Source organism: Thiobacillus thioparus DSM 505 (assembly GCF_000373385.1).
GTDB lineage: Bacteria > Pseudomonadota > Gammaproteobacteria > Burkholderiales > Thiobacillaceae > Thiobacillus > Thiobacillus thioparus.
In genome coordinates this window covers 1-230,686 of record NZ_KB891327.1, presented here as the reverse complement: position 1 = coordinate 230,686, position 230,686 = coordinate 1, and the positions used below count along the sequence as shown (strand labels likewise).

217 protein-coding genes, 3 tRNA genes and 1 pseudogene (1 of these 221 cut by a window edge) are annotated in these 230,686 nt (G+C 62.0%); 65 read left to right on the top strand and 156 right to left on the bottom strand.

Translation table 11 applies throughout. The features are described 5' to 3' along the window. The 14 genes from B058_RS0110315 to clpS all read right to left on the bottom strand — a co-directional run. Nucleotides 1–54, bottom strand: the start of a protein-coding gene (locus B058_RS0110315; protein ID WP_157265774.1) for a MinD/ParA family ATP-binding protein. It extends 828 nt beyond the left edge of the window; 54 of the gene's 882 nt are visible here — the first part of the coding sequence; its start codon is at nucleotides 52–54; its stop codon lies beyond the left edge, outside the window. Beyond that, nucleotides 47–1,306 (bottom strand): flagellar biosynthesis GTPase FlhF, encoded by a 1,260-nt coding sequence (flhF, locus tag B058_RS0110310; RefSeq protein WP_018508403.1) that lies wholly within the window; start codon nucleotides 1,304–1,306, stop codon nucleotides 47–49. Before flhF (B058_RS0110310) ends, B058_RS0110315 begins: the two co-directional genes overlap by 8 nt. Beyond that, the gene (flhA, locus tag B058_RS0110305) at nucleotides 1,303–3,381 is read right to left on the bottom strand and encodes a flagellar biosynthesis protein FlhA (protein WP_018508402.1); all 2,079 of its coding nucleotides are present in this window, start codon (nucleotides 3,379–3,381) and stop codon (nucleotides 1,303–1,305) included. Before flhA (B058_RS0110305) ends, flhF (B058_RS0110310) begins: the two co-directional genes overlap by 4 nt. Beyond that, the gene (gene flhB, locus B058_RS0110300; protein WP_026240828.1) at nucleotides 3,378–4,535 is read right to left on the bottom strand and encodes a flagellar biosynthesis protein FlhB; all 1,158 of its coding nucleotides are present in this window, start codon (nucleotides 4,533–4,535) and stop codon (nucleotides 3,378–3,380) included. The genes flhA (B058_RS0110305) and flhB overlap by 4 nt, the downstream gene beginning before the upstream one ends. A gap of 116 nt (nucleotides 4,536–4,651) precedes the next feature. Next, nucleotides 4,652–5,626 carry a flagellar motor protein MotB gene (gene motB, locus B058_RS0110295; protein WP_018508400.1) on the bottom strand — a complete coding sequence of 325 codons (975 nt, stop codon included), beginning with the start codon at nucleotides 5,624–5,626 and terminating at the stop codon, nucleotides 4,652–4,654. Nucleotides 5,627–5,662: 36 nt separating this feature from the next. After that, the gene (gene motA, locus B058_RS0110290) at nucleotides 5,663–6,523 is read right to left on the bottom strand and encodes a flagellar motor stator protein MotA (protein ID WP_026240827.1); all 861 of its coding nucleotides are present in this window, start codon (nucleotides 6,521–6,523) and stop codon (nucleotides 5,663–5,665) included. Nucleotides 6,524–6,678: 155 nt separating this feature from the next. Then, nucleotides 6,679–7,434, bottom strand: a complete 756-nt coding sequence (locus tag B058_RS0110285) for a class I SAM-dependent methyltransferase (protein WP_018508398.1) — start codon at nucleotides 7,432–7,434, stop codon at nucleotides 6,679–6,681. 23 nt (nucleotides 7,435–7,457) lie between these two features. Further along, nucleotides 7,458–8,012 (bottom strand): flagellar transcriptional regulator FlhC, encoded by a 555-nt coding sequence (gene flhC / locus B058_RS0110280; RefSeq protein ID WP_018508397.1) that lies wholly within the window; start codon nucleotides 8,010–8,012, stop codon nucleotides 7,458–7,460. 51 nt (nucleotides 8,013–8,063) lie between these two features. Then, the gene (gene flhD, locus B058_RS0110275) at nucleotides 8,064–8,381 is read right to left on the bottom strand and encodes a flagellar transcriptional regulator FlhD (RefSeq protein WP_018508396.1); all 318 of its coding nucleotides are present in this window, start codon (nucleotides 8,379–8,381) and stop codon (nucleotides 8,064–8,066) included. A gap of 290 nt (nucleotides 8,382–8,671) precedes the next feature. Next, nucleotides 8,672–10,093, bottom strand: a complete 1,422-nt coding sequence (locus tag B058_RS0110270; RefSeq protein WP_018508395.1) for a mannose-1-phosphate guanylyltransferase/mannose-6-phosphate isomerase — start codon at nucleotides 10,091–10,093, stop codon at nucleotides 8,672–8,674. 114 nt (nucleotides 10,094–10,207) lie between these two features. Further along, a complete protein-coding gene (locus tag B058_RS0110265) occupies nucleotides 10,208–11,077 on the bottom strand; it encodes an EpsD family peptidyl-prolyl cis-trans isomerase (RefSeq protein ID WP_018508394.1) in 870 nt (289 codons plus the stop codon). Between the two features lie 336 nt (nucleotides 11,078–11,413). After that, complete coding sequence (locus tag B058_RS0110260; RefSeq protein ID WP_018508393.1) at nucleotides 11,414–12,016, bottom strand: hypothetical protein; 603 nt, start codon at nucleotides 12,014–12,016, stop codon at nucleotides 11,414–11,416. Between the two features lie 162 nt (nucleotides 12,017–12,178). Continuing rightward, the gene (clpA, locus tag B058_RS0110255) at nucleotides 12,179–14,431 is read right to left on the bottom strand and encodes an ATP-dependent Clp protease ATP-binding subunit ClpA (RefSeq protein WP_018508392.1); all 2,253 of its coding nucleotides are present in this window, start codon (nucleotides 14,429–14,431) and stop codon (nucleotides 12,179–12,181) included. Further along, nucleotides 14,432–14,740: an ATP-dependent Clp protease adapter ClpS gene (clpS, locus tag B058_RS0110250; protein WP_026240826.1), complete on the bottom strand. Its 309-nt coding sequence runs from the start codon at nucleotides 14,738–14,740 to the stop codon at nucleotides 14,432–14,434. A 445-nt stretch (nucleotides 14,741–15,185) separates the two neighbouring features. Between clpS and B058_RS0110245 the strand changes: the two genes are divergently transcribed. Then, nucleotides 15,186–17,066: a PhoX family protein gene (locus tag B058_RS0110245; protein ID WP_018508390.1), complete on the top strand. Its 1,881-nt coding sequence runs from the start codon at nucleotides 15,186–15,188 to the stop codon at nucleotides 17,064–17,066. Nucleotides 17,067–17,253: 187 nt separating this feature from the next. Here the strand turns inward: B058_RS0110245 and B058_RS0110240 are convergent, their stop codons facing one another. The 11 genes from B058_RS0110240 to epsA form a co-directional block, all read right to left on the bottom strand. After that, nucleotides 17,254–17,934 carry a hypothetical protein gene (locus tag B058_RS0110240; RefSeq protein WP_026240824.1) on the bottom strand — a complete coding sequence of 227 codons (681 nt, stop codon included), beginning with the start codon at nucleotides 17,932–17,934 and terminating at the stop codon, nucleotides 17,254–17,256. Between the two features lie 46 nt (nucleotides 17,935–17,980). Then, a complete protein-coding gene (locus B058_RS16835; RefSeq protein WP_018508388.1) occupies nucleotides 17,981–18,727 on the bottom strand; it encodes an ankyrin repeat domain-containing protein in 747 nt (248 codons plus the stop codon). A 16-nt stretch (nucleotides 18,728–18,743) separates the two neighbouring features. Next, the gene (locus B058_RS0110230) at nucleotides 18,744–20,291 is read right to left on the bottom strand and encodes a putative porin (protein ID WP_018508387.1); all 1,548 of its coding nucleotides are present in this window, start codon (nucleotides 20,289–20,291) and stop codon (nucleotides 18,744–18,746) included. Between the two features lie 42 nt (nucleotides 20,292–20,333). Then, nucleotides 20,334–20,978, bottom strand: a complete 645-nt coding sequence (locus B058_RS0110225) for an energy transducer TonB family protein (RefSeq protein WP_018508386.1) — start codon at nucleotides 20,976–20,978, stop codon at nucleotides 20,334–20,336. 2 nt (nucleotides 20,979–20,980) lie between these two features. Beyond that, nucleotides 20,981–21,388, bottom strand: a complete 408-nt coding sequence (locus B058_RS0110220; protein ID WP_018508385.1) for an ExbD/TolR family protein — start codon at nucleotides 21,386–21,388, stop codon at nucleotides 20,981–20,983. A gap of 9 nt (nucleotides 21,389–21,397) precedes the next feature. Continuing rightward, nucleotides 21,398–23,149: a DUF2341 domain-containing protein gene (locus B058_RS0110215; RefSeq protein ID WP_018508384.1), complete on the bottom strand. Its 1,752-nt coding sequence runs from the start codon at nucleotides 23,147–23,149 to the stop codon at nucleotides 21,398–21,400. A 126-nt stretch (nucleotides 23,150–23,275) separates the two neighbouring features. Further along, entirely contained in the window at nucleotides 23,276–33,391 is a 10,116-nt protein-coding gene (locus B058_RS0110210; protein WP_081616775.1) for a filamentous haemagglutinin family protein, read from the bottom strand. Continuing rightward, nucleotides 33,381–35,033 (bottom strand): ShlB/FhaC/HecB family hemolysin secretion/activation protein, encoded by a 1,653-nt coding sequence (locus B058_RS16830; RefSeq protein ID WP_018508382.1) that lies wholly within the window; start codon nucleotides 35,031–35,033, stop codon nucleotides 33,381–33,383. The genes B058_RS0110210 and B058_RS16830 overlap by 11 nt, the downstream gene beginning before the upstream one ends. A gap of 230 nt (nucleotides 35,034–35,263) precedes the next feature. Then, nucleotides 35,264–36,520 carry a substrate-binding domain-containing protein gene (locus tag B058_RS0110195; protein WP_018508381.1) on the bottom strand — a complete coding sequence of 419 codons (1,257 nt, stop codon included), beginning with the start codon at nucleotides 36,518–36,520 and terminating at the stop codon, nucleotides 35,264–35,266. 78 nt (nucleotides 36,521–36,598) lie between these two features. Continuing rightward, nucleotides 36,599–37,351 (bottom strand): PEP-CTERM sorting domain-containing protein, encoded by a 753-nt coding sequence (locus tag B058_RS0110190; RefSeq protein WP_018508380.1) that lies wholly within the window; start codon nucleotides 37,349–37,351, stop codon nucleotides 36,599–36,601. 218 nt (nucleotides 37,352–37,569) lie between these two features. Next, on the bottom strand, nucleotides 37,570–38,349 hold the full coding sequence (gene epsA, locus B058_RS0110185; RefSeq protein ID WP_040724270.1) for an XrtB/PEP-CTERM-associated transcriptional regulator EpsA: 780 nt from the start codon (nucleotides 38,347–38,349) through the stop codon (nucleotides 37,570–37,572). A 196-nt stretch (nucleotides 38,350–38,545) separates the two neighbouring features. Between epsA and B058_RS0110180 the strand changes: the two genes are divergently transcribed. Beyond that, complete coding sequence (locus tag B058_RS0110180; RefSeq protein ID WP_018508378.1) at nucleotides 38,546–40,387, top strand: GGDEF domain-containing protein; 1,842 nt, start codon at nucleotides 38,546–38,548, stop codon at nucleotides 40,385–40,387. Nucleotides 40,388–40,513: 126 nt separating this feature from the next. Here B058_RS0110180 and B058_RS0110175 read toward each other — a convergent pair whose 3' ends face one another. Beyond that, complete coding sequence (locus B058_RS0110175) at nucleotides 40,514–41,065, bottom strand: FxDxF family PEP-CTERM protein (protein WP_018508377.1); 552 nt, start codon at nucleotides 41,063–41,065, stop codon at nucleotides 40,514–40,516. A gap of 218 nt (nucleotides 41,066–41,283) precedes the next feature. On the opposite strand from B058_RS0110175, the gene B058_RS0110170 reads away from it, so the two are divergent. The 8 genes from B058_RS0110170 to B058_RS0110135 all read left to right on the top strand — a co-directional run bounded on the left by B058_RS0110170 (nucleotide 41,284) and on the right by B058_RS0110135 (nucleotide 49,857). Then, nucleotides 41,284–41,520 carry a hypothetical protein gene (locus B058_RS0110170; RefSeq protein ID WP_018508376.1) on the top strand — a complete coding sequence of 79 codons (237 nt, stop codon included), beginning with the start codon at nucleotides 41,284–41,286 and terminating at the stop codon, nucleotides 41,518–41,520. A gap of 188 nt (nucleotides 41,521–41,708) precedes the next feature. Next, nucleotides 41,709–42,236, top strand: a complete 528-nt coding sequence (locus B058_RS0110165; RefSeq protein WP_018508375.1) for a lipocalin family protein — start codon at nucleotides 41,709–41,711, stop codon at nucleotides 42,234–42,236. A gap of 10 nt (nucleotides 42,237–42,246) precedes the next feature. Next, the gene (locus tag B058_RS0110160; RefSeq protein ID WP_018508374.1) at nucleotides 42,247–42,765 is read left to right on the top strand and encodes an O-acetyl-ADP-ribose deacetylase; all 519 of its coding nucleotides are present in this window, start codon (nucleotides 42,247–42,249) and stop codon (nucleotides 42,763–42,765) included. 112 nt (nucleotides 42,766–42,877) lie between these two features. After that, entirely contained in the window at nucleotides 42,878–43,519 is a 642-nt protein-coding gene (locus B058_RS0110155) for an esterase/lipase family protein (RefSeq protein WP_040724222.1), read from the top strand. Nucleotides 43,520–43,854: 335 nt separating this feature from the next. Next, nucleotides 43,855–46,428, top strand: a complete 2,574-nt coding sequence (locus B058_RS0110150; RefSeq protein ID WP_018508372.1) for a sensor histidine kinase — start codon at nucleotides 43,855–43,857, stop codon at nucleotides 46,426–46,428. Continuing rightward, nucleotides 46,425–46,868: a response regulator gene (locus tag B058_RS0110145; protein WP_018508371.1), complete on the top strand. Its 444-nt coding sequence runs from the start codon at nucleotides 46,425–46,427 to the stop codon at nucleotides 46,866–46,868. The genes B058_RS0110150 and B058_RS0110145 overlap by 4 nt, the downstream gene beginning before the upstream one ends. Before the next feature lie 50 nt (nucleotides 46,869–46,918). After that, nucleotides 46,919–49,390 (top strand): EAL domain-containing protein, encoded by a 2,472-nt coding sequence (locus tag B058_RS0110140; RefSeq protein ID WP_018508370.1) that lies wholly within the window; start codon nucleotides 46,919–46,921, stop codon nucleotides 49,388–49,390. Nucleotides 49,391–49,512: 122 nt separating this feature from the next. Then, entirely contained in the window at nucleotides 49,513–49,857 is a 345-nt protein-coding gene (locus B058_RS0110135) for a hypothetical protein (RefSeq protein WP_018508369.1), read from the top strand. A gap of 31 nt (nucleotides 49,858–49,888) precedes the next feature. Here the strand turns inward: B058_RS0110135 and B058_RS17290 are convergent, their stop codons facing one another. The 18 genes from B058_RS17290 to B058_RS0110045 form a co-directional block, all read right to left on the bottom strand. Continuing rightward, nucleotides 49,889–50,542, bottom strand: coding sequence for a sensor histidine kinase (locus B058_RS17290; protein WP_018508368.1), 654 nt, complete (start codon nucleotides 50,540–50,542; stop codon nucleotides 49,889–49,891). Continuing rightward, complete coding sequence (locus tag B058_RS0110125; protein WP_018508367.1) at nucleotides 50,539–52,203, bottom strand: tetratricopeptide repeat-containing response regulator; 1,665 nt, start codon at nucleotides 52,201–52,203, stop codon at nucleotides 50,539–50,541. Before B058_RS0110125 ends, B058_RS17290 begins: the two co-directional genes overlap by 4 nt. 119 nt (nucleotides 52,204–52,322) lie before the next feature. Continuing rightward, a complete protein-coding gene (locus tag B058_RS0110120; RefSeq protein ID WP_018508366.1) occupies nucleotides 52,323–53,186 on the bottom strand; it encodes an ABC transporter ATP-binding protein in 864 nt (287 codons plus the stop codon). 23 nt (nucleotides 53,187–53,209) lie between these two features. Then, on the bottom strand, nucleotides 53,210–54,289 hold the full coding sequence (sucB, locus tag B058_RS0110115) for a dihydrolipoyllysine-residue succinyltransferase (RefSeq protein ID WP_018508365.1): 1,080 nt from the start codon (nucleotides 54,287–54,289) through the stop codon (nucleotides 53,210–53,212). After that, a complete protein-coding gene (locus tag B058_RS0110110; RefSeq protein WP_018508364.1) occupies nucleotides 54,279–56,975 on the bottom strand; it encodes a 2-oxoglutarate dehydrogenase E1 component in 2,697 nt (898 codons plus the stop codon). The genes sucB and B058_RS0110110 overlap by 11 nt, the downstream gene beginning before the upstream one ends. Nucleotides 56,976–57,005: 30 nt before the next feature. After that, nucleotides 57,006–58,295, bottom strand: coding sequence for a citrate synthase (gene gltA / locus B058_RS0110105; protein WP_018508363.1), 1,290 nt, complete (start codon nucleotides 58,293–58,295; stop codon nucleotides 57,006–57,008). Next, nucleotides 58,292–58,546 (bottom strand): FAD assembly factor SdhE, encoded by a 255-nt coding sequence (locus tag B058_RS0110100; protein WP_026240820.1) that lies wholly within the window; start codon nucleotides 58,544–58,546, stop codon nucleotides 58,292–58,294. The genes gltA and B058_RS0110100 overlap by 4 nt, the downstream gene beginning before the upstream one ends. Then, the gene (locus B058_RS0110095) at nucleotides 58,539–59,234 is read right to left on the bottom strand and encodes a succinate dehydrogenase iron-sulfur subunit (protein WP_018508361.1); all 696 of its coding nucleotides are present in this window, start codon (nucleotides 59,232–59,234) and stop codon (nucleotides 58,539–58,541) included. Before B058_RS0110095 ends, B058_RS0110100 begins: the two co-directional genes overlap by 8 nt. Then, on the bottom strand, nucleotides 59,234–60,988 hold the full coding sequence (gene sdhA, locus B058_RS0110090) for a succinate dehydrogenase flavoprotein subunit (RefSeq protein ID WP_026240819.1): 1,755 nt from the start codon (nucleotides 60,986–60,988) through the stop codon (nucleotides 59,234–59,236). The genes B058_RS0110095 and sdhA overlap by 1 nt, the downstream gene beginning before the upstream one ends. 61 nt (nucleotides 60,989–61,049) lie before the next feature. Continuing rightward, the gene (locus B058_RS0110085; protein WP_018508359.1) at nucleotides 61,050–61,895 is read right to left on the bottom strand and encodes an alpha/beta fold hydrolase; all 846 of its coding nucleotides are present in this window, start codon (nucleotides 61,893–61,895) and stop codon (nucleotides 61,050–61,052) included. Nucleotides 61,896–61,947: 52 nt separating this feature from the next. Then, entirely contained in the window at nucleotides 61,948–62,286 is a 339-nt protein-coding gene (gene sdhD / locus B058_RS0110080; protein ID WP_018508358.1) for a succinate dehydrogenase, hydrophobic membrane anchor protein, read from the bottom strand. Continuing rightward, nucleotides 62,283–62,663, bottom strand: coding sequence for a succinate dehydrogenase, cytochrome b556 subunit (gene sdhC / locus B058_RS0110075; protein ID WP_018508357.1), 381 nt, complete (start codon nucleotides 62,661–62,663; stop codon nucleotides 62,283–62,285). Before sdhC ends, sdhD begins: the two co-directional genes overlap by 4 nt. Before the next feature lie 21 nt (nucleotides 62,664–62,684). After that, nucleotides 62,685–63,944 (bottom strand): malic enzyme-like NAD(P)-binding protein, encoded by a 1,260-nt coding sequence (locus B058_RS16820; RefSeq protein ID WP_018508356.1) that lies wholly within the window; start codon nucleotides 63,942–63,944, stop codon nucleotides 62,685–62,687. A gap of 71 nt (nucleotides 63,945–64,015) precedes the next feature. Continuing rightward, nucleotides 64,016–64,726: an RNA polymerase sigma factor FliA gene (locus tag B058_RS0110065; protein ID WP_018508355.1), complete on the bottom strand. Its 711-nt coding sequence runs from the start codon at nucleotides 64,724–64,726 to the stop codon at nucleotides 64,016–64,018. Nucleotides 64,727–64,762: 36 nt separating this feature from the next. Further along, nucleotides 64,763–65,302, bottom strand: coding sequence for a hypothetical protein (locus B058_RS0110060; RefSeq protein ID WP_018508354.1), 540 nt, complete (start codon nucleotides 65,300–65,302; stop codon nucleotides 64,763–64,765). 100 nt (nucleotides 65,303–65,402) lie between these two features. Beyond that, nucleotides 65,403–66,572, bottom strand: a complete 1,170-nt coding sequence (flhF, locus tag B058_RS0110055; protein ID WP_018508353.1) for a flagellar biosynthesis GTPase FlhF — start codon at nucleotides 66,570–66,572, stop codon at nucleotides 65,403–65,405. Next, nucleotides 66,569–68,623, bottom strand: coding sequence for a flagellar biosynthesis protein FlhA (flhA, locus tag B058_RS0110050; RefSeq protein WP_018508352.1), 2,055 nt, complete (start codon nucleotides 68,621–68,623; stop codon nucleotides 66,569–66,571). Before flhA (B058_RS0110050) ends, flhF (B058_RS0110055) begins: the two co-directional genes overlap by 4 nt. A 20-nt stretch (nucleotides 68,624–68,643) precedes the next feature. After that, nucleotides 68,644–69,408, bottom strand: a complete 765-nt coding sequence (locus B058_RS0110045; protein ID WP_026240816.1) for an EscU/YscU/HrcU family type III secretion system export apparatus switch protein — start codon at nucleotides 69,406–69,408, stop codon at nucleotides 68,644–68,646. Nucleotides 69,409–69,726: 318 nt separating this feature from the next. Between B058_RS0110045 and B058_RS16815 the strand changes: the two genes are divergently transcribed. After that, complete coding sequence (locus B058_RS16815) at nucleotides 69,727–70,329, top strand: TetR/AcrR family transcriptional regulator (protein ID WP_018508350.1); 603 nt, start codon at nucleotides 69,727–69,729, stop codon at nucleotides 70,327–70,329. A gap of 50 nt (nucleotides 70,330–70,379) precedes the next feature. Continuing rightward, the gene (locus tag B058_RS0110035) at nucleotides 70,380–70,904 is read left to right on the top strand and encodes a DsrE family protein (RefSeq protein WP_018508349.1); all 525 of its coding nucleotides are present in this window, start codon (nucleotides 70,380–70,382) and stop codon (nucleotides 70,902–70,904) included. 138 nt (nucleotides 70,905–71,042) lie between these two features. Here the strand turns inward: B058_RS0110035 and iscX are convergent, their stop codons facing one another. From iscX to B058_RS0109980, 11 genes are all read right to left on the bottom strand, one after another. After that, nucleotides 71,043–71,237: a Fe-S cluster assembly protein IscX gene (iscX, locus tag B058_RS0110030; RefSeq protein WP_018508348.1), complete on the bottom strand. Its 195-nt coding sequence runs from the start codon at nucleotides 71,235–71,237 to the stop codon at nucleotides 71,043–71,045. 1 nt (nucleotide 71,238) lies between these two features. Continuing rightward, nucleotides 71,239–71,577 (bottom strand): ISC system 2Fe-2S type ferredoxin, encoded by a 339-nt coding sequence (fdx, locus tag B058_RS0110025; RefSeq protein WP_026240814.1) that lies wholly within the window; start codon nucleotides 71,575–71,577, stop codon nucleotides 71,239–71,241. 20 nt (nucleotides 71,578–71,597) lie between these two features. Continuing rightward, the gene (locus B058_RS0110020; RefSeq protein WP_018508346.1) at nucleotides 71,598–72,371 is read right to left on the bottom strand and encodes a DUF3050 domain-containing protein; all 774 of its coding nucleotides are present in this window, start codon (nucleotides 72,369–72,371) and stop codon (nucleotides 71,598–71,600) included. 13 nt (nucleotides 72,372–72,384) lie between these two features. Beyond that, entirely contained in the window at nucleotides 72,385–74,247 is a 1,863-nt protein-coding gene (gene hscA, locus B058_RS0110015; RefSeq protein ID WP_018508345.1) for a Fe-S protein assembly chaperone HscA, read from the bottom strand. A 3-nt stretch (nucleotides 74,248–74,250) separates the two neighbouring features. Next, nucleotides 74,251–74,778 (bottom strand): Fe-S protein assembly co-chaperone HscB, encoded by a 528-nt coding sequence (hscB, locus tag B058_RS0110010; RefSeq protein ID WP_018508344.1) that lies wholly within the window; start codon nucleotides 74,776–74,778, stop codon nucleotides 74,251–74,253. A 123-nt stretch (nucleotides 74,779–74,901) separates the two neighbouring features. Next, complete coding sequence (iscA, locus tag B058_RS0110005) at nucleotides 74,902–75,225, bottom strand: iron-sulfur cluster assembly protein IscA (protein ID WP_018508343.1); 324 nt, start codon at nucleotides 75,223–75,225, stop codon at nucleotides 74,902–74,904. 3 nt (nucleotides 75,226–75,228) lie between these two features. Further along, nucleotides 75,229–75,615, bottom strand: coding sequence for a Fe-S cluster assembly scaffold IscU (gene iscU, locus B058_RS0110000; RefSeq protein WP_018508342.1), 387 nt, complete (start codon nucleotides 75,613–75,615; stop codon nucleotides 75,229–75,231). A gap of 22 nt (nucleotides 75,616–75,637) precedes the next feature. Beyond that, the gene (locus B058_RS0109995) at nucleotides 75,638–76,846 is read right to left on the bottom strand and encodes an IscS subfamily cysteine desulfurase (RefSeq protein WP_018508341.1); all 1,209 of its coding nucleotides are present in this window, start codon (nucleotides 76,844–76,846) and stop codon (nucleotides 75,638–75,640) included. 22 nt (nucleotides 76,847–76,868) lie between these two features. Next, nucleotides 76,869–77,330, bottom strand: a complete 462-nt coding sequence (gene iscR, locus B058_RS0109990; RefSeq protein WP_018508340.1) for a Fe-S cluster assembly transcriptional regulator IscR — start codon at nucleotides 77,328–77,330, stop codon at nucleotides 76,869–76,871. A 76-nt stretch (nucleotides 77,331–77,406) separates the two neighbouring features. Next, nucleotides 77,407–78,165 (bottom strand): serine O-acetyltransferase, encoded by a 759-nt coding sequence (gene cysE, locus B058_RS0109985; protein WP_018508339.1) that lies wholly within the window; start codon nucleotides 78,163–78,165, stop codon nucleotides 77,407–77,409. A gap of 36 nt (nucleotides 78,166–78,201) precedes the next feature. Beyond that, on the bottom strand, nucleotides 78,202–78,969 hold the full coding sequence (locus B058_RS0109980) for an RNA methyltransferase (RefSeq protein WP_018508338.1): 768 nt from the start codon (nucleotides 78,967–78,969) through the stop codon (nucleotides 78,202–78,204). A 45-nt stretch (nucleotides 78,970–79,014) separates the two neighbouring features. On the opposite strand from B058_RS0109980, the gene B058_RS0109975 reads away from it, so the two are divergent. The 4 genes from B058_RS0109975 to B058_RS0109960 all read left to right on the top strand — a co-directional run bounded on the left by B058_RS0109975 (nucleotide 79,015) and on the right by B058_RS0109960 (nucleotide 83,482). After that, nucleotides 79,015–79,821, top strand: a complete 807-nt coding sequence (locus tag B058_RS0109975) for an inositol monophosphatase family protein (RefSeq protein WP_018508337.1) — start codon at nucleotides 79,015–79,017, stop codon at nucleotides 79,819–79,821. Between the two features lie 19 nt (nucleotides 79,822–79,840). Further along, the gene (mutS, locus tag B058_RS0109970; protein ID WP_018508336.1) at nucleotides 79,841–82,399 is read left to right on the top strand and encodes a DNA mismatch repair protein MutS; all 2,559 of its coding nucleotides are present in this window, start codon (nucleotides 79,841–79,843) and stop codon (nucleotides 82,397–82,399) included. Between the two features lie 76 nt (nucleotides 82,400–82,475). Next, on the top strand, nucleotides 82,476–82,637 hold the full coding sequence (locus B058_RS16810; RefSeq protein ID WP_245539291.1) for an AF1514 family protein: 162 nt from the start codon (nucleotides 82,476–82,478) through the stop codon (nucleotides 82,635–82,637). 122 nt (nucleotides 82,638–82,759) lie between these two features. Continuing rightward, a complete protein-coding gene (locus tag B058_RS0109960; protein ID WP_018508334.1) occupies nucleotides 82,760–83,482 on the top strand; it encodes a class I SAM-dependent methyltransferase in 723 nt (240 codons plus the stop codon). 36 nt (nucleotides 83,483–83,518) lie between these two features. Here the strand turns inward: B058_RS0109960 and B058_RS0109955 are convergent, their stop codons facing one another. The 27 genes from B058_RS0109955 to B058_RS0109825 all read right to left on the bottom strand — a co-directional run bounded on the left by B058_RS0109955 (nucleotide 83,519) and on the right by B058_RS0109825 (nucleotide 108,658). Then, nucleotides 83,519–83,743: an RNA-binding S4 domain-containing protein gene (locus B058_RS0109955; protein ID WP_018508333.1), complete on the bottom strand. Its 225-nt coding sequence runs from the start codon at nucleotides 83,741–83,743 to the stop codon at nucleotides 83,519–83,521. 2 nt (nucleotides 83,744–83,745) lie between these two features. Next, a complete protein-coding gene (locus B058_RS0109950; protein ID WP_018508332.1) occupies nucleotides 83,746–84,048 on the bottom strand; it encodes a DUF2818 family protein in 303 nt (100 codons plus the stop codon). 70 nt (nucleotides 84,049–84,118) lie between these two features. Next, the gene (gene nuoN, locus B058_RS0109945; RefSeq protein ID WP_018508331.1) at nucleotides 84,119–85,564 is read right to left on the bottom strand and encodes an NADH-quinone oxidoreductase subunit NuoN; all 1,446 of its coding nucleotides are present in this window, start codon (nucleotides 85,562–85,564) and stop codon (nucleotides 84,119–84,121) included. Nucleotides 85,565–85,573: 9 nt separating this feature from the next. Then, entirely contained in the window at nucleotides 85,574–87,055 is a 1,482-nt protein-coding gene (locus B058_RS0109940; protein ID WP_018508330.1) for an NADH-quinone oxidoreductase subunit M, read from the bottom strand. A gap of 3 nt (nucleotides 87,056–87,058) precedes the next feature. After that, nucleotides 87,059–89,056 (bottom strand): NADH-quinone oxidoreductase subunit L, encoded by a 1,998-nt coding sequence (nuoL, locus tag B058_RS0109935; protein WP_018508329.1) that lies wholly within the window; start codon nucleotides 89,054–89,056, stop codon nucleotides 87,059–87,061. Next, nucleotides 89,056–89,361, bottom strand: a complete 306-nt coding sequence (gene nuoK / locus B058_RS0109930) for an NADH-quinone oxidoreductase subunit NuoK (protein ID WP_018508328.1) — start codon at nucleotides 89,359–89,361, stop codon at nucleotides 89,056–89,058. Before nuoK ends, nuoL begins: the two co-directional genes overlap by 1 nt. Then, a complete protein-coding gene (locus B058_RS0109925; RefSeq protein ID WP_018508327.1) occupies nucleotides 89,358–89,984 on the bottom strand; it encodes an NADH-quinone oxidoreductase subunit J in 627 nt (208 codons plus the stop codon). The genes nuoK and B058_RS0109925 overlap by 4 nt, the downstream gene beginning before the upstream one ends. A 9-nt stretch (nucleotides 89,985–89,993) precedes the next feature. Beyond that, a complete protein-coding gene (nuoI, locus tag B058_RS0109920; protein WP_018508326.1) occupies nucleotides 89,994–90,482 on the bottom strand; it encodes an NADH-quinone oxidoreductase subunit NuoI in 489 nt (162 codons plus the stop codon). A gap of 7 nt (nucleotides 90,483–90,489) precedes the next feature. After that, nucleotides 90,490–91,491, bottom strand: coding sequence for an NADH-quinone oxidoreductase subunit NuoH (gene nuoH, locus B058_RS0109915; protein WP_026240809.1), 1,002 nt, complete (start codon nucleotides 91,489–91,491; stop codon nucleotides 90,490–90,492). A 14-nt stretch (nucleotides 91,492–91,505) separates the two neighbouring features. Continuing rightward, the gene (gene nuoG / locus B058_RS0109910; protein ID WP_018508324.1) at nucleotides 91,506–93,860 is read right to left on the bottom strand and encodes an NADH-quinone oxidoreductase subunit NuoG; all 2,355 of its coding nucleotides are present in this window, start codon (nucleotides 93,858–93,860) and stop codon (nucleotides 91,506–91,508) included. Between the two features lie 13 nt (nucleotides 93,861–93,873). Then, complete coding sequence (nuoF, locus tag B058_RS0109905; protein WP_018508323.1) at nucleotides 93,874–95,154, bottom strand: NADH-quinone oxidoreductase subunit NuoF; 1,281 nt, start codon at nucleotides 95,152–95,154, stop codon at nucleotides 93,874–93,876. Then, a complete protein-coding gene (nuoE, locus tag B058_RS0109900; protein WP_018508322.1) occupies nucleotides 95,151–95,648 on the bottom strand; it encodes an NADH-quinone oxidoreductase subunit NuoE in 498 nt (165 codons plus the stop codon). Before nuoE ends, nuoF begins: the two co-directional genes overlap by 4 nt. Further along, complete coding sequence (locus B058_RS0109895; protein WP_018508321.1) at nucleotides 95,648–96,901, bottom strand: NADH-quinone oxidoreductase subunit D; 1,254 nt, start codon at nucleotides 96,899–96,901, stop codon at nucleotides 95,648–95,650. The genes nuoE and B058_RS0109895 overlap by 1 nt, the downstream gene beginning before the upstream one ends. After that, nucleotides 96,901–97,500, bottom strand: coding sequence for an NADH-quinone oxidoreductase subunit C (locus tag B058_RS0109890; protein WP_018508320.1), 600 nt, complete (start codon nucleotides 97,498–97,500; stop codon nucleotides 96,901–96,903). Before B058_RS0109890 ends, B058_RS0109895 begins: the two co-directional genes overlap by 1 nt. Nucleotides 97,501–97,510: 10 nt before the next feature. Beyond that, on the bottom strand, nucleotides 97,511–97,987 hold the full coding sequence (locus B058_RS0109885) for a NuoB/complex I 20 kDa subunit family protein (protein WP_018508319.1): 477 nt from the start codon (nucleotides 97,985–97,987) through the stop codon (nucleotides 97,511–97,513). 8 nt (nucleotides 97,988–97,995) lie between these two features. Beyond that, nucleotides 97,996–98,352, bottom strand: coding sequence for an NADH-quinone oxidoreductase subunit A (locus B058_RS0109880; RefSeq protein ID WP_018508318.1), 357 nt, complete (start codon nucleotides 98,350–98,352; stop codon nucleotides 97,996–97,998). Nucleotides 98,353–98,513: 161 nt separating this feature from the next. Beyond that, a tRNA-Leu gene (locus B058_RS0109875) sits at nucleotides 98,514–98,598 on the bottom strand. A gap of 26 nt (nucleotides 98,599–98,624) precedes the next feature. Further along, a complete protein-coding gene (secG, locus tag B058_RS0109870; protein ID WP_018508317.1) occupies nucleotides 98,625–98,981 on the bottom strand; it encodes a preprotein translocase subunit SecG in 357 nt (118 codons plus the stop codon). A 23-nt stretch (nucleotides 98,982–99,004) separates the two neighbouring features. Further along, the gene (tpiA, locus tag B058_RS0109865) at nucleotides 99,005–99,751 is read right to left on the bottom strand and encodes a triose-phosphate isomerase (RefSeq protein WP_018508316.1); all 747 of its coding nucleotides are present in this window, start codon (nucleotides 99,749–99,751) and stop codon (nucleotides 99,005–99,007) included. Nucleotides 99,752–99,928: 177 nt separating this feature from the next. Then, nucleotides 99,929–100,711, bottom strand: a complete 783-nt coding sequence (pstB, locus tag B058_RS0109860) for a phosphate ABC transporter ATP-binding protein PstB (RefSeq protein WP_018508315.1) — start codon at nucleotides 100,709–100,711, stop codon at nucleotides 99,929–99,931. A gap of 18 nt (nucleotides 100,712–100,729) precedes the next feature. Further along, nucleotides 100,730–101,575 carry a phosphate ABC transporter permease PstA gene (gene pstA / locus B058_RS16805; protein ID WP_051082094.1) on the bottom strand — a complete coding sequence of 282 codons (846 nt, stop codon included), beginning with the start codon at nucleotides 101,573–101,575 and terminating at the stop codon, nucleotides 100,730–100,732. A gap of 7 nt (nucleotides 101,576–101,582) precedes the next feature. Next, nucleotides 101,583–102,560, bottom strand: a complete 978-nt coding sequence (gene pstC, locus B058_RS0109850) for a phosphate ABC transporter permease subunit PstC (protein ID WP_018508313.1) — start codon at nucleotides 102,558–102,560, stop codon at nucleotides 101,583–101,585. 120 nt (nucleotides 102,561–102,680) lie between these two features. Further along, nucleotides 102,681–103,697, bottom strand: coding sequence for a phosphate ABC transporter substrate-binding protein PstS (gene pstS, locus B058_RS0109845; RefSeq protein WP_051082092.1), 1,017 nt, complete (start codon nucleotides 103,695–103,697; stop codon nucleotides 102,681–102,683). 93 nt (nucleotides 103,698–103,790) lie between these two features. After that, the gene (gene glmM / locus B058_RS0109840) at nucleotides 103,791–105,155 is read right to left on the bottom strand and encodes a phosphoglucosamine mutase (protein WP_018508311.1); all 1,365 of its coding nucleotides are present in this window, start codon (nucleotides 105,153–105,155) and stop codon (nucleotides 103,791–103,793) included. Next, nucleotides 105,145–105,984: a dihydropteroate synthase gene (gene folP / locus B058_RS0109835; RefSeq protein WP_018508310.1), complete on the bottom strand. Its 840-nt coding sequence runs from the start codon at nucleotides 105,982–105,984 to the stop codon at nucleotides 105,145–105,147. Before folP ends, glmM begins: the two co-directional genes overlap by 11 nt. Before the next feature lie 54 nt (nucleotides 105,985–106,038). Beyond that, entirely contained in the window at nucleotides 106,039–107,931 is a 1,893-nt protein-coding gene (gene ftsH, locus B058_RS0109830) for an ATP-dependent zinc metalloprotease FtsH (protein WP_018508309.1), read from the bottom strand. Nucleotides 107,932–108,007: 76 nt separating this feature from the next. After that, nucleotides 108,008–108,658: an RlmE family RNA methyltransferase gene (locus B058_RS0109825; protein ID WP_018508308.1), complete on the bottom strand. Its 651-nt coding sequence runs from the start codon at nucleotides 108,656–108,658 to the stop codon at nucleotides 108,008–108,010. A 41-nt stretch (nucleotides 108,659–108,699) separates the two neighbouring features. Between B058_RS0109825 and B058_RS0109820 the strand changes: the two genes are divergently transcribed. After that, nucleotides 108,700–108,996, top strand: coding sequence for a YhbY family RNA-binding protein (locus tag B058_RS0109820; RefSeq protein ID WP_018508307.1), 297 nt, complete (start codon nucleotides 108,700–108,702; stop codon nucleotides 108,994–108,996). Nucleotides 108,997–109,013: 17 nt separating this feature from the next. On the opposite strand, the gene B058_RS0109815 is transcribed toward B058_RS0109820, so the two are convergent. From B058_RS0109815 to bamE, 7 genes are all read right to left on the bottom strand, one after another. After that, nucleotides 109,014–109,472, bottom strand: coding sequence for a DUF4149 domain-containing protein (locus B058_RS0109815; protein WP_018508306.1), 459 nt, complete (start codon nucleotides 109,470–109,472; stop codon nucleotides 109,014–109,016). Between the two features lies 1 nt (nucleotide 109,473). Beyond that, a complete protein-coding gene (gene greA / locus B058_RS0109810; protein ID WP_018508305.1) occupies nucleotides 109,474–109,950 on the bottom strand; it encodes a transcription elongation factor GreA in 477 nt (158 codons plus the stop codon). A gap of 17 nt (nucleotides 109,951–109,967) precedes the next feature. Beyond that, nucleotides 109,968–113,174, bottom strand: coding sequence for a carbamoyl-phosphate synthase large subunit (gene carB / locus B058_RS0109805; RefSeq protein ID WP_018508304.1), 3,207 nt, complete (start codon nucleotides 113,172–113,174; stop codon nucleotides 109,968–109,970). Between the two features lie 2 nt (nucleotides 113,175–113,176). Then, a complete protein-coding gene (gene carA / locus B058_RS0109800; RefSeq protein WP_018508303.1) occupies nucleotides 113,177–114,316 on the bottom strand; it encodes a glutamine-hydrolyzing carbamoyl-phosphate synthase small subunit in 1,140 nt (379 codons plus the stop codon). Between the two features lie 155 nt (nucleotides 114,317–114,471). Further along, the gene (locus B058_RS0109795; RefSeq protein WP_018508302.1) at nucleotides 114,472–114,726 is read right to left on the bottom strand and encodes a glutaredoxin domain-containing protein; all 255 of its coding nucleotides are present in this window, start codon (nucleotides 114,724–114,726) and stop codon (nucleotides 114,472–114,474) included. Nucleotides 114,727–114,747: 21 nt separating this feature from the next. Further along, entirely contained in the window at nucleotides 114,748–115,551 is an 804-nt protein-coding gene (dapB, locus tag B058_RS0109790) for a 4-hydroxy-tetrahydrodipicolinate reductase (RefSeq protein WP_018508301.1), read from the bottom strand. Further along, nucleotides 115,548–116,609 (bottom strand): outer membrane protein assembly factor BamE, encoded by a 1,062-nt coding sequence (bamE, locus tag B058_RS16800; protein ID WP_018508300.1) that lies wholly within the window; start codon nucleotides 116,607–116,609, stop codon nucleotides 115,548–115,550. The genes dapB and bamE overlap by 4 nt, the downstream gene beginning before the upstream one ends. Before the next feature lie 79 nt (nucleotides 116,610–116,688). Here bamE and fur point away from each other — a divergent pair, with 79 nt between their 5' ends. Next, entirely contained in the window at nucleotides 116,689–117,138 is a 450-nt protein-coding gene (gene fur, locus B058_RS0109780; protein WP_018508299.1) for a ferric iron uptake transcriptional regulator, read from the top strand. Here the strand turns inward: fur and B058_RS0109775 are convergent. From B058_RS0109775 to B058_RS0109755, 5 genes are all read right to left on the bottom strand, one after another. Continuing rightward, nucleotides 117,126–117,956 (bottom strand): cobalamin-binding protein, encoded by an 831-nt coding sequence (locus B058_RS0109775; RefSeq protein ID WP_245539290.1) that lies wholly within the window; start codon nucleotides 117,954–117,956, stop codon nucleotides 117,126–117,128. The two genes, fur and B058_RS0109775, sit on opposite strands and share 13 nt — an antisense overlap. 29 nt (nucleotides 117,957–117,985) lie before the next feature. Beyond that, nucleotides 117,986–118,582: a histidine phosphatase family protein gene (locus B058_RS0109770; protein ID WP_018508297.1), complete on the bottom strand. Its 597-nt coding sequence runs from the start codon at nucleotides 118,580–118,582 to the stop codon at nucleotides 117,986–117,988. Then, nucleotides 118,579–119,700 (bottom strand): glutamate 5-kinase, encoded by a 1,122-nt coding sequence (gene proB / locus B058_RS0109765; RefSeq protein ID WP_018508296.1) that lies wholly within the window; start codon nucleotides 119,698–119,700, stop codon nucleotides 118,579–118,581. Before proB ends, B058_RS0109770 begins: the two co-directional genes overlap by 4 nt. Then, nucleotides 119,700–120,197 (bottom strand): CNP1-like family protein, encoded by a 498-nt coding sequence (locus tag B058_RS0109760; RefSeq protein ID WP_169335093.1) that lies wholly within the window; start codon nucleotides 120,195–120,197, stop codon nucleotides 119,700–119,702. Before B058_RS0109760 ends, proB begins: the two co-directional genes overlap by 1 nt. Nucleotides 120,198–120,277: 80 nt before the next feature. Next, nucleotides 120,278–120,865, bottom strand: a complete 588-nt coding sequence (locus tag B058_RS0109755; RefSeq protein WP_018508294.1) for a nitroreductase family protein — start codon at nucleotides 120,863–120,865, stop codon at nucleotides 120,278–120,280. A 166-nt stretch (nucleotides 120,866–121,031) separates the two neighbouring features. Here B058_RS0109755 and B058_RS0109750 point away from each other — a divergent pair, with 166 nt between their 5' ends. Then, entirely contained in the window at nucleotides 121,032–121,931 is a 900-nt protein-coding gene (locus B058_RS0109750) for a cation diffusion facilitator family transporter (RefSeq protein ID WP_018508293.1), read from the top strand. Nucleotides 121,932–121,970: 39 nt separating this feature from the next. On the opposite strand, the gene B058_RS0109745 is transcribed toward B058_RS0109750, so the two are convergent. The 7 genes from B058_RS0109745 to B058_RS0109715 form a co-directional block, all read right to left on the bottom strand. Then, entirely contained in the window at nucleotides 121,971–122,342 is a 372-nt protein-coding gene (locus B058_RS0109745) for a DUF2784 domain-containing protein (RefSeq protein WP_018508292.1), read from the bottom strand. A gap of 34 nt (nucleotides 122,343–122,376) precedes the next feature. Further along, nucleotides 122,377–124,950 (bottom strand): cation-translocating P-type ATPase, encoded by a 2,574-nt coding sequence (locus B058_RS0109740; protein WP_081616771.1) that lies wholly within the window; start codon nucleotides 124,948–124,950, stop codon nucleotides 122,377–122,379. A 27-nt stretch (nucleotides 124,951–124,977) separates the two neighbouring features. Then, on the bottom strand, nucleotides 124,978–125,835 hold the full coding sequence (locus tag B058_RS0109735) for a pirin family protein (protein WP_018508290.1): 858 nt from the start codon (nucleotides 125,833–125,835) through the stop codon (nucleotides 124,978–124,980). Between the two features lie 77 nt (nucleotides 125,836–125,912). Continuing rightward, nucleotides 125,913–127,127, bottom strand: coding sequence for an SAM-dependent methyltransferase (locus tag B058_RS0109730; protein ID WP_018508289.1), 1,215 nt, complete (start codon nucleotides 127,125–127,127; stop codon nucleotides 125,913–125,915). Between the two features lie 59 nt (nucleotides 127,128–127,186). Next, nucleotides 127,187–127,771, bottom strand: a complete 585-nt coding sequence (locus B058_RS0109725; protein WP_018508288.1) for a DUF3501 family protein — start codon at nucleotides 127,769–127,771, stop codon at nucleotides 127,187–127,189. 24 nt (nucleotides 127,772–127,795) lie between these two features. Then, nucleotides 127,796–129,124: a heterodisulfide reductase-related iron-sulfur binding cluster gene (locus tag B058_RS0109720; protein ID WP_018508287.1), complete on the bottom strand. Its 1,329-nt coding sequence runs from the start codon at nucleotides 129,122–129,124 to the stop codon at nucleotides 127,796–127,798. Nucleotides 129,125–129,212: 88 nt separating this feature from the next. Beyond that, nucleotides 129,213–129,632, bottom strand: a complete 420-nt coding sequence (locus tag B058_RS0109715; protein ID WP_018508286.1) for a rubrerythrin family protein — start codon at nucleotides 129,630–129,632, stop codon at nucleotides 129,213–129,215. Nucleotides 129,633–129,838: 206 nt separating this feature from the next. On the opposite strand from B058_RS0109715, the gene msrB reads away from it, so the two are divergent. The 3 genes from msrB (at nucleotide 129,839) to B058_RS0109700 (ending at nucleotide 131,958) form a co-directional block, all read left to right on the top strand. After that, the gene (gene msrB / locus B058_RS0109710; protein WP_018508285.1) at nucleotides 129,839–130,240 is read left to right on the top strand and encodes a peptide-methionine (R)-S-oxide reductase MsrB; all 402 of its coding nucleotides are present in this window, start codon (nucleotides 129,839–129,841) and stop codon (nucleotides 130,238–130,240) included. A 3-nt stretch (nucleotides 130,241–130,243) separates the two neighbouring features. Next, nucleotides 130,244–130,948, top strand: a complete 705-nt coding sequence (locus tag B058_RS0109705; protein ID WP_018508284.1) for a ferredoxin--NADP reductase — start codon at nucleotides 130,244–130,246, stop codon at nucleotides 130,946–130,948. Between the two features lie 71 nt (nucleotides 130,949–131,019). Continuing rightward, a complete protein-coding gene (locus B058_RS0109700) occupies nucleotides 131,020–131,958 on the top strand; it encodes an MBL fold metallo-hydrolase (RefSeq protein ID WP_018508283.1) in 939 nt (312 codons plus the stop codon). A gap of 48 nt (nucleotides 131,959–132,006) precedes the next feature. On the opposite strand, the gene B058_RS0109695 is transcribed toward B058_RS0109700, so the two are convergent. From B058_RS0109695 to B058_RS0109610, 18 genes are all read right to left on the bottom strand, one after another. Beyond that, complete coding sequence (locus B058_RS0109695; protein WP_018508282.1) at nucleotides 132,007–132,351, bottom strand: DUF3301 domain-containing protein; 345 nt, start codon at nucleotides 132,349–132,351, stop codon at nucleotides 132,007–132,009. Further along, complete coding sequence (locus B058_RS16795; protein WP_018508281.1) at nucleotides 132,348–133,736, bottom strand: DEAD/DEAH box helicase; 1,389 nt, start codon at nucleotides 133,734–133,736, stop codon at nucleotides 132,348–132,350. Before B058_RS16795 ends, B058_RS0109695 begins: the two co-directional genes overlap by 4 nt. Nucleotides 133,737–133,779: 43 nt before the next feature. Beyond that, nucleotides 133,780–134,538 (bottom strand): MBL fold metallo-hydrolase, encoded by a 759-nt coding sequence (locus B058_RS0109685; protein WP_018508280.1) that lies wholly within the window; start codon nucleotides 134,536–134,538, stop codon nucleotides 133,780–133,782. Nucleotides 134,539–134,554: 16 nt separating this feature from the next. After that, nucleotides 134,555–135,655: an outer membrane protein assembly factor BamC gene (gene bamC, locus B058_RS0109680; protein WP_018508279.1), complete on the bottom strand. Its 1,101-nt coding sequence runs from the start codon at nucleotides 135,653–135,655 to the stop codon at nucleotides 134,555–134,557. Nucleotides 135,656–135,712: 57 nt separating this feature from the next. Then, a complete protein-coding gene (gene dapA, locus B058_RS0109675; protein WP_026240804.1) occupies nucleotides 135,713–136,603 on the bottom strand; it encodes a 4-hydroxy-tetrahydrodipicolinate synthase in 891 nt (296 codons plus the stop codon). A gap of 123 nt (nucleotides 136,604–136,726) precedes the next feature. Further along, nucleotides 136,727–138,121, bottom strand: coding sequence for a glucose-6-phosphate dehydrogenase (gene zwf / locus B058_RS0109670; protein ID WP_018508277.1), 1,395 nt, complete (start codon nucleotides 138,119–138,121; stop codon nucleotides 136,727–136,729). Nucleotides 138,122–138,203: 82 nt separating this feature from the next. Beyond that, nucleotides 138,204–138,947, bottom strand: a complete 744-nt coding sequence (locus tag B058_RS0109665; protein ID WP_018508276.1) for a flagellar biosynthetic protein FliR — start codon at nucleotides 138,945–138,947, stop codon at nucleotides 138,204–138,206. 7 nt (nucleotides 138,948–138,954) lie between these two features. After that, on the bottom strand, nucleotides 138,955–139,209 hold the full coding sequence (fliQ, locus tag B058_RS0109660; protein ID WP_018508275.1) for a flagellar biosynthesis protein FliQ: 255 nt from the start codon (nucleotides 139,207–139,209) through the stop codon (nucleotides 138,955–138,957). A gap of 19 nt (nucleotides 139,210–139,228) precedes the next feature. Then, the gene (gene fliP, locus B058_RS0109655; protein ID WP_018508274.1) at nucleotides 139,229–139,960 is read right to left on the bottom strand and encodes a flagellar type III secretion system pore protein FliP; all 732 of its coding nucleotides are present in this window, start codon (nucleotides 139,958–139,960) and stop codon (nucleotides 139,229–139,231) included. Further along, the gene (gene fliO, locus B058_RS0109650; RefSeq protein ID WP_018508273.1) at nucleotides 139,957–140,292 is read right to left on the bottom strand and encodes a flagellar biosynthetic protein FliO; all 336 of its coding nucleotides are present in this window, start codon (nucleotides 140,290–140,292) and stop codon (nucleotides 139,957–139,959) included. The genes fliP and fliO overlap by 4 nt, the downstream gene beginning before the upstream one ends. Continuing rightward, on the bottom strand, nucleotides 140,285–140,749 hold the full coding sequence (locus B058_RS0109645; RefSeq protein WP_018508272.1) for a hypothetical protein: 465 nt from the start codon (nucleotides 140,747–140,749) through the stop codon (nucleotides 140,285–140,287). Before B058_RS0109645 ends, fliO begins: the two co-directional genes overlap by 8 nt. Beyond that, a complete protein-coding gene (locus tag B058_RS0109640) occupies nucleotides 140,749–141,201 on the bottom strand; it encodes a flagellar export protein FliJ (protein WP_018508271.1) in 453 nt (150 codons plus the stop codon). Before B058_RS0109640 ends, B058_RS0109645 begins: the two co-directional genes overlap by 1 nt. Continuing rightward, entirely contained in the window at nucleotides 141,198–142,592 is a 1,395-nt protein-coding gene (gene fliI / locus B058_RS0109635; protein ID WP_018508270.1) for a flagellar protein export ATPase FliI, read from the bottom strand. The genes B058_RS0109640 and fliI overlap by 4 nt, the downstream gene beginning before the upstream one ends. Then, nucleotides 142,592–143,203, bottom strand: a complete 612-nt coding sequence (locus B058_RS0109630; RefSeq protein ID WP_018508269.1) for a flagellar assembly protein FliH — start codon at nucleotides 143,201–143,203, stop codon at nucleotides 142,592–142,594. Before B058_RS0109630 ends, fliI begins: the two co-directional genes overlap by 1 nt. Next, entirely contained in the window at nucleotides 143,200–144,165 is a 966-nt protein-coding gene (locus B058_RS0109625) for a flagellar motor switch protein FliG (RefSeq protein ID WP_018508268.1), read from the bottom strand. Before B058_RS0109625 ends, B058_RS0109630 begins: the two co-directional genes overlap by 4 nt. Nucleotides 144,166–144,232: 67 nt before the next feature. Then, entirely contained in the window at nucleotides 144,233–145,570 is a 1,338-nt protein-coding gene (gene fliF / locus B058_RS0109620; protein WP_018508267.1) for a flagellar basal-body MS-ring/collar protein FliF, read from the bottom strand. Between the two features lie 69 nt (nucleotides 145,571–145,639). Further along, entirely contained in the window at nucleotides 145,640–146,092 is a 453-nt protein-coding gene (locus B058_RS0109615) for a SixA phosphatase family protein (RefSeq protein WP_018508266.1), read from the bottom strand. A gap of 73 nt (nucleotides 146,093–146,165) precedes the next feature. Then, nucleotides 146,166–147,695 carry a CYTH and CHAD domain-containing protein gene (locus B058_RS0109610; protein WP_157265769.1) on the bottom strand — a complete coding sequence of 510 codons (1,530 nt, stop codon included), beginning with the start codon at nucleotides 147,693–147,695 and terminating at the stop codon, nucleotides 146,166–146,168. Between the two features lie 61 nt (nucleotides 147,696–147,756). Here B058_RS0109610 and ppk1 point away from each other — a divergent pair, with 61 nt between their 5' ends. The 8 genes from ppk1 to B058_RS0109575 all read left to right on the top strand — a co-directional run bounded on the left by ppk1 (nucleotide 147,757) and on the right by B058_RS0109575 (nucleotide 156,028). After that, nucleotides 147,757–149,826, top strand: a complete 2,070-nt coding sequence (gene ppk1, locus B058_RS0109605) for a polyphosphate kinase 1 (protein WP_281166675.1) — start codon at nucleotides 147,757–147,759, stop codon at nucleotides 149,824–149,826. A gap of 334 nt (nucleotides 149,827–150,160) precedes the next feature. Beyond that, nucleotides 150,161–150,901: an OmpA family protein gene (locus tag B058_RS0109600; protein ID WP_018508263.1), complete on the top strand. Its 741-nt coding sequence runs from the start codon at nucleotides 150,161–150,163 to the stop codon at nucleotides 150,899–150,901. Between the two features lie 239 nt (nucleotides 150,902–151,140). Beyond that, complete coding sequence (gene htpG, locus B058_RS0109595) at nucleotides 151,141–153,036, top strand: molecular chaperone HtpG (RefSeq protein ID WP_018508262.1); 1,896 nt, start codon at nucleotides 151,141–151,143, stop codon at nucleotides 153,034–153,036. Nucleotides 153,037–153,220: 184 nt separating this feature from the next. After that, complete coding sequence (locus B058_RS17890; RefSeq protein WP_157265766.1) at nucleotides 153,221–153,745, top strand: hypothetical protein; 525 nt, start codon at nucleotides 153,221–153,223, stop codon at nucleotides 153,743–153,745. A 112-nt stretch (nucleotides 153,746–153,857) separates the two neighbouring features. Next, on the top strand, nucleotides 153,858–154,619 hold the full coding sequence (locus tag B058_RS0109590; RefSeq protein ID WP_169335092.1) for a hypothetical protein: 762 nt from the start codon (nucleotides 153,858–153,860) through the stop codon (nucleotides 154,617–154,619). 299 nt (nucleotides 154,620–154,918) lie between these two features. Then, nucleotides 154,919–155,344 carry a hypothetical protein gene (locus B058_RS0109585; protein ID WP_018508260.1) on the top strand — a complete coding sequence of 142 codons (426 nt, stop codon included), beginning with the start codon at nucleotides 154,919–154,921 and terminating at the stop codon, nucleotides 155,342–155,344. A gap of 138 nt (nucleotides 155,345–155,482) precedes the next feature. After that, a complete protein-coding gene (locus B058_RS17680; protein ID WP_018508259.1) occupies nucleotides 155,483–155,635 on the top strand; it encodes a hypothetical protein in 153 nt (50 codons plus the stop codon). A gap of 78 nt (nucleotides 155,636–155,713) precedes the next feature. Next, nucleotides 155,714–156,028, top strand: coding sequence for a DUF3175 domain-containing protein (locus tag B058_RS0109575; protein WP_018508258.1), 315 nt, complete (start codon nucleotides 155,714–155,716; stop codon nucleotides 156,026–156,028). A 9-nt stretch (nucleotides 156,029–156,037) separates the two neighbouring features. Here B058_RS0109575 and B058_RS0109570 read toward each other — a convergent pair whose 3' ends face one another. Further along, nucleotides 156,038–156,457, bottom strand: a complete 420-nt coding sequence (locus B058_RS0109570) for a nuclear transport factor 2 family protein (protein WP_018508257.1) — start codon at nucleotides 156,455–156,457, stop codon at nucleotides 156,038–156,040. Nucleotides 156,458–156,690: 233 nt separating this feature from the next. On the opposite strand from B058_RS0109570, the gene B058_RS0109565 reads away from it, so the two are divergent. From B058_RS0109565 to B058_RS0109550, 3 genes are all read left to right on the top strand, one after another. After that, nucleotides 156,691–157,071 (top strand): hypothetical protein, encoded by a 381-nt coding sequence (locus tag B058_RS0109565; RefSeq protein ID WP_018508256.1) that lies wholly within the window; start codon nucleotides 156,691–156,693, stop codon nucleotides 157,069–157,071. A gap of 249 nt (nucleotides 157,072–157,320) precedes the next feature. Beyond that, nucleotides 157,321–158,535, top strand: a complete 1,215-nt coding sequence (locus B058_RS16790; RefSeq protein ID WP_018508255.1) for a WD40/YVTN/BNR-like repeat-containing protein — start codon at nucleotides 157,321–157,323, stop codon at nucleotides 158,533–158,535. 20 nt (nucleotides 158,536–158,555) lie between these two features. Then, a complete protein-coding gene (locus B058_RS0109550) occupies nucleotides 158,556–158,819 on the top strand; it encodes a MoaD/ThiS family protein (protein WP_245539289.1) in 264 nt (87 codons plus the stop codon). A 126-nt stretch (nucleotides 158,820–158,945) separates the two neighbouring features. Here B058_RS0109550 and B058_RS0109545 read toward each other — a convergent pair whose 3' ends face one another. The 3 genes from B058_RS0109545 to B058_RS0109535 form a co-directional block, all read right to left on the bottom strand. After that, on the bottom strand, nucleotides 158,946–159,782 hold the full coding sequence (locus tag B058_RS0109545; protein ID WP_018508253.1) for a ferritin-like domain-containing protein: 837 nt from the start codon (nucleotides 159,780–159,782) through the stop codon (nucleotides 158,946–158,948). A 106-nt stretch (nucleotides 159,783–159,888) separates the two neighbouring features. Continuing rightward, entirely contained in the window at nucleotides 159,889–160,281 is a 393-nt protein-coding gene (locus B058_RS0109540) for a DoxX family protein (RefSeq protein WP_018508252.1), read from the bottom strand. Nucleotides 160,282–160,391: 110 nt separating this feature from the next. Continuing rightward, nucleotides 160,392–161,393 carry an AraC family transcriptional regulator gene (locus tag B058_RS0109535; RefSeq protein ID WP_018508251.1) on the bottom strand — a complete coding sequence of 334 codons (1,002 nt, stop codon included), beginning with the start codon at nucleotides 161,391–161,393 and terminating at the stop codon, nucleotides 160,392–160,394. A gap of 296 nt (nucleotides 161,394–161,689) precedes the next feature. On the opposite strand from B058_RS0109535, the gene B058_RS0109530 reads away from it, so the two are divergent. The 12 genes from B058_RS0109530 to B058_RS0109475 all read left to right on the top strand — a co-directional run bounded on the left by B058_RS0109530 (nucleotide 161,690) and on the right by B058_RS0109475 (nucleotide 173,064). Further along, entirely contained in the window at nucleotides 161,690–162,523 is an 834-nt protein-coding gene (locus B058_RS0109530; protein WP_040724248.1) for a class I SAM-dependent methyltransferase, read from the top strand. A gap of 314 nt (nucleotides 162,524–162,837) precedes the next feature. Further along, a complete protein-coding gene (locus tag B058_RS16785) occupies nucleotides 162,838–164,838 on the top strand; it encodes an autotransporter domain-containing protein (RefSeq protein WP_157265760.1) in 2,001 nt (666 codons plus the stop codon). A 76-nt stretch (nucleotides 164,839–164,914) separates the two neighbouring features. Next, on the top strand, nucleotides 164,915–166,135 hold the full coding sequence (locus B058_RS0109520; protein ID WP_018508248.1) for a hypothetical protein: 1,221 nt from the start codon (nucleotides 164,915–164,917) through the stop codon (nucleotides 166,133–166,135). A 45-nt stretch (nucleotides 166,136–166,180) separates the two neighbouring features. Continuing rightward, nucleotides 166,181–166,867: an NHL repeat-containing protein gene (locus B058_RS0109515; RefSeq protein ID WP_018508247.1), complete on the top strand. Its 687-nt coding sequence runs from the start codon at nucleotides 166,181–166,183 to the stop codon at nucleotides 166,865–166,867. Nucleotides 166,868–167,040: 173 nt separating this feature from the next. Further along, the gene (locus tag B058_RS0109510; RefSeq protein WP_018508246.1) at nucleotides 167,041–167,451 is read left to right on the top strand and encodes an ester cyclase; all 411 of its coding nucleotides are present in this window, start codon (nucleotides 167,041–167,043) and stop codon (nucleotides 167,449–167,451) included. Nucleotides 167,452–167,501: 50 nt separating this feature from the next. Continuing rightward, a complete protein-coding gene (locus B058_RS0109505; protein WP_018508245.1) occupies nucleotides 167,502–168,005 on the top strand; it encodes a DNA-deoxyinosine glycosylase in 504 nt (167 codons plus the stop codon). A 60-nt stretch (nucleotides 168,006–168,065) separates the two neighbouring features. After that, complete coding sequence (locus B058_RS16780; RefSeq protein WP_018508244.1) at nucleotides 168,066–168,941, top strand: cytochrome c; 876 nt, start codon at nucleotides 168,066–168,068, stop codon at nucleotides 168,939–168,941. A 61-nt stretch (nucleotides 168,942–169,002) separates the two neighbouring features. Next, nucleotides 169,003–169,650 carry a class I SAM-dependent methyltransferase gene (locus B058_RS0109495; protein ID WP_018508243.1) on the top strand — a complete coding sequence of 216 codons (648 nt, stop codon included), beginning with the start codon at nucleotides 169,003–169,005 and terminating at the stop codon, nucleotides 169,648–169,650. A gap of 15 nt (nucleotides 169,651–169,665) precedes the next feature. Beyond that, a complete protein-coding gene (locus tag B058_RS0109490; protein ID WP_018508242.1) occupies nucleotides 169,666–170,082 on the top strand; it encodes a hypothetical protein in 417 nt (138 codons plus the stop codon). A gap of 157 nt (nucleotides 170,083–170,239) precedes the next feature. Then, nucleotides 170,240–171,337: a GGDEF domain-containing protein gene (locus B058_RS0109485; RefSeq protein ID WP_245539288.1), complete on the top strand. Its 1,098-nt coding sequence runs from the start codon at nucleotides 170,240–170,242 to the stop codon at nucleotides 171,335–171,337. Nucleotides 171,338–171,577: 240 nt separating this feature from the next. Further along, nucleotides 171,578–172,189 (top strand): OmpA family protein, encoded by a 612-nt coding sequence (locus tag B058_RS0109480; RefSeq protein WP_018508240.1) that lies wholly within the window; start codon nucleotides 171,578–171,580, stop codon nucleotides 172,187–172,189. Between the two features lie 398 nt (nucleotides 172,190–172,587). Then, the gene (locus B058_RS0109475) at nucleotides 172,588–173,064 is read left to right on the top strand and encodes a hypothetical protein (protein WP_018508239.1); all 477 of its coding nucleotides are present in this window, start codon (nucleotides 172,588–172,590) and stop codon (nucleotides 173,062–173,064) included. 763 nt (nucleotides 173,065–173,827) lie between these two features. Here the strand turns inward: B058_RS0109475 and B058_RS18170 are convergent. Further along, nucleotides 173,828–173,998: a helix-turn-helix domain-containing protein gene (locus B058_RS18170; protein WP_018508237.1), complete on the bottom strand. Its 171-nt coding sequence runs from the start codon at nucleotides 173,996–173,998 to the stop codon at nucleotides 173,828–173,830. A 233-nt stretch (nucleotides 173,999–174,231) separates the two neighbouring features. Here B058_RS18170 and B058_RS0109460 point away from each other — a divergent pair, with 233 nt between their 5' ends. Beyond that, nucleotides 174,232–175,026, top strand: coding sequence for a glutathione S-transferase family protein (locus tag B058_RS0109460; RefSeq protein WP_018508236.1), 795 nt, complete (start codon nucleotides 174,232–174,234; stop codon nucleotides 175,024–175,026). Nucleotides 175,027–175,032: 6 nt separating this feature from the next. Here B058_RS0109460 and cfa read toward each other — a convergent pair. After that, a pseudogene (gene cfa, locus B058_RS16775) lies at nucleotides 175,033–176,204 on the bottom strand (cyclopropane fatty acyl phospholipid synthase). A gap of 453 nt (nucleotides 176,205–176,657) precedes the next feature. Between cfa and B058_RS17880 the strand changes: the two are divergent. Further along, nucleotides 176,658–176,939 carry a hypothetical protein gene (locus B058_RS17880; RefSeq protein ID WP_157265754.1) on the top strand — a complete coding sequence of 94 codons (282 nt, stop codon included), beginning with the start codon at nucleotides 176,658–176,660 and terminating at the stop codon, nucleotides 176,937–176,939. Here B058_RS17880 and ppx read toward each other — a convergent pair. The 4 genes from ppx to B058_RS0109435 form a co-directional block, all read right to left on the bottom strand. Continuing rightward, the gene (gene ppx, locus B058_RS0109450) at nucleotides 176,932–178,413 is read right to left on the bottom strand and encodes an exopolyphosphatase (protein ID WP_018508233.1); all 1,482 of its coding nucleotides are present in this window, start codon (nucleotides 178,411–178,413) and stop codon (nucleotides 176,932–176,934) included. The genes B058_RS17880 and ppx overlap by 8 nt on opposite strands. Next, nucleotides 178,410–179,648: a nucleoside recognition domain-containing protein gene (locus tag B058_RS0109445; RefSeq protein WP_018508232.1), complete on the bottom strand. Its 1,239-nt coding sequence runs from the start codon at nucleotides 179,646–179,648 to the stop codon at nucleotides 178,410–178,412. Before B058_RS0109445 ends, ppx begins: the two co-directional genes overlap by 4 nt. A gap of 296 nt (nucleotides 179,649–179,944) precedes the next feature. Beyond that, nucleotides 179,945–180,862, bottom strand: coding sequence for a CobD/CbiB family protein (locus tag B058_RS0109440; RefSeq protein WP_018508231.1), 918 nt, complete (start codon nucleotides 180,860–180,862; stop codon nucleotides 179,945–179,947). Continuing rightward, the gene (locus B058_RS0109435) at nucleotides 180,862–181,389 is read right to left on the bottom strand and encodes a hypothetical protein (RefSeq protein ID WP_018508230.1); all 528 of its coding nucleotides are present in this window, start codon (nucleotides 181,387–181,389) and stop codon (nucleotides 180,862–180,864) included. Before B058_RS0109435 ends, B058_RS0109440 begins: the two co-directional genes overlap by 1 nt. Before the next feature lie 219 nt (nucleotides 181,390–181,608). Between B058_RS0109435 and B058_RS0109430 the strand changes: the two genes are divergently transcribed. From B058_RS0109430 to B058_RS0109420, 3 genes are all read left to right on the top strand, one after another. Beyond that, complete coding sequence (locus B058_RS0109430) at nucleotides 181,609–185,172, top strand: bifunctional diguanylate cyclase/phosphodiesterase (protein ID WP_157265751.1); 3,564 nt, start codon at nucleotides 181,609–181,611, stop codon at nucleotides 185,170–185,172. Nucleotides 185,173–185,202: 30 nt separating this feature from the next. After that, nucleotides 185,203–186,153 (top strand): MBL fold metallo-hydrolase, encoded by a 951-nt coding sequence (locus tag B058_RS0109425; protein WP_018508228.1) that lies wholly within the window; start codon nucleotides 185,203–185,205, stop codon nucleotides 186,151–186,153. Between the two features lie 151 nt (nucleotides 186,154–186,304). Next, nucleotides 186,305–187,909 carry a GGDEF domain-containing response regulator gene (locus tag B058_RS0109420; RefSeq protein ID WP_018508227.1) on the top strand — a complete coding sequence of 535 codons (1,605 nt, stop codon included), beginning with the start codon at nucleotides 186,305–186,307 and terminating at the stop codon, nucleotides 187,907–187,909. A gap of 3 nt (nucleotides 187,910–187,912) precedes the next feature. Here the strand turns inward: B058_RS0109420 and B058_RS0109415 are convergent, their stop codons facing one another. The 5 genes from B058_RS0109415 to B058_RS0109395 form a co-directional block, all read right to left on the bottom strand. Further along, a complete protein-coding gene (locus B058_RS0109415) occupies nucleotides 187,913–188,647 on the bottom strand; it encodes a sulfite exporter TauE/SafE family protein (protein WP_245539287.1) in 735 nt (244 codons plus the stop codon). A 17-nt stretch (nucleotides 188,648–188,664) separates the two neighbouring features. Next, nucleotides 188,665–188,979 carry a DUF190 domain-containing protein gene (locus B058_RS0109410; RefSeq protein WP_018508225.1) on the bottom strand — a complete coding sequence of 105 codons (315 nt, stop codon included), beginning with the start codon at nucleotides 188,977–188,979 and terminating at the stop codon, nucleotides 188,665–188,667. Next, complete coding sequence (gene crcB, locus B058_RS0109405) at nucleotides 188,976–189,350, bottom strand: fluoride efflux transporter CrcB (protein ID WP_018508224.1); 375 nt, start codon at nucleotides 189,348–189,350, stop codon at nucleotides 188,976–188,978. Before crcB ends, B058_RS0109410 begins: the two co-directional genes overlap by 4 nt. A 52-nt stretch (nucleotides 189,351–189,402) precedes the next feature. Continuing rightward, the gene (locus B058_RS0109400) at nucleotides 189,403–189,900 is read right to left on the bottom strand and encodes a DinB family protein (RefSeq protein ID WP_018508223.1); all 498 of its coding nucleotides are present in this window, start codon (nucleotides 189,898–189,900) and stop codon (nucleotides 189,403–189,405) included. A 295-nt stretch (nucleotides 189,901–190,195) separates the two neighbouring features. Next, nucleotides 190,196–190,654, bottom strand: coding sequence for a DUF302 domain-containing protein (locus B058_RS0109395; protein WP_018508222.1), 459 nt, complete (start codon nucleotides 190,652–190,654; stop codon nucleotides 190,196–190,198). Nucleotides 190,655–190,742: 88 nt separating this feature from the next. Here B058_RS0109395 and B058_RS0109390 point away from each other — a divergent pair, with 88 nt between their 5' ends. After that, entirely contained in the window at nucleotides 190,743–191,078 is a 336-nt protein-coding gene (locus tag B058_RS0109390) for a winged helix-turn-helix domain-containing protein (RefSeq protein ID WP_018508221.1), read from the top strand. Nucleotides 191,079–191,091: 13 nt separating this feature from the next. On the opposite strand, the gene B058_RS16770 is transcribed toward B058_RS0109390, so the two are convergent. Continuing rightward, complete coding sequence (locus tag B058_RS16770) at nucleotides 191,092–192,459, bottom strand: sigma-54-dependent transcriptional regulator (RefSeq protein ID WP_018508220.1); 1,368 nt, start codon at nucleotides 192,457–192,459, stop codon at nucleotides 191,092–191,094. After that, entirely contained in the window at nucleotides 192,456–193,436 is a 981-nt protein-coding gene (locus B058_RS18515) for a sensor histidine kinase (RefSeq protein ID WP_425425247.1), read from the bottom strand. Before B058_RS18515 ends, B058_RS16770 begins: the two co-directional genes overlap by 4 nt. Before the next feature lie 815 nt (nucleotides 193,437–194,251). On the opposite strand from B058_RS18515, the gene B058_RS0109375 reads away from it, so the two are divergent. Beyond that, nucleotides 194,252–194,449 (top strand): hypothetical protein, encoded by a 198-nt coding sequence (locus B058_RS0109375; protein WP_018508218.1) that lies wholly within the window; start codon nucleotides 194,252–194,254, stop codon nucleotides 194,447–194,449. 51 nt (nucleotides 194,450–194,500) lie between these two features. Further along, nucleotides 194,501–195,235: a DUF599 domain-containing protein gene (locus B058_RS0109370; protein WP_018508217.1), complete on the top strand. Its 735-nt coding sequence runs from the start codon at nucleotides 194,501–194,503 to the stop codon at nucleotides 195,233–195,235. A gap of 61 nt (nucleotides 195,236–195,296) precedes the next feature. On the opposite strand, the gene B058_RS0109365 is transcribed toward B058_RS0109370, so the two are convergent. The 7 genes from B058_RS0109365 to mobB all read right to left on the bottom strand — a co-directional run bounded on the left by B058_RS0109365 (nucleotide 195,297) and on the right by mobB (nucleotide 201,280). Continuing rightward, nucleotides 195,297–197,240, bottom strand: a complete 1,944-nt coding sequence (locus tag B058_RS0109365; RefSeq protein WP_018508216.1) for a peptidase U32 family protein — start codon at nucleotides 197,238–197,240, stop codon at nucleotides 195,297–195,299. A gap of 34 nt (nucleotides 197,241–197,274) precedes the next feature. Beyond that, on the bottom strand, nucleotides 197,275–197,877 hold the full coding sequence (locus B058_RS0109360; RefSeq protein ID WP_018508215.1) for a YceI family protein: 603 nt from the start codon (nucleotides 197,875–197,877) through the stop codon (nucleotides 197,275–197,277). Nucleotides 197,878–198,242: 365 nt separating this feature from the next. After that, nucleotides 198,243–198,782, bottom strand: a complete 540-nt coding sequence (locus B058_RS0109355) for a cytochrome b (protein WP_245539286.1) — start codon at nucleotides 198,780–198,782, stop codon at nucleotides 198,243–198,245. Between the two features lie 121 nt (nucleotides 198,783–198,903). Continuing rightward, on the bottom strand, nucleotides 198,904–199,359 hold the full coding sequence (moaE, locus tag B058_RS0109350; protein ID WP_018508213.1) for a molybdopterin synthase catalytic subunit MoaE: 456 nt from the start codon (nucleotides 199,357–199,359) through the stop codon (nucleotides 198,904–198,906). A 4-nt stretch (nucleotides 199,360–199,363) separates the two neighbouring features. Next, on the bottom strand, nucleotides 199,364–199,615 hold the full coding sequence (moaD, locus tag B058_RS0109345; RefSeq protein ID WP_018508212.1) for a molybdopterin converting factor subunit 1: 252 nt from the start codon (nucleotides 199,613–199,615) through the stop codon (nucleotides 199,364–199,366). Then, entirely contained in the window at nucleotides 199,612–200,805 is a 1,194-nt protein-coding gene (locus tag B058_RS0109340; protein WP_018508211.1) for a molybdopterin molybdotransferase MoeA, read from the bottom strand. Before B058_RS0109340 ends, moaD begins: the two co-directional genes overlap by 4 nt. Beyond that, nucleotides 200,780–201,280, bottom strand: coding sequence for a molybdopterin-guanine dinucleotide biosynthesis protein B (gene mobB / locus B058_RS0109335; RefSeq protein WP_018508210.1), 501 nt, complete (start codon nucleotides 201,278–201,280; stop codon nucleotides 200,780–200,782). The genes B058_RS0109340 and mobB overlap by 26 nt, the downstream gene beginning before the upstream one ends. Before the next feature lie 76 nt (nucleotides 201,281–201,356). Between mobB and moaA the strand changes: the two genes are divergently transcribed. Continuing rightward, entirely contained in the window at nucleotides 201,357–202,358 is a 1,002-nt protein-coding gene (gene moaA / locus B058_RS0109330) for a GTP 3',8-cyclase MoaA (protein WP_018508209.1), read from the top strand. 7 nt (nucleotides 202,359–202,365) lie between these two features. Here the strand turns inward: moaA and senA are convergent, their stop codons facing one another. Further along, complete coding sequence (senA, locus tag B058_RS0109325) at nucleotides 202,366–203,523, bottom strand: selenoneine synthase SenA (protein ID WP_018508208.1); 1,158 nt, start codon at nucleotides 203,521–203,523, stop codon at nucleotides 202,366–202,368. Nucleotides 203,524–203,585: 62 nt separating this feature from the next. On the opposite strand from senA, the gene selD reads away from it, so the two are divergent. Beyond that, nucleotides 203,586–204,656: a selenide, water dikinase SelD gene (selD, locus tag B058_RS0109320; protein ID WP_018508207.1), complete on the top strand. Its 1,071-nt coding sequence runs from the start codon at nucleotides 203,586–203,588 to the stop codon at nucleotides 204,654–204,656. A 155-nt stretch (nucleotides 204,657–204,811) separates the two neighbouring features. Here the strand turns inward: selD and B058_RS0109315 are convergent, their stop codons facing one another. Then, entirely contained in the window at nucleotides 204,812–206,011 is a 1,200-nt protein-coding gene (locus B058_RS0109315) for an MFS transporter (RefSeq protein WP_026240797.1), read from the bottom strand. 330 nt (nucleotides 206,012–206,341) lie between these two features. Here B058_RS0109315 and B058_RS0109310 point away from each other — a divergent pair, with 330 nt between their 5' ends. The 3 genes from B058_RS0109310 to B058_RS0109300 are packed head-to-tail and all read left to right on the top strand — an operon-like array spanning nucleotide 206,342 to nucleotide 209,218. Then, the gene (locus B058_RS0109310) at nucleotides 206,342–207,808 is read left to right on the top strand and encodes a protein adenylyltransferase SelO (protein ID WP_018508205.1); all 1,467 of its coding nucleotides are present in this window, start codon (nucleotides 206,342–206,344) and stop codon (nucleotides 207,806–207,808) included. Further along, on the top strand, nucleotides 207,805–208,530 hold the full coding sequence (locus B058_RS0109305; RefSeq protein WP_018508204.1) for a hypothetical protein: 726 nt from the start codon (nucleotides 207,805–207,807) through the stop codon (nucleotides 208,528–208,530). Before B058_RS0109310 ends, B058_RS0109305 begins: the two co-directional genes overlap by 4 nt. A gap of 1 nt (nucleotide 208,531) precedes the next feature. Beyond that, entirely contained in the window at nucleotides 208,532–209,218 is a 687-nt protein-coding gene (locus B058_RS0109300; protein ID WP_018508203.1) for a transcriptional regulator domain-containing protein, read from the top strand. Between the two features lie 51 nt (nucleotides 209,219–209,269). Here B058_RS0109300 and B058_RS0109295 read toward each other — a convergent pair whose 3' ends face one another. The 11 genes from B058_RS0109295 to B058_RS0109245 form a co-directional block, all read right to left on the bottom strand. Further along, nucleotides 209,270–209,854, bottom strand: a complete 585-nt coding sequence (locus tag B058_RS0109295) for a superoxide dismutase (RefSeq protein ID WP_018508202.1) — start codon at nucleotides 209,852–209,854, stop codon at nucleotides 209,270–209,272. A 134-nt stretch (nucleotides 209,855–209,988) separates the two neighbouring features. Next, a tRNA-Pro gene (locus B058_RS0109290) sits at nucleotides 209,989–210,065 on the bottom strand. Between the two features lie 47 nt (nucleotides 210,066–210,112). Continuing rightward, on the bottom strand, nucleotides 210,113–210,481 hold the full coding sequence (locus tag B058_RS0109285) for a MerR family transcriptional regulator (protein WP_018508201.1): 369 nt from the start codon (nucleotides 210,479–210,481) through the stop codon (nucleotides 210,113–210,115). Beyond that, nucleotides 210,459–210,770 (bottom strand): integration host factor subunit alpha, encoded by a 312-nt coding sequence (locus B058_RS0109280; protein WP_018508200.1) that lies wholly within the window; start codon nucleotides 210,768–210,770, stop codon nucleotides 210,459–210,461. Before B058_RS0109280 ends, B058_RS0109285 begins: the two co-directional genes overlap by 23 nt. Nucleotides 210,771–210,863: 93 nt before the next feature. Beyond that, nucleotides 210,864–213,209: a phenylalanine--tRNA ligase subunit beta gene (gene pheT, locus B058_RS0109275; protein WP_018508199.1), complete on the bottom strand. Its 2,346-nt coding sequence runs from the start codon at nucleotides 213,207–213,209 to the stop codon at nucleotides 210,864–210,866. 16 nt (nucleotides 213,210–213,225) lie between these two features. Next, nucleotides 213,226–214,245 carry a phenylalanine--tRNA ligase subunit alpha gene (gene pheS, locus B058_RS0109270; RefSeq protein ID WP_026240796.1) on the bottom strand — a complete coding sequence of 340 codons (1,020 nt, stop codon included), beginning with the start codon at nucleotides 214,243–214,245 and terminating at the stop codon, nucleotides 213,226–213,228. A gap of 168 nt (nucleotides 214,246–214,413) precedes the next feature. After that, nucleotides 214,414–214,773 (bottom strand): 50S ribosomal protein L20, encoded by a 360-nt coding sequence (gene rplT, locus B058_RS0109265; protein ID WP_018508197.1) that lies wholly within the window; start codon nucleotides 214,771–214,773, stop codon nucleotides 214,414–214,416. Between the two features lie 12 nt (nucleotides 214,774–214,785). Then, a complete protein-coding gene (gene rpmI / locus B058_RS0109260; protein WP_011311521.1) occupies nucleotides 214,786–214,983 on the bottom strand; it encodes a 50S ribosomal protein L35 in 198 nt (65 codons plus the stop codon). A 134-nt stretch (nucleotides 214,984–215,117) separates the two neighbouring features. Beyond that, nucleotides 215,118–215,696 carry a translation initiation factor IF-3 gene (gene infC, locus B058_RS0109255; protein ID WP_425425242.1) on the bottom strand — a complete coding sequence of 193 codons (579 nt, stop codon included), beginning with the start codon at nucleotides 215,694–215,696 and terminating at the stop codon, nucleotides 215,118–215,120. 67 nt (nucleotides 215,697–215,763) lie between these two features. Continuing rightward, nucleotides 215,764–217,677: a threonine--tRNA ligase gene (thrS, locus tag B058_RS0109250; protein WP_018508194.1), complete on the bottom strand. Its 1,914-nt coding sequence runs from the start codon at nucleotides 217,675–217,677 to the stop codon at nucleotides 215,764–215,766. A gap of 198 nt (nucleotides 217,678–217,875) precedes the next feature. Further along, nucleotides 217,876–217,952: transfer RNA gene (locus tag B058_RS0109245), tRNA-Val, on the bottom strand. Nucleotides 217,953–218,077: 125 nt separating this feature from the next. Here B058_RS0109245 and B058_RS17875 point away from each other — a divergent pair. From B058_RS17875 to B058_RS0109215, 7 genes are all read left to right on the top strand, one after another. Beyond that, entirely contained in the window at nucleotides 218,078–218,371 is a 294-nt protein-coding gene (locus B058_RS17875) for a hypothetical protein (RefSeq protein ID WP_157265746.1), read from the top strand. A 410-nt stretch (nucleotides 218,372–218,781) separates the two neighbouring features. Continuing rightward, nucleotides 218,782–220,320, top strand: a complete 1,539-nt coding sequence (locus tag B058_RS0109240; protein WP_018508193.1) for a dockerin type I repeat-containing protein — start codon at nucleotides 218,782–218,784, stop codon at nucleotides 220,318–220,320. A 28-nt stretch (nucleotides 220,321–220,348) separates the two neighbouring features. After that, nucleotides 220,349–221,269 (top strand): hypothetical protein, encoded by a 921-nt coding sequence (locus B058_RS17870; RefSeq protein ID WP_157265744.1) that lies wholly within the window; start codon nucleotides 220,349–220,351, stop codon nucleotides 221,267–221,269. A 9-nt stretch (nucleotides 221,270–221,278) separates the two neighbouring features. Beyond that, nucleotides 221,279–222,160 (top strand): hypothetical protein, encoded by an 882-nt coding sequence (locus B058_RS17865; protein ID WP_157265741.1) that lies wholly within the window; start codon nucleotides 221,279–221,281, stop codon nucleotides 222,158–222,160. 13 nt (nucleotides 222,161–222,173) lie between these two features. Continuing rightward, complete coding sequence (locus B058_RS0109225; RefSeq protein ID WP_018508190.1) at nucleotides 222,174–223,715, top strand: Ig-like domain-containing protein; 1,542 nt, start codon at nucleotides 222,174–222,176, stop codon at nucleotides 223,713–223,715. Between the two features lie 12 nt (nucleotides 223,716–223,727). Beyond that, nucleotides 223,728–224,078 (top strand): hypothetical protein, encoded by a 351-nt coding sequence (locus B058_RS0109220; protein ID WP_018508189.1) that lies wholly within the window; start codon nucleotides 223,728–223,730, stop codon nucleotides 224,076–224,078. Nucleotides 224,079–224,153: 75 nt separating this feature from the next. Beyond that, a partial coding sequence (locus tag B058_RS0109215; RefSeq protein WP_040724235.1) for a DUF6531 domain-containing protein occupies nucleotides 224,154–230,686 on the top strand: 6,533 nt, incomplete at its 3' end.

Sequence of the window (230,686 nt, the reverse complement as noted above, 5' to 3'; positions counted from 1 at the left end):
CTGCCCCAGCAGACGGCGCAGCCCAGCGGCCTGGTCGCTGACGAATTTATCCAAGGGCCACCGCGCTTTCACGTTGAATGGATTGAATGCCGCTCATGGCGAAGGCCAGCTCGCTATCGTCCAGCTGCCACGGCGAGGACAGCGTGCGGGTCTTGAAGGCGCGGTGAATGAGGTATTGGCGGTTGGCCAGGTGCAGGTCTTCGGGCACGCGCTGGCCGGTCGCCAGGTAGTGCACGTTGAGCTCGTGGCGGATCGCGCAGTCGAGCGCCGGGCCGAGGCTGGCCGCCTCGTCGACCTTCGACAGGATGCAGCCATCCAGACCGCGCGCCTGGTAGGCCTGTACCACTTCGTTCAGGGTGTCGCCGTGGCTGGTCGCGTTCAGCAACAATAATCTTTTGATCTGCTTGCCGGCCTGGCACAGCATCTCGACCTGCTCGGCGACAGCCTGGTCGCGCTGGCTCATGCCGACGGTATCGATCAGCACCGTGTGCTTGTTGCGCAGTTCGGACAGCGCCAGCCGCAGGTCGGCAGCGTCGCGCACCGCATGCACGGTCACGCCGAGAATCTTGCCGTAGATGCGCAGCTGCTCATGGCCGCCGATCCGGTAGCTGTCGGTGGTCAGCAGCGCCAGCTTGTCGGCGCCGTGGCGCACCACGAAACGGGCCGCCAGCTTGGCGGTGGTGGTGGTCTTGCCGGCGCCGGTGGGACCCATCAGGGCGAACACGCCGCCGCCGTCGAGCATGTCGGTTTCGCTCTGCATCACGTTCAGGCGCTTCATCAGCGTGTTGCGCATCCAGGCCTGCGCCTGTTCGGCATCGCCCTTGGGCAGGGTTTCCAGCATCTCGCGCGCCAGGGTGGCGGAAAAGCCGGCCGCCAGCATGTCACGCATGATTGATGCCCCTGCCGGATCACGTCCCGGGAGATCGCGCCAGGCCAGATCCGCCAGTTGGCTTTCCAGCCGGGCCTGCATCGACTTGATCTCGCTGATCACGCTCTGCGCCAGCTGGGCGCTGTCCTCGGTCGGTACGGCGACTCGTTCGATCAGGCGGCGCTTGATGGTGACTTCCGGCTCCGGTTCCGTCTCGGGCGGCGTTTCCCGCATCGCCGCGCGATGAGACAGTGACACGACGGGCTCATCCACCGCGGGAGGCGCCATCGCGGCGATATCTTCCGCCGGCATGGCCAGCACTTCCACACCCCCGTCGACCGCGCGATTGGAAAGGATGACCGCATCGGGTCCGAGCGCGTCGCGTAACTGGCGCATGGCCTCACGGGATGTTCTGGCGACGATACGTTTGACGTTCATGCTGCTCCTCCTACAAGGGAAGTCACTTTGATCTGTTTGCCTTCAGGCACTTCGGCGTGCGAAAGCACTTTGAGTTGCGGCACCGTGCGCCGCAGGAAACGTGCGAGTAGCGGACGCAGCACGGCCGGCGTCAGTAAAACTGCGGGATGGCCCAAGGCTTCCTGGCGTTGCGTTGAAGCCTGAGTCCTTTCCAGTAGCGTGTCGGCGAGGCCCGGTTCCATGCCGGCGGAATCATGGCCTGCCTGCAGGGTCTGCAGCAGGAGACGCTCCAGGTTCTGGTCGAGGGCGATCACCGGGAGTTCGCTGGACGAACCGTATATCTGCTGTACGATCGAGCGGCCCAGCGCCACCCGCACCAGCGAGGTGAGTTCGTGCGGATCCTGCACGCGGGCGGCATGCTCCAGCAGCGTGTCGATGATGGTCCGCATGTCACGAATGGCCACACCTTCCGTCAACAGGTTCTGCAGCACTTTCTGCACGGTGGACAGCGGCAGCATCTTCGGCACCAGATCCTCCACCAGCTTGGGCGCGCTCTTGCCAAGATGGTCGAGCAGCGCCTGGGCTTCCTGGCGCCCCAGCAACTCGGCTGCGTGCAGCGTCACCAGATGATTCAGGTGCGTGGCGACCACGGTGCCGGGATCGACCACGGTATAGCCCATGGCCTGCGCCTGCTCACGCAGATCCGATTCGATCCACACTGCCGGCAGGCCGAAGGCCGGATCCTGCGTGGCGACGCCCGGCAATGCCGTGGCGACGGTACCCGGATCGATGGCCAGGAAAGAGCCGGTGCGCACTTCGCCGCTGCCGATTTCCACACCCTTGAGGGTGATGCGATAGCTGTTCGGATTGATTTCGAGGTTGTCGCGGATGTGCACGGCGGGCGGCAGGAAGCCGATCTCGCGGGCGAATTTCTTGCGGATGCCCTTGATGCGGCGTACCAGCTCGCCGTCGGCGGCGTTGTCGACCAGCGGGATCAGGCGGTAGCCGACTTCCAGTCCCAGGGTGTCGATGGGAGCGACATCTTCCCAACTGGCTTCCTGGGATTCGATGGCCGGGGTGGGCACAGTCTCCACGGTGGGCGGCGTCTCTTCCTTCTGGTGGCTCCTTTTCCAGGCCAGCCAGACGATGCCGCCGGCCAGCAACAGGAACGCCAGGTTCGGCATGCCCGGAATCATGCCCATCATGCCGAGGATCGCGGCTGTGATGTAAAGCGCCTGCGTCTTGTTGAACACGTTGGACAGCATCTGCCCGGCGATGTCCTCTTCGGTGCTGACGCGGCTGACGATGATGCCGGCGGCGATCGAAATGACCAGTGCCGGGATCTGTGCGACCAGGCCGTCGCCGATCGCCAGCAGAGTGTAGTTCTGCGCGGCATCCGCCAGCGACAGGTCGTGCTGCATCAGACCGATGACGAGGCCGCCGATGATGTTGATCAAGAGGATCAGGATGCCGGCGATGGCGTCGCCACGCACGAATTTCGACGCACCATCCATCGAGCCGTAGAAATCGGCTTCCTGGGAAATCTCGGCACGGCGCCGGCGCGCTTCGTTCTCGTCGATCAGGCCGGCATTGAGATCGGCGTCGATCGCCATCTGCTTGCCTGGCATCGCATCGAGGGTGAAGCGCGCGCTGACCTCAGCGATCCGCCCCGCGCCCTTGGTGATGACGATGAAGTTGATCACCACCAGGATGACGAACACGATGATGCCGACTGCGTAATTGCCGCCGACCAGGAAATGGCCGAAGGCTTCGATCACCTTGCCGGCTGCGTCGGGACCGGTATGGCCATGCAGCAGAACGACACGGGTGGAGGCGACGTTGAGCGACAGGCGCAGCAGCGTCGAGAGCAGCAGCACGGTGGGGAAAGCGGCGAAATCGAGCGCCTTCTTGGTCGACAGGCCGACCAGCAGCACCATGATGGACAACGCGATGTTGAAGGTGAACAGCATGTCCAGGGCGAATGGCGGCAGCGGCAACACCAACATCGCCAGGATGAGGACGATGAACAGCGGTGCCGCCAGCGTGCGGGCGTTGGAGCTGTTGAATAGATTGGAAAGACTCAGGGTGCCGTTCATGCGTTAGCTCCCATGCTGGCGGCTTGCAGCGGGTCGAGTTCAGGCGGGACCGGCAACGCGGTCGGCGCCTCGGGATAGGCCCCGCCCAGTTGTTGAAAATGGCGCAGCTGGAAGACATAGGCCAGCACTTCGGCCACCGCTGCATAGAGGGTGGCCGGGATTTCGTCGCCGAGTTCGGTGTGGCGGAACAGCGCACGCGCCAGCGGCGGCGCTTCCAGCAGCGGAATCTTGTGCTCGGCGGCCAGTTCGCGGATCTTCGCGGCCACCGCGTCGGCGCCTTTGGCCACCACGCGCGGCGCGCCCATCTTGCCTTCGGTGTATTTGAGCGCGACCGCAAAGTGGGTCGGGTTGGTCACCACGACGTCGGCGGTGGGGATCTCGGCCATCATGCGGCGGCGCGCCATTTCGCGCTGCTGGGCGCGAATGCGTGCCTTGACATGCGGGTCACCCTCCGATTCCTTGGCTTCCTGGCGCAGCTCCTCCTTGCTCATCTTGAGCTTGTTGAAGTAGCTCCAGAGCTGGTACGGCAGGTCCAGCACGACGATGAAGATCATCGCGCCCGAGGCCAGCAGGAAGATCTTTCCGATGAGATCGCCCATATGCTGGATGGCGCCGGTTGGCTCTTCCATGCTGAGCGAGAAGATCGCATCGAGATTGGACCAGATCAGCCAGACCGCCACCACACCCAGCAGGCCGACCTTGGCCAGCGACTTGACCAGTTCGACCAGCCCCTGGCTTGAGAACATGCGCTTGATGCCGGACAGCGGGTTCAGGCGCTTGAAATCCGGCATGAAGGCCTTGGTGCTGAAGAGCCAGCCGCGCAGCAGCAGCGGTGAAGCCAGTACTGCGATCACCACCAGCGCCAGGAAGGGGGCCAGCGCCAGTGCGGCATCCATGACCTGGTCGGACATCTGGGTCATGACGTAGTTGCTGTCACGTGCAACAGCCGGATCGAACTGCAAGCCGCCGCGCACGATTTGCGACATGGTCTTGCCCAGGCCGCTGGCCATCATCCACAAGGCCGCGCCGCTGGTCATCAGCACGACGAACGTAGCCAGCTCGCGCGATTGCGGTACCTGACCTTCTTCGCGTGCCTTTTCCAATCGCTGTGGCGATGGGGCTTCTGTCCGTTCCTGATCGCTTTCTTCAGCCATCCCTGATTCACCTGGTTAGAGGGGACCGTCTCTCGCTCGAGACGGGCTTTCTACAGGGTGAATTATTGGCCGGGCCCGGTGCGGGCGATCAGGGGAATAAGGGTGGATTTGGCCTGCTATTTCGCCTCAAGTGGCGCCTGCGGAGGAATCGTGGCACTTGCAGCGGGCGAAACCTTGGCCTGATCCGACTCATCCTGCGCATCGACGGCATCCGCCGTGCTCACGCCGCTGGCTTCCTTCGTAACGGCATCCTCGGTGCGCTTGTTCATCACGATGATGCTGATGCGGCGATTGACCGGGTCGTGGGGCGCCGCGTGGCCGAACGGAACGGATGACGCCAGGCCAACCACCCGCAGCATTTTCGATTCGTCCATGCCGCCGGCAATCAGTGCCCGGCGCGAGGCATTGGCGCGATCGGCCGACAGTTCCCAGTTGCTGTAGCCGCGCGCGCCGTTGGCGTAAGGCGTGGCATCCGTATGTCCGGACAGGCTGATCCGGTTCTGCACGTCGTTCAGCATCTTGCCGATTTCATGCAGGATGACCTTGGTATAGGGCTGCAGCTCGGCGCTCGCCACGTTGAACATGGGACGGTTCTGTTCGTCGACGATCTGGATGCGCAGACCTTCGCTGGTGATGTCGATCAGCAGTTGCCGCTTGAACTGCTTCAAGGTGGGATTGGCGTCGATCGCCATTTCCATGCGCTTTTTCAGCTGCTTGAGATTGGCCGCCTCGATGCGCTCGAGCTCGGCCTGGGCGGCTTTCAGGTTGTAGGACTTCTTTTCGGCCTTGGTCTCGCCTTTTTTCACCTGCCCGGCGCTGCGCGTCATGTCGAGACCGCCTCCCTTGATCACGCTGGAGCTGTCGCCGCTGCCCGAGCCACCCTGCATGGCCACTTTCAGCGGGGTCTTGAAATATTCCGCGATGCCTTCCAGATCGCCCTTGGTGGTCGAGCCCAGCAGCCACATCAGCAGGAAGAACGCCATCATCGCCGTCACGAAGTCGGCGTAGGCGATCTTCCATGCGCCGCCGTGATGGCCCCCCGCCACTTTCTTGACGCGCTTGATGACGATGGGGGCTTTTTGTTCGCTCATGGGTGCGTCATGAAGATCGGGACAGGTAACACGAAATCAGCGCGACTTCGCGTTTTTGACGTGCTCTTCCAGTTCGCTGAAGGAAGGACGTTCGGTCGAGAACAGCACCTTGCGCCCGAACTCGACCGCGATCGCCGGCGCATAGCCGTTGATGCTGGCCAGCAGGGTCACCTTGATGCACTGGAACATCTTGGTCGACTCGTGCAGCTTCTGTTCGAGCAGGGTGGAAAGCGGACCGACAAAACCGTAGGCCAGCAGGATGCCAAGGAAGGTTCCGACCAGCGCATGCGCGATCAGGATTCCCAGTTCCGCAGGCGGCAGGCCGACCGATTCCATCGTGTGCACGACCCCCATCACCGCCGCCACGATACCGAATGCCGGCATGCCGTCGCCCAGCTTGGCGACGACGTGCACGGGCACCTCGCCTTCGTGATGATGGGTTTCGATTTCGTTGTCCATCAGGTTTTCGATTTCGAAGGCGTTCATGCTGCCGCTCACCATCAGGCGCAGATAGTCGGTGAGGAATTCGATGATGTGATGATCCGCCAGGATGGTCGGATATTTCGTGAACAAGGGGCTGCTCTCGGGCGAATCGACGTCAGCTTCCACCGACATCAGGCCTTCCTTGCGGATTTTGGTCAGCAGTTCATACAGCAGTGCCATGATGTCCATGTACAGCGCACGCGTGTATTTCGATCCCTTGAATACGGTGGGCAGCGCCTTCAGCGTGGCTTTAACGGCCTTGCTGTTGTTGCCGACCAGAAACGCACCGCCTGCCGCCCCACCGATCATCAGCAATTCCACTGGCTGGAACAGCGCAGCCAGATGGCCGCCAGCCAGCGCAAAGCCACCGAAGACACTCAACGCTACAACGATATAACCAACGATGACTAGCACGGCCGTCTATCCCTTATTGATTGGCACACCAAGTGAGAGCGGCCCCGCTCCATCCCGGTCTGGCAGCATCCAAAACTGATGCTTTCAAGTGGAGGATTCGACTAGATCACAAGAAACTTGATGGCGCAGCTCGAGTATTTCCACTCGGCGGTACCTTACATTTGCCAGGCATACAGCGTGTGGCGCTGGCCGGCATTCCCTGCCACCAAATGATCTGGCGGGCGGTCTTCCACCGGAAACGCCAAGCTGACGAACAACGTGCCAGGACGCATCTGGCCCTGCACCTGTTGCCACAAACCGGGCATGGCCGCGGGCGAAAGAAAGGCAAACACGACATCGAAGCGAGACAGATCGAGGCTTGCGTAATCGTCCCGCATGAAATTCACCCGGCTCCCTTTGAGCTTGGCGCGCACACGACTGATAAGCCAGGGTGCCGGCGCAATTTCGGTGCCGTAAAAATGGCCGTGCGGAAATTTCGCTTCCAGATAGAACGGCACACCTCCCAGGCCGCTGCCGAGGTCGATGAAGCTGAACGGGGTTTGCGGCAACAGGGAGGCCAAAGGCCGCCATGCCGCGCGACCGGAGAGGTACAACGGCACCCGGGTGCGGAACGTGCTCCAGTAGAACAGGACGAGCAGAACGAATAGGGACAGATAGATCCAGGCAGGCAGATCAGCCTGTCGGGCCAGGAGTACAGCAGGCAGGAAACCGAGATGCAGGGGAGGCCACCACGCAGGCTGCCGCCATGTACGGCTCAAGAGCGCAGCGATTCCGCCCTGTGCGAATGCAAGTTGCCAGAGGGCGGCTTGATACGGGAATAAGATTTGCGACAGATAGTTCAGGGAGACGGCCGCCAGCAGGGCTGCGCACTGGATGACAAGCGACTGAAGGCTGACCGGGAGACGCGCCATCACCGGACTCCCGAAGAAGCCCGTCAGGCAGCGGCGGTCAATTCGGTCTGGGCTTCTGCCTTGGCCTTGCGGGTTTTACCTGCGCGTGCCGGCATATTGCACAAGCCGCACACGTAATGATTGTTCAGGTCGTCGGGGTGAACCACGAAGTGGCCGCCGCAACCGCTGCACACGGCCGTTTCGAGCATGCGGCTTTCGAAGAAACGATTCAGCGTCCACGCACGGGTGAAGCTCAGTACGGCTTCGATCTGGTTGGTATGAAGATATTCCTGATACAGGCGGTAGCTCTTGAGCACGGCCTCGATGCCGCTGCAATCACTGTTCTTCGTGATGTAGCGGTGGATGTTGATGAACAACGAGGAATGGACGTTGGGCAACCAGGTCAGGAACCAGTCAGTCGAGAACGGCAGCATACCCTTGGGTGGCGACACGCCTTTGACTTCCTTGTACAGCTTGAGCAAGCGTTCGCGCGACAGCGTGGTTTCGGATTCAAGAACCTGCGGGCGGGCGCCGAGCTCGATCAGCTCGATCGCCAGCTGGGTGTCACGCATTTCAGTCAACAGACTTTTCTTGCTCATGAAGTCACTCCCCTTTTTTATTGTGCGACGTTTGCTGCAGGTACGACAGAATCAGGCAAAGGCTTCCACAGCTTGTCCGGCCATCAGGATGGCGGCGTGGGACTGGGCGATGGCACGATCCTTGGTGTAGTTGGTCAGCATGTTGAGCACCACGCCGTCGTCGAAGCGGAAGCGCGACACCATCATGCCGGACGCGGCAAGCTTGAGGACTTGTGCGGGTGTCAGCGCCTTGATCAGGTCGGCAACGTCCTGGCTGATGCCCAGACGAAAGACGGCGGTCGCCTTGTCGTGTTGGATCATGTTCTGCGCCAGCATCAGGTAGTTCAGATTGACGTCGCGCATTTCGTCCAGCATTTCGTCCATTTTCATTTTGCCTGTCCTTCTTCGTTGAATTTTTTCAAACGCACACTTAAGTCAGCGTGGTGAATTCGTTTTCGGACGACACCCGGGAAAGTTAATGTGGACAAGCGCTGTATTGAAAGACGGAAATGAACAACCATCGTTGTAGGTGTTTGTCCTACACGACGGGCGGGGTCACGCGCAAGACTCCCTGGCCGGCTTGCTGGCACCGCGGGTAAATACAATAAAAACAATGAAATAAAATCAGAAAGCGCCAGTCCGCTGCGGGCGGCACGCCCGCAGCACAGGGCCGCGCCCCCTTAACTGCGCTTGTAGATGTCCTCGAACCGGACGATGTCGTCCTCGCCGAGATAGGTGCCCGACTGGACTTCGATCATGTGCAGGTCGATCTTGCCGGGGTTCTCCAGCCGGTGCGACGTGCCCAGCGGAATGTAGGTGGACTGGTTTTCGGTCAGCAGCATGACCTCGTCGCCACAGGTGACGCTGGCCGTGCCGGACACCACGATCCAGTGCTCGGCGCGGTGATGGTGCATCTGCAGGCTGAGCTTCTCGCCCGGCTTGACCATGATGCGCTTGACCTGGAAACGTTCGCCCTCGTCGATGCCTTCATACCATCCCCAGGGGCGATACACCTGCTTGTGGACCAGATGCTCGCAGCGTTTCTCGGCTTTCAGGCGGTCGACGAGTTTCTTGACGTCCTGGACCTGGTCCTTGTTGGCTACCAGGACCACGTCGGCCGTTTCGACCACCACCAGGTCGGATACGCCCAGCATCGCGACCATGCGGGTTTCGGCACGGACGAAGTTGTTGCGGGCGTTTTCCAGCATGACGTCGCCTCGGATCGCATTGCCCTGTCCGTCCTTTTCAGCCACGTCCCACAGCGCCGACCAAGCGCCGATATCGTTCCAGGCCATGTCCGCAGGGACCACGGCGGCGCGACGGGTATGTTCCATGACGGCGTAATCGATCGACTCCGACGGGCAGGCCTCGAATGCGGCAGGGTCGAGCCGCACGAAATCGAGATCGAGCGTGGCGGCATCCAGTGCGGCGCGGCTGGCATCCAGAATGCCGGGCCGCAAAGCCTGTAGCTCCTGCAGGAAATCCGACGCACGGAACAGGAACATGCCGCTGTTCCAGAAATATTCGCCCGATTCGACATACTGCTGCGCGGTGGCCAGGTCGGGCTTCTCGACGAAGGCCGCGACCTGGTGCGCCCCGGCGGTATCGGCCAACTGCGCACCCTTGCGGATATAGCCGTAACCGGTTTCCGGCGTTGCAGCGATGATGCCGAAGGTGGCGAGATGGCCGTGCTGCGCGGCTTGTGCCGCGGTGCGGATCGCGTCGTGGAACGCCGCGACGTCGCCGATCAGGTGGTCGGCCGGCAGGATCAGCATCAGCGCGTCCGGATCGTCGCGCGACAGCATCAATGCGGCCACCGCAATCGCGGGGGCGGTATTGCGCCCTACCGGCTCCAGCACGATGGCGCGCGGCGCCGTATCGATCTGGCGCATCTGCTCGGCAATCATGAAGCGATGCTCCACGTTGCAAACCATCAAAGGTGCGGCCATTTCCGGCATGTTCGCCAATCGGCTGACAGTGTCCTGCAGCAGGCTCCGGTCGCTGGCAAGCGGCAGCAGCTGCTTGGGCAGCGCCGCACGGGACAACGGCCACAGGCGGGTGCCGGAGCCCCCGGAGAGAATCACGGGATGAATGCTGGTCATGTCGAGTGCTCTTGAAATTGAAATTTCGTTCAAACGAGGCAAATTCCGTTCCTGACGCCGGGACACTTCCGCAATCGTCCGCCCAGTCCCCAGGTGATCTGGGTCATGCGCGGGTCACGGCTTGCCCGGCTGCATGGCTGGTTCCGGAGGCGCAGGCGCAAAACCGCTGGCATATTCGATCTTGCCGCTGCCACGCAGCTTGTGGATTTCGGCTTCCAGCAGGGTTTTGCGCTTTCCACCCAGAATCAATTGAGCGATCGCGTCTCTGGCTTGCTCGAACGACACGGGCTGCGCCTGGCTGTCCAGCAATTGCAGCACACTGATCCTACCCTCGTCCATCGGCACCACGACCGCCTGGCCATCCTTCATCCTGGCGAGTTGCGCCAGCATGGTATCCGGGATCTTTTCCGCCGGCCTGACCGCCTCGCCGGACTTGACCGCAATCCCTTGCGTGCCCAGCCAGTCGGTGAACTCGGCCAGGCTGCGGCTTTGTTTCAACTGTGCCTCCACTTCGGCGACTCGCCCTGCCGCCAGTTGCAATTCGAGTTCATGGACACGGTACAGCTTGCGCTGCGCAAACAGGTCGGGATGCCGGTTGTAGTAATCCTGGATGGCACTATCCGATGGTTTGGGCAGATCCTTGAACAGGCGTTCCATATAGGCTTCCACGAGCACTTGGCGTTGTACCTGTTGCATGGCCAGCGCAACCTCCGGCAACTTGTCCAGTTTCGCGTTCTTGGCGGCACTGCTGACCAGATGCTGGTCGATCAGGGCTTCCAGCACCTTGCCCCTGGCTTCGGCGGCGTCTGCCGCGCTCATGGGGCCCAGACGTGCCACCGCCCGGCCCAGTTCAAATTCGCTGATCGTGTCGTCCCCCACTTTGGCTGCAACGGTATCCGGGGGCGGCGTGGCCGGCTGTTCGCAGCCAGACAGCAGCGTAAATACGGCCAGTGCGACGGCGAGGGTGACACAGGGGCTTTTCATCAACACTCCGGTATTCTTGAATGCCCGGTATGGTGCGGGATTCGACCGCATTGAGCAAGCCAAGGAAGGGGATGTTCGAAATAAGCTCAAGAAAGAAAGATTTACGCCGTAATTCAAAATCACTACGTCGGAGCGGATCAATATACCGATGGCACACGCCGCTTATTGACCTATATTCGACTATGTAGCTTCCCGGTAGGGGTTCTTCCCCAGGCGCTCCTCCTCCTGCCACACCGGGTTTTTCGCGGCGCCTCAGGCGCCGCTTTTTGTTTGCCCCCTGTCGCCAATTGGCACCCCGCTGTCCGGCGCAGGATGCCCGATTGTTCCCGGATGGTCTTAAAACGCGCGCTCGCCGGTCGACATACGTGCTTTCCTGAGTGCCTCGGCCGCCCGGGCCTTGGCAGCGGCTTGGGTGGCTTGCTGGTCATCCCCGAATGCCCGTACGCCGACCGATTCACGCGCCGCCTTCAGCGCTTCGGCTGCTCTCGCCCTGGCTTCTTCCTGCTTGGCGGCTTCCAGTTGCTTCGCGCGCAACGCTTCCTGACGTTGCCGCTCGGCCTGTTCCGTCCGCGCGGCAGCTTCCTTGCGTGCCCGCTCCTGTGCAGCCAGCTGAGCTTCGCGCTGCTGTTTTTCCTTGAGCGCCTGCTGGCGTTCCAGTTCTTCCTTCCGTTTACGCTCGGCTTCCTGATGCGTCTTGTCAGCCTCCTGGCGAGCCCGTTCCGCTTCCTGCTGCGCCTTCTGGGCTTCAAGACGGGCGCGGGCCTTCTTCAGGTCTTCGCGCATCTGTGCGCCGGTCTGACGGATGCGTTCGCTTGCCGCGGTCAAGTCCTCGCCGGACACAACAGGCGTATTCGCCCCGGCATCGGCAGCATGGACATAGATAGGCAGGGAACATATCAGCGAAAGAACGGCGATATGCGGTGCGAAGTACAGCTTCATGGGAGTGCCCTCTCTAGATCAACTGGTGCACAGGCGCCTGATCGCCGCAGTCCCACCTCATCAATGAAGCGGGAACCACGATCAAACCACCACGCACCTGTATCTAGAACGGCTTACGACCACCCATGCAAAATCTTTATGGGTAATTTCGCGGGGGCGAATTTACACCGGCACCGTCTCCTCGAACTCCAGGGAGACTTTCCCGCTGGCATCGACATCGATGGTCACCCGGCCGCCATGCGCCAGCTTGCCGAACAGCAGTTCGTCGGCCAGCGCCTTGCGGATGGTGTCCTGGATCAGGCGCGCCATCGGGCGAGCCCCCATCAGCGGATCGAAACCATGCTTGGCGAGATAGGCCTTCAGCGCGTCGGTAAAGACCGCCTCGACCTTCTTCTCGTGCAGCTGTTCCTCCAGCTGCATCAGGAACTTGTCGACCACCTGCAGGATGACGGGCTCGGTCAACGGCGCAAACGGGATGATGGCATCCAGCCGGTTGCGGAATTCCGGCGTGAACATGCGCTTGATCTCGCCCATCTCGTCGCCGCTTTCGCGTGAGTTGGAGAAGCCGATGGTCGCCTTGTTGAGCATTTCCGCGCCCGCGTTGGTGGTCATGATCAACACCACGTTGCGGAAATCGGCCTTGCGTCCATTGGTATCGGTCAGCGTGCCATGGTCCATCACCTGCAGCAGCACGTTGAAGATGTCCGGATGAGCCTTTTCGACTTCATCCAGCAAAACAACGGCATAGGGATGCTTCGTGACAGCTTCCGTCAACAGTCCGCCCTGGTCGAAACCGACATAGCCGGGTGGTGCGCCAATCAGCCGCGATACGGCATGACGTTCCATGTATTCCGACATGTCGAAACGAATCAGTTCGATACCCAGCACGTAAGCGAGTTGGCGCGCGACTTCGGTCTTGCCGACCCCGGTCGGGCCGGAGAACAGGAAGTTGCCGATCGGCTTTTGCGGATTGCCCAAGCCGCTGCGCGACATCTTGATCGCAGTCGCCAGCGCGTCGATCGCCTCGTTCTGGCCGTACACCACGGCCTTCAGGTCACGGTCCAGCGTCTTCAGCGAATTCTTGTCGTCGGACGAGACAGTCTTGGGCGGAATCCGCGCGATCTTGGCGATGATGTCCTCGATCTCGCGGGGGGTGATCGTCCTTTTCTGCTTCGACTTCGGCAGGATGCGCTGGGCGGCCCCGGCTTCGTCGATGACGTCGATCGCCTTGTCCGGCAGATGGCGGTCGTTTATATAGCGTGCAGCCAGCTGCGCTGCGGTGGTCAACGCCGCCGCCGTATATTTGACGCCATGATGATCCTCGAAGCGCGATTTCAGGCCACGCAGGATTTCCACGGTTTCGTTGACCGAGGGTTCCGGTACGTCGACCTTCTGGAAACGCCGTGACAAGGCATGATCCTTCTCGAAAATGCCACGATATTCGGTGTACGTGGTCGCGCCGATGCAGCGCAGATTGCCGGACGACAGCGCCGGCTTCAACAGGTTGGAGGCGTCGAGCGTACCGCCCGACGCCGCGCCGGCGCCGATCAGCGTGTGGATCTCGTCGATGAACAGGATCGCCTTGGGATTGTCGGCCAGCTGCTTCAACACCCCTTTCAGGCGCTGTTCGAAGTCGCCGCGGTATTTGGTGCCGGCCAGCAAGGCGCCCATGTCGAGCGCATACACTGTGCTCTGCGCCAGGATGTCCGGCACCGAGCTTTCGACGATGCGGCGTGCCAGGCCTTCCGCAATCGCGGTCTTGCCCACGCCGGCCTCGCCCACCAGCAGGGGATTGTTCTTGCGGCGGCGGCACAACGTCTGGATCACCCGTTCGAGTTCCTGGTCGCGCCCGATCAGCGGATCGATCTTGCCGGCCAGCGCCTGGGCATTCAGATTCTGCGCAAAGCTGTCCAGAGGCGAACTGCTCGGCGCCTCGGCGTTGACTTCGGAGGCTTCCTCCGGCCGCGCCGGCTCGCTCTGCGGCGTCTTGGTAATGCCGTGGGAGATGAAATTGACGATGTCGAGCCGCGTCACGCCTTGCTGGGTGAGGAAATACACCGCATGCGAGTCCTTTTCCCCGAACACCGCCACCAGCACGTTGGCGCCGGTCACTTCCTTCTTGCCGGACGATTGCACGTGCAGGATGGCGCGCTGGATCACGCGCTGGAAGCCGAGCGTCGGCTGGGTGTCGACCTCGCCCTCGCCCGCCACCTTGGGGGTGTGCTCATCGATGAACTTGCCGAGCTGGTCGCGCATCGCATCGATATTGGCGCCGCAGGCACGCAGCACCTCGGCTGCCGACGGGTTGTCCAGCATCGCCATCAGCAAATGCTCCACCGAAATGAATTCGTGGCGTTTCTGCCGCGCGTCCATGAAGGCCATGTGCAGCGTGACTTCGAGTTCCTGGGCAATCATCTAACTTTCCTCCATCGTACATTGCAGCGGATGCTGATGCTGCCGCGCGAAATCCACAACCTGCTCGACCTTGGTGTGAGCGATATCCTTTGGGTATACCCCACACACACCCACACCCTCAGTATGCACTTTGAGCATGATTTGTGTCGCCCGTTCTTGGTCGATGCCGAAAAACTTCTTGAGAACCAGCACCACGAATTCCATCGGGGTGTAGTCGTCGTTCAGCAGCAGAACCTTGTACAAGGGCGGCGGCTTTACCTTCGCCGCAGACGGTTCCAGTAGGGTAGTGCCTTCTCGCTTGGTTGCCATAGCCGGAATAAGCCTAGATTACTGGCTTTATTTTGATGTGATGGAAGGATTTTTCAAGCCCGCTGGAAGTAGGGCCAAAACCCGCCTGGGGCGCGAGGGGAAATTAAGGCGAGGAAACGCGCCGCCTCCCCTCTCGATACCAGACCGCTTCGCAGGCAGCCCGAGTGTAACCCTTTTTACCCCTATGGATCGTGGGATACGCCAGCCGGCGGAAGAATCCGGCGGGCGGCCCACTATCATTCCATTCGGGCGGGGTGTGCGCCACCCGGATTTGCACAAAGGGCTCATGTCTGCGTCATTGGATTGTCACGGCGGCTTGCTAGATTTTGCGCGTTCTCGGCTGCCCCCTGTGACGCGGCCGGTTTCCTCAAATCCACCCTGGAGATCCGTGATGTCAGATTCTGTGTCCCTTTCCCGTCGCCGCGCGCTTCGATTGCTTTCCGGCATGCCGATGCTGCCCCTCGCTTCGTCGCTGGCCGGTCTGCCCCTTTTAGCCGAAGCCGGTCCGATGGGCATGCCGGTTCGCTACCGGTTCGGCGCGATGGCCGCCCCGTCGCTGGCCAACCCGGCCCAGATGGCGGAGACCTATGTCGCCTCGACGCTGACGAAGGGCGTCGGACGCCACTTCGAGACCTATGCGCTCGGCTACGAAACCTTCTTCCTGACGGGCGAAACCGTGCCAAGCGCGGAGGGTGGCATGACGCTCGCCGGCGGCTACTACAACATCAACAATGCCCCGATCCTCGATACGACCTCGCCGGATCAGCGCCAGTTTTCCTCCGACTGCCCGGACGGCATGTCGCTGCTGACCCTGCCCAAAACCCACTCACGCCGCCGCGGCTGCCAGCGCGTGTACGCAGTAGTGCAGTTCGAGTACGCCACCAAGAACGTCGCCGGCGCCTCGATGTACGGCCGGCTGCCCTCGCCGATCGCGGTGCTTGCCCTGGACCAGGACGAGCGCACCGGCAAGTTGACGCTGGAAAGCTACTCGAACGTCGACACCAGCGGCGTCCATGGCCTGTGGATCACCTGCGGTGCAAGCCGTTCGCCCTGGAACACGCACCTGTCGAGCGAGGAATACGAGCCCGACGCGGTGAGCATCGCCGGCAATGCGCAGTTCAAGGCGTTCAGCCAGAATCTCTACGGCGATCCGGCTACCGCCAACCCCTACCACTACGGCCATCTGCCGGAAGTAACCGTCCACCCGAACGGCACCGGCAGCATCAAGAAGCATTACTGCATGGGCCGCATTTCGCACGAACTGGTGGAAGTGATGCCCGACGAGCGCACTGTCCTGATGGGCGACGATGCGACCAATGGCGGCCTCTTCATGTTCGTCGCCGACCGCGCCCGTGACCTCTCCGCCGGTACCCTGTATGTGGCGAAGTGGTTGCAGAAGACAGCCGCAAACGGCGGTTCGGCCGACATCGAATGGGTCCGCCTCGGCCACGCCACCAGCGACGAGATCAAGGCGCTGGCCGACAGCCTGTCCGCCGCCGACATCGTCGACGTCAAGACCAGCGACCCGTCCGACCCCAGCTACACCAAAATCCCGTTCGGCGGCAAAACCCAATGGGTCAAGTTCGTCGAGGGCCAGGAAAAGGCGGCGGCCTTCCTTGAAACGCACCGTTATGCGGCCTACAAGGGCGGCAGCCTCGGCTTCACCAAGATGGAGGGCACGACGGTCAACGCCCGCGACAAGATCGCCTATTCCGCGATCAGCTACGTGCAGACGGCCATGATGAATGGCTCCGGCGGCATTTCCATCCAGGGCCCCCAGGCCGGCATGGTCTACGCATGGAAACTCGATGGCGGCCAGTCCGACGACACGGGCGCACGTATCCGCAGCCAATGGGTACCCATCAGCGGCTCGCCCCTGCTGATCGGCGAGGATCTCGCAACCCCGGATGCGCTGGGCAACCTGTCCAATCCCGACAAGATCGCGAACCCGGACAACCTGAAGTTCTCGGAAACGATGCGCACCCTCTTCATCGGCGAGGACAGCGGCCGCCACGTCAATAACTTCCTGTGGGCCTACAACGTCGACTCCGGTGAGCTGTCGCGCATCCTGTCCTGTCCGTCTGGCGCGGAATCGACTGGCCTGCATGCCGTCGACGACGTCAACGGCTTCAGCTACATCATGAGCAACTTCCAGCACCCGGGCGACTGGGAATTGGCCAAGGACGCAAACGGCAACGTCATCGGCGGCCTGCACGCCAAGGTGTATACGGCGCTGGATCCGCTCGAGTCGGCGAACTACAACGGCAAGTTCAGCGCCGCCGTCGGCTACCTGACGATCGCGGGCCGCGCCCAGCACGACGACTGAGGCCCCGCACCCCCTGCCTGAAGGTCCGGGCAGGCCCATGACACCGTCCGGCGCAGCCCTCAGGTTGCACCGGACGATCGCCTGTATCAGGTGCGACACCCATTCGGATATAGAGCCCGTGGGGGCATGAAACCGCGCTGTCCGGACGGATCCGGCTACGGCCAGCCATTAATCGCGATGCCCGATCTCAGCCGCCAGGCGGCCTGATCAGCTTCTGGTCATCCAGCTTGTCGCGATATTCTTCCAGCAGATTTTCCGTCTCCACCTTCTTGAGGCCGGAAAACGGCTCCTTTTCTGCCAGTATCTCGCCGCACGTCTTGTGTTCGAAACGGTCCATCAGCGACCGCCCCACCCCGTAGAGCGCCAGGTTCTTGCGCTCGCACGAAGCAATGTCGCGTTCATGGCGTATCTTGAGCGCTTCCAGGTCGCGTTTTTCCGCCCGCGTCTGTTGCAGGTCCTGGGTGGTGTCGGCCAAGGTTTTTTGGGTATCGGCCAGCCGCTGCGATGTGGTGGCCAGTTCTTCCTTGACCTGCGTCAGCTCGCGTGTTGCCGCCACGAGCTGCTGCTTGCTTGTGCCGAGCCCGTGCCGCAGGCTCGCCACTTGGCCTTCCGCGGCTTTCGACGATGCCTGGGCCTGTTCCAGGTCCGCCGCCAGCCTGGCCTTTTCCTGTTCCACGGCATCGAGCTGCCCCTGCATCTGGGACAGCTGCTGCTGTACCCGCCGCAAGGCCTCGCGTTCGCGGCTGGCCTTCTTGTCGGACGCCTCGGCATGCGGCGCCAGGCCGGCCATGCACACCATGAGCGCCAGCGACAAGGCGCCCAGCCGGGCCGGGCGGACATACGCTGATAGTCGATGTATCTGTTTCATGGATTGATTCCCCGAACAAGAAAAGACAGGTCGTGGCTTATGCGCCTCAAAACGAGGTCCCCCCGCGCGCCACCAGCATGGTGGCGATGTCCTGACGGTCGCCCGCCCAGAACAGTGGCCGGTTGCCATTGCGATCCATGAGATTGGGGTCCACGCCGGCTGCCAGCATCATCGTGACGATGGCCTTGTCGCCCTGTTCGACCGCAATGCCCAGGCTCACCCGGCCCTCCCGGTTCCAGATCGTCATGTCGGGGTGATAGGCCAGCAGTTCCCGCACCACGTCGGTCCGGTGCATGAGCGTGGCCGCGATGATGGGCGTATTGCCGTCATTGCTTTTCCTGTCGACGTCCGCGCCGGCCTTCAGCAGCAGGCGAACGATCCGGACGTGTCCTTGCAGGGCGGACATGCCTAGGGGAGTAAAGCCGCGCCCCTTCAGATCCGGGTCGGCGCCCGCCTCCAGCAGGATGCGCACCATCTCCACATTGCCGTTGGCCACGGCACGGGGGAGCGCCCGATCCCCCCAACGGTCGGCGCTGAGGTTGGGATTAACACCTTTGGCCAGTAATAGCGACACGGCTTTGAAATCATTCCCACCGGCAGCGGCAATCAACCTGGCCTGATCGTCCTGGGCATACTCCGGCTCCTGATCATTGCCGTCGGCCTTGATCCGCGCAAACTCCAGGGGATCCTGGCGCGAAGTATTAGCCACGGCGTTATCTTCCGGCAACAGCCAGGTGTCACGTTCCATGTCGAAGGCGTGGGCCGACAATGCTGTCAGCGCAGGCAGGATCAACAGCCAACGCCGTGCCTTAGAACTTGGCATTGAAGTCCACTTGCAGAACATCCACGCCAAAGGACAGCGGGCCGTCGATCGAGTCGGCGGACAGCCACTTCACCCCCAGCCAGGAATTGCGATCGATCCCGTACAGGCCGCCAAGATAAAACCCCTTGCTGTTGGTCCCGCCCAGATTGAAATCAGAGTCGGTGAATGCGTCCAGCGTGGCATCCCGTTGAAGATTGCGGTATCCCAGGAAGGCTTGCCAATCCCCTTCCTTATCGACCTTCGGCATGCCCACCGTGAGCTTGGTGTTCCAGCCCAGGGTCCGGGCCTGATACCCTGCCCCCATGCGCTGTTGTACTTCGGCGCTGTCATAGCCTATGTTCTTGACCACATCGCCCGTCAGGATCACATGCACCGGTTCGAACTGGGCCAGGTCGACCATCGCCGTCAGGTTGGCCAATTGATAATCGGCAGCCAGTGCCCAGGTTCCCGTCCCTCCCAGGCTGATGTCGAACAGGGAATTGCCCTTCTGGCGATAGCCGGGCGCGGTCGCATCATATAAATGGGGCTGGAAAGGATCCGTGTTGGGGATGCCCTTGATATTGCGATAGTCGTAGTAGGCCAGACCGAAGCGCCATCGGGTATCCGGGCCTGCACGCCAGTTCAGTCCCAGTTGTGCCGCATAGAGCCATTTGTTTTTGGCCAGATTGGTCGGCGACGACTCTACTGACTGCAGCGGGAAGGCGCCGATGGTCGCGAAAGGCTTCCAATCCCAGTTTTCTCTTGACCATGGCGTGAAGCTGGCGGCAGCACCTTCGAAGTTCACGTCGTCGTCCCAGACCAGGTCCGTACTGAAAAAAGGATGGGGAATGCGGCCGCCGCTCACGCTCAACCATTCCCAGGGCGTCACCTTGGCATAGGCCCGGTCCAGCACCAGGGAATATTTGTTGAAGGTCGTACCCAGGGTCTGGTTGGTGGACACGGGGTCCGAGGTGTCGCCAGTCGTGATCCTGAATCCTGCCGAGACGTTATCCGTGATCTTGGCCAGCAGGCCCAGGCGCGCCCGCAGGCGAAGACGCTCCCGGGTCTCCGAGGTATTGTTGAGGTTGATGCCATAACCCGCGAAGCTGTTGGGAATGTCATTGCCTTTGGCGTACAGGTCATCCTGGAAACGCAGCCGGATATCGCCTTCCCACTTCAGTCGCTCCACCCACTCCGGTACCGCGTTGACGTCGCCCCAGTGCTCGGTCTTGGCCTGCGCCACCACTTCCTGACGGATCTGCTCGCTGATTTCGCGTTTCACCACTTCGGGGATGTAAGGTACGCGTACCACACCCGATGCAGCTTCGGCCTTGGCGCTTGCCTCGGCCTGTTCCTGGCCTTTCTTCTCGGCCTGCTTGATCAGGTCCTGCGCCACCTCGGCACTCAGCACGCCCTGCTTCACCAGTGCATCCACGAGGGCCAGCGTCGTTGCGCGCAGCGTCTCCAGTTCCTGACGTTCGTTGGCGGCCTGAACGGGCATGGCAGAAAAAAGGCTGAGTGCCATGACCAGAGGCTTGATGTAATGGGTTTTCATGATGATGGGGTTAGCGGACTTGGGGGTTCATAAATCGGATGTTCAGCGCGATACCACACGCAGTCGGACCGGCTGCGGAATGTCGTCCGGCAAGGGGTCGCGCAGGCTCGTCTGCAGGATTTCCTGGCGCAGCGCTTCGTCCAACGCACTGTCGCCCGTGCCCTGATCGAGCTGCACCCGGCTGACGCCCCCGGACGAGTTGAACCATATCTGCGCAACCACTCGGTAGTCCTTGCCCTGCAGGCGCTTTGCGCGTCTCAGTTCGTCCTCGAGCTGGCGCGAAATCATGTTCGAATACCAGCTGCGCCGTTCGTCCCGTTCGCCGCCACCACCGATTCCGATCCCGCTGCCGGCGGCCAGATCGGTCGCCATCCCGCCTGCCGGGCCATCTGGTATGCCGCCGGGAGGCGGCGGCGGTGCCTCGGGCTGGGGCGGCTGCGGCTGGTCAAGCTTGACCTCTTCCTTCGGCTTGTCGATCTTCTGAGGCTCGGGCGGTTTTTCTTCCGGCGGCTTGGGCGGCGGCGGCTTGACCAGGGAAATGGTCTGGATCTTCGGTCTTTCTGGTTTGCCAGAATCCTGGATGAAACCCATCACGACCCAGATCACGCCCGCCGTGAACAGCGCCATGAACAGCAAACCGCCGATGAGCGGCAGCCGGCTGCGCAAGGATCGCTTGTGATCAGGCATCGTTACTTCGGCTGCTTGGCCGTCACCAGGCCGAGTTGGGTGATGTCGAGACGCCCGCACAAATCCATCACGTCGATCACTTTTTCATATGCGATCTTCGAGTCGCCCTTGATCACCACCGGCAGGTCGGGCGTGATCGCCTTGAAGCTCTTCAGGCGGCTTTCCAGCTCGGCCATGCTGACGGGATAGGTGTCGAGGTAGATCTGTCCGCTGGCGTCGATGGTGACCGACTTGGTCTTTGGCTTGGCGAGACTCGGCGTGTTGCTGGCCTTAGGCAGGTTGACCTTGATGCCCTGCACGGAGGCGGTCGTCATGATGATGAAAATGACCAGCAGCACGTACGCCAGATCGAGCATGGGCGTGATGTTGATGTCGTCGAACGGTTCGTTGTCTTCTCGGATCTCGGCCATGTCCGTCCCCTATCGGCTGTAGGTTTCAGCGATGCGGGCGATGTACTCGTCCACGAACACGTGCATGTCGGCGCTGATCGCCTTGATGCGCGAGCCGAGGTAGTTGTAGCCGAACAGCGCCGGGATCGCGACCGCCAAACCGGCCACGGTGGCGACCAGCGCGGCGGCGATGCCGGGCGCGATCGCCGCGACGTTGACGTCGCCGGTGGCGGCGATCGCGGCGAAGGTAATCATCACGCCCACCACGGTGCCGAGCAGGCCCAGGAACGGGCCGCCGGAAATCGCGATGGTGAGCAGCACCATCAGGCTGTTGAGCTTCTGGTTCTCGCGTACCACCGTGGCGTCGAGGCTGGCCTTCACCACGTCGAGCGCCTGCGGCGACAACTCCACGCCGGCGCGCTTGCCCATGCGGTTCTTCACCTGCTGGATGCCTGCGTGGTAGATGCGGTACAGGGTCGAGTTCTGGTGATGGTCGTGGTGGCCGAACAGGATCTCCGCCATGCCGCTTCCCTTCAGATCTGCATCCGCCGGGTCGTCGTCGGCATCCAGCCTGGCGGTGTCCTGCGCCTTCAGGTCATGGAAGGCTTCCAGGAATTCCTTGTTCGCCCGGGTGATCCTGCTCACCAGCAGCGCCTTCGACGCCATCACCAGGACGCTGATGCCCAGCATCACCATCAGCACGGCGATCACCACCCAGCCATCCAGCGTCACGCTCTTCAGGATCACGCCGAAGTAGGATGCATCGCCGCCGCCCTCGCTCTCCTCCTCACCCGCCTGCACCACCTTGTCGCTGTCCGGGCCTTGCGTCATCGCGGCCAGGCGCAGCCAGTCCGCGCTGCGTGCAACGTTGGACACTTCCAGCTCATCGATCTCGCCCTTGAAGCCCGCGCCTAGTTTCAGCTCCAGTGCCGCATCGGATGCCACCACTTCGGCCTCGCCTGCCATCGCGCCATTGAGATACACACGAAGCTTGTCGCTCAGGGTCGCCGACACCTGGCTCCAGCCTGTTGCGGAGACATCCGGTCCGGTCACCGTGACACTGCCCGAACGGGCGACTAGCTTGCCGCCTTCCAGTGCCAGCGTCAGCGTCTGCCCGGCGTGCAGCAGTTCGACCGTCTGGCCGGCCGTGTCCGGCTTGATCCAGAGCGAGACTGTCATACCGCCCGCCGCCCCATAGACCAGTTTCGGTGCGGCGGGAATATCGAGCGTTTGCGTCCCGTCGAACTTGACGGCTCCGCCGATCGCACCGCCCGGTGTGCGCGTGCCGTTGAATGCTCCAGATGGGATCGCCGCCGCTGTGCTGTCCTGTGGCGCGCCGCTGGCTTCCGCGTAGTGCTGGACCAGCATGAAGCTGGGATCGTAGACCGCTTTGCCGTCGCCAACCGCAGGCGCGCCTTCGTTGCCGTAATACAGCCAGACCTGCTGCTTGTCCTTGCCGCCTTCCACCTTGGGAACCTGCACCCAGATCAGGGCCTGCTCGGCCGTGCTGTCAAATTTCTCGATCTGGAAATTCAGCGGCGTCTTGTCGTCGCCCGCGACGAAGCGCAGATCGGAGCCATTGGGATTCGCGCTCAGAAAGTCGAAATTCCCCGTGTGCAGGCGGATCAATACCGGCACATTGGCCTGCGCCTCCTTCACGGCGGCGCCAGAATCGGCCGTATTGATCGTGATTGCCTTGCGCGCAGACCAATCGCCGTTCCACCACGCATGGGCCGGGGCGGCCGCCAACATCAACAGCAGGGGAAACAAAAATCGGATCATGTCTCAATGTCTTCGAGATGTTTACAAAGTCATTGATTGTGTAGGCCGACTGTTGCACGGCCATGAACATGTGGCACATCGGCATGAGCCGAACGGCACATATCAGGACGACACACAGGATGTGTCTCAGCTGCCTCCTTTCTTTTTGGCACATGCGATATCGCCATCCGGACAGCGTTCAGCCTCCCCGCCAAAACCCAGCACCTCCACGCTGATAAGCGAAGGCTTGAAATTGGCAAGGGCGTCCTGGACCTTTTGCATCTGTTCCGCCGAATTCGCTGAACCGTCCCGCATCGACCGGTTGGTCTCCTCCGCCGACTGGCCATTCGGAGACAGATTGCCGAGACCGCTCAAACCGGCCCCCAAGCCGCTGCTCGATGCGGGCGTACCGACGACATTGCCGCCCACTTGGATATTTCCGCTATTCAGAACCTGCTGGGCTGCGATCAGCAGATTGCCGGAGGAGCGGATACCCGCATCGCCCGCATCCACGACTCCTGAGGGTGCGGCCAGAACCACATTGCCGTCGGGAATATTGGGATTGGTCTTGAGCGTCCCGATCCCGCTGCCGCTCACCGTGCCCTGCACATTCAGCGTCGGGTTGCCGCTGGCATCGTAGGTGACCTGGGGCGGCGGGGCGGCGGTCGCCGTCTTCTTGCCCTTGCCGGCATCCACGTTGCCCAGGGTCGACCAGAGCAGGATGTCACCCCCGGCCACGGTAAGTACCCTGGACTGGTTCACCTGGATATCGTCACGGGCCATCGCCAGGATATTGCCCCCGGCAAAGGTCATGATGCCCAGGTCGGACGGCGCCTTGTTGTCGGCCAGGCTGGGCGGAGGATTGGCCAGGCCCACATTGAGGCTGCCGCCCGGCATGAGCAATTGGATAGCGCCGGTCTGCTGGGTAGTGATACGGCTGAACACCAGATTCACGTCGCCTTGATAGGCCAGCGGGACGCCTGCGGCATCCTGGCTGGGGAACAACGTGGCAATGGCAGCGTAGGCGCGCTCGTAACCCTTGCCTGCCTGCCCTTCGCTGGCACCGATCAGCAACTCGTTATTGAAAACAAGCAGGGCCTGCTGGGCCAGGGACAAGCTGGAGAAGTCCGCAGGCGCCTTGTAATCGGCCAGTGCCGCGCTGCCTGACATCAGATAGCGTGCTGCGAATCCGGCGTAGTCCGGATCCCGCACGTGACCGTCGCCATCCTGTCCCAGGCCTGCTGCGGCAGAGAGCGTGGCGCCTCCGGTCGGCAAAGCCTGGTTCTTCAGATTGCCATAAGAGGAAATGCCGGCCGAGTTCCCCAGGTCGATGTTTCTCCCCGCGAAAAATTCGCCGTAGCCGGGGCCGCCCACCTGCAACTCGGCATTATTGCTGGCCAGGCCGTTGGTGACGTTGCGCACCGAAGGCGACACAATGTCTCGCCCGGCCCGGAAACTGCTCTGGTGGTCATCGGCATTGTTCTGCACATAGGCGATGGAACGGAAGACAATGTCCCGTCCCGCATCGATGGTTGTCTGCTTGGTCGACACGAAATAGCCTGCCAGATCCACATCGCCCATGAGCGAATAGAGGTAGGCGGAACGGGAATCGGCACCATGCAGTAGCGGGGTGGCATGCTTGGAAATGCTGGCGCTGAATTGCTGGTACTGGTCCAATCCGACGGTGCTGGTGCCGGCATTCAGGGCGCCGGGAATCAGGGCCGGATCGAAATCGCTCAGATACACTTCGCTGCCCTGCTCCAGCGTGATCCCCTTTTGGGCCAGGAGTTGAAGATTGCCCTGGGCATCCGGAAACAGCACCATGTTGTTGGCGATGGCGATGCCGCCCGACAGGGCGGCCGCCGCCACTTGCCCCGGATAGCCGGACAAGGCCGTGACACCGCCTGCCGTGAAGGTGGGGAAGAAGGCATTCTTCAGCAACGTGAGGTTGCTGTTGTTGTTGTCGAATCTGACGTCGCCGACCAGGGATTGCACGCCGACCTTGCTGCCCGGTGCGTAGTCGTAGAAATAGGGCGTACCGCTGAAGCCGGTGCGGTAAAGCGCGGTCGGGTCGAAGACCGAGGCGATCGTCACATTGCCGTGCGCCGATACGTCGTAGCCGCCCTGTTCCAGCGCCAGATACGGGTAAATCGGCACACCGCTGACCGTGCGCCCTTCCCGGATCGCCCCGCCGGCCTGAATCCGGCCCTGGCCGCTGCCCACCTGGAACACGCCGCCCCGGATATCCCCGCCGGCAACGACCGTCAGGTCGCCCCCGCCGCGGACATCCATTGCACCGGAGGTCGTGTTGGTCTTGCCGCTGACGGGAACGACCGTGCCCAGATTGACAATGTCGCCGCCAGCGGCAATCCGTACATTACCGCCGCCCAGGGCGCCGACCCCCTGTCTGAAGGCCGAGAAATCAGGCCACCAGAAGGTAGAGCCGGCATTCACCTTGCGTGCCAGCCAATCGGTGATCAGTTGCTGCTGATTCTTGTTGGACGTGCCGCTGACTTCCGCCGTGACATCGCCACCGACCTGGATGGCGAGATCGCCGCCGCGATCAGGGAAAACCGCCTTGGGCGTGCCGGACGGAATGGCATATCCCGTCGTGTCTACCGGCACGCCTGCCGTGTAAATCACCGCCACCTGGGTAGCTGAAGTCGACTTGAGCGTCAGATCGCCGCCGACGGCGATGTCGATATCGCCCGTGCCGGTCCGCACCATCTTGCCCGCGGCCAAGGTGAAGTTGCCTTTCCCAGCCAGGTCTGCTTTGTCGCGCACCGCCAGCGGATTGCTGCTGCCGGCATCGGCCCCGGAGGCCAAACGATACGACCAGCTGTCGCCACCATTCTGGGTGGCGCTGGCGGTGGTCCCGTTGAATCCGTCGCTGATGCTGCCGTTCAGGATGAGATCGCCCACGGCGCGCAAGCTCAACACGCCCGACTCGCCCGCAATATGCAGTGCCTGCAGTCCCAGATCGCCATTCAATGTCAGGTCACCGGTACTGTCCACCTCCACGCCCGGCCGCACATGGAATGCCGGATCGCCGGTCTTGCCGAGGCGGGCCGCGATCGTTGCGGCATTGGCCATGAAGGCATTGGCATCGTTGTAGATGGCGCTATTCACCGCAACATCGCTGGCGCTCAGGCTGTTCCGGGCATAGGACTCGAAGCCTTCGGCCACGACTTCGTTTGCACCCATGATCGAGCCATCCAGGCGGACAATCGCCATATCCGTTCCGGCGCTGTTGCGCGGCGCCCGCAAGACCACGTTGCCGCCTTCCGCGAAGCTGCCGTGGGCGGAAACGTCAATGGCGCTGCCGGATTGGATGTCGATATGACCGCCTACAGTGCCTAGGGTCACCTTGCCGCCGTCGCCGCTGCTGCCGGCATACTGGGCCTCGGAACGCGTGGCGTAGGCGTTCAATTGCGCACCGGACAACAGGGCGACGTCGTCCGCCGCATAGGCCTGCACGCTTCCGCCGCGGGCACCGGTACTGTCGATGACTCCCGCCAGGCGGATATCGCCCTGGTCGGAAACCAGCAAGACATCATGGGAAGTTAGCGTATCGCCAGCGGCCATGGCGATGCTGCCCGCAGTCCCGCTCCCGCGCAGGTGCACACTCACGGATTCGGAAAACTTGCCGGCACCCAGTTTGGACAGCAGGCCGGAAAAATCACCCAGGCCCGCCAGATCCAGCGCGAACCGCCCACCCAAGGCGCCATGGGCCGTATCCGCGCCCCCATCCAGATCGCCATCCAGTTTCGCGGTTCCGTCGATGGCCCGAATGGTGAGACTACCGGCATCGCCTTCGCCTGCGCCCGCCACGCTCACACGGGCACCGTTATCGAGCGCCACATTGCCGCGGGTCGCGCGCAGTTCGATCTGCCCGCCGTCGGCGTAAGCCGTCTCGGTGCCGAAGGCTTTGGCATACCCCGCGGCATTCACTTGCGCGCCATTCGCCAGTACCAGATTGTCGGCCCCGGCCGCCCCGCCTGTCGCTTCGATATCGATATGGCCGGCCAACGCGTCGATTTGAGTGTCCACATAGACCGTGTCGCCCTTCAAACCCAAACGTCCCCCCAGCGTGTCGGCTGGCGCAGCCGGATTCGGCGTGGTCGATCGGACTACATTCAGGGCGGCATTGCTCTGGATGTCATAAACCGTACCGGTGTCCGCGACCAGATGAGGCGTTTCCAGCGTCAGGTCACCCGAGGCATCCAACCGCCCCTTCCCGCTCGTCATGATTCCGTCGCTGGCAGCCAGGGCATAGGCACGACCGCCCTGCAAGGCAACCTGGCCGTCGCCCATGGTGATACGCCCCGTCCCCTTTGCCACGGTGCCTGCCGCATCTACATAACGCTCGGCCCGCAAGCTCAGACTGCCCGACATCGGGGCCGCGCTGCCCGAATACGGTCCGGACGTATTGCCCAGGGCAAGGCTATTGGCCTGGAACACCACATCCTCGTCCGTATGGACGACCAGCGCCGGCGCATCCAAGGTTAGGCCGGCCGGCGCCGTGGCGCCCTCGGTCAGATCCACGCTGGCGCCATCATAGAAATCCATGGTGCTATAGGTACGCAGACGCAGATCCCTGGCTTGCCGAAGCTGGGCCAGCAGGCCGGACGTGACCTTCAAGCCGTCCTGGCCGACCGGCACGGCACCGAAACTGACCCGACTGCTGGCCACACTGATCGCCGGACTGTTGAAGACAGCCGTACTGGCGATCAGGTTGTCCCGGGTGGCATCCAGCAAAATGGAGTCGCCCGTCAGTTTCGCCCCTTCATGCAAGGTAAGCGTTCCGGCCGAACCGGTCGTGGTGCCGCGGGACAGGATGGGCAGGCTGCTCTGGGCAACGCGAAGAAATGCACCGTCGCCATTCAGGGTGATTTCGCCGGGCGCATCCGTCAGGGCGCCCTGACTCTCGATATAGCCGTCGCGGCCATCGCTCGTCCCCGATCCCAGCGTCAGGGTATCGCGGGAAGCGAGCATGACTTCGCCCGCTTTCAAGACATGGTCTGCACTGTTGAGCAGACGCACGTCGGCCGCATTCACATCAACGTCGTAGCCGGATGCGGACACGGAACGGGTGCCGCCGATCAACAGGCTTTCGACATTGAAACTGTTCAACATCTCTGCGGACAAGCCCAGATAAGCACTGGGGACGCCCGCAACGTCGTCGACGATGGCAATGGCGCTGGATGCGATATCCAGCATGCCGCCTCGCCCGCCCGCGCCCACATCGAATCGGGGCGCGGCATTCATGGTCAGCTGGGTTGCCCGCAACGACAGCAGGCCCGCATCTTCCGGCAGCCGCGGCCGGGCACTGCCGGCATCCTGCGCGGCCTGGGTGAAGAAGGCATTGGCACGGCTCTCGATGAAGCTGGAATACGCGCGCACCACGTCGCCGGACGCCACCAGATATCCCTGACTGCGGCCGGCGGCGATATCGGTCCCGCTTACTTGTGCACGGCCTGCCACCAATGCGGCGCCATCCGTCAACGCCCGGTTCTGGCGCGGCAGCATGTCCTGATAACCGGAAACGGCCTTGACCAGATAGGCGCCCGGCATCAGCGCGTAGTGGGCAGGAAGCAGGGTGTACACCCCGGCACTCAATCCCCCGCCGCCGGAAAGGTAGATGCTCGCGCCCGCTTGCAGCGTGCTGTCCGAATTTTGTATATCCCGTGGCGCATAGCCGGCGTCATATCCAGGGATCACGGCATACACGCCCGGCTCGGCCAGAATGTCGCGGGAACCGCCCGGCCCCGGCAGGAACTCATAGGCGTAGAGATCGCCGCCGCCGCTGAGATCCAGACCGGCCGTGGCGCCAACCTGGATGTCAGGCGCATCCAGGCGAATGGCCTTTTCCGGCGGGGCATCGAGAATCAGCGTGTAGTTATCCAGTTGATACACCCATTCGCTGCCGTCGCTCGTGGTCTGCCCCAAGGGCAGCAAGGCGCCCGCTGCCAATACCGAAGTCAAACTGCCGTCGCCCAGCCGGATCGTATTGCCGGCCGTCAGGGAAAGGCTCCCCAGCGGCGCGCGCAGCACGCCATTCTGGAAGATATTGGCCGCCTCCACGCTCAGGCGGCCTCCCGCCGACAAGGGGAGCGGCGCAGCCTGGCCATTTCCGGTGAAGGTCACATCCCCCGGCGTGCTCACCTTGAACGTGGAAAGCGTCGTGGGATAGGCTTGCGCACTCTTGAAAACCAGATTGCCCGCTGCACTCAGACTGCCGGTATAGGTCGGAGTCCCGCTGATGGCCACCGCGTTGAAGCGAATATCCTGGTCGGCTTCGAATGCGGCCGACCGGAAACCCTTCAGGGCGAAGTTCCCTTCCAGATCCAGCATCTTGGCCGCCACATCGAGATGTGCCGTTCCACTCGTTGCAGTCGGGACATTCGATTGGAACAGGGGGTCCAGATTGCCTGCGCGCACATAGGCCGCGCTCAGACTCACATCTCCCGTTCCGCCTGCCAGCGCTGGCGCGTCCAGGGTGATCTGCCGCTTCACGCCGAGATTGACCGGACCGCTGAAGGCAATCTGGTTCTCGCTCTTGAAGGCGACGCTATCGAAGCCGCCGCTGACCAGTCCGCCCACGGGGATATAGGCTTTGCCGCCGTACACCGCATGATCGATGGCGGCGCCCGGCGTCAAACCGGCCGGCACATAATCGCCGGTCTGCGACAGGATCATTTGGCGATCCCCATATAGGGTCGGATAGCCCCTGCCGGGCGTGCCGGCGCTCCGATCCTTCCAGATCGCGGCACTGAAGCGCCCGCCCGCCGCACCGTCGCCGCCTGACTTGCCTGCCATGACGCCGTCGTCGAGCAAGATGCCTTCCGTGGCGGTGATGACCACGCTGCCGGCGTCGCTCGCCACTTCCGTGGCTTTCACGGTCGTGGCATTTCCCGCCTGTGTGGCCAAGTCCAGCGTCGCCTTGGTGCCCGACACGTCCAAGGTCGCCTGACCGTCCGTCCGCGCCTGGATCACCACATTACCCGCGCCTGTGTAATTCCTGCCTTCCAGCGTCCCCGTACCCGCGGACAGGCTGATGGTGCCGCCCTGGAGCACCTCGCCTTCCCGCAGGCCAGTCGTGCTCGGAAGCAGCTTGGCGATACCCGACACATCCAGGCGGGCATGGCTGCCCACCCAGATGGCACGGTTGTCCCGATACCAGTCCCCTACCTGGGCGAGCGCCAGCGAGATGGACCCTGCTGCTGCGGTCAGGCTGCCGTCGACGGTCAGCAGGTTGCCCGCGCTCAAATCGATGCTTCCCTGCGGGCCGACATCGATGACGGCCCCTGCTCCCACGGCAAGCCGACCGAACTGCACCCCGCCCGAGTTGGCAAAGTTATTGCCGCTCTTCAAGGCAAGTTTCATGGGTGCGCGCAACTGCCAAGGCAGTACGACCTCATTGGCCAGATCCTTCATGCTGCTGCCGGAGGACTGGGCCAGCGCCGAATTCTTCAACTGCCATCCCGCATAATCGGGCCGGATGAGAGTATTGGCGGCAACGGTCAGCGCGTCATAGCCCTCGACGCTGTAATCCGTGAACCCGCCCCGGGTAAAGACGCCTGGATCCAGGACCAGCGTTTCCGCTCCCCATCCGCTGGGCAGAGACGTCCCGCTGTTGCCGATCAATGCCTTGGCGGCCCGGATCTTCAGGGAACCTCCCTTGCCCAGGGCAAAGCCGCGCAACTCGCTGCCCAGCGTGATCCGGTTGGATGCCGTCTGGGAAGCATCCAACGATTTGACTGCTAGGCTGATGCTGCCCGCATTTCCTTTTTCCACCGAACCGTCCTGTTTCACCCAGGCACCGCCGCTGACGTCGAGCACGCTTCCCGTTGCCAGATCGAGATCGCCATAGCCTTCGATGGAAATGGAGCCGGCATCTGCCTGGGCCGCCGCAGACCGGTCGGCATCCGGCAGGGAATCATTGGTCCAGGTCCCTGCTGCCGAGAGCAGCGTGTGGGCACCTAACGTGACATCCCCGTCCAGACCGCTGAAAGGCTGAAAGGTCTTGAGCGTAATGGCTCCCCCTGGCGTGATGAGGTTACCCTGCACGTCGATGCGTTTGGTGCTGCCGAGATACAGGCTGCCGCCAGACAGTGTCGCCAGGCTCGTGCCTACGGGCACGGTAATCGTACCATTGCTGTAGACCGCCAGGCGATCGAAGCCCGCGTCGAACAGATCCGTGGAAATCCAGACGTTCCCGTCCGTACCCGGCGTGCCGCCGGAATAGAAAGTAATGCCCGGCAGCTTGAAGTCGTATTCTTTCTGGCCGTCGAGCGCCACCTGATAGCTGGTATCGCCCAGGATCAACTGGCCGCCCCGGGGGCGGCTGGCGGCATTCCGCTGATAGGGGCCGGCCGTCGTGGCCCCATGCAGCACGCCCGCCGACAGGCTCAGGTCATGGGCCACGATCTGGACCGTTCCCGCATCCTTGCCCTCCACATAACCGGCCTCAAACTTGCCCATGGCCTTGATGCTTTGGTCGTCCAGCCACTTGTCGCCGCTGATCAGTTTTTCGTTGGCGAATCCGACGTAGACTTCGTCAACCGGCGCCTCGCTGATATCGTACGTTTTACCGCTCTGGGAGACCAGCTGGCTGGTGTAGACATACCCGTCCCGGTAGCGGACGGAACCACCACTGACATCGATGCTGGCCCCGGACCGGATGACGACATCCCCTTCTGACTGCAGCTTGACGTTGCCGCCGGTCGTGAGGCGTTCCTTCGCGGTGCGGGCAATCTGGTTTTTATAACCGGACAGGTCGGCCAGCGGAATCCGGCCATTCTCGTCCAGATCGCGTATGTCCACCGCCACGGTCTTGCCGCGCAGGAAACCATCCCGCTGCAAGGGCGCGTCCTTCAACTCGTCACCGCGCAACTGAACCTGAAGCACGTTACGCTCCATGGCCAGTTCCACATCGCTCATGCCGGACACGTCGATACGGCTGCCCGCTTGCATCTCGATTCGGGTACCGGCCTTGGCGGCGGTGTTCGCGGGGGGATTCGGGTACGACTTGAGATTGTCGGGAAGCGCCGTGCTGGTGTAATCACCGATGCCCGTGCTGGTACCGTCCAGTCTGCGCGCCGAAAGCGTCACGTCGCCACCGGGCGCGCGGATCAGGGCGCCGGACGTGCCGTCGCCCTCCATGACGATATTCTGTGCCAGCGCGTTCACCTTCGAGACGTTCATGTTGGCGCTGTCGACGATGGTCTGCGTATCGTCGTCATCCGGCAGCACCTCGGTCACGCTCTTCGCGCCCAGCACCAGCGTGCCGCCCCGGGTGACGGGATAGGGATTGGACAGCGAGGCATTGAACTGGGCCGTATCGCCCGCCTTGAGATACACGGAGCCGTTGGTGCTGACCGACGTCGTCGCGGTGATCCGTCCCTTCTGGTTCACCGCCAGGCCCGCCAGGGTGACGTTGCCCCGCTCGGCGATCAGCTGGCCCAGGTCCAGGTTGCTCGCTGTGCTCGTTCCCGGCGCCGCCGCGCTGGTACCCGGGTTGTCCACGGCTACCAGCAGGCCGCGCAGATTGGGGTCTCCCGAAGGCGCCAGGTAAACCTTCGAACCCGCCGCCAGCAGGATCTGGCCGTCGGGCGTGTGGATCACACCGTTATTCTCTACAGTCGGTGCAAACAGCATGACGCTGCCGCCACTGCCGGTGGTAAGGGTGGCGCCCGCCTCCACTCGTACGAAACCGGCGACGCTCGCGCCGCTGAAGGGCGCAAACTGGGGATTGCTGTTCAGGTTGGCGATGAGCCCATTGAGATAGACGTTGTCGTTGATATCCAGGCTGGATGCGACCAATGAACGCGTGTCCACCTGGGCACCGGCTGCGAACAGAATACCGTTCTGGTTCAGCAGGAATATCTGGCCATTGGCACTCAACTGTCCTTGTATCGTGGTGGGATTCGCATCCCAGATCCGGTTCAAGACGCTAGCTGCTGCATTCGGCTGGACGAACTGCACGCTGTTTCCAGCCCCGATGTTGAAGCCTGCCCAGTTGAAGATGGCCTTGCCGGTGTTCTGCTGGATGACCATATGACTGCCGTCCGGCGTCACGGACAGGCTGCCGCTGCCTTGGCCAATCCAGGGTGTCGGATTGGGATTGGTACCGCATACCCCTCCGGCGCAAGGTACAGGAAGCATCCCCGCAGCCTGCACCAGAGGCGTGGCGATGCCGACCCACACCGACATCCCATAGGCGGCGAAACGATGCAACGGCGTTCTCTGCTTAGAATTCATAACTGGCCTTCAGATGGAAGCGCCCTTGACGGGCCGAGGTATAGGCGCCATCCTGGAAAGGCAGCGCGAAATCCGCATTGACATGCCAGTATTTCCAGGCGATCAGGCGCAGGCCGACCCCAGCGCTCGACAGGTCGAAACGGTCGGTCTGGCCGGGCAGGGGATCGATGATCCACACTTTCCCGGCATCCACGAAAGCGAGCAGGAAGAGCTGGTCGATATCCTTCATACCCACCGCCAGGCGCGGACTGCGCAGTTCCAGCGTGGCGCGCATGCCGTCGTCCCCCAGGCGTTCGCCTTCCAGATATCCACGGACGTTCTGCGCACCGCCGATGGTGAATTGTTCATTGCCGATAAGCGGTCCGCTGGCCAATTGAAAATCCATCCGGCCATACAGGCTGAAATCGGCACCCAGCTTCTGGGTACGCATCGCGTCGCCGCGCCAGTAGAAATAATTGGAACGGGCGTTGTAGCGCCGCAGCTGAAATTCGTTTTCGTTGTCGCGCAGGCCGCGTAACGAGAAATTCGCGCCCAGATCCACCTGGGTCACGCCGGATTCGTCGGCGAATGTCCCGCTGTATTGAGCGACTACAGGCAGATACGTCACAGGCGTGCTGAAGCTGTCGGTACTGCCGACGATGCTCTCCAGGGAATGCTTGTAGTCCATACCCAGGGTCAGGCTATGAAACAGACCGGGTTTGCTCGGCAGGGAATGGATCCAGCGCGCGCCCATGATGTCGCCATTGCCCACCACGCCATAGTCGCCGATGGTGCTCACATTGCTGCGGGATCGGATGGCATAAAACGCATAGGTGTTGCCCGTCGACCCGGGCATGGCATAGGTGCCGGACCATGCGTTGCTCTGGTTGGGATCGGACGGCGTCGCCTGATACTGGAGAGAAACGCTATGGCCCCGTTGCCACAGATTGTCGAAGCGCAACATGCCATTGACCCGGGCGTGTTCGGTATTGGCACTGTAATAATTGTTGGCTTCCAGACTGCCATGCAGAGGCAGCTCATCCTCCACCTTCAGTTCCACTTCCACCTTGCCTGGCGTTCTACCTGCGCGCAGCACCGGTGTCACCTTCCGGTCGCGTGCCACGGCCAGGCTGGCCAACTGCTTTTGTACATCGGGGAAATACGGCACGCTGCCCTCTGCCAGCGTAGGAACGTGCGCCTTGATCTCCCCCAACGAGTAATATTTCGCACCGCTTACCCGCAAGCGCTCCACGCTGCCCTCGGTCACCCTTAGGCGCACCGCGTTCCCGTCCACTTTCTGTTCCGGAATATCCACGAACACCGTCGGGTACCCGCCATCCCGATAGGCCCGTTCCAGACTCTCTCGGGCGGACTGCACATCGGCAATGGTCCGGTTCTCGCCCAGATAGGGGTACACCGCCTGTTCGATGGCGATGGTCGATAACAGGGTATTGCCTTCCACGGCGTACTCGAAAATATTGAAATGGTTTTCCTGCGCTGTAGCAGGCACAGCATCGGCTGGCGTCTTCCCTGCGCCTTCCTCGGCGCTGGCGGTCAGTGCCGCCGACAGGCCCAGGAACACCATCAGGCAACAAACCCACGGCCACTTCATCCGCATGCGGATCCAGTCGGCGATCCCCTTGGATTCATTCCGTTTCGTCACATCTCTCGATCGTTCATTGCAGACATTCATGTGGTCACAGCCAATTCATCAACAGCCATTCGATTGCGGACGCTCTTTTCAGGAATGGCATCCGCATCGACAACACCCAATAAAAAATCAGACTCAAGCAAGCCAAAAAGCGCCCACCTTGCGGTGGACGCTTCCCGTAGTCCGGGATGGGTATTGCGCCCATCTCGAACCACTTTTCCAGGTCAGGACGTCAACTTGGATCAGTAGAACAGCTGCAGCGGTTGGCAGGTGTTCGGGCCGGATACCGCAGCACGCGTACCCTTCAGCGTGATGGCTGCATAGGCCGGGTCATAGTTGAATGGGGTAGCCGCTACACCCGGGAGGATCGACAGAATGGCCGGATCGGAAGACACGGTACGGAAGGTATTCAGAACATCGCCCACGGCGGTGCCGTTGGTGCTGCTCCGCCACTGCATCGATTGCTCGACGAAGAACTGGTAATCGCCACTCACTGCATTGGCGATGGTGGGCGCCACGCCGTCGATGGCAACGAACTTCCAGTTGTCGCTGCCGCTCGGGGTGTTCTCCAGAGAGACCAGACCGAGACCCATTTGGCCTTTGGCATACACGCTGTTCAGGCCGGACTTGACGCCGCCGGTGCTGCCGTTTTCAACCACGGTGTAGGTGGAGAAATTGACCGGATCGCCCTGAGCACCAAAGGGAGACAGACCAGCAGTCGAGCAAGGGGCATTCAGGAAAAAGGCATTTGCCGCGGACTTGGTACCGGATCCGGCCGCACGGGTTTCCAGGGTGATGGGGCCGGACAAGCTGGCGTTCACCTGGCTCCAGTCGGTGTAGGTGCCCGTCATGATGGACTGGACGGCCGCCTTGCTGATCGTGGTGTAGGGATAGTTGTTGGTCACGGCGATGCCCATGACCACGCCGTTCTGACTGGCCACATCCAGAACGGCCAGTTCGGCTGCGCTCAGGGCCGTTTCGCCGACGGGCAGGTTGGGGCCGCGGAACATGCCGGGCTCGACGTCGGACACGCCGGCGTCGGACACTTGCAGTTCGGTGCCGGCGCAATAGTAGGAGGGGTTGGGGAAAGTGTTGCCGGAGCTGGTACAGCTGCCATCAACCTTCATGGCAGCGATGGCCTGGGCACGAGCAACCGGACCCACTCCATAGAAGGAGCCGCCTGCGGCGCGATCCAGAATCAGGACTTTCTTGCCGCCGATGGAAGCCGGGATGGTGGTATTCAGTACGCCGATGGCCGTGCCGGTGGGCTTCATCGTCCCAAACACGGCACGATGATCTTTGCCCGAGGCATCGTTGTAGAACACGTCGATGGTGCCGGCGACCATCATGGTCTCGGCGATTTTCACCAGGGTGCCCTGCTGGGCGGAAGCGCCGGAGATGCGCACGACCAGGTCAGGCGTCGTGGTCGGGCTGTGGGCGAAAGCAACGGGGGCAGCTGCCAACGCAGCCAGGGCCAGAGCGATTTTGTTCAGTTTCATGCGTCAATTCCTTTGGGTTGCATCACGCTCCAACGGAGCGGGATGACACGATTAGATGAGTAATTCAGATGAAAATAATCAGGCAGCCAAGCGGCGACGGGCCATGAAGCCCACCAGTCCCAGACCGGCCAGCATCAAGGCGTAGGTATCCGCCTCGGGCACGGGAGCGGCGGCACCGTAGTTCAGCACGCCAGCGCTGCTCAAGGTCCAGACGTCAGTGGCAGTGGCGCCAAACTTGACGCCATTGACGTTGCCCAAGCCGGAGGCACCGGTAATGGAGAAGAAATTCATGGCCGTACCCACAGTGGCAGAGGCATCAGGCGTGAACTTGGTACCCCAGTTGCCCGTCATGGTGGGATCACCGAAGTAACCTGAATCGCCTGCATACTTGACCGTGGAAATATTGGCGGCGTAGTTAAGGCTGGCGATCTGGGCATTGGTATAAATCGCACCATTGGCAGCCATGTTCGTCGGGCCAGCTTTGGGAATAGAAACAGTGGCTGCGTTATCGGTCGTAAAGACACGAGCAGCACTGGTACCCGTAGCACCCTCAGCCCCGACCATCCACAGCCAGTTGGCAGAGTTTGTGCCGGCCGCGAAGGTGGTCCAGTTGGCATCGCTGGCGAAGTTGTAGTTGTAATTGACGCCCGTACCGACGAAGTCGTTCATGTACACGCCGGTGTCGAAAGTGAAGGATTTCTGCGCCACGGTGTCGTACACGGCAAACCAGATTTCGCCGTTGCCGTTCAGGCCCGGGTCGATGGCAGCGTTGGCGGAACCGGCGGCGGCCAGCAGCGCGGCAGCGACCAGTGCATTGAGTTTGAAGTTCATCAGTAGTGCTCCTAATTTAATAAACCAGAAAGTTGTGATGCTTTCCGCCCCCCTGTGGGGCAGGCCTGGCGGGCTACGCGTCAGACCAACCGGAAATGGAGCCCGCATGGCTGCGGACAGGGCTACTTTAGAGAGCACGGATGACACGCGATGGGGAAACCGGGGCCCGAAAATTGAGCCGGTTGGCTCATGTGCAAACAGGCCGGCGAATGGCCTGGTTATTGCATGTCGCCGCGCGAACCATGGGCATGCAGCAATCCCAGCGCAATGGCCTTGGCGACCGCTTGGCCACGGGTGCGGACGACGAGCTTTTTCATGGCGTGGCGCAGGTGGTTTTTGACGGTGAGCATGGACAGGCCGAGGATGTCGGCGATTTCGTCGTTGGTCTTGCCGTCGCGTACCCAGGTCAGCACCTCGACTTCGCGCGCAGTGATGAGCCCGGCAGGCCGTCGGCTGAGCGTGCCTGTGCGCGATTCGTGGGACAGCATGCGGGCCAGGGTGGCGAGCAGATGCGGCAGCAGGATGTCGAGATACAGTTCGAGCCGGCTGTCGAACGGCACCCGCACACGTGAGAAACTGGCGTAGCCCTTGATCTGGCCGTTGGTCCAGCCCATGCCGTGAAAGGCGACATTCTTCAGTTCGAGATCGGTCAGGCGAGCCGTCCAGTTGCCGCTGTCTTCATACTGCCCGGCGATCAGGCGTGGTTCGCCGCAGGCCTGCCATTCCTGCGCCAGCTGGCTGATCAGGCCATCGCCGGGGTGGATCACACGGTGATAGTGGTCGTCCTTGAAGTAGCGGCAGGCGGTGAAGCGCTGGTGCAGCAGATAGCCGCTCTCGTCCGCCACGCCGCACAACAGGATTTCGTGCGGGATGAGCGACTGCACCGGGCCATGGATCCAGCTGAAAAAATGGTGGCGCAACGTGACCCGTCGCGAGGCGAGCAGGATGCGCGCCAGATGGCCGCACTCTTCGTCGGTCAGTTCGTTGGTATGGTGCATGGACTCCCCTGTTGCGAGCAGAGCATAGGCACGCGCCATGACAAGGGCATGAAGTTTTTTTGACGCCAGGAACCTTACGCCGCCCCGTGCACTCTTGCGCACCCCGTGATCTCGGCCCCACCCGGCCCTGGCTTCACACGCCCGTAACGCAGGCCACCTATCGTCGAGTGTCTATTTCCCCCTTATGTCTCCCCCTATGAGCCACGACGAATTACGCGTGCATCTGCTACACATCCTGGACAACGCACGGCTGATGACCCTGCTGCAACCGGTGCTCGACCTCGCCAACGGACGCGTGATGGGATACGAAGCCCTCTCGCGGGGGCCGTCGAACAGCCCGCTGCACGCCCCACAAGCGATGTTCCGCGTGGCCGAACAGCATGGCCTGCTGACCGCGCTGGACTGGGCCTGCGTCCACACGTCCCTCAGGACGTTTGCGCAATTGAAGCTGCCGGGACGGCTGTTCGTGAACCTGTCGCCCGGCAGCCTGCTGGACGCGACCTTCGCGCCGGAAGCGGTGCTGGCGGCGTTGTCGGATGTCGGCCTGTCCAGCAGCCAGGTGGTGATCGAGATCACCGAGAATGCGACTGCGCTGGATTACGCCTTTCTGCGCAAAGCGGTTGCCGGCTTGCGCGCGATCGGCATCGAGGTGGCCATGGACGACCTCGGCGAAGGCTTTTCCAGCCTGCGGCTGTGGTCCGAACTGAAGCCTGCCTTCGTCAAGATCGACAAGCATTTCATCGCCGGGATCCACCAGGACCCCCACAAGATTCAGTTCGTGCGATCGATCAGGATGCTGGCCGAGGGTGCGCATTCCTGCGTGATTGCCGAAGGCGTGGAAAACCCGTCCGAACTGGCAGTGTTGAAGGATCTAGGCATCCGCTACGCCCAGGGCTACCTGATCGGACGCCCTTCGCCGGTACCGATCCGGCTGCTGTCACGCGAGGTGGAAGCCTGCCTGCAATCCGGCATCGTCAGTGTCTTTCCCATGCTGCAGGCGCGCGACGGCCTGCACGTATCGGCCGACAGACTCGTGGTGTCCGCTCCCTCCGTCAATCCCCACACGCCCAGCGAGGAGGTGCTCGAGTTGATGATGCAATACCCCGAACTGCATGCCGTTGCCGTGGTGGACAATGAGATACCCGTCGGTATCATTCACCGCCCCGCCCTGCTCGACCGCTTCATCGGACTATACGGCCGCGAGCTCCACGGCCGCAAACCGTGTTGCGACATGATGGACACCGACCCGCTCATCGTCGACAAGGCCACGCGCATGACCGAACTGTCCGAACTGGTCGTCAAGAAAGGCAAGGCCGCCTTTACCCAGGGCTTCATCATCACGACCGAGGGACACTATCTGGGACTGGGATCCGGCTTCGACCTGATGCGCGAAGTCACCGAAATGCAGATCGTCGCCGCACGTTATGCCAACCCGCTCTCCGGGTTGCCTGGCAACGTTCCGATCCAGGAACATCTCGAGCGCCTGCTTGTCAACGAACAGACTTTCGTCACGGCCTATTTCGACCTCGATCAGTTCAAACCCTACAACGACGTCTACGGGTTCCGCCGCGGCGACGACATCATCCAGCTGCTGGCGCGCATCCTGCGCGACAGCTGCAACCCTGAACTCGATTTTGTCGGTCACATCGGCGGCGACGATTTTGTCGTGCTGTTCCAGAGCCTCGACTGGGAGATCCGCTGCTACGGCATGCTGGCCCGCTTCGATCGCGAATGCCGGGCCCTGTTCAATCCCGAGCATGTGGAGGCGGGCGGCTACCGCAGCGAAGACCGGCGCGGCGTCATGGCCTTTCATGCCCTGGTGACCCTGTCCATTGGCGCCGTGCTGGTCGATCCGAGCAATTACCACCATTACCAGGAGGTGGCACGTGCCGCCTCCGAAGCCAAGCGCATGGCCAAACGTATCGACGGCAGCAGCCTGTTCATCGATCAGCGACGCATGCCCTTCGGCCGGCGGCTGGTGACGGAAACACCTGCTGCCGAAACCAGTATGACGTCGGAAGAATTGACGTCTGCCTGAGCCGGCCGACAGCGGCCACCCTTCGAAAAAATGCGGGCCATCAGGCCCGCAAGGTACTACAGGAGAACACTGAAAACACCCGGTTGGAGGAATGAAAATCGGGTATCTTTCGGCCACGATGGCACGCTATCCTGGCCGATGCTTGGTGCGCTCCACCATCATGCCGATCAGGCCAAGACCCGCCAGCAACGTCATCCATGCCCTAGGTTCCGGCACAGGCACGGCGCTCAGGGCACCCGCATAGATACCCCCTGCAGTGCCGGCCGTGGTGCCGGTCACGACGAACTGATAGAAGCCGGGCGCGCCGATTGCGGAGGGAGACAGGATGGCGCCGAGATCCAGCGCGCCGCTGGAATCGAACGTGCTGTCGGTCCCATAAACCGTGCCGTCCGTGTCCTGCAGGGTGATCGCGAAATTGCTGATGTCGTAAATGGGGGTGCCGCCGGACCCGAATTGCAGCTTCACTTTCACGCTCGTGGCGATGGCCTCCGACGCGAAGGAGCCGATATCGAAGCTGTACACGTCGACGATGGGCGTGTCCAGTCCGGAGACGGCATGGGCGATCGAGACGTTCTGGCCGACCAGATCACCGAGATAGCCCGGGCCGACGGTCGATGCAGCGGCCGATCCCATCGAGCCCGCCAGCGCAAGCGCCAGCATGAATTGCATGCGTTTCATGAAAATTCCCCAATCGCGAAAAAAGTGCGGCTTTCCAACATGGATGCAGTTTCACGCATGCATGTTGCAGGCACAGACGCTCGCGTCGATTCCGACATGGCACGTTCGGGCCAATGGCATAGGCTCCCGGTATTCGGGCCATCGGGGCCCCATCGACTGTCATCAAGGGATCACTTTGCCGGGCAAGGATGAGCATTCCGAACAACAAGGGGAGTGCCATGGACAAGCAAGACGAGAGACTGGACAGGCAGGCCGACCGGCTGGCCGAGGAAGCCCTGCATGAACTCGGCGATGTGCCATTCGACGAAGCTGACGACTACGGTCGGCAATGCGATTACGCCGGATGCTTTCCGTGGTTGCCGGACGTCATCCATACGCATCCCCACGACAGCACGATCCGTACCGTTTTACGTGGCCCGCATGCGGTGGACGAGGGATTCGAGTTTCCTGCCTGATAGCGCACAGCTTGCTCGTCCGACAAGGACTTCATCTTGTAGCGTGCGGATGAGGCAAGCAGCCTCGGATGTTCCGGGAATGAAGCGTTCAAATCGGCGGCCGGGCGCATCTGGCCAAAACGGGGCGGGATATGTCATCCTGCGCATGTCGTTTGTCTATCGCCTCGATCAAGCGCGGGAGTCGAACCATGCCCTATTCCCTTTTCCTTTCAATCGCCGCTGCAGCCGTCTGGCTGGCTGCGTGCACGTCCACCCCGCGCCCGCTCGCGACCGTACCGTCGGTTGATCTCGATCGCTATTACGGCAGATGGTATGAGATCGCGCGGCTTCCGAACCGGTTTCAGGCAATGTGCGTTTCGGACACCCAGGCCACCTATCGCGCGGACGGGCCAACTGTCGCCGTTGTGAACCAGTGCCGGACCGCAACTGGCCTCGAGCAGGCCAAGGGTATCGCCAAGGTCGTGGCAGGCAGTCGGGGTGCCCGGCTGAAGGTGAGCTTCTTCCGCCCCTTCTATGGCGACTACTGGATTCTGGATCTCGATCCTGACTATCGGTGGGTGCTGGTGGGCGAACCTGGCCGTCAATACGCATGGATCCTGGCGCGCGAGCCGAAGCTCGATGCGGCGACACAGACGGCCCTGCTGGCGCGGGCAGCAGAACTCGGCTTCGACCGGCAGGCCTTCATCATGACCCCGCACACCCGCGTGGAACGCTGACGCCAGGACCATGCCCGCCACCCTGCACATCATCCAGGCCGACATTACCGCGCTCGTGCTGGATGCCATCGTCAACGCAGCCAATCCATCGCTGCTCGGCGGAGGCGGCGTCGACGGGGCGATTCATCGTGCGGCCGGGCCGGAGCTGCTGGCGGAATGCCGGTTGCTGGGCGCCTGCCCGACCGGCGACGCCAGGCTCACAAAAGGCTATCGCCTGCCGGCCCGCTTCGTGATCCATACCGTCGGTCCGGTGTGGCAGGGCGGCGCGCAGGGAGAGGCCGATCTCCTGGCATCGTGCTACCGACGCACCATCAAGATCGCGGCGCAACATGGCATCCGTACACTCGCGTTTCCCTGCATCAGCACGGGCGCCTATGGCTACCCGGTCGAGCCCGCCGCGCGGATCGCCGTTGCCACGGTTCGCGCGGCCACACACGTGTTCACCGACATGCAAGACATCATCTTTTGCTGTCATTCCGATGAGGACCGGAGCGTCTATGCAAGGCTGCTCGGACAGACGGCCGCCTAGCCTCCGATTTCCCGATCGAACCGGCATAGCGAACAAACGCCGTCCCCATCGAAATCCGCTTTTTCACATCCAGCCATATTAATTATGGCCTGATGCCACCCGAGAAGGATTTATGGATTTGGTTCTAATCCATGGAATGGGGACGACACCCGTTTCCATGATGCTGTTGCGCCGACGCTTGAGGCAGGCCGGGCACAACCCGATTCTGTTCGGCTATTACCCGACACTAGAAGGCTTGTCGCATGCAACCGCCCGCCTGGTGAAACTGATCGATCGCCAGGTCGACACCCGGCATTACGCCCTGGTCGGCCACTCCCTCGGAACAGTCATCATCAGGACAGCCCTTGGCCATCTGGAACACCGGGCACCATCCGCCTGCTTCTTCCTGGCGCCGCCGATGGTCGCCTGCAAGGCCGCCAAATTCTTTTCCCGGATCTGGCTCTATAAACTTCTGACGGGCGAGATGGGCCAATTGCTGGCAATCGACGCATTCATGTCGAACCTGCCCATGCCTCAGGTTCCCACCCGGATCTATGCCGGCGTCGGCGGCCTGCGCCATTCATGGCTGCCTTTCGGCATGGAAGCCAACGATTTCATTCTCAGCGTGTCCGAAGCCACGGGCCGCTTTGAAGCGGAAGCGCTCAAAGTACCATCCAGCCATACTTACATCATGAACTCGAAGCTGGTTTTCAACGACATGGCGAAGACCCTTGAGACGATTGCCGGAACGACACACCAGCATCGAGTATTTTGAGGATGCATGCAGAATCAGTTTTAATCCAACAACCACGGGGGAGCGCATGCGAGGTTCGACCGCATGGAAAACGGTTTTATTTTTGCCGCATGATGCAACGTGATGCAAAGTAGGCTATCTTTCGCGGCAATAGGGCGTGATGCGAATGCCACAGACAATTTTATGGTCCTGTCTGCCATCTGCATCGATAAAAACAATTCCTCCCCAAATGGGGTGTCCTAAGGAATCTTAAAGACACAGTTTCATCAGTGCGGCGAATTTGATTGTTTAGCAAAGCGGAAGGGAAGTGTCCCATCCGCGTAATTTCCTTGGTTTGAATAAGGAGCGAGCATTCAATGAAAGCCGTCGATGCCTCGCTGGGCAGCCTCGAACTGACAGGGGGCATACCTCTTTTACGCCGGTTCCTGGCCATCTGGTTGCCCATCGTACTGGTGCTGGCGGTAGTTATCTGGGCGTTTTACCTCATCCAGGCGAAGAGCGCTCTGGCTTTGCAGAAAGCCGCCGAACGCGAAGCCATCCGGCTTTCGATCCAGACGAACCTGGTCGAATTCGCGAACATCCGTTCCGATCTGCTCTATCTGGCGGACCAATACGCGCTCCTGAACGACGGAACGCACGCCACGCCCCCCGCGTATGCGCCACTTGCCGAACGCTACCAGGCGTTTGCCTCGCGCAAGGCGTTATACGACCAGATCCGGTTTCTGGACGAAAACGGCCGGGAGATCGTCCGTGTCAACTGGAACAACGGCCATCCCGAAAGCGTTCCGCCGGAAAAGCTGCAGGACAAATCCAGCCGCTACTACGTGCGCGAAACGCTCGCCCTGGGGCGGGGCGAAATCTATGTGTCGCCCCTCGACCTCAATATCGAACACGGCGCCCTCGAGCAGCCCCTCAAGCCCATGATGCGCTTTGGCACGCCAACTTTCGATCGACAGGGGCACAGACACGGCATCATCATCCTGAATTATCTGGGCGACAATTTCCTTGGCCACCTGCGGAAGATCTCGAGCACGGAACATGCCGCCAGCCAACTCTGGCTGCTGAACGCCGCCGGATACTGGATACTGGGGCCCAATGCCGAGGACGAATGGGGGTTCATATTGCCGGGGCGCACCAACAAGCGTCTGGCCATACGCGACCCTCAAGCCTGGAAAACGATCAATGGCACCGCCCGCGAAGGCCAGTTTCTCACCGACCAGGGTTTGTATACCTACGCCACGACCACCCCGTTCCCCAACCCGGATGGCGCTTCGGGCACACCCAAGAGTGAGCGGTGGATTTTCGTGGCCTACCAGCCAGCTGCAACGCTTGCTGCACAGAACGTCGTGTTGTCGCAGCGTCTCGGGGTCGTCTTTGCCGCGCTGCTGCTGATTTCCACTTTCGCGGCCTGGGCAATCGCTTTCTACAGCATGCGGCGACGTACAGCCGAAGCCTCGGTCGTAGCAAGCGAAGCGCGTTTTCGCGCCCTGCTCGAGTCGGCGCCGGATGCCATTGTGATCGTCAACCGTGAAGGGCGCATCGTACTGGTCAACGCGCAGGCGGAAAAATATTTCGGCTATGCGCGTGATGAACTGCTGCAGCAGCCGATCGAGATCCTGGTTCCGGAATCCCTGCGCCGTCACCACGAAAGCCACCGTGCAAGCTATGCTGCCGACCCCTACACCCGTCCCATGGGCGAAGGCATGGAGCTGTTCGGCCGGCGCAAGGACGGAAGCACATTCCCGCTGGAAATCAGTCTGAGCCCGCTGGATACGCCGCAGGGAAAGGTCGTGACGGCCATCATCCGCGATATCAGCGCGCGCAAGCAGGCCGAGCGCCAGCGCCACGAAGCGCAGGTTCGCTATCAGGATCTGATAAACAACCTGCCGGTCGGCGTGTTCCGCAAGACCACCGGGCCGGAAAGACGTTTCCTCGAGGTGAACCCGGCTCTGGTCAACATGCTGGAAGCCGATTCCGCCGAGGCTTTGCTGGCGCATCCGATCGCCGTTTTCCAGACCGCTTCCGGTCAACCGCTGTTCAATGAAAGCGGGGGGCAGCCGAATACGATCGTCAACGAGGAAATCGAACTGCACACGCTCAAGGGACGGCCATTCTACGGTGCCATTACGGCTACCTTGAAACGCGAAGCCAACGGCCGGGCCTATTACGATGGCATCATCGAGGACGTCACCCGACGTAAGGAAATCGAGCAGCAGTTGAAAAGCCGATCGATCGAACTGGAGGCCATCAACCAGGAACTCGAAGCCTTCAGCTATTCGGTCTCCCACGATTTGCGCGCGCCGCTCCGGGCGATCGACGGCTTCAGCCACATCCTGCTGAACGACTACGCAGACAAACTCGACGAGACGGGGCGCGACCGCCTGGGTCGGGTGCGCCGCGCCGCCCAGCGCATGGGCACCCTGATCGACGACCTGCTCAAACTGTCACGTGTCACCCGAACCGAACTCAAACGCGAGCAGGTGGATTTGAGCGTCCTCGCCAACGAGATTGCCGCGGATTTGTGCAAACAAACACCGGATCGCACAGTGCAGTTCACCATCGCCCCCAATCTGCTGGCAGAGGGCGATAAGGGGCTGCTGCGCATCGTGCTCGACAACCTCCTCGGCAATGCCTGGAAATTCACCGGGTCCCGAAGCGAAACCCGGATCGGCATGGCACGCGCGACTGGTTCGGGCAGCCCGACCTATGTCATCAGCGACAACGGGGTGGGCTTCGACATGACCTATGCCAACAAGCTCTTTGGCGTGTTCCAGCGCCTGCACGATGCGAGCGAGTTTCCCGGGACTGGCATCGGGCTCGCTACCGTGCAGCGCATCATCCACAAGCACGGCGGCACGATATGGGCCGAAAGCACCGTCGGAGAAGGAACGCGTTTCTACTTTACCCTCGAACCGGAGATCACATCGTGAACGACAAAAGCATACTGTTGGTGGAAGACAACCCGGACGATGCAGCCCTGACCGTCCATGCCCTGGAAACCAACAACATCGGCAACCGGCTGGTCCTCGCACGCGACGGCGTAGAAGCGCTCGATTACCTTTTTTGTACCGGAACCCACACTGGCCGAGACCCGGACGATCATCCATCCGTGGTGCTGCTGGATCTCAAGCTTCCAAAAATAGACGGCCTGGAAGTGTTGCGCCGCATACGTGCGACCGAATCCACGCGCCTGCAGCCGGTGGTGATCCTGACCTCCTCGAACGAAGACGAAGACCGGATCAAGGGATATGCCCTGGGCGCCAACAGCTATGTGCGCAAGCCGGTCGATTTCGACGATTTTGTAAGAGCAGCTGGTCAACTTGGACTTTATTGGCTATTGCTCAATCAGACACCGCCTCGAGGAAACTAGACTGATCAGCATGAAACAGCGAACGAAAACCCGGTCCGCGGGAAGCCATCATGAATGAAACGAGCAGCGATGTCGCGATACGCGCCCTGATCGTTGAAGACTCGGAGGACGATGCCCTGCTGTTGGTCGAGTATTTACAACGCGCCAACTTCTGCCTTGAATGGCAGCGCCTGGACACCGAGGCCGAACTGCTGAAGGCACTCGAACAGAAATGGGACATCGTGTTCTCGGATTACTCGATGCCCTATTTCAGCGGGGCACGTGCGCTCGATGTCGTCAAGCGCCACGATCCCGACATTCCCTTCATTTTCGTTTCCGGCACCATCGGTGAAGACACTGCGGTCATCGGCATGCGTGCAGGCGCGCAGGACTACGTCATGAAGGGCAGCCTGGCCCGCCTGGTGCCTGCGATATACCGGGAGCTTTCCGATGCCAGGGTCCGGCGCGAGCGACGCATTGCCGAACAGGCTGTGCGTCGGCTTTCGCTTGTGGTGGAACAGGCGGCCGACAGCGTGTTCATCACCGACCCGCAAGGTAAAATCCAGTACGTCAATCCGGCCTTCGAACGGCTCACAGGCTTTACCGCGGAAGAAGCAATCGGCACCTCGCCGTCCCTGATCAAGTCGGGGCACCATGATGAGGCATTCTTCCGGAACCTGTGGGACACCATTCTTGCGGGTGGCGTATTTCAGGAAACGCTCGTCAACCGCCGCAAGGATGGTGCGCTCTTCTACGAAGAAAAGACCATCACTCCCTTGTTCGACAGCGCCATGCAGATTTCGAGCTTCGTCTCGACGGGTCGGGATGTCACCGACAGGATACGCTCGGAAGAGAAGCGGGCCCAGCTGCTGGAAATCCTCGAAGCCACGACAGATTTTGTCGCGATCATGGATGACGAGGGACGCCTGCGCTATCTGAACCGGGCCGGACGGACCATGCTGGGGTTACCGGATGACGAGGACGTCAGTGCGCGGTACATCGCCGACTGCCATCCCGAATGGGCCACTCAGCGGATTCTGATGGAAGCGTTCCCCACGGCACGGCGCGAGGGCGTATGGCACGGAGAAAGCATGGTCAATAGCGCCGATGGCCGGGAGATCGCCGTCTCCCAGGTCGTGCTCGCCCACGGCGGCTCGAACGGCGCAGCGGGCTTTTTCTCCACCATTGCGCGCGACATCAGCGAACGCAAACACTTTGAACACGAACTGAAACGCCAGGCAACCCACGACGCCCTGACCGGACTCCCCAATCGCTTGCTGCTCGAGGAGCATCTGTCGACCGAACTGGCGCGCGCCCAACGCGGTCGCTTGCAGACCGCGGTGCTGTTCCTCGACATCGACAATTTCAAGCGCATCAACGACAGTCTGGGACATGCTGCCGGTGACGCGTTGCTACGCCACGTGGCGCAACGCCTCAGAAACTGCGTGCGGCCCAACGATATCGTGGCCCGCTACGGGGGGGACGAGTTCACCATCCTGATCGGCGACCTGCCCAATTCCAACGGCATATTGACCATCCTGCACAAAGTACGCGAGGCATTCGAGACTGCAATCCTCATCGCCGGGCAGGACGTCTATGCTGCTTTCAGCATGGGAGTCTCCATCTATCCCCATGATGGCCACGATCCGGAAACGCTGCTGAAGAATGCAGATGCGGCCATGTATCGGGCCAAGGCAAACGGACGAAATCAGTACCAGTTCTACGCGCCTGAAATGAACGCCCGCGGAGAAGAGTTGCTGGCGCTGGAAACGGACCTGAGGCGCGCGCTCAATCGCGGGGAATTTGTACTCCACTACCAACCCCAGCTGGACCTGCGCACCGGAAAGATCGCCGGAGCGGAAGCGCTGTTGCGCTGGCAGCATCCCGAACATGGGCTCGTGTCGCCCGACGACTTCATCCCCTTGCTGGAAGAAACGGGACTGATCGTTCCCGTGGGAGAATGGGTGCTGCGCAATGCGTGCGAGCAATACCGGAAATTCCACGAGGCGGCCCTCACTCCCGTACGAATATCGGTCAACGTCTCGGCCCGGCAATTCCGGGAACAGGCCCTGCTGGATCGGGTGCGGCAGGCTCTTCGCGACGAAGGCGTTCCCCCGCATCATCTCGAACTCGAGATCACCGAAAGCACCGCCATGCAGGACGTGCAGGCCACGAGCGAAATCCTGGCCGCACTCGACGCACTGGGCGTGCGTCTCGCCATCGACGATTTTGGAACGGGCTATTCCTCGCTGGCCTATTTGAAACGTTTTCCGCTCGACGTCCTGAAAATCGACCGTACCTTCATGCCGGATTCCTGGGAAGACGACAACGTCTCGGCAATTGCCGAAGCCAGCATTTCGCTCGGCCACAAACTGGGGCTCGAGGTCGTAGCGGAAGGCGTCGAAACCAATGAGCAGATCGGCTTTCTGCGATCGCACGAGTGCGACATCATCCAAGGATATTGCTTCAGCCGTCCCATATCGGCGGACAAGACCGCCGCGTTCATCGCCGGCCATAACCCGCAGCAGTTGCCGGGAGACTAGTCTTGGGCGGACAATGCCCGTTCACGCCTGGAACGGTCTCGTTCCGCTTGTGCGCATGATGTGATGCATGGGCGGCCGCCCGCGACGTGCTCCATGTCCCTTATTCGAAGAAGGCAACGCCCATGAGCCAGTTTTCTCAATCCTTGCGTGTCTGGAACACCCCCGCGTTCCAGACTGTCCTCAAGCAGGAAATCGAACAACTGGATGCCGAATGGCTCCCGTTACAGCGGGGCTTGTCGTCCAGCAGCTACGTGACTGACCGCCCCTTCCAGGCGATGATCATCAGCGTGAACGAGGAAGCCGGCCTGATCCGGGCCAAGGCGGGTATTTTCTACACAGGGATCATTGCCGGCTGCAGTTGCGCGGACGACCCGACGCCCATCGACGAGCAGACCGAATATTGCGTGGTGCAGCTCGACATCGACAGTACGACCGCCGAAGCCACGGTAACCTTGCTGGAAGAGTAGCGCGCAGACTGGGGACTGTCTCCCGCCCGTCTCAAGGCAAAAGCAGGCTGAAAACCGCACCGGGGTCATTGTTGAGCCGCAGTTCGCCCAGGCGCCCCCGGTTGTCATGGCTTTGCGCGATCAGTCTGGCAAACTGCAGGCCCAGACCGGTTCCAGTGGCGGCGTACGACCGTCCATCGGCCACGCTCTCGAGAATATGTTCGGGATAGCCCGGCGAGTCATCGCGCACGCGCAGGGCCAAACAGTCTGCATCCATTTCCGCCTCGATCCGGATGGTCGATCGCGCATGGGCCAGCGCATTATGGATGGCGTTGACCAGGGCCATTTCGACCAGGTCGCGATCGAAGAACCAAAGTATGGGCGTCCCGCCGGCGATCGCCGTCTCGACATGCAGGCGACCGTGCGCGAGGGCCTTTGCGCTGGCCGCGATTTCCTGAACGAGATCATGCGGCGAATAGGCATCGAGCACGGGATGGATCGGCTGATTGGCCGCCTTGTAGATCAGCAGCGCCTGATGCAGCCGATCGACCACGTTCTGGCACAACAGCCGGGCCGAATCGACCGAGGCGTCGTGCTCCGCTTCGCCCAGCAGCGGGATGCGCTCGAGCGTCATCGACAGCACGCCCAGATTGTTCTTCAGTTCATGGATCAGCGCCGCGTAGAAATCGGTGCCGTCGAATTTCATCGGGCAGCCTTCCGCTGGATGCCGAAACGGGTTTCCACATCTTTCATCTGCAGACGCAGCCCGGCCAGACGCGAGTGGCCGGGCGCCTGGCGCTCCGCTTCCCTGAGCTGGGTCCGTGCGGTCTCGATCATGGCCTCGTCCATACCCACCTGATCGATGTACTTGAGGATCACCCACGCGGCGTTCATGAGAATGCGGGGGTTGTAGGGCGCTTCGTTGCAGGCCGTCAGCAATTTCTCCACGGCGGTTTTGTAGTCGCCGCGCTGCGCCAGCACCACGCCTTCGTTGTTGAGCTTGCGCACATCGCCGGTCGCCGAAGCCAGGACGCTGGTGCCGGTATCCGTCCGTCCAGCTTCATCGTAGAGCCGCTTCGCTTTCGCCAGCAGCGCTTCGCTGTCGTGCGCGTTGCGCGCCACCTCGGCGACCACGGCGTCCGCTTCCTCATTGCGGCCGTTGGCCATGCAGGCACCGGCCAGATCCAGCATCAGCTGCGCATCCCCGCGCGTACCGTCGGCCCGCAGGCTTGCCACCGCATACAGCGCCTTGGCTGCTTCCGACAGGTTGCCGGTCCGGGTATGCGCGATGCTCTGTGTGACCGCCATCACAAGCTGTCCTTCCGGATTTGCCTGCAGCGTGCTTTTGTTCTTCTTGAGCGTATCGGCCACAGCCTCCAGGTCGCCCTGCTCCAGTTGCACCCGGCACAGATTGCCGAAGTCAGCGGGCGTCACGAAAATGGAATGGCGCCCTTTCTCCAGCACATTGTCGAATGCCGTACGGGCGGTGTCGAGATCGCCGTTTCCATAGGCGACTTCCCCGAGTTTCTGCTGCCTGCGGACCGTCTTGGCCGAGATGGCCACGCCCTTTTCCAGGGCTTCCTGCGCTGCGGCCACATCCTTCTTCTCCAGGCAGACGTCGGAGAGCAGGTCATAGGCGGCGACCATTTCAGGCGCGCGTTCCAGGACGTCGCGCAGTTCTTCCTCGGCTTCCTCGTTTTTCTTCTGCAGATGCAGTGCCCGGGCAAGACCCAGGCGTGCCCAGGGAATGGCACGCATCGACACCACTTGCTGATACAAGGCCTCGGCTTCCTCGAAACGACCGAGTGCAACCAGCAGCTCGCCCTTGAAGCGCAAGGCATCCACTGCATATTTCGGCTTGTTGTGAATGAGCGCGTCGCAGGCCGCGATCGAGGCCTCCAGGTCCTGTGCCTGGAAATGCCAGTAGACGTCCCGGAATGCCCGCTTGCGTAACAGGATGCCCGTAAGCCGGCTGCACAGCAGCTCTGCACTGAAGGGCTTGATCATGTAGTCATCCGGCGCCAGCTCGGCCGTGGCGACCACCTTTTCGTAATAGGATTCCGCCGTGACCATCATGAAGACGGTCTCCAGCGAGATCAGGTTGCCGTGACGCAACTCCTCCAGTAGTTGCTGGCCATCGCGGCCCACGCCCAGATTGAAGTCGCACAGGATGAAATCATAGGAACGGTTCTTGATCTGGAAGATGGCCTCGGCGGCATTGGCCACCATCTGGATCTTGGTGATCCCGAAGTTGGACAGGGTCAGCCGCAGGGCATTGCGCATACCTGGCGAATCGTCCACCACCAGCGCGCGCAGGGCACCGTAGTCGATGAAGGTATCGCTGTCCTGTGCTGGCAGCTGGCTCATTTCCGGGCCTTTTCGCATAAATAATCAGCGTTTTCCACCTGGATTTCCATTGAATGGGTTTATTGAGTGGAATAACGACGATTTTCTGTCCAACTGAACCCCAGACAGCCCGGAACGCGCTAGGAAGCGGATTTCATCCCGGTCGGTTGGACGGCAAGCGCCAGTTCCTCCCCATAAGGCCTGCTCGGGTACTGGAAAGCCACCGGTCCGTCTGGTTCCGCATGGACGAATTGATGAACGAAAGGATCCATCGAGTCTTCCATTGCAGAAGCCTCCCCTTCGGCCACCACCACACCGTTATGGATGAAATAGACATAATCGGCCACTTTCAGCGATTCCGACACATCGTAGGTCACCACGATCGAGGTCAGGCCGAGCGCATCGTTGAGTCGGCGGATCAGGTTGGCGATGGTATTGAGCGAAATCGGGTCGAGGCCGGCGAAAGGTTCGTCGTACATGATCAACCGGGGATCGAGTGCAATCGCCCGGGCGAGCGCCACCCGCCGTTCCATGCCGCCCGACAGTTCGCTGGTGCGAAGATCGTGGGCGCCACGCAGACCGACGGCGTGCAGCTTCATCAGCACCAGGTCGCGGATGACATCCTCCGGAAGGTCAGTGTGCTCGCGCATCGGATAGGCGATGTTGTCGAACACGGACAGATCGCTGAACAAGCCGCTGACCTGGAACATCATCCCCATCTTCCGCCGCATCGCATACAGGCCTGCGTTGTCGAGTTCATGGACGACCTGGCCGTCGAACACCACACTGCCGCGCGACGGCCTGAGCTGGCCGCCGAGATGGCGCAGCAGCGTGGTCTTGCCGCAGCCGCTGACGCCCAGGATGGCGACGACTTTGCCACTCGGTATCGCAAGATTGATCCCCTTCAGCACGGCATTGTTGTCGTACGAGAAATGCAGGTCGCGCACCTCGACCAACGTACGGGCCGGAGGAGCCGACGCATCGTGTTCGAAAGCAACCGCCATGTCATCCAATTCCGGGCTAGACATCAGACCGCCGGCAACAGCGCATCGGGCGCTTCCAGTGCGGCTTTCACCGCCACCAGGAACTGCACCGCGTCGCGTCCGTCGATCAGCCGGTGGTCGTAGGTCAGCGCCAGGTACATCATGGGGCGGATCACGACTTGGCCGTTTTCCGCGACGGGACGCTCCTGGATGGTGTGCATGCCCAGAATCGCCGACTGCGGCGGGTTGAGGATGGGTGTGGAGAGCAGCGAACCGAACACGCCGCCGTTGGTGATGGAGAACGTGCCACCGCTGAGTTCCTCCAGGGTGAGCTTCGCCTCGCGCGCGCGGCGGGCGAAGTCGGCGATGGCCGCTTCGATTTCAGCGGACGACAGCGTCTGGGCGCGGCGCAAAATCGGTACCACCAGTCCGCGCGGACTGGAGATCGCGATGCCGATGTCGGCGTCGCCCTGCCACACGATGTCGGTGCCGTCTATGGCGGCATTGACGATGGGAAACTGCTGCAACGCCTGGCATACCGCGCGCACGAAGAACGACATGTAGCCGAGCTTGACGCCGTGCTTGATCTCGAACTCGGCCTTGAAGCGCTGGCGCAGTTCGTTCACCGGCTGCATGTTCACTTCGTTGAAGGTGGTCAGCATGGCGGCGGTGTGCTGTGCCGCGACCAGACGCTCGGCCACGCGGCTGCGCAGGCGCGACATGGGCTCGCGGCGGCTTGTGCCCGGCGTAGCTGACGCCGCCGCCGGTGTCGCAGCGGGCAACGGCATGGCGGGCGCGGGCGGCACCGCAGCGAGTGTCGGCACAGCTGCCGCAGGGACGGCCGGCTGGACGGGTTTCTCGGCGGCAACAGGCGGCACCGTATTCTCACCGGTCTCGATTACCGCCACCACCTCGTCGGCCTTGACCACGGCACCTTCGGGCTGGCGCAGCTCGACCAGCGTGCCGGATGCCGGGGCCGGGATCTCCAGGATGACCTTGTCGGTTTCCAGGTCGACCAGGGTTTCGTCGCGGGTCACTGCCTCGCCCACCTGCTTGCGCCAGGGCAGCAGGGTGCCGCTGGCGACCGAATCGGACAGGGTCGGGACGCGCACCTCAAGCTTCATAGGATGTCTCCAGCGCATCGTTCAGCAAGGTTTCCAGTTCCGCCCGGTGGCGGGATACATAGCCCGACGCCGGTGCGGCGGCCGGGGGCCGTCCGGCATAGTGGAAGCGCCGGCCACCGGGCGCGCAATGATTGAGGTGATGCAGGGTCTGGTACCACGCGCCCTGGTTCATCGGTTCTTCCTGTGCCCAGACGAATGTCCCGGCCTGCGGATAGGCCTCGAGGACGGCACGGAAGGCGGTTTCAGGGAAAGGATAGAGCTGCTCCACCCGGACCAGCGCGATGTCGTCCAGCCCGCGTGCCGCACGCGCCGCCTCGAGATCGAACCACACACGCCCGCTGCACGCCACCACGCGTCTGGCTTCGCGCGGGGTACGCGGATCGTCGATGACCGGCAGGAATGCGCCATCGCTCAGGTCTGCCAGCGACGATGTGGAGGCGGGATGGCGCAGCAGGCTCTTGGGGCTCATGATCACCAACGGCTTCCTGACCGGGCGCACGAGCTGCCGTCGCAGCAGATGAAACATCTGCGCCGGCAGGGTCGGCACGCAGACCTGGATGTTCTCCTGTGCGCATAGTTGCAGGTAGCGTTCGAGGCGGGCGGAGGAATGCTCGGGTCCCTGCCCTTCCAGACCATGCGGCAGCATCAGCGTCAGGCCGCACAGGCGTCCCCACTTGGCTTCGCCGCTGGTGATGAACTGGTCTATCACCACCTGCGCGCCGTTGGCGAAATCGCCGAACTGTGCCTCCCATACCACCAGCGTGTCGGGATCGGCCGTGGCATAGCCGTACTCGAACGCCAGTACGGCTTCTTCCGACAACAGCGAATCGATGATGGTGAAATCGCCCTGTCTGCCGTGGATGTGTTCGAGCGGCACATAGACGCCGCTCTGGCGGCGCTCGCGTTTCTGGTCGTGCCACACGGCATGGCGGTGGAAGAAGGTGCCGCGCGCCGAATCCTGGCCCGACACCCGAACGTTGTAACCGACGTCCAGCAGGCTGGCATAGGCCAGATTCTCGGCATAGCCCCAGTCCACCGGCAGCTCGCCCGCACGCATCCTGCGACGGTCATCCAGCACCTTCTGCACCCGCGAATGCAGTTCGATTTCATGTTGCAGCGTGGTGATGCGCTCGCCCAGGAAATCCAGCCGGCTGGCCGATATCGCAGTCGGCACCTCGCCAGGGTCGCCATGCTTGAAACGGCCCCAGTCCACGCCATAGGTCGCCTTGAAATCGGACAGGATCGGCGAACTCAGCGATTCGCCATGCTCCAGCCGTTCGCGGCATACGTCCACCAGATCGTCCGCCTGCGCCTGGGACAGCACGCTTTCGTCGACCAGCCGCTGGGCGTACAGAACGCGCGTGCTGGGATGGGCCTGGATGCGGCGATACATCAGTGGCTGGGTGGCGAGCGGTTCGTCCTGTTCGTTGTGGCCATGGCGACGGTAGCACACCAGGTCGATGAAGCAGTTCTTGTGGAAGGTATAGCGGAAATCCACCGCCGTCTGCACGGCAAAGGCGACCGCTTCGGGATCGTCGCCGTTGACGTGCAGCACCGGCGCTTCGACCATCTTGGCGACGTCGGTGCAATACAGGGTAGAACGCACATCGCGCGGATCGGAGGTGGTGAAGCCGATCTGGTTGTTGATGACAATATGGATCGCGCCGCCGTTCCGGAAGCCGCGCGTCTGCGACATGTTGAGGCTTTCCATCACCACGCCCTGCCCCGACAGCGCGGCGTCGCCGTGCAGGATCACCGGCACCACCTCGTAGCCGAGCACGTCGCCGCGCCGATCCTGACGCGCACGCACCGAGCCGCGGACGACCGGATGCACGATTTCGAGATGCGAAGGGTTGAATGCCAGCGCCAGGTGCACGGGCCCGTACGGCGTGGCGATGTCGGAGGAAAAACCCTGATGGTATTTGACGTCGCCCGACAGCGGCGAATCGGGATAGCTGTTGCGCGGTTCTTCGTACAGGCTTTCCAGCGAGCATCCCATGATGTTGGCCAGTACGTTGATGCGCCCGCGGTGCGCCATGCCCATCACGATTTCCTTGGCGCCATGGCGTGCGCAACGCGCAATCACCTGGTCGAGCAACGGGATCAGGCTCTCGCCGCCCTCGAGCGAGAAGCGCTTCTGCCCGACATGGCGGGTATGCAGGAATTTTTCCAGCGTCTCGGCATCGGTCAGCCGCTTGAGTAGTTGCTTCTTCAGGTCGATCGACACCCCGAAGCGTCCCTGCGCTGATTCGATGCGCTCCTGCAGCCAGCGTTTGCGCGCGACATCGGTGATGTGCATGTATTCGACACCGACATGGCCGCAATAGGCGTTGTTCAGACGTTGCAGGATATTCCCCAGCGTGGTGCGCTCCACTCCGAACAACGAGCCGGTTTCGAATTCGCGCGTCAGGTCGGCCTCGGTCAGGCCATAGTGCGCAGGGTCGAGTTCGGGCGTCGGCGGGGGTTCGAAACGGCGCAGGGGATCGAGGTCGGCCTGCCGCACGCTCAGGTAGCGGTAGGCATTGATCAGGCGCAACACCGCAACCTGCGCGGCATCCGATCCGGCTGCCGTGCCCGGCAACGGCTGGGTCAGCCAGGGCGCCAGGGCGGCGTCGCCGAACTGCTCCAGATACGCCGCATTGCCTGCATACAGCGGTGAGGTCGGATGCCAGTCGGGCGCGCTCATGGCCAATCGATCCCGGATATGCCCTGAGGCCTAGCGCCGCTCGATCGGAACGAATTCACGCCGGGACGAGCCTGTGTAAAGCTGGCGCGGGCGTCCGATCTTGTGCGCAGGATCGGACAGCATTTCGTGCCATTGCGCGACCCAGCCAGCGGTGCGGGCCATGGCGAACAACGCGGTGAACATGCTGGTGGGAATACCCATGGCGCGGAAAATGATGCCCGAGTAGAAATCGACGTTGGGGTAGAGCTTCTTGGCGATGAAATACTCGTCTTCCAGCGCGATGCGCTCGAGTTCGAGCGCGATCTTGAACTGGGGGTCGTCGCGCAGGTCAAGCTCGTCCAGTACCTCGTAGCAGGTCTGGCGGATGATCGCCGCTCGCGGATCCATGTTCTTGTAGATGCGATGCCCGAAGCCCATCAGGCGGAACGGATCGGACTTGTCCTTGGCGCGCTTGATGAACTCCGGAATCTTGGAAACATCGTCCATCTCCTCCAGCATGCGCAGCACCGCCTCGTTGGCACCACCATGCAGCGGCCCCCACAGCGAGGCCATGCCGCTGGCGATGCAGGCGTAGGGGTTGGCGCCGCTCGAACCAGCCAGCCGCACGGTCGAGGTCGAGGCGTTCTGCTCGTGATCGGCGTGCAGAATGAAGATGCGGTCGAGCGCCTGTGCCAGCACCGGGTTCGGCACATACTCCTCGCACGGACTTGAGAACATCATGTGCATGAAGTTCTCGGCATAGCCCAGGCGGTTCTGCGGATAGACGAAAGGCTGGCCTTCATTGAACTTGTAGGCCCAGGCCGCGACAGTAGGTACCTTCGCAATCAGCCGATGGGCAACGATCTCGCGATGCGCCGGATTGAAATTGTCCAGCCCGCTGTGATAGAAGGCCGACATCGCCCCTGTCACGCCGATCATCACCGCCATGGGATGCGCGCTGCGGCGGAAACCGCGGAACACGTTTTCCATCTGGTCGTGCAGCAGGGTATGGTGGCGGATCGATTGCTCGAACGCCATTTTCTGCTCGGCTGTCGGCAGCTCGCCGTGAAGCAGCAGATAACTGACCTCCATGTAGTCGGACTTGTAGGCCAGTTCCTCGATCGGGTAGCCGCGGTAATACAGCAGGCCTTCGTCGCCGTCGATGTAGGTGATGGCCGATGTGCAGCTCGACGTGGCGGTGAAGCCGGGGTCGTGGGTGAAATAGCCGTGCGCACCCAGCGCGCGGATGTCGATGACCGGCTTGCCGTAGGTGCCTTGCTCGATCGGCAATTCGATCGAAGGGCTGCCGTCGCTGAAGGTAAGGGTGACGGTTTTTTTCATCGTGATTCCAAAAGTGTTGCTGCCTGAAAGTGTCGCAGGCGTTGTACAAGCGCTTCCAGTCCGGCATCGCCCGCGGGCGACCGGCCTTGCAGCCGGTCGATTATCTCCATGTCCGGCAGATCCAGCAGCCGTTCCAGTGCAGCGGCCTCGCAAGGCTGAAGTGTAGCGCGGTGCGCCGCCAGAAAGCCACTCAGCCAGAGATCGAGTTCGAGCAACCCGCGTCTGCAACGCCAGGCCAGCACGTCAGACACGGCGTTTCACCAAGAGCGATTTGATTCGTCCGATCGCCTCGGTCGGGTTCAAGCCTTTTGGGCAGGCATCGACGCAGCTCATGATGCCGCGGCAACGATACAGCCGGTACGGATCCTCCAGGTTGTCGAGCCGCGCGGCCGTCGCCTCGTCGCGCGAATCCGCAATGAAGCGATAAGCCTGCAGCAATCCCGCCGGGCCAACGAATTTATCGGGATTCCACCAGAACGACGGGCATGCGGTCGTGCAGCATGCGCACAGGATGCACTCATAGGCGCCGTCGAGCAGCGCGCGGTCTTCGGGGCTTTGCAGACGCTCCACCTCGGGTTCGGGTTCGTCGTTGATCAGCCAGGGTTTGATCGAGCGGTATTGCCTGTAGAACGGCTCCATGTCGACGATCAGGTCGCGGATCACCGGCAGTCCCGGCAGCGGCCTGACCTCGATCGGTTCCTTGAGCTCGCTCAGGGGCGTGATGCACGCCAGCCGGTTTTTGCCGTTCACGTTCATCGCGTCCGAGCCGCATACGCCTTCCCGGCAGGAACGGCGCAGGGACAGCGTTTCGTCCTGCGCCTTGATCGCCAACAGCGCGTCGAGCAGCATCTTGCCGGCGGGGTCGATGTCGAGGTCGACGTCCTGCATGTGGGGCTTTTCGCCGGATTCTGGGTGGTAGCGGTAAAGGCGGAACTTCATCAATACACCCGTTCCTTCGGCCGTATCGACTCGACCGTCAGGGGCTTCAGGCGCACCGGCTTGGCGTCCACCTGATCCCCTTCTTGCGAATACAGCGTGTGCTTCAGCCAGTGTTCGTCGTCGCGCACAGGAAAGTCCTCGCGCGTATGCGCACCCCGACTCTCGGTCCGGCTGATGGCCGATACCAGCGTCGCCCGCGCCACGCCCATCAGGTTCTCCAGCTCCAGTGCCTCGATGCGTGCAGTGTTGAACACCCGGCTGGTGTCCTGCAAACCGGCATGCGCCAGACGGCCTTCCAGTTCATTCAGTTTTCCCAGCCCGTCGCGCAACACCGCATCCGTCCGGAATACGCCCGCATGGGTCTGCATCAGGCGCCGCAAGTCGTCGCTGATCGCCGCCACGCGCTCGCTGCCGGCTTGGTCCCAGCGCTGCAAGCGTGCCAGGCTGGCCTCGGCCGCATTCTCGGGCAAGGGACGTGGATAGGGATTGTCGCGCAAGTATTCCAGCATGTGCAAACCCGCGGCGCGGCCGAACACGATGAGATCGAGCAGCGAATTACCACCCAAGCGGTTGGCGCCGTGCACCGACACACAGGCACACTCGCCGACGGCATACAGGCCCGGTACCGGTTCTTCCGGACCGAAGCGCGCCGGCGCGACGACCTGGCCATACAGGTTGGTGGGAATGCCACCCATCATGTAGTGCGCAGTCGGTGCGACGGGTATGGGCTTCTCGACCGGGTCGACGCCCGCGAAACGGATCGCCAGGTCGCGGATGCCGGGCAGTTTCTCGGCAATGGTTTTTTCACCCAGGTGGTCGAGCTTGATGTCGACGTAATCGCCACGCGGCCCGCAGCCGCGTCCCTCGGCGATTTCGATGGCGATCGCGCGCGCCACCACGTCGCGCCCGGCGAGGTCCTTCGCATGCGGCGCATAGCGCTCCATGAAGCGCTCGCCATTCTTGTTCAGCAGGTAGCCGCCCTCGCCGCGCACGCCTTCGGTGATGAGACAGCCGACGCCGGCAATGCCGGTGGGATGGAACTGCCAGAATTCCATGTCCTGCAGCGGCAGGCCGGCACGCAGCACCATGCCGAGGCCGTCTCCGGTGTTGATCATGGCGTTGCTGCTGTTCCAGAACACCCGCCCTGCCCCGCCGGTGGCAAGTAGTGTGGCGCGTGCCTCGATCAGCAGTGGCTCGCCCGTCTCGATGCTCATCGCGGTGACGCCGAGGCAATAGCCCTCGGCGTCGCGCACCAGGTCGAGCGCGAAGTATTCGTCGAAGAACTGCGTGCGGTGAGCGATGTTCTGCTGATACAGCGTATGCAGCAGCGCATGGCCGGTACGGTCGGCGGCGGCACAGGTCCGCGTGGCCTGATCGCCGCCGAAATTCTTCGACTGGCCGCCGAAGGGACGCTGATAGATCTTGCCGTTGTCGAGGCGCGAGAACGGCAGTCCCATGTGCTCGAGTTCGTAGACGGCCGTGGCCGCTTCGCGGCACATGAACTCGATCGCATCCTGGTCGCCGAGCCAGTCACCGCCCTTGACCGTGTCGTACATATGCCATTCCCAGCGGTCGTCGTCGACGTTGGCGAGCGCGGCGGTGATGCCACCCTGCGCCGACACGGTGTGCGAGCGCGTCGGGAAGACCTTGGACACCACCGCGACCTTGTAGTCCGAGCGCGCCAGCTGCAGCGCTGCACGCAGGCCGGCGCCGCCGCCGCCGACGATGAGGGCATCGAAACGGCGCGTGTTCATGCCGGCCCCACCGCCTGCGCTGCGCACAATCCGCAATCCGATAGCCATCCGTTTCGCTGGTTCATCGCAATCCCAGCTTGCCCAGCCAGTCCACCAGCGGTTCGGCTGTCTGTCCGAGCATGTCCACATGGCCGCCAGGCAGTTCGCGGTAGACATTCATTGCATCGGCAGGAATGAGGCCATACAGGGGCTGGCGGTTATAGGGGATGGGATCGCCCTCGCCAACCGCCCAGAAAACCGGCTGGCGAATTTGCGCCAGCGCGGCGCGGGTGCTGGGGAACACGGCAACATCATGGTAGGAAAGCATGGCCTCGGGCGTGGCAATCACGGTGTCGGTGAAGACGCGGTTGCCCTTGCCCACATTGGTCACGGAAAAGCGCGTGGTTTCCCGCGAACGCCCCTCGGCAAGCATCTGTTTTGCCTCGGCGATCGCCGGTGCCACGGCGTCCTGACTCTTCTTTGCCAGATCGATCATGCCGGCCGGGGCAAGCATGAACCTCCCCGCCATGGCAGCGGGCGGATTGGCCGGACGATACAGAATGGCCGCCATACCGCCGTAGCTGTGTCCGCCCACCACCACCTTGCGGCCCGATTTTGCCGCCAGGTCCACCGCGGCGTCGATGACCTCCATGGCCTGGGACAGGGTGCCGGCCCAGTGTTCTCCGGCCCAGGGCATACGCGGCGCGATGACCTGATAGCCCGCTTCATTCAGTTTCGCGTACAGCGACTTGTAGTCGGGTTTATCCGGTTCGGAACCCTTGCCATGAATGAACACCAGGGCAAGCGGCTTGCTCGATTCGCCATACACCATGGCTTGCGTGACGAGACCCGAGGGTGTATTCAAGGTGTCGGCCGAGGCAGGCGCAATGCAGAGACAGAACAACATGATCAGCACACGATGCAGCATGGCTTCCTCCTTGAGTTGATGCACACGACAAACCGCTTCCTGACGGATCGCTTCATTTCCATAACGCCATAAGCATCACGATTTCGCACCCCGCCAGCGTAACGATCACGGCCAGATAGAGGGCCAGCCGCAAGCCCACAGGCTGTATGTAATCCATGAAAATATCGCGCATCCCTACCCAGGCATGCAGTGCCAGCGCCGTCATCGTGAGCAGCAGCAGCACACGCACCCAAAGCGGCACGAACAGTGTCTGCCAGCCGGCGAAATCGACCGGTAATGCGGTCAGGAAATGGATGGTCAATCCGGGCAAGGCCACAGCCAGCGCCACGGCCGTCGCGCGCTGCACCAGCCAGGTGCCGGTACCGGTGTGTGCGCCAGTGGATGACTTCACGCGAACAGCCTCCATGCGGCGGCCAGCGTCACCAGGCCCGCCGCCAGGATGACGACGAGGCTGCTCTGGCGGGCGGTCCTGAGGCCCGTGCCCCGGTGCACATCCAGTGCCAGGTGCCGCAGGCCACCGAACAGATGATGGGCGAACGCCCAGACAAGCCCAACCACAACGAGCTTCGCCAGCGGATGCGCAGCCGCATCGGCCATCTGACGAAAGCCGGCCTCACCCGACAGCGATACCGACAATGCCCACACGCTGAACGGCAGCGCCGCGAACAGCAGCACACCCGACACCCGGTGCAGGATCGACACCCAGCCGGTGAGCGGCAGATGGATGCGCAGCAGATTCAGGTAAACGGGGCGCGCGATCGGCTTCACGGCACAGCGTGGTCGGTCGGGTTAACGGCGCTTAGCCTTCTTCGCCGCCGCCTTGGGCACCTTCTTCAACGCGGCCTTCGCCACGGCCTGCGGCACACGCTGGGCCAGGCGCGGGTCGAACGGCTTGGGCAGGATGTAATCCGGGCCGAACTTGAGCTTCTTCAGCTTGTAGGCTTTCAACACCGATGCCGGCACCGGTTCGCGCGCCAGTTCGGCCAGTGCGTTCACCGCAGCGATCAGCATGGCCTGGGTGATTTCCTTGGCGCGCGCATCGAGCGCACCGCGGAAGATGAACGGGAAGCCCAGCACGTTGTTGACCTGATTGGGGTAGTCGGAGCGCCCGGTCGCCATGACGAGGTCGCTGCGTGCAGCCTTCGCTTTCTCCGGCGCGATCTCGGGGTTGGGGTTGGCCAGCGCGAAGACCACCGGCTTGTCGGCCATGCTTTTGACCATCGCCGGACTGACCAGATTGGCGCCCGACACGCCGACGAATACATCGGCGCCGACCATCGCCTCGTCCAGCGTACGCAGCCTGGTCTGACGTGCATAGGCTTTCTTGAAGCTGTTGAGATCGGTGCGCCCTTTGTGCACCACGCCCTTGGAATCGACCAGCAGGATGTTGCGCTTCTGCGCGCCCATCGCGACCAGCAGGTTCAGCGAGGCGATGCCTGCCGCGCCGGCGCCGAGGCACACGATTCTCGCGGTTTCCAGCGTCTTGCCCTGCACGTGCAGGGCGTTGATGAGGCCCGCGCAGATGATGGTGGCGGTGCCATGCTGGTCGTCGTGGAATACCGGGATGTCGAGCTTCTTCTTCAGCGCCGCCTCGATTTCGAAACAGTGCGGCGCTGCGATATCTTCGAGGTTGATTCCGCCGAAGGTAGGGGCGATCGCTTCCACCACCTTGATGAAATCCTGTGGTGTCTTGGCATTAACTTCGATGTCGTAGACGTCGATTCCGGCGAACTGCTTGAACAGCACAGCCTTGCCCTCCATCACCGGCTTCGCGGCGAGCGGGCCGCGATTACCCAGACCGAGGATCGCGGTGCCGTCGGTGATCACCGCGACCAGATTGCCCTTGTTCGTGTAATCGTAGGCTCTGGCGGGGTTTTTTGCGATCTCCAGCACCGGCTGGGCCACCCCTGGCGTATAGGCGAGCGACAGGTCCGCCTGGGTGGAGCAGGGTTTGGACGATTCGACGGAGAGCTTGCCGGGCTTGGGCAGGCGATGGTAATCGAGGGCTTTTTTCTTGGCTGCGTTTTTTGTGAGGAGGGCTTGGCTCATGAGGCAAAGAATGCTGGCTGGATAAACAAGCCGTCATTATCGCGGATTTATCCGCGTTCCGTCCCCCGGAGTCAGTCTTTCCAGATCTTGAGTTGGGCACGCAGACGCGCGACCGCCTGCGAATGCAGCTGGCACACGCGCGACTCGGACACACCGAGCACCGCGCCGATTTCCTTCAGATTCATGTCTTGTTCGTAGTACATACCCATCATGCTGCGCTCGCGTTCCGGCAGGTGGTGGATCGCGGCGATCAGGCTGTCGCGGAAACCTTCATCCTCCAGCACGGCCAACGGATCATTGCTGCCGTCGACCAGATAGCGCTCCAGAAAGCTGGCGCTATCCTCATCCGAGAAGTCTTCGTAGTAGAGCAGTTGGGAACACTTCACGTCGCCCAGCATGGATTGATACTGATCGATCGGTATGCCCAGCTCGGTGGAGATTTCCTGTTCGGACGGCGACTTGCCGTTGCGCTGCTCCAGTCGGTGGATGGCGGCTTCGATCTGCCGGGATTTCTGCCGCACATGACGCGGCAGCCAGTCCGCCTCGCGCAACTCGTCGAGCATGGCGCCGCGGATGCGCTGGGTGGCATAGGATTCGAACTGCGCGCCTTGGGTGCCGTCGAAACGCCCTACCGCATCCATCAGGCCGATCAGGCCGACCTGGATGAGGTCGTCGACTTCGACGCTGGCGGGCAGGCGCGCCATCATGTGATATGCAATGCGCTTGACCAGCGGCGCATACTTGGTGATCTGCTCGTCTTGCGACGATGGTTTACCTACCATGTTCAGGGTTTCCCTGTCTTTATATCTGCCAAGCCGTCAGGCTCGCTCCTCGTCCGCCATTCTAACGGCTAGCGCGGCAAATGCATCATTCTCGTTTGCCACGTTGAAAATGGCATGCACAACCTCTTGCCCGAGAAAGTGGCAACCAGCGGCCTGGACATGATCGCAGGCAAACCGATCGCCCAGGAGGCCCACCCGGAATGCCACGCCCGAACGTGCTAGCGTTTTGAGTACAGCATAGGCTTTCCGTATCGATTCGTCGGTACGGCGTATCTCCATGACGACTGCATGCGCCACGTCCGGCGGCAAAGCAAGATCGGCACAATCCCATTCCAAATCGAATACCACATCGTCATAGCTGCCCACCATGTCGGGCAGAGCAGGCTCATCCGCCCGCATACCGGGCGCATACCAAGCTTCGCAATAAGCTTGCGGCAGCGTATGCAACTGCCTGCGCTCAAGTTGGTGCTTCCAGTCGAACAGGCTGCGGGGGGAGGATGAGGCAAACAGTCGGCCCTGCGTATCGATCAGGAGTAGCGTCCGGCCAATGTGATGCAACGCACGCGCCAAACGCACGCCCGGTTCCGGGGAATCTGAAATGCAATGGATATATCGTAGCGGTGGGCGCGTGCCCTTCCCTGCAGGGCATGCGCGCCGTCGCAATCCCGCAGCCTGGTCAGCCGGCACGTGTGCCCTTCAAGGTATTCATGCCTTGCTGGGGATGGCCATTTTGGCTGTGCCGTTCCGCGCGTTCGGCCTCAACCCCGGCAAACAGGGGCCAGTCCTCGGCTTCGAGCGCATACGGCGTGGCAAGCTGGCCACCTTTCAGCGCGCGGTCGACAAGATAAGTGGCATTGGGTACGTGGAGATCTTCCGGCACGCGCTGCCCGCCCGCGATATAGGCCAGCGGCAGGCGATGACGGATCACGCTGTCCAGCGCCGCACCCGGCTGCGGTGTTTCGTCGAGCTTGGTCAGAATGCAGGCGGCCGCCGCCTCGCCAAAACGCAGCATCGCCTGTTCGATCGCTGCTCCCTGCTGGTTCGCGGCGATCACCGCAAGACGGCTTATCCCCAATGCGCCAAGTGCCTGCCCTTCGCGAGTGCGCGGATCGGAAGGCGCAAAACCTGCGGTGTCGATCAGCACCAGTTTCCTGCCGGCGAGTTGCGGCAGTAGCTGCGCCAGTCCGTCCCGGTCTTCGCACACATGCAGCGATACGCCCAGCAGATCGGCATACACTTTCAATTGCGCCGTTGCGCCGATACGGTAGGCGTCCGCCGCCACCAATGCCACCTGATCGACCCCATGGGCATCGACGCCGCGTGCGGCAAGCTTGGCGAGTGTCGTGGTCTTGCCCGCCCCGGTCGAGCCGACCAGCGCAAAGCGCCCACCCGTCGTCATCAGATCGGCTTCCCGCCCTTGCATCGGTAAATTGCGTATCAAGACCTGGCGCAGCCAGCGCTGGGCGGCCTCGGTATCGAGCCCGCGCGGCAGGCGCGCCGCCAGAGTACGGGCAAGCGAGCTGCCGAACCCGGCCGCAAACAAGGTCTGCATCACGGCCACGCGCGGCGGATCGCGCCGTCGTGCTGCCCCCCAGGCAAAACCGGCCAACTGGTTTTGCAGCAGGCCGCGCAGCCGTGAAAGTTCAGCCAGAATGCGCGAACTGCCGGCCGTGTCGGGGCCCTCGCTGACCGCAGGAACCGTCAGGTCGCCGTAAGCACTGGCCAGCAACTCGACGCCCCGCGGGTGCGGCCGGGTGGACAGCACCACGGCGTCGTCGCCCAGTTCCTTTCGCACGCGCGCCAGACCTTCGCGTGCATTCGCTGCGACAAATACCTGTACGCTCATTCACGCGCTCCAATCGCCAGTTCAGTGCTCACCTGGACCATTTTATCGGCAGGCACCTCGGCATAGGCAATCACCGCAAGTCGCGGCAGGTTGCGCCGCAGCAAACGCGAAAGGATCGCACGCAAGCCGGGCGAGGTCAGCAGCACGGGGTGGTAGCCTTCGCGTTCCTGTTCGGCCAGGGCGCGCTCTGCGGCCTCGTTCAATGCATCCAGCGTGGAAGGAGACAACAGCGCTTCGCCTTCGTCGCCCATCTCGTTCAACAGGCGGGTTTCAGTCGTTGCAGCCAGGCCGATCACGTGCAGCGTGTCGCTGCCTTCGAACAGCCGGTCGACGATGCTGCGTCCCAACGCGGCACGCACGGTTTCCACCAGTTCGTCGATGGCCTGGTTTTTTGGCGCGCGTGCCGCCAGCGTTTCGAACAGAGTGCGGGTATCGCGGATCGAGACGTTTTCCGCAATCAATTGCTGCAGTACGGCCTGCACGCTGGTCAGCGGCAGATGACGCGGCGTCACGTCCTCGACCAGCCCCGGATGGCTGCGTGCCAGCGTATCAAGCAGCTGCTGCACCTCGGTGCGCCCCAGCAGTTCTGCGGCATGCTGGCGGAATACGGCCTCGACCTGGCGCGCGATCAGTTCGGCAGGTTCCAGCACGACAAAACCGCGCAATTCGGCCTCCTCGACTCGGCTGGCATCTAGCCATACCCCAGCCAGCCCGGTCAACGGATCCCATCCGGGTACACCATCGATGCGTCCGAGCACGTCACCCATGTCGACTGCCAGCACCTGGCCTGGGGACATCTCGCCGTGCGCCACATCGACGCCCTTCAGCGTGATGCGATAGGTGTTAGGCTTGAGATCGAGATTGTCGCGCACGCGAATGAGCGGCACCACCAGCCCCATGTCGGTGGCGAAACGGCGCCGCGCCTCGGTGATCCTACTCAGCGCCGCGCCCCCCTGATTGCGGTCGACCAGCGGGATCAGCCGGTAGCCGACTTCGAGCGCCAGTACGTCGACCGGCGGGATGTCGTCCCAGGTGACGTCGACCGGCACAGTATCCGCCTCAGCCAGTTCCAGCGGTTCGACGTCGAACGCGGCCGTACGCTGGCGGCGCATCAACCAGAACCCCAGTCCCCCCAGTACCGTGGCAATGGTCAGGAACGCCAGATGCGGTGTCCCAGGAATCACCCCCAGCGCACCCAACACGGTTGCGGCCACATACAAGGTCTGCGGACGGCCGAAAATCTGGGTGGAAAACTCGCGCGACAGATCCTGCTCGCTCGATGCGCGGCTCACAACGATGCCCGCCGCGGTGGAAATGACCAGCGCCGGGATCTGCGTCACCAGCCCGTCGCCCACGGTCAGCAGCGCATAGCGGCCGAGCGCTTCGGAGATACCCAGGTTGTGCTGCAACATGCCCACCGCAATGCCGCCGATCAGGTTGACCACGAGGATGATCATGCCGGCGATGGCGTCGCCGCGCACGAATTTTGACGCACCATCCATTGCACCATAGAAGTCGGATTCGCGGCCAATATCGCTGCGGCGCGCACGCGCCTCGGTCTCGTTGATGAAGCCAGCATTCAGATCGGCGTCGACTGCCAATTGCTTGCCCGGCATCGAGTCCAACGTGAAGCGTGCCGCCACCTCGGCAATGCGACCGGCACCCTTGGTGATGACGACGAAGTTGATGATGACAAGGATGATGAACACCACGAAGCCAACCGCAATATTGCCGCCGACCAGGAAATTGCCGAACGACTCGATCACCTTGCCCGCCGCTTCTGGCCCGGTGTGGCCCTGCATCAGGATGATGCGGGTGGACGCCACGTTGAGCGACAGTCGCAGCAGCGTAGTCAGCAGCAGCACCGTGGGAAAGACCGAGAAATCCAGGGGACGCCGTGCATTCAGGCTCACCAGCAGCACGATCATCGCCAGCGCAATGTTGAGCGTGAACAGCACGTCGAGCATGAAGGTGGGCAAAGGCAACACCATCATCGCCAGAATCAGCATGACCAGCGCCGGTACCGCCAGCCGGTTCGCTGGCAGGCCCATTACCATCACGCCCTGCGCGCTCACCCGATCACCTCGTCAACACGCTGGCCGGCCTGCTGCTGACGGCCGCGCATTCGCGCCCGTACTTCGGGGCTCACCTCGGATTCGCGGGCCTCGGCCAATATTTCCTGCCAGGTCATCGCATGGCGACGCAGATAGCGCCACCAGCGCCAGCCGGAATCCACTGCCGCCGCCAACGTCAGTGCCGCCGCCAATACCAGTACTCCGCGGCCCACCCAGGCGGCCGTCACGTCGAGTGCGACGCTCATTTCGCTTCGGGTCAGACTGTGCAATCCCGACCAGCCGCTCGTCAGCACCCAGCCCACGGCTGCAGCGGCGAGCGCCAGCTTCAACAACACCAACGATCCGTCGAATAGGGACTCGACGGAAAACAGGCGAGCGAACGGTTTGAAAGGATTGGCGCGCGTGAGATCGGCCTGGGCAGCCTGCGGAGCAAACACCCAGCCAGAGAGAAGGATGGGTGCCACCAGGGCAGCGACAAATATGACGCCCAGTACCGGCAGCACGGCCCAGAATGCCGCCCAGGCAGCCTGGATGAATACTGGGGAAAGCGGCTGCGCGGCATGAATGAATGCCACTTCGGTCAACACCTGCAAGGCATTGAGCAGGCGCGGCGCCAGCCAGCCCAGCATGCCGAGCGCCGACAACAACACGGCCCACGCCGTGAGTTCGGCGGAACGCGGCACATCGCCCATGCTGCGTGCCAGTTGCAGGCGCCGCTGACTTGCTGGTTCGGTACGGGAAAGGTCTGTCTCCTCGGCCATGCTTGCCTCAACTTTTGGGGCAGTCTAGCACGAAGCGAAGAGGGTTTTTAGGCTGCGGGGCGGCCGCCTTTTATACAGGCACGTTCCCTCTATCGCTGCACGGCCCTGACGATGATGGAACGCCAGCGGGCAAAACACGTCCTGACCAGATTGCATCATGAGCCCGCTCCTTCCTACGGAATCGCTTGTGCTGCGCCAACCTCTGGCTGATCTGGCTTAGGGCAGGATGGCGCTTGCCATGCAAGCCCTCCATCAAGCGATATTCATGGTAGGAAAGTAGGTTATATTTTATAAGTTAGATAACTTACTATTTGAGCCATGAAACAGCAGACCCGTACCCACGACAAGCGCCAGCATCTGATCAGGACAGCAGCCGACTTGGTCTATCGCAATGGTTTCCTCAAAACCACGCTTGCGGACATCTCCGCCGAGGCCGGTATTCCGCTCGGTAGTATTTACTACTACTTTCAGGCACGCGAAGACATCGCGCGTGCCGTCGTGGAACGCCGCGTGACCGAATTAAATGACTTTCTGGAGAAACAGGCCGATCAACCGAGCCCCCGGTTACGCCTTGAGGCGTTGGTGCACGTCTGGGTCGATGAGCGGGAAAGCGATACGGTGTTCGGCTGCCCGGTAGGTAGCCTGTGCTACGAACTCGCCAAAGGACGCGGCCCCATGAGCACGGAGGCGGCACGGCCCTTTCAACTCCTGCTCGTCTGGTGTGAGACCCAATTCCGTCAGATGGGATGCAGCCGCGACGCCAAGACACTGGCGCTGCACCTGATTTCAGCCTTGCAGGGAATCAGTCTGATCGCCAACGCACTCGGCGAATCGGAGCGGATTTTGCGTGAAGCCGCGTATCTGAAGCGGTGGTTACGTGAAGTGGAAAGCCGGACGAAACGGCCAAACGGAGCAAGCTAATCCAAACCTTGCTCAGGATTGTTCAACTAACTACCCAAGGAGACACAACAATGAAGTTAACCCCCAAAATTGCGGCCTTAGCCTTGTTCCTCGCTTTACCCGTTCCCTATATGGCGCATGCGGAAGAATTCGCACCGTACGGCACAGCCAAAGTCGATATGCATACGATGCCCGTCACAGACGTGGTATTTGACGTGAACTACGAAGACCCACAGAAGCTGAATATTCTTTACAACTTCATCAAGAATACGCAAAAGATCACCCAAGGCAAAGTCGTGGTAGTTACGCACGGACCTGAGTTACGCGCCTTCGCCAAGGAAAATTACCCGAAATACCAGGGGATCATGGACAAGATGGCGGAACTGGCAAAGGATGGTGTCGAATTCAAGATGTGTAACAACGCGATGAAAGCCGCAGGCTTCAGCGCAGAAGACATGCACGGATTCGTCACGGTTGTTCCGGCAGGCTTCCCGGAACTCGCCTATTACCAAGGCAAGGGATACAAGTACATCAACCCCGTTCCGCTTTCGGTAAAGGATGTACGTTACCTGGATCAGCCGCAGCTTAAAAAATAACACGCTCATGGTGCAAGGGATGGGACTGCTCTGCCTCTTGCGCCGAACCGATGCGACCTGCCGGCAGCGGCCACGTTGCCGGCACGCTATTTCCAATGATTGGCTGCAAGCCACGAAATCCGCGGCCAGCTCTGATGATCAGCTCACTTCGTCAATCCATGCCATCTGGATCGCTTCGAGAATCTTCTCGCCGGAATGATTGGGGTCGTCATCGAAATCAGGCAGTTCCATCACCCAGTTATGCAGGTCGGTAAAGCGGATGGTACGCGGGTCGATTTCTGGGTGGGCCTCGGCGAGTTCGATGGCAATGTCGAGGGAGTCCGTCCACTTCATATCAATGTCCTTCCTTGACCATATTGATGGTGTATTTCGGAATTTCGACCACCAGGTCGCTGCCGTTCACGCGCGCCTGGCAGGACAGCCGGGATTGCGGTTCGAGTCCCCAGGCCTTATCGAGCAGATCATCCTCTTCTTCGGTGGAAGCTTCCAGTGAATTGAAGCCTTCGCGCACGATGACGTGGCAGGTGGTGCAGGCGCAGGACTTTTCGCACGCGTGTTCGATCTCGACACCGTTTGCAAGCAGCGTGTCGCAGATGGTGTCGCCGGGTTTGGCGTCGATCACGGCACCTTCAGGGCAGAGTTCGACATGAGGCAATACGATGAGTTGGGGCATGGTGAGGTTCTGGGGCTCGGTCAGGCAGCTTTAAAGTGTTGGCTAGGCAGGGCGGCGAGCACGCCGTCCCAAAATTGCAGGCGTGCACCGACAGCGGCTTCGGCGGCAGCTTCGGCTTCGCGCCATTTGTCGGCATTGCCATCGCATAGGGCGGCAAGCAGGCGCAACGACAGCGGCGCATGAAAGTCCTCGTCCAGGTGAACGTGGCGGTTTAGATAATAGTGAAAGCTCGGCGCCTGCGTTTCGGTTACCGCCATCCGCGACAGGAAGGCACGGAACATCGAAGGGATGACATGTTCGCGCCCCAGCGCCAGCGCAGCGGCGACGGCATGCGGCTTGCCACTGTCGATGAAATCGAAGGTGGTACGCGTGAATGCGGCAGATGGTGCAGGCGCAAGGCCGGAAGCGAGGACGGCATCGATACCCTCCTCACCCGCCCGTTGCACGAAGCGGCCAGGTGTCTCGGCGTCGGCGCCGATTTCGCGCATGGCGGCGAGATACAGCATGAAGTGACTGGTAAATCCTTCCTGCCCCGGAAGCGCAATATCGGTTTCTTCTTCCAGAACCAGTTCGTTGATGAAGCGCTGCACCGAGGCGTCGCCGCTCGGCGTCCATGGCCAGCGTGCAGGCGCAACCTGATGCTGCAGGTACTTGATCAGCGACATGAAGTCCCACACCGAATAGACGTGATGCTGCATGAATGCACGCAGGTCGTCGAGCGTCTGTACGGCCGCATAGATCGGATGCGCTTCGAGCCTTACCCGCAGGGAATCGATGAAATCTGCATTCAACATAGTTATCAGACGGTCAGCCGAAGGTTTCAAGTTTCTGCCCGGCCATCGCTCGGCGCACATTCCGATCCATGCGGCGCTGGGCGAATTCTGTGGTGGCCGCATTCAGCGCTTCGATGCCGCGCTTGATAGCCTGATGGTCGGGGCCCGCCATCAGTTTTTCAAGGGCGGCGATGCCGGTTTCTATTGCCGCGGTCTCGGTTTCGTTCAGCAGCGCGCTGTCTTCCGCCATGGCGGCACGGGTGGCGGCAATCAGGCCCTGCGCATCGACGATCTGCTCGTTCAGCGCGCGCGCGTACATGTCGTCCTTGGCGTGAGTGAACGCGTCCTTCAGCATGCGGGTGATCTCTTCGTCCCCCAGGCCATATGACGGCTTGACTTGCACACTGGCTTCAACGCCGCTGCTCTGCTCGCGTGCCGACACCGACAGGAGACCATCGGCGTCGACCTGGAAGGTGACGCGGATGCGCGCCGCACCGGCCACCATGGGCGGAATGCCCCGCAGTTCGAAACGCGCCAGCGAGCGGCAGTCCGACGCCAGTTCGCGTTCGCCTTGCAGCACGTGAACGCTCATCGCTGTCTGGCCGTCCTTGAACGTGGTGAAATCCTGTGCGCGGGCAGTGGGAATCGTGGTGTTGCGCGGAATGACCTTCTCGGTCAGCCCGCCCATGGTTTCGAGCCCCAGCGACAGCGGAATGACATCGAGCAGCAGCCAGTCGTCACCGGCGCGGTTGCCTGCCAGCACGTCTGCCTGCATGGCGGCGCCCAACGCGACAACCTTGTCGGGATCGAGATTGGTGAGCGGCGTCTGCTTGAAGAAATCGGCCACCGCCTGACGCACGCACGGCGTCCGCGTCGATCCGCCGACCATCACCACGCCCTTGACCTCGCTTGCCGTCAGCCCTGCGTCGCGCAGCGCCTTGCGGGTGGGCGTCAGCGTCTTGCTGACAAGGCTGGCCGTCATGGCATTGAACTCGGCCTGGGTCAGTGTCGCGTCCATCATCTCGCCAGTCGACAGCACCGCGGTGACGCGTACCTCGGTGTGTTCGGTCAGAGCTTCTTTGGCGTCACGCGCCTTGGTCAGCAGCAACCGGGCATCACCTGCCGACAGCGGTGAAAAACGACCCTGCTCGAGCATCCAGCAGAACACGCGCTGATCGAAATCGTCGCCGCCAAGCGCCGAGTCGCCATTGGTGGATAGCACCTCGAACACGCCCTTGGAGAGTTTCAGAATCGAGATATCGAACGTGCCGCCGCCGAGATCGTACACTGCATAGACACCCTCCGATGCATTGTCGAGGCCATAGGCGATCGCAGCTGCCGTCGGTTCGTTCAACAAACGCAGGACATTGAGTCCCGCCAGCTGCGCGGCATCCTTGGTGGCCTGGCGCTGGGCATCGTCGAAATACGCCGGCACGGTGATCACCGCTCCCAAGAGCTCGCCGCCCAAGGCGGCTTCGGCACGCTGGCGCAACACCTTGAGGATTTCGGCCGACACTTCGACCGGGCTCTTCACACCGGCGACCGTTCTCAGCTGCACCATGCCGGGCGCATCGACAAAGCGATACGGCAGGCTGGCGATATCCTCGATGTCGGCGAGGCCGCGCCCCATGAAGCGCTTGACCGACACGATCGTATTGTGGGGATCGAGGTTCTGCGCGGACAAGGCAGCATATCCCACGTCCACCCCGCAATCGGCGTGGTAGCGCACCACCGAAGGCAACAGCGAATGTCCTGCTTCATCGTCGAGCACGACAGACAGCCCGGAACGCACCGTGGCCACCAGCGAATTGGTCGTGCCCAGATCGATACCGACCGCCAGCCGGTGCTGATGCGGGGCGGTGGACATGCCGGGTTCGGAAATCTGCAAGAGGGCCATGTCTTAACTTTCGAGTTCTTCGTACACGTCGCCGACTTCGGCGATGAGCTTGTCCATGAAACGCAGCTGACGCACGGCTTCGGAAGCGCCCGCGTAATCGTGCGCGGCGTCGATCAATTCGGCCAGTTGCGCTTCGATGCGGCGATGCGCTGCATGCAGGTCGTCGGACAGGGCATCCAGCGTATCCATGCTTTTCCCGGCACGCGCATCGTCGATCGCTTCGCGCCATTCCATCTGCTGCATCAGGAAAGCCGGCGCCATTTTTGTGTTGTTGGCGTCGAGCGCATCGATTCCCTGCAATTTCAGCAGGTACACGCCGCGATTCACCGGGTGCCGGAGGGTCTGGTATGCCTCATTCACCTGCGTCGCCCACTGCATCGCCACCCGCTGTTCGGCTTCCGGCTGCGAGGCAAACCGGTCTGGGTGCACCGTGTTCTGCAGCTCGCGGTAAGCCGAGTCGAGCATGTCCCGATTCAACGCATAGGATTGCGGCAGGCCGAAAAGTTCGAAATGGGTTTGAGTGAAATCCATTGTTAGAGGCCAGGGTTCAGGATTCAGGGATCTAGGGACTTTGTCGCTACGTGCTACTAAAATGGCGCGGCCGCAGGCCGTACAAAGACCCTGTCTCCTGACCCTGAGTCCGGATCCCTAAGGTCAAACGTTAAACGATTCGCCGCAGCCGCACTCGTTCTTCACGTTCGGGTTATTAAACTTGAAGCCTTCGTTCAGGCCTTCACGGGCGTAGTCAAGTTCGGTGCCGTCGATGTAGGCCAGGCTCTTGGGATCGACGAACACGGTCACCCCATGGCTGGAGAACACCTCGTCGCCCTCGGGCACCTCATCGGCGAACTCCAGCTTGTAGGCCATGCCGGAACAGCCGGTGGTGCGCACGCCGAGACGGATGCCGACGCCCTTGCCGCGCTTGGCAAGATAGCTGGTGACGTGTTGCGCTGCGCGCTCGGACAAGGTCACCGCCATGGCTTACTCCAGACCCTTTTTCTGTTTGTAGTCGGCCACGGCTGCCTTGATCGCATCTTCGGCCAGGATCGAACAGTGAATCTTGACCGGCGGCAACGCAAGTTCCTCGGCGATGGCCGTGTTCTTGATTTCCATCGCCTGGTCGAGCGTCTTGCCCTTGACCCATTCGGTCACCAGCGAGGACGAGGCGATCGCCGAGCCGCAGCCGTAGGTCTTGAACTTGGCATCCTCGATGCGGCCATCGGCGCCGACCTTGATCTGCAGCTTCATCACGTCGCCGCAGGCGGGCGCGCCGACCATGCCGGTACCGACACCGTCGTCTTCCTTGCCGAAGGAACCGACATTGCGGGGATTTTCATAGTGGTCGAGTACTTTATCGCTGTAGGACATGGTAGTTCTCCTTTACTTCAAATCAATGTGCAGCCCACTGCACGGAATTCAGATCGACGCCTTCCTTGAACATTTCCCACAGCGGGGAAAGTTCGCGCAGCTTGCCGATTTTTTCATGCAGAAGCTTGATGGCGTAGTCGACCTCTTCCTCGGTGGTAAAGCGGCCAATGGAGAAACGGATCGAACTGTGCGCCAGTTCGTCGCTGCGGCCCAGTGCGCGCAGCACGTAGGACGGCTCCAGGCTGGCCGAGGTACAGGCGGAACCGCTTGATACCGCCAGATCCTTGATTGCCATGATCAGCGATTCGCCCTCGACGAAGTTGAAGCTGACATTGAGGTTGTGCGGCACGCGCTGGTCCATGTCGCCGTTCAGATGCACTTCTTCGATGTCCTTGAGGCCGGCGTATAGGCGGTCGCGCAACATGCGGATACGCTCGTTCTCGGTTGCCATTTCTTCACGGGCGATACGGAAGGCTTCGCCCATGCCAACGATCTGATGCGTGGCCAGCGTCCCCGAACGCATGCCGCGCTCGTGGCCGCCGCCATGCATCTGCGCTTCCAGGCGGACGCGCGGCTTGCGGCGTACGTACAGGGCGCCGATACCCTTGGGACCGTAGGTCTTGTGAGCGGAAAACGACATCAGGTCGACCGGCAGCTTGGTTAGGTCGATCGGCATCTTGCCAGTCGCCTGCGCCGCGTCGACGTGGAAGATCACGCCTTTTTCGCGGCAGATCTTGCCAAGCGCCTCGATGTCCTGGATCACACCGATTTCGTTGTTGACCGCCATCACCGAGGCCAGCACGGTATCCGGGCGGATCGCTGCACGGAATTCGTCGAGGTCGAGCAGGCCGTTTTCCTTGACGTTCAGATACGTGGCCTCGAAACCCTGACGCTCCATTTCACGCACGGTGTCGAGCACGGCCTTGTGCTCGGTACGCACGGTAATGATGTGCTTGCCCTTGGTCGCCGAGTAGAAGTGGCCGGCGCCCTTGATGGCAAGGTTGTTCGATTCGGTGGCGCCGGACGTGAACACGATTTCCTTGGGGTCGGCACCGACCAGGGCAGCCACCTGGCCACGCGCGTCTTCGACCGCCTTCTCTGCCTCCCAGCCAAACGGATGGGAGCGTGATGCCGGATTGCCGAAATGCTCGGTCAGATAGGGGATCATTTTTTCAGCCACACGAGGATCGACCGGGGTGGTGGCGGAGTAATCGAAATACAGTGTCTTCATCGTTTTGCCCTGATTGAATCGTTCAAGCGGCCAGCGTCATCTTCGATGCGCGGCGGTCTTGCAAGACCTTGTCCTTGCATTCGTCCTGCTTGGCCACCAGCGTGGCCAGCGTCACGTTGTCCAGATAATCGTAGATATGGGCGTTGAGCCCGGTCCACAAGTCGTGCGTCAGGCAGCGGTGCTCGTCGTGACAGTTTTCCTTGCCACCGCATTGGGTTGCGTCGATGGGTTCATCCACCGCGCGAATGATGTCGGCCACGCTGACGTCTTCAAGCGAGCGGGCAAGATAATAGCCGCCGCCGGGGCCACGTACGCTTTCGACCAGTTCGTGCCGGCGCAGACGGCTGAAAAGCTGTTCCAGATACGACAGGGATATGTCCTGGCGCTCGCTGATGCCGGCCAGCGTCACCGGATTCTTGCCGCCGCGCAAGGCCAGATCCAGCATGGCGGTGACGGCGAAACGGCCCTTGGTGGTCAATCTCATGACTCGTTCTCCTGAAATTTCGCCCGAACTATAAAATTCCCGAGCATTTCAGTCAACTATTCCTTACCTTAGCAATTTAGTCAACTATTTTATTCAAATAACTCGGGTCGAAATCGTCGGGCTTGTCCTGCTCCGCCGGCATCTCGGCGCCCAGCTTCTGCAACTGCGCCAATATCCTCTCCAGCCGCTGGTCGATGTGAGCCGAATGATCGATCAGACCATGGATCGCCTTCACCACCGGGTCGTTCATATCGGCGGAAATGGCATAGGCGGAGAATCCGAGTTTTTCCGCCTGCTGATTGCGCTGCTTCTCCGCCGCACTGTCCAGAATACGCGCCGGGATCCCCACCGCCGTGGCATTGTCTGGCACATCCTTCACCACCACGGCATTGGAGCCGACCCGTGCATTGACGCCGATGGTGATCGGGCCGAGGATCTTGGCGCCCGCCCCCACCACCACGCCGGGCATCAGAGTGGGGTGGCGCTTGCCCTTGTTCCATGAGGTGCCGCCGAGCGTCACGCCGTGATACAGCGTGCAGTCGTCACCGATTTCCGCCGTCTCGCCCACCACCACCCCCATGCCGTGGTCGATGAAGACGCGGCGGCCGATGGTGGCGCCCGGGTGGATCTCGATGCCGGTGAGCCAGCGGCCGATATGCGAGGTGAAGCGCGCCAGCCATTTCCATTCCATTCGCCACAGCTTGTGTGCCAGACGGTGGATCACCATGGCGTGGAAACCGGGGTAGGTCGTGACGACCTCGAAGGTCGTGCGCGCCGCCGGGTCCCTGTCGAACACGACGGCAATGTCTTCCTTGAATTGGCTGAACAGATTCATGCGCTTGAGAATGCTTTATCCGAGTATTTTAGTCAACTATTCTGCACCGTGGTTCCGCGTGCCATTTGCCTTCTGCTTGGCTTCCTGCGCCGCCGTCAGGATGCCGCGCAAAATGTTCACTTCCTCCTTCGCCAGCCGGGTACGCGCAAACAGGCGCCGTAGTTTCAACATCAGCTTGCCGGGCGAACCGGGATTGAGGAATTCCAGTTCGGCCAGTGCGGTTTCCAGATGGCCGTAGAAGCGTTCCATTTCATCACCCGTCGCCGCATCCAACTCCGGTTGGGGCCAACTCGCATGCCCCAGCCAGGCCTGGCGGATTTCATAGCTCAATACCTGAACTGCCGCCGCCAGGTTGAGCGAACTGTATGCCGGGTTGGCCGCGATCGTGACCAGTCCCTGGCAGAGGCTCAACTCCTCGTTCGATAGCCCGCTGGTTTCGTTGCCGAACACCAGCGCCACGGGGCCGGTCTGCGCTTCGGCCAACAGGCGGATCGAGGCCTCGGGCGGGGTCAGCACTTCGGACACGATGTCGCGCCGGCGTGCCGACACGCCGAGTGCGAGCGTGGAGTCGGCGAGCGCCTCGGCCAGCGTGGCGCATACCCTTGCCTGCGTCAGCAGGTCGGCCGCGCCCGACGCCATGGCGTCGGCCTGACTATTGGGGAAAACGGCAGGATCGACCAGCACCAGCCGGGACAAGCCCATCGTCTTCATCGCCCGGGCCGCCGCACCGATATTGCCGGGATGGCTGGTACGCGTCAGCACGATACGAATATTGGCGAGAAGTTGAGGATCGGCTGTGGTCATCAAGTAAAATAAGCGGCTCGTTCTTTGAATCCATAGCCAGACATCATGCATCCCATGCTCAATACGGCGGTGAAAGCCGCTCGCAAAGCCGGGGCGATCATCAATCGCGCCTCGCTCGACCTCGACCAGCTCACCGTTCGGAGCAAACAGGACCGCGATTACGTCAGCGAGGTCGACCAGATGGCCGAGCGCGCCATCATTGAAACCCTGCTCGACGCCTACCCAAATCATGGGATTTTAGCAGAGGAGTCCGGCACCGCCGCAGCCAAGAATGGCGAGGACTACGAGTGGATCATCGATCCGCTGGACGGCACCACCAACTTCCTGCACGGTCTGCAGCAATATTCCGTCTCGATTGCCCTCAAGCACAAGGGCCAGATTACCCAGGCCGTCGTCTACGACCCGGCACGCAACGAACTCTTCACCGCCACTCGCGGACGCGGCGCCATGCTCAACGACCGCCGCATCCGTGCCAGCAAGCGCAGCAAACTCTCCGAATGCCTGATCGGCACAGGCTTCCCCTTCCGCGACTTCAGTTTCTCCGAGGCCTACCTCAACATGTTCCGCGACATGATGAAGGCGACCTCGGGCCTGCGTCGCCCCGGCTCGGCCGCGCTCGACCTGTGCTACGTGGCCTGCGGCCGCTACGACGGCTTCTGGGAAATGCACCTGCAGCCCTGGGATCTCGCTGCCGGCAGCCTGATCGCGCAGGAATCCGGCGCTCTGGTCGGCAATTTCATGGGCGACGAAGGCTTTCTCGAATCCGGCAACATCGTCGCCGCCACCCCGAAAATCTTCGGGCAGATGCTGCAGGTCATCGCGCCGCACCTTCCGCCCGAACTGAAGATCTGATCCGAACAGCAGTCCACCCATGTCCATCGCCAAGGAGCCCACTGCCCACACGCCGATGATGCAGCAGTACCTCGGCATCAAGGCACAGCATCCCGACATGCTGCTGTTCTACCGCATGGGCGACTTCTACGAGCTGTTCTTCGAGGACGCCGAGAAGGCCGCGCGGCTCCTCAACATCACGCTCACGACGCGCGGCGCCTCTGCGGGCGCGCCGATCAAGATGGCCGGCGTGCCTTACCACAGCGTCGAGCAGTATTTGGCGCGGTTACTGAAACTGGGCGAATCGGTGGTGATTGCCGAACAGGTGGGCGATCCTGCAACGTCGAAAGGCCCGGTCGAACGTCAGGTAACGCGCATCGTGACGCCAGGCACGTTGACCGATTCGGGCTTGCTGGACGAGACGCGCGACACGCTGATCCTGGCGGTCGCTCCGGGAACCGAATCGATCGGCGTGGCCTGGCTGAATCTTGCCGCCGGGCGTTTCCAGGTCACCGAGAGCAATGCCACCACCCTCCCCGCCCTGCTGGCGCGGGTGCGGCCGGCAGAAATCCTCGCACCCGATGACTTTGAGCTCGACGCGCCTTGCGCGGTGCGCCGGCTGGCGCCGTGGCAGTTCGATTCCAGCAGCGCACAAAGCCGCCTGGCGCAGCAATTCGGCAGCCGCGATTTAAGCGGCTTCGGTGTGGCCGATCTGCCACTGGCGATTGCCGCCGCAGGCGCCCTGCTCGACTACATCCAGTCCACGCAGCGCACCGCGCTGCCGCATATCCAATCGATTCGTGCCGAGCGCGACAGCGACTTAGTGCAGCTCGATGCCGCCACCCGCCGCAATCTGGAACTCACCGAAACCCTGCGTGGCGAAGCGGCGCCGACGCTGCTGTCGGTGCTCGATACCACCGCTACGGGCATGGGGACACGCTTGCTCAGGCACTGGCTGCACCATCCGCTGCGCGATCGTGGAATCCTGACCCGGCGGCGTGACGCTATTGGCGTGCTCGTCGAGCTGCCCGATACAGCCGTCACCCTTACCTGCCTTCTGAAAAGCTGCGCCGACGTGGAGCGGATCAGCGGCCGCATCGCGCTGAAGAACGCGCGACCGCGCGACCTGTCCGGCCTGCGCGACACGCTGGCACTGCTGCCCGAACTCGTCGCCTCGCTGCCTGATGACCGCGTGCACCTGTCGGCACTGCAATCCCAACTCGCCGCCCGTCCCGACCTGCATGCCCTGCTCGTGCAAGCCATCCAACCCGAGCCTGCCAGCGTGCTGCGCGAAGGCGGCGTCATCGCCGACGGCTACGATGCCGAGCTCGACGAGCTGCGCGCGCTGACACGCGACGCCGGAGCCTTCCTGCTGGAACTGGAGACCCGCGAACGCGCACGCTCGGGCATCGGCACGCTCAAGGTCGAATACAACAAGGTGCATGGCTTCTACATCGAAGTCAGCCGAGCCCAGTCGGAAAACGTCCCCGACGACTATCGCCGCCGCCAGACGCTGAAAAACGCCGAACGCTACATCACGCCGGAACTCAAGGCGTTCGAAGACAAGGCGCTGTCGGCTCAGGACCGCGCGCTGGCACGCGAGAAGGCGCTATTCGAGGCTTTGCTGGAAACGCTGACGCCGCACGTGCCCGACCTGTTGTCGATTGCCGCCGCGCTGGCCGAGATCGACGTACTGGCGAGCCAAGCCGAACGGACTGGCACGCTGAAACTGTGTGCACCCGACTACAGCGAGGAACCCGGTATCGTCATCCGCAGCAGCCGCCATCCGGTGGTCGAGGCTCAGGTGGCGCACTTTATTCCCAACGACGTGCTTCTGACCCGCAGCCGACAGATGCTGCTGATCACAGGCCCCAACATGGGCGGCAAGTCGACTTACATGCGACAGGTCGCTCTGACCGCGCTGCTGGCCTGCTGCGGCCTGTGGGTGCCCGCCAACTCAGCGAAGATCGGCGACGTCGACCAGATTTTCACCCGCATCGGTGCTTCCGACGACCTGGCCGGGGGACGTTCGACCTTCATGGTCGAGATGACCGAGACCGCGCACATCCTGAACAACGCCAGCGCCAACAGTCTGGTTCTGCTCGACGAAATCGGCCGCGGCACCTCCACCTTCGACGGTCTCGCGCTGGCCTGGGCGGTCGCGCGCCACCTGGTGACCGCGACCCGAGCGTTCACCCTGTTCGCCACCCACTATTTCGAATTGACCCAACTGGCGCAGGAATTCCGCCAGCTCGCCAACGTCCACCTCGATGCCAAGGAGCACGGTGCCGACCTGGTGTTCCTGCACGCGGTGGAAGAAGGCCCGGCCTCGCAGAGCTACGGCATCCAGGTCGCGCGTCTGGCCGGCGTACCCAGTCCCGTGATTCATGCAGCGCGCCGCCATCTGCGCGAACTCGAGGATGCCCAGTTGCAACCCGGTCCGCAAGGCGATCTGTTCGCCGCCCATCTTCCCAACGACGCCCCGCCGCCACATCCTGCGCTCGACCAGCTGCGCGAACTCGACCCCGACACCCTCACGCCGAAGGCGGCGCTCGACATGCTCTATGCTCTGAAGGCGCTGACGGATACCTCACCGTGAACACACTTCGTCTCGACACCACCGAGCTCGACCTCGACTTCAATGCCGCACTCAAATTGGCGACGACACCATGTTGTTGAGCTGGTACGACCGCGAGCGCGACCTCGAATCGCCGGCGGGCGTGAGCGAATGCCATGAAGGCTGCGCTACCAAAGGATCCTGGGACTATGCGCTCAACCGCGGAGCACGACTGGCGGTTGATTTCGATTCCGGGCGTTATACTTTTTGCTTCCTGTAAGCCGCACCAGGGGACCCAATCCGCCCGGTTTGGCATGCCATGACGGAGCCATCACACCCTGACCGTCCATCGACCTTGGACCCTGCACGATCGGCACCGGATTACACAACCAGGACCACGACATGAAAGCCAGCGAAATGCGTATTGCAGACCCGAGCGCCCTTCGCGTTGCCGATGAAGGCGACATCCTCAAGGAACGGCTGCCACTGCCTGGCGCGAAGGTGCTTGAACTCGGCTGCGGCAAGGCGGAGAAGACCCGACTGGTCGCCCAAACGGCTGCCTCGGTGCTTGCCCTGGAAGTGGATGCCACGCAACTCGCCGAAAACCAGGCGGCGGAAAAACCGGGCAACGTCCAATTCGCGTTTGGCGGCGCAGAAAACATCCCGACTGACGATTCGAGCGTTGACATCGTCCTGATGCTCAAATCCCTGCACCACGTCCCGGTCGAACGAATGGACGACACTTTCTCCGAGATCCGCAGGGTACTGAAACCGGGTGGCCTGGCATACATTTCGGAACCCGTCTATGCCGGTGACTTCAACGAGATCCTTCGGCTATTCCATGACGAGAAGGTAGTGAGGGAGGCTGCCTTTGCAGCGGAAGTCCGAGCCATTTCAGCACAGCGGCTGTCGCTCGTATCGCAGACATTCTTCCTGCAACCGATGCACTTCGATGATTTCGACCAGTTTGAAAACCGGACACTCAAGGTGACCCACACCGAGCACCGATTATCCCCTACGCTTTACGAGACCGTGCGCTCGGGATTCAATCACCACATGTCTCCAAACGGGGCGACTTTCCACATGCCCATCCGGGTCGATCTTTTCAGAAAAAACAGTCCATAGCGGATCGAAGATCGGACCTTGGACTCTCCCTTCTGGCTACACCTGGTCGGCCACGACCCGAACGGTCTGGCCCAGGCACTGCACCGTCTGGTTCGCTCGTATTTTCGCCGTCTTGCGGCTTTCGGGCTGGCCGTCGACGGTGACTTCGCCGGTGGCGATCAGGTGCTTGCCTTGCCCGCTGCTGTCGGCAATACCACTGAGTTTGAGCAGATCGCAAAGCGCGACATGTTCGTCACGCAACCTGAATTCCAGGGCGTCCATGCCTATGCGCCGCGCCGCCGCCACAGATAACGGTAGACGAAGCCGGGATAAGCGAATACTACGAACAGCGAGGCATTGACCGCATAGAATTCCCAGTCCTGATGCTGAATGTCGCCGAGTTTGCCTTCCAGCAGCCGCGCGATGCCGCCCACCACGAAAAACAGCACCACCAGTTCTAGTAGCCGCCAGGCGAAATTCTTGGTGTCGGTTTTAGGCCGTATGACGAAGAAGATCCGCTCGACGAGGAAAGGCAGGTTGGCGGCAATGAACGCCAGGGTCAGCAGCAGGGTAGTGGAAAAATTCACGGTGGATCCGAAAAGCTAGATAACGCCGGAGCAGACCTGCCCCGGCACGATTTGGTTCAAATATCCCGATTCAGAAAGACGCACGGATGGCGTGGATGCATACCGCCATCAACGGTTGCGGCATGATCCCCAGCGCCAGAATGGCCAATCCGTTGACCGACATGACGACACGGGCATCGGGGCTCGCCTTAATCGGGGCCGCATCGTGCGGCGCGTCGAAGTACATCAGCTTGACAATGCGCAGATAGTAGAACGCGCCGATGAGCGAAAACAGTACTGCCGCCACCGCCAGCCACACATAACCGATCTCGACCACGGCCTGCAGCACCGACAGCTTGGCATAGAATCCCACGGTAGGCGGTACGCCCGCCATCGAGAACATCAGCAGCAGCATCATGAACGCGAGCCACGGACTGCGGCGGTTCAGCCCCTTGAAGTCCTCCAGCCGATCAGCCTCGAAACCGGCACGCGACAATAGCAGGATCATGCCGAAACCGCCCAGGCTCATCAGTGCGTACACCAGTACATAGAACATCGCGCTGCCATAGCCGTTCTGCGAGCCGGCGAGGATGCCCAGCAGCATGAAGCCCATGTGCGAAATGGCCGAATAGGCAAGCATCCGCTTCAGGTTGCTTTGCGCAATGGCCGCGATGTTGCCAAGCGCCATCGACAGTACCGCGAGGATCACCAGCATGCCGCGCCAATCGCTCACCTGCGATTCGAGGCCCTGCCCCAGAATGCGGATCACGAAGGCAAATGCGGCGATCTTGGGCGCGGAACCGATGAACAACGTCATCGCGGTCGGCGCGCCGTGATAGACGTCGGGTATCCACATGTGGAACGGCACCGCACCGAGCTTGAACGCCAGGCCTGCCACGATGAAAACGATGCCGAACACCAGCGGGATGCGTAGATCGGTGCCGTCCTGCAGGGCGATGGCGATATCGCCCAGCCCCAGCGAACCGGTGACGCCGTAGACCATCGACATGCCATAGAGCAGCATGCCCGACGCCAGCGCACCCAGCACGAAATATTTCATCGCCGCCTCGGTCGCCACGCTGGAATCGCGCTGCAACGCAACCATGGCATACAACGACAGCGACAGCAGTTCAAGGCCGAGGTACAGCGTCAGGAAATGGCTGGCCGACACCATCACCATCATGCCCAGCAGCGCAAACAACGCCAGCACGAAGAATTCGCCCTTGTAGAGTCCGCGCTGACGCAGGTAATCGCGCGAATACACCAGGACAATGGCCACCGACAGGTAGAGAAACAGCTTCAGTACGTCGGACAGCGGATCGTCGATGAACAGCCCGCCCAGCGTCAGCACCGGCAGGGTAGAAAAATCGCGCAGGGTAAGAAAGCTCGCCCCGGCCAGCGTGACAAGCGAAAGGAAGTAGGCCAGAAAGCGTTTACCGTCGTCGACCGCGGCGTCGACTACCAGGATCAGCGAGATCATAATCAACACGAAGATCTCTGGAAAAGCGGGCGCGAATTGCATGAGGGCGTGGCGCATATTTGAACCTTAAGGCAGTTTGCTTCGGGCGACGTGCGCCAACAAGTCGACCACCGATACATGCATGACATCGGTGAATGGCTTGGGATACAGTCCCATGGCCAACACCAGGACGGCCAGCACGCCAAGCAGCAGGATCTCGCGCGGGTTGATGTCACTCATTTCTTCGACGTGCGGGTTTGTGACGCTACCGAACACCACACGCTTGTACATCCACAGCGTATAGGCTGCACCGGTGATGAGCGTGGTGGCGGCGACAAAGGCGAACCAGAAATTGACCTTGCTTGCGGCCATGATGACCATGAATTCGCCGACGAAACCGCTGGTGGCGGGAAGCCCCGAGTTGGCCATGGCGAACAGCATGAACAAGGCCGCGAACACCGGCATCCTGCTGGCCAGTCCGCCGTAGTCCTTGATCTGGCGCGAATGCAGGCGGTCGTACATCACGCCGATACAGAGGAAGAGCGCGGCCGAGACGAAGCCGTGAGAAATCATCTGCACCAGGCCGCCTTCAAGACCGAGTGGATTGAACATGAAGAAGCCGAGAGTCACGAAGCCCATATGCGCGATCGACGAATACGCGATGAGCTTTTTCATGTCAGCCTGCACCAGCGCGACCAGTCCGATGTAGACGACCGCGATCAGCGACAACGTGACGACGAGCCAGGTGAGCTCGTGGCTCGCATCCGGCAGGATCGGCAGGATAAAGCGCAGGAAACCGTAGGCGCCGACCTTGAGGGTAATCGCCGCCAACACCACTGAACCACCGGTGGGCGCCTCGACGTGCGCGTCGGGCAGCCAGGTGTGCACCGGCCACATCGGCACCTTGACCCCGAACGCCAGCAGGAAGGCGAAGAACATCAGCGTCTGTGCAGTCATTCCCAGCGTAGTGGTGTGCCAGGTCTGGATGTCGAAGCTGCCGCCGGACTGGAAGTAAAGATAGATCATCGACACCAGCATCAGGAACGAGCCGAGCAGGGTGTAAAGGAAGAACTTGAACGCGGCATACACGCGGTTCGGTCCGCCCCACACACCGATAATAAGATAGAGCGGGATCAGCATGGCCTCGAAAAACACATAGAACAGGATGCCGTCGAGCGCCGCGAACACGCCGTTGATGAGGCCCGACATGATGAGGAAGGCCGCCATGTACTGCGCGACCTTGTCCTGGATCACCTGCCAGCCGGCGATCACCACCAGCACGGTGACGAAACTGTTCAGCAGGATTAGCGGCATCGAGATGCCGTCGACGCCCAGGTGGTAATGGATATTGAACGCCGGGATCCACGCGGCGTTCTCGACGAACTGCATCGCCGGGGTGGTGGTATCGAAGCCGGTAACCAGCGGAAGCGCGACAATGAGTCCCAGCAACGCCCCGGCCAGCGCGACCCAGCGCGCGAGCGCCGCGTTGCGGTCGGAGCCAGTGACAAGCACGACCACCCCAGCCAGAATCGGGACCCAGATGACGAGAGAAAGGAGGTTGTTCAGCATGGGTCAATTCAAGCGCGCGAACCAGGTCACCAGGGCGAACACCCCGATCAGCATGGCAAAGGCGTAGTGGTAGATGTAGCCCGACTGGAAGGCCCTGACCAGGCGCGAGAAGCGTTCGACAAGGTGCGCCGAACCGTTGACGAAGAAGCCGTCGATCACATTCTGGTCGCCGCGCCGCCACAGGCTGCCGCCGAGCGCACGTGCGCCTTTGGCGAATACCCAGCTGTAGAGTTCGTCGAACCAGTATTTGTTGAGCAGCATCCGGTGCAGGAAGCTGAAGCGCTGCGCGATGGCCGCGGGGATGTCCGGGCGCTTGAGATAGAAGAACGCCGACAGGCCGACGCCTGCCACAGCCAGCCAGAACGGCAGCGTTGCCAATGCATGCAGCCCCATTTCCATGGCGCCGTGGAATTCCTGATTCAGTTCGTGCATTACCGGATGGCGGTCTGCAACATAGATCGCTCGGCCGAAAAAGTCGCCGAACAGCATCGGTTCGATGGTCATGTAGCCGATCGCGAGCGACGGCAGCGCCAGCGCAAGCAGAGGGCCGGTGACGACCCATGGCGTTTCGTGCGGCGGGCCGTCGTGTCCGTGATGGGCGTCGGGTTCGTTGCCGTGCCCATGTCCCTGATGGAAACGCTCCTTGCCGTGGAACACCAGGAAATACATGCGGAAGGAATAGAAGGCCGTGACGAACACGCCCGCCAGCACGGCGAAATAGGCGAAGCCGGCGCCCGGCAGGTGCGACATCTTGGCCGCCTCGATGATGCTTTCCTTGGAATAGAAGCCCGACAGGAAAGGCGTGCCGATCAGCGCCAGCGAGCCGATCAGCGACGTGACCCAGGTGATCGGCATGTATTTCTTCAGGCCGCCCATGTAGCGGATGTCCTGGTTATGGTGCATGGCGATGATCACTGAGCCGGCGGCCAGGAACAGCAGAGCCTTGAAGAAGGCATGCGTCATCAGATGGAACACCGCGACCGAATAGGCCGACGCGCCCAGCGCGACCGTCATGTAGCCGAGCTGCGACAGGGTCGAATATGCCACCACGCGCTTGATGTCGTTCTGCACCATGCCGAGGAAGCCCATGAACAAGGCAGTGATCGCGCCGATCACCATGATGAAGCTGAGCGCCGTGTCCGATAGCTCGTACAGTGGCGACATGCGCGCGACCATGAAGATGCCGGCGGTGACCATCGTCGCCGCGTGGATCAGCGCGGAAATCGGCGTCGGGCCTTCCATCGAGTCGGGCAGCCAGACGTGCAACGGAAACTGTGCCGACTTGCCCATTGCGCCGATGAACAGGAGGATGCCGATCACGCTCATCAGCATCCATGGTGTGTCAGGCCACAGGGTGATGGTTTCGCTGGCGAGCGACGGCGCCTTGGCGAACACCGTGGCGTAGTCGAGCGAGCCGAAATGCGCCAGCACCAGGCCGATGCCGAGGATGAAGCCGAAGTCGCCCACCCGGTTGACCAGGAAGGCCTTGAGGTTGGCGTAGATGGCCGTCTCTTTCGTGTACCAGAAGCCGATCAGCAGGTAGGACACCAGGCCGACGGCTTCCCAGCCGAAGAACAGCTGCAGGAAGTTGTTGCTCATCACCAGCATCAGCATCGAGAAGGTGAACAGCGAGATATAGCTGAAGAAGCGCTGGTAGCCCGGATCGTCGTGCATGTAGCCGATGGTGTAGACGTGCACCATCAGCGAGACGAAGGTGACGACCAGCATCATCATGGCCGTCAGCGCATCGATCAGGAAGCCGACCTCGAAGCGCAGGTCGCCCAGTGTCATCCAGGTGTAGATGGTGCCGTTGAAGGTATGGCCGGCGAGCACGTCCTGAAACACCAGCACCGAGGCGATGAACGACACCGCCACGCCGGCGATGGTGACGACATGGGCACCGGTGCGGCCGACCAGCCTGCCGAACAGGCCGGCGACGATCGCGCCGAACAGCGGCGCCAGCGGCACGACGAGATAGAGCGTCTGCATGTCCACGCGCATCAGCCTTTCAGGTGGTCGAGGTCATCGACGTTGATCGTGTGCAGATTGCGGAACAGCACCACCAGGATCGCCAGGCCGATGGCCGATTCGGCCGCGGCGACGGTGAGGATGAAGAAGACGAAGATCTGGCCGTGGATGTCGCCGAGGTAATGCGAAAACGCGATGAAGTTCATGTTCACCGCGAGCAGCATCAGTTCGATCGCCATCAGGAGGATGATCACGTTCTTGCGGTTGAGGAAGATGCCCAGCACGCTGATGGCGAACAGGATGCCGCCCAGCACCAGATAATGCGATAAGGAAATCATGCGCCGTCCTCCCCTGCGCCCGGCTTCTGCGTGGCCTGCATTTTGACGATGCGCAGACGGTCGTTGCGCTTGACCTTCACCTGTTCGGCGGGATCGATGTACTTGCTGTCCTTGCGGCGGCGAAGCGTCAGCGCGATGGCGGCAACGATCGCCACCAGCAGGATCACCGCGGCGAGTTCGAACGCGTAGACGTACTCGGTGTACAGCACTCGCCCGAGTTCCTTGGTATTGCTGTAATCGGCGGCGTGAGGTGCCGGTGCTCCCATGACCTCAAGGCCGAAGTGGCGGCTGCCGAGGATCAGCGCCATTTCGATCACCAGCAGCACGGCGACGAAGCCAGCCAGCGGCAGATAATCCCAGAAACCCTCGCGCAGCTTTTCCAGGTTGATGTCGAGCATCATCACCACGAACAGGAACAGCACCATGACCGCACCGACGTAGACCAGCACCAGGGTGATGGCGAGGAATTCGGCTTCCAGCAGCATCCACAGTCCGGCCGCGGTGAAGAACGCCAGCACCAGGTAGAGGGCCGCATGTACCGGGTTGCGCGCGGTGATCACGCGTAGGCCGGCAAATACCAGGATGGAGGCGAAGAAATAGAAAATCGCAGTCGTATAGGTCATTGTCTATTTTCAGCGGTACTTGGCGTCATCAGCACGGTCGCGCGCAATCTGCTCTTCGTATTGGTCGCCGATGGCGAGCAGCATGGGTTTGGTGTAGTAGAGGTCACCGCGCTTTTCGCCGTGATATTCGAGGATGCGCGTTTCCACGATCGAATCGACCGGGCACGATTCCTCGCAGAAACCGCAGAAAATGCACTTGGTCAGGTCGATGTCGTAACGCGTCGTGCGACGGGTGCCGTCGACGCGCTTTTCCGACTCGATGGTGATGGCCAGCGCAGGACAAACGGCCTCGCACAGCTTGCAGGCAATGCAGCGCTCCTCGCCGTTGGGATAGCGGCGCAGTGCATGCAGGCCACGGAATCGCGGCGATTGCGGCGTTTTTTCCTCGGGAAACTGCACCGTGATCTTGCGTGCGAACAGGTGGCGCCCCGTGAGCATCATGCCGCGCAGAAGTTCGATCAGGAGCAGGCTGCCGAAGAAGTTCGTGATCCGTTTCATGGCGCGCTCAATGGAAAAGATACCCATACGGTGTCTGCATCATGCCGCCGACCACGATGATCCAGACAAGGGTAATGGGAATGAATACCTTCCAGCCCAGCCGCATGATCTGGTCGTAGCGGTAGCGCGGGAAGGTGGCGCGGAACCACAGGAACAGGAACAGGACGAAGCCTGTCTTCAGCAGCCACCAGACGATACCGTCGGGCAGGAAGGTCACTGGCGACAGCCAGCCGCCGAGGAACATCAGCGTGGTCAGCGCGGCGATCAGGATCATGTTGGCGTATTCGGCAAGGAAGAACACCGCGAACGCCATGCCGGAATACTCCACATGAAAACCGGCGACGATCTCGGATTCGCCCTCGGCGACGTCGAACGGCGCGCGGTTGGTCTCGGCCACGCCGGAAATCAGATACACCACGAACAAAGGGAACAATGGCCAGATATACCAGTGATGCAGCCCGCCCGACTGGCCATGCACGATGTCGCTGAGATTGAGCGATTGCGCCGCCATCAGCACGCCGACCAGCGCGAAACCCATGGCGATTTCATAAGATACGATCTGCGCGGCCGAACGCATGGCGCCGAGAAAGGCGTATTTGGAGTTGGACGCCCAGCCCGCGATGATGACGCCATAGACGCCCATGGAGGTGATCGCCATCACGTACAGCAACCCGGCGTTGATGTTGGCCAGCACAAGACTGTCGGTGAACGGAATGACTGCCCATGCCGCCAGAGCCGGCGCGATGGCGAGGATGGGGCCGAGGATGAAGAGACCGCGGCTTGCTCCCGACGGGATGATGATTTCCTTCATCAGTAGCTTCACCGCGTCGGCAATCGGCTGCAGCAGGCCCTGGAAACCGACACGGTTGGGACCGATTCGAACCTGCATCCAGCCGATGATCTTTCTTTCCGCGTAAGTAAGGTAGGCTACGCCCAACATCAGCGGCACCACCAGCGCCAGGATCTTGATCAAGGTCCAGACGACGGTTCGAATGGCTGCCCAGTCCATGCCCACGCTCTCCATCAGACCGGCTCCGCCGTGATCGGGCCGAACATTGGGCCCAGCCCGGCCGTCAACGGATGGCCGCTGGGCACGCGCACGCAGTTGTCGGGCAGGAAATCATCGCGCTGGACTTTGAGAGTCAGCGCACTCGCGGTCTGGCGCACCGAGACACGGCCGTTTTCCTGCAGCCCCAGCTTCGCAATCAACCGGCTGTTCATTCGCGCCACCGGGAGCGACGCATCCAGCGTCATCTGCAATGAGGGCGAACGACGGACCACGGCGTCGGTCTGGTAGATCGGCACTTCGGCGACACGCTCCAGCCCCTCGCCAGGCGAAGGCGGCTCTACCTTTACGCCACTGACTTCATTATCGAGGAAAGCCTGCACCGAGCCCAGAGGCGTGTCGCCCAGCGCATCGCGTAATACCTCTTTGGAATCATTGTGCTCGAATCCCGCCAATCCGAGCAGGTTGCCCAGGACACGCAGCACCTTCCACGCCGGGCGGGTTTCGCCGAGCGGTTTCACCACCGCGCTGAAGCTCTGCACACGGCCTTCCGTGTTGACGAAGGTACCCGAGGTTTCGGTCCACGGTGCGATCGGCAACAGCACGTCAGCGTAGTCGAGCGACTTGCCTTTGTAGGGCGACATCATCACGACGAACTCCGCCGCGTTGATACTGGCTATCGCCGCGACCGGATCATGGGTATCGAGTTCGGCTTCCACGCTCAACAGCAGATAGGCACGCAGTGGTTGGGCCAGCATCTGCTGGGCATTCAAGCCTTTGAGGGCAGGCTGACCCAGTGCGCCGCACCCCGGAATCGCGCCGACCGCCACTGCGCCGACGCTATTGGCCGCTTCGCCCAGTACGCCGAAACTGGCGCCCGCGAGTCGGGACACTTCTTGTGCCAGCGCATGAATCTGCGAATAGCTGGGATGATGCTGCGCCATGTTGCCGAGGAACACGGCGCGGGTTTCGCCGCCTGACAGGCTGTCGGCCATCTTGCGCGCGGTGTCGTCGGCCACGCCATGGGCTGCGATGTCCGGAACCGGCAGTGCCTTCAGCTCTGCCAGTGCCCGGCATACGCCAGCCAGGGTACTGGCAAGCTGGGAAGGCGCAACGATACGCTTGGCATGTACCTTGCCAAGGAATTCGTCCTCGTGCGCGTTGATCAAGTTGAGTTCGCCGTACCAGCGCACCGACTCACGGATGCGATGGGCCATCAGCGGATGATCCTTGCGCAGATTGGCACCAACCACCAGCATGCGGTTCAGGCGCGACATATAGGTCACCGGCATGCCCAGCCAGAACCCCCCGTGCGCCTTGTCGTCGAGCGAAAAGTCCGACTGCCGCAGACGGTGGTCGACGTTGCCGCTGCCCATGCCGCGCATCAGTTTTTGCAGCAGAAAGAGCTCCTCCGCCGGTCGATACGGCGTCGATAACGCACCGATCTGCTCGGCAGGAATCGTCTTCAATTTATCCGCGACGAATTCGAGCGCGGCTTGCCAGGTCGTCTCCATCCACTGGCCGTTGTACTTGACCATCGGCTGGGTCAGGCGCTCGGCCGTGTTGAGGCCTTCATAGGAAAAGCGATCGCGGTCGGCCAGCCAGCACTCGTTGACGTCTTCGTTCTCGCGCGGCAGCACGCGCATCACCTTGTTGTCCTTGACGTGGACTTCCAGGTTGGAACCCAGGCTGTCGTGCGGGCTGATCGAGGGCCGACGCGACAGTTCCCAACTGCGGGCCGTGTAGCGGAACGGCTTGCTGGTGAGTGCGCCGACCGGGCACAGGTCGATGACGTTGCCCGACAGTTCGGACGCCACCTGGCTTTCCAGGAAGGGCATCACCTCGGTATGCTCGCCGCGGCCTGGCATGCCGAGTTCCATCACGCCGGCGATTTCCTGGCCGAAGCGCACGCAGCGGCTGCAATGGATGCAGCGCGTCATGTCGGTGGCGATCAGCGGGCCGAGGTTTTTATCGCGCACGACGCGCTTGATTTCCTGGTAGCGCGACGACGAACCGCCATAGCCCACCGCCAGATCCTGCAGGGTGCACTCGCCACCCTGGTCGCAGATCGGGCAATCCAGCGGGTGGTTGATGAGCAGGAACTCCATCACGCTTTTCTGCGCATTGATGGCGTATTCCGAACGCGTGTAGACCTTCATGCCGTCGGTCACCGGCGTAGCACAGGCAGGCAGGGGCTTGGGTGCCTTTTCCACCTGCACCAGACACATGCGGCAGTTGGCGGCGATGGACAGCTTCTTGTGATAACAGAAATGCGGAATCGTGATGCCGGCCTGATTCGCCGCATCCATGATGGTGTCGCCGCTTTCGACCTGCAGCGCGCGTCCGTCAATTTCGATATTGAGCGTAGCCATCGTTAAATTCCGTTCAGACCATGCATCGCTTCTGTTCGATGTGGTACTCGAACTCGCGGCCAAAATGTTTGAGGAAGCTTTGCACCGGCATCGCCGCCGCGTCGCCCAGGGCGCAGATGGTATGGCCGCCGATGCGCCCTGCCACGCTGTTGAGCAATTCCATGTCTTCGGGCCGGCCCTGGCCGTGTTCGATGCGGTGGATCACCCGGTACATCCAGCCGGTTCCTTCGCGGCACGGTGTGCACTGGCCGCAGGATTCCTCGAAGTAGAAATAGGAGAGCCGCTCCAGCGCGCGCACCATGCACACCGTCTCGTCCATCACGATGACCGCGCCCGAACCGAGCATGGAACCGGCCTTGGCAATGCAATCGAAATCCATCGTGCAGTCCATCATGACCTCGGCCGGCAATACGGGCGCGGACGAACCGCCGGGAATGACGGCCTTCAGCTTATGCCCATTGCGTACGCCGCCCGCCAGCTCCAGCAATTCGGCAAACGGCGTGCCGAGCGGCACTTCGTAGTTGCCGGGTTTGTTGACATGGCCCGAGACTGAAAAAAGCTTGGGCCCGCCGTTGTTGGGCTTGCCGAGTTCCAGGAAAGCCTGGCCGCCGTGCTGGACGATCCACGGCACCGAAGCCAGCGTCTCGGTATTGTTGATGGTGGTCGGCTTGCCATACAGGCCGAAGCTCGCGGGGAACGGCGGCTTGAAGCGCGGCTGGCCCTTCTTGCCCTCGATCGACTCGAGTAGCGCGGTTTCCTCGCCGCAGATATAAGCGCCGTAGCCATGGTGCGCATGCAGCTGGAAGCAGAAATCGGTGCCGAACAGATTATCACCGAGATAACCGGCCTCACGCGCCTCCTTCAGCGCACGCTCGAAGATGTCATAGATCTCGAAGATTTCGCCATGGATATAGTTGTAGCCCACTCGGGCGCCCAGCACATAGCCGGCGATCGCCATGCCCTCGATCAGCTGGTGCGGGTTATGGCGCAGGATGTCGCGATCCTTGAACGTGCCCGGCTCGCCCTCGTCGCTGTTGCAAACAATGTACTTGTCACCCGGGAACGCGCGCGGCATGAAGCTCCACTTGAGGCCCGTCGGGAAGCCCGCGCCGCCGCGCCCGCGCAACGCGCTGGTCTTGAGTTCGGCGATGATGGCGTCACCCGACACCTGTTCGGTGACGACGCGGCGCAATGCCTGATAGCCGCCATTGGCGACATAGGTCGCCAGCGATGCCGAGTGGTCGAGTGCTTGCGTCCAACTGCAGACCTGAGGGGTGGGCTTGAGCAAACTCATTTCAGCTTGTCCAGCAGTTCGTCCACTTTTTCAGGGGTGAGGTGCGTATGCATTTTGTGATTGTTGTGCAGGCACATCGGTGCATCACCACAGGCCCCCATGCACTCGCCTTCCTTCAGGGTAAAACGGCCATCTTCAGTGGTTTCGCCGAAACCGATGCCCAGTTTGTTTTTCAAATGCTCCGCCAGTTCGCCCGCGCCCATCAGGGTGCAGGGCAGATTGGTGCACAGCGTGATCTTGTGCCGCCCTACGCTCTGGGTGTCGTACATGTTGTAGAACGTCGCAACTTCATACGCGGCAATCGCCGGCATCCCGAGATAGTCGGCTACGTACTCGATCAAATCGGGTTTCAGCCAGCCTTTCTCCGTTTGCGCGATACGCAGCGCACCCATCACGGCCGACTGCTTCTGGTCCGGTGGATACTTGGCGACCTCGACATCGATCAGCGCGAGCGATTCGGCGCTCAGCCGAAGGCTGCTATCAGGATTGGCCATCAGCGGTCGATCTCCCCGAAAACGATATCCTGCGTGCCGATGATGGCGACGACGTCCGCAATCATGTGGCCGCGGCTCATTTCATCGAGCGCCGCCAGATGCGCATAGCCCGGCGCACGGATTTTCAGCCGATAGGGTTTGTTGGCGCCGTCGGACACCAGGTAGATGCCGAACTCGCCCTTGGGATGCTCCACCGCGGCGTATGCCTCGCCTGCCGGTACGTGCATGCCTTCGGTGAAGAGCTTGAAGTGATGGATCAGCTCTTCCATGTTCTGCTTCATCGACAAGCGATCGGGCGGTGCAACCTTGTGGTTGTCGACGATGACCGGACCGGGATTTTTACGTAGCCAGTCGATGCACTGTTTGACGATGCGATTGGATTGACGAAACTCTTCGATGCGCACGAGATAGCGGTCGTAGCAGTCGCCGTTGGTACCGACCGGGATGTCGAAATCCATCCGGTCGTAGACTTCGTATGGCTGCTTCTTGCGCAGGTCCCATTCGACACCTGAGCCGCGCAACATCGGGCCGGTAAAGCCCAAAGCCATGGCGCGTTCAGGGGACACCACGCCGATACCGACAGTGCGCTGTTTCCAGATGCGGTTATCGGTCAACAGGGTTTCGTATTCGTCGACATAAGTCGGAAAGCGATTCGTGAAATCCTCGATGAAGTCGAGCAGCGAACCCTGACGGTTGGCATTCATCGACTTCATTGTCGCTTCGTTGCGGGTGTGCTGTGCCTGATAGTGCGGCATGCTGTCCGGCAGATCGCGATAAACGCCCCCCGGGCGATAGTAGGCCGCATGCATGCGCGCGCCGGACACCGCCTCATAGCAGTCCATCAGGTCCTCGCGTTCGCGGAATGCATACAGGAACACCGTCATTGCGCCGACGTCGAGTGCATGCGCGCCCAGCCACAACAAATGATTCAGGATGCGGGTGATCTCGTCGAACATCACGCGGATGTATTGCGCTCGCTCGGGCACCTCGATGCCGAGCAGCTTCTCGATCGCCATCACGTAGGCATGCTCGTTGACCATCATCGACACATAGTCGAGGCGGTCCATATAGGGCACCGACTGGATGAAGGTCTTGTGCTCGGCCAATTTCTCGGTCGCGCGATGCAGCAGGCCGATGTGCGGGTCGGCACGCTGGATCACCTCGCCGTCAAGCTCGAGCACCAGACGCAGCACGCCGTGCGCAGCCGGGTGCTGCGGGCCAAAGTTCATCGTGTAATTGCGAATCTCGGCCATTAGCGCCCTTCCCCGTAGCTTTCGTCGCGCACGATGCGCGGGGTGACTTCACGTGGCTCGATCGATACCGGCTGGTAGATCACGCGCTGCTGGGTCNGGTCGTAGCGCATCTCGACATTGCCCGAGAGCGGGAAGTCCTTGCGGAATGGATGGCCGATGAAACCATAGTCGGTCAGGATGCGGCGCAGGTCGGGATGCCCTTCGAACACGATGCCATACAGATCGAAGGCCTCACGCTCGAACCAGTTGGCCGAGGGCCAGATGTCGACCATCGACGCGACCACCGGCAAGTCGTCGTCGGAGCAAAACACCCGCACCCGGACGCGCTGGTTGTTCGATATCGACAGGAGATGCACGACCACGGCAAAACGGGCGCCCTCCCAGGCGCCATCGCCATAATCGGAATAATCCATGCCGCACAAATCGATCAACTGCTCGAAACGGCAGTCGGGATGATCATGCAGGGTACGCATGGTCGCCGCATAGGCCGGGGATTTGACGATCAGCGTCAATTCGCCCAATCGTTCTACGGCCTGAACGAGCGCGTCACCCAGCAGATTTTTCAGACAAAGGGAAAGTGACTCCAGCTTCGTGGACATGGGGGGCGTCTTAGCGGGCGATGGTGTTGGTGCGGCGGATCTTGTTCTGCAACTGGATGATGCCGAACAGCAACGCTTCTGCCGTCGGCGGACAACCCGGAACATAGATATCCACCGGCACAATGCGGTCGCAGCCGCGCACCACCGAATAGGAATAATGGTAATAGCCGCCGCCGTTGGCGCACGAGCCCATGGAAATCACCCAGCGCGGCTCGGCCATCTGGTCATAGACCTTGCGCAGGGCGGGCGCCATCTTGTTGCACAAGGTGCCGGCGACGATCATCACGTCAGACTGGCGCGGACTCGGGCGAAATACGATGCCGAAGCGGTCGAGATCGTAACGCGAGGCGCCCGCCTGCATCATTTCAACCGCACAACATGCCAGACCGAAGGTCATCGGCCACATCGAGCCGGTGCGCATGTAATTGATGAGCTGATCGGCCTTGGTGGTGACAAAGCCCTGCTCGAGAACGCCTTCAATACCCATAATTCAGATCATTCCCACTCAAGGGCGCCCTTCATCCACTCGTAGACGAAGCCCACAACCAGGATACCGAGGAACACCATCATGGCAATGAAGCCTGCCAGACCGATTTCCTCCAGAACAATGGCCCAGGGAAACAGGAAGGCTATTTCCAGATCAAACAGAATGAACAGGATAGCAACGAGATAATAGCGCACATCGAATTTCATGCGCGCGTCTTCGAACGCTTCGAATCCGCACTCGTAAGGGGAGAGTTTTTCGCTGTCTGGACGGTGCGGTGCCAGCAGGCCGCCGGCGATGATCGGGCCGATTCCAAAAGCCAGGCCAACCAGAATGAACAACAGAATGGGGAGGTAATTCTCCAGCACCGGGTTCCTCCGAACTACGCCTGTGTCAGGCTGTTGAGTAATTATGACCCGAGTGTATTAGTGCAGAGCATCGACTGTCAAGCCGAAAAATTGGTATTTTTATCTTAATAATCAACCATTTATTCGATAGCAAACGCTAATGAACAAATCAGGAAATTTGATGGTGCCGACGGCGAGACTCGAACTCGCACGACCTAGGTCACTACCCCCTCAAGATAGCGTGTCTACCAATTCCACCACGTCGGCCAAGGGCATGCGCCCGGGACTGCTTATTACTGCGGGATGTCTCCCACTTTCGAACCGGCATCCTTGCCCGGCACCGTTGCAGGTGTTGCGGGCGGGGCCTGCGTCGGCGCGGGAACCCCCACACGTTGAAGCACGCTGGCTGCCGGTTTGTGCTGCTGCAATCCGAAATACGCCAGCCCCAGGCTGGTCAGGAAGAACAGGCTTGCCAATACCGCGGTACTGCGGCTCAGAAAGTTGGCCGAGCCGCTTGCACCGAACAGGCTGCCCGACGAGCCGCTGCCGAATGCCGCGCCCATGTCCGCGCCTTTGCCATGCTGCAAGAGCACCAGCGCGATCAGCGCAATGGCAACAATAATGTGAACGACCCAGACCAGTGTTTCCATGCTTGATTCTTACTCGACAACGCTTACTTGGCGGCGGCCCGGCAAATCGCGATGAACTCGTCAGCGACTAGAGAAGCGCCACCAATAAGTCCGCCATCGATATCCGGCTGAGCCATCAATTCTGCCGCATTCGCGGCTTTTACGCTACCCCCGTACTGGATGATCAGCTGTGCCGCCACACCCGCATCGAGCGTTGCGACTTTGCCACGAATGTAGGCATGGACGGCCTGCGCCTGCTCCGGCGTTGCCGTCTTGCCAGTACCAATCGCCCATACGGGCTCGTAAGCCACCACCGCCTTGGCCAGGGATGCCACACCGGCGACCCTGATCACGGCGTCGAGTTGACGCGCCACAACCGTTTCGGTCACGCCGGATTCGCGCTCGTCCAGGGATTCGCCCACGCAGAGGATGGGCGTCAGGCCGGCTGCCTGTGCGGCCAGGTACTTGCTTGCAACCAGTGCGTCGGATTCGCCATACAGACTGCGCCGCTCGGAATGTCCGACGATCACGTACTTGCAACCGAAATCCAGCAGCATCGAGGTCGACACTTCGCCGGTGAATGCGCCCTTGGCTTGTTCGGACACATTCTGCGCCCCCCAGGTAATCGACGACCCGGCGAGTGCGGCCTGCGCTTGTCCCAGATAAGGGAAAGGCACGCATACTGCGGCCTCGATTCCAGTCAAAGCGGGTTTGATTGCAGCCAGCAGGGCGGCGTTTTCGGCCAGGCTGCCGTGCATTTTCCAGTTACCGGCTACGAGCTTCTTGCGCATGGGAATCTGCCAAACAAAAGTCCGCGATGGTAAGCGCTGCGCGCCGGACGGTCAACCGCCCGGCTAAAGTTGCCCGGCGTAATCAGCCGAAACGGCCGGTGATGTAGTGGCTCCGGCCGGCATTAACCTTAACGTTCGCTTCGCTCACGTTAGCCTCCGCCGCTACATTACTGGCGGTTAACCAAACCGACCAGTAATGTAGTCTTCCGTCTGCTTCTTGCCCGGGCGCATGAAGATGGTGCCGGTCTCGTTGAATTCGATGAGTTCGCCCAGATACATGAATGCCGTGTAATCCGAAATCCGCGCGGCCTGCTGCATGTTGTGGGTGACGATGGCGATGGTGTAATCGCTTTTCAATTCGTTGATGAGTTCCTCGATCTTGGCGGTGGAAATCGGGTCCAACGCCGAGGTCGGTTCATCCAGCAACACGATTTCAGGCTTCACCGCGACCGCGCGCGCAATACACAGCCGCTGCTGTTGGCCGCCGGACAGCGACAGGCCGCTCTGCAGCAGTTTGTCCTTCACTTCGCCCCACAGCGCCGCCTTGTTGAGCGCCCATTCGACGCGATCGTCCATGGCGCTTTTCGACATGCGTTCGTACAGGCGCACGCCGAAGGCAATATTCTCGTAGATCGTCATGGGAAACGGGGTCGGCTTCTGGAAAACCATACCGATCCGGGCACGCACCAGATTCACATCCTGACTTTTGTCCAGCAGATTCTTGCCGTGGAACAGTATCTGGCCTTCGGCACGTTGCCCGGGATACAGGTCGTACATGCGGTTGAAGGTACGCAGCAACGTGGATTTCCCGCAACCGGACGGCCCGATGAAGGCCGTCACCTTCTTGTGGGCAATGTCCAGGTTGACGTTGCTGAGGCCTTTGAAATCGCCATAAAAGAAATCCAGATTGCGGACTTGCAAAGCAACATTTTCGCCTGCAGGCATGGCTTGGACGGGCATCAGAAAGCTCCGGGGAAATTAACGTTTGTCTTTATTGCGGAAAACCACACGCACGCCGATGTTGACCGCCAGCACCAGAAAAGCGATCAACAACGCACCACCCCAGGCCAGATTGACCCAGTTGTCATATGGACTCAAGGCAAACTGGTAAATCACCACAGGCAGATTGCCCATGGGTTTGTCCATATTGGTGCTGAAAAACTGGTTGTTGAGCGCGGTGAACAGCAGCGGCGCGGTCTCGCCGGTAATCCGCGCCATGGCCAGCAGAACACCGGTCACCACGCCGGATTTGACCGCGCGCAGGGTCACCTTGAGCGACACCTGCCAGCGCGGCGCACCCACGGCAAAGGCCGCCTCACGCAAGCTGGTGGGCACCAGTTTCAGCATGTTCTCGGTCGTTCGCACCACCACCGGAATGGCAATCAACGCCAGTGACAGCGACCCTGCCCAGCCGGAGAAACCACCGGTGGTCGTTACAAACAGCGCATACACGAACAGACCGATGACGATGGACGGTGCCGACAGCATGATGTCGGTCATGAAACGGGTGAACGACGCAAACTTTGAGACACGCCCGAATTCAGCCAGATAAATCCCGGCCAGAATGCCGATCGGGGTCGAGATCAGCATGGAAAAAAGCAGGATCAGACCGCTGCCCACGATGGCGTTACGCAAGCCACCGCCTTCGGAGCCTGGCGCCGGCGTGTCCTGGGTAAACATGTCCCAGTTCAAGGCGGCAAAGCCTTTTGAAAACAGCGTCCACAAAATCCACAACAGCGCGATCAGCCCCAGGCTCATCGCAGCCATGGACAGCGTGATGCCGATGCGGTTGATCCAGATGCGACGGGTATACAGTTTCATCATGCGCGCCTTACAGACCTTCGGAGCCCATGCTGCGGCTGATCAGCCAGCGCGAAATGGCCAGCACGATAAAGGTGATGATAAACAGCACCAGGCCCAGAGCGAATAGGGAGGCAATATGCAAGCCGGGCGTGGCCTCGCCGAACTCATTCGCCAGGGTCGACGCGATCGAGGTGCCCGGCGCAAACAGGCTGCCATTGATACGGTTGGCATTGCCGATCACGAAGGTGACCGCCATCGTTTCGCCCAGCGCGCGGCCCAGTCCCAGCATGATGCCGCCAATGACGCCCACACGGGTATAAGGCAGTACGACGTTGCGCACCACTTCCCAGTTGGTGCAGCCGATCCCATAGGCGGATTCCTTCAGTACATGCGGCACGGTCTCGAACACATCCCGCATCACCGACGCAATAAAGGGGATGACCATCAAGGCCAGCACGATGCTGGCGGTGAGGATGCCGACCCCAATGGGCGGGCCGGAGAACCAGCCGCCGATGATCGGAACGTCGCCCAGCAGCGCCTGCAAAGGCGGCTGGATGTGATCGGCAAACAACGGCGCGAACACGAACAATCCCCAGATGCCATATACGATGGAGGGGATCCCGGCCAGCAACTCGATCGCCGTACCCAAGGGCCGGCGCAGCCAGAGCGGACAGGTTTCGGTCAGGAACAGAGCGATCCCGAAACTGACCGGCACCGCTATCAGCAAGGCCAGAACGGACGTCGTCACCGTGCCATAGATTGCAGCCAGCGCGCCGAATTTGTCGTCCGGCACGCTCCAGACGTTGGTCCACAGAAAGGACGGGCCGAACGCCTTGAGGCTGGGCCAGGCTTCGATGGAGAGCGATACCAGAATACCCACCAGCGCCGCCAGCACAACAAAGGCGAAAACCTGCGTGGAATGATGGAAAAACCTGTCCTGCAGCCGAAATTTCCGGACCTGCTTGGCGTGCAGATCGATTCCGGCGGTTGCGCTGGGCTCACTCACTGTGGGGTGCCTATCGATTCGATTTCTTGTCTGCGAAAACAGCCGCCTGAAGCAGCCGCTTTCGTAGAAAGCCGGGGTGGACGCCCCCGGCCAACATCAAGTCAGGTCAAGCCTAATGCATTACTTGATGTTTTTCATTTCCGCTTCAACCATCTTCACAACATTGGGCGGCAGGGGCACGAAGCCAAGCTCAGCCGCCATTTTTTGGCCGTTGTTCAGCGACCAGGTGTAGAAGTCGACCACGCCTTTTTGCTTCGCGGCATCGCCCTTTTCATAGGCCAGCATGAAGGTGGCCGTCGTGATGGGCCATGCATTCTTGGCGGACTGATCCAGCAGGTCGGGGGCCATGCCCTTGACATGGAAGTCGGCACCTGCAGCGGCATCGGCTACCGACTGCTGATTCGGCACAATGAAATTGCCGGCACGGTTCTTCAGCGCCACGAAGTTCATGTTGTTCTTCATTGCATCGGCGATGTCGACGTAGCCGATTGCACCCTTGATCTTCTGCACGTTGGCTGCGACGCCCGGGTTGCCCTTGCCGCCCACGCCGTTGGCAGGCCAGTTCACCGTGTTGCCGGCACCGACATCACGCTTGAATGCCATCGATTGCTTGGCCAGGTAGTTGGAGAACGCATAGGTCGTGCCGGAACCGTCCGAACGGTGTGCCACAGTAATGGCCAGATCCGGCAGCTTGACGCCAGGATTCAGCTTGGCGATGGCAGGGTCGTTCCACTTGGTGATCGCGCCACGGAAAATGTCGGCTGCGGTCATGCCGTCCAGCTTCAGCTTGCCGGATTCAAAGCCGGGGACATTCATGACGATGGTCACGCCACCCATCACGGTGGGAACCTGGACCAGATGGTTCGCCTCCAGATCGGCCACCGGAACCGGCGCGTCGCTCCCGGCAAAATCAACGGTCTTGGCCTTGATCTGCTTGACGCCGCCCGACGAGCCGATCCCTTGGTAATTGACCTGGTTGCCCGTAGCGGTCTTGTATGCCTCAGCCCACTTCGTGTAAACAGCATAGGGGAAGGTTGCGCCTGCGCCTGTAATGTCGGCAGCCAAGGCACCAACACTGAAAGCCAGACCCATGGCCGCAGCCAGCGTCCCTTGAGCCAGTTTATTGAGTGTACGCATGTGTAATATCTCCGGTAGTAGTTGACGTTGCCGCATGGGGCGACGTCGCCATACTAACGGGCGAATATTACAGATATATTTCAGGACGGGAAATCACCCGCTCGTGGCTGCAGCCTTGACGGCCGTGGCAATTGTTTCAGCCGTGTGTCGAACCAGATCGGCGTCGCGCCCTTCCACCATCACACGAATCAGCGGCTCGGTCCCGGATGCGCGCAGGACAATCCGGCCGCTGCCATTCAGTGCGGCCTCCGCCTCGGCGACCGATGCGCTGACAGCAGGCGCCGCATCCAGCTTGAACCCCTTGGCCACCGGTACATTGATCATCACCTGAGGATAGGTTTCCAGATCTGCGGTGAAGGCATCCAGCGTTTCACCGGTTTCGCGCAGTGCGCGCAGCACCTGCAGGGCCGAAACTATCCCGTCGCCGGTGGTGTGCTTGTCCAGACACAGAATGTGGCCGGAGGTTTCTCCGCCCAGCGTCCAGCCATTGGCATGCAGTCGCTCGAGCACATAGCGGTCGCCCACCTTGGCCCGTTCGAACGGAATCTGGATGCGCGCCAGCGCATGTTCGGTGCCGAGATTGGTCATCAGCGTACCGACCACCCCCCCCTTCATGTAACCCGTCTGGATGCGATGACGGGCGATCACGTAGACCAGTTGGTCGCCGTCGTACACGCGTCCCTGAGCGTCCGCCATCATCAGCCGGTCGCCATCGCCATCCAGCGCGATGCCCAGATCGGCGCGATGCGCGCGCACTGCGTCGGACAGCGCCTTGGTATGCGTGGCGCCGCATTCGTCGTTGATATTGAAGCCGTTCGGCTCATTGCCGATGGCGATCACCTCGGCACCCAGTTCGTGCAGCACATGCGGTGCAATGTGATAGGTCGCGCCATTGGCGCAGTCCACCACGATGCGCATCCCGCGTAGATCGAGGCTGTTGGGGAAGGTGCTCTTGCAGAACTCGATGTAGCGCGCTGCGGCATCCTCGATGCGGCGGGCACGTCCCAGCTGGCGCGCTTCGACGGTCACGATCGGGCTGTCCAGCCGCGCTTCGATCGCCTCTTCCACGCTATCCGGCAGTTTTTGACCGCTGGCAGAAAAGAACTTGATGCCGTTGTCCTCGAATGGGTTGTGCGACGCCGAGATCACCACGCCGGCCTGCAGGCGCAGTGCCCGGGTCAGATAGGCTACCGCCGGTGTCGGCATCGGCCCGGTCATCAGCACATTCACCCCGGCGGCGGTGAAGCCGGCTTCCAATGCGGCTTCCAGCATGTAGCCTGAAATGCGGGTGTCCTTGCCGATCAGCACGGTCGGGTGCTCGTTCGGCGGCAGGCTGCCACGGTCGGCCACCAAGACCTGTCCGGCGGCGTAGCCAAGGCGCATCACAAACTCGGGCGTGATGGGCGACTCGCCCACTTTGCCCCGCACGCCGTCGGTACCGAAATATTTACGTCCCATCCTTGTATTCCTCCACTGCATTCCAGATGGCCAGCGCGTCGCGCATGGCCATTACATTGTGTACCCGGACCAAGCGGGCACCCTGCGCCACCGCCATCAGGTGCGCCGCCACGCCGGCGAATTCACGTTCATCCACGGCACGTCCTGTCAGGGAGCCCAGCATCGACTTGCGCGATAATCCGGCCAGTATCGGCACGCCCAGCTCAGCCAGCCCTCCCAGATGCTTCAACAGCGCCAGGTTGTGTTGCAGCGTTTTGCCGAAACCGAACCCCGGATCGATCACCAGCCGCTCGCGTGCGATCCCGGCGGCCTCGCAGACCTGTACTCTGGCCCGCAAAAACTGTTTCACCTCATCCACCACATCGGCATAACGGGGCGACTGCTGCATGCTTTGAGGATCGCCCTGCATATGCATGAGGCACACGGCGGCCCCCGACGCTGCCACTGCCTCCATCGCATCCGACGCCTGCAAGGCAGCGACATCATTCACCATCGTCGCACCTGCAGCGAGCGCTGCACGCATCACCCCAGGCTTCCTGGTATCCACCGATACCAGGCAACCTTCACGCGCAAGCGCCTCAATCACAGGCACCACACGCCGGATTTCCTCGTCGACGGGTACCGCTGTCGCGCCAGGGCGGGTCGACTCCCCACCGACGTCAAGGATATCGGCGCCCTGTTCGCTCAGCTTGAGCGCATGGGTAATCGCTGCCTGCGTATCGTGCAATTGCCCGCCGTCCGAGAATGAATCGGACGTGACATTGACGACCCCCATGATGCGAGGGCGTGAGAGCGGAAGGCGATGCGAACCGGCGTGGAGAACAGACATAAAAAAAGAGGGGCCAAAGCCCCTCCATTGTAATGGGTAACGCTATGTCCCCGCTCAGGTTTCCTGGGCCGGTTGGGCAGTCGGAGCGGGGGCACTGGGTTTGTCGCCCCCGTTCGCCGGCGGTTGAGGCGTGGCCGACGGCTTGGGCGGACGCACCGGCCGGCCGGCCATGATGTCACCGATCTGCTCGGCATCGATCGTTTCCCATTCCATCAGAGCAGCTGTCATCGCCTCGACTTTGTCACGCCCCTCGGTCAGGATTTTCGTGGCCCGGGCATACTGCTCATCCAGGATGCGGCGGATTTCGGTATCGACCTTCTGCATGGTGGCCTCGCTCATGTTCTTGTGCGTAGTCACCGAGCGCCCGAGGAATACTTCACCCTCGTTTTCACCGTACACCATCGGACCCAGTGCATCCGACATGCCGTAGCGCGTCACCATGTCGCGGGCGATGCTGGTAGCCCGCTCGAAGTCATTCGATGCGCCGGTCGAAATGCTGCCGACGAAGATTTCTTCGGCCACCCGTCCGCCATACAGCATGCAGATTTGCGACAGCATCTGATCCTGGTACAGGCTGTAACGGTCCAGTTCAGGCAGGGACATGGTCACACCCAGCGCGCGACCGCGCGGGATCACCGTGACCTTGTGCACCGGATCGCAACCCGGCAGCGTCATGCCGATCACGGCATGCCCGGACTCGTGGTAAGCCGTCTTCTTCTTGTCCTCGGGCGTGATCACCATGGATTTACGCTCGGCACCCATGAAGATCTTGTCCTTGGCCTGCTCGAAATCGTCCATGTCGACCAGACGCTTGCTGCGGCGCGCGGCAAACAGGGCCGCCTCATTGACCAGGTTGGCGAGATCGGCGCCGGACATGCCAGGGGTGCCACGCGCCAGAATATCGGCCCGCACGTCAGGTGCAACCGGCACCTTGCGCATATGCACCAGCAGGATCTGCTCGCGGCCGCGGATGTCGGGCAGGCCCACCACCACCTGGCGGTCGAAACGGCCCGGACGCAGCAGCGCCGGGTCGAGCACGTCGGGGCGGTTGGTTGCCGCGATCACGATCACGCCAACGCTCGCCTCGAAACCGTCCATTTCAACCAGCAACTGGTTCAGCGTCTGCTCGCGTTCGTCGTTGCCGCCGCCCAGGCCGGCACCGCGCTGGCGGCCAACCGCATCGATTTCGTCGATGAATATGATGCAGGGCGAGTTCTTCTTCGCCTGCTCGAACATGTCGCGCACGCGCGCGGCACCGACGCCGACGAACATCTCGACGAAGTCGGAACCCGAAATGCTGAAGAACGGCACCTTGGCCTCGCCGGCGATCGAGCGGGCCAGCAGCGTTTTACCGGTACCAGGAGGGCCTACCATCAGCACGCCGCGCGGGATGCGTCCACCCAATTTCTGGAACTTGGACGGATCTTTCAGGAAATCCACCAGTTCGGCAACGTCTTCCTTGGCCTCGTCACAGCCTGCAACATCGGCAAAGGTCACAGGGTTGGCATTTTCATCGAGCAGGCGCGCCCGGCTCTTGCCGAACGAGAAGGCACCGCCACGGCCGCCACCTTGCATCTGGCGCATGAAGAATATCCAGACACCAATCAGCAACAGCATGGGGAACCACGAAATGAACAGGCTCATCAGGAAAGAGGGCTGCTCTTCCGGCTTGGCCTCGACCGAGACGCCGTTTTTCAGCAGGTCGGAGACCATCCACGGATCGCTCGGCGCATAGCTGGTGAAGCGCTGCCCATCGCTACGCTCGCCTTTCAGCACGTTACCTTCAATCACCACCTTGGAGATCTGTTGCTGACGCACCTCCTCGATGAACTGCGAGTATGGCATCTGCGACTGCGAGGTGCGCTGCGCACCGAACTGATTGAACACCGTCATCAGGATGACCGCAATGATTAGCCAGATGGCGATGTTCTTGGACAAATTGTTCACGTTTACTCCTTGGGTGCTGAATCCAGCACGCTTAGACTCATTCTAAACCCTATACTGCCAGCTTGTCACGGCATCATCACGACCCGCCATCCCGCGCTGCAACAGGGCGGCGTCCCAGCAAATAAACCTCGGTACTGCGGTCTCGCGATGCGTCGGGCTTGCGGATCAGCACCTGTTCGAAAGCCTGCCGCATCCGGGCACGAAAATCCTCAAACCCGACCCCCTGAAACACTTTGACGAGGAAAGCCCCATCTGGTTTCAGCCAGTTCACCGCGAAATCAAGCGCCAACTCGCACAATTCGTAATGTCGCGCCTGATCGCGCAGCATCACTCCGCTGATATTGGGGGCCATATCGCTTAAAACAAGGTCAACTCGCCCAGTGTGCAACTTTTCTTCCAGCCAGGCCAGCGCCGCCCGTTCGGTGAAATCGCCTTCCAGGCTGTCGACGCCCGGTATTGGCGCCACCGGCAGCAGATCGATCGCCAGGACCCTGCCCTGCTTCTTCATCTTCTGCACGGCCACCTGACACCAGCTGCCGGGTGCGGCACCCAGATCCACCACCGTCATGCCGGGGCGCAACAGATGGTCGCGCGTGTCGATTTCCAGCAATTTATACGCGGCACGCGAACGGTAACCATCCTGCTGCGCTTTCTTGACGTAGGGATCCGTCACGTGCTCGTGCATCCAGGCACTGCCCGATTTGGTTCGCTTTGCTTTCTGCACCATCTCTATCGGCTACAATCCGCGCTCAGTTTAAGGAAGATGCAATGAAACCACTCACGCCCGCCCAGCGGCAATTCCTCAAGGGCCTGGCCCACAACCGCCAGCCGGTGGTCATGATCGGCAACCAGGGGCTGACCGCTGCCGTATTGAAGGAAATCGAACGCGGTCTCGATTCGCACGAACTGATCAAGATCAAGGCGGCCAGCGACGCACCGGACATGCGTCGCGCCTGGCTGGAGGAAATCTGTACAACCACAGGGGCCGCGCCGGTGCAGCAGATCGGCAAGATATTGGTGATTTATCGCGCTGCCAGCAAGCCTGTGATCGTCCTGCCGAGCTGACTCCAGAAAAGGGACGTTTATCGCGCCAGCCCCGAGCGCCAGACCAGCAACAGGCCCAGCACACTCTGAATCAGATAAAGAATGCTCGATACCCCATGCCAGCGGGCAAAGCGGTCGGCAAACACGCTTTGCATCACGGCATGCGGCATGGCCTGGTCCTTCAGGCTCTGCATGATGGGCTGGATGCCGAAGTGGCCGGCCAGCGTCAATGCCAGCATCAACGCCACCGCCCAGAAAAACAAGGTTTTCAGTGCCGCAGCGCCATCGCGGGCAAACCGGTAGATCAGCAGGTAGGCCGCGGCGGCGATACTGATCCACGCCATCACCGCAAACAGCCGGCCGGCCAGCATCCCGGCCAGTTGCTTGTCGCCCAGATTGGCGAACAATACCGGCGCGGCGACGTAGCCGATCGCCCACATGCCGCCGATCCACAGGACCAGCAATCCGCCGGCAAGGCCGTCCCAGAAACGTCGCATGCTATTTGTACAGGACGTCCAGCACTTCGTACTGGCGCACGCCAGCAGGCGCCTGGACATCCACGCTGTCGCCTGCATATTTTCCGATCAGCGCGCGGGCGATGGGAGACGAGACCGAAATCTTGCCCTGTTTGATGTCCGCCTCGTCGTCGCCGACGATCTGATATGTGACGGTATCGCCCGATTCGACGTCTTCCAGCTCAACCGTCGCGCCGAACACGATACGGCCATCCGCGTCCAGCGTGGTGGGATCGATGATCTGCGCGTTGGCCAGCTTGCCTTCAAGGTCAGCAATGCGGCCTTCGATGAAGCCCTGCTTCTCCTTGGCAGCATCGTATTCGGCATTTTCCGACAGGTCGCCCTGCGCGCGCGCCTCGGAAATCGCCTGGATCACGGCGGGGCGCTCCACGCTTTTCAGGTGTTGCAGTTCAACGCGCAATTTTTCGGCGCCCACGACGGTGAGAGGGAATTTGTTCACAACCTTGCCTTTTCAGATCAGTTCAGCCGCTGATGCAGCGACTGCAGGGAATACACTTTCAGTTCGTTGCCATGCTGCATGCCCATGCAGGCGGCGCGTGCCCCTGCCAGGGTGGTGAAGTACACAACCCGGCGTGCCAGCGCTTCGGCACGGATGGCATAGGAATCCTTCACTGCCTTCTTGTCTTCGACCACGTTGACGATGAAATCGATATCGCCGTTCTTGATCATGTCGACGATGTGTGGCCGGCCTTCCTTGACCTTGTTGACGACCGCCACAGGAATGCCGGCCGATTCGATCGCCTGGGCTGTCCCGCGGGTGGCAACCACGTTGAAGCCGAGATCGTGCAGCATCTGCGCCACCTCAATCACGGCGTCGCGATCGCCCGAACGCACGCTGACAAACGCCCGCCCGCCCGGCTTGGGCAATTCGGAACTCGACGCCAGCTGCGACTTGACAAAGGCCTCGCCGAAATTGTCGCCTACCCCCATGACTTCGCCCGTCGATTTCATTTCCGGACCGAGAATGGTGTCCACACCGGGGAACTTGCGGAACGGGAAGACCGCTTCCTTCACCGAGAAATACGGCGGGATGATTTCCTTCTCGAACGCCTGGGTCTTCAGCGAGATACCCGCCATTGCGCGCGCGGCGATCTTCGCCAGCGGCGCGCCGATCGCCTTGGACACATAAGGCACGGTACGCGAGGCGCGCGGGTTTACTTCCAGCACATACACGACGTCGCCCTGGATCGCGAACTGTACGTTCATCAGGCCAACGACTTTCAGCGCTTTCGCCATCGCCACCGTCTGGCGACGCAGCTCGTCCTGCACCTCCTGCGACAGGCTGTACGGTGGCAGCGAACACGCCGAATCGCCCGAATGCACGCCCGCCTGCTCGATGTGCTGCATGATGCCGCCGATCACCACCTGCTCGCCGTCGGACAGCGCGTCCACATCGACCTCGATAGCGTCGTTGAGGAAACGGTCCAGCAGCACCGGCGATTTGTTCGACACCTTGACCGCCTCGGTCATGTAGCGCCGCAGGTCGGCTTCCTCGCGTACGATCTCCATGGCGCGGCCGCCCAGCACATAGGAGGGGCGAACCACCAGCGGGTAGCCAATTTCCTCGGCCATGCGGATGGCGCTGTCGGGGTTGCGCGCGGTGCGGTTGGGCGGTTGCTTGAGGCCCAGGTCGTGCAGCATCTGCTGGAAACGCTCGCGGTCTTCGGCCGCATCGATCATGTCGGGACTGGTGCCGATGATGGGCACGCCGTTCCTCTCCAGATCGCGCGCCAGCTTCAGCGGGGTCTGCCCGCCGTATTGCACGATCACGCCGAAGGGCTTCTCGATGCGCACGATTTCCAGCACGTCTTCCAGCGTCAGCGGTTCAAAGTAGAGGCGATCCGACGTATCGTAATCGGTGGAGACGGTCTCCGGATTGCAGTTGACCATAATGGTCTCGAAGCCGTTTTCGCGCAACGCCAGCGCGGCGTGCACGCAGCAGTAATCGAACTCGATGCCCTGGCCGATGCGATTTGGCCCACCGCCCAGCACCATGATCTTCTTGGCGTCGGTCGGGTGCGCCTCGCACTCTTCCTCGTAGGTCGAGTACATGTAGGCGGTCTGCGTGGCGAACTCGGCCGCGCAGGTGTCGACCCGCTTATACACCGGGTGCAGTGCCAGTTCGTGGCGGCGCGTGCGCACCGCGTGCTGGTCGGTATTCAACAGTTTGGCCAGGCGACGGTCGGAGAAGCCAGCACGTTTCAGTACACGCAGCTCGTCGCGCCCGAGATCGCTCAGCGCCCGTCCGGCCAGTGAGGTTTCCAATTCGATCAATTCCTGGATCTGGTCGAGGAACCACGGATCGATTTTCGACACGGCGTGAACTTCCTGCAGGCTCATGCCGACGCGGAACGCATCGCCCACATACCAGATACGCTCGGGGCCGGGCGACATCAACTCAGCCTCGATCTCGTCGCGGTCGGTGGTCTTGGGGTCAAAACCGTCGACGCCGACTTCCAGTCCACGCAAGGCTTTCTGCAGCGATTCCTGGAAACTGCGCCCCATCGCCATCACTTCGCCCACTGATTTCATCTGCGTGGTCAGGCGATCGTCGGCTTGCGGGAATTTCTCGAACGCGAAGCGCGGCACCTTGGTGACGACATAGTCGATCGACGGCTCGAATGAGGCCGGAGTCGCGCCGCCAGTGATGTCGTTCTGCAGTTCATCGAGCGTATAACCGACCGCCAGCTTGGCCGCCACCTTGGCGATCGGGAAGCCGGTCGCCTTCGACGCCAGCGCGGACGAACGCGATACGCGGGGGTTCATCTCGATCACCACCATGCGCCCGTCTTCCGGGTTGATGGAAAACTGCACGTTGGAACCCCCGGTGTCGACGCCGATCTCGCGCAGCACCGCGAGGCTGGCGTTGCGCATGATCTGGTATTCCTTGTCGGTCAAGGTCTGCGCCGGCGCGACCGTGATCGAATCGCCGGTGTGGACGCCCATCGGATCGAAGTTCTCGATCGAGCAGACGATGATGCAGTTGTCCTTGCTATCGCGCACCACCTCCATCTCGTATTCCTTCCAGCCGAGCAGCGATTCCTCGATCAGCAACTCGTGCGTGGGCGACGCTTCCAGGCCGCGTTCGCAGATGGCGACGAACTCTTCCTTGTTGTAGGCGATACCGCCGCCCGAACCACCCATGGTGAACGACGGCCGGATGATAGTCGGAAAACCGAGGGCGGCCTGCACCTGCAGCGCCTCCTCCATGCTATGGGCGATCGACGAACGCGCCGAGCCGAGCCCAAGCTTGGTCATCGCCGCCTTGAATTTCTCGCGGTCCTCGGCCTTGTCGATGGCTTCTTTGGATGCGCCAATCATCTCGACGCCGTATTTTTCCAGCACGCCATGCTTGGCCAGGTCGAGTGCGCAATTGAGCGCGGTCTGCCCACCCATGGTCGGCAACAGTGCGTCGGGACGTTCCTTCTCGATGATCTTCTCGACCACCTGCCAGGAAATCGGCTCGATGTAGGTGACGTCGGCCATGTCCGGATCGGTCATGATCGTCGCCGGGTTGCTGTTGACGAGGATGACTTTGTAGCCTTCCTCACGCAACGCCTTGCACGCCTGCGCACCGGAATAGTCGAATTCACACGCCTGCCCGATGACGATGGGGCCGGCGCCGATGATGAGAATGCTTTTTAGATCACTGCGCCTGGGCATAATTAGTGTACTGGGGCATGGTCAGCCATCAGCTGAATAAATCGGTCGAACAAATAACTCATGTCGTGCGGGCCGGGGCTGGCTTCCGGGTGGCCCTGGAAACTGAACACGGGGGCATCGGTACGGGCCAGCCCCTGCAGCGAACCGTCGAACAAGGAAACGTGGGTGCTGCGCAAGGTGGCCGGCAGGGTCGCCGCATCCACCGCGAAGCCATGATTCTGGCTGGTGATCGCCACCCGGCCGCTGTCGAGATCCTTCACGGGGTGGTTGGCGCCGTGGTGGCCAAACTTCATCTTGACGGTCTTAGCACCTGAAGCGAGCGCAAGCAATTGATGTCCCAGGCAGATGCCGAAGGTGGGAATCTTCGCCGCCACCAGTTCGCCGATCGCCCGGATCGCGTAATCGCACGGCTCCGGATCGCCCGGGCCGTTGGAGAGGAAAATGCCGTCCGGTTTCAATGCCAGCGCTGCGGCAGCGGTAGCCGTGGCCGGCAGCACGGTGAGGCGGCAGCCACGCTCGGCCAGCATGCGCAGGATATTGCGCTTGACGCCGTAATCGAAAGCCACCACATGGAAACGCGGTGCGGCCTGCTGGCCGTAGCCACGCCCCAGCTTCCATTCGGTCTCGTTCCATTCATAGGCTTTTGACACGCTCACTACCTTGGCCAGATCCATGCCGGTCAGGCCGGGAAAGGCGCGCGCAGCCTCGAGCGCCTTGGCTTCGTCCACCGCGCCCGCCATGACGCAGCCGTTTTGCGCGCCTTTTTCGCGAAGGACGCGGGTCAGCCGCCGCGTATCGATGTCGGCGATCGCCACGATGCTCTGGTTCTTGAGGTAGTCGGCCAGAGACTGGCTTGCACGGAAATTCGAATACAGGCGAGGCAGGTCGCGCACAACCAGACCTGCCGCATGGATGCGGCCCGACTCGACGTCCTCGGCATTGACACCGGTATTGCCGATATGCGGATAGGTCAGCGTCACGATCTGGCGCGAGTATGAGGGGTCGGTGAGGATTTCCTGATAACCGGTCAGTGCGGTGTTGAAGACTACTTCGCCGGTCGTGATGCCGTCGGCGCCGATGGACAGGCCGCGAAATACCGAACCGTCAGCTAGAACAAGGATGGCGGGCTGGGCACGTGACAAGGAGGACTCCGCAAGACGAATGAGCGTGACGCAGGTGACAAAATTCAGGCGAGCCGCTTGCGCGAACCCGCCTGAACTTGAATGCCGCAATTATAGTCGATTCGCGACCCGGCTTCAATGCTTAAGCACGCTTTCCTGCGCGCGCGCCGTCCCGTTCAGGGCTGCAGATGATCCAGGCCGCCATCCATGTCGAGTTCGGTCAATTCGGTGAAACCGCCGATGCAGGTGCCATCGACGACGATCTGCGGCACGGTGCGCGCGCCGTTGGTGATGACAGCGAATTCCTTCATCGCCTCGCGGTCGAGATCGATGCGGACTTCGTCATAGCCGATGCCGCGCTTGTCGAGAAAGGCCTTGGCCTTGACGCAGATGGGACAAGTACCGGTGCTGTAGACCTTGACGGCGTTCATGGTGCGTTCCTGTTAAAGCGGTTAATTCAGATTCAATACGTCGCGCATGTCGTACAGGCCCGGCGCGCGGCCTTGCAGCCACTTGGCGGCACGCAGCGCACCCTGGGCAAACGTCGCGCGACTGCTGGCCTTGTGGGTGAGTTCGACGCGCTCGCCAATGCCGGCGAACAGCAGTGTGTGATCGCCGACGATATCGCCACCACGCACGGTGGCGAAGCCGATGGTTTTGGGATCGCGCTCGCCGGTGACGCCCTCGCGTCCGTAGACGGCGCAACTGGCCAGATCGCGGCCGATCGCCCGTGCAACCGCCTGCCCCAAGCCCAGTGCGGTACCGGAGGGCGCATCGACCTTGTGGCGATGATGCGCCTCGATGATCTCGATATCGTAGCCGTCCTGCAGCACCTGGGCAGCAAGCTCGGCCAGTTTCATCAGAAGGTTCACGCCGACGCTCATATTGGGCGCGAACACTACGGGAATCCGCTGCGCCGCCGCGGCAATCCGCGCTTTACCGGCATCGTCGAAGCCGGTGGTACCGATGACCAGTGGCATGCCGGCCGCGACGCAGGCATCGAGATAGCCAAAGGTCGCCTCGGGGCGGGTGAAATCGATCAGCGCATGCATCCCGTGCAGGGCAGCGGCGGGCTGATCCGTCACCCGTACTCCGCTGGCTGCGCCCCAGGCGGCGCCCGCATCCTGTCCGACCAGCGGGCTGCCGGGACGGTCGATGGCAGCACCAAGCGTACAACCGGGATCGGTCCCCACCGCTTCGAGCAGGGCGCGTCCCATCCGTCCGGATACGCCGGCAAGGGCAATCCGCACGCTCACGGCCGGCCATCCTTCAGGGTCGACAGCACTTTTTCCTCCACGATCGCCCAGCGGCCGTCGCGTTCGACCATGCGCAACTGCTTGACGACAGCGTCGTGATACGTGCCAGCGCGGTAGTACTGCTTGAAATTCACCGTGGCCGTCCCCTCGCCGGTCCGCTCGACCGAGGGCGAATCGATTTTCACTTCGATGCCACCCGTTCCGCTCAGCATCTTGCGCTTGCGCGCCTCCCAGGCAGTACGGCTGTCACCCTCCGGAACGAAGCCGGCGTCATACGCCGCAAAGTAGGCGGCGCTGTCACGCTGCATCCAGGCATCGGCCCAGGCATGCACCGATTTCAGTACCGCATCGTCGCTGGTCGTCGCTGCATGCGGCTCGGGAAAAGGCGGCACAGCATCCGGCTTGATCTGCGACACGTCGGTTTCGGACTTCAGGCTCAGTTCGGGAACCGGACGGGGATCGACATAGGCCGGCGCATCCTTGGGGCTCGGCAACGGGGGCACGATGCTGGTTTCGGATACCGACGGCTCGGGTGCGGGTTCGGCCCGGGCCGCCTGTGCCTGCGCGGCAGGTGCGGCGGCCACCCATGCAGGCGCGGTCGGTGCCTGGGCTGGCTGGGCGGCACCTGCAGCAGGCCGGGCCACCGGCTCTTCGGCGGGCGCCGTCGGAGCAGGGGCCGGCATCGCCGCAGGCACGGATGCAGTCGGCCGCTCTGGCTCGGCGGCAGACTGTGCCGCCGGCTCGGGCAAGTCGCCCTCGATGCGTGCCAGCGTATCGCCCTCGAAGATCAGCGTGATGTGCTTTTGCTCGGTCAGCCTTCCTGCCTTGTAATAGAGGTACACATAATCCCAGCGATCGGTACGGAACGGATCGACGACCAGCGGTGTGCCGAGAAGAAAGCGGACTTGAGAACGATTCAGCCCCGTCTTCAGGCGCGCGACGTTTTCCTGGTCGAGCGCATTACCCTGCTGCACATCGATGTGATGGGGACCGATGTGAAGGCTGGAACAGCCCGCAAGCAGGCTTAAAAGCAGAGCAGAAATCAGGAATTGACGCATAGCCAGGAAACCGGAAAGGTTTGGGCGGTTGGAAAAAAACGTATCATAACGTATTCGCGTTCCCGTTCTGGAGACACCATTGAGCAATCCGTCCGATCTCAAGAACATCGGCCTCAAAGCCACACTGCCGCGCCTGAAAATCCTCGATTTGTTCGAGCAGAGCAACAAGCGACACATGACGGCAGAGGAGGTGTACCGCCTGCTCTCTGACGAAGGCCAGGATATCGGCCTCGCCACCGTCTACCGCGTGCTGACCCAGTTCGAGCAGGCTGGCTTGCTGATGCGGCATCATTTCGACAGCGACAAGGCCGTGTTCGAGCTCAACCAGGGCGATCACCACGACCACCTGGTCTGCCTGCAGTGCGGCAAAGTCGAAGAGTTCTACGACAGCGAAATCGAAAAACGCCAAACCCGCATCGCCAAGGAACGCGGATTTGCCATCCACGACCATTCACTGCAGATCTACGCCGACTGCCTCAAGGAAAACTGCCCCAACCGCAAGCCGACCGAGTCGCGTCACCGGACATAAGGCTCGACCGCCGCACACAATTCGGCTACGCCTTCGATCAGGCGCGGCGTGAGACGGTGCAGGCGATCCGCATCCACCCGTACGAAAGCCTGGTTTCTCACGGCGGGCAAGCGCGTGAAGCGCTGCCATACCCGGCGCATGTCGGGTGCATCGGTGCCGCCCACGATCAGTGCCGGCGCGCGCTGCAGCACGGCTTCCCGCGACACCACAGGCGACAGCGCCTGCAGGTCGGCAAATACGTTGCGTGCACCGCATAGCGCCAGCGCATCGGTGATCCAGTGCGTGCCTCCCACCGTCATCAGCGGACGGTCCCATACCTGATAGAACACGCCGACCGGCGGCTCCTGGCCGGGCCGGATCCGCAGCGCCGCCAGCCGCGCGGAATAATCTCGTGCCGCCGCCTCCCCTTCCCCGGCATGGCCGCTCACCTGACCGATCAGACGCAACAGGCGTGCCACGTCATCGAGCCGGGCCGCCTGGGTCTGCAATACCGGGATGTCCATCTGTTTCAGGCGGTAAATGTCTGCCGCCCGGTTACCGCCCACCCAGACAATGACCAGATCGGGCTTCAGCGCCAGGATGCGCTCGAAGTTGATGCGGCTGAAATCGCCGACATACGGCAGTGCCTGTGCCGCTTTCGGATAATCGCTGGCAGCATCCACGCCCACCACCTGCGATCCGGCGCCCACAGCAAACAGCAGTTCGGTGAGATGCGGTGCCAGCGAGACGATACGCTGAGGCGGCCGGCTGAATTCAAGCGTCAGTCCGGCATCGTCGTGCAGACGGAGGGGCGCGGCCTGCGAGGACGCGGCTATCAACAGGCACAGACCAATCAAGCCGCGACGGATCACAGTGGGGCAAGACTACCATCGTGAAAGACCAGGCTCGCGCGATCGCCGTCGAAACGCAGACGGGTCAGCCCGGCATTCGCCACTTCGATGCGGTAGGCATGTGCCAGCGGCACATGCAGCGCCCAGGCAAATGCCATGCGGATCACCCCGGCATGTCCGACCAGCAGCACATGCTCGTCGGGATGCCGGGCCAGAATGGCGTCCAGTGCAGCAGCCACCCTGCCAAGAAATTCGGCCAGCGGTTCTGCTCCTTCCGGGCGCGCATTCACGGGATCATGCTTGAAGCGCGCCACGGCACCCGGCGCATCCTGCTCGATCTCGGCCGCCGACCTCCCCTCCCATACGCCGAACCCGACTTCCGCCAGCCGCTCGTCCAACGTCAGCAACAGGCCGTGGCGGTCAGCCAGGGTTTCGGCGAAGGCACGGCAGCGCTGCAAGGGTGACGACACGATGCGGGTCCAGGGCGCGGTGTTGCCCACGGCCGCATGCATCTGCGCCCAGCCTTTCTCCGACAACGGATCATCGATCTGTCCGCGATATTTACGGCCGCCAACCGGTTCGCCGTGGCGCAGCAAATCCAGCGTGGTGGTCACGCCAGCAGCACCAGATTGTCGCGATGGATCATTTCAGGCTCGTCCATGTAGCCCAGTTCGGCTTCTATCGCGCTGCTCGGCTTGCCGGCGATGCGGCGCGCTTCGCCAGCGCTGTAATTGGTCAGGCCGCGTGCGATTTCGTGGCCGTCCATATCGACGATCGCCACCACTTCGCCGCGCTCGAATTCACCGGTGACGCCCTTCACGCCGACCGGCAGGAGGCTCTTGCCACCCTCGCACAGCGCCCGCACCGCACCGTCGTCGAGCACCACGCCGCCGCGCAGTTGCAGATGATCGGCCAGCCACTGACGCCGCGCGGCAAGCGGCGCTTGCCGCGCCACCAGCTGGCTGCCGATCGCCTCGCCTGCTGCCAGCCGCAGCAGCACGCCTTCCTCGCGTCCGCTGCAAATCACCGTATGCGCGCCGCTGCGTGCCGCACGCTTGGCGGCGAGGATCTTGGTCAGCATGCCGCCGGTGCCGACGCTGCTGCCCGCTCCTCCCGCCATGCGCTCGAGGTCGGGGTCGCCGGCGTGGGCGTCCATCACCAGGGTGGCGTCGGGATGCTTGCGCGGGTCGGCGGTATAGAGACCGGACTGGTCGGTGAGGATGACGAGGCAGTCGGCTTCGATCAGATTGGTCACCAGCGCGCCGAGCGTGTCATTGTCGCCGAGGCGGATTTCGTCGGTGGCGACGGTGTCGTTCTCGTTGATGATCGGCACCACTCTCAATTCCAGCAAAGTGCGCAGGGTCGAGCGTGCATTAAGGTAGCGCGTGCGGTCGGCCAGGTCTTCGTGCGTGAGCAGTACCTGGGCGGCATGGAGATCGTGCGTGCGAAAGATCGATTCGTATGCCTGAACCAGTCCCATCTGCCCCACGGCGGCGGCGGCCTGCAATTCGTTGACGGCCTTCGGACGCTTCTTCCAGCCCAATCGTGCGATGCCCTCCGCGATCGCGCCCGACGACACTAGCACCACTTCCTTGCCCTGCGCGGTCAGCGCGGCGATCTGTTCGGCCCAGCGCGACAGCGCGGCGTGGTCGAGACCGCGCCCTTCTGCAGTGACCAGACTGGAACCGACCTTGACGACGATGCGCCGCGCGTGCTTCACCACGGACTGCATCAGTTCACCCTGCGCCGCAGTCTTTCCACAGCCTCCTTGGCATTGCGGACGTTGATGCCGTCGGGGCAGAAATAATCCTCGTACAGGGCCTTGTGATACGACAACAACGAACGCACCCGGATGCTTTGCCATTGGGCGTTGCGCGCCTTCGACCAGCTACCGTCGGCGTGGCCATAGGCATACAGGCGGCGCTCGCCGGTTTCGCAGCGCAGTCCTTCGTACGAAACGTTCTTCGCCCCGCCGGCAGCTTCGATCACCACGGTGTAGCGCACCACCTTGTCGGAACCGACGCTGATCGAATCGGAATCGACAAAAAACTTGTTGCGAGTCGCCGACGAGACATCGAACGGGATGAGGTTGCCGGGCTTGGGATAGGGCGGCAACTGGGCCGTCACTTCGACCCAGGGCTTGTCCTGATCGAACTCGTGATCGAAATCCAGCCATTCGGCATGGGCGGTAAACGGCAGGCACAGGAGCAGAGCAAGCAGGATTTTCATGCCCGGCATTTTATTGCTTCGACAGCGGGATGTCTTCAAGAAAGATGCCCACCGTCGCGGCAATGCGCAAGGACGCGGGATCAGACGAGCGGCTTGCGGATGCGTTCTGGGGCGGCATAGCCGCACTGGCCCAGGGCGATGACCAGGGCAGGCACCTCGCCCGCTGGCAGGGCGACAGCGGTTGCCAGCGCGGTTGCGTCATACCCGCCGATCGGACAACTTCCCAGACCCATATGCGCCGCCTGCAACAGCATCTGCGCGGCCGCAAAATTGCACTGCCCCTGCGCCCACTCCGCCATGGACTCGGCACGATAGAGCGACCGATAGGCAGAATAAATCGGTTCAGGATCCTGGCCCCGGGCTTCCGCTGTGAAACGTGCCCGCACATAGTCCGAATCCGGTTTGAGCGCTGCAACCAGCGCCACGATCACGACCAGCGCCGCGGCCGTCGTCGCTGCAGGCTGGTCGTAGCAGGCCTGCGCAACCGCGGCCCGGCCTGCCTCGTCGGTCACGGCGATGAAGCGCCAGGGTTCCAGGCCGAATGCCGAAGGTGCCAGCCGGCCCGCTTCCAGCACCCAGGCCAGTTCGTCCGCCGATACAGGCTTGCCCTTGGCAAATTCGTGGCAGGCATAACGCCGTTGAATCGCATCGTTGAGCGTGCTCGGCATCGGGGCATCTCCATGGCAATCATGCTTAACCATAGCCTATAGGACACGCGCCTCCGAACTGTGAATGAACACGTTTGCATACACGGCATGGGCATGCTTCCGGGAATAGCCGGTCCGCGCTGGGATACAATCCGGCACACTTCAATCGCTCCTCGGGAAGATCGAGATGTTACCTCCCGCACTCAAACGTTACGCTTGGCTTTCCATCGCGGCAGCCCTCGCCACCATCCTGCTCAAGGGTTGGGCCTGGTGGCTCACCGGTTCGGTCGGTCTACTCTCCGACGCGCTCGAATCCTTCGTCAACCTGGCCGGTGCAATGATGGCGCTCGCCATGCTGTCGCTCGCCTCACTGCCGGCGGACGACAATCATGCGCACGGGCATGGCAAGGCGGAGTACTTTTCCAGCGCCTTCGAAGGCTTTCTCATCCTGCTCGCTGCGGTCGGCATCGCCTATGCCGCCATCGAGCGCCTGCTCAATCCGCAGCCGCTCGCAGCGGTGGGCATCGGTCTTGGGGTCTCGGTGGTCGCGTCGATCATCAATCTCGTTACCTCGCGCATCCTCATGGGGGTCGGCCGCAAATACAAATCCATCACCCTGGAGGCCGACGCCCACCACCTGCTTACTGACGTCTGGACCTCCGTGGGCGTCATCGCAGGGGTCGGGCTGGTCTGGGTGAGCGGCTGGCTATGGCTCGATCCGGTGATCGCGCTGCTGGTAGCATTGAACATCGTGTGGACCGGATGGCAACTGCTGCAGCGCTCCGCCGCCGGCCTGATGGATGTATCCATCCTGGAGGCGGACATCCGGGCGATCGAAGAGATTCTGGATCGCTATCGTCGGCAGGAACTGGAATTCCATGCCCTGCGCACACGCCAGGCGGGTACTCGTGCCTTCATCTCCTTCCACCTGCTGGTGCCAGGTACATGGTCGGTCCAGCAAGGACACGACTGGTCGGAACGCATCGAAGCCGATATCCGGCAAGCCATCCCATACGCCCACATCACCACGCATCTGGAGCCGAAGGAAGATCCGATTTCCCTGGCCGACCAGGAACTGGATCGCTGACCCGCCATTGCACTCGATGCACAGGCCCGCGCCCAGCGGTCACTCAGCCTGTTTCCGTCTCCGCGCCCGGTACGCCCAATTGTAAGCAAACAGGTTAACCAGCACGACCAGCCCGGCCAATACCTGCTGCAGTGGCATGCTGAGATTCTCCGGATACAGGACCGGCAACAGGTAGTGTTCGACGAAATCATCGCTGTAGGCACTGCCCCCACCGAGCGTGCGAAAATGATTTTCAAGGGGCGTCAGCGGACAGATTCCGCCGCTCAGCTCGATGTACGCAGCCCAGGTGACAGCGGGCAGTTGCAACGCCAGCAACCTGGGCCAGCGCGCCAGCAGGAAGCCGCCTGCCATGACGAACGCAACGAACAGCAGATGCACCACCACCAGGATATCGGCAAGTATCAACGCCATTCTCCCTTCCATGCGTCTCCCGAGACTCCAGTTGTCAGGCGCGCGCACCCGTCACGCGCTTTCCCTTTGCCCACTTGAACAGTTCGAACCAGGCGACACCCATCGCGCTTGCCACGAAAGCCAGCAACACATCGCCCGCATGCAGATACGCAAAGCCGAACACGTCGCGCAGACCAGGTACGTAGAGCACGCATGCCAGAAAGCCAAGCGTGCCGCCAATCACCCGCCACAAGGCGGGATTCTGGATACGCAGCGAGGCCAGCAGCGTGCTCGACCAGGAGCGGTTGACGAGAATCAGCCCAAGATTGCCGATTACCAGCGTGGCAAACGTCAGAGCACGTGCCTCATCGGCGCCTTGCCCGCGCTGCAGCGACAGGGCATACACCGCAGCCACGGCGAGAAACACGGTCGCGCCCTGCAACAGCGACAGTAGCAAGGTACGCATACTGAACAGGGGAGCATCCGGTCGGCGCGGCGGCCTATCCATGGCGCCCGCCTCCTCTGGCTCAGCTTCGAACACGATGGAGCACGCCGGATCGATAATGAGCTCGAGGAAAATGATATGCACCGGCGCGAGCACCAGCGGCAGACCGAACAGTAGCGGCAACAGCGCCATGCCGGCAATCGGCACATGCACGGCGAGAATGTAGGCCATCGCCTTGTGCAAATTGTCGAAGATGCGCCGCCCCAGACGGATGGCATCGACAATGGTGGCAAAGTCGTCGTCCAGCAGGACCAGCGAGGACGCCTCGCGCGCCACATCGGTGCCGCGCCCGCCCATGGCGATGCCGATGTGTGCGGCCTTGAGCGCCGGTGCATCGTTCACGCCATCCCCGGTCATCGCCACCACTTCGCCGCGGGCCTTGAAGGCTTGCACCAGGCGCAGCTTCTGTTCCGGCGTCACACGCGCAAACACATGGGCGACCCTGAGGCGTTGCTGCAAGGACGCGTCGTCGAGCGCGTCGATCTCCGAGCCGGTAAGAATGCCGCCGCCAAGTTCGATGCCCGCCTCTCGAGCAACCGCTTCGGCAGTACCCGGGTAGTCGCCGGTGATCATCGCTACCCTCATCCCGGCCCGGCGCGCCACGCGGATCGCCTCCGGCACGCGCGGGCGCACGGGGTCGGCCAGCGCGATCATGCCGAGAAAAACGAAGGGAAAATCGTGCTGCTGCGGCGGCCAGGCCGTGCCCCTGAACGTCGCCCTGGCAATGGCCAGGATGCGCAGACCCTGCCTAGCCAGACGATCCGTTTCCTCGGAGATGGCCACGATTTCCGCCGCGGATAGGTGGCACAGATCGGCAATGGCCTCCGGCGCCCCCTTGGCGGCGACCACGTATTCGTCGCGCCGGGTCGCTTGCCAGCCATGCGACATGGCGAGCATATCGCAGCTCAGGGGGTAGTGCTGGACCAGCGTCCAGTCGTCGTGCAGATGCTCGGTCCCCGCCAGATAGTGGTCGGCGAGATGGCGGAAAGCTTTCTCCATCGGATCGAACGGATCGACCATGCTGGCCAGCACACTGAATTCGACCAGTTCATGGAAGGCTTCCGGGAGCGAATTCTCCTGCCCGTCGCCGACCGCAAGGCGCGCGTCGCGCGTCACCAGCTGCGTCACCGTCATGCGGTTCTCGGTAATGGTGCCAGTCTTGTCCACGCATAGGATCGTGGCGGCGCCGAGCGTCTCCAGCGCCGGAATACGACGCGTCAGCACGTGGCTGCGCGAAATGCGCCACGCGCCCAGTGCGAGGAAGACCGTGAGCACCACCAGAAATTCCTGCGGCAGCAGCGAAATCGCGAGCGTGATTCCCGCAAGTAGGGCGTCGAGCCAAGCCCCACGCGTCAGGCCATACAGGACGACAACCGCGGCGCACAACAGGATGCCGAGCAGCGCAAAAATCCACATCATGCGGCGCACTTGGCTCTGCATTGGACTCGGCTCGGGGCGCAGGACCTGCAGAGACTTGCCGATCCTGCCGATTTCCGTGCGCGACCCGGTCGCCGTCACTCGGGCGATGCCCTGGCCCTGCACCACCAGCGTGCCGGAATACACCATCGGCAAATCGTCGCCGCCCGGGTGCGCCGTGACCACCGCCCCCACGCCCACCGTCTTTCGCACCGGTACCGCTTCGCCGGTCAGCAGTGATTCGTCCACCTGCAGGCCGCTACACATCAGGAGGTATGCGTCTGCTGGCACGCGGTCTCCTTCAGTCAGCATGAGGATATCGCCGCGCACCACCTCGTTGCCGGCGATACGCTGCTTCTCGCCATCGCGCAGCACTAGGGCACGGGGACTGGTCAGGTCGCGCAGGGCCTGCAGGACGCGTTCAGTCTTGTGCGACTGATAGAGCGTGATGCCCATCACTACGCAAACGAAGAACAGCAGTACCAGGGCTTCATGCAGGTCGCCTAGCACCAGGTAGATCGCCGCCGCAGCGAGGAGCAACAGAAACATCGGCTCCCGGATCACTTCGAACACGACGCATGCCATGCCGCTAGACCCGTCGGAGGGCAATGCGTTCGGCCCCTCTGTCCTCAGGCGCTCGGCGGCAAAGGAGGATGCCAAACCCTGGAAGTCAGGTTGCTCGCCGGATATCGATTCGCGTTTGCTCACCCGGCCATCCTACCGTCAATGCTATCGTCAATGCCCCGTCATCGTCGCCCTGGCTTGCACCAAACGGCCCGCTTGGTAGTCTGCAAAGGCCTGTTCGATCTCGGGACGGGTGTTCATGACGAAGGGCCCGTACTGCACTATCGGTTCGCCGATCGGCCGGCCGGCCACCAGAATGAAGCGCGCGCCCGCGGCGCCTGCCTGGATATCCACGGTATCGCCCGAACCCAGCACCGCCAGGGTATGCGTCGCCAGATCCTCGCCGGCCAACCGGGCGCTGCCCTCGAAGACATAGACAAAGGCATTGTGCGTGTCGCTCAATGGCAAGGTAAAACGCGCATCGGCCGCCAGGGTGACGTCGAGGTAGCGGACGTCGGTAGACGGATCGTCGATGACGCCGCGCATGCCGTTGAGTTCACCGGCAAGCACGCGCGTACGGGCACCGTCCAGCGCCACCTCCGGGATGGCCGCTGCAGAGAATTCCTGATAGGCCGGCGCCGACATTTTTTCGCGTGCCGGCAGATTGATCCACAACTGGAAGCCGCGCATCAGGCCGTTGGTCTGCTGCGGCATCTCGGAGTGGATGACCCCGCTGGCCGCTTTCATCCATTGCACGCCGCCGGCCTTGAGATCGCCCCGGTTGCCCATGCTGTCGCGATGCTCCATGTGGCCGTCGAGCATATAGGTGAAGGTGATGAAACCGCGATGCGGATGATCCGGAAAACCCGCAATGTATTCGTCCGGATTGTCGCTGCTGAAATGATCCAGCATCAGGAACGGATCCAGGTTCCGTAGCGCGGGCGTGCCGATGCTGCGGTGGACGGTCACCCCGGCCCCCTCAGTGACCTCGAAAGCCGGGACGAGCTGGCGTATGGGGCGCGGATTCATATTATTCGTGGCGAGACTCCGGTTGACTGAATGCTTGAGGTCTGTGCGGGGGCGACTCATCCGCTCGGGCCAAGCGATCAGGTATCGCGGTAGATGAAATCCCGCTTGAACGGATAGCGCGGCTGCGTACCGTCGACGGCCTTGCCCGCCAGTACCTGCCACAGCTCCATCCAGCCATGGTCGAAGGCATAAGCCGAACCTGCCATGTAAATGCGCCAGATACGGTATTTCTGTTCGCCGATCAGGTGGCGGGCCTCGTCAGCATGTTTCTCCAGCCGGGTCACCCAGTGCCACAGGGTCTTGCCGTAATGGGGGCGCAGGTTCTCGGCGTCGAGGCATTCGAGGCCGCTGCCTGCCGCGGCGCGCAGCACCTCGGAGGCATGGACCAGTTCGCCGCCCGGGAAGACATAGTCCTCGATGAACTCGGAAATGCCGCTGCCGAGGCCGCTGTTGGCCTCGGGTTCAGACGTGGTAATCCCGTGGTTGAGCACCAGCCCGCCCGGCTTCAACAGCGCATGGATTTTGTCGAAATACGTGCGCAGGTTGGGACGGCCGACATGCTCGAACATGCCGACGCTGGCGATCTTGTCGTAGCCGCCATGCTCCGGCACGTCGCGGTAATCCATCCGACGCACCTCGACCCGGCCGGTCAGGCCGCGTTCGGCGATCTGTTCGCTGACATAGGCATGCTGGTCGTCCGACAGGGTGATGCCGACCGCACGCACGCCATAACGCTCCGCCGCGTGCAGGATCAGGCCGCCCCAGCCACAGCCGATGTCGAGGAACTGCTCGTCGGGCTGGAGGCCGAGCTTGCGGCAGATATGATCGAGCTTGGCCATCTGTGCGTCGTCCAGGCTCATGTCCGGGGTTCTGAAATAGGCACAGGAATAGACGCGTCGGGTATCCAGCCACAAGCCGTAGAAATCGTTGGACACGTCGTAGTGGTACTGGATGTTCTTGCGATCCTTGCTGCGCGTGTGACGCCACCACTTCCAGCCGTCCGATCCGGTTTTCGGCGAACAGTCACCCGCATTGCACAGGCGGTCGCCGAGCGCGAGGATGTCACGGACATCGCCCTCCAGATCGAGGTTGCCCTCGACATAAGCCCGTGCCAGCGAGCCCAAACTGGGGTGAGCCATGGCCTTGAGACTGGCAACCTGATGCAACTTCACGCGAACTGCCGCATCGGTAGCGGCACCGACCCGTTCGCCATTCCACAATTCAACCACGAACGGCAGGCCGGATGCCTCCACCCGCCGTCGTACCTGATGAACCAGCAATTGATCCAGCATCACACCTCCTCAAAGGATGGCGGCGCGTTGTCGTATTGTTTTCCCGCCTGACTATGAATCTAGGACAAATCGACCGTCAATGCAGCCCGAGTGTTGTCGGCCAGCGTCATGGATTCCACGCGGTAGGCCTCGAGATCGATGCCCATGCGGATGGGCGCCCCCGATTTGGCGGCCGAAATCGAGGTGGGATCAAGCTCGAAGCGCAGGAAATGCACCGACGACGTCTTCTCCTCGTTCTCGCGTTCCAGATCCTCGTCGGCGATGGCATACACGCGCGGCAGGTCGGCCACCTGTACCCAGACGCGATCCTCGATGCCCTTCAGATTCGCCAGCGCAAGCTTGCGCTCGTCCGGATCGGAGTACTGGATCATCATGGTCGCCTTCCAGTTGGTGCCATCCGGGACCAGCGGGTTGTAGGCGTCGAGCTCGTCCTGGATGCCGGCTTCCTCGAAGGTGCGCTCGGCGCGCAGCATTTCCTGGATCTGGTAGCGCATGGTCTTCTCGTCCTCGAAAATCAGCGTAACGTGATCGCCCAGCTCGACCATGCGGTTCTTCTTGTGCGCCATGACCTCGGCGCGCATTTCGGGACGTACCTTGGCATACCCTTCCAGGGTCAGCAGGCTGTCACGGGTAATCAGCGGCATGTTCTACTCCTTGCAAACAACGATTCATTCCAGGCCATAGGCGATGCGCAGCAGCGTGATCGGGTGCTGTTTCTGCGCAGTGGAATCGCCCATGCCCTGCAGGATATGACGCGCGGCAATCGCGCAGTCGGAACTCACGTAATCGGGCTGCGGCTCGGCCATCTGGCGAAACACCGGCTTGCCGATCTTCATCGACTTGTCGAAATACTCGCTCTTCACGCCCCAGGTGCCGTCGTGGCCCGAGCAACGCTCGACCATCGTCACCTTGGCGCCGGCCAGCTGCAGCGCGTCGCGCGTCTTGTTGCCGATGTTCTGCACGCGCTGGTGGCACGGCACGTGATAGGCCACCTTGCCGAGCGGGTCCTTGAAATCGGTCTTCAGCAGGCCGTCGACGTTGCGCGCCATCAGGTACTCGAACGGATCCCACATTGCTTCCTTCACCGCTTGCACGTCGGCATCGTGCGGGAACATCAGCGGCAGTTCCTGCTTGTACATCAGGGTGCACGAGGGCACCGCGGTCAGGATCGCATAGCCGTCTCGGGCGAGTTTGACCAGATGCGGGATGTTCGTTTCCTTGAGCTTTTCGACGGCATCGAGATCGCCCAGTTCCAGCTTGGGCATGCCGCAGCAGGCTTCCTTCTCGACCAGCACGGCGGGAATTTCATTGTGCGCCAGCAGTTTCAGCAGATCGTGGCCGATACCGGGTTCATTGTAGTTGACGTAGCAGGTCGCATAGATCGCCACTTTGCCAGGCGTTCTCTCACCGGCCTTCACCGCGAAATCGCTGCGCGGTTTCGCGGTGGAACGGAATTTCGCGCTGTCGTATTCGGGCAGGACGCGATCGGGGTGAATGTGCAGCACGCTGTCGACCAGCTTGCGGATCGGCTTGTTCTTCAGGCTGGCATTCACTGCCTGGACCACCACCGGAATCGAGGCGAGCTTGCCCATCGCGTCGGTGCTGGACAGGAGCTTGTCGCGGAAAGTCGCACCGCCCTTCTTGAACTTGATCGCCTTGGCGCGCAGCATGGTATGCGGGAAATCGAGGTTCCACGGATGCGGTGGTACATAAGGACATTTCGTCATGTAGCAGAGGTCGCACAGGTAGCACTCGTCGACCACTTTCCAGTAGTCGGCCTTGGCGACACCGTCCACCTCCATCGTCGAGGATTCATCCACCAGATCGAACAACGTGGGAAATGCGGTGCATAGCGACACACAGCGGCGGCAGCCATGGCAAATGTCGAAAATCCGCTCAAGCTCATGGTTGAGCTTCTCCTCGTTGAAGAAATCCGGGTTTTTCCAGTCGAGCGGATGACGAGTGGGGGCTTCGAGATTGCCTTCGCGTGTACTCATGCGAACTCCAGTTTAGACTTGGTATAAATTCAACTATAGATTCAAAAAAAAGCGGGCCGAACCCGACCCGCTTTTTGCCTGGGCGAAATTAGGCGCCCAGGGTGTCCAGGGTCTTCTGGAACTTGTTGGCGTGCGAGCGCTCGGCCTTGGCCAGGGTCTCGAACCAGTCGGCGATTTCGTCGAAACCTTCCGAACGTGCATCCTTGGCCATGCCGGGATACATGTCGGTGTACTCGTGGGTTTCGCCGGCAATCGCCGTCTTCAGGTTGTCGGCGGTAGGGCCGAACGCCATGCCGGTGGCGGGATCGCCGCATTTCTCCAGATATTCCAGATGGCCGTGCGCATGGCCGGTTTCGCCTTCTGCGGTGGAGCGGAACACGGCAGCGACGTCGTTGTAGCCTTCCACGTCAGCCTTGGCTGCGAAATAGAGGTAGCGGCGGTTGGCCTGCGATTCGCCGGCAAAGGCGGCTTTCAGATGGTCTTCGGTTTTCGAACCTTTGAGTTGCATAACCTGATCTCCTTGGTTTACATAGACATGCTTTGCAGCATTGATATTTTCACCCTGCAGCAATGTGCCACGCCTCATATTTATAGCAGGCCAGCCGCTGGGTGAAATCCGGTTTTTAGACTAAGTCTAATACCTGAACGAAGATTAAACCCGCTGCGATGACGCTGTCAACCTCGTATACACTCTTTAATCTGACGGAGAAGACCATGAGCTTTGATAAAACCAAAACCGACGCCGAATGGCGCGCCGAACTGAGCCCCGAGCAGTACCGCATCTTGCGCGAACACGGGACCGAACGGGCGTTTACCGGCCAATACTGGGACCATCACGAGAATGGCGAATACCGCTGCGCGGCCTGCGACGAACCGCTGTTTTCATCGGTAACCAAATTCGACTCGGGCACCGGTTGGCCCAGTTTTTATCAGCCCCTGAACGCCGACGCGGTTGCCGAAAAAACCGACACCAGCTACGGCATGGTACGTGCCGAGGCACTGTGCCGCCGCTGCGGTTCGCATCTGGGGCACGTTTTCCCCGACGGCCCCGCGCCCACAGGTACGCGCTACTGCATCAACTCGGCGTCGCTGACGTTCCAGAAGAAACAGGATTGAGCCTTGCATATTTTTGACGCCCGGATTGCGGCGATCACTCCCGTCACGCCCAGCATCCACAGCCTCCGCCTAGCCCTTCCCGACGCCGGCTTCCGATTTCTGCCGGGGCAATGGGTGGATCTCAGCATCGACATCGACGGCACGACGCACACCTCGGGCTATTCCATCACCACCTCGCCTATCCATCAGGGTGCGATCGAATTGGCGATCAAGGCCAGCGCGCGCCATCCCGTGGCGCGCTGGGTGCACGAGCGTGCCCGGGTCGGCGACAGCGTGCGCGTGAGCCAGGGCCAGGGACCGTTCGTCTACCTGCCCGAGATGAGCGACAACGTGGTGCTGATAGGCGGCGGGGTCGGTGTCACGCCGCTGCTGTCCATCTTCCGCCATGTGCGCGACGCAGCCCTGTCGACCTGTGCGCATCTGGTCTACAGCGTGTCGGACAGCCGCGAAATCCTTTTCCGCGACGAACTCGAGGTGACGGCCCGCAAGCATGACAACCTCCACGTGAGCATCACCGTGACCCAGCCCGATCCGGACTGGAGCGGCCTTACCGGCCGCATCGACCCGGTCAAGTTGCATGCGCTCGAAGTGCCGGACGACACGCTGTATTACTTATGCGGCCCCAAGGGCATGGTCGAGGACATGAGCACCCTGCTGCATGACCTGGGCGTGCCGATGAACCGCATCATTTTCGAAAAGTGGTGGTAGGCCGATTCGACCATTAAACCCATCCCCTGTTCTGTGTATGTTTATCAATTCACCCGACTGGAGAACTTCCCATGCGTACCCTGTCCCTGCTCGCTGCCCTGATTTTCAGCACCTCGGCGATGGCCGGGCCCGATGATGTCGTCCGTCCCTACCCGCCTCAGCAGATCGCGGCAGGGACCTACGTCATCCACGGCCCGCAAGGCGTGCCCTCCGCAGCCAACCAGAGCTTCATGAACAATCCGGCCTGGATCGTCACGAATGAAGGTGTCGTGGTCATCGATCCGGGCTCCAGCGTGCAAGTCGGCCGCATGGTGGTGGAGCAGATCCGCAAGACGACCGACAAACCGGTCACTCACGTATTCGACACCCACGTCCACGGCGATCACTGGCTCGGCAACCAGGCGATCCTGGAAGCCTGGCCCAAGGCGACGTTCATCGCTCACCCAGACATGATCAAGCTGGCCAGGAACGGGGCCGACGCCTTCTGGATCAAATTGATGTCGGACATGACCGGCGGTTACACCGACGGCACCCGAGCCAAGATCCCCACCGTCGAGGCAGCCGACGGCCAGGCATTCAAGATCGGCGGCAAGACCTTCCGCATCCACTCGTCGACCGACGCGCACAGCAAGACCGACCTGATGATCGAGATGGTTGAAGACCACATCCTGTTCACCGCGGACAACGTGCTGAACAGTCAGGTGATGAACCTGCGCGACGGCACGTTCAAGGGCGTGATGAAGGCGACCGACCGGGCGCTTGCCCTCAACATGGCCCTCTACGTTCCGGGCCATGGCAAGACTGGTGATCGCAAATTCGTCGAAGACCAGAAAGCCTATTTCGCCACACTGATGTCCGAAGTGCGTCGCATGTACGACGAAGGCAAGAGCGATTACGAAATGAAACCGGTCATCGCCGAGAAGCTCAAGGCCTACCAGGACTGGGCGGAGTGGGACACCAATCTGGGCCAGCAGATCAGCCTGGCAATCCTCGAAATCGAGCAGGAATAAAACGACTGCACGACCGCGCCGTGCAACGGGACGGCGTGGCCGCCCCGATCATTCGACCAGCCGGCTGACGCTGGCCACGTGGCCCTGCTGCCATTCCCCATCGAGTCCGATCCATTCGACGCGATTGCCGAGCATGCGGACGATGCCGGGGCGGCGGTTATTCCCCGTATCGGAAAACTCGAAGCGATAATCGCGCTGGAATTGCAACTGGCCGCTGCCGTTGCGTGCGAAGCGGGTCCGGCTCAGGGCCACACTCTCGTCCAGGAACTGCACCCCGGCCTCGCCGCAGGCACGGCGCCCCACTACAATGGCCTGTTCGCGCACATGCATGCCGGCATACCAATACCAGCCGGCCACACCCAACAACCCCAACAGCAGGATGTCCCAGCTCACTGCCCGGCGGAATCAGGTTTGACCGGGCTGCGGAACAGCGCCGCCACCTGCTTCTTGGCCGTCGGCCGCGTCAGGGCAGGCGCACTGTCGGTACGCGACACATCGCTCGGCACATACGGCGCGTCGAACAAGGCATCGCGCGCGGTGGCGGGTTTGCTGCGCGGGACACTGCGTTCGCGCTCACGTTCGCCGTGTCGCTCCGGCCGCGGCGCGCGCGACTGGAAGGCCAGCACATCGGCCGCGCCCGGTTCGAAGCCGGGAACGATCACCGGCGGCAGCGTGCTGCCGATGAGTTTTTCGATGTCCCGGAGATAACGCGTCTCCGATTCACTCACCAGCGAGATCGCCTCGCCCAGGGCGCCGGCGCGGCCGGTGCGGCCGATGCGGTGCACATAGTCCTCGGCGTTGTGCGGCAGGTCGTAGTTGACGACGAAAGGCAGCGCCTCGATGTCGATGCCACGGGCGGCGACGTCGGTGGCCACCAGCACGCGGATGGTGCCGGCCTTGAAGGCGTCGAGCGCCTTGATGCGCTCCTGCTGGGTCTTGTCGCCGTGGATGGCATCGGCATGGATGCCAGCCTTGTTGAGTTCGTTGGCGAGCCGGTTGCAGCCCAGTTTCGTCCCCGTGAACACGAGCACCTGCCGCAGATCGCGGCTCTTGATCAGGTGTGCCAGCAACTGCCGCTTGCGTTCGTGGTGCACCGGATGCACCACCTGGGTGACCGTCACGGCCGTCTCGTTACGCGCCACCTCGATGAAGGTCGGACTATTGAGGATACTGTCGGCCAGCCTGCGGATTTCCTCCGGGAAGGTCGCCGAGAACATCATGTTCACCCGCTGCATCGGCAACAGGGCGACGATGCGCTTGAGGTCGGGCATGAAACCCATGTCGAGCATGCGGTCGGCTTCGTCGAGCACCAGGGTATTGACCTGGGAGAGCGACAGCGTCTTGTTCTGCACGTGATCGAGCAAACGACCGGGCGTCGCCACCAGTATCTCGACGCCGGTTTTCAGGATCGGGATCTGCGTGTTGATGTTGACGCCGCCATACACCACCAGCGAACGCAGCGGCACGTGCTTGGTATAGGCCTGCACGGCCTCCTCGACCTGGATCGCGAGCTCGCGTGTAGGGGTGAGGATCAACGCGCGGATCGGGTGTTTGGCCGGCGAGGTGCCGTTGTTGGCGAATGGCAGCAGGCGCTGGATCAACGGCAGCGCAAAAGCCGCCGTCTTGCCGGTGCCGGTCTGCGCGGCACCGAGAATGTCGCCGCCCTGCAGCGCCAGGGGAATCACCTGCGCCTGGATCGGGGTCGGGGTCGCGTAGCCCATTTCGTCGAGGGCACGCAGGATGTCGGGCGCCAGCCCGAGTTCAGCAAAAGTCGTCAAAATCTGTCCAGTGAATACTCTGGTTCGGTTAAATTCTGGCCGGCTACATCCGGATCCAGTCGAAACCTGCCGTCTGGCAGGCCACACGCACGTCGCCATCCGCGCAATCCAGCACCTGGGCCAGTGCGCGTTGTGCCAGGGCGGCCGTGTTGTTCTTGCGCGAGACGTGTGCGGCCATCACACATTGCAACCCGCCGTGCTTCAGCTTGTCCAGCAAGGCCGCCGACTGGCCGTTTTCCAGATGACCGAAACGCCCGCCCACACGGCGCTTGAGGCTTACGGGATACGGCCCGTTTTCCAGCATCGCGGCGTCATGATTGCATTCCAGCACCAACGCGTCCACGCCGGCCAGCATGGCCTCGATATGCGGCGTGCTGCAGCCGGTATCGGTCAGCACGCCCAGACGGCGGCTGCCGTCGCCGAACACATACTGCACCGGTTCCCGCGCATCGTGCGGCACGGGAAACGGCTGGATTTCCAGATCGTCCACCGCGAATGCCGCATGGCTATCGATCACCCGCACCGTCACGCCGTCGAGGTCCTGCGCCATGGCCAGCGTGCCGGCGGTCAGCCACACCGGCAATTTGTGCTTGCGCGCCAACCGGCCCACCCCGCCGATATGGTCGCTGTGCTCGTGGGTCACGACGATGCCCGCCAGATCCGCGACCTCCAGCTTGAGCCGTGCCAGCCGCGCAATGCTGTCGGCCAGCCCGAAACCGCAGTCCATCAACACCCGGGTGGAGCCGGCCTCGACCACCAGACCGTTGCCTTCGCTGCCGCTGCCGAGGCTGGCAAACCGCATCACGCCCGTCCCTGCGTCACTTCAACTCGTTGTGCAACAGCTTGATGATGCGATTCTGCGTGTCGATGTCGGCTGCCTTGCCATCGGTGCCAGTGACGCCAACCCGGCTCTTCTCACCCGCTTCGCTGACCACGATTTGCAGTTGCGGCGAGGTCTGCGTCTTCTTGCTGCGCCAGAAGGCGAGCTTGGCGAACATGCCTTCGTCGCGCTTGCTGGCGTTGTCGATACCGGGGTCGATGTAGCGCACGTAGTAGATGCCCTTGGAGCGGTCACGGTCCTCCACGGCGAAGCCGACGCGGTCGAGCGCGAGGCCGACACGACGCCAGGCGCGGTCGAAGCCTTCATCCATTTCCAGGACCGGGACGCCGGCTTGCTTGACGATGCGCGCCATCTCCGGCGCCTGCTGTTTGGCCAGCTGCGCATCGACGCGGCTCTTCTCCACGCCGAAGCGCAGCATCAGGCGGCGCAGCATCTCGGCCTCGAGTTCGGGGTCGGGCTGGCGCGGCTCCCATACGGTCTTGTCCTTGGCCTCGGTGGCGTAGACTTCCTTCATGCCGCGATGGCTGACGTAGATTTCGGTGCCGCTCTTGCCGGTTTCGATCCGCGTGCGGAACTTGTCGCGCTCGGCGGTGGAATACAGGCCGTCGAATACTTTTCCGATCGTGCGGCGGATCACGTCCTGCGGGATCTTGGCCCGATTTTCCGCCCAGTCGGTTTCGATGATGCCGGTTTCGGGCGATTCCATGTTGATGATGAAACCGTTCTCCTGCCAGAAATCCTTGATCACTGGCCACACTTGCTGCGGGGTGGCCTGCACCACCAGCCAGCGCTGACTGCCGGCGCGTTCGATGTGGGCTTTCTCTTCGGTGGGCAGCAGGGTCTGCGCGCTGCTCGGTGTCGTCTTGCGCTCCTGGCTGTAGGCCGACAACGTGGCCGTGCCACTGCCCTGGCTGTCGGGAATCGCATAACGGTTATCCGCCGTCGGCGCCACCAGATCGGGCGGCACTTCCAGCGTCGGCAGCTTGCCGGCCGACTTGTAATCGATCTTCTTGGATTCCACGATGCCACACCCCGACAGGGCCACGGCAACCATCACAAACAGGGGCAATAAACGCATATAAAAGATGTCCTAAACGAAGGCTTGAATCAAAGCGGCACGGCGCATCGCACCGTGCTAGATCAATCTGGCGTGACGCAGCGCGTCGCGCACCGTGTCATGCAGTCCGGCAGACAACGGGGTCAGAGGCAGGCGCAGGGCAGGCGAAATCAGCCCCAGCTCCGCGCACGCCCACTTGACCGGAATCGGGTTGGCCTCGACAAACAGTTTGCTGTGCAGGGGCAGCAGCGCATTATTGAGTTCGCGCGCGCGCGCCAGGTTCCCGGCGAATGCCGCGGCGCACAGTTCGTGCATCATCTTCGGCGCGACGTTGGCGGTCACCGAAATGACGCCGTGGCCGCCCAGCAGCATGAAGGGCAGCGCCGAAGCGTCGTCGCCGGTATACAGCGCGAACCCTTCGGGCGCGCGACGCAGCAGATCGGCCGCACGCTCCATGCTGCCGGTCGCGTCCTTGATGCCGACGATGCCGGGCACGTCTGCCAGACGCAGCGTCGTATCGTTGGAGAGGTCGGTCACCGTGCGTCCCGGCACATTGTAGAGAATCAACGGCAGGTCGACCGCTTCGGCGATCTTGCGGAAATGCTGGTAGAGACCTTCCTGCGTCGGCTTGTTGTAATAGGGCACCACGGACAGGCCGGCCTGCGCGCCTGCCGCCTTGGCGCACGCGGTCAGTTCGATCGCTTCGGCGGTCGAATTCGCGCCGGTGCCGGCGATCACCGGCACACGTCCGGCCACCTGCTCGACCGTCGTGCGGATCAACAGGCAATGCTCGTCGTAGCTGACCGTAGGCGATTCGCCGGTAGTGCCGACGATGACGATGCCGTCCGACCCCTCGGCAATATGCCAGTCGATCAGGCGCCGCAGCGTGTCGAGATCGAGCGCGCCGTCGTCCGACATGGGGGTGACTATCGCAACCAGGCTGCCTCTGGCCCTATTCATTTCTGCCATCTTGTTTCCGCCGCAATATAGTTCAGACACGCGCCGGATTCCCGGCGATGTAACGATAAATCACGCATTCTAATCTATCTGGTCGCGCCCGGCTTTTTCTAAATCAGGGCCGGGACTTGCACCCTAACTCTGGGGGGGACGCGGGTTATGCCAGCGTCCGCCGGCAAGCAGCAGATCGGCCTCGGCCGGTCCCCAGGTGCCGGGCTCGTAGAGACACGCCGGGTCGCGATGTGACAGGACGGGTTCCACCACGCGCCAGGCCGCCTCCACCGCGTCCTGGCGGGCGAACAGCATGGCCTCGCCGTCCATGGCGTCGCCGAGCAGGCGCTCGTAGGCGCTCATTTCATCCGGGTGGTTGTTGCAGACGTAGAGCTCGACGGGCCGGCCGACCATGCGGTCGCCCGCATTCTTCGTGCGCGCGCCCAGCGCGATGGACACGGTGGGCGACAAACGCATGCGCAGGTAATTCGGGGCCAACGGCCCAGCCTCGGACAGCGCGAACACGCGCTGCGGCGGAAGCTGGAACTCGGCGCGGATCTCGGTGGTGGTGAGCGGCAGGTGCTTGCCGGTCCGCACGATGAAGGGGACGCCGGCCCAGCGCCAGGTGTCCACGTAAAACCGTACGGCTGCGTAGGTTTCGGTGTCCGATCCACGCGCGACGCCCTCCTCCTTCCGGTAGCCCTCGTATTGTCCGCGAACCATGTCGCTGGGTTCCAGCGGACGGATGGCCTTGAGCAGTTTGGCCTGCTCATCGCGCACCGCTTCCGCGCTGGTTCCCAGCGGCGGTTCCATGGCCAGCAGGGCAAGGATCTGCAGCAGGTGGTTCTGCAGGACGTCGCGGATGGCCCCGACCGAATCGTAAAAGCGTCCGCGTCCGGCCACGCCGAAGTTCTCCGACATGGTGATCTGGATCTGCCGGATATGGTTGCGGTTCCAGATCGGTTCGAGAAAGGAGTTGGCGAAACGGAAATAGAGGATGTTCTGCACCGCCTCCTTGCCCAGGTAGTGGTCGATGCGGAAGATCCCGGATTCCGGCAGCGCTTCGTACAGCGTCGCGTTGAGCGAGCGTGCCGATTCCAGATCGCGTCCGAAGGGTTTCTCCACTACGACCCGCGCACCCTCGGTACAGCCGGCCGCAGCCAGCCCCCGTACCACGATGGGAAACATGGCCGGCGGGATGGCGAAGTAATGGAGCGGATGTTTCCGGTGCTCCAGGGCGCGGCGTAGCGCCACATACGTTTCCGGATCTTCGTAGTCGCCGTTGACATAAGTCAGCAGGCTGGCGAGATTGCGGAACACCGCTTCATCCAGCCCGCTGCCAAAACTGACAATGCCATCGTGGGCGTGGGCGCGCAGACGCTCGATGTCCCACCCCGGGGAATGCGCCACGCACAGGATCGGCGGCAGCGTGCGGCCATGCCGCAACATGTCGTGCAGCGCGGGGAAGATCTTGCGCCGGGCAAGGTCGCCCGTGGCACCAAACAGGACCAGGGCATCGGAGATCGGGTTCTCGGTCACGGCATCAGACTCCAGGCTTGTTTCAGGTTGACGTTATAGCAGGTAGGCAGAGCGCGTCGGGACACCCTGTCCGCGGCTCCCCTCACCTGAGCCTGCCCAGCCAGCCCGTGAGTTGCTCGATGCCCAGGCCGACGCCGTGCGCCAGCAGCGGCACCGCGGCAATCCAGATGGCCACCAGACCCAATGCCGCCACACCAAGCCCGACCGACACCATGTCCAGTCCCGGCGTAGTGCGGGCCACGATACCGAACGCCAGTTGCACCAGCAGCGCCAGGGCCAGCAAAGGCAAGGCAAGCTGCACGCCGGTGGCGAACAGCCAGCTGCCGGCTTCGGCCAGCTGGCGCAAGTCCGTTGCGGCCGGCAGGACGGCGACCGGCATGGCCGCGAAGCTGTCGCGCAACGCATGCACGACCAGCAGATGGCCGCTCGCCCCCAGGAACGCCATCGCCGCCAGCCAGCCAGCCAGCGCACGCCAGGTGGCATCCGCGGGGGCCGCCTGCTCGGCGGTCAGGGCCAGCAGACCGCCGGTCGCGGTATGGCCGGTCCATACCAGCGCCGCGCTCACCGCAGCAAACACCAGCCACACGCACAACGCCAGCGCCGCGCCCCATGCGACTTCCATGCCCAGGGCGAGCACGCCTTGCACCGTGAACGGTGCGGTCGTACCGAGCGCGAGGCCCGGCGCCAGCACGACAGCCAGCACGGCGGCCAGGAACAGGCGCAGCAGCAGCGGCAGGCGGCCGACCAGCGGGTCGAAAATGGCCCACCCGGCGAGACGCGCGAAGGCGAACATCCAGACCGACAGGCCCGCTTCGGTCAGGGGCATGATCCGCTCATTCCACCAGACCCGGGAAATCGGTCAGCATGCTGCGCGCGAACTCGACCAGCTGCCCCCCCATCCAGCTGCCCAGCAGCGCCAGCACGAGCAACACGACGATGAGCTTGGGAACGAAGGAAAGCGTCGGTTCGAGGATCTGCGTGGCAGCCTGGAACAGGCTGATGGCGAATGCCGTCAGCAGTCCCGCCAGCAACACCGGCGCGGCAATCAGCATCACCAGCCAGAGCGCGTCGCGCGCAAGGCCCTCCATCAGAAAACACCGCCTTCCATCAGAAGCTCCCGAGCAGCGAGCCGACCAGCAGGTGCCAGCCGTCCACCGTGACGAACAACAGCAGCTTCAAGGGCAGCGACACCAGCTGCGGCGGCAGCATGATCATGCCGAGCGCGGTCAGCACGGCGGCGACCACCAGGTCGATCACTAGGAACGGCAACACGACCATGAAGCCGATCTGGAAGGCGGTCTTGAGTTCGCTGGTGAGGAAGGCCGGCGCCAGTGCCGCCAGCGGCACGCTGTCCACCCGCTTCGGATCGATGCTTTTATCGTTCTCGGTGAACAGACTGAGATCCTCGGCGCGAGTCTGTCGCAGCATGAAGACTTTCAGCGGCGACGCGGCTTTTTCGGCGGCGGCGTTGAAGCTGAGCGTACCAGCGAGATACGGCTGGTAGGCCTCGGTATTGATGGTCTTCAACGCCGGCGACATCACGAACACCGTCAGCAGCAGCGCCAGTCCCATCAGCACCAGATTCGGCGGCGCGGTCGAGCTGCCCAGACCCTGGCGCAGCAGGAACAGCACCACGGCAATCCGGGTAAACGCGGTGAACGCCAGCAGCAGGGCCGGCAGGAACGGGAACAACAGCAGCCAGGGCAGACTCGTTCCGGGCACGCCGAGTACCTGCCCCCCCGCGCCCGGCGTCACGCTCAGCAAAGGCACGCTGGCGTCCGCCGCCCACGCCGGCACGCAAAAGCCGAGGAGCAGCAGCAACAGCACCTTCGCCTTCATCGCCCGTGCTCCTGCGCCGATTCCGGCTTGGGCAAGGTATGCAGCAGGCGCACATTGCCACCGCCCACACCCAGCAACAGCCAGGTATCGCCAACCTCGACCGTCACCACGCGCTCGCGCGCACCCACCGCGGTCGTCCCCACCACCTTGACTGCGCCCTGCGCGCCCATGCCCGGCAGGTAGCGACGGACGAACCAGGCAACCGCAACGAACCCGCCGAGGATGAGCACCAGACTCAGCAGCACGGTGAACAGGCTGCCTGGGGTATCGGTCGCCGCCAGTGCCCAGGACGGAACCAGCAGCAAGGTACCTGCCGCGACGAATCTAGCCATGCCGGATGACCTCCCGCGCCCAGCGCGTCATGTCGGTTGTGGAATGCGGCAACTGCAGGGCAAGCGTTGCCTGCGTGGACGCAGTCGTGATGTGCCATGCCAGCGCAGGCGGCAACGCATCCGACCCCGGCGCATCCAACCAGCTTTCCGCCAGTACGGCATCCAGTGTCCTCACGAAGCTGCCGGGAACGAAGGACGTCCCGCTCACCCCGTTGCGGCCTCCCAGACGGCGCGTCAGCCACAGGGCGGCCAGCATTGCATCGGGCAGCCAGATCGGCGACACCGGCACGTCGGCCGGCTCGGGTGCCGGTTGCGCCATCGCCTGGACCGGCAGGTGCAGCCGGGCGCTCAAGGTGGCGGCCAGCTTGTGGGTCAGGCGCGCCGGCAGACCGCTGGACAGCGGCGCAGGCGCTTTCAGGAAGGCGGTCTCGGCGGAGGTGAGTTCGAGCAATTGCATCAGCGCCCCCGCAGCCCGGCATCGCGCCGGTGCGTCAGTTCCACCAATTCGTCGTGATCGCGCTGCTCGATGCGCCGTTGCAGAATGGCGGCCTGCGCCAGGTGGCGCTGCTCCAGCAGGCGCAGCGCCTTCACCCGCTGCTCGGCCTGCATCCATTCGGCCAGTCGGGCCTGCCAGTCGCGGTGGGCATCGTCGATGGCGGTTTGCGCAACCTGCAATTCCGCGGCTTGCGCGTACTGCAGCCGATTCTTTTCCAGAAGCTGCGCCGCCGTCACGCCATCGCGCAACTCGACTGCCAGCTGCGCGATATGGGCGTCGCGCAGCGCCAGCAACTGCACCTGCCGGCCGCGCGCGCGCAACCACACGCCATGCGCGAGCTTGACCCCGCGCGCCAGCGTTTCGCTGCGCCGTTCGGCCAATTGCAGCACCCGTGCCAGCGCGAAAGGCTTCATCCGAGCACCTCGTCAAGGCCAGCCTGCGCGGTTTCCAGCGGCGCACGCTCGCGCATGCCCTGCATCAGATAGCCCTGCATCCTGGGATACAGGCGGACGCCTTCGTCCAGCACCAGATCGGCACCCGGCACGTAGGCGCCGACGGCAAGCAGATCGCGGCTGCGCATGTAGCGCGAATAGAGATACTTGAAACGGCGGGTGCGCTCCAGCGCCTCGTCGGACAGCAGGTCGGGCTGCGCCCGGCTGATCGACGCCTCGATGTCGATCGCGGGATAGTGGCCGGCGTCGGCCAGATCGCGGGAGAGCACGATATGGCCGTCGAGGATCGCACGCGCCGCGTCGGCGATCGGGTCCTGCTGGTCGTCGCCTTCCATCAGCACGGTGAAGAAAGCCGTGATCGAACCGCTGCCGCTGCGGCCGTTGCCGGCGCGTTCGGCCAGCTGCGGCAGCTTGGCAAACACCGACGGCGGATAACCCTTGGTGGCAGGCGGTTCGCCGATCGCCAGCGCCACCTCGCGCTGCGCCATCGCGTAGCGGGTCAGCGAGTCCATGATGAGCAGCACGTGCTTGCCCTGGTCGCGGAAGTACTCGGCGATCGACATCGCATACGCCGCGCCGTTCAGCCGCATCAGCGGCGGATGGTCGGCCGGCGCCGCCACCACCACCGCGCGCGCCATGCCTTCGCTGCCGAGGATGCGGTCGATGAATTCCTTGACCTCGCGGCCGCGTTCGCCGATCAGCCCCACGACAACGACGTCGGCCTCGGTAAATCGCGCCATCATGCCGAGCAGCACGCTCTTGCCGACGCCGCTGCCGGCGAACAGGCCCAGCCGCTGCCCACGCCCCACCGTCAGGAGACCGTTGATCGCGCGCACGCCGACGTCCAGCGTCTTGCGGATCGGCGCGCGTTCGAGCGGGTTGATCGGGCGGCTGTACAGCGGCACCCGCCGCTCCAGCATCAGCGGCCCGAGGCCGTCGAGCGGGCGCCCGGCGCCGTCGAGCACACGCCCCAGCAGGCTGTCGCCCACCGGCACCTGGCGCACCCGGTCCTGTGCCCGGCGGCGCGGAATGTAGCGCATGCCGAGGCGCGGCGGCTGCGCCGCCAGCGGATTGTCGGGCACGACCCGGGCGCCCGGCATCACGCCGTAGATATCGGTCGCCGGCATGATGAACAGACGGTCACCGGCAAACCCGGCCACCTCGGCCTCGATGCTCTGGCCGCCGGGAATCTGGATGTGGCACTGGCTGCCCACCGGCATCCGCAAGCCGACCGCTTCCATCACCAGTCCGGACACCCGGGTCAGCCGCCCGCTGGTGGCGATCGGGGTCGCCCAGCTCACCGCGCGCCGGCAATCGGCCAAGTATTCGCGCAGGCGGACGGTACGATCCATCACTCGATCCAGTTCTGGTTGCTGCCGAGCACCTGCACCACCTGGCGCCAGCGTGCCGGCAGCGTGGCGTCGAGGTCGCCCTGCGAGGTTTCGATCAGGCAGCCGCCGCGTACGATGCGCACATCCTCGACGATGCGCAGGCGGTTCTTGTCGAGCACCTGGTCGAGATGCGGGCGCACCAGCGCGGCGTCGTCCGGATTCAGCAGCAGACGCGCCTCGCGGCTGGTTTCCGCCATCTGCTTCAGCGCCATGTTGACCACGTCGAGGATGCGTTCCGGCCGTGCCGCCAACTCGCCCGCCACCACCTGACGGGCCACGTCGAGCGCCAGTTCCAGCACCATGTCGGCGAGGCGGAAATCGAGATTGTCGAGCGTCGACGAAAAGCTCTCGGCCAGCTGCTTCATGCGACCGCAGGCTTGTTCCCCTTCCACGCGCCCGGCAGCCAGGCCTTCGGCATACCCTTCGGCGCGCGCCGCCGCGCGCAATGCTGCCAGTTCGGCCTGCGGATCGGCCTCGGTTGGCGCAGCTTGGCCGGCGGACGCAGCCAGTTCCACCACTTCCCATTGTTCGAATGCGGTGGGGGTATTCGGCGCCGTGTCGTCTGTGCTCATGCCGCCTCCTCTTCGGGGAACTGGATCGCGCCTTCAGCCGCCAGCCGCCGCAGGCTCGCGCCCGCCTCGTCCTGCGCGGCCTGGATCGTGGTCACCGGCACCGGGCCCAGCGTATCGAGGTCGACGCGCATGCGCTGCGCAGCGGTCGGACTCATCACGGCCGTCAGGGCGTCGAGCACCTGCCCGTCGCTGCCCTTCAAGGCATGCAACAGGGTACGCGCAGCGACGTTGCGCAGGAAAGTCTTGCGGCTGGCCTCGGGCAGCCGTGCCAGATCTTCGAACGCGAGATTGCGCACGCGCAGCCGCGCGGCCAGTTCCGCATCGTTCCGGTCGAGCTGGCTCAAGGCAGCGGCGGCGCTGCCCTCGCTCATCTGCCCCAGCAGGCCGGCCACCGCCGCTTCGCCCTGGGGCGACGCGGCGGCGTCCAGGCTGGCCAGCCAGTCGTCCAGGTCGCCCAGCATGTCGGCGCTCGGCGCATCGCTGTGTGCCAGAGCCAGCAAGGTGTCCGCGCGCGTCTTGCCGGGCAGCAGTTCGAGCACGGCGGCGGCGACGTCGCGCGGAAGCTGCGCGGCCACCGCGGCGATCAGCTGGGGCGCCTGCGCCTCCAGCAGGCCGGCAATCTCGGCCGGCTCGCGCCAGGCCAGCTTCTCCAGTGCCTGCGCGCCCGACGCCCCCAGGCGTTCCAGCATGGCCTGCGCCCGTTCCGGCCGAAATGCCTGCCGGAGCGTCTCGTCGAGGAAACGGCCGGTATCTGCCGCGAATCCGGTCTGTTCGGCGGCCTCGGCGGCGTAATCGCGCAGGATCGCACGCACGCGTTCACGCGGCAGCACGTCGAGCTCGCGCATGGCGCTGCCGAGCCGGCTGACCTCGAGCGGGCTCAGATAGCGGAACACGGCCGCCGTGGCGTCCTCGCCGAGGGCGAGCAGTAGCGCGGCGGACTTTTCGATGCCGGCCTGGCTCACGCGCGCACCCTTGCTTGATTCATGCGGCGGCTCACGCGCGCATCCAGGTTTGAATTCATGCGACTGCTCACGCGCGCATCCAGAGCTTGATGACATCCGCGGTCACGCGCGGATTGGCCAGTACCCGGCCGCGGGTTGCCTCGAGTTCGGCGTCGAGGTCCATGGCGGGCGGCTCGACGGCCGGCACAGGCCGCGGACGCCGCCAGACGGCCACTACGAGAAGCAGAAGCAGCCCGCCCCCGACCGCGGCCAGCATCCAGGGCTGGAATTCAAAGGTCCCGGGCATCGCCGGCGGCGGCGGCATGGACGCAATCGAACGCGGAGGCTGCGCCTGCGGTTGCACGGCGGCTGCAGCGGGCCGCGCGGCGTGCGCCGCAGGCAGCGCATAGACATTCACCGTGTCGCCGCGCGACGGCACCAGTCCCAGCGCCTGGCGGGCCAGCTGGCCCGCGCGGTCGAGTTCGGCGGCGCTCGCCTCGAATCCCAGGATCACGATGGCATTCACACGCCGGATGCGGCCTTCAGGCGTATGCGTCGTGCGCACGGTCTTCTCGAGCGGTTGCGTCCGGCCACCCACCACGACGTTGCGTACCCGTTCCACCGTCTGTTCGACGTCGCTGTCCTCCAGCGTGGCCGTCACCTGCACGCTCACACGGTCCTTGCCGAGCCAGGGGGTCAGCAAGGCCAGCGCCCGCTGCGCCAGATCCTGCTCCACCGCCCGCTGCCGCGACTGCGCCACCTCGGGTGCCGTCTCGCCCAGCTGCACGCCGCGCGGGTCGAATACCTGCACCTCGGACCGTTTCATACGCGGCACGCTGGCCGCCACCAGGGTCTGGATCGTCGTCACCTGCTCGGCCGACAGCCGCGCGCTCGGGCGCAGGCGCACCAGCACCGCAGCGGTGGCCGGCGGCGCATCGCGCAGGAACGGCGAGACCTTGGGCAGGGCAAGATGGACCCGCGCCAACTCGACCGTTTCCAGCGACTGGATCGAACGCGCCAGATCGCTTTCGAGCGCGTGTTGATAGCGCTGCTGCTCTTCCAGCGACGAGGCGCCGAAGCGGGGCGCGCGATCGACCTCGTCCTGCGCGTCGGCGTCGGACCGGGGCAGGCCGCGTGCGGCAAGGCGGTAACGCGCCACATGCAGCTGATCGGCCGGCACCTCGATGCTGCCGTCGGCGGCGGACAGGTGATAGGAAATATTGAGCTGGTCGAGCGCGGCGATGACCTCGCCGCCCGCCCGATCGGACAGCTTCGGGTAGAGCACGCGGTAGTCCGCCGGATTGAGCCACACATAGGCCGCAGACAGCGCCGCCAGCGGCAGCAACACCAGCAGGACGAACATGAAGCGGCGCAGCGGGCTCGCTTCCGCGATCAGGTCGCGCAGACTGCTCAGCCAACCCGGCACTGGACGCACCTCGTCTGCGGGATCGGGTTGGGCTGTCGGGTCTTGATGGCTTGTATCGTCACGCGGCGATTATAACCAGTCGGGCGTGGCCACAGCGCGCAATACTACCTGCACCTGCCCCGCCCGCTCGCGGCCCTGGAACCACCAGATACTCCCCTTCTTCACCGACAGGTCGCCCGCCTGGCCGGTGAGCAGGCGCATCGCCACCTGCCCCAGCGTGGGCTGATGGCCCACCACCAGCACCGGATAGGCCGCATCGGGCCAGCCCGCCGCGGCCAGCACGTCGTCCGCGCTGGCCCCCGGCGCCAGCGCCGGCACCCGCTGGAAGCCGCGTCCCAGCGCCTGCGCGGTCTGCAGGCTGCGGGTGGCGGGGCTGACCAGGATCCGGATGTCCTGCGACAGCCGCGGCGTCAGCCAGTCGGCCATGCGCGATGCCTGCTTGCGGCCCTTGTCGGTGAGCTCGCGCTTGAGGTCGGGGACCGTGTCGTCGGCCTCGGCATGTCGCCACAAAATGAGTTCCATCGGTTTTCCTCGAAAAAATCCGGTATCCGGTCACAGGCAAGACCGCTGCATGGCACCGGGGTTCGCCACGAATCTACCAGTAAGGCTTCGATTTCAGGAATGCGAGGATCGACTCCGCACATTCGCCGTCCGCCGCATCCGCCTGTTTCGCCGCCAGCCAGCCGAGGACGAAATCTCTCATCGAGCCCGCCTCCCTCCCTGCCGCCGTCAGCAGGCCCGATGCGATATGCGCGTCGTTGGCCCGTCCCAGGCTGTCCTGCGCATCACGCAGCACCGCCAGGTAGCGTGCCTGCCGCTTGCCTTCGAACAGCGTCTGGAAAAACTCGGCCGCATACCGCTGGCGCTTGATCGCGATGCGCAGGACATGCCGCCGGGCCGGCGCCAGCGTGGCGAAATCGCGCGCGCCGCGAACGATCGGCCGATGCCCCTTCTGCAGTGCCCGGCGCACCCAGGCGTCGAGCGGCGCCAGTTGCACAAACCGCTGAGCGGCCGGCACCGCCTGCCCCTCGGGATGCGAATGCCAGCCATGCCGCAACAGCCAGCGCTGCATCGCCAGCAGCCAGGCGCCGGGATGAGCCTGCACCAGCGCATCCTGCATCGCCGTCCGCACCGCGATGCGACGCGCTTCCAGCGTCGCCATGCCTTGCTGCCAGGATTCGGCGTCGGGATAGTACGACGCGATCGCCGGCAGGGTTTCGCCGCACAGCACGTCCCAGTCGCGCGCCGGGCCCAGCGCGGCCGCCAGCGCGCGCAGGTTGTCCTGCAGCTCGGGCGGCAGCCCGCACGCATTACGAAACAGCCGCAGCGCCGCACGCAGGCGCCGCAACGCCACCCGCGCCTGATGCACATACTCGATGTCATCCGACGCCAGCACCCCCGGCAGATTGACCTGGAGCTGCGTCAGACAGGCCTGGACGATCGCGGCGAAGCCCTCCTCCACGCCCATGCCGTCGTCCAGCTCCAACGGCACGGATTTCACCGGCGCTGCCTCGATCCCATGCGCCAGGCGCACGCCGCGCTCGGCCTTGCTGACGTCGAACGGCAGGCAATCGAACGCCGCGGCCCAGTCCAGCGCCAGCGCGAATAGCGCATCCGGCTGGCCGGACTTCAATTCGAGTTCGATCTCGCAGATCGGCTGGCTGCGTTCGCCGGCGACGACCGCGCCGACGTCGAGCGCCACCTCGATCTGCGCACCGCCCTTGCCCACCAGCAGCCAGGCCGTGCGGTGAAAACGCGTCTCGAACACCGGCACGACGTGTTCACGCAAGGCATCCGGCACGTACGCCAGCGCCTCCGGCGGGAACCGGCTCCAGTCCAGTCCCCCCCGGTGCACCGGCATCTCGAATTCGGCGCGCCGCGACAGCCCGCCCTGCCGCTCGCCCTCGGTCTTCAGTGTCTGCAGCCAGCGCCGGCCCGCCCGTCGCACGCGCAGCGCCACGCCCTGCGCGCTCAAGGCGAAGTCCGGCGTGTCGAAATAGCGGGTGACGAGGTCCTGCTCTACCGGCGCGCTGCGCCGCCGGGCCATGCGTTTCACGAAGGCCGCCGCCTGCTGCGGCGGCAGCGCCAGCTTGAGTTCGATTTCCATTGGATGCGGCGTTGTCATATAACTGTCATGTCGGGTCGAACACGGGCGTTTATCATTGAAGCACACCACGAATAAATCCATCATGAATCTGCCCAGCCCCGATACCCTCATCAACCGCGAGCTCGGCATACTCGCCTTTCAGCGTCGGGTGCTGGCGCAAGCCGACGATCCGTCCATGCCCCTGCTGGAGCGCCTGCGCTTCCTGTGCATCGTGTCGAGCAACATGGACGAATTCTTCGAAGTGCGCGTGGCCGGCCTCAAGGAACAGATCCGCGCCAACTCGACCCAGCGTTCGGCCGACGGCCTGACGCCGCGCCAGCAGTTCCGCGCGGTCTCGGAGACGGCGCATGCGCTGGTCGCCCAGCAGTACGAACTGTTCAACAAGGCGATCATTCCCGAGCTGGCCGAACACGGCGTCCACTTCATCCGCCGCACGCACTGGAACGAAACCCAGGCCGCCTGGATCCGCGATTATTTCTTCCGCGAACTGATGCCGGTGCTCACGCCGGTGGGGCTCGATCCCTCGCATCCCTTCCCGCGCGTGCTCAACAAAAGCCTCAATTTCGCGGTCGAGCTGTCCGGACGCGACGCTTTTGGCCGCAATTCCGGCGCTGCCGTGGTGCAGGCGCCGCGTGCGCTGCCGCGCGTCATCCGCATGCCGGAAGAAATCGCCGGCTGCGAATACGGCTTCGTCTTCCTGTCGTCCATCCTGCATGCCCACGTCGGCGAACTGTTCACCGGCATGACGGTGCAGGGCTGCTACCAGTTCCGCGTCACCCGCAACTCCGACCTCTTCGTCGACGACGAGGAAACCAAGAACCTGCGCCAAGCGTTGCAGGGCGAACTGCCGCAACGGCACTTCGGCGCAGCCGTGCGGCTGGAAGTGGCCGACAACTGCTCGGAATCGATGGCGGCCTTCCTGCTGGCGCAGTTCGAGCTCGAAGCCGGCGATCTCTACCAGGAACAGGGACCGGTGAACCTCGTGCGCCTGATGCAGGTGCCCGACTGGGTCGACCGCCCCGACCTCAAGTTCGCCCCCTTCATCCCCGCCCTGCCCGCGCGGCTCGCCAAGGACGACGACATCTTCGCGCAGATCCGCAAGGGCGACATCCTGCTGCACCACCCCTTCGAATCCTTCCAGCCAGTGGTCGACTTCATCGAGCAGGCCGCCGCCGACCCCCACGTCGTCGCCATGCGGCAGACGGTATACCGCACCGGTACCGACTCGAAGCTGATGCAGGCGCTGATCCAGGCTGCGCAGTCGGGCAAGGAGGTCACCGTAGTGGTCGAGCTGATGGCGCGCTTCGACGAGGAGGCCAATATCAACTGGGCCGCCAAGCTGGAAGAGGTCGGCGCGCACGTCGTCTACGGCGTGGTCGGCCACAAGACGCACGCCAAGCTGGCGCTGGTCATCCGCCGCGAAGACGGCGAGCTGCGCCGCTACGCGCACCTGGGCACCGGCAACTACCACGCCCGCACCGCACGCATGTACACCGACTTCGGCCTGCTGACCGCCGACGACGCCATCACCGCCGACGTCAGCAGCCTGTTCACCCAGATCACCGGCCTGGGCAAGGCCGGCAAACTGAAACGCCTGTGGCAGTCGCCGTTCACCCTGCACAGCGAAGTCGTCGCCGCCATCAACCACGAAGCCGAACTGGCGGCCGCCGGCAAGCCCGCCGCCATCATCGCCAAGATGAACGCGCTGCTGGAACCGCAGGTCATCGCCGCGCTCTACGCCGCCAGCCAGGCTGGGGTGAAGATCGACCTCATCATCCGCGGCGTGTGCGCGCTCAGGCCCGGCATTCCCGGGCTGTCCGAGCACATCCACGTGCGCTCGGTGGTCGGCCGCTTCCTCGAACACACGCGCATCTTCTATTTCAAAAACGGCGGCGACGAGAAGGTCTTCCTGTCGTCGGCCGACTGGATGGACCGCAACTTCTTCCGCCGCATCGAAACCGGCTTCCCCATCCTCAATCCCAAGCTGAAGAAACGCGTGATCGCCGAGGGCCTCAAGCCCTACCTGCGCGACAACGTGCAGGCCTGGGACATGCAGTCCGACGGCAGCTACCGCCGCCGCCACGTCCGGCGCACCAAGCCCTACAGCGCGCAGGCCGAACTGCTGGCGCTGCTGACCAAACCCGTCTAGCCACGCTTCAACCTACTCCGACGCGGCGTTCCGCACTCGCGTGCGGACCCAGACCGATGCGTTCGGCGCGTCCGATCGCCGACGTGGATGGGGTTTTGTCCTACAAAGTGTTCGTATCCCACTGATACGTTCATGTCCCAACAAGCCTTAAGCTGACATCCAGCCACTGAGCCCAAGAAACAGGCCAGCGTGAACAGTTCAGCACTCAGCGAGCGTATGCAGCTTGATGCAAGGGCACTCCACGCAGCTGCCGAAGAATAAAAGTCTCATGCGACGCAATTTTTCTTTTCTTGCATCGAGATCAAATCGATATCAATTAGACGAAAGGCCAAAAATGCGAACCACCCCCTTAATATTCAATCTCCTGGGCGCTGCACTTCTTTCCGCGGGCGCTGTCTCTGCCCACGCGGCCGACGGCCGTTTCTACGACCCCCGCAACGCCGCCAGCCCCACCGGAAAAACCATCGGCTACGAGCTGTACCGCACGATCGGGTGTCCCGGACGCGGCCTGCTCGATACGCCCTGCCCGGTTCCGAAAGATGTCGACAGCGATGGCGACGGCGTCGTTGACAGCAAAGACAAATGCCCCGACACGCCGAAGGGCACCGAGGTCGACGCCAACGGGTGTCCCATTCCAGTCGCCGCCCCCGTTGAGCCGGCACCGGCCCCCATGACGGAACAGAAACCGGAGGCTGAGCAGCAGGTGGCCAGCCCCGTGCCGGTCCCGGCGCCGCATCGCATGGTGCTCGAAGGCGTAAATTTCAATTTTGACCGCGCTGCGCTGCGTCCGGAAGACCGCGACGTCATCGACAAAGACTTCGCCAAGCTCAAGGAGTGGGGCGATGTCAAGATAGAAGTGGCGGGCCACACCGACAGCATCGGCAGCGATCGCTACAACATGGGCTTGTCGCTGCGCCGCGCCAATACCGTTCGCAGCTATCTGATCAGTAAAGGCATCCGCGCCGACCGTCTGGTGGCCAAGGGCTACGGCGAATCGCAGCCGATCGCCAGCAACGACACCGACGAAGGCAGGTTCCAGAACCGTCGCGTCGAACTAAACCAGATCAAGGAATAAACGCTTTCTGAAACGTTCTGCAAACCTGTGTATCCGGGGACTTCGGTCCCCGATTTTTTTTGTCTGCCTTGCGTGCCTCTCCCCTAGGCCACCATGTGGCCGTCCCCGTAGAAAGCCGCCCAAGCCCTCCCCGGGCTCGATTCACCCGGCTCGAACGGAGTCGGCAGCGACGGACTTGAAAACCCCGGCACCGCCCCCATTTCCCGTTGCGTTGTGTTTGTTTTACGGGAGATATAGGCATGTCCGCCACCAAAGAAACCCTGGGCTTCCAGGCCGAAGTCAAACAGCTGCTGCAGCTGATGATCCATTCCTTGTATTCCAACAAGGACATTTTCCTGCGCGAACTCATTTCCAACGCCTCCGACGCCGCCGACAAGCTGCGCTTCGAAGGGCTGTCGGATGGCGCGCTCTATGAAAACGACCCCGACCTCAAGATCCGCATCGCCTTCGACCGGGAGGCGCGTACGCTGACGATCACCGACAACGGCATCGGCATGAGCCGGCAGGAAGTCATCGACCACATCGGCACGATTGCGAAATCCGGCACCCGCGAATTCTTCAGCCAGCTCTCCGGCGACCAGCAAAAGGACGCCGCGCTGATCGGCCAGTTCGGCGTCGGCTTCTACTCCGCCTTCATCGTCGCCGACCGCGTCACCCTCACGACCCGCCGCGCCGGCCTCACGTCCGAGCACGGCGTGCGCTGGGAGTCCGAGGGCGCCGGCGACTACACGCTGGAAACCGTCGACAAGCCCACGCGCGGCACCGAGATTGTGCTGCATCTGCGCGAAGGCGAGGACGAGTTCCTCTCCGACTGGAAGATCAAGTCGGTCATCCGCACCTATTCCGACCACATCACCCTGCCCATCGTGATGAAGAAGACGGAATGGAAGGACGGCGTGGAAACACCCACCGACGAGGACGAGACCGTCAACCGCGCCTCCGCCCTGTGGGCGCGCGCGAAGAAGGACGTCAGCGACGAGGAATACCAGGAGTTCTACAAGCACGTCGCCCACGACTTCGAGCCGCCGCTGGCCTGGTCGCACAACCGCGTCGAGGGCAAGCAGGAATACATCTCGCTGCTCTACGTGCCGTCGAAAGCGCCGTTCGACCTCTGGGACCGCGAGAAACGGCATGGCATCAAGCTCTACGTGCGCCGCGTCTTCATCATGGACGACGCCGAGCAACTGATGCCGCAATACCTGCGCTTCGTGCGCGGCGTGATCGACTCGGCCGACCTGCCGCTCAACGTCTCGCGGGAAATCCTGCAGAACAGCCGCGACATCGACGCCATCAAGGCCGGCTCGGTGAAGAAGGTGCTGGGCCTGCTGGAAGACCTGGCCGAGAACCAGCCGGAGAAATACGTCGAGTTCTGGAACGCCTTCGGCAAGGTGCTGAAGGAAGGTCCGGGCGAGGACTTCGCCAACCGCGAGAAGATCGCCGGCCTGCTCCGCTTCGCCTCCACCCACACCGACAGCGACGCGCAGGTGGTGTCGCTGAAGGACTACATCGGCCGCATGAAGGAAGGCCAGACCGCGATCTACTACATCACTGCCGACAGCTTCGCCGCCGCCCAGCACAGCCCGCACCTCGAAATCTTCCGCAAGAAAGGCATCGAAGTCCTGCTGCTGTCCGACCGCGTCGACGAATGGCTGGCGAGCAACCTCAACGAGTTCGACGGCAAGCCGCTGAAGTCCGTCGCCAAGGGCGGCCTCGACCTGGGCGAGCTGGAAGACGAAGCGGAGAAGACCGCGCAGAAGGAAGCCGAAGACGCCATGAAGCCGCTGGTCGAGCGCATCAAGACCACGCTCGGCGAGCGCGTCAAGGACGTCCGCGTCACCCACCGCCTCACCGACTCGCCCGCTTGCCTCGTCACCGGCGAAGGCGACATGAGCGCCAACCTCGAACGCCTGCTCAAGGCCGCCGGCCAGGCCGCGCCCACCGTCAAGCCCACGCTCGAGATCAACCCGTCACATGCACTGGTCACGCGGCTCAACAGCGAATCCGACGAAGACCGGTTCAAAGATTGGGCCAACCTGCTGTTCGAGCAGGCCCTGCTGGCAGAAGGCGGGCAGCTCGACGATCCGGCGAGCTTCGTGCGGCGGTTGAATGGGTTGCTGGCGATGTTGCCGGGTTGATAAAAGCCAAGGGGCCATTCGTGTTGAGTCTGTCGAAACGCGAACGGCCTTAGCTATTTTGCAGAGCGCGACTGAGTGATCAGTCGCGCTTTTTTTCGCTCATCGTCCAGTCGCGAATTGCGTCATGATCAGAATGCTGCAATCCTAGGCGTTAATCCAAAGGCACACGAGGAGATGCATTTTGGTGCGAGAAATTCTTGATGAGTTACTTCCAACAAAGTGGTCGAAGTGGGTGGCAACGACCACAATAACGGTTACGTTTGCAGCCCCGTTCCTATATGAAGGGCTACAGAAAATCGGTATTCATGTTGAAGCTTTTCAAAGTCCATATCTTCGTCTGCTCTTTGCGTCTGTTTCCGCAAACGCAGGTTTAATCTTACTGCTGGCGCTTATCCTTCGCCATGTATCGGAAATAAGTAGTCGACTACAGGCAAAGGAATCTCCTGCTAAAGAGGTTGCACCAAAAATAAATATTCGGTTGGACTCGATGCAGGAAGCATTGTTACAACTGCTCTGTGCACACGACGATATAACTTCAGCTCAAGTGGCAAAGGTAATAGGTGTTGGAGAGCAACTCGTGACTTACCATTTTTCAGACTTGGAGAGTAAACGTTTCGTTCATGGGAGCTATAGCACCGTAGACCCAACTGAATGGTCAATCATTCAAAACGGGCGTGCATATTTAATGAAGCATGGTCTGCTCAAATAGCCACAAACCATAAGCTAAAGGAGTCAGCGTCGGATATCGTTGATGCCAACTTTCTATGCTGACTTTTTTGCAGGGCGGCCCTAATCGAATCGAGTCAATAATGTCACATGCCATGCGCACCATTCTTGATAATTTTACACAGCATGTCGCGGACGTTAATCGGCTCATTGAGTTTGATCGCGAGGTAATGCATGTCGCCATCTCAGCTGTCGAGGAATTACATGAGCGGCTAGTTAATAAAATGGGAATCACAAATGAGCAGATGAATGGCGGTAGAGCCCTGAAAATTCTTCGGGGTGTCCGGGACAACGAATCTCTAAAACCGAGATTCTCTTTAATCCTTAATCAAGCTGTTGTCCTTCTCGTCTCATACTTCGGATCAGCAGTCGAAGACGTCTTCTCGTCCGCAATGACTGCGACTCTTCGCGATGGCGGATCTTCTCGCCTTCTCAAGGAAGACTTGAAGTTAACGGTTGGTGAATTAATCGATGCTGCCTCTAGTGCTGAGGATGCGCTTGTCGCCCTATTCATTGAGAAAAAGGATCTGTCATTCCAAGACATGAAAGCGATCCACAGGGCCTTCCGAGATTACATTGGCGTAGAGATCGATAAAGATGCAGTCGTCAATAACATCATCCTTGCTCAAGCATGCCGCCACGTTATTGTTCACGCTGGTGGAGAAATAACGCCCCGACTCACTCGCCAAGTTAGCGAAGCCTTCCCGCGAGATATCAAGGCAAAGCTCCCTAACAGCTCTGTTGTCCAATTTTCACAACAGGAGGTGCAAACGATTGCTGAAAGCATGATGGGATATCTCTCCAACCTGGTAATGAAAACAGAGTCAGCAATCTCAAGAACTAGCGCGCAACATTAAAATGGCCAGCGCCAAAGGGGTCAGCTTCGAATATCGTCGATGCCAGAATTCCGATGCCACCCCTTCGATTGTTTTTCATGCTTGTTAACCCCCGCGTTCCCATGTTGACACGCTGGAGCTAGATAGAGAGCCATGCATACGATCCTTGGTGCCAACGGCGTGATTGCGCCGCAGCGGGGTCAGGTCTTGCATTAACGTATTGCAGAAACGAAAGAGGCGTCAGACACGATTCCCTCCTCGGGTTGGCCCTGCCCGCAAATCTTCTGCACAATGCCGCTTTTGCATCACAGGAGTGCCCCATGGCTTCAGGACAAATCCACATCGCCATCTTGAACCCCGGCGTCGAAATCACGCCGCTGCGGCTGCGTGGCTGGTTGCAGAAGGAGGCGGCGGTGATCAACAACCGCGCGAACCCGGGCGACGGGGCAATTCTGCGGCTGTTTCTCACCAAGACGCTGCGCTATGGTCTGCCTGGCAAGAAGCTCGACGCGATCCTGCAGGCGCTGACCGAAAAATATCCTGCCGTTCTGCGTATCGAGGTGCAGTTGATCGAAGCGCCCCTGACCGCCGACGAGATGGAGGAGCAGACCCGCATCGCCAACGCCGATCTTCAGAAATTCATGCAGCGTGCTGAGGAATACGCCAAACGCAAGCAGGCCGAGGCGCTGGAGAACACGCAGCCCGCGCCGATCCAGTGGCATACGTTAAAAAGCGCGCTGGATTGAGCGAAGGGCGGAACTCGCAACCAATAGCCAGCGGGGTCCACGCGGCACCCCGGAACTTCGTGTCCTACTGCACCTCTAGCCTAATACAGACTTGATGCGAACAAGCGCCGCTCAGGCGTTGATCCGAAGGAGGATGCCATGATCAGGAAACTCAAGTCCGGCGAATACCGGCTCTATTCGATCAAGACGGACCCCAAGACCGGCAAGCGGCGCAATCTCGGTACGTTCGAGACGCGGGAAGCGGCGGAGAAGCACGAGCGGGAAATCCAGTTCTTCAAGCGCCGGCACTGATCGTCCGTTCGACAGGCTCAGGCTGCGTCGTGAGCCTGTCGAACGGACGAACGGCGCTTCCTCTAGAGGCCCCTCATCATGAACTCCCCCAAGCCGCGCGGCGCTACGGCTGGCCGCGAACGCTGGTCGCAGCAGGTCACGGCCAGCAGCAATGCCCTCGACCTGGAGCCCGGCGTGTTTCGCCTGGAAGATCCGCACGCGATTGCCCTGTCGCTCAAGCGCTCGGCGGAGCGCAGCCGTCGCCGAAAAACGACGCCTTTCCGTTCGGCCATGTCGATGCTTAACTTCTTCATCAACCGGGCCGGGCGCCAGTTGGCGGCGGACCAGCGGGCCCGCCTGGAAGCGGCCAAGGACGAACTGCGCGTCTTGTACGACCGGCCGCGCCGGCACTGATTCAGGCGTTCAGGACGCCAACCGCCGGTCGCGGCCGTAGGGGTCGCCGAACAGGGACTCGGTGTGGGCAACGCACAGCCAGTGGCCGTCGCGCCGCACCCAGGTCGACGAATCGGCCGCATCGAGCGTGACCGGCTTGCCCTCCACGGTCATCTCCTCGTGCACCTTGTAGGCCACGACGGCGACGTCCTTGCCCAGCATAAGCACCTGCATGTCGTCGCCCAGCCTGAAGGCATCGAGCGTCCAGGGCGCGGTCCGCATCATGTTTTTGAATGTCTTGTGGTCGATCTCGGCCACCCCCTGGGCGCCGGCGACGAGGCAGGGATCGTCGGTCATGCTCAGCGCGGTGTCGATGTCCTTGTCCTTGATAGCTTGCCAATATTGGCGTTCGAGCTCGATAACCTGCTTCTCAGTGGTTGCGTATGCCATGTGAATCTCCTTCGCTCAGTGGTCGTGCGCTTGGCGCACAGGTGTGGCGCGGCAGGCGAGGCCGGCCCGCGCCTCGGAGTGATTAGAAAGCCATGGGTGGCGAAATGTTCCTCAAGCTCGCCCCTGCTCCGTCGGCGAAGCAGGCTAAAGAAATCAGCACAGGAAAAAAATGCGCAACGTGCCATTCCCGGCGCTAAGCTGTCGGGACAACCGTTCCCGCAAACATCTGCAGCATGCAAACCCTTTTCTCCCTGATCGAATCCCCCTTTCACCCCGATTTCAGCGTTCTGTATCAGAAGCTCGGCATTGCGGCGCAGCGTTTCGACTCGGCCCGCAACCTTCATCGGGCGATGCAGAAGCAGCCGCCCGATTTCTTCGTCGGCGAATTCGTCTACGGCTGGGGCAACAACTACGCGGGCGCCAACGTTTCCAACCTGGACGTCACGATCCGCACCCTGCAACGCTTCGCGCCGCAGGCGAAGATGATCGTGTTCATGCATCCGCGTGAAGAGGACCATATCGGCAAGCTGCTGGAACTGTTTCCCATCCATGCGGTGCTGGCCTACCCGGTGAGCGAGCAGGCGATGCAGGCGGCATTGCAACCCCCGGCGTAAATCCGTTGCGGGTCAGACACCTCGAAACGGGGTCGGGTCCGGCAATGCAGCAGGCACATGCGAGACCTGGCCATTCCACTGCCCTGCCCTGCCCGTCCCCAGCCCACCGGCAATCAACTAGGCCTTTCAAATCCATGCGCTATCCTGTCGTGTGGAGTGCTCGCCGAGGGCTTCATGCCCATCGTAAATTGAGGTCTTGACCACCGGGCACGTCGCTATCCCGTTCGACCCGACGAAAGGAGAGTGAGCATGGCCGTCACCAATACGCGAGGGAAACCGATGTCCGACATGATCCTGTTAGGGACGCGCAAGGGCACCGTCATATTCGATCGTATCCATTCAAACTGGCGTCCCCGTCCTATCGTCCATGCGGGCATTCCCGTCTGTTACGCGGCGCGCGATCCGCGTGATGGCACCCTGTGGGCTTCCCTGGACCACGGGCATTGGGGGCCCAAGCTGGCGCGTTCGCGTGACGGAGGCGCAAGCTGGGATGATGTGACGTCGCTCAAGTATCCCGAGGGCGCACGCTATATCGTCAAGTACCTGCCTACCCCGGACTTCGATCCGGCCTCGCCGTCCGCGCGGCCCGAGTATGCCAATGCAAGCGTATACAAGATCTGGAACATTGCGTTTGGCCATGCCAGCCAGCCGGGCAGGCTGTATGCCGGCACGATCCCCGGCGGTCTGTTCGTCAGCAATGATGGCGGTGATAGCTGGGAACTCAACCGGCCGCTATGGAACCACGAGAGTCGCGGTGGCGATTTGTTCGCCGGCGATGCGACGTCCGAGAACCGCTGGAATGGCACGCCTGCGAGCATAGATTACGGGGTGTTCGAACCCGGCATCCATTCCATTATTGTCGATCCGCGCGATGCGAATCATGTTCATGTTGCGGTATCGACCGCCGGTGTCATCGAGACTACCGATGGCGGCCGGACCTGGACGGGACGTAATCGCGGCATGACGATGGACTATCTTCCGACCCCGGAAGCGGACTGGGGCCATGACCCGCATTTCGTGACCGCCTGCCCCGGGCAACCGGACCATCTCTGGCAGCAAAACCACTGCGGTGTTTTTTACAGCGACGACGCTGCACGGAACTGGAAAAAAGTCAGCATGCCCGATGCGGGTGTGCATTTCGGTTTCCCCATCGCCGCAGACGCGAATGACGGGCGTACCGCGTGGGTCGTGCCGGCGCGCGCGGATTCTGAACGCATGGCGATTGCGGGCGGTTTGTTTGTCGCGCGGACGATCGATGGCGGGCAGTCCTGGCAGACTTGTCGGCACGGCCTGCCGCAGGAGAATGCCTACGACATCGTCCTGAGGCATGCGCTCGATGTGGCGGGCGATCGTTTATGTTTTGGCAGCACCACCGGGAATCTCTATGTGTCAGAGGACCGTGGGGAGTCATGGCAATGCCTCGGCAACAATTTCCCGCCGATCTATTCGGTGCGATTCGGCTGAACGTCATGCCTACTGTTCAGATGACGCAACATCTTTACCGGTTCTTTCCGCAACTGGAGAACCGGACGATTACGGTGTCCGCCGGCTCGGTCTCCGAAGTTTTGCGCGCAGTCAACGAGATCGCTCCGGGCTTTGCCGATTACGTGCTCGACGAACATGGCGCGTTGCGCCGGCATGTGATGCTCAGTATCGATGACACCGTCGTGATTGACAGAAAGACACTCTCCGATCGTGTCCCCGATGGGGGGACTGTTTACATTTTCCCGGCCTTGAGCGGGGGCTAGACCTGCCTCGCACATTCAGTTCTGCTGGCCAACCTGTCCTTCCCGGATGGGGTGCGGTGCCAGGCGGATGGAACCCTGCGGTGAACCGGCAGCCGGCGATACCTCGCCTATCGACCGCCTCCCCCGTTACGGCGCCACCACGCGCCGCGCATGACGCACCAGCAGCGGAAGTGCCATGCGGTTGACCAGGCCCGGCAGGCGCAGCGGCTTGACCAGCATTTTCACCGTCATCTCGTAAGGATAGTGGGCGCGTGCCCAGTGCCCTGCCGTGTGTTGAAAGCGCTGAAAGTCCCGGGGGCTGAATGTCTGTCCGGGATGGCGCACGGCATGGGCGTTTTTCAAAGCCAGGTAGGCGTCCTCCTGACCGATTTCCCCGAGTCGCTGCCGGATGACGCGGGCCACCTGCCAGCGCGACGGACGTTCCCGTTCGCGATAACGCAGGAAGGCGTGATAGAAGTACTTGTAGTGCCCCACTTCATCGTTGCGGATATGGCCCACCAGCGTGGCGAGCACCGGCTCCGGGCTGATCTGCTGCAACAGACCATACAGGCCCGAAGTACCGGTTTCCACGACACAGCGTGCAACCATCTCCAGCGCGCGCGTAGGCTCCAGCAGTTCCGCCTTGCAATACGGACGATAGTCCATGCAGAACCCGTCAAACGCCGCCTGCCAGTCAAATGCGGGCCACACCGTTTCCACATAGCGTCGCAGTGCGCGTCCGTGCTGCAGTTCCTCCGGTTCCCATCGCTCACGCAGCCATTGGCTGGCTTCGGCATCGCCTTCCATGTAGTCCAGCAGATTGTGTGTGTATAAATCAGCCAGGCTCTCCACAAACGAGGCCGCTGCGAGCACATGGAACCACGTTTCTTCGCGGGCGATGCGTTCATGCGCGATGCGGTCGAACGCAATCTGCTCGATCAACCAGGGATGCGGCGCGACGAAGGCGGGGTGGGGATCCGGCATATCAGCTCATCTGCTTGGGTTCCCTGGTCAGACTCATGTGGGCGGCTGCGGTTCATTGCACGAATTAAAGATGCAAGACCAGCCTGATTTTGAGGAATCGCAGCGATCAACGCCGATTGACGCTGATCCGTCCGGGTCCCATGAATACCAGCGCGATCGCGGTGAACAAGAACATGCCCTGCAGTTCCAGCGCCCAGCCGCCCTGTTCGTTGAGGCTTGTGAGTTGTGCGAGGTGGGCAAGTGCGAAGGCAAAGAGCATGTTGGCGGCGACGAGCGCGGCGCCGATGCGCGCATAGAAGCCGGCGATAAGCAGGAGCGGGCCGAGCACTTCGCCGACGTAAACGCCGTAGGCGAAGAAGGCGGGCATGCCCATGCCGGCCACCATACCCTCGATCGGGGCGATGCCGTGCCGGAGCTTGGCTATGCCGTGCAGCAGAATCAGGATGCCGAGGGTGAGACGCAAGACCAGCTTGCCGACATCGTCCAGGTTGTTTTTCATCGCCATGCTCCCGGTTGAGGATAGGTTGTGGGAACCCTCTTCACCTTAAGGCATTGGCCTCAAGACGCAAGTCCGGATCTCTCTCATCCCCATACCCTACTCCCCATCGCCTACCGGCTGGCCTGCGCCTTCTTCCAGGCGGCCGGCGGCAGGCCGACCATGCGCTTGAACGCGCGCGAGAACGCGGCTTCGGATTCGTAGCCCACTTCCAGGGCGACGGTCGCCACGGTGCGATTCGATTCACGCAACAGCCGGCTGCCGAGCTGGATGCGCCAGTTGGCCAGGTAATGCATCGGCGGATCGCCGAGGTATTGCACGAAGCGTTCATGCAGCGCGGAACGCGACAGGCCGACTTCGCGGGCGAGGTCGTCGACCGTCCAGGCCTGATCCGGACGGTCGTGCATGCGTTCGAGCGCCTTGCCGACGTAACGGTCGCGCAGGCCGGCGAGCCAGCCCGTCGCGTCCTCGGGCAGGTTGTCGAGATAGCGGCGCGCGGCGTCGACGAACATCATCTCGGCAAGCCGTTCGAGCACGGCGTCGCCGCCGGGTCGCGGGTGGTTGGATTCGACGACCGCCTGCTCGATCACGCGAGCGGCCCAACCGCTGGCGCGTTCGGCCGGCAGATGCAGGATGTGCGGCAGCGCCCCGATCAGGGGATTGAATGGCCGCAGGTCGCAGCCGAGGAAGCCGCACACGGCAATCATGTCGGCCGCCTCGACGGGCAGCGGCGATCCCGGTTCGACCACGCCATGATGAAAGGCGATCGGCATGGGCTTGGGGACGTTGCGGGTGGAAAACACCCACTCGGCCGTCTGGCGCAGCGGCTCGATGCCCGGTGCACTCGACAGGACGTGGCGATCGCCCTGCGGAAACATGACGATGTCGCCAGTGGCCAGTTTCACCGGCGGCTGGCCCGCGACCGCGGCCCAGCCGTTGCCTTTGGCGATCATGTGGTACTCGATGACATGCTCGCAGCCCGGCATCACCGCCTCGGCGATCTCGCCGGCCGGCGGCGCCTCGGTGGACCACGGGTCGCTGCAGCTCACGTAATAGAACACGGCGCCGCGCACGCGCACGGTGCGCAGCAGATCGGAAAGGGTGTCTCGGCTCATGGGCATGGACCTTTCGACGGACGATCGATCAGGAAGCGCAGACCCGTAATCAAGAGGGCAACGAATCCCGGACGCTTGAGCATATTTGCGCGACGCAGAGTGAAATGTCAATCGGCCGGCTTCGCGACAATGGGGGCGCTGACTGACCGGCTGCGACGCGAGGACAAGGCATTCGCTGTGGAGGCCAGGCGACCAGGCAGCGAACGGCCGGCCCCGCCGGCCTCGTCCATCCGAATGAGGAGAGGAGCATCCAAATGAATACCGAACTGAATGTTTGCACCCCGGCCGCGCCGTCCATGGTGCCTGACCCGGGACCGAGACCGGCCCAGGTCGATTTCGGCGCGATCAAGCAGCGCCAGCATGCCACCTGGGCCAGCGGCAACTATGCCATCGTCGGCACCACGCTGCAGATCGTCGGGGAGCACCTCGCGGAAGCGGTGGACCTGCGCGCCGGCGAGCAGGTGCTCGACGTGGCCGCCGGCAACGGCAACGCCACGCTGGCGGCGGCGCGCCGCTTTGCCCACGTGACCTCGACCGACTATGTGCCGGAACTGCTCGAAAAAGGCGCCGAGCGCGCCCGCGCCAACGGACTGGACGTCCACTTCCAGGCGGCCGATGCGGAAGACCTGCCGTATTCCGATGGTGCCTTCGATGTCGCGCTGTCCACGTTCGGCGTGATGTTCGCGCCCGACCAGCTCAGCGCGGCGCGGGAGCTGACGCGCGTGGTGCGCAGCGGCGGCCGCATCGGCCTGGCGAGTTGGACGCCCGAAGGCTTCATCGGCGACCTGTTCCGCCTGATCGCCTCCTATGTGCCGCCGCCGGTCGGCCTGCAATCGCCGATGCTGTGGGGAACCGAGCCGCGCATCGTCGAGCTGTTGGGGCCGGACGCCACTGACATTCACTGCGAGCGGCGCCGCTTCAACTTCCGCTATCAGTCCGCCGCGCACTGGATCGAGGTGTTCCGCAACTTCTACGGACCGACCTACAAGGTCTACGCCGCGCTCGATCCCGATCGGCAGGCGAGCCTGACCCAGGACATTAGCGCGCTGCTCGAACGCCAGAATGTCGGCGGCGCGCACTCGCTGGTCGTCCCCAGCGAGTATCTGGAGGTCGTGGTCACCCGTAAATAAGGTCACCACGGCCGGGCGAGACGGCCTGGAAGCGGGGATAACCGGCAGGGGCGCTTCACGCAACGCCTCGCCGCTTGCCTGTTCCCGGCGAATGCAAAAAACGCTCGAACGACAAAAGGGCCAGCTCCGTCCGGCCCTTTTGTTTTGGTTTGTCTCAAGTAAGCCCGGATGGACGCGTTATAACAAGTGACCGCAGCGATGCCACCCCCACACGGCCTCGCGACTCCGGAAGCTCTTCCCCCCTCAAGCCAAGGAAACCCATGCAACGCGCCCGTTCCATCCGATTGGCTTTCCCATTCCGTCCGACATTCAAAATGCCCGGATTGCAGGCCGCACTGTATGCGGCCTGCCTCGCCCCGCTCGCGGCCGGCGCAGCGGAGCTCACGCCGCTGGGCGATCTGACGGGCGGAGGATTTGCAAGTTATGCCACGGGCGTGAGCGATGACGGCTCGGTCGTGGTGGGACGCAGCATCGGCGCCAGCGGCTACGAGGCGTTCCGCTGGACGCAGGTCGGCGGGATGGTGGGCCTGGGCGATCTGCCGGGCGGGCTGTTCGAGAGCCTGGCCAACGGCGTGAGCGGCGATGGCGCGGTGGTGGTGGGGCGCGGCCGCAACGCGAGCAGCCAGTTCGAGGCGTTCCGCTGGACGCAGGCGGGCGGCATCGTGGGCCTGGGCGATCTGCCGGGCGGACAATTTGAAAGCGAGGCATTCGCCACGAACGGCGATGGCTCGGTCGTGGTGGGATACAGCAACAACGCCAGCTTCAGTTATGAGGCGTTTCGCTGGACGCAGGCGGGAGGCATGGTGGGCCTCGGCGATCTGGCAGGCGGAGGAGATTCCAGTTTTGCCCTGGGCGTGAACAACGATGGCTCGGTCGTGGTGGGAATGGGCAACAGCGCTGGCGGTTATGAGGCGTTCCGCTGGACGCAGGCCGGCGGGATGGTAGGGCTCGGCGACCTGCCGGGCGGCAGTTTTTTCAGCGAAGCCTATGGCGTGAGCGGCGACGGCTCGGTGGTGGTGGGATACAGCACGAGCGCCAATGGCCAGGAGGCGTTCCGCTGGACGCAGGCCGGCGGGATGACGGGCCTCGGCGACCTGCCGGGCGGGATGTTCGACAGCGTGGCCTATGCGACGAATCGCGACGGATCGGTGGTGGTGGGACGCGGCGTGAACGCCAGCAACTATCAGGAGGCCTTCCGCTGGACGCAAGCAGGTGGGATGCAAAGCGTGACCGACTGGCTGGCCGCTGCCGGCGTGACCGTCGCGCCGGGCTATCTTCTGGGCAGCGCCACCGGGGTGTCGGCGGACGGCAGCACGGTGGTCGGGCAAGCCTACGGCCCCTCCGGAGACGAAGCCTATCTGGCGCGCGTGTCGGCTGCGGGCAGCGGTTCGGTCAGCCTCGCCGATTTGCAGCACAGCCTGCTTGAAGCCAGCCGCGCAGGCGACATGACGCAGGGCATGAGCAATCTGGTGATGCATGGCGAACATAGCCGTCCGCTGTCGCGCCGGGTGGCCGCCGGCCGGAAGGCCTTGTGGGTATCGGGGGACTGGGGCACGGACAACCACGACACGCGCGACGGCAACCTGGGTGCGGCCGAGCTCGGCGGCGGGATCAACCTGGGCAGCGCGCAATTCAATCTGGCACTGGGGCAAGCCTGGGGCAGACAAAACCTCTCACAGGCCGGCGCAGCCCGATCCGATGGCACCTATTTGATGGCCGAGACCTTGCTGCCGTTATCCAATGCGCTGTGGGCGACCCTGGATGCCTACGGCATGTGGGGCGAGGCGGATGTGCGTCGCGGCTATCTGAATGCAGGGCTGCCGACCACGTCCAATGGCCAGGCCGACACGTTCACTTGGGGGCTGCGCGCGCGGATCGACTGGGATCACGCGCTGTCGCTCGGCCAGTTCGATCTCACGCCTTATGCCGATGTGAGCCATACTGACACGCGCACGGACGCTTACACCGAAACCGGCGGCGGTTTTCCGGTGGCGTACGACGCGCGCACGACCAAGGCGACCGAGTTGCGTATCGGTGCCAACGCCAGTCGTCAGCTTGCCGGTACCCTGCGCTTGATCGGCACGCTCGAGGTCGCCCATCTATTCCAGGCGCGCCAGGCCGACACGCGCGGCCAGGTGGTGGGGCTGTTCGGCTTCGATGTTCCCGGCACCGACAACAAGCAAACCTGGCTGCGCGCAGGCGGCGGCGTGGAAGGCAGGCTGGGGGGCGGCACGGCGTCGCTCATGCTGAACGTCACGACCGAGGGGGCCGCGCCCAATATGTGGCTGGCAACGGCTTACCGCATGGCGTTCTGAATATTCCGTCGGGCCGTGAACGGGCCATGTGCCCGGCGCCTTTGATGGCGGCCCCTTTGATGGGTACCCTGTCGCGATGGATTCCCTGATCGCCGCTGCCGCGCGTGCGCTCGTTGCCGGCGACGCGCTTGGTGCCCTCAAGCGCGTCGCGCTGCGCGACGACCCGCCAGCGCTCGCCCTCCGCGGTACCGCCATGGCCCAGCTCGGCGAATACCCACGTGCCCGCGAGCTGCTGCGGCGTGCCGCCCGCGGCTTTGGCGCCCGCGAGGAAGTGGCGCACGCACGCTGCGTGGTCGCAGAGGCGGAGGTGGCGCTGGCGATGCGCGACCTCCTCGGCTCGCCGCGAACACTGGCAACCGCGGCGGCCACGCTCGAGACGCGAGCCGATCGCGCCAATGCGCTGCACGCACGTCTGATCCTGGTGCGCCGGCTGCTCCTGCTCGGTCGCCTCGACGAGGCCGCGTCCGTCCTGTCCACGCTCGATACGCAGGGCGTGCCGCCGTCGCTGCAGGCAATAGCCGAGATGGCCGCGGCCGAGGTGGCGTTGCGCTCGCTGCGCACGGCAGCAGCGCAGGCCGCACTCATGCGCGCCCTGGATGCGGCCGAACGCGCGGGCGTACCCGCACTCCTCGCCGAAGTGACCGAGGTGCGCGCCGCGCTCGATCGTCCCGCCGCCCGGCGCGTCCACGCGGACCACGAGTATCCCCTGCGCCTCGACGAGGTGGAAGCCCTGTTCGCCTCGGGCGCGCTGGTGGTCGACGCCTGCCGCCACGGCCTGCGCACCGGCACGATCTGGCGGCCGCTGGCGCGCCGGCCGGTGCTGTTCGCGCTGGCACGTGCGCTCGCCGAGGCATGGCCTGGCGATGTAAGCCGGGACACCCTGATCGCACGCGCGTTCCACACCCGCCGGCCCGACGAGACGCACCGCGCGCGCCTGCGGGTGGAGATCGGCCGCCTGCGCGCGCTGGCTGCACCGCTGGCGCATATCGAGGCCACCGCGCGCGGCTTCGCGCTCACGCCGCACGGCGAACACGCCGTGGTCGTCCTGGTGCCCCCCATCGATGGCGACCAGGCGTCGCTGCAGGCGCTGCTGGCCGACGGCACGGCCTGGTCGACCTCGGCCCTCGCGCTGGCGCTCGGGGCCAGCCAGCGTACGGTACAGCGTGCACTCGTCGAACTGGAGGCAGAGGAAAAAGTGCGCTCGATCGGACGTGCGCGCACGCAGCGCTGGATGGCGCCGCCTCTGGCGGGATTCACGACGATCTTGTTACTCCCCGCTACGCTGCCGCTCGGTTAGATTGATCTCACGGCGCCATTCCGGCGCGCCCAAAGGAGTAAAACGATGACCACGCCCCAAACCAAGACAGTCGAAACGACCCCCCAGGCACCGGCGCGCGCCGCTGAGATCGTGCGTGAATACGGCCCCATCGCCGGCGCCGAGAACATCCACGGCGTCACCCACGACGGTCGCCACGTCTGGGCCGCCACCGGACCCAGGCTGGTCGCCTTCGACCCCGAGAGCGGCCAGCTCGCGCATACGCTCGATTGCGCCGGCGACGCCGGCACCGCCTTCGATGGCACGCACCTCTACCAGATCGCCGAAGCGCGCATCGACAAGATCGATCCCGTCACAGGCGACGTCGTGGCGTCGATTCCGGCCCCCGGGCACGGCAGCGACTCGGGGCTCGCCTGGGCCGAAGGCAGCCTGTGGGTGGGACAGTACCGCGACCGCAAGATCCACCAGATCGATCCCGCCACCGGCGCCATCCTGCGCACCATCGAATCCAACCGTTTCGTCACCGGCGTGACCTGGGTCGACGGCGAACTGTGGCACGGTACCTGGGAAGACGACGGCAGCGATATCCGCCGCATCGACCCGGAGAACGGCACCGTGCTCGAACGGCTCGAAATGCCCCCCGGCGTCGGCGTCAGCGGGTTGGAGTCCGACGGGGCAAACCTGTTTTATTGCGGCGGCGGACCGAGCGGCAAGGTCCGTGCCGTGCGGCGTCCGAAACGGACGCCGGCGTGAATGGCTGCACACGCGGCCGTACCCGACAAATGGCTGTGCGGCTGGCGTGTTTTGAACGGGGCCTGGGGGGAAACAGTCTCGGCGAGTGAATCTGCGGCAAGTGCGGCAGTCTCCACTTGCCGCAGATTCATCTATCTGAGTAAGCTTCACGGCAACCAACGATAGGAGAAGCCATGTCGGTCGAGGAGGAAGCCAAGCAGGTCGTTCGCCACTATGTCGAAGCGTTCAATCGCGGCGACATGAACACGTTGAGGGCGTTACTTGCAGAGGAAGCCGAGATTCAAGGTGTCTTTGGCAAGGGACTGTTCGAGAAGATCGAGCCCATCTGGCGCCAGCTGATCGAGGGCTACGGCATGCAACTCGATATCCAGAGCCTGATTGCGGAAGGCAATGTCGTGGCGGCAAGGTACGTCGAGTCAGGAACCTTTCGTGCGCCAGCATTTGGCCATCAACCCACCGGCAAATCTTACGAACTGGTGGCGATGGAGTGGTTCGAGATCGAAGGCGGAAAGATCAAACGTCGCTGGGGTGCAAGGGACTCGGCAGCGCAGGCCCGGCAGTTGGGAATTCCACTGAGCGCATGACCCTGACGGTATCTGACTGACATATGGCGACAGCCCATTCGCTATAGCCGATGCACGCCCAAGGCTTCCCGCCCATCGCCGACGCGCATGCACGAATCCTGATCCTCGGCAGCCTGCCCGGCCAGGTGTCGCTCCAGCGGCAGCAGTATTACGCGCAGCCGCAGAATGCGTTCTGGAAAATCATGGGCCGTCTCTTCGGTGCGGGCTCCGAGTTGCCCTACGAGGACCGCGCGCAAAACCTGGTTCGGAACAGGATTGCGCTGTGGGACGTATGCGCCGCAGCACAGCGGCCGGGCAGCCTCGACGCCGCGATCGTGCATTCGAGCGTGGTGCCGAACGACTTCGTCGCATTCATCGAAACCCATCCCCATGTCGAGCTGATCTGCTTCAACGGCGGCAAGGCGGCCGACCTCTACCGGAGACTGGTATTGCCTGGCCTGCCGGCTGCCGTACGCGCCATCCGATACGAAACGCTGCCCTCGACCAGCCCGGCCCATGCGGCCATGCCGTTCGAAGAAAAGCTGACGCGCTGGGCGGCCGTGCTGCAGAATTGACGCGTCCAACGGGCTGCACCTCTTGATGCGGCCGCGAGTCTTCCCTTCCTACACGCCGCCATGTCCGCTATCCATTCCATCATCGTCCGCAACCTGCTCCACCTTGCCGCCTCCGTCCTGCTGGCCATCGTGTGGTCCGGAATGGCACGTGCGGCAGAACCGTCGATCGATATTGCAGTGGGCGCGCAGCCGCACCGGTTCACTCGCACCGAACTGCTGAGGCACCCCGCGCTTCGTACCATCGAGATTCGGAACGATGTGGCCTACCACTGCACGATGCGCTACCAGGCGATACCGCTCTCCGCGCTGATCGCGTCATTGCCGCAGGTCGAGTCGCTGCAATTCACCGCGCGCGACGGCTTTGTCGCCAATATCCCGGGCGGCCTGCTTGCCGGCGAGGCGCAGCCCTGGCTGGCCATCGAACGGGCGGATGCCGCGTGGCCGGCGCTCAAGCCGGGAAGCGGCAGTGCCGGGCCTTTCTATCTGGTGTGGCGGGCGCCGGAAAAAGCCGGCATCTCGCCCGAGCAATGGCCTTACCAGATTGCCAGGATTGCGGACGCGGCGGCACTGGAAACGCGCTATCCGCAAATCCTGCCCAGGACGGCCGCGGACACTGCGGAACGACGCGGAATGCAGGCATTCGTGACCCACTGTGCTGCCTGCCACACCATCGATGGCGGCGGCGATGCGACGGTGGGTCCCGACCTGAACCGGCCGTTCAACCCGACCGAATACTTCAACGAGCCGTTCCTGCGCAAACTGATCCGCGACCCGGCATCGGTTCGCAATTGGGGACAACGCAACATGCCGGGCTTCGCGCCGGCGGTACTGAGCGAGGCGCAACTGGACGATCTGCTGGCCTATCTGCGCCAGATGGCAATACAGCGCCAATACCACACGCGATCCACGCCATTCGGGCCAGGGCAATTAGAATAGCCATATCTACCGTCCGGCTTTGCCCCGCATCGCCCCCTGCCAATTGACGCCGCTTCGCACCATGACGATCCGCCCGACTCGACTCGACGCCGCCCACTTCGACGCCAAAGCCCGCCAATGGGACGACAACCCGGTGTTCCAGGAACGCGGGCTGAAGATTGCGCAGGCCATCCGGCAGGCCGTAGCCTTGAACAAACGCATGAGCGCGCTCGACTATGGCTGCGGCACGGGCCTGCTGTCCTTTCCGCTGAAGGACGAGCTCGGCGCGATCCTGATGGCGGACAGTTCGAGCGGGATGCTCGAGGTGGTGGCGGGAAAGATCGCCGCGCAGGGCGTGACCAACATGACACCGATGAAGCTGGATCTGCTCGCCGACCCGGCCCCGACCCAGAAATTCGACCTGATCATCACATCGATGACGCTGCACCATGTGCCGGACACCGACCATATCCTGCGCATCTTCCACGATCTGCTGAATCCCGGCGGCACTCTGTGCATTGCTGACCTGGACCAGGAGGATGGCAGCTTCCACGGAATCGGGGTCGAGGTGCATCATGGTTTCGACCGCACCGACCTGGGACGGCGCGCCACGCAGATGGGGTTTGCCGATGTGCGGTTCCAGACCGTGTTCAGCATTGCCAAGATACGCGAGACCGGGACGCAGGACTATCCGGTGTTTTTGATGACCGCACGGCGCGCAGGCGCATAGCGAAAGGACGACGAAATGGGTTTCGAATACATGTTTTTCGACGAGGCGCTACGTGACCGTTTCGTGGCGTTTGCGGCGGGGCACGGGATCGCGAGCACGATGCGGCAGGACGAGATCGACGGCTTTGTCATCGAACTGCCGGACGGGCTGGACGACGATCTGCAGGACGCGCTCGAGGCCGAGTACGACGCGATCATGGACGCGCAGATGCTGCTCGCTGAATCGGACGAGGATATGGTCAGCCACGCCGTCGCCGGCGTCACCGTGACGCTGTCGGACGGCACGACCCGCGCCGTCCGCATTCCGCCCCCGATCGCCCGCCGCCTCTTCGAGCACTTCACGCCCGAGGAAGTCCACGAGATCGCCACCGCAATTGCCGAAAGCGTGGAAAATCCGGTCGACGGGCCAATCTGCCACAAACCGCCCCAATAAATGCCCTCGGGGCACCAGGAAAAATCGCCCCGATCCGGCCCTTATCGACGGCTGAAATGGCGCGATACGCTAGACTGTGCCCGGTAGCTGCACGACCAGAACATACGTTGTCCCATAGATGAACCCCTCGTTGCTCATTTTCATTATTTCCTTCTTCGTGGCGCTGGCCATGAGCGGGATTCTGCTGATCATTGCGCAGACCTATCCCAAAACCATTCGGGGCCTGCGCGAATGGAGTCTGGCTGCGCTGGCCATCGCGCTGTGTTTTCCGCTCTTCATCGCCCGGGACCATATCCCGGACCTGCTGAGCATCATCCTGGCCAACCTGACGCTGTTGCTCGCCTTCATGGCGATGAACATCGGCACCCGGAAATTCGCCGGCACGCCGCCGAAGTACAGCCGGGTACTGCTGGCCCTGTTCGTGCTGCTGTTCGTGGCCCTCTTTGTCTGGTTCACGTATGTCCAGCCCGACATCCGGATGCGCGTCGGGACCATGGTCCTGTTCACGCTCATCGTCGTACTGGATCAGCTCCTTCTTGTGCTGCGGGCCTTGCCCAGAACGATGGGGCGCCATATCCTGGTCTCGTCGCTGGCGATCATGATCGTTTCGCGGCTGATCCGTCTGGGCGCCCTGCTCATCGGTTTCGCCCCTCCGACCGGGGTGTTTGACGCGTCGGCCGCGCAGCTTGTCTATATCGCGATTCCCGCCCTCACGATTCCGCTCGGCACGATCAGCCTGATCATGCTCGCGTCGGAAAAGCTACGGCACGACCTGGAGTTCATCAGCCGCCACGACGGCCTGACCAAATGCCTCAACAAAAATGCGGCGATGGAAGAGCTCGAGCGGGAGATCGCCCATACCCGACGCCATGGCAACAAGCTGGCGATCATGCTGTTCGATCTGGACAACTTCAAGGATATCAACGACACGCATGGCCACCTCGAAGGCGACAGAATCTTGGTCGAGTTCGCAAGAAAGGTCAAAGCTTCGCTTCGGGCATCGGACCAGCTCACGCGTTTCGGGGGAGATGAATTCATGGCCATTCTCCCTGACGCCGATCTCGAACAGGCCAGGCTTGTTGCAAATCGATTTCAGGAAGCCGGAAGGGAAAGCCAGCCCATCGCCTGGTCGGTCAGTATCGGCATTTCGGCATGGCAAGATCCGGACGACACCCTGGATGCCTTGCTGACCCGCGCCGACAAAGCCCTGTACAAATCCAAGGCGCTTGGGCGGAATCAAACACAATCCATCTGAAGCCCCAGCCGATGAGGCCACGGGCTCACCTGATTGCAAAAGAATCGCCCTAATGTTCGCCAGCGTACAGAGGGGGTGAACGCTTTGGCCTATCTTTAATTGTCGGCTTGGCAAAGCACTCCAGGAAAAATAGGCGTTCCGCTTTCAGGGTGTGCCATCAGCTTTGCTCGAACTCACATTAATAGGAGATCAAACATGCGTACAACCCCTTTACTTGTTAGCACCCTCGGAGCAATCCTGATGTCTGCCGGGGTTGTGACTGCATACGCAGCAGAAGGCGTTTTCTACGATCCGTCCAATGCCGCCAGCCCGACCGGGAAAACGATCGGCTACGAGCTTTACAGGACGATCGGCTGTCCGGGCCGGCAGCTTTTAGATACCCCTTGCCCGGTGCCTGCACCGCCTGCGGCGGTCACTGCAGCGGCCGAACCCGCGCCCGCCCCCGAGCCGGCTTATGTCGCACCGCCCGCGCCTGCACCGGCCGCCTATGTCGCCCCCGTGCCCATGCCGCCGCAGAAACTGGTGCTGGAAGGCGTGAATTTTGATTTCGACAAGGCCACGCTGCGCCAGGAAGATATTGCCATCATCGACAAGGATGTCACCGGTCTGGATAAATGGGGCAATGTGAACATCGAAGTCGCGGGCCACACGGACAGCCGAGGCAGTGACAAGTACAACATGAAGCTGTCACAGCGGCGCGCCGAAGCCGTTCGCAACTACCTAATCAGCAAGGGCATCGCCGCGGACCGGCTGACCGCCAAGGGCTACGGGGAATCCCAGCCGGTTGCCGACAATGCCACGGACGAGGGGCGCTTCAAGAACCGTCGTGTCGAACTGATAGAACAACGCTGATTGATTCGTTTCAATTGACGCGTCTGCGGGGACTTCGGTCCCCGCATTATTTTGTGTGGGCCGCGCGCATGCAGGTACCGAGCCCGTACTGGCCTCACCGGCCCATAGGTGGAATCGATCTCGAATCCGCCGGCGCAGATCATGGCCAAGGATATCGACGTTTCGTGAACAAACAGGAACGATCCCGGTCGAATTTGCTTGAATTCGGATTGCCGGCTCGACAGTGTCCGCATCTGAGCTATCTTGAGTAAAAGAAGGACTGAATCCCACCTAGTAGTACAAATAAACCTGTCTATAGTGGTACAGACGTTAAAGTTTGCCTTGCACCTGCCGTAATCATCAGGCCAGTCAGCCCCCTTCGTACGCCGCTGGCCATCTCGAAAATCAGGAGATATGCCATGCGCAACATGCAATATCTGACTTCCAAACATCGGATCGGTGTCACGACTCCGGCCAAGCGGGAACAGCGGGCGGATACATCCGAGGACTTGGTTGCAGCGGCAGTGGACGTACTGAACGAGATGGGAAACATCACGGCCCATCAATGTTTTACTCATCCCGAGACCTTGACCGAAGACAGGATCACGGCCTATGCCTTGGCGCTGATGCGCCTGCGCGAATGCGCCAGCACAGCAGGTTTCGATCGCCTGGTGAACGCCTGTGACGCGCTCGCGGTGACGGTATCCCGCCTGATCGAGGACCGAAGCTGCATCTGCCGCGAAAAATGCGAGGCGCTGACGCGTTTTGTCGGGCACGCGAAAACGATGATCCAGATGTCCATTGAGCGAGCAAAGCGCTGCACGCTGCCCGTTCCTGAAATCCACACGCCTTCCGACAGAGTGAACATCGAGCGCAACGTGCGCGCCTCGATCTAAGAGCAGATCAGAGCGGCCCGGCGCCGTCCCTATCTGGTTCGTTTCGATTGCCCGCCTGTTTCCGCCGACACAGGCATCAGCGACACCACGTCCTCCATCGCATCGGCGACAGGGCCATGCAGCACTGGATCCAGCTCCTCGCGCCATTCAAACCCCGATCGTTCTCGCCACGCTCAACCCCGACACCGGCACAAGCCACCCGGTCGTCCGGGACGAGACTGCGCGGCGCCAGGGTCATTCCCTTCCCATTTCGTATCAGCCGGAAAGCACGTTCTTCACGTTCGGCACGCACGGTCACACGCAACGTCACGCCGGCAGCCTTCAACTGCGCGCAGCCTACAGCATCCAGCTCGCAACTCGATCGGTGTACAAACGGATGCGCCCCCAAATCCCGAACCGAAATGGCCCAGACGTCTGCGCGAGCAGATGTTCCGGCGCCACCAGGGCAACCAGGGGTTCGCGCCACAATACGCGCGCGTTGGCGGCGAGATCGTTGACATTCGTCCAGGCCAGGTCGATCCCGCCTGTGCGAGCCATCCGGCCACACGATCGGCAGAGGCTTCCCAAACCTCCAGGTGCACGTTCGGCGCCGGTTTTGCCACCGTTTGAACCAGCGCGGCAATCGCCTCGTGCGGCAAGGTATTGAGAACGCCCACGCGAATCCGACGTTGTTCTCCGGCCTCGCCCAGTAAATCGACACGCGCCGCATCGCATTGCCTGAGGATCTCTTGCGCATGCCGGTAAAAGCGGCGGCCTGCCAGCGTCAGGCGAAGCGGCCGGTTGGCTGGGATGGAACGGTCGAAGAGCGGCTCTGGCCCAGCGTCTGCTCCAGCGCCTTGAGGCCGGTTGACACGGACGGCTGCGAAAGATGCAGCCGCTCGGCCGCCTTGATCACGCCGCCATACTCCACCACCGCTGTCAGAAAGAAGATCATGACGGGCGGCAGACGAGGAATTGGCGCAGCGACCGCTCAGCTTGTCGCCGCGCGCGGCCATGCCATGTGGGGGAACTACCGGGCCGATCGCTTGCAGGCCGAAATCATACGGAATTCCTGATGCCCGTGTCCGAATGAATCGGCCTGACATAACGATTGAGCCCGGCTAGGACAAACATTGGCCATTTGCGTTATCGTCAGCTTTTCTCCAGGGCCATACCCCCATCCCAACCATGAGCAAGCCCATCATTTACCACATCCCCGTCTGCCCATTCTGCCAACGGCTGGACATCCTGCTGACGTTGAAGGGCCGCCGCGACGAAATCGACTTCCAGGTGATCGACATCACCCAGCCGCGCCCCGACTGGCTGCTGAAAAAGACCCGCGGCACCACGGCATTGCCGGTGCTGGAAACGGCCGACGGGCACATCATCAAGGAAAGCCTGGTCATCCTGCAGTATCTTGAGGACCTCTATCCGGAACACCCAGTCGCCCAACGCGACCCTTACCGGCGTGCGGTGGAAAACATGCTGACGCGGATGGATGCCGATTTTTTCAGCCAGGGCTACACCTGGCTGATGAACCAGGACCCCACGCGCTGTGCGGTCCTGCGGGAAGACATGCTGAAGCAATATGCCCTGCTGAACGATTTCCTGCTGGAGCATGCGCCGTCCGGCCCCTTCCTGTTCGAAACATTCGGTTGGGCGGAGGCCGTGTTCACGCCGTTCTTCGAGCGTTTCTGGTTTCTGGAATATTACGAAGGCTTCACGCTGCCCGGCGACGATCGCTACGCCCGCGTGCGCGAGTGGGTCGACGCCTGCATTTCGCATCCGGCCGCCCAGCAGACGACCTTGGAGGAAGTGGTCAAGCTCTATTACGACTATTCGAAGGGAGCCGGGAACGGCGCCTTGCCGCCCGGGCGGACGAAGTCTTCCCTGTCGCCGGCACCCGACTGGCGTGCCCGCCCCTGGCCACCGCGAAACAAGTATGCGCATAGTGCGACCGATGCGGAACTGGGCTTGCTGTAAAGCGCGTTACCGAACCGAACGATAGACGCCGCCTCTTTCCGGCTTGCTCAGGACCAACTGCCAGAGCTGTCCCTGGCGGGACCGGAAAAAACCCGCGCAGCTCATCAGATAATATTTCCACATGCGGTAGAAACGTTTGCCGTACTTGGCCTCCAGGAAAGGCCAGGCGATGTCGAAGTTTTCCCACCAGGCCATCAGGGTATGGTCGTAATCCTGACCAAAGTTGTGCCAATCCTCGATCAGGAAGCGGCCTTCCAGAGTGGATGCGATCTCTTTGGCCGATGGCAGCTTGCCATTGGGAAAGATGTATTTGTCGATCCAGGCATCGGTCTTCGGCGAAGTAACGGAATTACCGATGGTATGCAGCAGGAACAGTCCGTCGTCCTTGAGCGCGCGATGCGCCGTGTCGAAATAGACAGCATAGTTTTTCGGGCCGACATGCTCGAACATGCCTACCGAAACAATCTTGTCGTATTGTTCGGTAAGGTCCCGATAGTCCATCAGCTCAATCGATACCGGCAGGCCCTCGCAGCGCGCCCGCGCCAGCTTCTGCTGCTCTTTCGAGATGGTGATGCCGACCACCTCGACTCCGTAGTGCTCCGCCGCATAGCAGGCCAGCCCCCCCATCCGCAACCGATTTCAAGCATGCGTTCGCCGGGCTTCAGCTCAAGCTTGCGGCAGATCATGTCGAGTTTTTTCAGTTGCGCGTCCCGCAACCCGGCCGCGTTGTGCCAGTAGGCGCAGGAGTAGCTCATGGTCGGGTCGAGCATGGCCTCGAACACGTCGTTGCCAATGTCGTAGTGCTGCTCGCCCACCTGGAAGGCGCGTCGGCTGGATTGAAGATTGAACAGGCTATGGCGCAGGATTTCGCCCAGCAGACGCAGCTGCGACCAGTTGTCGATTTTTTCCTCGACCTGGGCGCTCAGAAGACGGTGGAAAAGCTGGTCCAACCGCTCGCATTCCCACATCCCGTCCATATAGGCCTCACCGAAGCCAAGCGAACCTTTCGTCAAGACAAGCTGGTAGACGCGTTCGTCGAGTATCCGTATATCCCAGGGCGCGTCGCCGTTGATCGTGACGCCGGCATCGCCGGCAAGCTCGCGAATGATAGCGGGGGGCGGCGGGTGCGTCGGAGCATTCCCGGCAGGGTCAAGGACGAGCACGTCTTCCGTTTGCATCGAGGGTTCCCTTTCTAAAAACCTTGAGGCGACCAGAGTAGATTTTCGATACCTATTTAACAAACGATTTTTTTATATCTTATATATCGTATATGTCGATATATACGTTTTACCTTGTCTCTTTCGTGCTGTCCGTCCGGATAGGTTTCCCGTATCCAAGACGCAGTAATTTGGCGGGAGAGACCCTTTGGCGGATTTCCATTCACGCTTGTATATATAGGGTTTTCAGAAAAATAGCTCGCCGCTGACCGGCAATGCCCAGGCTGCATATTCAGCATTCCCGTACGCGCCATCCCACTCATGGACACCCTATCTGCCAGAGCGGATTGCGGCTGACCGTAGCGTTTATAAGATATATTTTCGTGATTATTCCTGACCAGCACGACCGGCCACGCTTCAGCTTGTAAGGCCCGTTCGCCCGACGCGACCAAGAGACTTCCGACGGGAGATCTCATGCGTATCGCCCTGCTGTTCTGTTGTGTCCTGGCCATCCCTGCCACGGATGCCGCCACCTGTAATGCCGTCAGCGGCGCATCGCGTGACAGCCTGCTCGAACTGTATACCGCGGAAGGTTGCAGTTCCTGCCCGCCGGTGCTTCAGTCTGCGACCCGGATGGAAAGCCGCCGATCTGGGCGTGACGGCGTTCGTGATCGATGCACGCGGAGCGACCTGGCAGGCGCTGGCAATGCCGGCCTGTCCCTAGCTGAAATCGATGCGCAAACCCGTTCTAGGTGAACGGATACTTGATTCCCACCGCTTGCCAGTATGCTGCCTCCTCCTCCAGCGCACGCTGGGTGAGCGGTCTGCTTTCCAGCCAGCCTTCGGGCAAGGTCAGGCGGAAACGCTTGGGGCTCAGGTCCACCTCCACCTCGGGCAGGTATGGCTCGGCTCGGTTGCGGCAGAGGATGACAGCTTGGCGCAACAGCCATACCAGCAAGCGGTCGTTGTCCGACACCGTACCGGCAGCGAATGCCGGCAGCTTCGTCAGCGCGCCGCGCTGAGCCCGCGCCAATAGTGCCAGACGCGCCTGGTCGGTACGCGAGAAACCGGGCATGTCGGCGTTTTCCAGGATGTAGCCGGAATGGCGATGGTAGCCACCGTGCGACACCATGAGCCCGATTTCGTGCAGGCGCGCGGCCCAGTCTAGAAAGCGCACGTCATTGTCGTCGTCGTCACTGCCGCCATGGGCGGCCAGCAGCTTCATCGCCACCTGCCTGACACACGCGGCCTGGCGGGTGTCGATGTGGTAACGGCGCATGAACTCGTCCACTGTCGCCTCGCGCATGTCGTGCTTGTGGAAACGTCCCAGCAGATCGTAGAGGATACCTTCGCGCATGGCGGTCTCGGCGACGTCCATCTGCTCGATCTGGAGCTCGGCAAACAGACCTGCCATGATGGCAAAGCCGCCGGCGATGACCGGACGGCGGTCGCGCGTCAGGCCAGGCAATTCGAGCGCGTCGAGGCGGCCGGCCCGAACGAACTGGGCGCGCAGCTGGGCGAGTCCGTCGGCAGTGATGCCGTGTGCCGACCAGCCGCTCTGTTCGAGGATCTCACGCAGCGCGCGAGCGGTGCCGCTTGAGCCCACCGCCTGTTGCCAGTTGCCGCGGGAAAATTCTTTCGCGATACGCTCGACTTCGACGCGGGCCGCGGTCTCGGCGGCTTTCAGCGCAGCCTTGTCGACGACCCCGTCGGCAAAGAAGCGTGTGGAGAAATTGACGCAGCCCATGTGCAGGCTTTCGCGCTCGTGCGGCTTCAGTCCGTGACCGATGATGAATTCGGTGGAGCCGCCGCCAATGTCGACGACCAGACGCCGGTCGGGCGACGCCGGCAGCGAATGCGCGACGCCCAGATAGATGAGCCGCGCTTCCTCGCGTCCGGCGACGATCTCGATCGGATGTCCGAGCGCGGCCTCGGCCTTGGGAATGAATTCACCGGCGTTCTTGGCGACCCGTAGCGCCGACGTGCCGACGCAACGGATCGCTTCCGGCGACAAACCGCGCAGGCGTTCGCCGAAGCGCTGCAGGCAGTCCAGCGCACGCGCCTGAGTGGCGTCGTCAAGCCGCTTGTCGACGCCCAGCCCACCGGCCAGTCGTACGGTTTCCTTCAACGAGTCGAGCGGATAGAGCTGGTCGCCGGCAACCCGTGCCACCTCCAGGCGGAAAGAGTTGGAACCGAGGTCGACGGCGGCAAGAGTATCGTAGGTTTTCATGCGGACTTGCCAAAAAAGAGATAGGCCATGCCGATGGCGGCCAGGATGCCGGCGACATCGGCAATCAACCCGCAGGTGACAGCGTGACGCACCCGCTTGATGCCGACCGCGCCGAAGTACACAGCCAGCACGTAGAACGTCGTCTCGGTGCTGCCCTGTACGATGGAAGCGAGCCGTCCAGCGAAGGAATCCGCACCGTGGGTCTGCATGGTATCGATCATCATGGCACGCGCGCCGCTGCCGGAGAACGGCTTCATCAATGCGGTGGGCAAGGCGTCGACCCAGCGCGCATCGAGGCCCAGCGCCAGCACACCGCTGCGCACGCCGTTCATCAACAAATCGAGCGCGCCGCTGGCACGGAACACGCCGATCGCCACCAGCATCGCAACAAGATACGGAATGATGGTGACAGCCGTGTTAAATCCTTCCTTGGCGCCTTCGATGAAGGCTTCGTAGGCATTGACGCGACGCCATACCGCCATCAACAGAAAGGTCACAATGAGGCCGGACAGCACGACGTTGCTGAGGATGGCCGATTGCCGCGTCATTTCGGCGGCGTCGAGGCTGGAGAAATACGCGACCAGTCCGCCGATCAGCGCGGTGGCGCCGCCCATATACGCCATCGTGACGCGGTTCCACAGGTGCAGGCGCTGGAACAGGCCGGTGACCAGGATGCCGGTCAGGGTGCCGATGTAGGTGGTGATGAGCAGCGGCACGAAGACGTCGGTGGGGTCGGCGGCGCCGAGCTGCGCGCGGAAGGTGAAGATGGTAACCGGCAGCAGGGTCACCGACGCAGTGTTAATCACCAGAAACAGGATTTGCGCATCGCTGGCGGTGTCGGGCGAAGGGTTGAGATTTTGCAGTTCTTGCATCGCCTTGATGCCGAGCGGGGTCGCGGCGTTGTCGAGTCCCAGCATGTTGGCGCCCATGTTCATGGTCATCGCACCGAGCGCGGGATGGTTGGGCGGCACGTCGGGAAACAGGCGGCGAAACAGGGGCGCCAGACCGCGCGTCAGCACGTCGAGCATGCCGGCGCGCTCGCCGACCTTCATCACCCCCAGCCACAGCGCCATCACGCCGGTGAGGCCCAGCGCGATTTCAAACGCCGTCTTGCTGCTGTCGAACAGCGCCTTGACCACGGCAGCGAACACGCCGGCGTCGCCGAGGAAAACCAGCTTGAACAGCGCGATCAGGAAAGCGACCAGGAAAAAGCCGACCCACAGCGCGTTGAGCATAAACCTAGAAACCGCAGTTGGACGCGCCCGATAGGGCGTCAGGGCGGGCGACTGCCGCATACGATTCCACACGGGCTTCAGCCCGTAGTGGATCGGAGTCCATTAGGGCGAAGCGAGGAGGCCGCAGGCTCATGCCTGCAACGACGAGCGACAAATGCAGGCGCATGGCCTGGCGAGCCAGCGGGTGCGTAACAGAATTACCTTCCCGATGAACGCGTTCAAAGGCTAAAGGGCCAGTATTCATGCGGAATTCGATTAGATTATTGAGCGGTCAACTGCGGTTTTTAGGTTCAGCCTTAGGAAATCCAGCCGGCGACGACGACCAGCAGCCCGGCCACCAGCCAGATCACCAAGCCACGCCAGATCATGCTGATCGCGCTGTCGATGCAGTCGGCGTCGGGGGCCTGGCCGGTGCCCAATTCGGGCCGCCACACGGTTTCATTCCCCACATTGAGACTCTGGCCCAGACGCACCCCCATGGCGCCGGCGCCGGCGGCAAGCACCACACTCTCTTCCGGTTCCGGCCAACCCGGCGCCTGGGTCCGCCAGCAGAAGGTGGCGTCCTCGAAATTGCCTGCAATGGCATAGGTCAGCGCAGTCAGCCGGGCAGGCAGCCAGTTGACGACATGGAAGGCCCGCAAGGCGAACAGGCCGAACCGGCTCTGGGTGCTCGCCCAGCGGCGTGCCAGGATCGAAGCGGTGCGGAACAGCACGGCCCCAACCGGCCCCAGCGGCGCCAGCAGTACGAACCAGAGCAGCACACCGAACATCTGGCGCTGGCTCGCCGCCATCACCTGCTCGATGGTGACGCGCGCGATGTCGTCCGCGCTGAACGCGCTGGCATCGCCACCACGCCATGCGTCGAGCTGTGCACGCGCCGCATCGAGCTCGCCTGCCCGCAACAGGCGTGCGATGCGTTCGGCGTCGTCGCTGAAATATTTGAAGCCCAGGGTGACATACAGTACGCCCACATTCCACGCCCACCCGAGAAACGGGCTGATGCCACTGAGCAGAAAGAAAACCAGCCATACGCCCATCAGTACCGGCATGACGGCCAGCGTCCAGGCGATCGCGCCGTGGCTGTATTCGCCGGCGTTGAGCTTGCGCTGGAGCCACTGGATGAACAAGGTGTAGCGCTGGTAATGCGGCAACGGCTGCCGCAACGGGCGCACATGCTCGAGCACGATGGCAGCGAAGACGGAGAAGAACGCCATCAGCGGTTCATTTCCAGGGTAAAGACACCGATCCGGTCGGCCTGGCCTGCCGGACGGTACAGCTCCACCGTCGGCATGACGATGCCCTTGCCATGCGCTTCCAGCCTGTCGTCCAGCGCCTGGTAGGCCTTGGACGGCGCCAGCAGCACTGCCGCCTGGACACGCGCCATGTAGACCGGACGCCGCTCAATTCGACCTTCCTTCAGGCCGGCGGGGACCGGGGCGTCATCGGCCAGGGTATAGCCCAGTTGCGCGCGCACCTTGCCGTTGTCGGCGCGCGGATCGGTGAGAATGACGCTGATCGTGTCGCCTGCCGCCACCCGGGCCTCAGTGAACCGGTCCAGCACAGCATTCTGCGATTTGCGCATATTGCTGATCGGGCCTTCGTAATCGAGATAGGCATAACGATACGGCCCGGCCACGGTTTCGGTCACGCCGACCGAATTGAAGCCGCCCCACCACCAGAAAACCGCGACGATCGGCAATACGAACGCCAGCACAAACGCCGGCCACTGTTTCTTGAACACGGATGCAACCCCCTTCTACAACGCGAGAAGATACCACAGCCTCGTGCCACGCCCGATGCGCGCCATGTCCACCAGCCTGTCTTCAAGTTCGACCATAAAATGGACGTAAACTCAGGCATACGCTGCCGCCCTGACTCACCATGCCCGCACCGACCGGTTCGATCCGACCTATGCGACGATATCCCGCATGTGTATTCGCCGTCTCCAAGCCAGGAAGCCATGTCTAGTCTCGACGCCGTGGACGCCCCCCCACATCTGCTTGCCGCCGAGCACAGCGGCCTCCAGCAACTTGCGCTGCTGGAAGCGAGCGTTGCCCGCCTGAACGACATCGTGCTCATCACGGAAGCCGATCCCTGTGACGAACCGGGGCCGCGCATCGTGTTCGTCAATGATGCATTCGAACGGCTCACCGGCTATCGGCGCGAAGAGGTATTGGGGAAATCGCCCCGTTTCCTGCAAGGCCCCCTGACCGACCGCCACGAACTCGGCCGCATCCGTGCCGCATTGGAAGCCCGGCAGCCGATACGCAGCGAACTCATCAACTACACCAAGGCCGGCGAACCCGTCTGGCTCGATCTCGACATCGTCCCGGTCACCGATACGTCGGGCCGACACACCCACTTCGTGGCAGTGCAACGCGACATCACCGAGCGCAAACGGGTCCTGCAAGCGCTGCACGAAAGCGAGGCCCGCTTCAAGACCGTCGCACGCGTCATCTCCGACACCATCTGGGACTGGGATCTGCTTTTGGACCGCATCTGGTGGAACGAAGGCATGCAAAGCACATTCGGCCATGTGCCGGCCGACCTGCCCCTCGACAGCAGTTCGTGGACACGGCATCTCCACCCCGACGATCATGTTCGGGTACTGGAAAGCATCCGCCAGGTAATCGACAACGGCGGGACAAACTGGGCGGCCGAATACCGCTTCCAGCGCAAGGATGGCCACTATGCCTATGTGCTGGATCGCGGATCGGTGATCCGCGACGGCAACGGGCGCGCCCTTCGCATGGTCGGCGGCATGACCGATCTCACTAGCCGCAATGACGCAGAACTCGAACTGGCTCGACTCAACCGCGCCCTGCGTATGCGAAGCGCCTGCAACGAGGCCGTGATCCACGCGACTGACGAAAAGGGATTGCTGAACGAGATCTGCCGCATCGCCGTCGACGTGGGCGGGTATCGTATGGCCTGGATCGGTTACACCCAGGACGATGTCGAACAATCGGTATTGCCCATCGCCTGGGCAGGCATGGGCACACACTCTCTGCAGGACTTTTCGTTCAGCCGGTCCGGCGACAAGGTGGTGGGCCGCGGGCCGGTCGGACGGGCATTGCGCAGCAACCAGGTGGTGGCGGTCGAGGATCTGCAGCACGACCCCAGCTTCGAACCCTGGCTCGAGGCCGCCTTGCACCACGGTTATCGTAGTCTGGTCGTGCTGCCCTTGCACGAAGATCAGCAAGCCTATGGGGCATTTTCCCTGTTCTCGTCCAGGGCGCGCCACTTCGGCGCCGGGGAAACTCGTCTGCTGCAGGAACTGACCGGCGACCTGGCATTCGCCATCGCCACGCTGCGCAACCGCATTGAGCAGGACCGAATCCAGGCCGCCGTGCTGAAAATCGCCGCCGGCGTATCCGCCAATTCGGGCAATGCTTTCTTCGAAGAACTGGTGGGCAACATGACCGAAGCACTCGGCGCCAGCGCCGGGTTCATTGCACGCATCCAGCCCGGCGAACCAGCCTCTGCGCGCACCGAGGTAGCCTACGTTGACGGTCGGTTGATTCCCAATTTCGAATATCCGCTCGCCGGCACGCCCTGCCAGCACCTCAGCGATACGCTCAATTACGTGATCCCCGCCCGCGTCAGCGAATTGTTCCCCTGCACCGCGGAACTCAGTGCACACCGCGCCCAGGCCTACGTGGGACACCGGCTGGACAATTCCGCCGGCCAGCCGATCGGGCAGCTGTTCGTGCTGTTCAACCACCCGCTACAGGACACGGCCTTCACTACGTCCACACTGCAGATCTTCGCCACCCGTGTGGCCTCGGAACTCGAACGCCAGGCTGCCGACGCCCATATCCGGCAACAGGCCTCGCTGCTCGACAAGGCACAGGATGCCATCGTGGTCCGCGGCCTCGACCACGTCATCCGCTACTGGAACAAGGGGGCCGAACGCCTGTATGGCTGGACCCGGGACGAAGCGATCGGCCAGTCAGCAGACACCTTGCTGTATGCCGTTCCGGCCGATTTCCACCAAAGCACGCGTGAGGTACGGGAACAGGGCGAATGGAACGGCGAAATCGTGCAGCGGCGCAAGGACGGCAGCACACTCATCGTCGAAGCCCACTGGACCTTGCTTCGCGACGAACAACAAGTGCCCGATGCCATCCTGGGGATCAATACCGACATCACCGAACGCAAGGCTGCCGAGCGCGAGATCCAGTACCTGGCGTTTTATGACCACCTCACCGGTTTGCCCAATCGCCAATTGCTGCGTGATCGCCTGAGCCATGCGCTGGCGATCGATGCACGCCTGTCACAGGTAGGAGCCCTGCTATTCATCGACGTCGACAATTTCAAAGCCCTGAACGATACGCTGGGCCATGCCATCGGCGATCTGTTCCTGCAACAGCTTGCCCAGCGCCTGCAAGCCTGTCTGCGCGAGGGCGATACGCTGGCACGGCTCGGTGGCGACGAATTCGTGATCGTCCTGGAAAATCTGGCTGCCGCCCCACATGAAGCCGCTGCCCTGGCGATGGTAGTAGGCGAAAAAGTGCTGGCCAGCTTCGCCCCCCCCTTCTTGCTGTCCGAGTATGTGCACCACAGCACCTCGAGCATCGGCGTCACGCTCTTCAACGACCAGCCAGCCACCCAGGACGAATTGCTGCAGCGCGCTGATCTCGCCATGTACCAGGCCAAGGCGCAGGGCCGCAATACCCTGCGCTTTTTCGATCCGGCCATGCAGGCGGTCGCTGCCGCTCGTGCCGAACTAGAAGCCGATCTGCGCCACGCTTTGCTGAACCATGCCTTCGAACTGCATTATCAGGCGCAGGTCGACAGCCTGGGGCGTCTCTGCGGGGCCGAGGCACTGCTGCGCTGGCATCACTCCGAACGCGGCTGGATCGCGCCGGCCACTTTCATCCCGCTGGCCGAGGAAACCGGTCTCATCCTGCCGATCGGGCTGCGTGTGCTGGAAACTGCCTGCCTGCAACTGGTGGCCTGGGCCGCCCAGCCGCACATGGCGTCGTTGAATCTGGCGGTGAACGTCAGCGCGCGCCAGTTCCGCCAACCGGATTTCGTGTCCCAGGTACTGGACGTCATCGACCGCAGCGGTGCCAATCCACACAGGCTGAAACTGGAACTGACCGAGAGCCTGCTGGTGGACAACATGGAAGAAACCATCGTCAAGATGAGTGCACTCAAGGCACGCGGCATTGGCTTTTCGCTCGACGATTTCGGTACCGGTTATTCGTCCCTGGCGTATTTGAAGCGGTTGCCGCTGGACGAAATCAAGATCGACCAGTCGTTCGTACGCGACGTGCTGAGCGACCCCAACGATGCGTCCATTGCGCACAGCATCCTGGCCCTGGGACAGAGCCTCAACCTGGACGTGGTAGCCGAGGGCGTTGAAACCGAGGCCCAACACGTCTTTCTCGCCGAGCGCGGCTGTCAAACCTATCAAGGCTATCTGTTCAACCGTCCCCAGCCCCCCGCCGTTTTCGAGGCGTGGGCGCACACGCAACAGGTACGCACGCCGCCGCTCGCCGGAGTCCCGCGACTATAATACCGCCTGTATCGGGAGGGACCCGTCACCATGATTCGCCTGTTGTTCGCCTTGCTGCTGCTCAATCTGTTTCCGCTGGCTCACGCCACCAACAACGATGCCACCGTGCCGATGAAGCTTGTGCGTCTCGGCGCCCACAGCTATTTCGTCCAGGGCCAGTCGGGTGCGGCTTCCAGCGAAAACCAGGGCTTCATGTCCAACGCCGGGTTCGTGGTCACCCGCGACGGCGTGGTTGTCTTCGACGCCCTTGCCTCGCCCCCTCTGGCCGAGAAACTGCTTGGCCTGATCCGTACGGTCACCAAACAACCGATCAAACGGGTCATTGTCAGCCATTACCACGCCGATCACTTCTACGGCCTGCAGATCTTCAAGGCGCAAGGGGCCGAAATCTGGGCGCAGCGCGCCGCCGAAGGCGCCACCCGCACCGAGGACGCAGCCCTGCGCCTGGCCCAGCGCAAGGAAGCGCTCTTCCCCTGGGTGGATGACGACACTCGTCTGTTGGAAGCGGACCATTTCGTTGAAGGCGACACCGAGTTCGAGATGGGGGGCCTTCATTTCATCCTGCGTCACGTCGGTCCTGCTCATTCCAGCGAGGATCTCGCGATGCTGGTCAAGGAAGACGGCGTGCTCTATGCCGGCGACGTGGTGTTTCGCGGCCGCGTGCCCTTCGTCGGTGACGCCGACAGCCGCGCCTGGATCGCCGCGCTCGACAAACTGATCGCGGTTCATCCCAGGATCCTGGTTCCCGGCCATGGCGCGCCTTCGCGGACACCGCGTGCCGATCTCGTCTTCACACGCGACTACCTGAGCTATCTGCGCAGCAGCATGGGTGAAGCTGCCCGCAATCTGGTTCCTTTCGACGAAGCCTACGAAAAAACCGACTGGTCGAAATATCGCGCCATGCCGGCATTCAACGAGGCCAATCGGGTCAATGCCTACAACCAGTATCTACGGCTGGAAACGGAAGATACCGGCAAGTAGCCGCGCAGCGAATGGCGCAGGCCCCGCTGCCGTATCGAAATCACCTCTGGAGCAATCTTCTGTCGCCGAACTGACGACTGTCATTGACTAAAGCACCCCATAAAGCGTAATAATTAAACTTCATAAGAAAATAGTATAAAACTTATCGTCGATGCTTTGCCCCCCCGAAGAGCTCCTGCAGAAAAATCAGGCCGTATCGAACTCGTGGCATCGATATCGCGCAGAACCGAGCTTTGAAAGCTTCGTGGAACTGGCGGTTTCCATCAACAGCTTCACCGAATTCCTGATCGACAAAGGCATCGTAGCCTTGCACCATGCCAGCCATCAGCTCGAACAGGTGACGCTCGCATTGTTCAATCGGGAAGTCGTGCATCCGCTGCCGCAAACTGCGCTGGACGATCTAAGCGAACGCGTCGACGCGCTGGCACGCATGACCCACGCCCACGCTATGGCCACGGCCGGACTGATCGAGCACTGTCAGGACACTCACCACCCCTCGCCCGCATCCGTACGCGTCGGTCAGACCTGGCTGATCGCGCAGGACCGGGCCGATTGGGCGGGCCTGGAGGCACAGCTCGGCTATTTCGGCATGACAGCCGGATTCATCACCTGGGACCAGGACTTGCCGGACAGCGCGGGCGTCGCCCCCCTCCTGCTGCTCGACATGGGCAGCCTGCCCGAAACCGAGTGGCGCGCCCGCATCCAGTCGCTACGACAGCGATTCGGAATGGGACAACTGATCTGCCTCGGCGTACGGTCCGACTTCGAGCAGTTGCAACAGGCATTGAGCGGCGGTTGCGACAGCTGCCTGCTGGAAGGTACACCCCCGCACGCCATCATCGAGCACATCATGGAATTGAACGAGCGGCACGAGCAGGAGGCATACCGCGTGCTGATCGTGGAGGACTCCAAGACCGCCAGCCACCTGATCCGGCGCACGCTACAGGAAAACCAGATCGTGTCGGAGATCGTCAACGACCCGCGCCAGACGCTGAACGCGCTCAAGCAGTTCAATCCGGACCTGATCCTGATGGATATGTACATGCCCAACTGCACGGGCGTCGAAGTCGCACGCATCATCCGCCAGCACAACGAGTTTCTCAGCATGCCCATCGTCTACCTGTCGGGCGAGACCAACGTCGCCCTGCAGGTCGACGCCATGCGGCTGGGCGGCGACCATTTCCTCACCAAGCCGTTCAATCCGGTATTCCTGAACACCATCGTCATGAGCAAGATCGAGCGCTACCGCGCACTGCGCCGCTCGATGTATCACGACAGCCTGACCGGTCTGCTCAACCATTCCAGCGGCAAGAACACCCTCGACATGCTACTGTCAGGCGTGACGCACGAGGGTGGCTTCCTGTCGGTGGTGATGATGGATATCGACCATTTCAAGCTGGTCAATGACACCTATGGCCACCCTGTCGGCGACCAGGTCATCCGCAGCCTGTCCTGGCTGCTGAAGCAGCGCCTGCGCAAGCACGACATTCTCTGCCGCTACGGCGGCGAGGAATTCCTCATCGGCCTGCCGCACACCGATGCCGAAGAGGCCTATGCCATCGTGGACCGCATCCGCCGTGATTTCGCGCAGATCAAGCATCCCTACCGCGACACCCATTTTCTGGCCACCGCCAGCGGCGGCATCGCCACCTATCCACTCCATCAGACCGGCGACGCGTTGATCAAAGCCGCAGACGAGGCGCTCTATCAAGCCAAACGCGGCGGCCGCAACCGCATCCACAGCTGCGACGATTAGTCCCTAGCCCAGAATCAATTTCAGGCCGATCAAGATCGTCACGATCTCGAACGAACGCTTGATCCACAGATTGCCCTTCTTGATGGCCATGTGGCTGCCGAGGTAGCCACCCAGAATCGAGCCGGCCAGCAGCGCCGGCATCCAGCCCCACGCCACGGTGCCGATCACCCCCAGCACCAGCGCGCCCGTGCCGTTCCATACCAACCCGCAGAGAATCAGCGTATAGGCCACCGCACGGGTGTAGTCGAGGCCGAACCAGCGGATCAGCCAGATGGTGAGAAACAGCCCGGTGCCACTGGTGATCGAGCCATTGAGGAAGCCAACGAAGAAGAGCCCCGCCATGCCGCCGGCGAGTGCAGCGCCCTGCCGGTTCCTGGGCTGGTGTGCCATGCCGAGGCTCGGTTTGAATACCGAATACAGGCCGAGGCCGAGCGTCAGCAACCCGAGCGCCAGAGTGGCGGCCCGCTCGGGAACATGCAGGATCGCCAATGCACCCAACACCACGCCCGGCAGCCCCGCGCCCAGGATGATCAGCGAGAAGCGGCGTTCGAGATGCGATTCCTTCAGATGCCGAAGGGTGGCGCCGAGTCCGAGCGCCACGCTGGCGATCTTGTGCGTGGCCAACGCCACACCGAAAGGCAGCCCCAGAAAGATGAGAACGGGAAACTGGATCAGACCGGCCCCGCCGCCGGACAGCGCCGAGAAAAAATTCGCCGCCAGCGAAGCGACGAACAACACCAGCTGGTCGAGCGCGCTTATTGGACCGTGACCCCGATTTCAGCCGGCAGCTTAGCGTAAACCAGCTTCAATCCAGCCTCGGCGATGCGCTTCAGCAACTGGTCGGCCATCGCCGCCTCGACGAAGAACTCCACTACCACCGGCAACTCGCCCGCCAACTCGAAAAATCCCGCATCGCGCCGGCCATGGCGGCCGAAACCGGCCAGCGCGCCAAATGCCGATCCGCCGGCAATGCCGAGTTCCTGTGCGGCATCGAGCAGCCATTCGTAGGTCAGTTTTCCATGATGACGGCTGGCTTCGGACACAAACACCTGCAGGCAGACTGTGTTCATTTGAAAAACCTCATCGAATAAAACCCCAATCCGGTGGCAAGGAAGGAGCCGATCATATGGGTCAAGGCAATCAGACTACCGGTCAGCCAGAATCCCCGCATCAGCGTAGTGACCACTTCAGCGGAGAACGTGGAAAACGTGGTGAGTCCGCCGAGCAGGCCGGTAATCAGAAACAGCCGGGCTTCCGGCGGCAGGCCGGGATGTTCGGTAAACCATGCGATAGACAGGCCAATGACATAGCCGCCGATCAGGTTCGCAGCCAGCGTGCCCAGCGGCATCGGTTGAAACAGGGGATTGAGCCAGAGTCCAAGACCCCAGCGTAGCCACGCACCGATGGCCGCGCCCAAGCCGATGGCGAGAAAGGCGATCATGGCCGGGGTGGATGGCAGGGACGGGGCATGCCGCCATTCTAATGCAGACGTTTCAATTCACATCCGGCATCCAGATCATGTCCGTCTCGCCGAAATCGACGCCGAGCTGGCTCAGCAGGGTTGTGATCTGGCCCCGATGGTGTGTCTGATGGTGGAACACGTGCGTGAGCAAGGTACCGAGCTGAAGCGATTTAGGCTGTCCCGTCATCAGGCTGATGTAGTCGATGCGGCGAGTGAGCTGCTGCGCTGTCAGCGCACGCACACGGTGCAGCAGATCGGCATCGGTTTCGCGCTGCTGCGTGCGCAGTTGCTCGAAATCCCGATATAGCTCCTGGTCCAGCGAGTCGAAATGGCAGAGATGGCCTGTCATACGGCCGATCCACAGCCGGTCGACCAGCAGGATGTGATTGAAAGTGCCATGCAGGGATTTGAAGAATGCGCCCAGATCACGACGGCGTACCGCTTCAGGGAGGGATGCGGTCGCCGCATACAGGCGTTCGTTCATCCATTGGTTGTAGCGTGCCTGCAGGCACAATCCCTCGGTATTCATACTGTCTCCGTTTCCGCCTGGATGCAGGCCTGGAATACAAGATCGAGTAGCCCGGGCATGTGCGCAGCATACAAGCCTTGGCTTTAATCTCCGCCATCGGCAGTTGCCCGCCGGTGCCGGTCAGGAAGCATTCGTTGGCCGCATCCAGATCGTAGGCGTCAGCATTGCGCCCGGTCCCATTTTCTCGGGCGACCCAGAAGTACAGGAACTTTATCCGGAACCTGTGCCATGCGCAGTGGGATGCGCGCACGCGAACGCGCGTTGGCCACGCTCGCACGTCTGCACTGACGCTGCCTTACATCGCGTCCTTGATGATGTCAGTCAGCAGGCTTTCCACCTCGCCCAGCGCCTTCTTCAGCGCCGGATTCGAGGTGGGGCCAGGTTTGCGGTATGCCATGTAGACATGCTTGTCGTTCGGGATCGTGTACACCGACACGATATACGGACACATCACCATTGCATGCGGATCGGCTTCCATCATCTGCCGCGAAATAGTGGCGCTGCAGAACTCGAACTGTTCCCCCTCCACATACACTTGCTTGGTCGCACCGATTTCCGGGCCGGTGCGCGCCAGCATTTCGGCGATCTTGTTGGTATGGTTGATCTTGAGGCCCTTGCCCTCGATCGAGAATTGAAGCGCATCGCGTACATCCTGAAAGGTGCCCTGGGTTTTGAACAGGACCGTGTAGCCTTCGGACGCCATCGCGGAAAGCGGCAGGCACAAGATCGCACATACAGCGAGTATTTTCTTCATGGCACTCTCCTGAATATTTCAATATTTCAGATCGTGATTTTCTGTCGTGCACGATCGAACTGCAATGGTCGTTTGCTACACTCGCCGCATGAACACGCAACTCAGGGCAGACGGCCGTTTCTGGCTGACGCTGGACGGCAAGAACTTTCTCGGCCGGGGCCGGGTCGAGCTGCTGCAGCGCATCCGCGAAACCGGTTCCATCTCCAAAGCCGCCAAGACGATGAAGATGAGCTACAAGGCCGCGTGGGATGCTGTGGATGCGATGAACACGGCGTGGGACACGCCCCTGGTTGAAAGCGGCCCAGCCGGCAGCCGGCTCACACCCGATGCCGAGCGGCTCATCGCCGCATATCAACAGGCCGAGGCACGACACGCGGCCTTCATGCTGAAACTGGCGCAGAGCCTGCCCGAGCCCGGTGCATAGTCAGCCGGCCGTCTTATTTGGAAGACGATTCCCCGTTCCGTCGGGCCTTCAGTTTTCGCCACAATGAAGCCCGGTTGATGCCGAGGATCTGCGCCGCTGCCGTCTGGTTGCCCTGCACTTCATCCAGCACCTGGGTGATATAGCTTTGCTCCTGTTCCTCCAGGGTAGGCAGGCGGCCTCCGATCCTGCGGAAGTCGACGCTCTCCCTTTTCTGCAATGCGTCAGGCAGATGCGCCACCTCGATGGTGTCGCCTTGCGCCATGGCCGTGCCGCGCTCGATCAGGTTTTCCAGCTCGCGGACATTGCCAGGGAACGGATAATCCACCAGCAATGCCATCACCTCGCTGGAAATCCGGGTCACCGGTTTCCTCATCCGGTTGGCGTACTTGAGCAGAAAATGTTGCGCGAGCAAGGGGATATCGCCTTTCCTCTGCGCAAGCGGGGGAATATCCAGATTCACCACATTCAGCCGGAAGTAGAGGTCTTCACGAAAGTGACCCTCCTTCACCGCCTCACCGACGTCGCGATTGGTCGCCGCCAGCACCCGCACGTCGCACTTCACCGGCCGCGTCCCCCCCACCCGCAACACTTCCCTTTCCTGCAGTACGCGTAGCAGCTTGACCTGCATGGACGGCGCCATTTCCGTCACCTCGTCGAGAAACAGCGTACCGCCGGAACTCACTTCGATCAGGCCTTTCTTCAATGCCGATGCGCCTGTAAACGCGCCTTTCTCGTGGCCGAACAATTCATTGGCCAGCAATTGCTCGCTGAATGCGCCGCAGTTGATCGCGACATAGGGGCCATCGGCCCGCGTACTGTGTTTGTGAAGGTATTTCGCGAAGAGTTCCTTGCCGGTTCCACTCTCGCCCGTGATGAGCACGCTGCAGTCCGTTGGCGCGATCTGCCGTGCGATCTCCAGCAGGCGCTGCATGTCGACATCCTGGGTGACGATGCCTTCGCCTTCCCGGTAGCCCTCGACTTCACGGCGCAATGCGTCGTTCTCCCGGCGCAAGCGCACCTTTTCCAGCGCTTCGGCCACCACCTTGCGCACTTCGTCGAGACGGAACGGTTTGGCGATGTAGTAGAACGCCCCATGTTTCAGCGCCTGTACGGCGGATTCGGCCGTCGCGTAGCCGGTGATGAAGATGACTTCCGCCTCCGGCTGCAGTTCACGGCTTTTCTTCAACACGTCCATGCCGTCCACGCCTTCCATGCGCAGATCGGTGAGTATCACGTCGAAACGCCGCGACGCCAGCAGCGTGACCGCGGTGGCCCCACTCTGGGTGGCGGTGACCTGATAACCCGCTTTCTCCATCACATGCTGGAGATTGCGCAGTGCGATCTCCTCGTCGTCCACAATCAGCAGGCTTGCTTCCATCATTGCGCTTCCTTGTTGTCATCGGCGGTTGCCGCAGGCTGTCCGTCCGCATCCTCCAGCGGCAAGCGGATACAGAACGTGGCCCCCTCGCCAGGCGCGCTGCGTACGGCGATGCAGCCGCCATGCTCATCGACGATTTCATACACCACGAACAGCCCCAATCCCATGCCGTGGCCAACGTCCTTGGTGGTAAAGAATGGATCGAAAATACGCGGCAGAATGTCCGCTGCGATACCCGGCCCATTGTCCGCAACGATGATTTCCACCATCTCGCCCTTCGTCCCACATCCCTCGCCCAGAGCAGTGCCTGCAGGCGGTTCGCTGGCATGCACGATTTGCGCGGAAATATCGATTCGTCCCTGCGGGCCCAGTCCTTCCATGGCATTGCGAATCAGGTTCACGAACACCTGCTGCAGGCGCTGCGCGTCGGCGGCCACGCGAAGGTCCTCGGGAATGGCCAAGCGCACGACCGATTTGGCCGACACCTCACCACGCACGAAACCGACCGTCTGTGCAACCAGCGGCTTGAGCTGGACGCTTTCTTTCCTGAACGCCCGTTCGCGGGAAAAATCGAGCAGGGAGCGGACGATATGGCGTGCGCGCTCAGTCTGCTGATCGATCTGTTCCAGGTACATCTTCTGCATCGCCACATCGCAGTCGCCGGCCTCTTCCTGCAGAATCTGGCAAGAGGTCGAGATATTCGATAGCGGGTTGTTCAATTCATGGGCCACGCCGGACAACATGGTGCCGAGCGACGCCAGCCGTTCCGAGCGCATCAGCGATTTCTGCCGCAGATCCAGTTCCTTCAACATGTGGTTGAAGGCCGCGATGATGGAAATGATCTCGCGATCGTTCGAGGGGGCCGACAGGCTTTCGCGCCGGTTGGCGGAAATCGCCGCCACGCTGGCTTCCATCTCCTTCAACGGCCGGACGACTCGTTGCGACAGCGCACGGCCGATCACCACGATCAAAAAGGCCATCGTCAAAATGACCCCCAGCAGCAGCGTACGGAACGAAGCCANGGTCGTCTGGATCTGGCGCCGCTCCGCACGTGCCATGTCCTCGGCGATCGCCACCAGTTCCTGGCCCAATGCACGCACGCGTGGCTCCTGTTCCAGGGACGCCTGATCGGCGGCAGTGAAAGCCGACATCCGGTGCTGATACTCGCCAAGGATCGTATGCAGTGCCTCCAGGCGCGTTTGCGTGACGATGGCTGAGAAATCTGCCTGATTGGCTGTCAGCATCGACTGGGCCAGTTTGATATACGCCGCGTTTTCTTCAAGGTCCCCGACCTGGTGATGGAGGAAGTAATTACGTTCGAAACGGCGTATCTCCAACACGGTATTGAACAGATCGGTGGCGCGCTGTCCCAGGACCACCCTCGCCTCCAGCGTGCGCAGTTCCCCCACGAAAAACAAGGACGCCACCAGAATGATCGCCNCCACCGCGTAATACCCCAGCGTGATTTTTCCCCGCAGGGAGTGACGCAGTACAGCGCCTCGAATAGCAGGTATCACGATCCTGTTCTCCAGTCCCTTATCGCTAACACGCCCAGTATAGTTGCAATTTGCAACAAGTTAAACGGGGTGCAACAGAGGCGAGCGATATCTTATTTTTACCTTTAACTACAGTATCTTATATAAATAAAACCAGGGCCAATTGTTGCATTAGGCAACAATCCAACATGCAAAGTATGCGGGTCACGATAATTTACTTGTTAGTAAACAATTAGTTATAAAAATGGCACGCAATATGCAACAAAAGGAGCGACTCAACAACGAATTGCGAGAAAACCATGAACGTCATGACCCGAATCATCAATGCCCTGGCCTTCGCCAACGTTGGCAACCAGAATGAGTTCAACGTCCTGCTCCGTCAGGTCGAACCGTCATCTACGTCCAAGCTGGATGCGACCCCGTGCGGACCGGTTTCCGCACGCGCCGACGCGTCCTCTGCTGCGCCGAGCATCCGGCACGCTCAGAGCGCACTGTGAGCGCTACACCCCGCGTACATGAGCCGATGAATTGACCTGGAAACCGAGAGGATGGAATTGTTAACCGAATTTGAAACCGATATTGTGGCGCTTGTACTCAGCGTACTGAGTGTAGTCGCGTACTACCTTTTCCTCAGCATGAAAGTGCGGGAAAACCCCACCTACACGATACATGGTGTGCACGAGCTCGCGCGCCGCTTATGGGTGGCCAACATCATGCGCAATCCTGCCCAGGGCATCATGGGCGTGCAAACGCTGCGTAACTGGATCATGGGTTCGACATTGATGGCCTCCACTGCCGCCATCCTGATCATCGGTACGCTCACGCTCTCCGGCCAGGCCGAGAGCATTACGCGTAGCTGGCATGTGCTCAGCATGACCAGCAGCCATGCTGCCGAATTGTGGATCGTCAAGGTCATGGCCCTGCTGATCACTTTCATCGTGGCATTCTTCGCCTTTGCCATGTCGGTGCGCCTGGCCAATCACGTGGTGTTCATGATCAACGTGCCGGAATTCGAAGCGCATCACAATCTGTCGCCGGAATCCGTGGCTCGCCGCCTGCATCGTTCGGGCACCATGTTTTCTATCGGCATGCGCGCCTTCCTGTTCTCCATCCCGCTGGTATTCTGGCTGTTCGGGCCTTATTTCCTGCTGGCCGCGTCGATTGGCCTGATCATTGCACTCTACCGCCTCGACCGTAGCGAATCCGAAGGCGTCATGGATGTCAGCCCTTCTGGAAAGCAGAACGCGCCGGTCGTTTCCATACAGGCCAAGTACGCCAAGTAATCATCCGGTAAGGCAGCCGGTTCTGCGAACCGCCTGCTGCGCTGTACACGCGACCGACTGCTCAGGGACGCGTCCTGTAGAACGTCAACGGCGCACTGTTCTTCGCAACCGCCGGCTTCAGCTTCCCCACCACATGCATTTCGCACGGCTTGCAATCGAAGCGCAGCGTGAGCTTCTCGCTGCCGTTGATCAGCGTCAGGGGTGCGGCGCGTACCGTACCCTGCACGCCGGTGACACCCTTGGCCTGCTTGGGACAGAGCGAGAGTGAATAACGCACGCAGTGCTTGGTGATCATCAACGAGACGTCGCCGGTCTCCTCGTGGCTTTCGTAGGCCGCGGCAATGACGTGTACACCGCGCTTCGCGTAGAAATCGCGTGCCTTGTGGTTGTAGACGTTGGCCAGATAAGTGAGCGTGTCCTCGGGATAGGCCACGAGCGGCTCGACCGGCTGCATGCGAGGCGGGCGCGCATAGGCCGCCGCACGCGCCGCTTCCAGTGCGGCGACTGCATCGCGACGCAGGGCATTGACGAAAGAAGCCGGAATGAACCAGGACTGCGTCAATTCAAGCGCAAACCCCATGGCGGCAAAGGGCGTAGTACCGAGCTTTCCGAGGTGCGCGCACAACGTGGCCTCGGCCTTGGCGGTGTCGTTGGCCGCTTCCCTGGGATGCGCAGCCACCACTGTGGAACTGTGGCCATCTTCGTCGGTCAGGGTGAGCGAGAACCCGTCTTCGGTTTCGCCCAGGCGCATCCACACGCCGATACGACGGTCGCTGGACGCCTTGTCCAGCATGCGCGTCCAGTTCATGTCGCGATTGCGGTTGACCGGCGTGCCGGCGCGCAAATCCTTGAAGCTCGCCATCGGATCTTTCGGAAACACCCGCCACACACCCTCGCCCAACTTCTCGGCACGGTTGATCGCAAGCCCGGCCAGGTCTTTCTGCAGCGTGTAGTAGCAGAGGCCGTCGCCGTTGTTGAGCACGGTATCGGGTAGATCGGTCTCCAGTTCCACCCATTTGTCGCCAACCTTGCGTACATGGCCGACCGGCAGACCGGGATTCTTCGGCGTGTCGAATGCACCGATATCATCCTTGCGGCCGCCGACGAAATAATCGGTGAACTCGCGGTTGAAGTTCTGGTTGGGGTCGGGCGTGAAGCTGAATGTGGTGCGGCCTGAGGACGCACGTGCGAATTCCGGGCGGCGTTCGATGATGTCGTCGAGCAGCGTGCGGTAATGGGCGGTGATGTTCTTCACGTAGCCCATGTCCTTGTAGCGGCCCTCGATCTTGAAGCTGCGGATGCCGGCGTCGATCAGCGCTTCGAGGTTGCCGCTCTGGTTGTTGTCCTTCATCGACAGCACGTGCTTGTCGTGCGCGACGATGCGCCCTTCCATGTCGGTGACCTGGTACGGCAGGCGGCAGGCCTGCGAGCAGTCGCCGCGGTTGGCGCTGCGTCCGGTGTGGGCGTGGCTGATGTAGCACTGGCCGCTGTAGGCGACGCACAACGCGCCATGGACGAAGAACTCCAGCGTGGTGTCGGGCCGCAAGGCGGTATGGATTGAAGCGATCTGTTCCAGATCGAGTTCACGCGCCAGCACGATCTGGCTCAATCCCACGTCCTGCAGGAAGCGCGCCTTGTCCGGCGTGCGGATGTCGGTCTGGGTGCTGGCGTGCAGCTGGATCGGCGGCAGGTCGAGTTCCAGCAGGCCCATGTCCTGGATGATGAGTGCATCGACCCCGGCATCGTAGAGCTGCCAGACCTGCTGACGCGCCGGCTCCAACTCGTCGTCGCGCAGGATGGTGTTGAGGGTGACGAACACGCGCGCATTGAAGCGGTGGGCATGCGCCGCCAACCGCGCAATGTCGGCTATCTCGTTGGATGCCGCCGCGCGCGCGCCGAACGACGGGCCGCCGATGTACACCGCATCGGCGCCGTGGTTGACGGCTTCGATGCCGATGTCGGCATCGCGCGCAGGTGCGAGCAGTTCGAGTTGATGGGGTTCCACGGGCGGCGTTCCGGACAGCAAAACACCATTTTACTTACTTGGCGGGGTCGCGGCTCGCCAACTGCAGATACGATTGCGCCTTGACTGCCTTGAAGGCCAGGTTCAGCGTGATGTCGTTGCCGGCAAGAAAGGCGTACTTGCCCATGTTGAAGTCCGAGCGCCTGAGCGTGACGGTCGCATTGGCGCCGCAGGTCTCTGCCCGGGACTCGGTCTCTTGCATGCACTGAAAATGCGTCACGGCAAGCGTCACCGGCCGGGTCACCCCCTTGATCGTAAGATCGCCCGACAGGCTCGACGATTCGCCGTTCAGGCTCATCTTGCCAGACTTGAAGGTAATGACCGGATAGTTGGCAGTATCGAAGAAATCCGCCGCTTTCATTTGCATATCCAGCAAAGCCTGGCCGGTGCTGACCGAAGCGGCGTCGATGGTCACCTCGGCCGATCCTGACTGGCTGTCGCGATCGAACACCACCGTTCCGCTGATCTTTTCGAACCGATTGGTCTGGCTCGAGAGTCCCAGATAGCGATAACTGAACTGCGAGGACGTGCGGCTGCTGTCGATCACATAGATTTCGGGCGCGGCCAAGGCTGAAGCTGCACTGGCAACAAGCGCGGTCAACAAGACAAAACGTTTCATCAGATGCTCCTGCGAAAGGTGAACACCGGGATCCATTTGCCTGGCGGCCGTGCCGCCCGACCGCTCCCGGTCGTCGTTTCATCAGGGAGCCCCGCAGGTGCTGCAACGCGTGTGCCCGCTGCCGGGCGCAGAAGTCGGCCAAATTAAAGCCAATTAAATCAATATGTTGAAACTTTATGGCACATGCAGGCTAGCCGTGGATGGCCGCCACATGACGGAAACCCCACAAACAGCGTCGAACTGGGGACAACACAGAACCCCGCACGGGAACGCGCAGGCCCGGGGCAAGATGAAAATTGGGAATCGACGGCCTGCCGGGGGTAGCAGGCCTGGCGCATCAAGAGGAAAAGCTGCAGGTTTGTCGCTTAAGTCTTGCTCCAGCCCATGCGCTGCAAAAACGGCTGGCGTTCGACGAAGTGATGCTGCAGGGCGCCGGCCACATGCAGGACGACCAAGGCAAGCAGGGTGTAATTCAGCGTTTCGTGTACTTCCTCGAGCAGGTGACCCAGGGCCTTGTCCTTGCCGATCAGGTCAGGCAACGGCAATACGCCGAACCACACGGTCTGAACGCCCTTGGCAGAACTCATCAGCCAACCCGAAATCGGGATCACCAGAATCAGCAAATACAGCAGGCCATGCACGACGGCGCTCGCGCGGCGCTGCCAACCGGCCACGCTGGCAGGCAGCGGGGGTGGCGTATGCGTCAGCCGCCACACCACCCGCAGCCCCGCCAGCATGAACACGGTAACGCCGACCCACTTGTGATAGCTGAAGAGCTTGAGTTTCTCCGGCGACAGCGGCAGGTCGGCCATATACAGACCGAGTGGAAATGCCACGAAAATCAGCACGGCAACCAGCCAGTGCAGCACGACGGCGGGGGGCGAATAACGCATTGCGGAAGTCATGCAATCTCCATCTTCGAAACTGTTTCGACGACAAAAAACGGTCAATCAGGACGGGAGCCCTGTCGGTCAACCAGTAGAGGGAATCCTACTAGGTTTCCGCGATGACGGATGGTGCATAAAATCAGGTTTTCCCCCAGCGCGTGGCCGCAACATCGTCGCTGGCGCGCGCCTCTACCCAGCGTTCACCCTCCGGAGTCACTTCCTTTTTCCAGAACGGCGCACGGGTTTTCAGATAATCCATGATGAATTCACAGGCAGCGAAGGCTTCGCCGCGATGGCTGCCCGCCACGGCAACCAGCACGATCGGATCGCCCGGCAGCAACCGGCCGACCCGATGGATCAGCGTGACGTCGAGCAGGGTCCAGCGCGATTGCGCTTCCTCGACCAGCGCGGCCAGCGCCTTCTCGGTCATGCCCGGATAGTGTTCCAGCGTCATCGCAGCGACATCGCTGCCATCGTTCATGTCACGGGCCAGGCCGACGAAGCTGGCGATGGCGCCGATGTCTGTGCGGCCACGTCGCAAGGCGTCGACTTCCGCACCCAACTCGAAGGCTTCGCTCTGCACCAATATTTTCATCGTCTCAGCCTCCGGTGACCGGCGGGAAAATCGCGACTGCGGCGTTCTCGGTCAAAGCCGCATCGAGCGCGACGATGTCCTGATTGACCGCCACCCGGTATGCCCGGCCCGTCGCCAGTTCTTCCGCCCACACGCCCCCGCGGGCCTGCAACTGGGCAACCAGATCGGCGACGGTGCTGCCAGCGCAATCCAGGGTTTCCTCGGCGCATCCGAGGCGCTCACGCAGACGAGCGAAATAGAGCACGCGCAGTTTCATGCCAGCAGTTCCGCAAGGGGAATGAAGCGCACCCAGTCGCCCGGTTGCACGGTCTGGCCGATCTCGATATCGACAAGCCCATCGGCCCACGCGCACGAGGTCAGCACGCCCGAACTTTGGTTGGGATAGATTCCTGCGCGACCGTTTTCCTGCATGCGGGCGCGCAGGAATTCGCGCCGCACGCCGGGCTTGGCCCAGGCAAAATCCGCCTTGACCGGAAATGCCCGATACAGCACATCGCGAACCCCCATGCGCTTCAGGAGGAACGGCCGCACGAACAGGCAGAAAGTGACGAAGGCCGACACCGGATTACCCGGCAGGCCGATGAAGTCGGCCTCATCCACGCGTCCGTAGACAAGCGGCTTGCCGGGTTTCATTGCGACTTTCCACATCTCGACGCGTCCCAGTTTTTCGACTGCGGCCTTCACGTAGTCGGCCTCGCCCACCGACACACCGCCACTGGTGATGACGACGTCGGCCACACTGGCGGCACCTGCCAGCGCGGCCTCGGTCGCTTCCAGCGAGTCGGGCACGATGCCGAGATCGATCAGTTCGCAGCCGAGGCCGTTCACCAGCCCAGTCAGGGTATAGCGGTTGGAGTTGTAGATCTGGCCCGGCTCCAAGGGCGTGCCCGGCGTCACCAGTTCGTCGCCGGTGAAGAAGCACGCGACCTTCAGCCGCCGGAACACCGGCAACCCGGCCAGTCCGACCGACGCTGCGAGTCCCATCTCGGCTGCGCCGATACGGGTACCGGCGGCGAGCACCTGCGCGCCGGTTTCGATGTCCTCGCCGGCACGGCGAATATTCTCGCCCCGCCGAGGCAACGCGTTGATCACGACATCGTCTCCTTCGGCGTAGCAGTATTCCTGCATCAGCACGGCATCGGCACCTGGCGGGATCGGCGCACCGGTAAAGATGCGCGCAGCGGTACCCGGCTGCAGGGACTCGCCCACCGCACCAGCAAGAATGCGCTGCGAAACCGGCAGTCGGGCACCGGCCACCGCCACGTCGGCAACGCGCACGGCATAGCCGTCCATCGCGCTGTTGTCGAGCGGCGGCACGGTGATGGCGGAAGTCTGCGGTATGGCCAGCACGCGACCGAGCGCGGCGGTCACTACAACGGTTTCGGTTTCGCTTGCCCTGCGGGCGCGTTCAAGCAGGGCATCAAGCAGTTGGTTGGCTTTGAGCATGGTTCAAGATGAAGTCAGTAAGGGATTGAACGGCATCGATGTCGATGCGGGGAAATCCGTCGGGCGGCGCAACGTCCGACGCCACGGCCAGGATATTCGGGTCGTCGGGAAACAGCCAGGGCTTGGCGATCTCGGCGCGATGGACTTCCAGCTTGGGGATTGCTTCGCGCTTGTATCCCTCGACCAGCACCAGGTCGCATGGCGGCAGCCTCGCCAGCAGATCGCTGAGCCGGGGGGGCACATTGCGGTGATCCGCCAGTACCGCCGTGCGGTGGTCGGACGCCAGCAGCACTGCCGTCGCACCGGCCTCGCGTACGCGCCAGCTGTCCTTGCCGGGACGGTCGATGTCGAAATCGTGGTGGGTGTGCTTGATCACCGCCACGTCCAGTCCGCGCACAGCCAGCTGCGGCAGTACCCGTTCGATGAGCGTGGTCTTGCCGCTGCCGCTGTATCCTGCGATGCCAAATACCTTCATTGTCAGTCGGGCCGTGTCAGGCTATATTTGATGTTATATTTTTCCATATATAACCCATTCCTGCCAGCCTATCCTCATGAATACCGTTGTTTCAACCGACCAGCCGGGCCTCATCGATCAGTTCGGCCGCCGCATCGACTACGTACGGCTGTCGGTGACGGACCGTTGCGACCTGCGCTGCAGCTATTGCATGCCGGAAGGCTTCAAGGGCTTCGAGGAGCCGGAACACTGGCTCAATTTCGACGAGATCGAACGCCTGATCGGCGCGTTTGCGCGCTTGGGCGTGCGCCGCATCCGCCTGACCGGCGGCGAGCCGCTGCTGCGGCGCAACATCGCCGGACTCGCCGGACGTATCGCTACCCTGCCCGGCATCGAAGATTTATCCTTGTCCACCAACGCCACCCAGCTCGACAAGCACGCCGAGGCCTTGAAGGCTGCCGGCGTGACACGGCTCAACGTCAGCCTCGACTCGCTACAGCAGGCGCGAGTGGAACGCATCAACGGCCGCGACGTGCTCGCCAGGGTCATGACCGGGCTCGCCGCGGCACAGGATGCCGGCTTCGCGCCGATCAAACTCAACATGGTGGCACTGCGCGGGACCAACGACGACGAGATCGACGAGATGGTCGCCTTCTGCATGGAACGCGGGTTCGTTCTGCGGCTGATCGAGGCAATGCCGATGGGCGACACCGGACGCAACGCCGAATACCTCGACCTGCAGCCGGTAAAGGAGCGCCTGCGTACACAGTTCGGCCTGGTCGAGACCGCCCTGTCCGGTGGGGGTCCTGCGCGCTATCTTGGCACGCCGGACGGCCACTTCAATGTCGGCTTCATCACGCCGATCTCGCAGCATTTCTGCGAAACCTGCAACCGCATCCGCATCGCCGTCGACGGCACTGCCTACATGTGCCTGGGACAGGAAGAGAAATTCGAATTCCGCCCGCTGCTGCGCGAAGCTTGCAGCGACGCCGAGCTGGAAGCCGCCATCCTGCACGCGATCGATCTCAAGCCGGAACGTCACGAATTCCGCGAAGCGCCCCACAAGATCCTGCGCTTCATGTCGATGACCGGCGGCTGAAGTCGCCTCAATCCGCGCTCACGGTACGAAAACCGGCGAAGGGATCGCGCCGGTCCGGCAGATAGAAATTGCGGAAACCGGGGTATTTCAGCGACCTATCGGTCACCGGCCCGCCGCCGCGCAATTCCCCATGCGTGTTGAACCAGGGTTGCGAATAGTCGCGATACGGATCGGGCACGAAGCCTGGGTACGGCACGAACGGATCGCGCATCCACTCCCACGCCTCACCCCAGCTGAATTCCTGCCGCGCCGTTGCACGCAGCCACTGCGCAGTCGTGGGCAGACGCCGGCCTTGCCAAGCCGCCCAGGCCTCGGCTTCGTAACGATTCACATGCAGCATCGGCGCATCCGCTCGCAAGGGCGTCCAGCGGTCGAAACGGCGCACTTGCCAGCCACCCGCGTCCCGTCTCCAGTACACAGGATGGCTCGCCTCGCTGGCCGTGCGCCAGCCCCAACCCGCTTCCGACCACATTGCCTTGTGGCGGTAACCGCCTGCATCGACGAATTCGGCGAAAGCCGCTTCGGAGACCGGGCGCGCATCGATGTCAAAGGCTGGTACCGGCGCCGCATGCTGCCATTTTTCATTATCGAAGATGAAGCCTGCGTCGGGCCCGCTGCCGAGTTCCGCCTCGCCGTCGGGGAATGCCAGATGCTGCGCCGACGGAGCGTCGGCGACTTCCAGCCGTTCGGGTGGCGCATAGCCCAGGTCCTGGAATGCCATCCACCACGCCTCGATGTGCATCAACTCATGATAAAGGCTCAGTTCGGCGAAGTAGGCGATGTCGTTGTCGAATCCGCTGTGCAGGCGATCGGCCACGGCAACGGCAACCGCTTCCGCGTAGTCGTCGACCATTGCCGGCTGCAGCAGGGGCAGGTCCCAGCGAATGTCATGCGGCACACTGGAAGAGTCGTAGAGGGCGTCAGTCCCGCTTCGCAGACTGGATCCACACGTGCCGTCAGGTCGTTCGCGCAGGCACCAGCGCTCCTGGAACCAGACGATATGCCCGTATTCCCAGAGCGGCGGATTCAGATGGCCGGCACGCGGCCCCAGCCAGCCGTCTGCAGGCAGTACGTCGATGAACTGGCGCAGCCGCTTGCGCGCCTGCGTCAAGCGGTCGATGAGTTGCGCGGCAGAATAGCCGCTGACGGGTCGGGTTCGGTTCATGTTATATAACGCACTGTAGCCACTTCATTCTTGGCGCCCACTCACGAAGGCAAAATCGGACCATGAGCACTCCTCCTCCCAACGACCCCATCCGGCTGACCCAGTTCTCCCACGGCGGCGGCTGCGGATGCAAGATCGCCCCGGCGGTGTTGCGCGACATCCTGGCCGACACGCCCTTTGCCTCGAACCTGGCAGCGGCCTATCCCGACCTGCTGGTGGGCATCGAGCACGGCGACGATGCCGCGGTCTACCGGCTGAACGACGAACAGGCGATCGTGGCGACCACTGATTTCTTCATGCCCATCGTAGACGATCCCTTCGAATTCGGCCGCATCGCCGCGACCAATGCGCTGTCCGATGTCTATGCCATGGGCGGACGTCCGCTGTTCGCGCTGGCCATCGTCGGCATGCCGATCGGCAAACTGTCCAACGACGTCATCCGCCAGATCCTCGCCGGTGGCGAATCGGTGTGCAAGGCGGCGGGGATTCCGATCGCGGGCGGCCATTCCATCGATGCGCCGGAACCGATCTATGGCCTGGTCGGCATCGGCGTGGTGGACCCGCGCAAGGTCAAGCAGAACGGCGGCGGCCAGGCTGGCGATTGCCTCATCCTGGGCAAGCCGCTGGGCGTTGGGATCTACAGCGCGGCGCTGAAAAAGGGCCTGCTGAGTCCCGACCAGTACGCATCGATGATCGCCGCCACGACCCAGCTCAACACCGCGGGTGCCGACTTGGCCGATACTGCGGGCGTGCACGCGATGACCGACATCACGGGCTTCGGCCTGCTCGGCCACCTGCTCGAAATCACCCGGGCATCGAAACTGTCGGCCCAGGTCGAACTGGGACGACTGCCGCTGTTGCCCGGTGTCGACGAGTTGGCGCGGAGCGGCCATATCACCGGCGCCAGCCAGCGCAACTGGGCAAGCTACGGCAGCGAGGTGCAGTTCGCCGACGGTATCGCCGACTGGCAACGCGCCCTGCTCACCGACCCGCAGACCAGCGGCGGACTGCTGGTGAGTTGTGCACCCGCGTCCAGGGATGCAGTGTTCGACATCTTCCGCCGTCATGGCTTCGATCGTGCGACGGAAATTGGCCAATTGCAGGCCGGTCACAACGTAGCCGTCGCGCCTTGAGGTCATTTGCCTCCGCGGGATATGCGCGGCGAGCTTCGCGGTTCGCCACCCGTTAGAAACCGAGCACAATCGCGCAGGATGCAGCAAGCTTATAACCCCCGGCAATCGAGCGTGCCTACCCGTATCTGCGTCGTCTTCGGCAAGGGGCTTGCACGCTATCCGGCGGGCGGCTGCATCGCCTCGTCGTAGTGCCCAGGCTTGAACCGTGCCACCAGCAGCGCCACCACCAGCACCGCGCCGAACTGCGCCAGCCAGCCCGCATGAAAACCGCCAGTGGCCTGGTGCAGCCGTGCCATCACCCATGGCGCTAAGGCGGTCAGCATGAATCCGCCGCCCTGCATCAGTGCGTTGAGCGCGCCAGCCCGCAGGGGGTGGTGCAGGTGATCCAGCGCCACCACCATGAACAGGGCGAAGCATCCGCCAATCCCCACCCCCAGCACCACAGCCGCGGTCATGGGCGCCGCGTCGGGCCGCCAGGCCAGAGCGGCAAAGCCTGCGGCCTGGCAGGCCAGCGTAAGCCAGATCCAGGGCCTGCGATCCAGATGGCGCGCAACCAGCGTCGGAAAGGCAAGCGCCGCCACTGCCTGCGCCACCGACACCACGGCCACGAGCAGGCCGCTGTGCGTCGCGCTCCAACCCTGCTCCTGGTAGTACGGCGCAAGCCAGGCCACCATCGTGGCGTAGCCACCATTCATCAGGCCGAAGGCCAGCATGAGCAGCCAGGTGCGGCGGCGGCGCAGCAGCCAGGCCGTATCGCTGCCGGTCTGCCGCGCAGCCGAGGGCAACGGCATGGCACCCAGCGTGGTCCAGGCCAGCCACAGCGCCAGCAGCACTGGCCAGGCCCATAGCGCGAGCGAACCCTGCCAGCTCAGGCCCCATTGCATGGCCTGCGGCGAGAACTGCGCGCCCAGCGCACCGCCGCTCATCAGCGCGGCCGAGTAGACCCCCATCATGGGCGCCACATGACGCGGTGTGTGGAACTTGATCAAGCCCGGCAGCATGCCTTGCACCAGCGCCACGCCGACACCGCACAGGGCGGCGGTGGCGATCAGCACGGCGGACACGCTGCCAGCCAGACGTAGTACGCAGCCCAGTGCGATGAGCGCCAACGCCAGCATCATCGCTGGCCGCACGCCCAGACGGTTCTGCACGGCGGGCGTCAGCCAGGTTCCCGCGCCGATCAGGGCCATGGGCAGCAGCGTGAGCCAGGCCAGCGCCTCCAGGCCCATGCCGGTCTGCGCCTGGATAGCCGGACTCAGCGGGCCGATGGCGGTGAGAAATGGGCGCAGGTTCAGCGTGACCACCACCACCGTGACCAGCCACAGCAGAATGGACGTTCGGGGACTACGCAGCATCGCCATGAAACCAGACGAGAGCGATGCCGGTGTCCAACCACAGCCAGTGCGATGGCGGCGCGGCCAGATATAGCGGGGAGAAGGAATCGGGCATGTGCGGTCTCGAACTAAATGATTGCCGGTGCGGTGAGCCAAGCTTGCCGTACGCGGCGCGATCCGGCACGGTCTCGATTGGGCAGCCACGCGGAGATGGAAGCATACCAGCGTGCAGGCAGCCAACCCGCATGACGTGCCGGGGCAACAAGCCATGCCGTTTAGCGTGCAAATCCTCCGGGGTAACCATGCGGGCAACCGGGTGGCAGGCACGCGGCAAGCCTCTACAATCGGCGCATGCCTTCCCATCGCGACCTCACCTTCGACAACGGCTTCGCCACACTGCCCGACGCCTTTTATTCGCGCGTGCAGGCCACGCCTGTGCCCGACCCCTACCTCGTCTGCCACAGCCCGGACGCGCTCGATCTTCTGGGCCTGGACGCCGACGCCATCCGCCATCCCGAGCTGATCGAAACCCTGGCCGGCAACCGCGTGCTGCCGGGCATGGAACCTGTGGCCGCGCTCTACGCCGGGCATCAGTTCGGCCACTATGTGCCGCAGCTCGGCGACGGCCGCGCGATCCTGCTGGGCGAAGTGCGGAATGCAGCGGGGGAAGGCTGGGAAGTGCAGCTGAAGGGCGCCGGCCGTACCCCCTACTCGCGCGGCGGCGACGGTCGTGCGGTGCTGCGTTCGAGCATCCGCGAATTTCTCTGTTCCGAAGCCATGCACGCGCTCGGCATCCCCACCACCCGCGCGCTCTGCATCGTCGGCAGCGACCGCCCGGTGTACCGCGAGGACGAGGAGACCGCCGCGCTGGTGACACGACTGGCGCCGAGCTTCGTGCGTTTTGGTTCCTTCGAGGTGTTCTACTACCGCAACCAGGTCGAACCGATCAAACATCTGGCCGACTACGTCATCGTACGCTATTACCCCGAACTGGCTGGACTGTCCGACCCCTACCCCGAGTTCCTGCACCACGTCGCCTTGCGCACCGCCAACCTGATGGCGCACTGGCAGGCGGTCGGTTTCTCGCACGGCGTGATGAACACCGACAACATGTCCATCCTCGGCCTCACCCTCGACTACGGGCCGTTCGGCTTTCTAGACGCCTTCGACCCCGGCTACGTCTGCAACCATTCCGACACCGGCGGCCGTTACGCCTTCGACCAGCAGCCCGACGTCGCTGCGTGGAACATCACCAAGCTGGCGCAGGCGCTGGTGCCGCTGATGTCGGTGGAAACCGCATCCCAGGCCATCAACGAATATCCACAGGCATTCGGCAAGGCCTATCTTGAACGCATGGCCGCCAAATTCGGCCTGCCGCCAGGCGGCGACACCTCCGGGCTCGTCATGGATGCGCTGCAGCTGCTGGCGCAGAACCGCGTCGACTACACGATCTTCCTGCGCCGCCTGTGCGACTTCGACAGTACGATAGATGCATCCAACACACCCCTACGCGATCTCTTCCTCGACCGCGCCGCCTTCGACGCCTGGGCGGCACGCTACGCTGCCGCCCTGCGCCAGCTGGGCTTCAACGACACCACCCGCGGCCAGGCGATGCGCGCGGTCAATCCCAAATACATCCTGCGCAACCATCTGGCCGAAATCGCCATCCGCCGCGCTGCGGACGAACGTGACTACGGCGAGGTCAACCGCCTGCATACGCTGCTGACCCGTCCGTTCGACACGCAGCCGGAATACGAAGCCTACGCTGCCGAGCCGCCCGATTGGGCGAGGAAGATTGAGGTAAGCTGCTCGTCGTGAAGCGTATCGCTGCCCTGTCTGCATATCTGTTGACCGCACTCCTGCTCGTCGCTTGTAGCAGTTCGGCCATCCAGCGCAAGGACGGCAGCAGCAGCAGCGTACGCAGTTTCAGCCTGCGCGATCTAGCCAAGAGCGATGTCGACGAGGTCATCGAAATTCATCAGCAGGCCGCCCTGGCCAGCCTCAAGACCCTGACCCTCAAACTCTACCGCCGCAATCCCAGCGAATGGCGGAAATCCGGATACGCCAGCGCCGACGAGGCGACCGAAACCTTGTTCAAGCCCTTGTCCCATTGGCACCTGTCCTCGCACAAGGATCTCGACTGGCAGGCCAGCCTGCGCGATGCCTGGCGCGAGGAGTACACGGGAGACCGGGTGAAGGCGCTGATGGACGGACTGCTGGTGATGCACATGGCGGCGTTCAACCACCGCACCGAGTTTTATCTGCTGAGCGACGTCGACGCACAGAAACTCTACAACGCCGCACGCAACACCGAGGCCGTGGTCTGGAAACTGGCGACGACCCGGAACTCGCACAACGCCCCCCTGCTGCTGTCCAACGGTACCGACGGCAACGACGTGATCAATCTCAGCTTCGAACGCGAATTCGGCAAACTCATCGGCAACCAGGACACGCTGGCCAGGATCGTCGAGGACAAAAGCAACCGCGCAATCCGCTTCGGCGTCGTCAACCTCACCAGCATGGTGTTCCTGCCGGTCTGACATGAGGGCCGATGCCTACGCGTATTGCGCCGCCCTGACGCGCGACCAGTGGGCGTGGGAGTTCCTGCGCCGCAACTCCGACTACCACTCCGATTACCGCCGCTTCATCACGCTGTGGCACGCGCTCGAAGCCGACTACGGCGCCCCGCCCAATCGCAATTTCTCGAAGTGGAAGCGCGACCCGCGCGCCTATGGCCCATTGCCGGGCGATGTTGAACGGGATGCCCCCGGCGGCGAGCTTTGCATGGGCGAAGACGACCGCGTGCTGCTCGAATGCTGGATGGGCGCGAAATGGGGATTCTACAAATTCCCGCTCGACCCCGAGCGCGGCACACCGCCTGATTCCGACGAACTGTCGTGGCGCCCGCCGCCGCAGCCTGCGCCGCACATTGATGAGGCCTGTCGGCTGGACGTCAGCTTCGACCTTTCGCTGCCGTTGCCGCCGCAACTGGAAGCGGCCAAATTCCGCCTCGTCGGCCGCGCTGCCGAATTGCGCCGACAGGGCATCCCCGCGCCGAAGACGGTGGCGAATCAGTGCGCACGCTGGGTACGCATGCTGCAAGCGCTGGACGGTGTTATACCGCCGGAAGGAGATCTTGACGACCTGCTGCGCGAAGCGCGAGCAATGACGCAGAGCGGCTATCTGGACATCCTGAGACTGGCGGATGCCGGCGCGAACGCAAAATAAAACCGGGGCATGACGCCCCGGTTCCGGTTTGCAGCCTGCTACGAAGCGGTCTTAGGCAAAGTTCGCTTCAGCAAACTTCCAGTTCACCAGGTTGTTGAGGAAGGTCTCGACGAACTTGGGACGCAGGTTGCGGTAGTCGATGTAATAGGCATGCTCCCACACATCGATGCACAGCAGGGCCTTGTCGCCCGCGGTCAGCGGCGTGCCGGCGGCGCCCATGTTGACGATGTCGACCGAACCGTCGGCCTTCTTCACCAGCCAGGTCCAGCCGGAACCGAAGTTGCCCACGGCGCTGGTCTGGAAGGCTTTCTTGAATTCGTCCAGCGAACCCCACTTCTTGTTGATGGCGTCGGCCAGGCCACCGGCGGGTGCGCCGCCGCCGTTGGGCGACAGGCAGTTCCAGAAGAAGGTGTGGTTCCACACCTGGGCCGCGTTGTTGTAAACGCCGCCGGCGGGCGCGCTCTTGACGATGTCCTCGAGCGACTTGCTCTCGAAATCGGTGCCCTTGATCAGGTTGTTGAGGTTGGTCACGTAGGCCTGATGGTGCTTGGCATAGTGGTATTCGAAGGTTTCCTTGGACATGTGCGGTGCGAGCGCGTCCATGGCAAAGGGCAGTGCGGGCAAGGTGTGTTCCATAACTTTCTCCTGATATTGAACAAACGGTAAATATAGTGCCTCTACCGAGCATTGCAGATGCCGCAACGACAACAGGGTTTCTGTCGCCGTAAAGAAAAAGGGCCGGCATGACCGACCCCGATTCCTTGATTTGTTGGTCGGGGCGAGAAGATTCGAACTTCCGACCCCCTGCACCCCATGCAGGTGCGCTACCAGGCTGCGCTACGCCCCGACGAAGCCCGAGATTCTAACAGAGGTGCGGCATGGGGCGGAAGCCCGTCAACCCAATATTTTCAGAATGGCGCTGATTTCGGTGCGCAGTCTGCCGACGTCCAGCGAGGGTTCCGGCGAGGAAGCGGTTGCAGATTCGGTGACCGTATCGGCATCATGCTCCAGGCGCTGCCGTGCACCGCTGATGGTGAACCCCTCTTCGTACAGTAGTTCGCGGATGCGACGGATCAGCAGGACTTCGTGGTGCTGGTAATAACGTCGGTTGCCGCGCCGCTTGACCGGGCGCAACTGGGTGAATTCCTGTTCCCAATAACGCAGCACGTGTGCCTTGACGGCACACAGTTCGGATACCTCACCGATGGTGAAATAGCGTTTGGCCGGAATCGGCGGAAGTTCACTCCGCGTTGGGCGTTCCAATTTGGGCGCCTTCGACTTGCGATTTGAGTTTCTGGCTGGCGTGGAAGGTCACCACGCGACGCGCGGAGATCGGCATTTCCTCGCCGGTTTTGGGATTGCGTCCGGGACGCTGCGGCTTCTCACGGCACTGGAAGTTGCCGAAACCGGACAGTTTGACGATATCGCCTTTTTCGAGTGCCAGGCGGATTTCATCGAAAAATGACTCGACGACGTCCTTCGCCTCGCGTTTGTTCAAACCCACTTTTTCGAACAATAGTTCGGCCAGATCAGCTTTGGTAAGGGTGGTCATACGTATATGTTTATCTGGGATGTCTGATGGAAAATCGCGCCAAGTACGCGCCAACAAGATGGGGCGTCAGGCACGCGCAACGACATTTTTGCGTCAAGCACGCAATGCGGCATTGCATTGACGAAGCGCGGCACTGACCAGTTTCTGTACGGCATCCTCCACATCCTGATCCGTCAATGTGCGTTCAGTATCTTGCATAACTACCCGTATAGCAAGGCTTTTTTGGTTTTCCGCCACACCCTTCCCACGGTAATCGTCGAATACCTCGATCGATTGCACGCTGCCCGGAGCGACCTCGCGCAAGGCGGTCAGTAACTCGCCCGCCGGGGTATGGACATCCAGCGCGAACGCCAGATCCCGCCGTACCAGCGGGAAGCGCGACAGGCTCGCATGGCGCGGCAGATCACGCTGGCTGAGCATCTGGCTGTCGAGCTCGAACAGCATCGGCACCGCAGGCAAATCGAACGCCTGCACCAGTCGCGGGTGCAGTGCGCCAATCCAGCCAACGGCCTGGCCATCGACCCATATCTCGGCACTCTGCCCCGGGTGCAACGCGGAATGTGTGCCACGCCGGGTATCGAGCGAGTGGCCGAAGAAGCGTTCGAGATCCCCTTTGAGGTCGAAGAAATCGACTCGGCGCGACGACGCGCCCCATTGTTCGGGCAGCACGTCGCCATAAGCGAGGCCGCCCAGCTTCATGGGCTGCTTGGCCTGCGACGTGTACACCCGCCCCAGTTCGAAGATGCGCACCCGTTCCTGCTGGCGGTTGAGGTTGTGGCGCAAGGTCTCGATCAGGCCGCCCCACAGGGTGGTGCGCATCGCCGATAGCTGGCTGGCGATGGGATTGGCCAGCGGCAGCGGACGGGCATCGGTGTCGAGCGCCGTTTCCCAGGCCGGGTCGACAAAGCTGTAGGTGATGACTTCCTGGTAATCCAGGTCGACCAGCATCTGACGGAGCGTGTCGTCGGCCAACACAGTTTCGTCCTGCGGCAGCATGCGCGAAGGCGCGGCGGGTGGCTGCGCCGGAATATTGTCGTAGCCGAACAGGCGCACCGCTTCCTCGATCAGATCTTCCTCGATCGTGAGGTCGAAGCGGAAGCTCGGCGGGGTGACGATGAGACGGTCATCCTGGCGCTCGACGTGCGCGCCCAGTGCAGCAAGGCCTCGCGTCACCTGATCGGTCTCCATTTCAATGCCGGCCACGCGCTTCAGCCGCGCCAGCCGCAGCGTGATTGGCTGCCGCTGGGGCAACGTGGCCACCGCCTCGGTAATGGGCCCGGCCTGGCCTCCACAGATGTCAATCAGCAACTCGGTCGCACGCTCCAGCGCCCGGCGGGTCGCGCCGAAATCGACACCGCGTTCGAAGCGGTGCGACGAATCGGTCGACAGGCCCAGCCGGCGTGCCCGTCCGGCGATGGCGGTCGGGGTAAAGAAAGCGGCCTCGAGAAACACATCCACGGTAGCCCGTTCGACGCTGGTCGGCAGCCCGCCCATGATGCCGGCCAACGCCACCGGGCCGCTGGCGTCGGCGATCACCAGCATGTCGGGGGCGAGTTCGGCCGTCTGACCGTTCAGCAATTCCAGCTGCTCGCCCGCGCGCGCCATGCGCACTTCGATGCCTCCATTGAGGCGCGACAAAGCAAACGCATGCATCGGCTGACCGAGTTCGAGCAGCACGTAGTTGGTGACGTCGATCGGTGCCAGCAGCGGGCGGATACCGCTACGCTCCAGGCGTTCCGCCATCCAGCGCGGCGTCGGCGCCTGCGCATCGATCCCGCGCACCACCCGTCCCAGATACAGCGGACAGGCTTCGCTGGCCGATACCTGGACCGGCACCGTGTCCTGGATGCGTGTGTCGACTGCCCGGACCTGGGGCAGGCGCACGTCGGCCCCGGTGATCGCGCCGACTTCCCGCGCCAGACCCTGCATCGACAGACAGTCCGCCCGGTTGGGCGTGAGCTTCAGGGTGATCAGGGTATCGTCGAGGTTAAGCCAGCTGCGGAAATCCTCGCCCACCGGCGCATCCTCCGGCAGCACCATCAAACCGTCCGCCGCGCCTTCAAGACCCAGTTCCTTGGTCGAGCAAAGCATGCCGAAGGATTCGACGCCGCGCACCTTGGCGACCTTGATTTCGATTCCCGGCAGGATCGCCCCGGGCCGGGCACACGGAACCTTGAGACCGGCCGCCGCATTCGGCGCACCGCACACGATGGTGATCGGCGACGCTTCGCCGACGTCGACCTGACACACGCGCAGGCGGTCGGCATCGGGATGCTTGTCTGCGGACAGGATTTCAGCCACCACCACGTTGCTGAACGGCGGCGCAGCAGGCGTCAACGCTTCGACTTCCAGACCCGCCATGGTCACGACATGGGCAAGTTGCGCGGTATCGAGCGCAGGGTTGACGAGATTGCGCAGCCAAGACTCGGGAAATTGCATGATGAATGCGCTCTAATTAATTGAATTGTTTAAGGAAGCGAAGATCATTTTCAAAAAACAATCGCAGATCGTCGACACCGTAGCGCAGCATCGCGAGGCGCTCGACGCCCAGGCCGAACGCGAAGCCGACGAAACGCTCGGTATCGATGTCGACATGTTTGAATACATTCGGATGCACCATGCCGCAGCCCAGCACTTCCAGCCAACCGGTGTGCGAGCACACGCGACAGCCTTCGCCACCGCACATCACGCAGCCGATGTCCATTTCGGCCGACGGCTCGGTAAACGGGAAGAACGAAGGACGGAAGCGTACCGGCAGATCGTCGCGCTCGAAGAAATTGCGCATGAAGTCTGCGAGCACGCCTTTGAGGTCGGCGAACGACACCGATTCGTCGACCCACAAGCCCTCGACCTGATGGAACATCGGCGTGTGCGTGACGTCCGAATCGCAGCGATAGACCCGCCCCGGTGCAATGATGCGCAGCGGCGGCTGGTGGGTCTGCATATAGCGCACCTGCACCGGCGAGGTATGGGTGCGCAGCAGTTCGCCGCTCTGCAGGTAGAAGGTATCGTGCATCGCGCGTGCCGGGTGGTCTTCCGGGATGTTGAGCGCGGTGAAGTTATAGAAATCGGTCTCGATCTCGGGCCCGGTTGCTACCTCGAAGCCAATCGAGCGGAACAGCGCCTGGATGCGTGCCAGCGTGCGCGATACCGGATGCAGGCCGCCGCGCGCCAGCCCCCGTCCCGGCAGCGTCACGTCCAGCGTTTCGGCCGCCAGCTGGCGCTCCAGTTCGGCTTGCTGCAAGGCTTCGCGACGGTCCTTGAGCGCCGCCTCCACCGCCTGCTTGGCTTCGTTGATGCGCGCCCCGGCGGTCTTGCGCTCGTCGGCGGGCATCGCTCCCAGGCTTTTCAGCAGTTCGGTCAGCTGGCCGCTCTTGCCCAGATAGGCCGCCTTCACCTGTTCCAGATTCGGCAGATCAGGGGAAGCATGAATCGCGTTAAGGGCGTCGGCAACGATTTCGTTGGGATTGCGCATGGCGGTTATCTGGAAAATCTCAAATTCGTCCACGAAGGACACGAAATTCCCGAATCAAAACAATCGGATCTTCGCGCCTCTTCGTGTTCTTCGTGGATAAACATTTTGCTTTAAGACAGCACCAACAAAAAAAGGCCTTGCGGCCTTTTCTTGTTGTTTCGATGCCGCTTACGCAGCGAGCTTGGCCTTGACCTGATCGACGATCTTGGCAAAGGCATCCTTGTCGAAGATCGCGATGTCGGACAGCACCTTGCGGTCGATGCCGATTTCGGCACGGGACAGGCCGTTCATGAACACGCTGTAGGTCAGGCCATGCTGACGCGAAGCGGCGTTGATACGGGCAATCCACAGTGCGCGGAACTGGCGCTTACGCTGACGACGGTCGCGGTACTGGTACTGGCCGGCCTTCATCACCGCTTCGTTGGCGACACGGAATACGTTCTTGCGACGACCGCGATAGCCTTTGGCGGCATCGAGGACTTTCTTGTGGCTGGCGCGGGCGGTTACACCCCGTTTGACGCGTGGCATGCTTTCTCTCCTTTATGCGTAGGGCAACATGCGTGCAACCGCTTTGTGGTTGCTGGCATTGACGGTTTCCATGCCGCGCAACTGGCGCTTACGCTTGGTGCTCTTCTTGGTGAGAATGTGGCGCATGAATGCATGCGAGCGCTTGAATCCGCCGCCGCCCAGCGCACGGAACCGCTTGGCGGCGCCGCTCTTGCTTTTCATCTTAGGCATGATGTTTCCTTTTATTTCATGCGGTCAGGTGACCCCGCGACGCGGAATGCTTCACCTACCCGACTGCACGTATTGTTGGCGTTTTTGACCACTGGCTTAACCAGCACGGGTCCGAGAAACGCCGGTCTCGAAACTCAAATCTTTTTCTTGGGCGCCAGCATCATCACCAACTGCCGACCTTCCATCTTGGGGAACTGCTCGACCACCGCAAGTTCGGCCAGGTCGTTTGATACGCGCCGCAACTGGGCCATGCCGATTTCCTGGTTGGCCATCTCCCGACCCCGAAAACGCAATGTAATCTTGGTCTTATCGCCTTCTTCGAGAAACTTGATGAGGTTGCGAAGCTTGATCTGGTAATCGCCTTCGTCCGTACCCGGACGGAACTTGATTTCCTTGATCTGGACCTGCTTCTGCTTCAGCTTGGCTTCGTGCTGCTTCTTGCTTTCCTGATATTTGAACTTACCGTAGTCCATGATCTTGCACACGGGCGGCTGGGCCGTCGGCGCAATTTCAACCAGATCCAAGTCAGCTTCTTCCGCCTGCCGCAGCGCATCGTAAATCTTCACAATGCCGAGCTGTTCGCCTTCCACACCGACCAACCGCACCTCAGGGGCTGTAATTTCACCATTGATGCGTGTCTGCTTCTTTTCTGTCGCGATGAGCCGTTCTCCAAATAAAAACCTGACGCTTGGCGCCGAGGCAAAAAAGGTCAAACAAATTAAAGAAGGCGTGGGACCCGATCCCGATCACGGGAGGTCCCGACGCCTTGTTTGACCGCTGTTACTGGCGCGCCAGCGTTTCCGCTTTCAGGCGCGCAATCAAGTCATTCAAACCGAGCTGCCCCAAATCCTGATTGCCACGGGCACGGACGGCGACCACTCCGGCCTCCATCTCCTTGTCACCGACGACCACCTGATAAGGCAGCTTCTGCAAGCTATGTTCCCGGATTTTATAGGTAATCTTGTTATTACTCAAGTCCGACACCGCGCGGATGCCCGCCTCGCGCAGCGCCTGTACGACTTTCCGGGCATATTCGGCCTGGCGTTCGCTGATATTCAGGACCATGACCTGTACCGGCGCCAGCCACAGCGGGAAGTTGCCGGCGTGGTGCTCGATCAGGATACCGATGAAACGCTCCATCGAACCGAGGATCGCGCGATGCAGCATCACCGGCGGCTTGCGGCTGTTGTCCTCGTCGACGAACTCGGCACCGAGGCGCACTGGCAGGTTGAAGTCGAGCTGGATGGTGCCGCATTGCCACAGCCGGCCGAGCGTGTCCTTCAGCGTGAATTCGATCTTGGGGCCATAAAAGGCGCCCTCGCCCGGTTGCAGGTCGAAGGCCAGCTTGTTCTTTTCGAGCGCGGCGGCGAGCGCCGCTTCGGCTTTGTCCCAGCTCTCGTCCGAGCCGACGCGCTTGTCCGGCCGGGTCGACAGCTTGACCAGCACGTCGTTGAAGCCGAAATCCGCATAGACCTTCTGCAGCATGACGATGAAGTCGGCGACTTCGGCCTCGATCTGGTCTTCGGTACAGAAGATGTGCGCGTCGTCCTGGGTGAAGCCGCGCACCCGCATGATGCCGTGCAGTGCGCCTGACGGCTCGTTTCGATGACAGGAACCGAACTCGGCCAGGCGTAAAGGCAGGTCGCGGTAGGAATGCAAGCCGCTGTTGAATATCTGCACGTGCCCCGGGCAGTTCATCGGCTTGACCGCATAGTCGCGGTTTTCCGACGCCGTGGTGAACATGTTGTCGCGGTAGTTATCCCAGTGGCCGGACTTCTCCCACAGGCTTTTGTCCATCACCGCCGGGGTGCGCACTTCCTGGTAGCCGTATTCGACGAATTTCTGCCGCATGTACTGCTCGATCTGCTGCCACACGATCCAGCCCTTGGGGTGCCAGAACACCATGCCCGGCGCCTCGTCCTGCATGTGCAACAGGTCGAGCTGCTTGGCGAGGCGGCGGTGGTCGCGCTTCTCCGCCTCTTCCAGCCGGTGCAGGTAGGCCTCGAGGTCATCCTTCTTCGCCCACGCAGTGCCGTAGATGCGCTGCAGCATTGGATTCTTCGAGTCGCCGCGCCAATAGGCCCCGGCCAGCTTCATCAGCTTGAACGCGCGCGGCAGCTTGCCGGTGGACGGCAGGTGCGGGCCGCGGCAGACGTCGAACCACTCGCCCTGACGGTAGATCGAGAGTTCCTCGCCCTTGGGAATCACTTCGTCGATGATCTGCACCTTGTAGGTCTCGCCGAGTTCGGCGAACACCCGCATGGCGTCCTCGCGTTCCCACACCTCGCGCACGATGGGCAGATCGCGCTTGACAATCTCGTCCATGCGCTTTTCGATCGCCACCAGGTCCTCTGGCGTAAACGGCTCCGCACGCGCGAAGTCGTAGTAGAAGCCATCCTCGATCGAGGGGCCGATCGTCACCTGGGTGCCCGGGTAGAGCTCCTGCACGGCCTGTGCCATGACATGCGCCGCATCGTGGCGGATCAGGTCGAGCGCCTCCGCATCCTTGGCCGTGACGATGGCAAGCTGCGCGTCGGCATCGATCAGGTGGCTGGTGTCGACCAGCTTGCCGTTCACCCGCCCGGCGAGCGCTGCCTTGGCAAGGCCCGCCCCGATGCTGAATGCGACCTGCGCGACCGTGACCGGGCCCTCGAACGGGCGGACCGAGCCATCGGGAAGCGTGACGTTGACCATTTTCAGACTCCAGAAACGAAAAAAAGCGCGGACCGGCCGCGCTTTTAGGTATTACATTCAAAGATTGCAGAGTACCTGCGAACAGCTATGCGCCGGGTGTTATCCAGTGACAGCCTGGCTAGTTCGCGGTGACATTTCGCAACCTCCGTGGGCAGTTCAGCCCCTCTTGAAACCAGGTCATCCCGACCCCTTAAATATTGGTAGGCGCGATTGGACTCGAACCAACGACCCCCACCATGTCAAGGTGGTGCTCTAACCAGCTGAGCTACGCGCCTAATGCGGGGCGCATCATAACCGAAAGGCCTCGCAGCTGTCGAGTCAGCGTAACTTTTTTATTTACCATGAAGCCCGATTTCTAACCGCCCAGAACATCCTAAATTTGCATGCTTCGGAGGAAGGAATGGCCCCGGCAAACACCGGAATTTCAAAACTTCCCAAGGGGTCTGAATTGCCATTTGCAACACCATGCAACCCCTTACAATCAATCACAAACAGACTCATCAGCCATCAGCAGAGTCACGCTCAAATCAGCCAAACACGCATCAATGGAAGCACGGAAATATCGCTTGCTCAACAGCCGAGAATCAAGCGCACAGCACTTGGCATCGAAACAAGTCGCCACATCCACGAGCCAATCAAAACATCTTGCGCGGTTAAAATTTCCGTGCCCACCGACCACGAAAATTTTTCTTGACAAACACAAAAACCATCCTGTAACTTTCGATCCCACTTAATACACGGCCAACGCAAAGTACGTTGGCTGTTTGCGGAAAACAATAATTAGTTGTTTCCAATGCAGCCTGAGGAGAGCCGCATGCGCTATTGTTTTTTCGCAAAGAGCCAGTCAATCCAGCTTGACCTTATCCAAGGTTCATTCATCCCATTTAAAAATACCGTACCCGTCGCGCAAGCACCTGACGGTTCCTGCATCACCGCCCCCCCCAACGACTTTTCAGCCGCTCGGTGGTTACCTGAGTTGGCTCGGATAACTAACACGTAAGTTTCCCACCAGTCGCAAGGTCCACGACGGATGGTTGCGCACCGCAAAACCGCGGGCGCTGTCGGACGACGTGTGCTGAATCAAACAAAAAATCAGGGGGGAGCATGGGGAAATTACGGTTATTCGCGTTCGCTGGTGTGCTGGGCAGTCTGGCTGTTAGTCAGGTTGCCTGGCCAGTCTCACTTGTCGAAATAGACGCTGCACGCGTCAAAGGTCTGGCCTATCTATTCCAGTCGCAAAAAGGCGATGGCTCCTGGTCGGCCAACGACAGCCTGAAAGTACAAACCACCGCGACCGTGCTGGAAGCGCTGATACATGCCGGGATCAAAACGGGTGAAACCTATGGTGCGGCAAGTGCCTGGCTCGCCAATGCCGAAACGGCCAGTGTCGACTCCACCGCACGCAAGATCGCTGCGTTAGCCGGCACCGGCATGAACATGAAGCCATATGCCCAGGCTTTGCTCACGGCCAGATCCGCTTCGGATCGCCAGGCTTGGGGGGCCTACCCCCAATATGGAGTGAGCTTCCCCGACACGCCTTTGGGTATCGAAGCCGTCCGCCTGTCCGGCTACAGCTACGCTAACCAATCGACTGAACTAAGCAAGGCGGTTGCTTGCGAAATCCTGCCTTCGCAAAGAACGGAAGCGTCTGGCAAAGGGTGGTCCTACATGCCTCGCATCACAACGGGCGAAACCATAAACATAAGTGCCAGTGCCCTGTTGCCAACGGCCATCACTCTCCTGGAAGTCGCCAAGTTAAGTAATGTCAATAACTGGACTTCACTCTATTGCCAGGGTATCGGAACTTATGACCTTACGACGGTTCTCGATAACGGCGTGGCCTATCTCCTGACCAAGAAAAATGCTGACAACTGCTTTGGAGAAAATGGTGTCAGCACGCCCATGCAGACCGCGCTGGTTTATCTTGCCATCCAGGCCGTCAATGCCGCGCATCCCGCTCTAGCGCCTGCCCAGGATTACTTGCTTATTGGCGCCGGCCAGCAATCGGCAGACGGAAGCTGGAACGGAGATCCCCTGTCGACTGCGTTGGTCCTCAAGACGCTTCCCGCTCTCAGCCCCAATACACTGACAGATACGGACCATGATGGCGTACCAGACGAAATTGAGCTGGCCCTCAATAATGGCTCCTCCCCCACCAGCGCAGACGGGCGAGACGCACTCGCGCCCGGCAATGGACAGTCCCTCCCCGGCGTGAATAGCCCGCTCCTCGCTGCATCGCTGCGCTATTTGCACCCGATGAATCCCTTGCAGTTGAGTCCTGCCGGCGCATCAAGCTATGCCATTACAAATGGAGCGCTACCGCCGGGAATCGCAATGGACGGAACAGGTGTTCTGAGCGGAACACCCACACAGATCGGTACCTTCAGTTTTTCCTACAGCGCCGCAAACGCAACTGCAGCCCTGGCTCAACTTGTCGTCAGCCCACCCGACGGCGACCTCAACGATGACGGCCATGTCGACGTCGCCGATATTGCGTTGTTGGAACGCATCGAGTTAGGGCTGACGACAGCGACCTCACTTCAACAAGTGAGTGCCGATGTCTCGCCCGCTGGCGCGCCGGACAACGTGATCGACTTGGCCGATTTACAACGATTGAAGCGCATGGCTTTGGGCCTGGAATAGGCACGAATCGCAAGATTAAGGGGGAAGCATGAACACAAAACAATACTTGGCTTGCTTGGTTACGTTGTCATTATTAGTGGCTGGTTGTACTGGAGTACGCACTTTTTCTGCGTCAGCCAGGCCCGGGGAAACGATCGCTTTGGCTGCAGGCTGGAAACAGCAATTGACCAGAAACGATTTGACAGTCGTCATCACGCCCGCCAGCGGATCGGTTGTCACCTACTCCCCTGGTGACCCCCGCGTACGTGCACTTTTTCAAGTGTATCCGGACCCGGTTTCGAAACTAGTGGTATCCGACAGATCAGGGGTTTCATACCCCAATGCGGGCCTATCAAACTATGCGGGTGGGTTCAACACTTTAGGCGCTGAGTTCGGCTCCTGGTTTGTGCGGCCGATGGCGGGCAATCAAAACGACTGGTCTGACACCTTGGTTTTACTGGATTTGCCGACGACGCTGGCGCCAGGTGAGGCAAGCATTGCGTTCATGGCTGGAGGTGTAAACGTCATGCAGCAGCCCGCATTGGTGGAGGTACTGCCCCTACAGGCTGGCGCACAAAATCAACTCGAACTGGGAGACAACACCGGAGCGCCGGGGCCCATCCGATCTATTGAGCGGGCGCCCCATTACGTGGTCCATTTTAGTGGGCCGACAGGCGTCATCCCCCATTCCATACAAGCAGAGTTTACGCGCACCTTGGCGGCCACCGGAAGCTCATGGGTAACCCAAGGCCGGGGCGACATCATGAACCTTACCTGGGCGGATACAGGGTCATCGATTAAGGTTCTTCGCTCCCCGGTCAAAGGTGAGTCCTCAGCGCTTCTCACAGACTTCGATTTCTACGTAACCGGAGCAGTGACAACTCTCGCACTAAGCACGATTAAAACGTACGACGTCTCAGGAAATGTCCTTACAGGATTTTCCGCAAGCCTCCAGTACATCAGCAATTAAGGATTGGCGATGAAAGCGATCGGAAGATATTTGGGGCTGATAGTGTTCATGGTGGCCGCACTAAATGCATGTACAGGGGTGAAAACTTTTACAACAGCAGCGCGCCCAGGCGAAACCGTTGCGTTGGCAATTGATCGCCAAACAAACTTGAAGCGTGCAAACGTTACAGTAACCATTACGCCGGCAACTGGATCACCAATCGTTTATGCGCCACTCGATCCCAGGGTCAGGTCTATTCTGAATCTCTATCCCGACCCCGTATCTAACGCAGTCGTGACGCAACGTACCGACACACCTACAAATACAGGGACCTTTATTGAAACGTGGGCAACCGAAGGCGACCCAGACTGGTGGCAAACTTTCATGTTGCTCGATTTGCCTGCTGACATTGCTCCGGGGATTGCAACCGTATCAATTTCCGATAGTTTGGGCGCAATCATAGCCCCCGCCAGTGTTGAAATTCTGACTGGCACGAGTACGAAAAATGGGTTTGCATTTACTAAGTTTGGCAGCACGTTTTCAGCGGATACGGCCGGTCCACCAGTGTTACACGCACCGAAAGATTTGGAGCGTAGCCCACACGCCGTCGTTGATTTTACGGGCAACACCATCCCGCACGCCGTCCAAATCGAATTCAGCCATACCCCGAGCGTGGGCGCTGCCTACGTGGTCAACCCGCGCGGAGACCTCAAGAACGTCACCTGGAGCGACGACGGAAGCAACCTGAAGGTTTTCATCACGCCCAGTACCGGGTTGACCACCACGCAGATCAAGGATTTCAAGTTTTATGTGGCCGGTGGGCTGACCGGTTTGAGCCAAACCAGTCTCAAGGCCTACGACCAACTGGGCGTTCCGGTGAGCGGCGTAACCGCGACCATCACCCAGCATTGATGCGGAGAACATAGTGACACTTTATGCACGTTATCTCTTGTCGGTTGGCTTGCTTGCCAATTCGCTGGCTGCATTCGCCACCCCCCCGACCATCATGCTCAATTACCCGCCGCAAGCAGCGGCCTTCAGCGCACCCGCCGCAATCCCGCTGGTAGTCGCCGCATCGGATCCGGATGGCGGCACGATCACCAAGGTCGAGTATTTCTTGGGAGGAGCTCTTCTCGGTACGGTCACGACCGCACCCTTCGGCGCAACCTTGAATGGCGTAGGCGCAGGAACCTACACCTTCAGCGCCAAGGCAACAGACAGCCAGGGAGAAACAGCGATTTCCAATGCGGCGACCGTCACGGTTTACAGCCCGGTAGCGGGAAATACAGCGCCGGCTGTCGGCGTGACGGTACCGTCCAATGGCTCGGCCTATAGCCTCAATGCAGGTCCGGTTACGGTGCCTTTATTGATTAACGCCACAGACAATGCATCCGTCAACCGAATCGAACTGTTCATCAATGGCAGCTACCTTGGATCAGTGTCAGACAACGTACTCACCAGCAATATCGGTTTCTCCAATCCAGGCACTTACTCGATCATCGCGCGCGCCTACGACAATCTGGGTATCTCAACCACCTCTGCGCCCTCGACCGTCAACATTTACGCTGCGTCAGCAGGAAATGGCGCACCGGTAGCGAATTTGACCAGTCCCCTTTCAGGGGCCTCGTACTTGCCCCCGGCAACCATTCCCATCACTGCCACGGCCTCCGATCCCGATGGCAGCATCAACCGTGTCGAGTTCTATCTCAATAACAACCTGTTAAATATCATGCCCACGGCGCCTTATACATTCGGCCTGGGCGGGGTTGCGGCGGGCAGCTACACATTCCGGGCACGTGCGTATGACAACCTCGGCGTCTACACGGATAGCCCGACCATTCCAATCGTCGTCAATACTCCGCCGACAGTGAGCATCACCACTCCGGCAAACAATACCGTGATCAGCGCGCCTGCGTCATTCAATTTACAGGCCAATGCAACCGATGGAGACGGCAATCTCAGCAAGGTCGAGTTCTATCAGGGAACAACCCTGCTCGGCGAGGACACGTCCTCTCCTTACAGCTGGCCCTTGAATAACGTCACATGGGGCACCTACGCCTACACCGCCAAGGCCTACGATGCGCTGGACGCCGTGGTTACGTCCAACGCCGTCAACGTAGTGGTCAATCAGCCCCCCACCATAAGTTTGACTGCCTCAAGCGTATATGGCGGATACAACGCACCGGCGGACATCCTGCTGACAGCCACACCTGCCGACGTGGACGGAACGATCACGAAAGTGGAATTTTATTCGGGGGCGCAGCTTATCAACACCCGCACAGTATCGCCTTACACCTATACCGTACCCGGCACGCCCGCGGGCAGCTACACCTATACAGCGAAGGTCTACGACAACCGGTCCGCCGTTACCACCTCGAACGCGGTCAACGTCACGGTCTCTCCCTCTCTGTCGCCCGCCACCTTCACCTACGACGAGCTGGGCCGGTTAATCGGCGTACAGCATTAAGGAACGGATGCCATGTTGAATCGAATTTTCCTGATGTCACTACTGCTTGCACCCGCCGTTTCCTGGGCCGCCTGCACCAGCCATAAAGTGGGCACGTTGACCCTGGACTGCACAGCCGCAGGCCATGAATTGAACAATCCTGCGACCAGCGGGATTTCCTTGCAGACCCAGCCTGATAAGAACAAGCCAGGAAGACCCGCCACCATCAGAGTGGTTCGTCCACATGAAACCTTCGACATGGAAGGGCCTGCGGATAAAGCAACCGTCAATACGCCCAGAGAAACGAATATCGGCCCGGACACACCCGGGACAGACAAGCCAGCCAACAAGAAATCCAACGTGCCCAAAAGAATGCCCGAGTAAGGCATCAGAAAAGCAGCACGAAAAAACATAAGGGGTAGGCCACGCCAGTCAGGTGGCCTGAGCAAATCAGTGAGGATGATTGCAATGCGTTTACATTCAGTTTTGTCGATGGCGAGCCTGTGTCTTGCCCTTGTTCCCTGCGTGGCCCGGGCTGAGCATGTGGATCCTGCCCCCTTATCCGATGAAGTCATCCAGTACCTTGGCAAGCTGATGAGCCCGGGCCCGGTCGATCCGTTGCCGGACATGATCCGCTACCAGATCGACGAAGCCGCGGCACTGGTTCTGCGCATCAAGCTCGACAAGGATGGACAGCAATGGTCCAGCCTGCGTCCGCAACTGGAAGCCAAGCTCAACGAGATCGGCGTTCTAAGGGACGAAGCCGCAAGCAAATACGACCAGAAATCCGCGCCTCAAACGCTCGATGCCAAACCAGCATCGCTTATTGGTCCAGACGGAAAGAAACTCAAGCTCAACAAGCAACAACTCAAGGCCCTGCAAACCAGCCCCGTTCAACTGGTACAACAACCCTCGGTAGGTTCGCGCTTCGACCAGATCATTCAATCGATGCAAGCCGTGCTGCAGGCAAATAATGCAGCATCACGCAACCAGGCCGTCGCCAATGCACTGAACGTGCTCAATACCGTAGGCGGACGCAATCGGCAAGGCAAGGCGTTCGAACAGCTGAGTCCCGAACCCACCTTCAGGCACGACACCCCGACCAAGGAAGTTCCCGAGGATTACAAGCCAGCGTCTGAGCCGGCGTATGTTGCTTATCAGCAGCGCACACGCCAGAACATGTTTGCCTTCTTGGGCGACACCTTGCTCGCTACGGGGCCGGACCCGACCCCGCCCGAAGCCCAAGTGTGTTACCCCGACCCGCAGTACGACCAGACAAAGGACGTCGGAGAGAATGAAGAAGTACAGCTAAATGCCGAAATTCTGGCCTTGGCCGAGAAGCTGGGCTACTCGCCGGTCAAAATTTTCCAGTATGTCGCGAATGAAATTGCCTTCGAGCCCTACTATGGCTCGCTCAAAGGCGCACAGGGCACGCTCGTCAGCAAGGCCGGCAACTCAACCGACCAGGCTTCCCTGCTCATCGCACTGTTGCGTGCCTCCAATATTCCAGCGCGCTATGTATTGGGATCGATCCAATTCGACAACGGTGATCCGCGTTTGCTACGCTGGATTGGCGCCAAGACGTTCGTTGCAACTCAGTCGATTCTTACGCAAGGCAAGATACCCACCGGCACCACAGCCCAGACTCTCTACTTCAATCACGTCTGGGTCGAGGCTTGCGTACCATATGGAAACTACCGTGGCACGGGTGTAGACAAAACCGGCCACCGCTGGATTCCCCTGGACCCCAGTTTCAAGGAAAAAACCTACCAGAACGGCATCGCCGTCAACGTCGATTTCGACTATGCCAGCTATATGGCACAACGAACCGACGGCCCCGACAGCCTGCCGCACGAGAAATATCAGCGCCAAGTCGAAGCCTACGTCAAATCCCTACCCGCGGCCAACGGTAGCAACAACACCATCCAGGACGTGGGATATATCGGGAAACAGGTCGCCAGAAAATTCGACATCCTGCCTGCTTCTCTGCCCTACAAGGTCCGGCAGTTCAGTTCCTGGGGGACAGGCTATACAGCCGAAACAGATACCGTCCCTGATAGCCATCGCTACAAGCTCGAAATTACAGCAGGCGGAATCACAGCACCTGTCGTTTTTTCAATGCCAAAAGATAGTTTGAGTAGGATAACGTTATCTTTTGTAGATATGGACGGCAATACATTTGCCTTGCCACCTGTTCTGCCGCCAGTACCAGGTGGTGGATGGGGTTGCGTTAATACTAGTTGTAGCAATGTATATATTAAGTGGGCAAAAACTCAAGTTAAGCTGAACGGAAATAGCGTTTCTCTTGGCGATCCGTTTAGTGCAGTTTCTGCAGGCGCGACAACCTGTTATTTATCTGGGAATCCATCCTTCCCATATTTTTGCAATATCACGAGTTATGTTCCAAAAACAATAAATCTCACTATAAAACTTAAGCGCAATGGCACAGAAATTAATAGCGCTATTTTTTCCAATAAGATCAAAACAACGGACTATGTTTCACCTCAGGTTTTTGCCTTTCAAACATCCGATAGATTGCTGAAGGAACGCGCAGCCAAACTCCTGGAGTCCGTTCGCACAACGACGGACCCCAAGACCAATCTCGACGAAACCCTTGGCGAATTTCTTCACATCGCTGGCCTCAAATACATGCGTTACATCTCCGATGCCTACAAACGCATCGGGGAAATGAATGGCGACTCTGGATGGAGCGGCAACCATATCGGTCTGACCTCGGCTAACAACGAAGCACAGACCCTGCTCGATCTTCCGTTTGGCGTGTCGACGCCCCAGCGGAATTTCCTGGTCGACGTTCCCGGAGGTGTGGACCGCGGCGTCGACTTGAGCACAGGCGTGATGCCCTGGAAAAGCTTTCTGCTGAAGGGATATACCGCATCCGCATACGAATCCTACCTCTGGCAGGAAAACGCCAAGCTTGATGCGGTGAGCACCGTACGCGGCGTGCAATATGCACGCGAGAAGGGCATCGAAATCCTGACGCTCACTCCGGACATGTGCCTCCCCGACACGACCGTAATCGATGCCGAATTAGCGAAGCTGACCTCAAACGCAGACAGCACGCTTAATTATCTGGCAGCAGACGTCAGTACTATCAAGGCAATGGTCTGTTCAACCACCAAACCCAAAAAAGCCATCCTGCCACGAAGCATGATTCAATATCAGAATTGGGTCGGCACCGTGTATTTCAGCGAATATCAGCCCACTAATGGAAATTTTGAAGCCGGCTTCACCATCGGCGGCGGCTATCATGGCGGCTACTCATTGGGCAACTACGTCAGCCCCATCGCCAGCCTGAACACGACCACATACGGCCTCGGCAGTACCGGGTTCAACCTGTACAACCCCACCTACAACTGGTCGGCCGCTGCGGGCACGAACTTCACCACGCCGTCGATCCTCAGCTCCGGGGTTAACTACGGCGTCACGCCGCTCAATATCTACTCCGGCGACCCCGTCAACATGGTTACCGGCAACATGTATCACGTCGAGCGCGACCTGAGCATTCCGGGGCGCGGCGGGCTGCCGTTTGTGTTCGAGCGTTCCTACAACAGCCGCGACGCCAAGACCGGCGTGCTGGGTTTCGGCTGGACGCACAGCTTCAACCATCAGCTCAAATTCGAGGACAAGGCCCCGGACGGCTCGGCCGCCGACAACCTGACTTCCACCGTCACCTGGATCGACGGCACCGGCGCGCAGAAATTCATGACGGTGGCCGGTACGGCGGCCGGCGTCGCCGTGGGCGCCACTTTCACCACGCCCAAGGCCTATTACTTCGCCATGAGCAAAACCGCCGCCGGCTATGAGATCCGTGAGAAAAACGGCCTCACCTACACCTTCGAAGGTGTCGCGGGCACGATCAACCAGCAGGCCAAGCTGCTCTCCATCCGCGACCGCAATGGCAACACGCTCACGCTTTCCTACAACCCCGACGGCACCTTGAAGGACGTGACCGACGGACCGGGGCGCAAGCTCGCCTTGACTTACACCAGTGGCCGCATCACCCATATCGACTTCAAGAACGCAGGCGGCGCAATCGTGCGCAGCCACGAATACGTCTACGACGGCAACGACGACCTCGTCGCACACAAGAGCCCGGCCACGCTGCTCGATGCCGTCAAGAATCCGCCCGTGACGTACAGTTATTACACGGCTGCCGCCGACGGCACCAACCTCGGCCACGCCATGAAGCAGTACACGCTGCCGCGCGGCAACGGCATGCAGTTCTTCTACTACGCCAACGGCAAGACCTTCCGCCACCGCGCCATCGGCCCCGGCGGCACCGACCTCGGCCAGGAAATGAGCTTCACCTACAACGACTTCCGCCGCGAGACTGTGCAGCTCAACGAACGCGGCCTCACCCGGCGCTTCTTCTTCGACGCCGACGGCAACCCCTTGCAGATCGTCGAGGAGAACGGCGGCATCCGCGAATACGCCTACGACCCCACCGACCCCGGCAAGCGCCTGTCCAAGCGCGACCCCATGGGCTACGAAACCCACTATGAATACGACGCCCTGGGCAACGTCACCAAGATCACCAACCCCGACGGCGGCTTTGTCCAGTTCTTCGACTTCAATGCCTTCAACCAGCCCCAGCGCAGCCGCGACGCACGCGGCAACTGGAGCCTCGTGCGCTACGACGCCAAGGGCAACCCCACCGACGACATCCGGCTCAAGGCCGGTGTCGTCCCCACCGCCAACACCCGCCCCTTGGATGCCGATATCGTCAGCTGGACGCAGCACGCCTACGACGCCAACGGCAACCGCACCCAGACCCGCCGCCTGAGAAGCACCGCCGGCGCGGCGCTGGGCAGCTTTGCCGGCGGCGCCGGTCCGGCCGTCGCCACCACCTACGACGCCAACGGCCTCTACCCTGTCGCCATCGCTCGCAGTGGCGACAAGACCGGCGACGGCGTCGACGACGCCATTGACAGCGAAACCCTCGCCTACGACGACCAGGGCCGCGAGACCCGCGGCATCGACGGCGACTGGCAGGTCGTCCAGCGCGAATACGATAGTGTCGACCGCGTCAAGCGCGCGACCGATGCGCTGGGCCACTGGCGCGACTACAGCTTCGACGCCAACGGCAACCTCATCAACGAGGCCCTCACCGTCGCCAACGCCCGTGTCGATTCCCGCGTCGCCGTCTACGACGACGCCGACCGCCAGGTCCAGGTGATCGACGCTGCCGGCAACGCCACCCGCATGGAATACGATCCGGCCGGCAACCTTGCCCGCATCACCGACCCCGACGGCTACAGCGCCACGATGGAATACGACGCCAACAACCACGTCGTCGCCGCCGCCGACAAGGAGGGCAACGCCATCGTCAGCAGCCTCGATCTGGACGGCAAGCCGCGCAACGTGGTCGATCCCAACGGCAGCGCGCAGAACTTCGTCTACTACGGCCCCGAGAAGAACGGCCGCCTGAAGCAAAGCCTCGACCCCGCCGGCCGCACCACCACCTACGACTACGACGCCCACGGCAACGCCATCAGTGTTACCGACAACCTCGGCCGCACCACCCAGACGGTCTACGACGAACTCGACCGCCCGGTCAAAAGCGTCGGTCCGGCCGTCGCCGCCGACGACGGCCGTGCTCCGGTCACCTGCAACAAGTACGACACTCTGGGCCGGATGACCGAACTGTGGGCCGGCAGCACCCTCAATCCGTCCGCAGCCTGCGACATGAGTGGTTCTGATCCTGATCTGAAGAAGCAGACCACCGTCGTCTACAACGACTTCGGCTGGAAGGTGAAGGAGACCGACCCCTTGGGTCACGTCTGGACCTGGAGCTACGACCGCTCCGGCAACGTGCTGGAAGCCACCGACGCCAAGAACCAGAAAACCCAGCTCATCTGGGCCTATGGTCATCAGCTTCAGAGCCGCACCGTCAGGGATGTGAATGGCACCGTGTACAAGACCGAAGCCTTCACCCGCAATGCGCTGGGCCAGCCCACCCGCGTCGAGGTCAGGAACGGCAGCGGCAACCTCATCGCCGGGCAGGAAACCGCCTTCGACGCGGCGCATCGCGTGACCCGTCTGACCGACACCCGCCCCGGCACCTCGGCCAAGGCCCGCAGTTTCGCCTGGAGCCCGGGCGGGATGCTGAACACGATGCAGGATCAGAACGGCGCCCGCACNGACTATCTCTACGATCCGGTCGGCAATTTGATCGGCATCTGGGGACCCAACTTCGACTATCTCGCCTTCACCCATGACGCGGGCGGACGCCTCACCGAGAAGTGGGATCCCAACGGCATCAACAGCCAGTACGAGTGGAACCCGGACAACACCCTGGCCCGCATGGCCAACCGGGTGGCGTTCGACGACGCCCACACAATCAGCGTCCACGAGTACGACTACGACGCATTGGGAAGAAGGCAGACGGCGACGGACAAGGCGGGTAGCCTCACCCTGCCCGCGCAGAACGACGCTTACGCCTACGACGCGCTGGACAACCGGACCAGGAGGACGGTGAACGGTGTCGATCAATACGCTGTCTTCGATGCGGCCAACCAGCTCGTCGAGCTACGCAGCGGCAGCCCGACGGGCGCCCTCACCCAGGCCTTCGTCTATGACGCCAACGGCAATCTGACGATGAAGTGCGAAGGCACAGGGGTGAGCCGGACCACGACGACATGCAGCGGCAGCATCGTGTCCTATTTCACTTGGAATCCGGACGACCAGCTCATCGGCTTCAACAAGCTCAGCCTCAGCGAGACCTACCAGTACGACCATCTGGGCAGGCGGATCAGCAAGACGAGCAACGGTGTCACGACCTATTACAGGTACAACGGCGACGATATCGATGCGGAGTACAGCGCGACCTGGAGCGAGACGGCGCGCTATGTGCACGGGCCCAACACGGACGATCCGCTGATGCGGCTCACCGGGCAGACGAACGACCCGAGTGCGACGGCGGTCTATTACCACCAGGACGGGATCAACAGTGTGGTGGCGACCTCGGATCA

Excerpts from the sequence above, each read along its gene's own strand:
- flhF (WP_018508403.1), bottom strand. The coding sequence starts at position 1,306 with ATGAACGTCAAACGTATCGTCGCCAGAACATCCCGTGAGGCCATGCGC.
- flhA (WP_018508402.1), bottom strand. The coding sequence starts at position 3,381 with ATGAACGGCACCCTGAGTCTTTCCAATCTATTCAACAGCTCCAACGCC.
- flhB (WP_026240828.1), bottom strand. The coding sequence starts at position 4,535 with ATGGCTGAAGAAAGCGATCAGGAACGGACAGAAGCCCCATCGCCACAG.
- motB (WP_018508400.1), bottom strand. The coding sequence starts at position 5,626 with ATGAGCGAACAAAAAGCCCCCATCGTCATCAAGCGCGTCAAGAAAGTG.
- B058_RS0110285 (WP_018508398.1), bottom strand. The coding sequence starts at position 7,434 with ATGGCGCGTCTCCCGGTCAGCCTTCAGTCGCTTGTCATCCAGTGCGCA.
- flhC (WP_018508397.1), bottom strand. The coding sequence starts at position 8,012 with ATGAGCAAGAAAAGTCTGTTGACTGAAATGCGTGACACCCAGCTGGCG.
- flhD (WP_018508396.1), bottom strand. The coding sequence starts at position 8,381 with ATGAAAATGGACGAAATGCTGGACGAAATGCGCGACGTCAATCTGAAC.
- B058_RS0110270 (WP_018508395.1), bottom strand. The coding sequence starts at position 10,093 with ATGACCAGCATTCATCCCGTGATTCTCTCCGGGGGCTCCGGCACCCGC.
- B058_RS0110265 (WP_018508394.1), bottom strand. The coding sequence starts at position 11,077 with ATGAAAAGCCCCTGTGTCACCCTCGCCGTCGCACTGGCCGTATTTACG.
- B058_RS0110260 (WP_018508393.1), bottom strand. The coding sequence starts at position 12,016 with ATGAAGCTGTACTTCGCACCGCATATCGCCGTTCTTTCGCTGATATGT.
- clpA (WP_018508392.1), bottom strand. The coding sequence starts at position 14,431 with ATGATTGCCCAGGAACTCGAAGTCACGCTGCACATGGCCTTCATGGAC.
- clpS (WP_026240826.1), bottom strand. The coding sequence starts at position 14,740 with ATGGCAACCAAGCGAGAAGGCACTACCCTACTGGAACCGTCTGCGGCG.
- B058_RS0110245 (WP_018508390.1), top strand. The coding sequence starts at position 15,186 with ATGCCGATGCTGCCCCTCGCTTCGTCGCTGGCCGGTCTGCCCCTTTTA.
- B058_RS0110240 (WP_026240824.1), bottom strand. The coding sequence starts at position 17,934 with ATGAAACAGATACATCGACTATCAGCGTATGTCCGCCCGGCCCGGCTG.
- B058_RS0110230 (WP_018508387.1), bottom strand. The coding sequence starts at position 20,291 with ATGAAAACCCATTACATCAAGCCTCTGGTCATGGCACTCAGCCTTTTT.
- B058_RS0110225 (WP_018508386.1), bottom strand. The coding sequence starts at position 20,978 with ATGCCTGATCACAAGCGATCCTTGCGCAGCCGGCTGCCGCTCATCGGC.
- B058_RS0110220 (WP_018508385.1), bottom strand. The coding sequence starts at position 21,388 with ATGGCCGAGATCCGAGAAGACAACGAACCGTTCGACGACATCAACATC.
- B058_RS0110215 (WP_018508384.1), bottom strand. The coding sequence starts at position 23,149 with ATGATCCGATTTTTGTTTCCCCTGCTGTTGATGTTGGCGGCCGCCCCG.
- B058_RS0110210 (WP_081616775.1), bottom strand. The coding sequence starts at position 33,391 with ATGAATTCTAAGCAGAGAACGCCGTTGCATCGTTTCGCCGCCTATGGG.
- B058_RS0110195 (WP_018508381.1), bottom strand. The coding sequence starts at position 36,520 with ATGAAACTGAACAAAATCGCTCTGGCCCTGGCTGCGTTGGCAGCTGCC.
- B058_RS0110190 (WP_018508380.1), bottom strand. The coding sequence starts at position 37,351 with ATGAACTTCAAACTCAATGCACTGGTCGCTGCCGCGCTGCTGGCCGCC.
- epsA (WP_040724270.1), bottom strand. The coding sequence starts at position 38,349 with ATGCACCATACCAACGAACTGACCGACGAAGAGTGCGGCCATCTGGCG.
- B058_RS0110180 (WP_018508378.1), top strand. The coding sequence starts at position 38,546 with ATGAGCCACGACGAATTACGCGTGCATCTGCTACACATCCTGGACAAC.
- B058_RS0110175 (WP_018508377.1), bottom strand. The coding sequence starts at position 41,065 with ATGAAACGCATGCAATTCATGCTGGCGCTTGCGCTGGCGGGCTCGATG.
- B058_RS0110170 (WP_018508376.1), top strand. The coding sequence starts at position 41,284 with ATGGACAAGCAAGACGAGAGACTGGACAGGCAGGCCGACCGGCTGGCC.
- B058_RS0110165 (WP_018508375.1), top strand. The coding sequence starts at position 41,709 with ATGCCCTATTCCCTTTTCCTTTCAATCGCCGCTGCAGCCGTCTGGCTG.
- B058_RS0110160 (WP_018508374.1), top strand. The coding sequence starts at position 42,247 with ATGCCCGCCACCCTGCACATCATCCAGGCCGACATTACCGCGCTCGTG.
- B058_RS0110155 (WP_040724222.1), top strand. The coding sequence starts at position 42,878 with ATGGATTTGGTTCTAATCCATGGAATGGGGACGACACCCGTTTCCATG.
- B058_RS0110150 (WP_018508372.1), top strand. The coding sequence starts at position 43,855 with ATGAAAGCCGTCGATGCCTCGCTGGGCAGCCTCGAACTGACAGGGGGC.
- B058_RS0110140 (WP_018508370.1), top strand. The coding sequence starts at position 46,919 with ATGAATGAAACGAGCAGCGATGTCGCGATACGCGCCCTGATCGTTGAA.
- B058_RS0110135 (WP_018508369.1), top strand. The coding sequence starts at position 49,513 with ATGAGCCAGTTTTCTCAATCCTTGCGTGTCTGGAACACCCCCGCGTTC.
- B058_RS17290 (WP_018508368.1), bottom strand. The coding sequence starts at position 50,542 with ATGAAATTCGACGGCACCGATTTCTACGCGGCGCTGATCCATGAACTG.
- B058_RS0110125 (WP_018508367.1), bottom strand. The coding sequence starts at position 52,203 with ATGAGCCAGCTGCCAGCACAGGACAGCGATACCTTCATCGACTACGGT.
- B058_RS0110120 (WP_018508366.1), bottom strand. The coding sequence starts at position 53,186 with ATGGCGGTTGCTTTCGAACACGATGCGTCGGCTCCTCCGGCCCGTACG.
- sucB (WP_018508365.1), bottom strand. The coding sequence starts at position 54,289 with ATGAAGCTTGAGGTGCGCGTCCCGACCCTGTCCGATTCGGTCGCCAGC.
- B058_RS0110110 (WP_018508364.1), bottom strand. The coding sequence starts at position 56,975 with ATGAGCGCGCCCGACTGGCATCCGACCTCACCGCTGTATGCAGGCAAT.
- gltA (WP_018508363.1), bottom strand. The coding sequence starts at position 58,295 with ATGAAAAAAACCGTCACCCTTACCTTCAGCGACGGCAGCCCTTCGATC.
- B058_RS0110095 (WP_018508361.1), bottom strand. The coding sequence starts at position 59,234 with ATGAAGTTCCGCCTTTACCGCTACCACCCAGAATCCGGCGAAAAGCCC.
- sdhA (WP_026240819.1), bottom strand. The coding sequence starts at position 60,988 with ATGAACACGCGCCGTTTCGATGCCCTCATCGTCGGCGGCGGCGGCGCC.
- B058_RS0110085 (WP_018508359.1), bottom strand. The coding sequence starts at position 61,895 with ATGCTGCATCGTGTGCTGATCATGTTGTTCTGTCTCTGCATTGCGCCT.
- B058_RS16820 (WP_018508356.1), bottom strand. The coding sequence starts at position 63,944 with ATGAGCCAAGCCCTCCTCACAAAAAACGCAGCCAAGAAAAAAGCCCTC.
- B058_RS0110065 (WP_018508355.1), bottom strand. The coding sequence starts at position 64,726 with ATGGTAGGTAAACCATCGTCGCAAGACGAGCAGATCACCAAGTATGCG.
- flhF (WP_018508353.1), bottom strand. The coding sequence starts at position 66,572 with ATGAGCGTACAGGTATTTGTCGCAGCGAATGCACGCGAAGGTCTGGCG.
- flhA (WP_018508352.1), bottom strand. The coding sequence starts at position 68,623 with ATGGGCCTGCCAGCGAACCGGCTGGCGGTACCGGCGCTGGTCATGCTG.
- B058_RS0110045 (WP_026240816.1), bottom strand. The coding sequence starts at position 69,408 with ATGGCCGAGGAGACAGACCTTTCCCGTACCGAACCAGCAAGTCAGCGG.
- B058_RS16815 (WP_018508350.1), top strand. The coding sequence starts at position 69,727 with ATGAAACAGCAGACCCGTACCCACGACAAGCGCCAGCATCTGATCAGG.
- B058_RS0110035 (WP_018508349.1), top strand. The coding sequence starts at position 70,380 with ATGAAGTTAACCCCCAAAATTGCGGCCTTAGCCTTGTTCCTCGCTTTA.
- iscX (WP_018508348.1), bottom strand. The coding sequence starts at position 71,237 with ATGAAGTGGACGGACTCCCTCGACATTGCCATCGAACTCGCCGAGGCC.
- fdx (WP_026240814.1), bottom strand. The coding sequence starts at position 71,577 with ATGCCCCAACTCATCGTATTGCCTCATGTCGAACTCTGCCCTGAAGGT.
- B058_RS0110020 (WP_018508346.1), bottom strand. The coding sequence starts at position 72,371 with ATGTTGAATGCAGATTTCATCGATTCCCTGCGGGTAAGGCTCGAAGCG.
- hscA (WP_018508345.1), bottom strand. The coding sequence starts at position 74,247 with ATGGCCCTCTTGCAGATTTCCGAACCCGGCATGTCCACCGCCCCGCAT.
- hscB (WP_018508344.1), bottom strand. The coding sequence starts at position 74,778 with ATGGATTTCACTCAAACCCATTTCGAACTTTTCGGCCTGCCGCAATCC.
- iscA (WP_018508343.1), bottom strand. The coding sequence starts at position 75,225 with ATGGCGGTGACCTTGTCCGAGCGCGCAGCGCAACACGTCACCAGCTAT.
- iscU (WP_018508342.1), bottom strand. The coding sequence starts at position 75,615 with ATGTCCTACAGCGATAAAGTACTCGACCACTATGAAAATCCCCGCAAT.
- B058_RS0109995 (WP_018508341.1), bottom strand. The coding sequence starts at position 76,846 with ATGAAGACACTGTATTTCGATTACTCCGCCACCACCCCGGTCGATCCT.
- iscR (WP_018508340.1), bottom strand. The coding sequence starts at position 77,330 with ATGAGATTGACCACCAAGGGCCGTTTCGCCGTCACCGCCATGCTGGAT.
- cysE (WP_018508339.1), bottom strand. The coding sequence starts at position 78,165 with ATGAATCTGTTCAGCCAATTCAAGGAAGACATTGCCGTCGTGTTCGAC.
- B058_RS0109980 (WP_018508338.1), bottom strand. The coding sequence starts at position 78,969 with ATGACCACAGCCGATCCTCAACTTCTCGCCAATATTCGTATCGTGCTG.
- B058_RS0109975 (WP_018508337.1), top strand. The coding sequence starts at position 79,015 with ATGCATCCCATGCTCAATACGGCGGTGAAAGCCGCTCGCAAAGCCGGG.
- mutS (WP_018508336.1), top strand. The coding sequence starts at position 79,841 with ATGTCCATCGCCAAGGAGCCCACTGCCCACACGCCGATGATGCAGCAG.
- B058_RS0109960 (WP_018508334.1), top strand. The coding sequence starts at position 82,760 with ATGAAAGCCAGCGAAATGCGTATTGCAGACCCGAGCGCCCTTCGCGTT.
- B058_RS0109955 (WP_018508333.1), bottom strand. The coding sequence starts at position 83,743 with ATGGACGCCCTGGAATTCAGGTTGCGTGACGAACATGTCGCGCTTTGC.
- nuoN (WP_018508331.1), bottom strand. The coding sequence starts at position 85,564 with ATGCGCCACGCCCTCATGCAATTCGCGCCCGCTTTTCCAGAGATCTTC.
- B058_RS0109940 (WP_018508330.1), bottom strand. The coding sequence starts at position 87,055 with ATGCTGAACAACCTCCTTTCTCTCGTCATCTGGGTCCCGATTCTGGCT.
- nuoL (WP_018508329.1), bottom strand. The coding sequence starts at position 89,056 with ATGCGCGTGGACATGCAGACGCTCTATCTCGTCGTGCCGCTGGCGCCG.
- nuoK (WP_018508328.1), bottom strand. The coding sequence starts at position 89,361 with ATGATTTCCTTATCGCATTATCTGGTGCTGGGCGGCATCCTGTTCGCC.
- B058_RS0109925 (WP_018508327.1), bottom strand. The coding sequence starts at position 89,984 with ATGACCTATACGACTGCGATTTTCTATTTCTTCGCCTCCATCCTGGTA.
- nuoI (WP_018508326.1), bottom strand. The coding sequence starts at position 90,482 with ATGAAACGGATCACGAACTTCTTCGGCAGCCTGCTCCTGATCGAACTT.
- nuoH (WP_026240809.1), bottom strand. The coding sequence starts at position 91,491 with ATGGACTGGGCAGCCATTCGAACCGTCGTCTGGACCTTGATCAAGATC.
- nuoG (WP_018508324.1), bottom strand. The coding sequence starts at position 93,860 with ATGGCTACGCTCAATATCGAAATTGACGGACGCGCGCTGCAGGTCGAA.
- nuoF (WP_018508323.1), bottom strand. The coding sequence starts at position 95,154 with ATGAGTTTGCTCAAGCCCACCCCTCAGGTCTGCAGTTGGACGCAAGCA.
- nuoE (WP_018508322.1), bottom strand. The coding sequence starts at position 95,648 with ATGGCCAATCCTGATAGCAGCCTTCGGCTGAGCGCCGAATCGCTCGCG.
- B058_RS0109895 (WP_018508321.1), bottom strand. The coding sequence starts at position 96,901 with ATGGCCGAGATTCGCAATTACACGATGAACTTTGGCCCGCAGCACCCG.
- B058_RS0109885 (WP_018508319.1), bottom strand. The coding sequence starts at position 97,987 with ATGGGTATTGAAGGCGTTCTCGAGCAGGGCTTTGTCACCACCAAGGCC.
- secG (WP_018508317.1), bottom strand. The coding sequence starts at position 98,981 with ATGGAAACACTGGTCTGGGTCGTTCACATTATTGTTGCCATTGCGCTG.
- tpiA (WP_018508316.1), bottom strand. The coding sequence starts at position 99,751 with ATGCGCAAGAAGCTCGTAGCCGGTAACTGGAAAATGCACGGCAGCCTG.
- pstB (WP_018508315.1), bottom strand. The coding sequence starts at position 100,711 with ATGCCCGTCCAAGCCATGCCTGCAGGCGAAAATGTTGCTTTGCAAGTC.
- pstA (WP_051082094.1), bottom strand. The coding sequence starts at position 101,575 with ATGATGAAACTGTATACCCGTCGCATCTGGATCAACCGCATCGGCATC.
- pstS (WP_051082092.1), bottom strand. The coding sequence starts at position 103,697 with ATGCGTACACTCAATAAACTGGCTCAAGGGACGCTGGCTGCGGCCATG.
- glmM (WP_018508311.1), bottom strand. The coding sequence starts at position 105,155 with ATGGGACGTAAATATTTCGGTACCGACGGCGTGCGGGGCAAAGTGGGC.
- folP (WP_018508310.1), bottom strand. The coding sequence starts at position 105,984 with ATGTCTGTTCTCCACGCCGGTTCGCATCGCCTTCCGCTCTCACGCCCT.
- B058_RS0109825 (WP_018508308.1), bottom strand. The coding sequence starts at position 108,658 with ATGGTGCAGAAAGCAAAGCGAACCAAATCGGGCAGTGCCTGGATGCAC.
- B058_RS0109820 (WP_018508307.1), top strand. The coding sequence starts at position 108,700 with ATGAAACCACTCACGCCCGCCCAGCGGCAATTCCTCAAGGGCCTGGCC.
- B058_RS0109815 (WP_018508306.1), bottom strand. The coding sequence starts at position 109,472 with ATGCGACGTTTCTGGGACGGCCTTGCCGGCGGATTGCTGGTCCTGTGG.
- carB (WP_018508304.1), bottom strand. The coding sequence starts at position 113,174 with ATGCCCAGGCGCAGTGATCTAAAAAGCATTCTCATCATCGGCGCCGGC.
- B058_RS0109795 (WP_018508302.1), bottom strand. The coding sequence starts at position 114,726 with ATGAACGCCGTCAAGGTCTACAGCACCGGTACTTGTCCCATCTGCGTC.
- bamE (WP_018508300.1), bottom strand. The coding sequence starts at position 116,609 with ATGCGTCAATTCCTGATTTCTGCTCTGCTTTTAAGCCTGCTTGCGGGC.
- proB (WP_018508296.1), bottom strand. The coding sequence starts at position 119,700 with ATGCAGTCCGTGGTGAAGCACGCGCGGCGCATCGTCGTCAAGGTCGGT.
- B058_RS0109760 (WP_169335093.1), bottom strand. The coding sequence starts at position 120,197 with ATGAAAATCCTGCTTGCTCTGCTCCTGTGCCTGCCGTTTACCGCCCAT.
- B058_RS0109755 (WP_018508294.1), bottom strand. The coding sequence starts at position 120,865 with ATGCCGAGCACGCTCAACGATGCGATTCAACGGCGTTATGCCTGCCAC.
- B058_RS0109750 (WP_018508293.1), top strand. The coding sequence starts at position 121,032 with ATGTTACCTCCCGCACTCAAACGTTACGCTTGGCTTTCCATCGCGGCA.
- B058_RS0109745 (WP_018508292.1), bottom strand. The coding sequence starts at position 122,342 with ATGGCGTTGATACTTGCCGATATCCTGGTGGTGGTGCATCTGCTGTTC.
- B058_RS0109735 (WP_018508290.1), bottom strand. The coding sequence starts at position 125,835 with ATGAATCCGCGCCCCATACGCCAGCTCGTCCCGGCTTTCGAGGTCACT.
- B058_RS0109730 (WP_018508289.1), bottom strand. The coding sequence starts at position 127,127 with ATGCTGGATCAATTGCTGGTTCATCAGGTACGACGGCGGGTGGAGGCA.
- B058_RS0109725 (WP_018508288.1), bottom strand. The coding sequence starts at position 127,771 with ATGCCGCTGATTACCCGTGACAGCCTGCTGACCCTGGAAGGGTATGCC.
- B058_RS0109720 (WP_018508287.1), bottom strand. The coding sequence starts at position 129,124 with ATGAGTACACGCGAAGGCAATCTCGAAGCCCCCACTCGTCATCCGCTC.
- B058_RS0109715 (WP_018508286.1), bottom strand. The coding sequence starts at position 129,632 with ATGCAACTCAAAGGTTCGAAAACCGAAGACCATCTGAAAGCCGCCTTT.
- msrB (WP_018508285.1), top strand. The coding sequence starts at position 129,839 with ATGAGCTTTGATAAAACCAAAACCGACGCCGAATGGCGCGCCGAACTG.
- B058_RS0109700 (WP_018508283.1), top strand. The coding sequence starts at position 131,020 with ATGCGTACCCTGTCCCTGCTCGCTGCCCTGATTTTCAGCACCTCGGCG.
- B058_RS0109685 (WP_018508280.1), bottom strand. The coding sequence starts at position 134,538 with ATGCGGTTTGCCAGCCTCGGCAGCGGCAGCGAAGGCAACGGTCTGGTG.
- bamC (WP_018508279.1), bottom strand. The coding sequence starts at position 135,655 with ATGCGTTTATTGCCCCTGTTTGTGATGGTTGCCGTGGCCCTGTCGGGG.
- dapA (WP_026240804.1), bottom strand. The coding sequence starts at position 136,603 with ATGGCAGAAATGAATAGGGCCAGAGGCAGCCTGGTTGCGATAGTCACC.
- B058_RS0109665 (WP_018508276.1), bottom strand. The coding sequence starts at position 138,947 with ATGCCCCTGACCGAAGCGGGCCTGTCGGTCTGGATGTTCGCCTTCGCG.
- fliQ (WP_018508275.1), bottom strand. The coding sequence starts at position 139,209 with ATGGAGGGCCTTGCGCGCGACGCGCTCTGGCTGGTGATGCTGATTGCC.
- fliP (WP_018508274.1), bottom strand. The coding sequence starts at position 139,960 with ATGAAGGCGAAGGTGCTGTTGCTGCTGCTCCTCGGCTTTTGCGTGCCG.
- fliO (WP_018508273.1), bottom strand. The coding sequence starts at position 140,292 with ATGGCTAGATTCGTCGCGGCAGGTACCTTGCTGCTGGTTCCGTCCTGG.
- B058_RS0109645 (WP_018508272.1), bottom strand. The coding sequence starts at position 140,749 with ATGCAATTGCTCGAACTCACCTCCGCCGAGACCGCCTTCCTGAAAGCG.
- B058_RS0109640 (WP_018508271.1), bottom strand. The coding sequence starts at position 141,201 with ATGAAGCCTTTCGCGCTGGCACGGGTGCTGCAATTGGCCGAACGGCGC.
- fliI (WP_018508270.1), bottom strand. The coding sequence starts at position 142,592 with ATGGATCGTACCGTCCGCCTGCGCGAATACTTGGCCGATTGCCGGCGC.
- B058_RS0109630 (WP_018508269.1), bottom strand. The coding sequence starts at position 143,203 with ATGAGCACAGACGACACGGCGCCGAATACCCCCACCGCATTCGAACAA.
- B058_RS0109615 (WP_018508266.1), bottom strand. The coding sequence starts at position 146,092 with ATGGAACTCATTTTGTGGCGACATGCCGAGGCCGACGACACGGTCCCC.
- B058_RS0109610 (WP_157265769.1), bottom strand. The coding sequence starts at position 147,695 with ATGACAACGCCGCATCCAATGGAAATCGAACTCAAGCTGGCGCTGCCG.
- B058_RS0109600 (WP_018508263.1), top strand. The coding sequence starts at position 150,161 with ATGCGAACCACCCCCTTAATATTCAATCTCCTGGGCGCTGCACTTCTT.
- htpG (WP_018508262.1), top strand. The coding sequence starts at position 151,141 with ATGTCCGCCACCAAAGAAACCCTGGGCTTCCAGGCCGAAGTCAAACAG.
- B058_RS0109590 (WP_169335092.1), top strand. The coding sequence starts at position 153,858 with ATGCGCACCATTCTTGATAATTTTACACAGCATGTCGCGGACGTTAAT.
- B058_RS0109585 (WP_018508260.1), top strand. The coding sequence starts at position 154,919 with ATGGCTTCAGGACAAATCCACATCGCCATCTTGAACCCCGGCGTCGAA.
- B058_RS17680 (WP_018508259.1), top strand. The coding sequence starts at position 155,483 with ATGATCAGGAAACTCAAGTCCGGCGAATACCGGCTCTATTCGATCAAG.
- B058_RS0109575 (WP_018508258.1), top strand. The coding sequence starts at position 155,714 with ATGAACTCCCCCAAGCCGCGCGGCGCTACGGCTGGCCGCGAACGCTGG.
- B058_RS0109570 (WP_018508257.1), bottom strand. The coding sequence starts at position 156,457 with ATGGCATACGCAACCACTGAGAAGCAGGTTATCGAGCTCGAACGCCAA.
- B058_RS0109565 (WP_018508256.1), top strand. The coding sequence starts at position 156,691 with ATGCAAACCCTTTTCTCCCTGATCGAATCCCCCTTTCACCCCGATTTC.
- B058_RS16790 (WP_018508255.1), top strand. The coding sequence starts at position 157,321 with ATGGCCGTCACCAATACGCGAGGGAAACCGATGTCCGACATGATCCTG.
- B058_RS0109550 (WP_245539289.1), top strand. The coding sequence starts at position 158,556 with ATGACGCAACATCTTTACCGGTTCTTTCCGCAACTGGAGAACCGGACG.
- B058_RS0109545 (WP_018508253.1), bottom strand. The coding sequence starts at position 159,782 with ATGCCGGATCCCCACCCCGCCTTCGTCGCGCCGCATCCCTGGTTGATC.
- B058_RS0109540 (WP_018508252.1), bottom strand. The coding sequence starts at position 160,281 with ATGAAAAACAACCTGGACGATGTCGGCAAGCTGGTCTTGCGTCTCACC.
- B058_RS0109535 (WP_018508251.1), bottom strand. The coding sequence starts at position 161,393 with ATGAGCCGAGACACCCTTTCCGATCTGCTGCGCACCGTGCGCGTGCGC.
- B058_RS0109530 (WP_040724248.1), top strand. The coding sequence starts at position 161,690 with ATGGTGCCTGACCCGGGACCGAGACCGGCCCAGGTCGATTTCGGCGCG.
- B058_RS16785 (WP_157265760.1), top strand. The coding sequence starts at position 162,838 with ATGCCCGGATTGCAGGCCGCACTGTATGCGGCCTGCCTCGCCCCGCTC.
- B058_RS0109520 (WP_018508248.1), top strand. The coding sequence starts at position 164,915 with ATGGATTCCCTGATCGCCGCTGCCGCGCGTGCGCTCGTTGCCGGCGAC.
- B058_RS0109515 (WP_018508247.1), top strand. The coding sequence starts at position 166,181 with ATGACCACGCCCCAAACCAAGACAGTCGAAACGACCCCCCAGGCACCG.
- B058_RS0109510 (WP_018508246.1), top strand. The coding sequence starts at position 167,041 with ATGTCGGTCGAGGAGGAAGCCAAGCAGGTCGTTCGCCACTATGTCGAA.
- B058_RS0109505 (WP_018508245.1), top strand. The coding sequence starts at position 167,502 with ATGCACGCCCAAGGCTTCCCGCCCATCGCCGACGCGCATGCACGAATC.
- B058_RS16780 (WP_018508244.1), top strand. The coding sequence starts at position 168,066 with ATGTCCGCTATCCATTCCATCATCGTCCGCAACCTGCTCCACCTTGCC.
- B058_RS0109495 (WP_018508243.1), top strand. The coding sequence starts at position 169,003 with ATGACGATCCGCCCGACTCGACTCGACGCCGCCCACTTCGACGCCAAA.
- B058_RS0109490 (WP_018508242.1), top strand. The coding sequence starts at position 169,666 with ATGGGTTTCGAATACATGTTTTTCGACGAGGCGCTACGTGACCGTTTC.
- B058_RS0109480 (WP_018508240.1), top strand. The coding sequence starts at position 171,578 with ATGTCTGCCGGGGTTGTGACTGCATACGCAGCAGAAGGCGTTTTCTAC.
- B058_RS0109475 (WP_018508239.1), top strand. The coding sequence starts at position 172,588 with ATGCGCAACATGCAATATCTGACTTCCAAACATCGGATCGGTGTCACG.
- B058_RS18170 (WP_018508237.1), bottom strand. The coding sequence starts at position 173,998 with ATGATCTTCTTTCTGACAGCGGTGGTGGAGTATGGCGGCGTGATCAAG.
- B058_RS0109460 (WP_018508236.1), top strand. The coding sequence starts at position 174,232 with ATGAGCAAGCCCATCATTTACCACATCCCCGTCTGCCCATTCTGCCAA.
- B058_RS17880 (WP_157265754.1), top strand. The coding sequence starts at position 176,658 with ATGCGTATCGCCCTGCTGTTCTGTTGTGTCCTGGCCATCCCTGCCACG.
- ppx (WP_018508233.1), bottom strand. The coding sequence starts at position 178,413 with ATGAAAACCTACGATACTCTTGCCGCCGTCGACCTCGGTTCCAACTCT.
- B058_RS0109445 (WP_018508232.1), bottom strand. The coding sequence starts at position 179,648 with ATGCTCAACGCGCTGTGGGTCGGCTTTTTCCTGGTCGCTTTCCTGATC.
- B058_RS0109440 (WP_018508231.1), bottom strand. The coding sequence starts at position 180,862 with ATGGCGTTCTTCTCCGTCTTCGCTGCCATCGTGCTCGAGCATGTGCGC.
- B058_RS0109430 (WP_157265751.1), top strand. The coding sequence starts at position 181,609 with ATGTCTAGTCTCGACGCCGTGGACGCCCCCCCACATCTGCTTGCCGCC.
- B058_RS0109425 (WP_018508228.1), top strand. The coding sequence starts at position 185,203 with ATGATTCGCCTGTTGTTCGCCTTGCTGCTGCTCAATCTGTTTCCGCTG.
- B058_RS0109420 (WP_018508227.1), top strand. The coding sequence starts at position 186,305 with ATGCTTTGCCCCCCCGAAGAGCTCCTGCAGAAAAATCAGGCCGTATCG.
- B058_RS0109410 (WP_018508225.1), bottom strand. The coding sequence starts at position 188,979 with ATGAACACAGTCTGCCTGCAGGTGTTTGTGTCCGAAGCCAGCCGTCAT.
- crcB (WP_018508224.1), bottom strand. The coding sequence starts at position 189,350 with ATGATCGCCTTTCTCGCCATCGGCTTGGGCGCGGCCATCGGTGCGTGG.
- B058_RS0109400 (WP_018508223.1), bottom strand. The coding sequence starts at position 189,900 with ATGAATACCGAGGGATTGTGCCTGCAGGCACGCTACAACCAATGGATG.
- B058_RS0109395 (WP_018508222.1), bottom strand. The coding sequence starts at position 190,654 with ATGAAGAAAATACTCGCTGTATGTGCGATCTTGTGCCTGCCGCTTTCC.
- B058_RS0109390 (WP_018508221.1), top strand. The coding sequence starts at position 190,743 with ATGAACACGCAACTCAGGGCAGACGGCCGTTTCTGGCTGACGCTGGAC.
- B058_RS16770 (WP_018508220.1), bottom strand. The coding sequence starts at position 192,459 with ATGATGGAAGCAAGCCTGCTGATTGTGGACGACGAGGAGATCGCACTG.
- B058_RS18515 (WP_425425247.1), bottom strand. The coding sequence starts at position 193,436 with ATGGCCTTTTTGATCGTGGTGATCGGCCGTGCGCTGTCGCAACGAGTC.
- B058_RS0109375 (WP_018508218.1), top strand. The coding sequence starts at position 194,252 with ATGAACGTCATGACCCGAATCATCAATGCCCTGGCCTTCGCCAACGTT.
- B058_RS0109370 (WP_018508217.1), top strand. The coding sequence starts at position 194,501 with ATGGAATTGTTAACCGAATTTGAAACCGATATTGTGGCGCTTGTACTC.
- B058_RS0109360 (WP_018508215.1), bottom strand. The coding sequence starts at position 197,877 with ATGAAACGTTTTGTCTTGTTGACCGCGCTTGTTGCCAGTGCAGCTTCA.
- B058_RS0109355 (WP_245539286.1), bottom strand. The coding sequence starts at position 198,782 with ATGACTTCCGCAATGCGTTATTCGCCCCCCGCCGTCGTGCTGCACTGG.
- moaE (WP_018508213.1), bottom strand. The coding sequence starts at position 199,359 with ATGAAAATATTGGTGCAGAGCGAAGCCTTCGAGTTGGGTGCGGAAGTC.
- moaD (WP_018508212.1), bottom strand. The coding sequence starts at position 199,615 with ATGAAACTGCGCGTGCTCTATTTCGCTCGTCTGCGTGAGCGCCTCGGA.
- B058_RS0109340 (WP_018508211.1), bottom strand. The coding sequence starts at position 200,805 with ATGCTCAAAGCCAACCAACTGCTTGATGCCCTGCTTGAACGCGCCCGC.
- mobB (WP_018508210.1), bottom strand. The coding sequence starts at position 201,280 with ATGAAGGTATTTGGCATCGCAGGATACAGCGGCAGCGGCAAGACCACG.
- moaA (WP_018508209.1), top strand. The coding sequence starts at position 201,357 with ATGAATACCGTTGTTTCAACCGACCAGCCGGGCCTCATCGATCAGTTC.
- senA (WP_018508208.1), bottom strand. The coding sequence starts at position 203,523 with ATGAACCGAACCCGACCCGTCAGCGGCTATTCTGCCGCGCAACTCATC.
- selD (WP_018508207.1), top strand. The coding sequence starts at position 203,586 with ATGAGCACTCCTCCTCCCAACGACCCCATCCGGCTGACCCAGTTCTCC.
- B058_RS0109315 (WP_026240797.1), bottom strand. The coding sequence starts at position 206,011 with ATGCTGCGTAGTCCCCGAACGTCCATTCTGCTGTGGCTGGTCACGGTG.
- B058_RS0109310 (WP_018508205.1), top strand. The coding sequence starts at position 206,342 with ATGCCTTCCCATCGCGACCTCACCTTCGACAACGGCTTCGCCACACTG.
- B058_RS0109300 (WP_018508203.1), top strand. The coding sequence starts at position 208,532 with ATGAGGGCCGATGCCTACGCGTATTGCGCCGCCCTGACGCGCGACCAG.
- B058_RS0109295 (WP_018508202.1), bottom strand. The coding sequence starts at position 209,854 with ATGGAACACACCTTGCCCGCACTGCCCTTTGCCATGGACGCGCTCGCA.
- B058_RS0109280 (WP_018508200.1), bottom strand. The coding sequence starts at position 210,770 with ATGACCACCCTTACCAAAGCTGATCTGGCCGAACTATTGTTCGAAAAA.
- pheT (WP_018508199.1), bottom strand. The coding sequence starts at position 213,209 with ATGCAATTTCCCGAGTCTTGGCTGCGCAATCTCGTCAACCCTGCGCTC.
- pheS (WP_026240796.1), bottom strand. The coding sequence starts at position 214,245 with ATGCGCAATCCCAACGAAATCGTTGCCGACGCCCTTAACGCGATTCAT.
- rplT (WP_018508197.1), bottom strand. The coding sequence starts at position 214,773 with ATGCCACGCGTCAAACGGGGTGTAACCGCCCGCGCCAGCCACAAGAAA.
- rpmI (WP_011311521.1), bottom strand. The coding sequence starts at position 214,983 with ATGCCTAAGATGAAAAGCAAGAGCGGCGCCGCCAAGCGGTTCCGTGCG.
- thrS (WP_018508194.1), bottom strand. The coding sequence starts at position 217,677 with ATGGTCAACGTCACGCTTCCCGATGGCTCGGTCCGCCCGTTCGAGGGC.
- B058_RS17875 (WP_157265746.1), top strand. The coding sequence starts at position 218,078 with ATGGCCCCGGCAAACACCGGAATTTCAAAACTTCCCAAGGGGTCTGAA.
- B058_RS0109240 (WP_018508193.1), top strand. The coding sequence starts at position 218,782 with ATGGGGAAATTACGGTTATTCGCGTTCGCTGGTGTGCTGGGCAGTCTG.
- B058_RS17870 (WP_157265744.1), top strand. The coding sequence starts at position 220,349 with ATGAACACAAAACAATACTTGGCTTGCTTGGTTACGTTGTCATTATTA.
- B058_RS17865 (WP_157265741.1), top strand. The coding sequence starts at position 221,279 with ATGAAAGCGATCGGAAGATATTTGGGGCTGATAGTGTTCATGGTGGCC.
- B058_RS0109220 (WP_018508189.1), top strand. The coding sequence starts at position 223,728 with ATGTTGAATCGAATTTTCCTGATGTCACTACTGCTTGCACCCGCCGTT.